Below are 223,306 nucleotides of genomic sequence, written 5' to 3' on the forward strand. Positions count from 1 at the left end.
TCCAAATCAATTAAATACTCACTGACAAATTTCGCCTGCATATCGTTAAGCCCATATCTACTGGCGATAGAGCAACTTTCTTCAACTTGATTTTCAATTGGTGGGCAATTTGAATTGATTTGATTTTCAATTGGTGAAATTGATTTTTTAGCTTTGGTTCGCAGGTTCGCGTTTTGGTTCGCACCAGAGTTATGCGAACTTGTAGTGCGAACTTTTTCGGGCTTAACCCATTTTCCTGATTTAGCCCTTTTCCGTATTGCTGTATCACTGACACCGTACTTTTCAGCTAATGACCGAATTGAAAGTTGTCCGGCACAGTATTCGCGCTTTATCGCCTCCCAATCCGGCTTTTTCATTTTTTACTCACATTTTGGTCTTAAATGCTCCAGCAAGAAAATCATGGCTCGCGTGTCGCCTTTCTTGGCTTTGATAAACAGAGAATTGGATATATCCGCTATCCCTTTAGCTTTTCCCCGGCGAACGGCCAGCCGGTAAAGTGAGATTGCTGATTTATCTCTCCTTAAATTATCAATGTCGATTTCCAGTGTGTCGGCTATCTGCTGCTCCGTTAATCCACGCCCTGCCAATGCCTCGACTTTATCGAGCGTCGGCTTATCCATCATCAGGCCCTCTTGGGATAGGGTTTATGACGTGATATCAGGATTTTTTTCATTTTCTTGTCGAGAGGCATCAGGTATTTATGCTTTCCTGATGTTTTAAACTCTTGGGCGTTGGGATCTAAATGCTGGCGAATTGATTCAAGATTTTGTTTTACCCCCTTGGCAGAAACACTGCGCGGATGGGTTTTCCTACCTTTGATGATAAATGCACCCACCGTTCCGACACCGAATAGCCCCTCATATATCCAATTGGTAGCCTGATAAATTCCGCCATGATGATTTTGGTCTTTATCTGCATAGGAGACGATTAGCCGCAGACCAGGGCAAACATCAGCAAGAAATTTAATCGCTTTAGCCAATATCTGACTAACTGGGGATATATGCTGACGTAACGCTACGCGGGTAAGTTCGCAAACTTGATCCTGCTGTAAACTGTATGGCTGCCCGATATGGTTATTAGCGCCGCGGCTAAAAATAACGACACCAATAAATTTCCCATCTTCCCACGCACCCACTTTTACCAATTTTCCGACTGGTACCGCTTTGGCATAATGCCAGTTGAGGCAGGCAAAGCTGGCAGCCTGATGAGTCGCCCAATCCACCGTGAGTGTTGTCATAGAACACCCCCACAGTGTGGGCAGAGCTTGGCGTCAAGATGATCTAGCTTTCCCTGATCGTTTTCGTTACCAGGCAGAAAATCGACATTCAACATTTGATCGATTTCTTCTGACGAAAATCCAGTAAGAGACAAATCAAAATTTTCTGCCAATAAATCCCCCAGCTCCAAGGTTAAGAGATCCTGATCCCATCCGGCATTCAGTGGTAATTTATTATCAGCAATCCGATAGGCTTTTTTCTGTGACTCCGACAAACCAGATAATGTGATTGTAGGAACTTGCGCAATACCCAACTGTTCCGCTGCCAATAAACGACCATGACCCGCGATTACCTCTCCCCGTTCATCAATAAGAATTGGGTTTGTCCAACCGAACTGTTTAATACTCGCTGCAACTTCATCTACCTGCTCTGCTGAGTGGGTTCTGGCATTTTTTGCGTAAACAATCAACGAACTGAGTGATTTATAGACTATCTCTAATTTATTCTGATTTTTTACTATGGTCATTTTGCATGTTCCAACTATTATGACCCTGCTCTCGAGAGCAAGTGGGCCTTGGTTCGTACTCATGACCTGTACTGTGGGTATGAATGGCCGTTAGTAGCTCCAACTACTCGCGGTCGCCCACCTTCCTAAATAAAAAAACCACCAGCAACCATGCTCAGGGTGAGCGGAAGGTGTTACTGATGGCTTTGCTTGCGCATTACATAACAGCCTCGCAAAGCCGTTATGTGATGATATTTAGGAGTGAAAAACCACAGGCTTATGAGGCCAGTGGCTTGTACCAAATATTATTATGATTGTATCTAAAAGCCATCGTTTAATTAAATACAGATGCTAATGATGACCTTTAGATATTTAATATTACCTTAGTTAGCGAACCCGGAATCCTGCGGCTAATAATGTATAATCATCAGTGGGAATTGATTTCTCAATGCGATTTTGAAGACTTCCGGCAAAACGAATCGGGTTATTCAAAGTGTTACTCGAGAACCTTGGCCTTTTCTCCCAAGAGTGATGAGCACCATCCGACATAAGAAATATAGTTACAATCCCTTGTTCATCCGTAACTTCATCCAATGGCAATGATATCTCTTGATACTCCAAATTTATTGGCTTTGATATAGCTGTTGTCAAAGTATTTTTCCCTGACATTAGTTTCAATTCTGCACGATTAAAAATCTTATCATCTAGTAACTTCTGGTGTTGGGTATGATCCTTAGTCAGCAATCTAAGTTTATTACCAGACTTAAAATACAATCGACTATCACCAATATGACCGATCCTTAGCGACGTGCTATCAATATAACAAAATGTCAATGTTGTAGCCGCTTGGAAAAACTCAGTATTTTGAAATGATAGTTCAGAAACTTTTTCTTTTATTGAGGAAAAAACATTATTCATATCAGCTAATTGACTTGAGCTAATAATATTTGAAAGATAATCTACAGCTGCTTGTGATGCTTGTTTGGCACCGATGTAAGACCCTACACCATCAGCTACAGCCATTATAAAGCCATCATCCAGGGGTTTAGGCAGCAAGATTGAGTCCTGATTTTCTTTAGAGGAATTCTTGGGCAAAGAGAATAAACCAGAAGTCAATAAATTAATCATAACCCATTCCTTTTTTTAAGATTGTTCAACTCACTAATTATTTCGACCAGTGACTGGTATCGATTAGCTGGGCGCCATGCTGTGCATTTATCCACTATTTCTTTTATTTCTGGAATATCTTTGAGGTCAAATTCATCCATCAAAACGCCCAGAGCAAAAATATCCGATTGAACAGAATATAATCCAGCAGCGTTAATTTCTGGTGCCATGTATTTTTCAGTACCCATAGCAGCAGCCACTTTTGTCAAAAGCTCTGACTCTGCATCCTTTCCAGCCTGGTCTTTCGCTATGTTTTTAACCAAACCAAAGTCTGATATTCTGTAAATCCCATCAGAAAACTTCAGCACATTAGATGGTTTTAAGTCTCGGTGCAGATAAAGTATGTCGTATTTCTGAAGATATGGTTTCGGTTCATGCATAAAACGAACACCAGCCAATATCATACTTATAATGTTAATTTTATCTTTAACATTTAAAATACCAGTTGCCAGATCTTTGCTTAAATCGCTTTCAGCCAAGTCAAGGATAAACCAAGGACTATCACAATTAAGATTGTGAATATAGATTGGAGCAATATTACGATGTCTACAGCGGGTTTGGTAAAGTACTTCCCTCTCAAATCTTCTCTTAAACTCATCACGATATAAATCAGATTGAGGCGAAAATATTTTCCTAGCATAATCTCCACACTTGTGACCAGCGCTGTTGAAAAGTTCAATTTTCTCAACATACCCAAAGCCACCGCTACCTATCTTTCCACAGGGTTTTATCACATAATTTGCATGATGCTCTTCCATATCCCTCGCTCACACTAATCCGCATGTAAACTGGAATCTACGCTCAAAATGTCTTTACTTCCATAAGTACTTATCACGAGTATTGTTATTATTACTATAACTGTACATTCTTGTGACCTTGAATAAGGTTTAATTCAAACCAAGTGATACTTCATCAATTTTTCCACTCATTGTTTGTCGCCAGCTAATAACCGCATCAAGCCGACCTTTACATATGCGCAGTTCACGTTTCAAGGCCAGCGCATATAGCCCACTATCGCCCCAAGTGGTACCGACGAAATCCGGCACCTCGCATTCAATTAATGCTGATTCTGGCGGTAGCAATACGGGACAGCTAGCTGGTGGACGTGAAGCCACCTTATTCGCGCAAGATGTTAATGCTAGCGTCAGGCAGGCGCTGAATAGCACACTTATCATCTGACGACGCCGCCAGAAACCGCTTAAGCCGATCTTCACTTTCATTGCGTAGTTTCCTTTCTTTATCTAACTGGCGGGCGGTGGCTGCTCGGTTGGCGGCTTCATTCACCTGGTATGCATCGATGATGTTGCCCAGTGCCGTGTTTGTGGCTTGCTCATCACTCAGCGCTTTTTCCGCTTTTTGGATATCATTTGAGAGGCGGTTACTGTTAAAGAGCAGAACCGACACCATGACCACCAGCACAGCAATGACTAATCCAATGGCCTTATTCATCCAGCCCCCAGCAGGTCAGCTCGCTCTCCTGTGCGCGGCGTTCTATCTGCCCGTAACAGTTATTTGAGCGGATATTGCAATCCTTACCGCCGTCATATACCCAGCGTTTGATCTCAGCGCATGCACCTCTACGGTCGCCAGCATTGAGTTTTCGATAGAACGTAGAAGTGAAACATTTACTCGGGCCAATGTTATAGGGGCAAAACGAAGCGATACCGGCAATCTGTGGTTCAGTCAGCGGTACCCGCACATTTTTCTTTACCCAGCTTATGGCCTTGTCAGCCTCCAACTGATTCACCGCAGCGCACTTGTCTGCTGACAGCTTCATCCCTTTCACTACCGGCTTACCATCAACTTGAGTAGCACCACGGCAAATAGTCCAAATCCCCTTTCCATCTGGATAAGCTACCAGCCGGTTACCCTCTTTCTCATCCAATAGCTGATCAAGAATTACTGTGGCCGGTGCTGCAACCATAATCAGAGCCAGGACAGCCGCGCTTAATTTGCTTTTTGTCGAGGCCATCATTCACCATCCGGTTTATAACCATGCCGTCTATCCCAAATTTTTACACCAGCATTCAGTAAAAATGTCAGGGCCATAAAGAATAAGGAACCAAGAACGCCAATAACCGTCCACTCATCAGGTGTGAATCCAGCTATCAGCTCTTTAACCCAAAAAATGAAACTGCCACCCGACACGGTATAGGAGACCGCTGTTGTTATATTGCTCATTTTCATAGTCTCCCCCTCCCTGATGGGTTGGGTGTGAAGCAAAAAGAAAATGCGCCACAATCACATGATAACCATAGTTATTGCAGATTATTTTGGCGCAAAAACGACAAAACCCCGCAAAAGCGAGGTTTTTTGAATTGTGTAAGCTATGTGACCAAGTAACCACTCTTATCAGAATACAAACATTTTTGCGTACGCATTAGTGATTTTTTTGAGAAATCAATTATCATGACAGCTTTAAAGCACTACTTTGCTCAAAATCTACATTGCTGCCGACACCAATAACAAACTTCTAATAATTTGAAATTATCACGTGCAGAGGAATTACAATGAGTTTTCTTACGGAAGAAGAAGTAGATTTGCTTACAATCAATAGGATGATTTTTCATGTGGTTGGTAAAAACCTAGAAATTCCTGTTTTATTGAATGAAATTACACCACCACAGCATACTGATTTCTTTTTAGGTAGAATAAAAACATCGTTAAAGGGTAATTTGTTCAATTTTTTGCCAAGATCCAACACAGAAAGAATACTCAGAATCATTCGATCCGAAGCAGATAACGATCCAAACTGCTTTAGTGAACAGTCTAAAATGTTAGCTAGTGATTTCCAATCCCATCATAAGGGAAATACAAGTCAGGGTGTTTTTTTTGTATTTGAATTATTAAATAAACATGAAAAACTTTACGCTTTAATTAAATATGATAATGAAGATGTTGTTCGTTACGTATTACAACAAAATATTGATGTAGCTCATGTCCCTAGACTAGAAAGATTTCATGAATCTTTTATAAGAAAAGCAGAGTCAATGCAAAAAATTGCTTTAGTCAAGTTAAATGGAGATGATATTGAAGGCGGGATTATTGCAGTACTTGATCGAAGTAAAAGGTCTAATATTTCTGAATACTTTGAAGGATTCCTTCAGGTTAGACGTATACATACTGAAAAAACATTAACAGAAAAACTTGTGGAAGTACTTAAGAAAGTATTTAAAGAAAATAAGCATATACTACCAGAACATATTGCAAGAACTGGGGTAAATAGAATTTATGAAAGCATTCATCAAGGAGAATTTGAGTTTGACACAAATAACCCTACCGTCCCTCTAACAGCAATATTTGGCCAGCTAGATGAAGCATCTAATATCGTGAAAAGTTTCACTAGAGAGTCAAGAAACATGGGGATTTTAGGAGAGTCGTTTACAGTAAAACCTGAATTTGTTCAGAAGCCAAAAAGACGCAGAATTGAAACAACTGAAAATGTTGTTATACTATTTGATGATGACAATGCACCAATAAGAACCGATTTACACGATGGTCGCATAGAAATTAAAATAATTACAGCGAGGATTACTCTTGATGATATTGATACTCAAAAAATTAAAAGAGGCAATTGAGTTCTCGCGTGACAGTGAAGTTATAGATATAAATGAGAATATTAAAAACAACCAAGGAAGGTTGTTTTTAAAAGCAAAAATGTCAAAAAAAGCCTTAGATAAATGGCAAGAAGTTGCTATGGACGATTGTGAATGGTTAAAATTTAGTTTTAGTGACTCTGACCAGGATGAAATTGAACCTAGTAATGGTAATATTAATGAAGAGCATACTGTAAAGATAGAGTACCCATGTTTTGATAATAACATATATATATTAACACTTGAGGGATGGAAATATTTCCTTTATGAAGATGGTATTGTAGAGAAAGTAAAGGAAATATGCTTGCTTTTTGCGGAATCTTCTTTTGCAACGGGTGCATTTCGCGTATCGCCTTGGCAAAATGCACCTGTTAATTTGGAATTACCAAATACTGAAAAAATTAGAAAAGTTAAGGTAAGGAGTTTTGTTAAGATTTTCTCGACCCAACCTTTAACTCCCAATACTGTTGAGCCTTGGATTTTAACTGATGAACAAAATGATGTAATTAATAATGACAAAGCATTCCAGATATGGAAAGAAATATCAACTCACTTTTTGATTATGTGCCTACCAAATGAAATATATTGTGAAACGGATGGTAGTACTGTTATTGGCTTATCTGGAAAGCCACCTAAAAAATTAGCATTTAATACAAATGAAATACCAACATCTATTTTTGATATCCTACAGGAGACTATACGTTGGATATATCTACAAGGTGATGAAATTGAACTTAAGCATACTTTTTTTTCAGGCGAATTAGCAAGAGAATGGCCAGTGGAAACTAGTTACTGTAACGGTCTTATACTGAAAGTTTCTTTAGCTCTTGAATCTGCCAGACTACTTTATAAAGCTCATATTAGATCTAGTAGTAAAGATACTCTAAAAGCACTCAGTGATCTGCGAAAAAACCTTGCCGATGACATGCAAAAAATTGTTCAACAGTCTAAAGAGTTAACTTCTTCATTGTGGAAAGATATCGCTCTTGTAATCAGTACAATCGTAATTAAATATACTCTTGATGCTTCGAAAGTACCTGCTTCTTCAAGAGTATATGCTTTGGTTTTTTTTGCTATCGCAGTATATATTTTAGTATCACATTTCACTTCAGTATTTATTAACTCAAGTTTTATAAAAATAATAGAAGAAAATAGAATTATCTGGAGAAAAAAGCTTTACGCTTATCTTGATGATAAGGATTATCACGAATTAGCAACGACTCCTATTGAAAATGCTTACAAAGCATATAGATTAGTTAATATTACATCAACAACCGTAGTTATAATCCTGGCAATAGTTTTATTTTATTTGGGATTTTCTGAGTTTATGAATGTTAAAGATATTTTCTTATCACTTACCAAAAAACTAAGCACATTGTTGGTTAACCCATTGCAAATAATGGCGAATTTAAATTGCCCGCCATTATTTTACCATTATAAATAATCTATCATCGCCAAGCACCCACCAATAAACCCCTGCGCCGTTTGCATCTCTTTCCTGATTGTCCCATCTGAGCACTTACGCCTTTTAGCTATCATGCGCAGTGAAACACCGTATACATAGTGCAAAATCACTAGCTGATACTCTTCCGGTTTATACTTTTTCAGCCGCGCTACACAGCCATCAATCATAATGCCGTCATCATCACAGCACTGTGGCCGTGATTTGTTGGTGTAGGGGAGCAGCCCCTTAAAGCCTGCGGCAATAGGTTGCCAATCTACCTGGCTATTATCATTAGCGGCCCATGCTCCCCAAAGCTCCAATAGATAGTGAATATCCAGCATTGGTTTTTCCTGCTCTGACGGCAGGCTTTGCGGTGCGGCTCTCATAACTTCCCTTCCTTTCGTAAAATATACTGGGTGCGCATAACGCCCTCGGCGTGATACAGACGGGCGGTGTCACTATCAATTAAACGGGTGCGCCGGTCACATTCGTCATGACATGCACCGCATCCCCAAGCCCCCTGCTCATCAGGTGGTTTGATGGCGGTGCCACAGGTACCCGCCAATCGGTAATGAGCCAGAACCACAGTTTCGGAATTGCCATTGCATATGCCGGGGATTCTTATTTGACACTCACGGCCCCTTGCCTCTTTGCGTAAATTAGCCACAAATCCCCCTACGCATAACTTAATAGCTGGCTGGCAGTGTTTTCTGCGGCAGCTGGCGTGCTAAAAGTTTTGTTCAGGATGAATTGCCAAAGCACATCAAGAGTGGCTTTGTAGAGTTCGGAGAATTCGGTATCGTCCATCGAGGCAAAAGAGATCGATTTAGGCTCTTTAAATTGCGAGCCATCTGGCATTTGAATAATGGCGTAATAACCGGCTTGAATGGTTGTCCAGCGGCGAAAAGCATCAAAAGATTTAAGTAGGGTTACACGGTCGGCCCGCTGTTCTGCCAGGGTATCGAGGTACTGGCGGGCTAATTCTTCCAACGTGTCGCTATGACCGGCATATTCTGCCAAATAGTTTACATAGCCTCGCACCAGTTTCTTTTCTTCAGGTGATATGGTGCCACCGGAGGGTGTCCAGTAATCAAAACCCAGATTCAGTAAGGAAAAATATTTGCGGTGAAACTTCGGATTGCGAACCTGCTTAAAATCAGCGGTGAGAATCGCCCCCAGCTTGACTTTATAATGCAGAAATTCCCTAACATCGGGCGTGGCCGGTGTCAGTGTCTCATTGCCAGATTTGATAAATGAAAGTTGTGCCATCTTGCCCCCCAAGGGTGATGACACAACAACAACTTAGGTTGTCAGTTGTTCAGGCTGACTTGATTATTATACCGTTAAATATCAGGGATTGTAATGATATACCCTGCTCTTTCTGCCATCTCGATAAAGGCTGGCAGCGTTGCTATAAACTGATCCGGTCTTAATTGTGCAATACTTATTATCTTACCCTTTTCACAATGAATTATAGTTCGGCCATCCGTTGGTAAATGTTGAATCAAGTTTTCGATATTAATCATTAAGCTATCACCTTATGCTTAAGATATTGCAACCCCATAGAGGGGACCTGATTCAACCGATTTAATGCTTAACTTAGTTAAGTAAAGTTTCACATTGAAAATGACTTATATTCCATACAATTCCACATCAAAGGTATGAATATGAGCAATAATTTCAGGTGCATAATTCTGGCATATTCGCCCTTACCAATGCCTTGGCAAAAGGCGGCGGTACCGCATTACCACATCTTGCCACCTGCTCAGATTTAGGCCAGAGGGTGCCATCAATATCCCGGTCAATAATGTAATCTGGCGGGAACCCGCTGGCGTTGTACAATTCACGCGCAATCAGCATGCGCATACAAATATCAACGATGATGTATTCGCCCACAGATAGATATTGTGGTCGTGGTGCGGGGAATAAAGGCCAGTCGTCCGGTGAATCGCTGAAATGACCCACCAGCCGAGCACAGTTCCAGGCGTTATAGCGCTGCTCGTCGGTCAGAGGTTCAACATCAAAATTGTTTTCCACCAAGCCAAAACGCTCTTTAGTCGTCACCGCGTGTATTGGTTCTGAGAGATCTACTGAGCCACCGGTACCGTAATACTTGGTCAGAAAGGCGTTTATTATCCCGACATGATTACCGCCGGCGGTTAAGGTCGGTACCGGTTCAGTGATCGGTTTACCATCGCGGCATGTACCACGCAGTTGTACCAGGTGAGATGTACAAATCGCGTGATGATCGACCGTAGTGATAGTATGCAATGGCTCGTTAATATCGATGCCTGCGCCGGTGTAATTCCCACCATAATGCTTAACAAGGTTAGCGGTGGCGATTGCTGTATGTGACTGAGTAGCAATGGTGTTGATTGGTGAATTGATATCTCGTGGCTTTCCTGAGTATGTTGGGCCACCGGCCCCCACCAATACCGCACTGGCTAACTGGCTTTTACCGCCCCCACCTGCCGTAACGGTACCCAGCGGTGCATTGATATCATTTGCCGTACTGTTACCGAACTGACGCACAACCACCGGCGCAGCGATAGCAAAACCGTGGGTTCTGGTGATGGTCTGTAACGGATCGCGTAATGACTGCCCACGGAAGCAATCATATTTGGTTTTGGTGCTGGTGTGGTTGCACTTCACTGCATACGGCTCCAGCAACAAATGCTCAGCCTTGCTGGTGATGGTGGTTAGCGGTTGGTCTATTGGATATTGCAGGCGGTCACCACCAAAACCAGTTTGTCCCAGCCGCACAATAAACGGGTCAGGGTTATCAATAACAAACCGCTGCAACCCTTTGACGATACGGCGCAAAGTATTATCAGCCAAATCCTTTTTGCGACCGAAAATAGAACGTGTTGGCTGGCTCCAGTCGATACACTCCGACGCTGTTCGCCAAGGTTGCAGCATGCCAGAAAGCACACTCGCTGAGTTTGGCTCGCCGTGGCTTGGCTCTGGCCATACAACCGGCTCACCGTCACAACGCCCAACCACAAACAACCGCTTCCTGATGGTAGGTGTGCCGTAATCACAGGCTTTCAGTTCTCGATGGTCCACGTTATAACCCAGCCCTGAAACCAACTTTGCCGCCTCAGGGCCATTGATATCTATCTTCAAAAACTCACACACTTCGGTCAGCGCTGGATGATTGCCATCAATACCGGTACCCAGCATGCCAATAAATGCCTTGAACGTTTCCCCTTTACGGGCTGGATCTGGTCGGTGATTACCCTGGCTATCCGTCAATAATGGCCCCCAGCCACGAAACTCTTCGACGTTCTCGAGCATCAGAAAACGTGGGCGCACTGCCAACGCCCAACGCAACACCACCCAGGCTAAACCACGAATTTCTTTCTTAACCGGCGTGCCGCCCTTGGCTTTGGAGAAGTGGCGGCAATCAGGACTGAACCAACCCAGCAATACCGGCAAACCACCCGTTGAGATAAGCGGATCAACACTGAAAATATCCTCAGGGTAATGCAGTGTTCGCGGGTGATTGATGGCATGCATCGCCATCGCCACCGGGTTATGGTTCATCGCAATGTGTGGCTCATAGCCCAATGCTTGCTTAATGCCCTCGCAGCTCCCACCGCCACCAGCGAACCCCACAACCACCAAACCATCCTGCAAATCAGGCCGCGCTACCGTGATTTCTTTACGTCGCGCCCATGCATGAGCCGCTGTTTGGATATGCTGCGGATTATCTCGATTTAAAAACATCTGGTTCATTTGGAGCAAAAGCTGTTGCTGGTGGTCGGGACTCAACGCATGTACCGGTATAACCGATGAGGCACATTGATTTACTTCCGTAGGCCAGATCATTGAGCACCCCCGCCTTTTGTTTTGGCCCTGAGTATCGAATCCACATAAAAACGCTCACTGACACTGTGCAAGGTAAATTCCGCTACCGGTTTTTCATGACGGGTAATGTCAACATGTGGCGATTTCATCAAACCAATCATACGCATCTGCAACATCCGCAGCGTAATGCCGTGATCCGGATAGGATTTATCAAGCGCGGCAAGAATGCCGGTATAGGTCAATGTTTTGCCCAGCATCACTGCCACCAGTTCACTGGCTTTTAGCCGCAGTGCTGATGATGTGTTAGATTTTTTGGCCGCTTTAAGCTTCTCTGATTTCGTTACTGCCGATGTAGGAATTACTACTTTTTTCGGCTTTATCGGCGGCGTGTAAGGCGCACGGCATCTGGCGCGAGCCGCCATTCCCCAGGCATCAACAATGCAGGATGAATGATCACATTTGTCGTCAATCACTGGCCGATTGTCATTGATAAAATTATTACAGCTATTAATTTCCATTGGTCATACCTCGCTTATTTAACGTATCGGTTTCCTGCGGCTAGTTGCTGTGCCGGGGTTAATCCTGATGGTCGGTCAGGTGTTTTCAATTGGCGGCGAATTGGGGGGATTGGTACACCACTGGCGGCGCGTTTTTCCCACTTGGCTAACTCGATACCTGCCTGTGTTTCTAGTCCGGTATCAGTGAGTCTTTTTTCGATTCCAAGGCGCTTAAGGTCTACGCAAATCTGATATAAAACCGGGTGACGCCAGTTGAATTCCTCAGCACAACTGTATTTATAAAATTCATTCCGGTAGCGCTTAAGCTCGGCGAGAACATCCACCACAGTTAAACCCAAATGGCCACCACCATGCTCCGCCACAAGAGAAACAAACTCGGCAAAATCTGGCGGCCAAGAGTTACCAGATTCACAGCGTTTCATGCATGCGGTGCAAACTCGCTGGAGTTGGTCACCGGTCATTGTGCTAATCTGACGTTCCCACAGTTCTGACGGGCGATTGCCATTCTTCGCAGTCCAGCGGTTCGCGTAGATTTTGATCATGAGATCCCATAGGTTCCATGCCTGTGACCCGCTGTTGTTCCCAACTGAGGTATTGCTCAGAGTACGGTCGTGGGTCGCTCTGGTTGAATCTGAATTCCACATGATTTTCTCCTGTGCTTACTTGCCACTCATCGTCGAAATGCTGCGACGGGCCAAAAAATGTTTTTGCCTGTTTGATAAATTCCGTGCCAGTTTTTCCCGTCGCTTTGACGAACGCCGCATAGCGCCTTACCCCTTCCAACATCGCATCAGCCGTTACGCCATCTCGCAGTCTGGCATTCCAAGCCTTGAGAGCACCGTGTTTGTCAGGACTCCCCGGCCGACGGGGATATATCAACCAAGCCGCCTCGAATTCTGGCGGATATTCATGCCGTTTATTTTTGCCCTCGCCCTCCTGGGGTTCCAGCTCGCGACTCGAAGGCAAATTATTTTCATTCGGCCCTGTGGCGTTTTTTTCGCCATGGGACAATAGGGTTTTATCTTTTAGTTCTTTCTCTTCCTCTAACTCTTCCTCTGGTAACGCTTTTTGATCCGGTGGTGTAACGCCGCCAGCGTTACCTTTGGTGTTACGTTTTGATTTCGAATCTCTGAATTCTGTAACGCGCCGACTGGTAACTGCCCGTTTTTTAGAGCCTTTTCCGTTATGGCGGTCAAAGTGAGGGAAGTACATTTTCCCACCGTCATGTTTTAACCATCCAACTGTTATCAGTGCATCAGCAAAGCCAGACATAAAAGTGATACGGTCAATGCCAATTCTTGTAACGCTAACGGCGTTACAATCTGCGTTACCGTCGATGGTCTGCTGATCAGCCCAGACCCAAACACGGATTAACTTCCCGAGTACGGTATCCGGGTCAACATTCAGGATTTCAGCCAGTTGGAAGATCTCCGGTTTATCTGGAGTAATCACTTCGACTTTTATCCAACTTGATGCCATACCTACCCCGATTCAGTGCTGCTCTGTAACGCTGATAACGTTACATTTGGCGTGACTAGTATTAAAAAGAGCGTTAAATGCTCTCCGTTGCCCTTGCATGGCTTCACGGGTAAATTGCCGTAAAATCACCCGCGCCATATTTGATGTAATTGGCATATTTCCGTAACGGTAACCATTGCGATAAGTCAGTTTTTTAGCCATGTGGCACCCGCCACGGCTTTTTAGCTTTAACGACTTTCGCTACCGGTTTATCCCGCATCCGCTTATAGGGTTTGGCATAGGTCTTAGCCCAAACTAACGCGCTGGAAAATGTAGAGTTCGGCGTATCGGTGTAATGCTTACCGCCTTGAATAGCCGCCGATCTAGCGACTGTCTCGCTAAAACCTGCACGTTGCAGTTCATCTCGTAATTGTTGCTCGACTTGTTCTCTGGAAAATCTGGCCATTGGTCATACCTCGTTATGCAATCAACTGCTGTGTCACCGGAATAAGTGCATGTATCGCCTCGGTTGCTTTAATTAACTTTTGTGACATATCAGAGCAGCCCAACAACACCGCACTCATCGCCAGCGAGAAATCGCGCAATGCTTGTGCCGCCAAATAATTCACTGAATTGGGGTTTTCCAATCTGGCACGCCGCTCTCCTGGCAATGCCTGAAGTATGGCTGGAGTAAGTTCGGCGATTTTTGCTCTGGCCTTGTCGGTGTCACTATCAACCCAGCGGAACAAGCGCTGTTTGTTGTTGTGGGTGGCGTGTTCATCATCAATGGGCGTGAGTGGAAGCTCATCACCACCGAGATCGAAATAAGCCTGTGCCACTTCTGCCGCGACAATTTCTTGTTTGGTTTCTGCTGCCCAGCTCCGCAATTCTGCGCAGATGGCATCATGTTTTAATTTCACAGCGACCTCCTTATGAAAGCTGATTTTTAAAAATCAGCGTTTACTGTGCTGGTGCTATAGGCTTGTCATAGTCAATAGGGTCGTAATGCAATTCGCCATTAGAGGCTTTCTCTAATCGAACGGCCCTTTTCTCTGGGACTAAATCACCCCAAGCAGAAACCGATGGCGGCTTAACCCCCGCAGCTTTTGCCAGAGCACTCTTGGTGCCGAAATATTGAATGGCATCTTTTTTTAACACGTCGCCTCTCCTGTTGTTAGATTTAGTTAACAAGTTATTTGTTCAGGAAATTTAAGTCAAGAGAATTTAGAATTACCTAACTATGAAAAATCCCGGTGAACGCATCAGAGAGCGGCGAAATGAGCTGCAACTAACCCAACGCAGCCTTGCAAAGGCGGTGAAAGTGTCCCATGTCACCATTTCACAATGGGAAAGCAACGACAGTTCACCTTCTGGCAAAAATCTATTTGCCCTGAGTACCGCATTACAGTGCTCACCAACGTGGATTTTATACGGGGATACAGATCAATCCCCCTCACCCGCAGTAAAGATCCCACCTGAACTTGATGAGAGAGAAGCTGAACTAATTCAATTGTTTGCGTCTCTTCCTGAATCAGAAAAAGAGCGGCACTTAACAGACCTTCGGCTTAAAGTTGATGAGTTAAACCGACTTTTTGAAGAGCTGTTACAAACCAGAAAAAAACTCGCCAAATAAATACCCATATTTTTCAAATTCTTACCGCTAATTTCGCCCTTATTGTTAAGTTTATTTAAATTTACGATTGAATTTATTGTTAGTTTAAATTAACTTTAGCCCATCAACGGCACAACAGCCGCTTAGGTAAGCAAGTTCTGACAATCTGAAAGCAGATAAAAAGGGATAGACAATGGGAAAGCTATTGGATGACCACAGTAAATATGTTGCACAAGCTAAAGCCAAGGGGGTGAATTTCATCACTCTTCGCTGCCCAATATGTAATAAAGAAATTGAAACACGCAAAGGAATAGATAACGCAGTTTGGGATTCACTAGCGACTTGCCCTCATTGCGAATCGATTTATCTAAAAATTACTGATGGTGGGAAAGCAACTGCCGAGATAATTTAACCCTTAATATTCAGGAAATTTATGGAGCAACTATTATTCGCTTTAGTTGTATCGGTATGCCCTGCTCATGAAATTTGTAGAGATATTGTCTATGAAGTTTATGACACCCAACAAGAATGTGAAAAAGTCATTTTCGAAAATAGGTTATTCAACGGCAACTGCTACCCAGTCGATGCCATTATTCATCAACAATAACGAGGTATGACCAATGAAATTTAAAGAAATTAAATTATCTATTAAACCACTTCATAATGACGTTTCTCAATTATCCGCAGAAAATGAAGTAATCGGCTATGCCGTTAAAAATAAAGAGGCTAATTCACCGCTGGCTTCTATTGTTTTGCCTAGTGGTGAAACTTTAGGGGATTATCACTGTATGGGCTGTGCAATTAAAGCCGCCGCTCAGCATTATATTGGCATTGGCGAAGATGAAGTCATTGAGGCCAATTTCAGCTTCGGTAATAACAACGTCCGTAACTTATTATTAGCTGCTTTGTTATCAAGTGTTGTTGATGATTTAACCACTCAATCCAGACATTAATAATTGCAGCCAACACCAGTGAAACGGTCGTAAAACTCAGCTCATTAAAGTGGATATATCGACGCCGAAAACGTAACCGGCATTAAAACAGACGTAAAAAAGCCCACACAAGGTGGGCAATCTTACCGGCTTAACGTCCCGGTGACGGCAGAGTCAGCGACCAAACCGACTCTAGCGAGGTATGACCAATGGCTTCCACCACTGGACGCCGAAATTATAGCGAGATCTCTATGCAAAAGACAACACTTAGAATCCTGGCTGATTCTATCGTCATCGCTAATGCTGCTAAATCCCCCGCATTAGTCGAAGTTGGAGCGAGTCCAGACGCAATAATGGGCACTGTTTCAGATCTAATAGAATCCGGCATTGTAGATGTACGTGATTTAATTTCTCTGGCTTTAGAAAAAATTAAAAAATGTGACTCTACGTCGTTAGATCATGTATTACCCACAGATGAATTAATAGCACTGACCGATTGTTATTATCAGATTAAAAATAATTAGCGAGGAATGACCAATGAGCTTATTTGTATGTGGGTTTCTACCCAAAAAATCAGCTATGGCAAATGGTGCTGTAGCCATGGCGATTACTGTTGATGCCAAAAATCAAAAAATGGCAACAATGAAATCCACCATGTTATTAGAAGGGGAATTCCCCGGATCAAGTAGTAATTTCTTTGCCCCTAAAGTTTGTGCTGATCGTGTGGGTTCCCCTCGCCCTCCGGTACATGATGATGCTGAAGATAATGCCATATTCAGCACTGAATGGATGGAACATAATCAATGGAATGATGAAACTAAAGAATTTGAACCTATCGTCGTTGATAATACTGATGAAATTGACAATGTTAAAAACATCTTCGATTTACCAATTAACGTAAGAATTGCATATGTTTTATTATATGGCGTAGAGCCTGAAATTGTTGATAGCCATCTATTATCTAATGCATACGATTTAATTAATGATGATGAATCAGAGCCGTTATATCGTGCAGTTATTGATGGCTTGCCACGCTTACCACAACTTAAGCACATGTACATCACTACATTGGCACAACTCATTGATGGTGTTCAGGCCCACACTCCGGTATTTAAATCATGGCCGGACGTTAACAAGTTTGCTGAAAAGTGGATCAACTCCCGTCCAGATGAGCGGGAACACCCTGGCCATCAAGCGAATGAACAAGCCAATTCATCGCCTACGCCAGCGGGTCATCGTGAACGCGATTATAAGCATGATTACGCCTCTCTCGATCTTGAAGTCGCCTGCGCCCTGTTCCCCAGTGATTATGATGTTTGGGAAGTGCCATCATCCATTTATCGTGGCGCTAAAGAAAAAGTAGAGAAAGGTGATGAGGCTTGGCGGCGCTGGTCAACAGCTTTACGGATTATCCCTGCCATTTTAGCGGTTTCCCGTGATGATCTGTTTGCAATGATCCGCAGTGCTGAATTGGATATTCATAAAGACCCAGCCAAGCTGAAAGCCTATATCAATCAGTGTTTACAGCTTGATGTAATCAAAGCCGATGATGTGAAAGTAGCAAACCTTGGCGATGGCAAATTTAGTGTTGATGGCTTGACCAGCGCAGCCAACGATTCACCGGCGAATACCAGCACAATCGAAAAACCAAAAACTGATACAAAAGTGCCAAAAGGTGCAACAGAACAGCCCAATCATGTATCAAACATTGCAAATAGCGCCATTAATGATGAAACGGCGACCATTAACGCCGAGACCCATACCAATAAGCAGATAGAACCTGAATCACCGCCTCCTACCGCAGATGAGTTCCAACAACGTGCATCACAGATCGATCAGGATATCTCTAAGTTACCCAAAGAGTCTCAGGATAATTTAAGTATCTGGAAATCAGTACAGCGCACCGATCCCGCGCGTACCAAGCGCAAAGATACGACCAAAAATGGCAAAGTCATTCGCTCTGTGACCAGCATCAATCCTACCTATCAGACAATGAGAGCCACGGAAATCTTTGGCCCCTTTGGTAGCGGCTGGGGCGTGGATATTATCAGTGAGGAATTTATACCCAGCATCCCATTTATGGAGTCGATTCTGGATAGCAACAATCGAGAGATCGGGCGTAAACCCATGCGTGATGGGGATGGCACCATTCTACGGACATCCAACCACACTATGCGGATTGAACTGTGGTACCAACATGCAGGAGGTCGGGGCCGCTTCCCTGCTTTTGGCCATACCAAGCATATTTATCAGAGTACCAACGGTTTCATTTGTGACGATGAAGTCAGCAAAAAAAGCCTAACGGACGCCACGACCAAAGCATTAGCACAGCTTGGTTTCAGTGCTGATGTGTTTATGGGGCTGTTTGATGATGCTGAATACACCGCCGACAATAATATTGAGTTCGGTATTAAAAATGCCAGCACTAAAGCTGATGATGTGGTTCGTCTACGTAAAGAGTTAGACGACAAATTCAAAGCCAATACCGAGACGATGAAAACAGCAGTCACGGCGAATGAAGTGACAAAAATCAGCACCTCACTAACACGCACCATCGGGGTTCATCTCAAGAATGCCGAATCATCCCATGATGATGAACACGTCAAATATCTGACCGGTCGTCTAACCCGTTTGAATCAAATCAAAGATGAGTGCCTGGCAAAATTTGTCACTGAGGGAGAGAAAGCATGAGCACAAGCGCCATATCATTAGCCACTGATTACCGAAAATTGCAGGAAATGGCCGATAGCGGTGATGAACTCACCCCCGAAATGGTCGCTGACACTCTCTCTGGTATTGAGGGCATGCTGGAAGATAAGTTCGATGCCTTGATGGCATTGGTTCGTAACACGCTGGGTCAGGCAGAGATATGTGCCAACGAAGCCAAGCGGATGAGTGCACGCAAGAAAAGTTTTGATAATCAGGCTGAGATCTACCGTAAATATATATTGGAATGCATGATTCAGGCTGGTAAAGACTCGATCAAAACAGCGTCCAATACCTTCACTGCTCGAAAAGGGACAAAAAAACTCGTTATCACCGATGTAAATTTGTTGCCTGATGAATATGTAGACTCCGTTTCTCAGGTGCAAATTATCACCACCCCAAAAGCCGATGAAATCAAAGCTGCCTTGGATGAGGGCCTATTGATAGCCGGTGCCAAGTTTGAAACTGGCGAACGTTCGTTAGCCGTCCGCTAACTGATTTTTAAAAATCAAAACTGAACCGGTCAGCGCGTTACTATGCTGGCCGGTCATATCGAGGTATGACCAATGGCTAAATTAATGACATTAACCGAATGGTGTGATGAAACGTATGCGACTGACAAGCCGACGATTCAAACACTCCAACGCTGGGCCAGAAACGGTAACTTTTACCCTGCCGCAGAAAAACACGGCAGACAATATCGCGTGCGGCCTGGTGCCATTTATATACAGCCCAAAAGCTACAGAATGGCGAAAGCGCTGAACATTTCACATTCTACGATACCGCCAATATTGGAGAAGATGGGTTATGGCAAAAAGGCCGGGAAAGTATGACGCTAATTTGCCCAAAAACCTCACCTTTAGGCGTGTTCAACTAACTTTCTATTGGCGCAACCCGCTAACTGGAAAGGAGTTATCTCTCGGCAAAATTGCCCGGCGAGACGCCATATCCCAAGCCATTGAAGCCAATAATTTCATTGAACAAAACTACACGCCTGTCGCGCTACTAGAAAAGCTCAAAGGCACGCAGGAGTTCACACTGGCAGCATGGCTAAAACGGTATGACGTCATTTATAAGCGCCGGGAATTGGCCGAAAACACCTATAAAGTTCGCAAGGGACAAATAGCCATGATCAGCGAAAAAATGGGCAACAAGGTGTTAGCTAAAATCAGCACGCGCCATATTGCCGAGTTTTTAGAGTTTTGGGTGGCACAGGACAAAAAAACCATGGCCGCCACCATGCGATCAGTGTTGTCTGATATTTTCCGAGAGGCGATTGTCGAGGGCCATATAGATAATAACCCAGTGACACCGACACGCTCAGCTAAACCGGTGGTGAAACGTGAGCGCCTGGAACTGGATCAGTATCTCGCCATTCGCGATGTCGCTGGCACATTACCCCCATGGTTTGGACTATCAATGGATCTGGCACAGGTGACGGGCCAGCGGCGTGAGGATTTATCACTGATACGCTTTGACCATATTGTCGATGGCAGACTACAAATACACCAAGGTAAAACTGGGGCCAAGATCTCCCTGCCCTTAGATCTTGAACTTAAAGCCGTTGGCCTACGCCTTAGCACCGTGATTGATCGATGTAGATTAGCCAGTAAGACTGATTTTATGATAAGTGCTGGCATCAGAAAAAATAGCCCTGATGGATCACTACATCCAGACAGCCTGACAAAGAAATTCGTAACGGCGAGAAAAGGAACAGATTTTTGTTTTGATGAGAGTCCGCCAACTTTTCACGAGATCAGAAGTCTAGCCGGACGATTATATGAAAAGGAAAAAGGTAAGGAATTTGCGATGAAACTGCTGGGGCATAAATCGGAGAAAATGACGAACAAGTATCTTGATACGAGGGGTAAAGAATACGTGATGCTATAAAAGACCGAATATCAGATTTCGATAAAATTTCGATAAATTTCGATAAACCACAAAATTCACCTTTAAAATCAATAATTTAAAAAAAGACCGAATACGATTCCTATATTCGGTCTAGGGAAATGGCTCTTGGGAGAGAGCCGTGCGCTAAAAGTTGGCATTAACGTAGGCTTATTCAGCCGTACTCCTTAAGCGTAGTCGAGTACATGTATTTAGCCAACTTGACAGCAGAAGTGATTAATTGCGATTGTAAATTAATTTTGGTTATAAAAGCTCAACCTCAAGGCAACAGAAGTAATCGTTTGTTAATTATAGATTAATACTTGTCAGCACCAAAAGAGCCAAGCTTACTTTTGACATAATGTCATGGCGCGCTGCTGGAAGGGTTCTAAACTCATTTTGTGCCCCGGATTTGCATCGTCATCCAGCAGCAAAACATCTAGCGGTTTCGCCAATACATGTCCGGATCTCATCTGTTCGGTCGCAATATCGTTTAGCGGGTATTGCGCTAAGGTGCTCGGATTAATCACAAACAGAGCATTACCTGTACGACATTCCAGCATCACCTCTTCCCGGGTAAATGCCCACTGCTTGCCAAACTCAAACTTACTGACAGTGATGATCTTCCCGGCAGCCATAGCATTAACTGATAGCATCAGTAACGATAACGTCAGCACAAAACCCTTCATCTTAATTATCCTCAATTAATTCATTGTGTTGATTTTCTCGCATACCGAGGCGTTGATGCAAGCTTAGTAATAATATCTGTTGCCTATAATCTCACGCTATACCGGTGCCATGGTCGCAAAAGCACTGACCAATAGTAGCACCGCCGCACCCAGCAGAATTTCAGCACAACTATTGACCACCAGCCAATAGTTGGCTTTAGTAGGAAGTTGCCTGAGCATAGGCACAATCCGATAGCGGTTAACCAGCGCGATGACGATCATCAGCACCACCAAGGCCACTTTACTCAGCAATAGCACCTGATAACTTGATGTCAGAGCCAATGTCGTATCACGCAGCATAATCAAGCTGTTAATGACACCGGTCACCAATACCAATGCAACCGATAAATGGCCCCAACGGGAGAATCGAATCAAGGTAGTGATGGCTTCACGTTTAACATTACTATTACGAGTATATGCAAGGCAGATCACTAAAGGCGGTAGGCAGCCGAACCAGTAGCCGGCACTGAGCAGATGTATGATTTGATTAGTTTGGTGAATCCATCCCAGCGCACCATCGTGCATAGCAGCATGCCCGGTGAAAGCCAAACTTGCCAGCAGCAGTGTTGAGCAAACCACCATCAGTCGGTAGCTGTTACGGAGGGAGCCCAGCAAGATTACCCACAGGCTCAAGATAGATAGGCCAAGGTGCCATTGCCATACCTGCCCGAAGCGCGTACCAAAAACGGCCCACCAGACGGTCAGCCGATAGGTATCGGCCCAGCCATCCCCCATTATGCCAGCTTGAATCGCTAACAGCCCAACAGCAGAGATAAATGCGAGAGTGGTGCTGAAGATCAGTAGAGGTAACAGGCGCTTTTTGAGTATCGCGGAGAATGGGTCTGGCGCTAATGCAGCGGTGAATATACTGATGCCAAACATCAGCATCACCGCCAGAAAATGCAGGAAGCGACATAGAATAAATAAGGTCGCTAAAGACATACTATTTCACAGTGAAGCTGTATGTGCCTTTGGTTTTATGACCATCAACAGACACCACATGCCACGAAACATTATATTTACCTGCAGTTAAAGCATGATCAATCGGCAAAATCAATTGTGTGTTATTGACCGGGTCCAATTTTAGTTCACCCGTTTTTACCACACTGTTATCTGGGCCAGTCACCTTCACGCCACTGAAATTCAATTCAATACCTTCAGAGAAGCCCAATGTCAGTGCTTCTGGTGCTGAACCTATGGTGGTATCGGCGGCTGGGGATTCGATTTTCAGATGTGCGTGAGCAAGGGCTTGCTGACTGGATAGCCCAACAAATAACACGATAAGCGCCGAAAGCATACGGCAAGAAGAACGTACTTTTCGAATAAACATAGTATCCCTTTATCGATGGGGAGAAGAATCAGTCTGCTACCAACCATATCCTATATTGGCAGCGCGAACCCCTATCACATCCAGTCAATTGCACTACCTGTGAGGTAGGGCACAAAATAAAACGCCAATTTCCGCGTGGTGATTGAAATATCACCAATAGTTGAACGATAGATCAACTCATTGTCTTATCGTTAATGCAAATGATAACGATTTAGTTATGGCAAGTCGAGAAACCAAAGATAAACAATATGTAATTAGCACAGAAACAATAAGATAAAGGGGATACCGATAAGCACTGCGGGGGCAATGAAGAACCGCAGTTTCTGGTTACCTTTGGGCTAGCAGAAACTGCGATGAATATTCTATCCGGAGCTATCAGGCTAAAAATTAAGCTTGAGTATGGCTTTGAGCGGCCATTGTTTTCAGATCTTTATCAACGAAGAAGAGTGAATTACCGCTATTACCCACCAGTGCCAGTTTATCCAGGATGGATTTGAACAGTTTTTCTTCTTCATGCTGTTCAGCAACATACCATTGCAGGAAATTGAATGTGGAGTAGTCGTGGGTAGTCATTGCAACATGGGCAAGCTCATTAATTTGAGTGGTAATCAGTTGCTCATGCTCGTAAGTCAGTTTGAACACATCGGCCAATGATGCAAAATCGATTGGTGGCGCACCGATGGTGCCCAAAACTGGCATTGAGCCTGTTCCACTGAGGTATTCAAATAGGCGCTGCATGTGCTGCATCTCTTCTTGAGAATGCTCTTTTAAAAATGCGGCTGCACCTTCAAAACCTTTATCGCTGCACCAGGCACTCATTTGTAGATATAGGTTTGCAGAGTAAAATTCCAGATTCAGCTGCTCATTGAGCTTTTGTGCCATTTCTGTTTTCAACATAATAATTCCCTTATTTTTATAATGCAGGTAAGCAACGATTAACTTTTTGTATTATGCCAAGATAAAAACAAAATAAGAACACCCTATTCACATTAATATTAGTGAAAAACAATAAATAATTTAATCTGTTGTTTTAAAAAGATAATTTAAACAGGGAAACTAGGGTGAATTATTATAAGAATCATTAACATTATCACGAGAACAGTAAAAAGAATGATTCTTATTTAAGTGTGCGAGTAATAATTAATAAATGACTTATTTGAAAAATAATATTATTGCCACGCGAAACACTCTAAATACCCATCATTTTGAGACATTAGCTGCTTGCCAATATCTACCGCCTGCATTACCTTTTGCGCCATAGTCGCCACGAGCAAGAAGGAGAAGACAATGGGATATAATCTGACCGCGCTTTCTGACGAAGAAACAGCCAAAATGAATGTGGATTTGGCGGCATCTGGTGTGGCATTTAAAGAGCGCTACAACATGCCCGTCATTCCTGAAATGGTCGCACGAGAGCAGCCCGAGGAGCTGCGTGAATACTTTTCGCAGCGGCTCGCTTATTACCGTATCGAGTCGAATAAATTCTCTCGTTTGCCGTATGAACCTAAGATGAAATAATCAGTAAGCTACTCCCGCAGAGCTGAATCTGCGGGAGTGCGTCGAGCAGATAATTAGAGTTTGCGGGCAAACTTGTCTGTTGCCAGAATCAACTGATGCAAAATCCCCGGTTCATCAAAGGAGTGCCCGGCACCTTCAACAATATGCAGTTCAGCTTCTGGCCAGGCTTGCGCTAAGTCCCACGCATTCTGTGGCTGGCAAGCCATATCATATCGGCCATGAATAATAACAGCAGGGATATGGCGAATACGCGTCACGTTATCCAGCAGTTGGTTATCATCGTCTAAAAAACCTAAGTGGGTGAAATAGTGATTTTCAATGCGGGCAAAGGCCAAAGCAAAATCATCTTCACCAAAGGAGGCGGAACTTTTGGTCGGCAATAATGTGACCGTTTCACCCTCCCAGAGGCTCCAGATTTTTGCCGCCTCCAACTGTACCGCCTTATCAGTGGATGTCAGCCGTTTGCGGTAAGCCGCGGTCACATCGCCCTGCTCTTCTGGCGATAAAATTGACAATATGCGTTGCCACTTATCAGGGAAGAAACGCGAAGCTCCCTCCTGATAGTACCAATGCAGCTCTTTTTTCCGCAGGGTGAAAATCCCACGTAAAACCATCTCACTGACCCGATCAGGATGCGTTTCACCATAAGCTAGCGCGAGTGTTGAGCCCCACGAACCGCCAAATAGCAGCCATTTATCAACACCCGCCATTTTACGTAGCCGTTCGATATCTTCGACTAAGTGCCAGGTCGTGTTGTTCTCCAGACTGGCATGGGGTTTTGAGCGCCCACATCCACGTTGATCAAACAGCAGAACTTTATATTTCGTCGGATTAAAAAGTTGCCGATGGTAAGGGGCAATGCCCCCACCTGGACCGCCATGGATAAATACCGCCGGTTTGCCATCGGGGTTACCACAGAGTTCCCAGTAAATCTGATGCCCATCGCCGGTGTCTAATAAACCACTGTCGTAGGGTTCATACGCTGGATAAAGCCCACGTAATTGTTCCATTATTTTTCCATGTTTGTTATTAGACATTAAAGTTATCAAAGCCTATACCGCACGCAGGGTCAACGATAAAACATCACATTTACGCCAATCAGCCCATTAATTCTGTCAACTGGCGATAATTACGCCATATCTCAGCAAATTATGCGGTGTAAAATCACAATCGGGCGCGTATTGAACAGTAACAAGAGAGATTAAGATTTAATAATGTTCTTGTTAAACAATGTATTAATCTCGGTGATGCTTTATCCCCTTGCAACTGCTCCTCATAAGGTGGTTAATAGGTGGGCGTACCAACCTAACCGAAGGTAAAGAGAGGCAAGCCATGAGTAAGGGAATGGACAGCAAAAAGAACGCGAAGAAAAAGCCACTAAAAACGCCAGCTGAGAAAAAAGCTGACAAACGCGCTAAGAAGTCATCTTCTTCCAGCGCAGAATAACGGACTTTTCGTCTCGTTAGTCAACCCGCCCCGAAAGGCGGGTTTTTTGTTGCTAATCATCATGAATAAACATGGGAGAGCAGGCATCTATTTTCGTGTGATCGATACTGAAACTTGCGGCTTAGAAAGCGGTATTGCCGAGGTCGCCTCTATTGATTTGGTTGATGATAGCCCGACAAGATCCCGACTATCTGCGCTGGATGTTAGCCTCAATCAGTGATCTTACGCCAGATATGCGCCATACCCTGACGCATTACCTGACGTAATGCTCATAGCAATATTAAGCCAGGGCTAGAATGAATGCGTACTCCAAAGCGATATCCTCATAAGCTTTGAAACGCCCTGATTTGCCGCCATGGCCGGAATCCATATCAGTGTGCAGCAGCAATAGGTGATCATCCGTCTTCATTTCACGCAGTTTGGCGACCCATTTTGCCGGTTCCCAATATTGAACCTGTGAATCATGCAGACCGGTTGTGACCAACATGTGCGGGTAAGCTTGGGCTTTAACCTGATCGTATGGGCTATATTGCTTGATGTAGTCGTAATACGCCTTATCGTTTGGATTGCCCCACTCATCATATTCGCCGGTGGTCAGCGGAATTGATTCATCCAACATGGTGGTGACCACATCCACAAAGGGCACCTGCGCTACGACACCTTTATATAATTCAGGCGCTTGATTGATTACCGCCCCCATCAGCAAACCACCGGCACTGCCCCCCATGGCAAAGACACGATTGGCATCGCCATAACCTTCAGCAACCAACGTTTTAGTGACATCAATAAAATCGTTAAATGTATTTAACTTATTGAGTAACTTGCCATCTTCATACCATTGTTGGCCCAACTCGCCACCACCACGAATATGCGCCAGTGCGAAGACAAAACCACGGTCCAACAAACTTAAACGGCTGCCACTGAATGCAGGATCCATGCTGCTACCATATGAGCCGTAGCCATAGACCAACAGCGGGTTAGCGCCCGACACAAAATGGTCGCGGTGATAAACCAGCGAGACCGGGATTTTGACGCCGTCGGCTGCTGTGACCCAAATTCGCTCACTGCGATACTTTTCTGGCGTGAAATTCTTCACTTCCTGCTGTTTGAGCAACTGACGTGCACCGGTATCCATATTCAGCTCAAACATGGAGCTTGGCGTGGTCATGGATGAATAACCATAGCGCAGCAGTTCCGTTTCTGGTTCAGGGTTATACGCCAGCCAGGTAACATAGGTAGGGTCATCAAAAGTAATGGCTTTCTCTTCACCAGTTACCCAGTGGATTTGCCGCAGATGTGTTAACCCTTCACTACGCTCCTCCACCACCAGCCAGTCGCGGAATAAGCTGAACCCCTCCAGCATGACCTCCATTCTTGGCGCAATAAGTGGCTGCCACTGGGATTCATCAGCAAGATCACTCGGCGTTTTCCCTGCTTCGGCAATTTTGTACAGCCCAAAATTCTTGCCGTCTTTGCTTGAATACATCTCTTTATTTGAGCGGATGTAGAAATGCTGCTTATAGTGATCCAAACCATATTCATGGTCTTTACGACGCGGAGCAAACAGCTGCGGCACCGGCTCAGACTGATCGGCATCCAGCAGTAGAATTTCAGAGGTTGTAGTGCTGCTTAGGTGAATAACGATATAGCGCTCAGAGGTGGTTTTTTCCAGACCGACATAGAAGGTGTCGTCAGCCTCCTGATAAATCAGTTGATCCTCTTTAGGGTCAGTGCCCACCACATGGCGGTAGACCTGATAGGGCAATAACGTTTTTTCATGTTTGCGCACGTAATAGAGCGTTTTTGAGTCATTGGCCCACTCAAAACTCCCCGAGGTATTGCTAATAACCTCCTCGTGCCAGAGATCCGTTTGTAACTGCTTTACCCGGATATCATATTGCCGACGCGATAAGAAATCCTCGGCAACCGCCAGTCGTTGATTATCTGGACTGACATCCAACCCGCCTAAAGTATAAAACTCACGCTCCGCAGCACGCTGGTTGCCATCCAATAAGGTTTCCCAAGTGCTATCAGCCCAGACCGGTTGACGCACATAAATTGCGTACTCATTTCCCGGCTCAAAACGGGTCTGATAACGATAGCCGTTACGAATATAGGGGACAGACTCTTCTTGCGGCGGAATACGGGAGACCATCTCTTGATACAAGGCTTCGCGCAGCGGTTGCTGCGGTTTCAACACTGCCTCAGTGAAGGCATTTTCAGCTTGCAGATAGTTCAGAACATCAGCATCTGTGCGCTCATCATCACGTAGCCAATAGTAATCATCTACACGGGTATCGCCGTGCATAGTGATCGGATAAGGGCGTTTATCTGCCTTTGGAGGTGTGGTCATTAGTTGAGTTATCCATCTGTGTTCGTTAACACGAGAGTGACACGATTACCTGCGGCTGCCAAGCAGCAGCAGTTGCAGATAATTCAGTCAGAATGGGCTAATGCAATGATTAACAAGGTGATAAGCAGGTGCTGGTATATTAGCACCAGCACCTGCTTGGGCATGATTAGCTTAATTTTGGTATTGCGGCTTCAAGGACGCAGGGTATAGGTTATGCTGCCTGCCTTACAGTCCAACACCACTTGATAGGTTTTATCGCCCTTATTACCACGTGCGACCAATGGAACTAGCCAGACATCATCCTTACCGCTGATATCGACGGCACTGATCCAAACGACTGGTTTATCTGTGCCCAACAGCTTTTTGTCTCTCTCCCAGCGAGTGATTCGATTTTGCAGAAAATCTCGTTTGACCTGAGTTGCGACTTGAGATTGATTTAAACCGATACAAGTAGGCACTTTCGCTACTCGCGGCTCTTGGGCCTGCACACTACCAGTGATAGCTGCCGATATGGCAACCAATATCAAGGAGAGTCCTCTCTTTCTCATCGTTCCTCCGCATATTATTATTGCCATCCGCTGGCCGGAACGATGATTGAGATGTAGGTTACAGAGTGAACAATATTGCAGCATCAACGTGTTAGCGTTGCGTAATTAACAGCGAGTAAACTCAATCAGGTAAAACTGTTCCAGGCCCGGATAGATCGCCTTAATCACCTTTTTCAGCTCATCTAATGACATATTTTCTTGCTCAGCATGGCGTTCTGTCAGGGCATCCAGTGTGACTGGCGTGACCGACTTTACCTTGATGTGGCAGAAAAAAACGCCATCTTCATTACGACATACGCGCAGGGTCTCCCCTGGGCGAAAATCGGATTCACTGCTATCCCGGATAGTGATCGTTTTGCGATCCGCCAGAATATCCGCCTCAAAGCGACCAAAGAAGGTGATTTCACGATTCATTTTAGATCCCTTTTCCACTTTCTGCCGGTAGTTAGCAGATTAAGCAGCTTGATTTTCTTCAGGTTTGGCTTTTTTCTCGGTCACACTTTTTTCAGACTTGGCTTTTGGTTGCCCATCGGCAGGGGCCGCAGGGCTGATACCGCGGAGAATTTGCCCCAATGCATCTTTATTTTCTGCCAGGAAGAAACTCAGCACTTCGCGCTGCTCTTCTTCGAGCGATAGCGGCGCTTGTGACAACCATTCAGATAAGTTGTCCGCCAAATCCAGCATTTTATCGTAGGCATCGGCTTCTTTTTTGGTTGTGAAAGTCATTTTTTCCTCACCCTGTCTTACCACGACGAATTTTATTTCAACGGCCATGAATAAATGTCCTTTTTGCTTACAGATAACTGTACATAAACACAGTATAATGTGATTTATCGGGGGGATGCAACCTCCATCGCCCCACTGTGATTATTTTAATAACCGGGCTTTGCAGTTTTTGCCTTTAATCTTGCCCTGTTGCAGCTGCTGTAAGGCGCGTTTAGCGCTGGCCTTGCGGATGGCAACATAAGCATGAACAGGGAACATGTCGATTTTACCCACATCCGCCGCAGTTAAACCGGCATCACCGGTCAATGCACCCAGAATGTCGCCGGGCCGAATTTTTGCTTTGCGCCCACCGTCGATGCATAAGGTCACCATTTCTGGCTCCAGCATGGTGTTAGCACTGCGGCTCAACTGATCTGCTGGCGTCCATTTCAGCTTAATTTGCAGATAATCCTCAATCGCGTGGGCGCGGGTCATCTCTTGCGGCGTACACAGGCTGACGGCAAGACCACTCATCCCTGCCCGCCCGGTACGACCAATGCGGTGTACGTGAACTTCGGGATCAAACGCCAGTTCAAAGTTAACCACCAGCTCCAGGTCTTTAATATCCAGACCCCGGGCGGCAACATCTGTTGCCACCAGTACGCGGCAGCTACGATTAGCAAAGCGGACCAACACCTGATCACGGTCACGTTGCTCTAAGTCACCGTGCAACGCCAGCACACTGATGCCACGGGACTCCAAGGCCTCATAGACGCTTTGGCAATCTTTTTTGGTGTTACAAAATACCACCGCAGATGCCGGCTGATAGTGGCTAAGTACCGAGATCAGCAGCGGTAACCGTTTTTCGCGAGTGATTTCAAAGAACAGCTGCTCGATGGCGGGCGCCTCATCCCCATCATCCACTTCAACATTGACCGGCTGGCGCTGCACCCGCGCACTAATTTGTTCAATTCCAGCCGGATAAGTGGCGGAGAACAGCAGTGTTTGGCGCTGTGGCGGGGTGTAAGCAATCACATCGTCAATGGCATCGGTGAAACCCATATCCAACATGCGGTCAGCTTCATCCAAAACTAGAATTTTGAGATCATCAAGAACCAGCGTTTTTTTGCGTAAATGTTCCTGAATGCGCCCCGGCGTACCCACCACGATATGTGGCGCATGTACCAGAGAATCCAGTTGATGGCCCATTGGCTGACCACCACACAAGGTCAGGATTTTGATGTTCTGAGTGAAACGGGCCAGGCGGCGCAGCTCTTTGCTGACCTGATCGGCCAATTCGCGGGTCGGACACAGCACCAGTGCTTGAGTCACAAACTCACCCACCGCAATTTTGTCTAGCAAACCAATGCCGAATGCCGCGGTTTTACCGCTACCGGTTTTGGCCTTCGCCCGGACATCCTGCCCGTTGAGGATTGCCGGCAGCGCTGCGGCTTGTACCGGTGTCATTTCGGTATAGCCAAGTTCATTAAGATTGGACAACTGCTCAGCAGGCAGTGTCAGGGAAGAGAAGGAAGTTGTGCTCACGGCAATAACTCTTATAACTGGATGGAATGGCAGCGATGGCCTGAAGGCAAGCGCAATATTTTGGCGCGATAATACCAGAAATGGGGCCATCGCCGGAACAATAGTGTAAAGCTGGCGCAAAATAGCCCTGCTGCAGCCCCACAAGCCGCACATTCATCCTGCCAGGACTCATTAGTGGGATATTATTTCCGCAAAAATTCACGGAATAAATGCGCCAACACCCGCTGTTCGGCTGGATACGCAATCGTTTTCGTTGCTGTTTTACTCTATACTGACGCCCATAAAATTAATTGCACGTCGAATGAATGTGTCATCTCACACAGATTAGGTATCTCACTATGCTAACAATTGGAACCGCACTGCGCCCAGGCGCTACCCGTATCATGCTGCTAGGATCTGGCGAGTTGGGCAAAGAGGTGGCGATTGAGTGCCAGCGACTGGGGCTGGAAGTGATTGCTGTTGATCGCTACGCAGATGCGCCTGCGATGCATGTCGCCCATCGTAGCCATGTGATTAACATGCTGGATGGTGCGGCACTAAAGCAGTTAGTTGAGCAGGAAAAACCTCACTATATCGTGCCGGAGATTGAAGCTATCGCCACCGATATGCTGGTTGAATTAGAGAAGATGGGGCAACGGGTGGTGCCCTGTGCCGAAGCGACCCGCCTAACGATGAACCGTGAAGGGATTCGCCGTCTGGCAGCTGAAACGTTACAATTACCCACCTCCAGCTACCGTTTCGCTGATACCGAGAGCGCATTTCGCCAGGCGGTGAGTGACATTGGCTATCCGTGCATTGTGAAGCCGGTGATGAGTTCTTCCGGTAAAGGGCAGAGTCTGATCCGCCATGAAGAGCAGCTTAAGGCGGCGTGGGATTACGCCCAACTGGGTGGCCGTGCGGGCGGCGGGCGGGTGATAGTCGAGGGGCTGGTAAACTTTGATTTTGAAATTACCCTGCTGACCATCAGCGCTGTTGATGGCACTCATTTCTGCGCACCTATTGGTCACCGTCAGGAAGATGGCGATTACCGTGAATCCTGGCAACCACAGGCGATGAGCGCGGTGGCATTGGCGCGGGCGCAAGAGATAGCCTCGCAGGTGGTCACGGCATTGAGCGGTCACGGGCTATTTGGTGTCGAGTTGTTTGTGTGTGGCGATGAGGTTATTTTCAGCGAAGTCTCACCACGCCCACATGATACCGGTATGGTGACCCTGATTTCGCAAAATATGTCTGAATTCGCGTTACATGTTCGCGCATTTCTTGGGCTGCCAATTGGCACTATCCGCCAATATGGCGCAGCTGCATCAGCCGTTATTTTGCCTGAATTAACCAGCCAAAATATCCATTACCACGGGCTGGAAACCGCGCTGACGGGTGATACGCAAATTCGCTTATTCGGTAAGCCGGAAATTGCCGGTAAGCGGCGCTTAGGCGTGGCGCTGGCAGTTGCTGATGATATTAGCACCGCCATTGCGGTGGCGAAGCGGGCGGCGGCAGCTGTCGTGGTAAGTGGGCAGTAACCATTATCCCAATAAAAACCCGCCATTAATGGCGGGTTTTGCGGCTTAATCGGCAACTACCCCTCATAGTGATCTTCGATCTCATCCGCATCTGGCTCATTATCACGGCGATAATCAGACTCCTCGTGCTCATCGAAGTCAGTGTCTTCAAAGATAGCCATGGCCTGTGGATCATCCTGATGCCGCTCACGGATCTCTGCAGCGACCAACGCAATCGCCTCACCACTGCTCATACCTTCCGACATGAATTGATGAATACGTTCAACAGCTTCTTGCTGCTCCTCATGGGAGAGTGAAGGCATACCCGCTAGCATTGATTTATCTCCTGGATATAATTGTTCAAGTATACCTGTTTATTCTACTCTACGGTGAATTGGCTGCTCTATGCAGAAGTGACGCCAACCCGCCGGTGATTTATGCTAATCTCCTCCACGGCCCAATATTCACCAGCACCCTCTCCAGCCGAAAGAAAAGAGTCGCGACACATGAGTGTAAAACCCCTGACCTTCACAGCATTGCCCTATCAGCCTAACGCCCTGCTCCAGCAATTTACGCCACTTGCCCATCAGGCCTGGGCCATGCTGTTGCACTCCGGATTCGCCGAGCACGCCCATAATCGTTTTGATATTTTGGTCGCCGACCCATTGGTCACGCTCACGACACGAGGGGAACAGACTGAAATTGCCCGTGCTCAGGGGTCAATAGTCTCATCCGCAGACCCATTCTCTTTATTGCAGCAAGAGTTGGATAAATTCGCGCCACCCATATCACCACATCCCGACCTGCCATTTTTGGGTGGCGCATTGGGGCTATTTGGTTATGATCTGGGCCGCCGAATTGAGAAAATCCCCACACTGGCCGAGCCAGATATCACCTTACCCGATATGGCCGTTGGCTTGTATGACTGGGCACTGATTGCCGATCACCAGTTGCAGCAGCTGACTCTGATTTGCCATGGTGATGCCGGGCCGCGCCTACAGTGGCTGCAACAGCAAAAGATACGTGACACTGTCACACCATTTGCACTCACCAGCCCATGGCAGGCCAATATGTCGCGCCAACAGTATGGCGAAAAGTTCCGCCAGATTCAGGCCTATCTACACAGCGGCGACTGCTATCAGATCAATCTGGCGCAAAGATTTAGCGCTGGCTATCAGGGCGATGAGTGGCAGGCCTTTCTCGCTTTAAGCCGCAGTAATCGCGCGCCTTTTTCCGCCTTTATACGTCTGCCCGACAACGCGATACTGAGCGTCTCACCTGAGCGCTTCATATGGCTGGAAAACCAGCAGATCCAGACGCGCCCAATCAAGGGCACACTGCCACGGCTGGCAGACCCCGAACAGGACAGCTTACAAGCGGCACGGCTGGCGAACTCCAGCAAAGATCAGGCGGAAAATCTGATGATTGTCGATCTGCTACGCAACGATATCGGCCGAGTGGCTCAACCGGGCAGCGTGCGGGTGCCTGAATTATTCGTGGTTGAACCCTTTCCGGCGGTGCACCATTTGGTCAGCACCATTACCGCCACCCTACCCGCAGAGTGCCCAGCAACGGCACTGCTCCGCGCCTGTTTCCCCGGTGGTTCGATAACCGGCGCCCCCAAAATCCGGGCGATGGAAATTATCGAGCAGTTGGAGCCGCATCGGCGCAATGCTTACTGCGGTAACATTGGCTATATTAGTTGCTGTGGCACAATGGACACCAACATCACTATCCGCACCCTATTGACTGAAAACGGCAAAATTTACTGCTCTGCTGGCGGTGGTATTGTGGCCGATAGTCAGGAGCAGGCTGAATATCAGGAGACATTTGATAAAATCGCCCGCATTTTGCCACAACTTGAAAATGTCTCGTTTTTAAGCAGGGATAACTGATGAGTGAGAGACTCCGTGAGTGACATGTGGGTTAATGGTGTAAATAGATCGCTGATCGGAAAAACACTGCCTGAATTTATCAGCCGCTTCCAATTACAGCTGCCGCAGCCGGGCTGTTTCTCTACTAATAGTCGCCATGCGGCGGTATTAATTCCGATAATTTGTCGGCCAGAACCTACGTTGCTATTAACCCGGCGATCAACTCATTTGCGTAAACATGCCGGTCAGGTCGCCTTCCCCGGCGGCAAAGCCGATCCAACAGATAGTTCACTGATTGAGACCGCCCTGCGGGAAGCTGAGGAGGAGGTCGCGATCCCTGCCAGCGCAGTGCATGTCCTAGGGCAACTGGCACCACTGGATAGCTCCAGCGGCTATCAGGTCACGCCGATTGTCGGTTTAGTTCCCGACAATATTGCTTTTCATGGCAATGAAGATGAGGTCGCGGGGCTATTTGAAATGCCGTTACACGAGGCGCTGAGTCTCTCCCGCTACTATTCACTGGATATCCATCGCGGTGGAATCAATCACCGGGTCTATCTATCTTGGTATGAGCGCCAGTTTGTTTGGGGGCTGACAGCGGCGATTATCCGCCGATTGGCACAACAGGTGAGTATTTAATTTAATCTAATCCCATACGCCAGGCATGGATACTGGGTGATCCGCTTCACAACGTTTCCCTTTATAAAACTGAAATACAGCATAAAGCGATCCCTATCACCCCATCACATCGATTTTTACTCTATTTTCTCTGCACATCCTTTTTAAAAAAACTGTAAACTTGCCTGTCAGCGTTATGAAATATCTGTAAAATATCTTTCATCAAAATAAACCACTAAATATATAAGGTTAAAAGCTGAGAGTAAAAAAGCCGATATCACCCTACGCTGTTGCGAATAGTGATAGGTAACTGTTGCGGTATCAACTTGATACCGCCGACACCAGTAGTACCCAAATTAACAGCGCTCTGTGATGGCATGACTGATATCACCATGACCTCACCTCGGTATTTGATGCGAAGTTATCTGCCGCCAGCCACAGAACGCTTATACTTAATACAGATATTCTTAGCTGCCCTATGCGATAAGAATAACAAGATGCGTTGTGAAGGAGTTTTAGCGTGATTAGCGTTTTTGATATGTTCAAGATTGGTATCGGTCCATCCAGCTCCCATACCGTTGGGCCAATGAAAGCTGGCAAGGAATTTGCTGATTTGCTGGTGACTCAAGGGCTGATGCCATCTGTCACGCGTGTCGCCGTGGATGTTTACGGCTCCTTGTCACTGACCGGTAAAGGTCACCACACTGATATCGCGATTATTATGGGGTTGGCGGGCAATATGCCTGACACCGTGGATATCGATGGTATTCCTGCCTTTATTCGTGATGTGGAATTACGCCAAAAACTGATGTTGGCCAATGGCTTGCATGAAGTGGACTTCCCTCGTGAGGGCGGTATGGTGTTCCGTAGTGATAATCTGCCGCTACACGAAAATGGGATGCAAATTCACGCCTTTGCCGGTGATGAGAAAATCCTGAGCAAAACCTACTACTCCATCGGCGGTGGTTTTATCGTTGATGAAGAGCACTTTGGTAAAGCGGTGGTCAATGCCGTTAGCGTGCCCTATCCGTTTAATTCTGCGGAAGAAATTCTGGCTAACTGCGAACAAACCGGCATGTCCATCTCCGGGATGGTGATGCAAAATGAGCTAGCGATGCACAGTAAAGAGGAGATTGACGCTTATTTCACCGCCATCTGGCAGACCATGCGGGCCTGTATCGAACGTGGCCTAAATACCGAGGGCGTGTTACCCGGCCCACTGCGTGTACCACGCCGTGCTGCTGCGTTGCGCCGCTTGCTAGTCTCCTCTGATAAACTCTCCCATGACCCAATGAACGTCATTGACTGGGTCAATATGTACGCACTGGCGGTTAACGAAGAGAATGCGGCCGGGGGTCGTGTCGTCACCGCCCCGACGAACGGTGCGTGCGGTATCGTCCCGGCAGTACTGGCCTATTACGATCACTTTATCGAGCCGGTTACCCCTGAAATCTTTATCCGCTACTTCCTCTCCTCTGGCGCTGTCGGGATTTTGTATAAAATGAACGCCTCTATTTCTGGGGCTGAAGTGGGTTGTCAGGGCGAAGTGGGGGTTGCCTGCTCCATGGCCGCCGCTGGTTTGGCCGAGTTACTGGGTGCCAGCCCGATTCAGGTCTGTATCGCCGCTGAGATTGGCATGGAGCACAATTTGGGGCTGACTTGTGATCCCGTGGCCGGGCAGGTACAAGTGCCTTGTATTGAACGTAATGCGATCGCCTCGGTAAAAGCGATTAACTCGGCACGTATGGCGATGCGCCGTACCAGTGAGCCGCGCGTCTCACTGGATAAAGTGATCGAAACCATGTTTGAGACCGGCAAAGATATGAATGCTAAATACCGCGAAACGTCCCGTGGTGGTTTGGCAATTAAAGTGCAGTGTAATTAATTTCGTTAATTGATAGCCTGCCAGATCAGTAAGGGGAGCCGAAGCTCCCCTGTTAGCATTTAACGCCGTCAGTCACTTTTACTCTTCCAACTCACTATTCAGCTTGGTAATGCGAACCAGTTCGATGCGGTAATCTGACACAGCCATAATCTCAAAGCGCAGATTATGCAGCTCAACCACATCGCCCACCGTTGGCATATGGCCTGAGTGAGAAAGCAGCATACCGGCAAGTGAAGCATAATCAGCGGTTGGGCTCACCAGCTCCTGGCAATCCAGCGCCTGCTCCAGAGAGTGCAAGTCTGCCCCCCCTTTCACCAGCCAGCTATCACCATCAGTAATAATGTCCGGCGTTTCATCTTCATCAGGGAATTCACCGGCAATGGCTTCCAGCACGTCCAACGGCGTAACCAGCCCCTGCACGACGCCAAATTCGTCATTCACCACCACTAAGCGGCCTTTTGCTTTGCGCAATACACCCAGCAGATTAATCACATCCATGGTATCAGGCACCACAATAGGTGGCGTTGCCGCAGCAAACTCACAAATTGAGTCGCCACGCTCGATGGCGACTAACAGATCTTTGGCGCGCACTACGCCGATTATCTGATCGAGTGAGTCGCGGCACACAGGAAATAGGCTGTGTGGCGTATCGAGCAGTTGCTCACGGATCTCCGCTTGTGAACGATTACAGTCCACCCATGAGATCTCAGTGCGCGGTGTCATCACACTACGCATTGAACGGGAGGCCAGGGTTAACACGCCGCTTATCATGTAACGCTCCTCTTCAGCAAAGGCGGCCTCGGTCGGCATCGCCTGCTGCGAATCGCCATTTTGCGGCTCCTGCTGCTCACGACCGCCCATTAAGCGGATGATAGCTTCAGCGGTGCGCTGGCGTCTTGGTAAGCGGGACTCATGTTTGATGAAATTACGACGCGCAATCTGATTAAACAGCTCAATCAGGATAGAGAAGCCGATGGCCGCGTAGAGGTAACCTTTCGGAATGTGGAAACCAAAGCCTTCAGCAATCAGGCTCAGGCCAATCATCAGTAAGAAGCTGAGACAGAGCACCACCACCGTCGGGTGCGCGTTGACAAACTGGGTCAGTGTTTTTGATGCCAGTAGCATCACACCCATCGCAATCACGACCGCTGTCATCATGATGGCTAAGTCGTTAACCATCCCCACGGCCGTAATTACGGCGTCCAGTGAGAAGACGGCATCGAGCACCACAATCTGCGCGACGACCGCCCAAAAGCTGGCATAACCGCGATTGGCACTGTCATCGTGCTGGTTACCCTCCAGCCGCTCATGTAGCTCGGTGGTGGCTTTAAATAGCAGGAATAGCCCCCCCACCAGCAAAATCAGGTCTCGCCCTGAGAAGTTAAAACTGCCGACACTAAAGAGCGGTGTGGTCAGCGTGACCATCCAGGAGATGACCGACAACAGCCCCAGGCGCATAATCAGCGCCAGAGACAGGCCGATGATTCTGGCCTTATCCCGTTGTTTAGGCGGAAGTTTATCGGCCAAAATGGCAATAAATACCAGGTTATCAATACCCAGAACAATTTCCAACACTACCAGCGTCAGTAACCCTGCCCAAATTGAGGGGTCCATTAGAAATTCCATGTCAGACTCCGAAAATAAGAACAAGATCCAGATGATGTGCGCCCGGCAACAGACGCAGCAAAACGCCGCGGTACGGTTGTCAGTATAGATACGCAGAAGGATCGGGTGAAATTATACGCAGCAAGGGTGCGTGATGGGATAACCAGATTTAGACCCACTGGCTGGGTATTAACGCTAATAAAACAGTAACTTCGGTGACAGTCCATAGGGAGAGCTGAGGCCCTTAACTCCTGACAATTAAAAGAGCCGTTAACTTTATCAGGATTCTTTTTATCAGCATAGGGGGATTTATTCTCTAACCCGCTATATTCCCCCATTTTATGCCCCGCTCTTTTTCGTCTCGGCGATTTCCCCGCAACCCAATGTGGCTGATCTGCCAATATTCATACAAATCGCATAAATTTTAAACATCAGCCCCCTACTGTGATGAATGTTTTACAGATCAAACACATCAAGAGTGCTCATGTATGTGTCTAATAATCATCCAAATAAGCTAAATCATTCATAACATGTCCCAATAACTGAGCACCGTCACATAATTTATTTTTTCACTGACTAAAATAAATCACATCCAACAACATTGTGGTATCAACCTGAATCGATTCATTGCCGTAACGTATAAATCGCCAGCAGTGAATAGATATTGTGACTATCATAATAGATTCAATGTGTACCGAAGTGGCGTTGGTGAATACAGGTTTTTCTGTTACGTGCGAGAACTCAATTCTGAGTTAACAGAGGGGGTAGCGAGTGAGTATAGCTATTATCATTGGCACACATGGGGCTGCGGCAGAACAACTGCTGAAAACAGCTGAAATGCTTATAGGCGAACAGAGTAATGTCGCTTATATCGATTTCGTCCCCGGTGAGAATGCCGAAACGTTGATTGAGAAATACAACGGTAAATTAACCGGGCTAGATACCAGCAAAGGTGTGGTATTCCTGGTTGATACTTGGGGTGGCAGTCCGTTTAATGCCGCCAGCCGCATTGCTGCCGATAAAGAGAACTATGAGGTCGTCGCCGGGATTAATATTCCGATGCTGGTTGAAACCTTTATGGCTCGTGATGATAACCCATCATTTTCCGAATTGATTGCAATTGCAGTGGAGACCGGGCGTGAGGGTGTTAGAGCGCTAAAAGCGCAGCCTAAAGAGCCGGAGAAACCACAAACTACTCCTGCGCCAAAAGCCAAGGCTCCGGCCGTCGCTTTAGGTCCGAACGATCATATGAAGTTCGGGCTGGTGCGTATTGATGATCGCTTAATCCATGGTCAGGTCGCCACACGCTGGACCAAAGAAACTAACGTAAGCCGCATTATTGTGGTCAGTGACGAAGTGGCTGCTGACAAAATGCGTAGCACCTTGCTCAAGCAGGTTGCCCCTCCGGGTGTCACTGCGCACGTGGTTGATGTCGAAAAAGCTATCCGCGTCTACAACAACCCGAAATATGCCAAAGATCGGGTCATGCTGTTATTTACCAACCCAACTGACGTGGTGCGTTTAGTTGAGGCTGGCGTGGACATTAAGTCAGTTAATATCGGTGGTATGGCATTCCGTCAGGGTAAAACCCAGGTGAACAATGCGGTCTCCGTCGATGAAAAAGATATTGAAGCCTTTAATAAATTAAATGCGCGCGGTATTGAACTGGAAGTTCGGAAAGTCTCTTCGGATAGCCGGCTCAAAATGATGGATTTAATTAGCAAACTTAATAAATAGCTTTACTAAAAACGACGTAGCAAGGTTATGCCCTGTTCTGTTTTGGAGCACGGTTATTTTTACTCAGCTTTTTTGGTCATAGGAGAAGTACAATGGAGATCACAACTCTTCAGATTGTGCTGATATTCATAGTTGCCTGTATCGCCGGGATGGGTTCCATTCTGGATGAGTTCCAATTCCACCGTCCCCTTGTCGCTTGTACCTTAGTCGGTCTGGTGCTGGGTGACATGAAAACCGGTATTATTATCGGTGGTACTTTGGAGATGATCGCCCTCGGCTGGATGAACATCGGGGCCGCAGTGGCACCTGATGCAGCTTTGGCATCAATCATTTCCACCATTCTGGTTATTGCCGGCGGTCAAGACATCGGTGCGGGTATCGCACTGGCTATTCCACTGGCCGCCGCCGGTCAGGTATTAACCATTATCGTTCGTACCATTACGGTAGCCTTCCAGCACGCCGCCGATGGTGCCGCCGAACGTGGCAGCCTACGCGCAATCACCTGGATTCACATTTCTGCCCTGTTCTTGCAGGCGATGCGTATCGCTATCCCTGCCCTGATCGTCGCCCTGTCTGTTGGAACATCTGAAGTTCAGATGCTGCTCAGCTCGATTCCTGATGTGGTTACCAGTGGTCTGAATATCGCCGGTGGTATGATAGTCGTAGTAGGTTACGCCATGGTTATCAACATGATGCGTGCCGGCTACCTGATGCCATTCTTCTACTTAGGTTTCGTTACTGCGGCATTTACCAACTTCAACCTGGTGGCTCTGGGTGTTATTGGTGTGGTTATGGCCCTGCTTTATATCCAGCTCAGCCCGAAATACAACAAATCTCAGGTTGTACAGTCTGGCCCGGCCAATAACGATCTTGATAACGAATTAGACTAGGAATAGGTGAGAGAAATGGTTGATACAACAACTGTGCTTGATAAAACCAGTGTTGATAAAACAACAACTGGCGAAAAGAAACTCACGCCCGCCGACATCCGCGGTGTGTTTATCCGCTCTAACCTCTTCCAAGGGTCGTGGAACTTCGAACGTATGCAGGCGCTAGGCTTCTGCTTCTCCATGGTGCCAGCGATCCGTCGCCTGTATCCAGAGAACTCGGAAGAGCGTAAACAGGCAATCAAACGCCACCTGGAGTTCTTCAACACCCAACCCTTCGTTGCAGCCCCGATTCTGGGTGTTACGCTGGCGATGGAAGAGCAGAAAGCCAATGGTGCGGAGATTGACGACGCGGCCATTAACGGTATCAAAGTGGGTCTGATGGGGCCTCTGGCCGGTGTGGGTGACCCAATATTCTGGGGTACTGTACGTCCGGTATTGGCGGCTCTCGGTGCGGGTATCGCGATGAGCGGAAGCTTACTTGGTCCGCTACTGTTCTTTGTGCTGTTTAACCTGGTCCGCTTACTGACCCGTTACTATGGTGTGGCCTACGGCTATAAAAAAGGCGTCAATATCGTCAGCGATATGGACGGTGGCCTGCTACAAAAACTGACGGAAGGGGCGTCTATCCTCGGCCTGTTTGTGATGGGGGCCTTGGTTAACAAGTGGACGCACGTCAACATACCGGTGGTGGTCTCCAAGATAACCAACCAGAATGGCGAGACCACCGTCACCACGGTGCAAACCATCTTGGATCAGTTGATGCCGGGCCTGGTGCCGCTACTGTTAACCTTCGGTTGTATGTGGTTGTTACGCCGCAAAGTTAACGCACTGTGGATTATTATGGGCTTCTTCGCTATCGGTATCTTCGGCTACTGGATTGGCTTCCTGGCACCATAATTGCGTCGTTAGATTGAGCTAAAACCGGGGGGATACCTCCCGGTTTTTTATTTCAGGAGTTGTTGCATGTCGGTTACCGATATCATTTTAGTTGTCTTTATTGCCCTACTTCTTGCTTATGCCATCTATGATGAATTCATCATGAATATGATGAAAGGCAAAACCCGGCTACAAGTTCACCTCAAACGTAAAAGCAAAATCGACTGCGCCATCTTTGTCGGACTGATTGCTATCCTCATTTACAACAATGTCATGGCAAATGGGGCACCGTTAACTACCTATTTATTAGTGGGATTAGCATTAATTGCGGTTTATATCTCTTATATCCGCTGGCCCAAGTTGTTGTTTAAAAATACAGGTTTCTTCTACGCTAATGCTTTTATTGAATATAGCCGGATAAAAAGTATGAATTTATCTGAAGATGGGATCTTAGTCATTGAGTTAGAGCAGCGCCGATTACTAATCCAGGTCAGTCAATTAGATGACTTAGAAAAGATCTATAATTTTTTCATTTAAAATCAATCATAAAGCCAATTCTACTGGGAAGTGAGTCTATTTCACTGTTGCTCAACAGATTAATTTCCCAGCAATAGCCAATCCCCTCCAGACTTATTTCCACACCAACATTGATGCTTATATAGACTATTTTCCAATAAAACTCCGATAATGAAAATCATTATCAATTCCAGTGGTTTGCCATATTATTTTTAGGGTTGTCGATATAATAATTTATATGTTAAGGTTGCGCCGTTCATGGGGAGTAGCCGGTTTCTATTCGTTCTATTTTTATAGCTCGATACACAGAAACGCTCGTATCAACATACTCGTTTCATCTATTGAAACGTGGTGCGGGCAGCCAGGTAAGGTTGGCGAGACCATAGACACGTAGCTCCGTCGTTAGGTTGGGGGTGGGTTACGTGTATATGGAGCCGCCCGGCCGAGTCTATTTCTATGAATCTATCTGCAACACTTATTCTTGCTTTTGCTATGTCGATGGATGCATTTGCTGCATCTATTGGTAAAGGCGCCAGTCTGCACAAACCCCGTTTTAGAGAAGCACTGCGTACCGGCCTAATATTTGGCGTGATCGAAGCTATTACCCCGCTGATTGGTTGGTGCATCGGCCTGTTCGCCAGTCAATATATCCTCGAGTGGGATCACTGGATTGCTTTCAGCCTGCTGTTTATTCTCGGCTCTCGCATGATATTTGAAGGCGCGAAACAGCAAGTTGAAGAGACCGAAAAGATGCGCAGCCACAGCTTTTGGGTGCTGGTGATGACCGCCATTGCCACCAGCCTTGATGCCATGGCAATTGGTGTCGGCCTGGCACTCTTGCAAGTGAACATTGTTCACACCGCCATGGCGATTGGGTTAGCCACCATGATCATGGCCACCCTCGGTATGCTGATTGGCCGCTACATTGGCCCACTATTGGGTAAACGTGCTGAAATCATGGGTGGGATAGTGCTAATTGGTATCGGCTTTAATATTCTGTATGAGCATATTTACGCGCTAGCTTAACCGGGTTCGCCCTTTTATTCTCAGCCTAAAATAAAGCTGGCAGCAAAAAAAGACCCCGCACTGAACTGACCTGATAAAGGAAAGGGTGCGGGGTTTTATTTCACCAATGCCAGTCAACTAAACCGACATCAACTTAGTGATCAGAAGTCCATTGAGACGGAGAGTTTCAATGCGCGCGGATCACCCTGATAGATGTAAGTGCCGCTATCTTCAACCGATTCCCAGTAGCGCTCGTTGGTCACGTTCTCAACATTGGCACGCCAGGTCAGGTTGGTGTCCTTCATTGGCATAGTGTAACGCACACCCAGATCCAGGCGGGTCCATGGTTTCAGTTTTAAGGTGTTGGCTTCGTTAGCATACTGAGAACCTGACCGCACCACTGTACCGGTAGCAGTCAGCCCTTCAACTGCCGGAATATCATACTCACCGCCAAACACTAACTGATAACGGGCCACACCCACGGCATCATTACCATTGTTTGCTCCGTTTTGTGTTTTAGTCAGCTTAGGATCCAACCAAGTGGCACTCCCTAGCAGACGAGTACCAAACACCGGCTCGCCAAAGACATTCAGTTCAACACCACGGTTACGTTGTTCGCCATAGAAACCATATACATTGGTTGCAGGATCAACATTGCCCGTTGGGCGGGTGATCTCAAACAGGGCCAAAGTGCCGCCGTAGCGCTGGTTATCAAATTTCACCCCGATTTCATTCTGTTTTGAATGAATAATGCCCGGAATTTGACCTTTATTAGCCACAGGCGTCGTAACACCACTCGCATTACTATAGGTCGACGGTGCAGCTTTGCCCGGCCCTAATGCTTCAATGTGGTTAGCATACAGGGATACTTTTTCCCAAGGCTTCACCATGATGCCGTAAATAGGCGTGACCTTCATTTCATCCAGTGATCCCGCACTATTAGGCACACCACTGTCAAAGTTACGGATGGTCACTTCCTGACGACGTACCCCCAGCATCACCAATACTTTGTCATCCATCATCGATAAGGTATCAGATAATGAAAGCCCCGAGGCCCGTACCTGGCTATTTAGGGTTGGATCCTGATTAGTACTGCCCATAGTCGTTGGAGGGAAGCCAATCACACCGGGATTGTAAATATTAGTATTTTCTGAGTTCGACATATTCCAAGCTGACTTAGCGGTACGATAGTTAGCCGCATAACCCAGGTTCACTTTATGAGTGATAAAACCGGTATCAAAGTGGCCGCGTATTCCGCCCAGACCCGCCACAGAATCGGCCACATAAGGGACATACAAACGAGAAATTTTGGCATCGCCATTATTGGCACTAGTTAGGGCTGGCGAACCGTATTGTCCAGTTTCTTCATTACGGCTGGCACCGATAGAACCGTAAACCGTCCAGTCTTGGCTGACGTCATACTCGCTACGCAGCATACCGAAGGTGGTTTCCATATCGGTATAAACCCAAGACTGCCCATAGTTCAGTGTCGTTGATGGTGGTTCTGGGATCACCGTTGCACCACCAATGGCAACATCGGTACGCATATGATGAATAGTTTGCTTTTGGTAACCCACATCCAATGAGGTACGAGCGCGGTCGCCGCGATAATCAAGGCCGGTAGACACTGCGGTCAACCGATTTTTTTCATCTTTAATGGCGGTTTCGCCTTCACGGTGCAATACATTCACCCGAACACCAAATTGATCATCATCACCGTAACGACGGCCCACATCCAAGGCCCCCCCCACTTGTGACGAGGAACCATAATCCACAGTGACGCGAGTCAATGGGGTATCACCGGCACGTTTAGGTTCCAGATTAATCATCCCACCAACACCACTACCACTGGGTGAAATACCATTAATAAAGGCATTCGCCCCTTTAAATACTTCTACCCGCTCAACCATGCTGGTAGAGACAATCTGACGTGGTAACACACCGAATAAGCCGCCAAATGAGATATCATCACCATCGAGGTTGTAACCACGAATGCGGTAATTTTGTGATGGGTTGCCATAACCGCGCACGTTCTGCACCGAAGCATCATTTCTAACCACGTCCGCAACTGTCGCCGCCTGCTGATCTTCGATCATTTTCGAGGTGTAACTAATCACGTTAAATGGCACATTGCGGGCATCTTGCTGCCCAAGGAAGCCAATACGGCCACCATTCGCCACCTGACCATCCAGATAGGTTGGGATTAAATCATTACCGCCAGCGCGGAATGTATCCTGCGTCCCGACGACCGTGATGGTGTCAGTTTTTTTGCTCTCATCACTCTTAGCCGTATCCGCCGCTGCGGCACTGGTATTCTTAACGCTGTCAGCCGCGCTGTCTGTGGTTGCCGCCCATGTAGATGCCGATAACGTGCCAAGTGCTGCCCCGATCATCACGCACAAAAGACGCGGTGCCAGCCGTTTCTGATGCGCGCGGGTGGAGATTGATTGATTCATTGTGTTGATGCCCCTGAAGTTTGCAAATCCGTTAGCAATGCGAATGCTTATTATAAGGATTCAGGATTATCCTGATAACACTTGTCGATGCAAGCATTTCTGCGCTTCATGGCGGATATTTTTTGGGTCGTAAAAAAATCAGAGTAACTATGTGAAATAGATGATCGCGCTTAGTCACGCCATTGCTTGCTGATATGGAAAGAAATTAAAGTAAAATGACGTCTAAAATCTAATTATTCAGAACTGAAATTAATTAACCCTCCCCACTTAAGTCATTATTTGTATACTTTCAATTTGAACTTACCCCTATTATCTCTAGGGTGAACATTATTATTCACGCCATCTCAATTTAATAGAGAGTCGCCTGAAGCCTTACTGCCAAAGGCTTCACGCCGCAACCCCGCGGACTGAGATGATATATCAGCCCTCACTATTGCCTTATTAAATATTTCTGGTCATAAAAATCTTATTACCTACTTTCGCCAGTTGGCGATAAACTGGCGCATCATTTTTATCGCGGTAACAGATTAAAGCTTCTGGCTATAGTTCTGTTCAGCCCCCCTGTGCTGAGTAAAAATTCAAGGAAATACCGATATGGCTCTGCATCCAGCATCATTTGACGATCACATTTTCCGGCTATTAATTGAAGCCGTAGATGACTACGCCATATACATTATTGATGCCCAAGGACATATTCTGACCTGGAACAGTGGCGCAGAACGCAATACCGGTTATGACGCTGAAGAGATCATTGGTCAATCTTTCGAACTGTTTTATACCCCAGAAGATTTGGCTGGGCAGTTACCAACCAAAGGGCTACAGCACGCCAATCAGTTTGGTCACTATGAAACTCAGGGCTGGCGAGTCCGTAAAAATGGCAAACGCTTTTGGGGTAATCTCACCCTCAACGCACTGCATGATGCAGATAATAATCTGCAAGGTTTTGTGCATGTGACCCGTGATCTAACCGATAAGTGGCAGCGGGAAAACGCCCTGCGTAAAAGTGAAGAGCTGTTTCGCCACCTGATCAGTGAAGTCGAAGATTATGCTATCTACATGATAGATACCCATGGGCGTATTCTTACCTGGAATAAAGGCGGGGAGCGCAACGAGGGTTATACCAGCGATGAGATCATTGGTGAGCACTTTGCGCTACTGTTTACTCAGGAAGATATCTCTGCTGGCCTGCCGGAGAAATCTCTCGCCAAAGCCACCGCTGAGGGTAATTTCCAGACCGAAGGTTGGCATGTGCGCAAAAATGGTATCCGCTACTGGGCAAGTGTGGCGATTAACCCGATGCATGATGACAGCGGAAAGCTATTGGGCTTTACCAAAATTGTCCGCGACCTGACAGAGCGCCGCCAGCGGGAAGAGGCCTTGCGCATCAGTGAAGAACGTTTTCGCTTAATGGTTGATACCGTTGAGGATTACGCAATTTTAATGCTTGACCCATGGGGGCGAGTCAACACCTGGAACCACGGCGCAGAGCGCAATATCGGCTATGCCAGCAATGAGATCATCGCCCAACATTTTGGCTGTTTCTTCCTACCTGAGGATATCGCGGCTGGTCTGCCGGAAAAACTGCTGAAAACCGCCGCATCCACTGGCCGAATGGAGCGTGAAGGCTGGTTAGTTCGCAAAGATATGACCCGCTTTTGGGCGGTGACCGTCATTACCGTGGTCCATGATCATAGTGGCAAACTACTGGGTTATGCCAAAATCATTCGTGACATGAGTGAACGAAAACAGCGCGAAGATGCGCTACGTGCCAGTGAAGTGGCCCGCTATGAGGAGCGTGAGCAGCTGCATCGGGTGCTGTCATCCATTCAGGAGGGAATTATTTCCCTCGATTGTGAGGGCCGCGTCGTATTAATGAATCCTAAAGCAGAAGAGATGACCGGACGTAGCCAGAATGAGTCCTGCGGCCTGCCGATTGAAGATGTCTTTATTTTATGGTCCCCGCTACAGGATAAAAATCATCTACTGGCCTTTAACCAGTGCTTGAATGAGGGGCGTCATACCTTATTGCCGGAGGGGAGTCAGCTACTTTCGAGTCAGGGCGAACGACAAGAGATTCGCTGTTCAGCCTCACCAATTCGCGATCGTGACAACCAACTCACCGGTGCCGTGGTGGTATTCCAGGATGTGACCCGCGCACGCCATGAACAGCGCGAACTGCAATATCAGGCCAACCATGACATGCTGACAGGCCTAATTAATCGGCGACGATTAGAAGAGCGGCTAACCCATGCCATCAGCCAATTGGGCGAGAGTGAACAGCATATTCTCTGTTATGTCGATTTAGATTATTTCAAAGAAGTGAATGATACCGCAGGTCATGAAGCGGGCGATATGGTGCTGCGCATGGTAGCCCAAACCATGCAGCAAGCAGTACGTGAAAATGACATCGTCGCCCGCTTAGGTGGCGATGAATTTGCTATCGTACTATTTAATTGCAAAAACAAGCCCGCAACAGACATTCTGGAGCAGGTCGTCGCCGATATTGCTGCCATTCAGTTCCATTGGCGCGGTCAATCCTATGCCTTCACTGCAAGTTTGGGCGCGGTCCCCTTGATCCGACAAATTGAAACCGCCGCGCAAGCCATGCGTCAGGCCGATATCGCCTGCTACGCGGCAAAACACGCGGGTCGCAACCGGTTATCGTTCGCACTCTAAGCGCCCGCAACCCTTGGGGGCATAAACCGCCCCCTAACACCTGAACCCGCACGAAAGGCATATTTTGTGCAAGGTTATTTTCATCCTCCTGCCAGCAATTAGACGCCGGTCAAAATATGCATTCCTCCAGTGTGATATATAAGCAATATCTTTTGATCAATTGGAAAAATAGCTATGCCGTACTTCACGGTCAGTGTTGTTTTGCATAATGCAGTGGAAGGCGATTATGAGGTGCTGAATAAGAAAATGAGTGATGCGGGATTTACCCGTCTCATTGGCAGGGAGAAGATATATAAATTACCTGAAGGAGAGTTCAATTACGGGAGTGGCACATTAAACAAGCAAGAAGTGGCTGATTTAGCACTAAAAATTGCTGAAGAGATAAGGTTTATCCCCTCAATATTAGTGACTGAATCTGGTGGGCGAACCTGGCGAAACCTGGATCTAAAATAGCCCACGATATTTTAAATATAAAAGACCACAAATTTGACTTAAGTTAATTTCTGACGCTGCACCAGGGTATTTCTCTACTGTTATATATTAAAAAAACAATATCATTTTTATAAGTGAGATAGCATTAGGCTATATTGCGCCTTTAACTAGTCAACATAAATGGCGATAAGTTAAATATAATTTTCGGCCCAAACGCGCTCAGGCCGAGCTGCAATAGCCTATTTACTCGCCATCACTCGTAACCACTGGCATTTCTGCGGCAGACACTTCCGCTTTGCGGCGATGTAGCGCGATAACAAAATCTGTTTCGCAGATAAATGTGCGACGTGCGGCCAGCTCCTGCCCAGTTTCAATGGCGGCGCGCCAGGCAAATGGTGTCATCTGCAATAAGTTAAAACCCTGCTTACCACTTAGCTTCATTTCATAGCTCAGCGTTTCACGGCTGACCAATTCAAAACCCTCCAGGGACTCTTCAGTATCATCGTGCAGTTGCACTTCAGCATAAATCAGCGCTTTTAACTGATAGAGATGGCGCGGCCCAGGTGCAACTGTTACCACAATACCGCCGGGTTTCACGGTGCGCGCCAACTCGCTCGCTTTGCAGGGGGCATAAATACGCAATACCGCATCAAGAGAGTGGCTGGCAAAGGGCAATCTGTGGCTCGAGGCCACACAGAAATTCACTTGTTGATAGCGTTTAGCGCCATACCTAATGGCCACTTTTGCCACGTCTAATCCAAAAACAGAGATCTGGCGCTGTCGATTTAACTGATCGGCCACCGCCGCGGTGTAATAGCCTTCACCACAACCAATATCAAGTAACATGGTCGCATCCAGCGGTAATGCCGAATCCAGAATTTCACACACCCGCTGCTGCAAAGGCTGATAATAGCCCGCATCAAGAAATGCCCGCCGCGCCTGCATCATCTCTGGGCTATCGCCCGGTTGCTTCGAACCTTTATGCTGCACCGGCATTAAATTGACGTAACCCTCTTTGGCGCAATCAAACTGATGGTTATTGCTGCAACGCCACTGTTGTAGGCTTGGTAGCAAGGCTTGATGACAAAGGGGGCACTGATAAGACATGGTTGAGTTCCAGATAACAGATGATTAACCGCCAGCATCACCGGCGGAGGCGTCGTTAGTCTAAAGAAGCCGTTCTACGGTTGCAAGCCACTGTTTCGCCCGTGGAACCGCAACCTTAATAAGAAAAGGCGACTAGTCATTCAATTCAAAAGCGGTTTACACTGTGTGGCGTACTTTTTCCTTATTAGGTAAGCCCATGATCGATTTTTCACCCCAGTTGAGTCGAATCCCCACCATCTGCCACGGGTTTGGCAATAAATTAGCGCTATTACCTGATAGCCTCCAACCTTATCGGGCATCACAACCCAATAAAAAACAGGTACATGGCACCAGAATTGTCGATGTAACAGAGCCTGGGCAAGAGTGTGGCGAAGCTGATGGCCTCTATACCACCCACGCGGGCATTTTGTTAACGGTATTGACGGCGGATTGCCTGCCGGTCATTTTCAGTCATCGACAGGGGAGAGGCATTGCGGTGGTCCATGCTGGCTGGCGTGGGCTGTTAGATGGCATTATCTTAAAGATGGTGGAACGTATTGCCCGCGATGACGATCCGGCTAATTGGCTGGCCGCCATTGGCCCCGCGGCGCGCTCCTGCTGTTATGAGGTCAATGAAGAGCTAGTTGAGCAATTTGTTAACCGATTACCGCTGGCAAAAAATATTATTTCTCCCCGCTTTCGTCACCTCAATTTGGCGGCCATCGCTGAGCACCAATTGCGTGGCGCGGGCATTCATCAGGTTGACCGGGTCGGCGGTTGTACTATATGCACCACAGTGCCTGACGAATCGGATGCCAATAAGCATCATTTCAAGTACACCAGTTTTCGCCGCACCAGCCAGCAGCAGGCTATTGACCCTACCCACCCCGGCATTAAAGGCCGTAATCACTATTCCGGCTTAATCATCCTGGCTAAATAAGCTGATTCGAGTTGTGGTGCCAACAAATCGGGATAGGGGCTGATCTCACAACCAGCCTCCTCCCACACCACCGTACATACGGGTCCGTATACGGCGGTTCGGTTATGTTGATCGTCGCCTTCCTATAACTCTGGCAGGCCCAGTCTGACGAACAGGTTATTGGGAAGTGCTATGTTCAGCGCCGGGCTACAGCTCACCCGCCACTGTTTATGGCAACTTCCCACCGTCTGCGCCGAGAGGTCTTTGCTAACCCCGCGATTGTGCAGCTCTTTATAACGCTTGCCGCCCGTTTTCCACTGTTTCCAGAGGACACTCCGCAGCCTGCGCCTTATCCACCCGTTCAGCTCTCTTATCAGCGATGGCCACTCGTTCAGCCTGTAGTAGCTTTTCCAGCCCGTCATATATCGCTTTAACGGCTCGATTAGCTGCTCCAGGCTTCTGCCCGTGTTACGTCCCGTCAGTTCCCTTATCCGCGTTTTGAACCGCTTCACCGATCCCGGCGACACCACGCACCACACTTTCCTGCCCCTTATGAAGCTGTAACCCAGGAACTTACGCGACTCCGGATGCGCCACTGCGCTCTTTTTCGCATTCACCTTCAGCTTCAGTTTACGGCTCAGCCAGTGCGTCAGCCCCGCCATCACACGATTGCCTGCACGTTCGCTTTTCACATACACATTACAGTCGTCTGCATAACGGGCGAACTTCAGGCCGCGTTTCTCCAGTTCCTTATCGAAGTCATCCAGCAGCAGATTCGATAACAACGGCGACAGCGGGCCGCCCTGCGGCGTCCCTTCTGTCACCGGCCTTACCAGACCGGCTTCCATCACGCCTGCATTCAGGAACCTGCGGATAAGTGACAGCACCCGTTTATCCGACACCCGTTTCGCTATCCGGCTCATCAGTACATCGTGGTTCACCCGGTCGAAGAACTTCTCCAGATCGAGATCGACCACCCAGTGATACCCGGACCCAATATATTCATGAGCCTGTTTCACAGCCTGATGGGCAGAGCGCCCGGGGCGGAACCCGTAGCTGCTGTCGCTGAACGACGCATCCCACTGCATCTGCAACACCTGCATCATCGCCTGCTGGATAAAACGATCCACCACCGTCGGGATACCCAGCAGACGTTCGCCGCCGCAGGGTTTCGGGATGGTCACTCTTCTTACAGGGGATGGGCGATAGCTGCCGGACAGCAGTTGCGCTTTCAGTTCGGGCCAGTGGTGTTTCAGGTACTCCGGCAGTTCGCTTACGCTCATGCCGTCGGCTCCCGCCGCACCTTTATTGGCCTTCACTCTTTTCAGGGCTTGCCTGAGATTGACGGGTTCACAGATGGCTTCCATCAGCCACGCTGTTGACGACGGACTTTCTCTGGTCGTCGGTGCCTGCCCGGTTTCAGCCCCCCGGGAACCGGCGTCCGGGGCTTCACCCCTTCTTCGGGCTTCAGGGCCGCGATGCGTTTTCTGCTGCATGACCGTTCAGAACCTCCGCTGATACTCGTCACTCATTACCGTTCGGGCCTTCAGACGTCACGTCCTACTATGCCCTCTGCTGACTCCTGTCCACCGGTCAGCGCACCTTACGATGCACTCAGTTCTGAATACAGAACGCCGGACAGGCCTCCCGGGGTAAGCTCAGCCGCTTTCACCACACACCTGCCCAATCTACCACCCCGGCTCTTGATGGTTATGGCCTTCGCAATCACATGCTTGCTCCGCCAGTCGGGTAGGCCTTATATCGGGTTTCTGTCCGTCAGGTCATGGTTTTGCTCCACGCTTCCTTCAGACCCCGCCTCACGACGACGCCCTTGCGCTTCACTAGTCCTTCGCCACCATCAGGCTGGACAGGGGACTTTCACCCCCGAGCTGCTGAGCATGCCCGGCACACACGAAAAAACCCGCACAAAGGCGGGTTTTTAACAGCAAAAGAGCTGATTAGATTGCAGTAACGTTTACTGCAGACGGACCTTTCTGACCGTCTTGGATTTCGAACTCTACGTTCTGGCCTTCAGCCAGGGTTTTGAAGCCATTACCCTGGATTGCAGAGAAGTGTACGAACACATCTTTGCTGCCGTCAGCTGGAGTGATGAAACCGAAACCTTTAGACTCGTTGAACCACTTAACTTGACCTTTGATCTTTGCCATCTTGAGTATTTCCTTTGGATTGTTTAACTCGCCCGTAGGCGTTTACATAGACAAACTAGAGTCGTTACTGCTTGAGGCACTAAGATAAGGATCGGCAGAGAAGCGGTATTCAACGCTAACGTCTTTACTCAGAACTTCTTTACTGAAAATGCCACACATATACAGAACTGTACCTCGTTTTACCCATATGCGTTATCACATACTCTGTATTCGATGGCAAGCCATTTTTAATCAAGGGTGAACCTGTCGCACATATTTGAATCTGTTGTTCAGAAAGAGTGCTTAAATATGCTAAATTTTGTTGAAGGTCATCGTATTTTCTGCTCTATTTTTTTATACTGTCTTATCCCGCTCTCTTGCTGGTTTTTAACATTTAAGCTAACAATTTTTATAATATTGCTTACCTAGATGCCTCATGATTTGCCATGTTATGCAAATGACCAAAAGTGTGTTGGTATAAAATTTATTAGCATTAAATATATAATAATTGAATATATGAACTCTTTGCTCTAGCCACTGGCTCTCCCCTGCTCACGACCATTCCCACCTCATACGACATAACTAACCCCTTACTTAACCTCAGGTTATATCATCGACCCTGCCTCCCGCATGAAGAGCTAACTATCTTATTTCTCGACATGACATAAAAGGTTGTGCGGCAACTATCACAAACTGAAAAAAATAGAGCCTGCCATAGGCAAATAGAGGTAAAAATATAACCAACAATGAGAATAACTTAATGACTCAAAGTTTTTCTTATTGAGTCATCAGAGTGCAGTTATTCATTAATGATGAACCGGAACGCACCAGAAAGGTGCGCACCCACTTTATATTAGCTGTATAAATATATAAAAAAACACGCTACTTTAGTCAACTTAATCTGACGAATTTTGATAGCTTCTGCTGGCAATTTGTGCTGGAAACAATAATTTAAGATATTTCTTGATGCCTCTAAATTAAAACGCAATTACTCTAGCGCATAAGCTAAGATTGTATTTCATCTTTTCGTTATAGAACCATTTAAGTTTGGGGCTATAACCTCTGTTTAATTAAAACCAACTTATAAGTCATCATTACTTTTGATAGGCATATAGATTATCTGATGCATTGATGTCTTATTTCGCCTTATCAGCATCAGAGATCTAAATTATGAATTACACGTATATTATCAGCAGCTGCTTTCTGAGTAGTTTGTGGTGGGGCCAAGTTTCAATTGCGCTGGCGGGGGATATCAATCCTCCGGCTCAGACATCGATAGATCAGCAGCTTAAACCACAGGCGAACAACAGCAACCTGTGGCAGCGCCTGATAAACAACATCACACTCGCCTGGGACTCTCCTGAGCAAGAGCTCTATATCCCACTCAATACGTGGCATAACCGCAGGACTTACGATGCTGACAAGATAGCATCATACAATGAGCGTCCATGGGGTATCGGCTATGGTAAATATCGCTATGATGAAGATAACAACTGGCACTCGGTGTATGCCATGGTGTTTATGGATTCGCATAATGAAGTTGAACCCATAATAGGTTATGGCTATCAAAAAATGTGGATCCCTGGGGAGATGAGTGGCTGGCGTTTCGGAGCGGGCTTTACTGCCAGTATTACCGCACGTCATGAATATCTTTACATTCCTATACCATTACCCTTGCCACTTCTTTCTATTGAATATAATAAGTTTTCGCTACAAACCACCTATATCCCCGGCACTTATAATAATGGAAATGTGTTGTTTACCTGGATGCGCTGGCAATTCTAATTAGATACATTATTTAATCAATTAAGCCATGAATAAAAGTGGTTATTTACTGCAATTAAGAATTAATCTCAATTAACCTTAAGCGCACCAGAAAGGGGCAACCACAATGCGTATTAAAGCTCGCCACATAACAGATAATTGGCTTAATTGAGTGCTGATAATCTAAACACTGCGAATCAGTTGTCGAGCGAAATAGCCGGGCTTTCACTATCACTTATTGCCCGGCTATTTTAACTGCGCCGTAGTCCCATCAGGCGATGTTTGAATCATCAGTTTTTATCTGACAGCGCTTATGTTTACGCCGTGTCAGCATGAAACCACACCACAATAGCGCGATCCACACCGGCATCATCAAGACTGAAATCTGAATGCCATCAGTGAGGTACATGATGACCAGAATCAGCGACAAGAACAGCAGACAGAGGTAATTACCGTAAGGATACCATAGCGCCTTAAAGCGTGGTTCCGTGTCCTCCTGCACTTTAGCGGCACGAAACTTTAAGTGAGCCAGGCAAATCATCACCCAGTTAATCACCAGTGTTGAGACCACCAGCGCCATAAGCAGCTCAAAGGCTTTACCAGGCATCACATAGTTGATCACCACGCCCGCAGAGGTCGCCAGCGCCGAGAGCGCGATAGACAAGATAGGCACCCCACGCCGATTAACTTTGGTCAATAACTTAGGTGCATTTCCCTGTGAGGCCAGACCAAACAGCATTCGGCTATTGCAATACACACCGCTGTTGTAGACTGATAATGCCGCGGTCAAGACCACCACATTCAGGATAGTCGCCACCAGTTGGCTATCCAGCGCATGGAAAATCATCACAAAAGGACTCCCCCCCTCAACAACCTTACCCCATGGGTAAAGGGAGAGCAGAACCGCTAATGAACCGATATAAAAAATAAGGATACGATAGACCACTTGATTGGTCGCTTTAGGGATGCTGTGGTGTGGATCTTCCGCTTCTGCAGCAGTGATGCCCACCATCTCCAAGCCACCGAAAGAGAACATAATCACCGCCATCGCCATCACCAAACCGCTAATACCGTGGGGCATAAAACCGCCCTGCGCCCAGAGGTTAGTAACGGAGGCGTCCGGGCCACCGGTTCCAGAGGCCAGAAGATAGGCCCCGAACACTATCATACCGATAATGGCGACAACTTTGATGATAGCGAACCAGAATTCCGTTTCACCATACAGCCGGACATTCACTAAATTGATAGCATTTATCAGGACAAAGAATATTGCCGCAGAAACCCATGTTGGAATTTCCGGCCACCAATATTGAATATAGATACCTACCGCAGTCAACTCCGCCATACCGACGAGAATAAACATCGCCCAGTAGTTCCAGCCAGATAAGAACCCAGCGAAATCGCCCCAATATTTATAAGCAAAGTGACTAAATGAGCCGGCAACCGGCTCCTCAACCACCATCTCGCCCAGTTGACGCATAATAAGAAATGCAATAAAGCCGCCGATGGCATAGCCCAATATCACCGAGGGGCCGGCCATCTTAATGGTCTGAGCGATCCCCAGAAACAGCCCAGTACCAATTGCGCCACCCAGCGCAATCAGTTGAATATGGCGATTTTTTAAACCGCGTTTTAGTGTTGAATCCTGCAACTGCTGTTCCATCCTGTCCTCTGCCGCACCTATCCCCCACTAGCGTGGTAAACAGTGCCTGATAAATGAATCTGCGGCGGTTTTTTAACACTTAAAACTGATTGCATCAAGGATAAAGGTGGTTAGTGAACGATAGGAGAGGCACCAATCAGTTTACGTTATATAAACCCCTGTTGATGCTAGCCGTCGAGAGTTTGACTCTCATTCAGGGCTATACTGCGGACATGCCACATAACTTACTCAGATTGCGGGCACCAATCATCAATGTGGCCACATATGACTGACGTCGGGTGACCACTTCAACCGCAACGCGATTATTCTTATAGCGGATAAGATAAGTTGAAGGCCAGCCCTGACGCCGCTCGCCGTAAGATTTTTGATGGTGGTCAATTGCCGCATGAGCAATAACCAGATGTGATAAATTTGAATCCCCTTTAATAATACGTTTCATCATCAGCTCCACGAAAGTCGTTAAAGAACTTCTTACCGTTTGTTATTCCCGCCACTTAATGCGCGAGGGGTATTCACTCTTGCTGAAAATTATCGATATGGGTACGAAGTGGCATCGTTAATTAAGCTTCCTGACTCAACAAATAGCAGATCATTGCCGCCCGCAATGGGCTTTGGCTATAAGCTTGCCACTCGCCCCGTGGGTTAGTGATTCGGGCATTCCACTGATTATTATCATCAATTTCTGGCGAGTAGAGGCCAATTTTATTGGCATAGATGATAGGCCATGCATCAATTGGGTTTTTGCAGTAATCCTTACCTTTAATACCACCGTAGGGATACCACTTATCTGGTTCTTCACCGGTAAGCAACGCAATGCTTCTGTTTACTTCACTGTCACTCTCTTCATACCATTTAATCATCCGAATCACCGTTATCTTAAAAAGTTCTGGCTACATTACGGCGAAAATAAGACAAATTTATGACAGTCAACACGGTTTATTTCGGCTTGATAAAGAGGACGTTAAAATCTGCAGGAGGAAGAAAAGTGCGAGGTCTCTTGACTCAATATAGGCAAGTGCCTACTGGATTGAATATCACTCTGACACGTCCTTGCGGCAGCGCCAGAGTCTAAATGAGTTTAGCGCTCAGGAATAAAGCCTTTAAAATCGAGAGGAGAAACTATATCACTGTCATTTTGCTCATCACTGCTGCCAGTGGCGTTGACTAATAATGCTTTAAGCAACTCTGTTTGCTGTTTCTGCTGTTCGACCATCTCTTGCAGCAGATGAATTTGTTCATTGGCTCGCACACTGGCACGGCTCAAAAAGAACCAAACTATCAAGAAAAAAATGACAGTAAACAGTGACAGTGCGATTGGGACGACACCTAGCCCGCCCATATTGGTCTCTAACATTGACTCCCCTATTACATGCGTGACGAAGAGAGTATCTTATCACTCTGCCCACAACAAAGGTGAATCTAGAGGGCGATTAACTGTTAATAGTGGTAACAGTTAAAAATAGTTACGTACTGAAACTATAACAAGAGTAGCCAGCAGCACTTACCATGGAATAATCGAAGTAATAGTACAAATACCCGTTGCGAAAGTTCCCCCTTGATCGCAATAGCTATCAAGGGCTAATAGATAAAACAAGCAACAAACGGCAATGATCCCTACCGTTGCGACAAGTTTTTTTATGTTCAAATCAGGCACCTTCTTCACTGTTTTTTTAAATTATACTGGATCGAACATCAACCATTTATAGCCAATATGTAATTACTAATGTCACTATCGCCCTATGACACTACTTTAACTAGAGTTTTTACTGTTTCGTCTTATAAATCAATATAATTTAGGATTTTTACTATTAATTAACACACTATTATAAGCTAAAATATTAAATATATGCACAACATAATAAGTAAAACTAATTACATGGAGTGACTACATGAGCTTATTCAGACTGTTTTTGGTAGCAGCAATCATATATCTTGGCCTACTCTTTTCAGGTTATGGTGTCCTTATCGGTAGTGAGAAGAACGCGGCAGGCCTGGGTTTACAGTGTAAGTACCTAACAGCCAGAAATATCGTCACCGCTCAATTTATAAACGGCGAAAATGGCCTCATTGGTGTCAGTAACTGCCCATTAGTGAAAAAAATAGGTAACAACATATTTGAATAATCAATCTGCGGGTTTGCTATTAACCCGCGGACTATTTTACCCATTACTGGTGGAAATACCCGCCGCAGCGTTGATTTGCATGCTATATGCGGATAAATCACTCAGCATAAATAGCTAATCAACTATTTTTGTGTAAATTTCATATCAATCAATGCAATTGCTTTCTCAACTGCACGTTTAGTCACCGGATCAGCACCTGCTGGATGGGTTGAGAAATCAATAGATTTCAGCTGCTGTGACATTTTATCCCGCACCTCAGTTGGTGCGATAATATCAATTACATCAAGAAGTTGCTTAATCACCAGTTGGCAAGCAACCAGATCAGAGACCAGTTCTTGGTCATTAGTGAACATGTCAGACATCAGTAATTCCTTCACAGTAATATCGTGTAAGAATATCATGCTGCCGAGAATATTTCTTTATCCTCTCGTGTCATATCACCACCTGACGATCAACTGATCAAAATTATCGCTGGCTCATTAATCAACGGAGATTAATGGTATTGGGCGCTAAATAAGTTGGCGGATTGATTATATTATGTACAAAATAGGTTGTCGGAATACGACTTATCATCATGCTGCAAAGAGTTGGATATAAAAAAACCAGGTACGATTATCATCAGTTACCTGGTTCTAGGGATAAATCATTGCATCTATACCGTTCACAATATTCCTAATCTCACAGTTCATCACCTCCTGCGCCTTTACCTTTATGCAGGACCATCACTGGCATCTTTAGAAAAACGGTTACACCAACAACCGCTATCAGAGTCATAATCACTGTTATCAACATGCGATCACCTCATCATTTTTAATTTCTATTTTTCCAAACTCAACCTTCTACCCTCGGGATACACCCCTTCCAGATGACACTACCCTTTTACTATGGCACCAGAAAACTCTTTTGCAAATACTCCCTGAAAACTCTTTATGTCCCATCTCGTGTCGTAGCGGCTAATTTGGTGTTTTGTGTTGTTCGATTCAACTTGTGTATACTGCACTACTCCTAACCTGAAAAAACAGACTAAATAATGTCACAAGAAAATCATCTCGCGTTAGTCTGCGCCCTCAGTAAATGGGTCGAAACCCATCTAGGGCGAGTTATCTACCTCGAAGAGTTAGCCGTATACTCAGGCTACTCACTTTGGCATATGCAGAAAATATTTAAAGAAGTGACCGGAATATCATTAGGTAAGTACATTAGGGAGAGGCGCTTAGCAGGTGCGGTTTATCAACTAAGAAGCAGTGATAGCACCATTTTTGACATTGCTTTGGACTTTGGCTTTGGTTCTCAGTCACACTTTACTTATATGTTCAGAAAACGTTACGGCATAACGCCCTATGATTTTAGGCAAAATACGGATATTGATCTTAATATCGCACTGCCCTTGCATGCCATTCACCAGAAACTGGCATAGTCGGCCAAAGGCCCCGCTATTTGCCTGAAGTTATCCCATCGTTATTCGGCGAATATCAACTCTTTTTGTAGCAATTCTGCACATCAATGGGTTGTGCTTCGTTACGCTGGCGATCAGCCATATAGGTCATAACAAACATGGTGCTAACCACAATCAACGCGGCCAACAGCAAACCAATCAGTGCAATGACTTTATTGTCATCAAACAGGCCCTTATCCATACATTCTCCCTAATTTCTATGGCAAGTCAGATTAACCATAGGATCACAATCAACGTTATTGCAATCAGCAAACATGATGTTGTTAGTAAAACCACGAGCGCAAATTGCGCATCGCCAATCCCTGCCAGGTAATCGCCATTTTTGGTGACATTTTGTTGTTTTTTCAAATTGATGCCTGCTGGTGAATACGCACCTGTCATGACCGTGCATTAAAATTTTGCACTTTTTATTGTGCTGCATTTTATTAAATACCGCGCCAAAACCAACTTAATAGCAGGCCACTCCAACGCGATCCTGTCGTAGTCTGACTTATAGATCAAGCCCATCCATTGTAAAGTTAGGGGCATCCTCCTGACACATTAAAATTGATTATGTATCACCCCTCTTTTTAGATCGACATTAACCATCCGATCACACCGAAATTATTCCGGTTGCCAGGCTATATAGCGCCACAGCGGCAGCGAAAATGGCTACGGCAAAAAGGCATTTCTCGATAGGGGTAAATATTGGCTTATTCTGCTCACGTTTGGCGATAATAAACAACACGGTACCGGGGCCGTATATCACCGCTGACAATAAGATATATTTCAAACCACCAGCATAGACCATCAATATGGCATACAGTGTGGCAATCAATGCAAAAATAAAATCTTTCCGCTGATCAACTGAACCTGTCGGGTAGGTTTCTCGCGTCCAGGCTAATTTCAATCCATAGGCGGCAACCAGCAGATAAGGGATCAAAACCAACGAACTGGTTAACTCCAGTGCGAGCTGGAATGCATACTCAGTAAAAAGCGTAACAATTAAGAATAATTGGATAAAAATATTCGACATCCAAACCGCAGCAGAGGGCACACCTCGCTTATTTTCAGTCGTAAATACCCGAGGTATGATATTACTTTTAGCGGCCGAATAGAGTGCTTCCGCCGCCAAAAGCGTCCAAGAGAGATAGGCACCCATCACCGAAATAATGAGTCCAATACTGATAAATATGGCCCCCCAGCGACCGACAATATGCTCTAACACACCAGCCATTGAAGGTTGACGTAAAGCCGCGAGGTCTGGGCGCAGCAACACACCATAGGAGAGCATAGTGACTAAAACCAGCAGGCATAGCACGCCAATAAACCCTAACACCGTCGCAATACCAACATGTTTTCTCTCTTTGGCATAGCGGGAATATACACTCGCCCCTTCGATGCCAACAAAAACAAATACCGTGACTAGCATGGTGCTACGAACTTGCGAAAAGAGAGACTCAGAACCAGCACCTATTTCTAATGCAGCATGTCCCGTATAACCATAATCATCAAGATGGCTGAGATCACCAATGGCCCCCAGAGGTTGAGTTCCCCAGAAGTTTAATGCGAAGGTATCAGTATGAAATGCAAATGCCAGCACGATGACAAAAATAAATATCGGAATAACCTTGGCGAAAGTGGCAATGGTATTAATCGCGGCAGCTTCTTTGATGCCACGCAACACCATAAAATGGAAACTCCATAAAATTAATGAGGCAATTAACACGGCGGACAGGGTATTGCCATCGCCAAATAGCGGGAAAAAGGCGCCCAATGTCGATTTGATCAAAACAAAATAGGAGACGCTGCCAATACACGCCCCAGACCAGAAACCGATAGCTGAAGCAAAACCAGCATAATCACCGAATCCTGTCTTGGCATAAATATAAACGCCGGAATCTAAATCCGGTTTACGCTGGGCTAAAGTTTGAAAAACAAAAGCCAGTGTCAGCATACCACCCCCTGCAATTATCCAGGCGATGATAGCGCCGAAGCCCCCCGTGGCGCGGCCAAATGTGGCAGGTAAAGAGAAAATACCGGCACCAATCATTGAACCAACAACAAGTGAGGTTAATGACCATAGTGACAATTTTTTATTTGATGAGGCCGCCATTTTCATTCCCATTAACAATAGCTAATTTAATATAAAATAGGTTAACCTAATACGAGATTAAGTCCTATAGATGCTCTTAGTAAAAATGTGAACTTCCGTTAAAAGTTGAATATTGATAGTTTGAGTATAACAAGAGAAAATAATGCACCTAGCCGTCACTCTGAGGATATCGTGCATTGATTGGGGTTGAATTCAGTTGAGCGGTAGCCTATTAGATAGCCATTTTGGCATCATAATACGCTACCTATTTAACCCTATTTGCAGGGCACTCTAGCCAATCAGATTTTTAATCAAATAATAGCGATGATACTCATCTACGACATTTTCTAGTGCCATTTTCAATTGATAGCCATGCTTTTCATAAAAAGGCCGTGCTTGAAAACTGAATGTATCGACTTGGGCGAATTTACATCCCCGCTGTAGCGCCTCCTGTTCTACGCTCCGCATTAATTTACTGCCAGCACCGGTATGGCGTAATGTCTCTGACACCCACAGTAATTCAATACTCAGGTAATTACCTAATGTATAACCAGTAATCCCCCCTAACTTCTCCCCCTGCTCACCGGTGATAAAAACAGCTAATGGTTTGCGGCTCTTGTCGCCAACAAAATCACGATTAAAGGTTCTCAATCCCGCCATAATTTCTGCAACATCTTCAGTCGTTGGGGTATCCGTCATCGTCAACTTCATTATCACTACTCCTCGCTATGATCACACTAACATGGTTCAATTTTATCTTTTTTCTAGCCTATTTTCGCAGATAAGAGTTTTATTATTGGCGAATAATTGACAAAAATAAATGCTATTAATAACCATTTGCATTTATAATGCTGGCACTGTTTTTTATATTTGTACCAATACCCCTCTGTAATTGTAAGGATGTCTCAATGTTCCGCCGTTTCTTCTCTTATTACACCCCATATAAAGGGCTTTTCTATCTGGATTTCGGCTGTGCCATTCTTGCCGGGCTGCTGGAGCTGAGCTTCCCGATGGCGGTAAAATTGTTTATCGATAAGTTGCTGCCAAATCAGGATTGGGTGTTAATTGTCTGGGCAGCAGCGGGCCTGTTAATGATTTATCTGCTAAATACCGCGCTAATGGCGATCGTTAACTACTGGGGCCATGCACTCGGGGTCGGCATCGAAACAGATATGCGCCGTCAGGCATTCAGCCATCTGCAAAAACTCTCTTTTAGCTATTACGACAATGTGAAGACCGGGCATATCATTACCCATGTCACAAAAGACCTTGAAGAGGTTGGGGAAATTGCCCATCACGGCCCAGAAGATCTTTTTATTGCCGTCATGACCTTTATTGGTGCATTTATCCTAATGGCATCCGTTCATCTGCCACTCGCCATGCTCACTATCATTATCGTGCCGTTTATGACCTATCTGGTCAGTCGCTACGGCTCACAAATGACCGAGACTTGGCGCAAGTTATTTGGCCAGGTGGGCAATTTTAATGCCCGGATTGAAGAGAGCATCGGTGGTATTCGCGTGGTGAAAGCCTTTGCCAACGAATCCCACGAAAAGAAATTGTTCGCCAAAGATAACGAAAACTACCGCATCACTAAGTTGCGGGCTTACCGCATTATGACCACTAGCATGACCATGAGCTATCTAAGTACCCGTTTGGTGCAGTTGATTGTGATGGTAGCGGGCACTTGGTACGTGGTTCATGACCAGTTAAGTTACGGCGGATTTGTCGGTTTTCTGTTGCTAGTTGAAGTCTTTTTCCGCCCGGTGGCGAAAATAACCTCAGTGCTGGAGAGCTATCCTAAAGGTATCGCTGGATTCAAACGATTCACTCAACTGATTGATACACTGCCCGATATTGTCGATCAACCCAATGCGCGTCCGGTAGGCCAGCTGCGTGGCGATATTTGTTACCAGAATGTCAGTTTTGGTTATTCACCGCAGAATAAAATTTTCACCCATTTGAATCTGCAAATCCGCGCGGGGGAAACCGTGGCATTCGTCGGGCCATCTGGGGCCGGTAAGACCACATTATGCTCCTTACTGCCCCGCTTCTACGAACTCGATGGTGGTACAATCACTATCGACGGTATCAATATTCGTGATATGACCCAGCAGTCACTGCGTAATAATATTGGTATTGTGCAGCAGGATGTTTTCTTATTCGGCGGCTCTATTCGTGAGAATATTGCCTATGGCAAGCTGGAGGCCAGTGACGACGAAATCATGGCTGCCGCACAGCAAGCTCGACTCGATGAGTTGATTGAAAGCCTGCCTGATGGCCTCGATACCGTTGTTGGTGAGCGTGGTGTGAAATTATCTGGTGGTCAGAAGCAGCGCCTATCTATTGCGCGCATCTTCCTGAAAAACCCACCGATTTTGATTTTGGATGAGGCAACATCGGCGCTAGATACCGCCACAGAACAAGCTATCCAGCTCGCGCTCACTGAACTCTCTCAGGGCCGAACCACGTTGGTGATTGCTCACCGCTTAGCCACCATTCAAAATGCCGACCGCATCATTGTGGTCGATAAAGAAGGGATTGTTGAGCAAGGGGGTCATCACGAGCTGCTCGCCCGTCAAGGGGCCTATGCCAAATTGCATAATGCCCAGTTCAGTGCAGCTTGATGCAGTGTAAAAACCCACCCGCAGATGGGCGTGAATGATAAACTGGAGGAAAATTCAGCCAAAGCCATTCCATCGCGGGCTTAAATAGGGTACAAGGACGCCATGAAAATTCCAAAACGAATCCAACCGCTGGTTGATGACGGCTTGGTTGACGAAGTCATCCGTCGTTTGAAAAGTGGCAAAGAAGCTGATGTCTATGTTGTCCGTTGTGGGCAGGATATCCGCTGCGCTAAAGTTTACAAAGAAGCTGAGAACCGTAGTTTCAAACAGGCGGTTCAATATCAGGAGGGGCGCAAGGTTCGCAATAGCCGTGACGCCCGCGCCATGGCCAAGGGATCTAAATTTGGTCGTAAGCAGCAGGAAGAGACCTGGCAAACCGCCGAGGTTGATGCACTGTATCTGCTCGCTAACGCTGGTGTTCGCGTGCCACAACCCTATGCATGTCTTGATGGTGTTTTGCTGATGGAGTTAGTCACCGATGCCGACGGCCTTGCGGCCCCGCGCCTCAGCGACGTCCCCTTTAGCAAAGAGCAAGCCCTGATTGACCATGGGGTGATGATCCAATATGTGGTGCGAATGCTTTGTGCCGGTTTGGTCCATGGTGACCTATCAGAGTTTAATGTCTTAATCGACAAAGATGGGCCGGTCATTATCGATTTGCCACAAGCGGTCAATGCCGCAGCCAACAACCACGCTAAAGCCATGCTACAACGTGATGTTGCGAACATGACCCATTATTACGGTCAATACGCGCCTGAGCTACTTGGCCGTAAATATGCCAAAGAGATGTGGGCGCTCTATGAAGATGGCAAGTTGCATCCTGAGACCCAACTGACCGGTGAGTTTGCTGAGAGTACAGAAGCGGCAGATGTTGAGGGGGTACTTGAGGAGATTAACGCGGTTATCGCCGAAGAGCAGGAACGTCTGCGTGAAGCCCAAGATCCATATTAATCCGTTACCCTAGGCTAATCTGCAGCAGCAACAATAAAGGGGCAGGTGAAATACGACACCAGGCTATTTCGCCCGCCCTACTTGCCCCAACCTTTTTATTCATTCAATTTAACCCACAAACAGGTTTAGCGCTTATGCGTGTGATTTACCGACGGTGCATATACTGTACGGCCATATGATCAGAGGCGTAGGTCAGTAAAGCGGCAATAAGCGGCACTGTCATCATGCCCCCTACAGCACCTCCCTGGTTCAACCTGCCTATCACGGCATAATCTATTGTGCCATTAGACTGGTGTGTGGCTCGATTAGGGGATGCTATCTGATAGGTATGGGTTAATTGCGGTTTTAGCTGCTTAAGAGAAGCCTCTAACTCATCAGAAGAGCGATTATAATCCCCCATCACAACCCATGTGGCTGCCGGTCTATTCGGCTGCACCGTACTCGTCATATAATTGTCTATAAATTGAATGATTTGTGGTGCTTCATTATTCCTTGCAGCTCTGGCATGTATAGTGAAAAAATAGTCGTCACCAATACGAATACCCAATGTTGGCCGGGTATTATCACCTCTTGCCATCGGCGGTATAATAAGCACTTCATCTGCCCGAACTCGGGAAACCAGGGCTAGATTGATGCGCGATGCCGCATCAGGTCGCCCATTATCAAACTGATAAATATAAAAATCCCTGGGGCGAGTGCTTGAACCTAAATTTAGAATAAACTCTTTCACCATATTTGGATTCACCCCTCCGCTACCGGGATTTATTTTAGTTGTACTGCCCCCAGCAAGTGAAGTTATATCTAATTTCGTATCTGCATGAGGAATTCTTCTCACTATCTCTGGGTGTTGACCCGCTGATATGGGTAAAACGATAGCACTTGGCGGTGCCGCTCCGGTTTCTTGCAAAGCAACAATATCTATTTCATTAATGTTCAACATTCCGGCAACCCCAGTCACCCACTTAGAATTACTACCATAACCACTTTGTGCTCCCTGCATATTCCATGAAGCCAGTTTATAATCAGTAACATCCCCATGGGCTGCCAGAAATTGCAGTGAAAAGCTATAAGCGCACACCTTAAATAATCGTCTCATATTTTATCCATCATATAATAATGCTAAGGTTCTAAGGGGGGAATAATAGCCCAATAAAAACTCTTGTCCGTTCTATTACAAACATCACTGTAGATCGAATAATAGCGAATACCAGAGCTCATATAAATGCACTCGTTATTATGAGCAAACTTAATTAATATGGCGCCAGTATCGATCAACTCAAAATTAAATTTTTGCTTTGAATGAACGCCGGTACAGGTATGTTCTACAACCTGATAACCTGTACCATAGTGTTGAAGACATAATTGCGAATTTTGATTGGAAAAAGAGATCGTCCCATCGTTGTTATATGATACCGCCCAGTTAGCATTAGCTCTCCAGTCTCCTGATAAATTATGGGCGTAATCAGCCCATAGATATTGATTCGCCCCATTATTATGGCTGTATATCACGGCACCATGCTTAACATTATAAATAGATTTGTATATTACTTTGCTCGATGCACTTGCATGATTTGTTAATAATGCCACTAATATGATAAATATACTTTTGGTCGAAATGAATCTATTTAGCTCCTTGTTCATATCACTACTCCTTTGTAAAAAAGCTCATCTTGCAAGCTAGACTAAGTATAGAAATAGTGAAATTTTAATTTTTGTTACGCGCCTACTCTTTATTGGCTAGAAACACCCGATTGACTTGCTCCACAAGCTCTTGATATTCAGCTCACTATTATCGTTTCAACGCGGTTTTTTCCCGAGGCTTTCGCGCGATATAGTGCTTTATCCGCCGCATCTGATAAGTCCATTGCGGCAATATGCTCATCTGGAGCGGAGATCGAAGCCACGCCAACACTAATGGTCACTCGCCCTTGCGGTGACATCCCATGGGGAATATCTAACTCCTCAATAGAGTGACGCATACGCTCCGCAATGACTTTCGCATCAGCCGGGGTGCTAGGTGCCAGCAAGACGATAAACTCCTCGCCGCCATAACGGGCCAAAATATCTGAGCCGCCACGAATTGATTTTGATAAGGTTTCGACAATGGATTTCAGGCAAACATCCCCCATCGCATGTCCATAGAGATCGTTAAAACTTTTGAAATTGTCAAAATCGATCATCAATACCGACAATGTCCCCCCCTCAATGCGATTCTTCTGCCAAATGTGCTGATAGAGGTCATCAAAGTGACGACGATTCGCCACCCCGGTCAGCACATCAGTTTGTGACAACGCTTTGAGGATCGACTCAGACTGCTTAAGCTCCGTAATATCAAAAAATGAGCCATACCAGATCACAGAGCCATCATCCTGACGGGTTGGGAAAGACTCGCCATGGATCCAATGTGTCCCTTTCCCCGGCAATATTACGCGGAAATCACAGCGCCAGACGGAGAGATTTTGTTGCGAAAGGATCACCGCCTGTCTTAATATCTCTATATCATCAGTATGAACCCGGCTAAATAGCGGATTTATCTCTCTCGGCACATACAAAACATCGTCTGGTGACAGGTCAAATATTTTTCGCACCCCTTCACTGCAATATTTAAAATAGGAGTCACCCTCGGAATTTAAATAATAAGCATAAATCATCGCCGGCAGATTTTTAGTGAGCCGATCCATCATCTGCTTACTCTCTTCCAACGCTATCAGTAGGGATTTTCTTTCTGACACATCCGCAATGACACTGATATAGCCAACAGTATTGCTATTATCGGATGTTATTTCGTGGACACTGAGTGCCCCCCAAAATCGTTTACCATCTTTACGTTGATAACACCACTCACTGGCATCGCGGCGGTTAAGCAATAAATAATCCAGCTCAGCCTGCGCCTCGCCATTTTCTGGAATACGTAAAATATCCCGAATAGGATGCCCCAGCACCTCATCTTTCGAGTAGCCAAACATTCTCTCTGCGCCCACATTAAATATCGTGATGCGGTTATTCAGATCGGTGGTAATGATGGCGACCTGTTTTTCGGCATTTAGCAAAACATCCAGTTGAAGATTAGATAATTCATCATTCCCATTCTCTCTCTTCACTGGTTCGCCTTTATGGTGCCGACCAAAGACTTTTTTGATCATGGCACTCAGCTGGTTATGATAAAAAGAGAATAAAGACATAAATATAAATCACCTATTATTCAAAAAGTAATAACAAAAAAGTTAAAATATAGCTAATCCAATAAATACTACCAATAGCGACTAAATAAATTATAACATATAGTATTGAGTCGGTGTAGGTTTGGCGTATTGCTACCGACTATTAGATAAGCACTGACATTCAACTTGATAAAATCATTACAAATCCTGCCAAGAAAACTGAAGTAACAATCCGTTATGCTGGAGGCCAACCATCTCATGATGGCAAACACGACTGCCTGCCACCACCATCAGATAAAAAACCCGAGGTTAGAGCGACATAATTATTAGCCTAGCTAATTCGGTGGTAAAAGTAGATAACTTGAAAATTTCACTTTCCTTTATCTGCTTTCTATTATGTGCTTAATTACCAGTCAATATATTATAAATCAATAAATCATAATAGCAGTTTGCCTTTCTCATTAGACTTATTAATATTCAGCGAAGAGTTAACCATAGACTTTACTACTCAAGTATAGAAATCAAAAAGATAGCACTCAAAACTTAAGTTTCATAATAAATTTAATTATCATTCACCTGCTAAATTATCTATTATGCTGGAAAAATATAGTTTTATATTCCATGCTAAACTATGAGAAGAAAACCTCTCACTCACGCATTAATAATACCAGCTGAAATATAATGGATAGATAAGGAAGTAACCATGTTTTATAAATCTCTGCTTAATATTATCATTGCAATACTCTCACTCGCAGCAATTAATACCGTATTTGCTGCATCATCTCCTACTACACCTAGCGATATGTCATGTAAGGAGTTCCTTGATCTTAATCCAAAAAGTATGACACCTGTGGCTTTCTGGATCATTAATCAGGATACCCAGTATAAGAAAGGAGATACTCTCGATTTTCAGGAGGTCGATACGATTTATACACCCAAGGTGATTGAGATGTGTAAAAAAACACCCGATAAAAAGGTGGCTGAGATGAAGAAAGAGATTGAGGAGGCGACCAACAAGAAGCCAATGTAATATCATCCCTAGCCCCACGCTGGGTAAGTGGGGCTATCATTACTCTTGGTAACGATGAGGAGTAACCATGCTTAAAAAATTGATGGCGCTTTTCACTATCAACCGCAGCCCATCATTTAACGGCAAAAGCCCTAATGGTGAATAAACTCAATACCATACAATCCACCAATGGCATTAATCGTCTCAAGTAAATGAGCGCCATCAGCCTGCGCTAACGCGGTTTCACCCTCTTCTTCATGCCCTAATTGCCACTGGGGAAGTGCGGAAAACCATGCAATTATCTTAGTCATTGTCACCTCTGCGTACTCTCAAATGGGCCGAACTGCTTATTTAAGAGTAGACGCTGAATCGGACAATAAATGAACTAATCATTATTGCTTTGAATATGCAGAATTTAGATATTACAAAACCGACTTGGGATAGCGATTCAGAATTTATCATTTTATTGATGCCCGCTAGCGGTCAAGACGCTATCTTTAGCTGATATTCCCCCCTAAAGGAGTTTCGCATGTTTGTTGTCAGCCTGACTTACCACCAACCTATCGCGATTGCGATTCTGACCGCTGTTGCCTTTGCTCCATAATGCGATGCAGATTCGCCTCCAGCCAGACTGTCAGCCCCTCCACCTGCTCCTGAACCTCCCTTCCCAACGGCGTCAGCTTATATTCCACATGTGGCGGCACGACTGGATATGCGATGCGCTCGACAAAGCCATCTTCTTCGAGATTTTGCAGGGTTTGCGCCAACATTTTCTCACTGACACCACCAATCTTGCGTCTTAGCGCACTAAAACGCAGGATTTCGTTGCTTAATGCAATCAGCACCAAGACCCCCCAGCGGCTGGTGATCCGCTTGAGTATCTCTCTTGAAGGACAATCGGCATTGAGCAATTCACCACGCCGGAGTTGTTCCGGAAATGACATATTGTTGTTCAAATTTTGCGGCTCCACTATTTTTATACTAACCTTTTGGTGCGTACTTACTTAAAGTTAGTATATTGCATATGATGCTGCTAAGGGCGAATTTTTGACGAATATTCCCTTTTATTCCGAACAAAAAGTTCGCCACCTGATTCTACAACATCAATCTGGAGCCTTATTATGATCGCAGTAACCGGTGCCACAGGCCAATTGGGCCGCCTTGTTATCAACGCATTGCTTAAAAAAGTGCCTGCCAGTGAAATCATTGCCACTGTCCGCAGCCCTGAAAAGGCCAGCGACCTGGCAGCATCAGGGATTGAAATCCGTAAAGCCGACTATAGTCAGCCCGCCACCTTGGATAGCGCCTTTCAGGGGGTTGATAAACTGCTGCTAATCTCATCCAGTGAAGTGGGGCAACGTGTTGCCCAACATACTGCGGTGATTGAGGCGGCCAAACGTGCAGGGGTCAAACTCTTGGCCTATACCAGCTTGCTACATGCCGATAAATCCCCCCTGGGATTAGGTGAAGAGCACCGCGCAACAGAAGCATTATTACGTGATTCCGGCCTGCCGGTGGTGTTACTGCGCAACGGCTGGTACACCGAAAACTATGCCGCAAGTATTGCGCCCGCCTTGGCCCACGGTGCATTTATCGGATCAGTAGGCGATGGCCGTATCGCCTCAGCCACACGCGAAGATTATGCACAAGCGGCGGCGATGGTATTAACCCAAGAAAATCAGGCCGGTAAAATTTATGAGTTAGCTGGCGATGAGAGCTATACGCTGGCTGAATTCTCAGCAGAGATTGCCCGTCAGTCAGGTAAGCCCGTGGTGTACCAAGATTTGTCTGAAGCAGATTTCCGCCAGGCCCTGATTGGCGCCGGGTTACCAGAGGGTTTCGCCAGCCTGCTAGCCGATTCTGATGCCGGAGCCGCCAAAGGTGGCTTATTTGATGACAGCCATACATTGAGCAAACTTATTGGCCGCCCGACAACCCCTTACGCGAAAGTGATTGCCGCAACACTGGCAGCTGTTTAAACCTTCCCACCATGCTAATGACCAGTAACCTGCGGGCGACTGGTTTTTTTTATATGAGATAAATTTTACCCCTTATTTCGCTTTGCCAGTGCCAGCGTCAGATCGTCGATAATCTCATCAATAGGCACAAATGGTCGGCAGAGAATAGGTATTACGCTGGCACTTTCGATATCATACGAGCCATCACACTCACCCGCTGACTCTCTTAAGATAGCTGAATGTATTCATCCATCACTCTCAATTGATGGCGGAAGTTATAACGCACACTGATTAAATTAGCTGTAACAAATAGTTATTGTGAACTTCATATCTGATAAACATTGTAAATAAAAACCATCTAAAGGTTATGCTTTTTAACTTTTTAGTAAAATCACGCCTATTAACCTCATAAAATGAGGCAATAAAATCACATTAGCTAATTCATTCAATAAGCTCATCAATTGATGGCTAGCATCATCAAAACACATAAATACAACTCATTGATACTTAAAACTTTAACAAAAAAATCTAATTTAAAAATGGCACGTTTTAAATTTTAAACAAAAAGTAAACTCATCTAACCATTCGTCAACAGAATATAAAAATGCTCCAAATAAGTGCAGAAGCACTAATAATCAGCACTAACATTGGGCATTAATAAATTAATGAATAAAAGTATAAAGTTTTATCTTATCGGGCCGATTACCCTAAGCAATTGTTGTCTTCATCTGTTATTCGGGAACTCCCCCAATTTACTGAGGTTATTATGAGAGTGAACAAGCCTGTCAGTCGGCAGGAGTATCCCATTGATCGCGATACCACCTTGCAATCGACTACCGATACGCACGGCAACATCGCCTATGCTAACGCCGCATTTGTTCGCGCCAGTGGTTTTGAATATCAAGATTTACTTGGTCAACCACACAATATTGTGCGGCACCCTGATATGCCACCAGCCGCTTTTGCCGATATGTGGCAGACCCTGAATGCCGGGCTTTCCTGGTCATCACTAGTGAAAAACCGCCGTCAGAATGGCGACTATTATTGGGTACGCGCTAATGCCACCCCGCTACGCCATAATGGTCGCTTGACCGGTTATATCTCCGTGCGCATCGCGCCGACCCGTGAAGAGGTTAAGCAAGCAGAAGCCCTGTACGCAGATTTTAACTCCGGCAAGGCCAGGCAGCGCCACATCAGGCTATATCGTGGATTGATTGTACGCTCTGGCTGGCTCTCATGGATGTCACTGTTCCAAACGCTGTCATTACGATGGCGTTTGCGCGGTGCATTACTGACCGCGGCGCTGCTACCGACTGTCGCTGCGGGCGTAATGGGTATGACAGGTTCACCGCTAGTGATACTGGGTGCGGTTACCCTTGCCAGCAGCATCATCACCGCATTGTGGCTGGAGCGCCAGGTCGCCCGCCCGATTGCCGCGATTTTGCAGCAAGCACAAGATGTCTCTTCCGGGCAAGCTGGTGACTATGTGCAGCTAAACCGCGTCGATGAGATAGGCTATCTGATGCGTAGCGTGAATCAATTGGGGCTAAATCTCCGCTCATTAACCGATGATGTTAGTGGTCAGGTTGATGGCATTAATACCGCTAGCAGTGAAATAGCCGCAGGAAATCGGGAGTTAAAAGTCCGCACTGAACAAGCGACGGCTAACTTGCAACACATCGTCAGCGCGACTGAACAATTAGTGGCAACCGTGCAAAACAGTGCCAATAGCGCCAATGAAACCACCTCGCTGGCAGCGATGAGCAGTCATGCTGCGGAACAAGGCAGCGAGTTAATGCACCAGGTGATTGAAACCATGGGGACGATTAATGACTCCAGCCATCGTATTGTCGACATCATTAGTGTGATTGAAGGCATCGCCTTCCAGACCAATATTCTGGCACTCAATGCCGCGGTTGAAGCCGCTCGGGCCGGAGAGCAAGGCCGGGGATTTGCGGTGGTCGCCAGTGAGGTTCGTCACCTGGCACAGCGCTCATCAACAGCAGCCAAAGAGATTAAGCACTTAATTGAAACCAGTGTAGAGCGGGTTCGCGATGGCAGCGCACTGGTACAAAATGCCGGTGCCACCATGGACAATATCGTCAAGCAGGCAGGTCAGGTCTCAACCTTAATCAGTGAGATCAGCACCTCAACCCATGAACAGACACAAGCACTTGGCCAAATTAGCCAATCGATTGGCCAGTTAGACCAAATGACACATCAGAATGCCGCCATGGTTGAACAGTATGCCGGCGCAGCGGAAGAGCTGGCCCACCGTACCCTGCGCCTGACAGCGGCGGTACGAATCTATCGGCCAGTAAAGTGAGATAACTATTTGATGGCACAATGCTGAAATAACGCCGATAAATTAAGGGATTATGCATAACCGCTACATTATCTGTTATGGCTTCCATGACAGTTAATTCATCTGTCATAGCAATAACTAGAAACCCCGTTATAGTGGATAGGTGGTTATTCAATTATTAAATAAGGAGTTTTATGTCATCACTTAATCAAACATCTGTTCGCGCTCAGCAAGGTGGACCCGATGCAAACTTACCTGGTGAAGATCATTTGATCGCCCATGAAGCTTTGCTTATCGCATTAATGGTTGAATGCGCTAATGAGTCCGATAACGATCAATTTCTATCGAGTGTCCGCGGGACACTTAACGAAATCTTAGGTACCGCACGCTATCTTGATGCCAGCAAGATAGCTAATGGCTTGATCGATGAGGCTGATGATAAAGCCAACCGCTAATAGTTAGCCCTCTTATTGAGGGCTATCTTGGTTTATCTCTAGGCGTTGAATAGCTATATTTATCATCCAGATAGCAACAATAGGAGTTGTAATGTCCGGGCAAGATAACACCACCGGCTCCATGATATGGTGGGAAAAAACCGTTGAATACTACTTCGTGGCTAAATATTTAAGTAAAACCGCAGCTATAGCCCCATTAGATGGCAACCACGAAAAAGCCGGTGACAATATATTTGCTCAGGGTAATAAGTGGGTATTAATTGAATTTAAAAGAAGTAAAGCCGATCTAGACTCTGAAAAAGAAAAATTTATAAATTATGACCAAGCTAAAAATACATTGTCCGCGTTTGATAGCCACCACTTCCTAATATACGGTGGTCTGCTTAATCCGGGACAATTTGAACTCTGGGCACAAACCTACTTCTCCGGTAGAACCGGCATCGTCCTAGATGAAATTCTCAATAATGGTAAAGGCATAAGAGCTTTTATTCTTTATGTCAAAGCATTTATTGCATTTAAAAAAGGCGGTAATCCTGGTGGTTCAGGAGGACTGGGGCTAACAGATTATGCTCAAGTGGCTTGCATCAATAAGGATGGGGAGATATGCGCTTGTATGTCTCTTACTGATTTCCGTCGATCACTGGGTGTAAAACCGACACCTGAAGCCCAACATGAAAGTGCAGCACCGGGTATGTAATTATCCACCTGTTGATATTAAGCGTGGTACTCATTACCTAATGAGTAATAGTGCCACCTTATCTTTGTGCCATCCCCAGATATTATGAAAGGTGATTTCAGGCACAAAAAAACCGCCTCACGGCGGTTAACGACATACTCATACTACTTTGTTTTACTTAGAATATTTTCCATGGTGCCCGGGGCGGGACTTGAACCCGCACAGCCATAAGCCGAGGGATTTTAAAAACTCTCACGGCATTATGGAAATCAATCACTTACGTGAAATCAGTAAGTTACCAAACACGATGGCGGGTTAGTTTGGGTTGCTGTGGGGGTGGTAGTCATGATTTTCCTTTCTTTACAACACTGATTTCAGTGCTGAAGGTGTTCCTAGGTGATGACTCTTATACTCTGTAACTTTATTGGGGTTATTGTTAAAAAACGAAATCAGGTCTTCTTTCAATTTGTCAGCAACATATGCATTATTAAAATTAAAATAAATTTTCCTTGCTATAGAAAATGTAATCTCATGTTCATTAAAATACTTTATTAATTGGTTTCTTGCCCTATTCGCTTTATTGAAATCTTTCATGATATCATCTTCGACTATTGACTTTAATACATGGGTTGAATAGCCAAAACTTTCCAACGTATGCATTTCTATAACAGATGGCTCAAAATAATTAATTCGGTCTAGCACAACTTTGAAGAACTCATCATATTGAGCTTCAGGGATTAATTTACCATTTAGCATTGCACAAATTAATGGTATATCATTGTGGTCTATCAATAAATTGTCCATCCACATTTTTCTTATAACAGCAGGAACAATATCTAAAGAATAAACTAATTTAGTATCTTCTCTTATTAATGACAAAAGCAGCTTCTCATCTTTAAATACTATTTTCTTTAAAGATGATTGGATATCATGGTCTCCTTTTTTAAAAACGGACAGGCAGAAATTAATTTTATTTTTTGGTGCCATATTTATCATTTTTTCATAAGGCGTTTGCATACCATCAAGAATTAAAACAACCTCTTCAAAAAAAACATCATATTCATTCTTTGATAGTCCATTTTGTAAGTCTTTAACAATATAATCTATTGGCTGATTTGCTGGTGTTAATGATAAATCGTAGTGAGTCTTTATATTATTGATTATTTGATCTTTACTTCCATTAACTACAAATTTAGATAAATTAGACATTATGAAAGAATAATATGACTCTACATGTCCTCGCTCTATCTTATTCGGTTTGGAATGAGCACAATCATTCCGTCTATTCTTCCAGAATTCAAGTTGATTTCTTAAGTCGTCATTGTTTGTAAATACTGGTGCAGGGCTAATCTGTCGAATTGTATCATATGTTTTTGAGTCCCATGTTTCTGCATTAGTGACATCTCGTTTCTTTTGAGTCCACGCCTTTAAAGTAAAGCCTTTCGGTGTATCAGAATTAGTAATACGATCTCTTATTACATTCATAAAAGCTAGATAAGCAAATATTAATGCACCTTTATAGGCAGATGCAGAATAACATAGGAGAGATTCATTAAATAAATCATCAACCTCTGGGGTAAATGATTGCTGTGAGCGCCAAACTTCTAAACTTTTCATTTTTTATCCACTAATGTTTAACTAATCTGTCATATGGATTCAAACTCACTGCCGCTTCTAAATGATCCGGTGCAAAGTGGCTATAGCGCATGGTCATTTGGATAGTGGAGTGCCCGAGGATTTGTTGCAGTACTAATATATTGCCGCCGTTCATCATAAAATGACTGGCGAAAGTATGCCGTAGAACGTGGGTTAACTGGCCGGTAGGTAGTACCAGTTTAGCCCGGTCAATGGCTTGGCCGAATGCGTCATAGGCATTGACGAATAAGCGCCCTTTCATCTTTGGAATCAGTTTATGCAGTTCCGCAGAAATAGGGACTGTTCGGTTCTTTTTACTCTTGGTGTTGATATAAGTAATTTTATTTGGCATCACCTGAGCTTGCCTTAGTTGCTCCGCTTCACTCCAACGCGCACCAGTAGCCAGACAGATACGAACGATGATGCCGAGATCTTTATTACTAGAATTGTCACACTCATGCAGCAGACGCTTAATATCGTCTTCATAAAGGAAAGTTAATTCGTTTTCGCTTTCACGAAATAATCTAACACCATCCAAGGGATTAGCATGATTCCAATGCCCTAGCCTTTTTAACTCATTAAATACGGCTCGTAGGTAGGCATGCTCGCGGTTAACCGTTGCCTCTTTTGGTGGCTTCACAGCTCCGTATTTTGGTTTAGGGCTAAACTCACCGGCTAAACGTTTTTTACGGTAATTGGCAAATACTTCGCGGTTAAAATCAGCAACGGCAGGATCGCCCAAGTTATCACATAGGATATTGAGTTTATTTAATCTTGCTTCGCCGTCACTCAAAGAGCGCCCGTGGAGTTCATACCACTGACCGACCAATGTTTTTAACCTCTGCGCGGCAGTCTCTGCCGGTGTGTAGTCAATATCCAGATCACCACGTTGCGCTAACTGCTCACGTTCAAAACGCAACGCCTCGCCGCGCGTAACAAAGGTTTTCCTAACCCGCTTACTGTCACGGCCATCTGAGTAAAAATCACAGACCCACTTCCCGTTGGGTAACTTCCGTACTGCCATAAATAAGTCCTCAAGAATAATCCCTTGGGCCTATTTACTGTATATAAAAGGGTCTTCCCCTGTTGTGGTGGCTGAGGGCATTATAGTGGCAGTCTTGATTTTCTGAGGAGCCTGCCATGGACGAAAAGTCCCTCTATGCACACATTCTCAACCTGTCCGCGCCGTGGCAGGTCAAATCAGTTTCTCTCGATGAAAATGCCGGTTCTGTGACAGTTACTGTCGGCATCGCTGAACATACTCAGTTAACCTGTCCGACCTGTGGTAAATCCTGCCCTATACATGACCATCGACACCGTAAATGGCGTCACCTCGATACTTGCCAGTTCACCACGCTGGTTGAAGCTGATGTCCCACGCATTGACTGCCCTGAACACGGTTGCCAGACACTGCCCGTCCCCTGGGCTGGACCCGGTAGCAGGTACACGTTGTTGTTCGAGTTTTTTGTCCTCTCATGGCTGAAAATCAGCACGGTAGATGCCGTCAGAAAGCAGCTTAAGCTGAGCTGGAATGCCGTAGACGGTATCATGGTGCGTGCCGTTAAACGGGGCCTGTCCCGGATAAAAAGGCCTTTATCGGCCCGCCACCTCTGCGTGGACGAAGTGGCCTTCAAAAAAGGCCATAAGTACGTCACCGTTATCTCTGACCGGCAAGGCCGGGCTCTGAAACTGACAGATGACCGCGGCGTTGAGAGCCTTGCTAGCTATCTGCGTAGCCTGAGCGATCACCAGTTGGATGAGATAAAAACGTTGTCGATGGACATGAACATGGCCTATATCAGCGCAGCCCGGATCCATCTTCCCAATGCCGTGGATAAAATCGCCTTCGACCACTTCCATGTGGCAAAAACGCTCTGCGGCGTTGTTGATAAAACACGAATGACGGAAATGAAACGCATCTCGTCGTTAGACAGGAAAGGGGCTCATCGCTCGCGTTATCTGTGGTTTTACGGTAAACAAAATCGACACGGAGGCAGGGCGGAACGGTTGGAAGTAGCACGTCTGGTATTACCCGAAACTAGCCAGTGTTGGGTAATGAAAGAACTTGCCCGCGACCTTTGGCACAGGCGTTATGACAGGCATAGCCGCAGGCTGTGGCAAGAATGGATGTTAATGGCAAAGAATAGCGGGATCCCTCTCATGGCAAGCGTTGCCCGCATGGTGGCAAAGCGTCTTTACGGGATCCTAAATGCAATGAAACACCGAGTATCGAACGGTAATGCGGAGTCTCTAAACAGCAAAATACGCCTGCTCAGGATCAAGTCACGAGGCTTTAGGAATAAAGAACGGTTCAAACTGGGTGTGCTGTTCCACTACGGAAAGCTGAACATGGCGTTCTGAGTCTCCCACCATGATCGGGGAAGACCCATATAAAAACAGTAGTCAATGTTTGATATGCAACACGACAAACATCTGATTAAAAACTAACGTGTACAGGTTTTCTTTGATTTACTGATAGAGCCATCATTACAGACAAATTTCCCATTTTCACAATGGGATACCCCTCCCTTTTTACCGGAACAGGGATAGTTTTTTGCCATAGTGATCGTAGGTAAAGATAAAAGAAGAATACCGATTACAGCACTAGCTAAGAATTTCATTAGATTATTATTCCATTAGTGCGTCGATTACTTTTTAGCGCCGACTATTAATAGCCAGTAATTTCACCAACAACTTTCGCCAATATGCTGACTTCACTAACCGGCCAATTGACATCATTGATACGCCATACATCACCCGGTAAACGGGTAAGCTCACTGATAGATACAACTCCCGCTTTTTCAATAAGCCACAGGCCATCAGTGATTTTCTTGAATTGATGCTCAACCAGAAATGAACTCTTGGCATTAGGTGAAGAAATTAACTCAGGTTCATCTATCTGTACTGGAAGTAATTCAGGATCAAGTAATACGGGGTTGGCATCGGTTAACAACCCATCAATCAACTTTCTGTGCTGAATTAATTTAGCGTGTTCTTTTTCATTAGTAGCTTTGTTGGCTTCCCACGGTTCTCCTTCCCCAGTTGCTAACCATTGCAAAGATGCGCCCGTTTCAAGTGCGCACTGAACAATTTCTTTGCCGGGAAAATACCCACGTTTGATCCACGTGCTTACTGTTCCATGACCAACGCCTATTTTTCCCACAAGCTCACGTTGTGTTGAAAAACCGTAGGCTTTCAATAACCTATCAACAACAGCCTGTCCGCCACTAAAAATCATTCAATATTCCCGCCAAAATAATATTGACTCGTACAACTTTGAGGATTAAATTCCTCATTATTGAACGAAGACACAAATTAACCCGCATTAACCACACATTACAGGATGCACCATGATTCAAAACCTTGCAATCACAGTAACCTCGCCTTATTTATCCCTGCCAGAGTTCTCAAAATTGAGCGGAATCCCTTATGAAACCTGCCGTGGCATGGTGAAAGATGGTCGTCTACCTATCCGCCAGAAAGTTCGCAAAATGGAAAAGGTTCTCGTAAATATGATCGCTCTCACTAAAGAAGCGGCAAACCAGTAATGTTCGACATTCAAATTTGCCAACTAATTGTCGGCATATGTGAGGGAGGAAGCCATGTTTGATTTTTCAGTGTCCAAACATCCGCACTTTGATAACGCCTGCCGCCAGTTTGCGTTAAAGCACAACTTAGTCGAGCTGGCGGCAAACGCAGGGATTGCGGCGCAGGTTCTGCGCAATAAATTGAATCCTGACCAGCCGCACCGTTTAACCGTAGACGAGCTGTTACGCATCACCGACCTGACCGAAGACCCAACGTTATTAGACGGTCTGCTATCACAAATCAATTGCATGCCATCTGTGCCCGTCAATGAAGCCTGCCCCGGCAATATCCCGACTTATGCGCTACATGCTACAGCCGCCGTGGGTTCTATTGCAGCCGCTGCGGTACAAGGCAACCATAAAACAGCATTCAGCAAATCAGCCCTTCTGGATAGTGTCAATACTGCGATTCGCCACCTGTCTCTGATTGGTCTGACAGTGCAATGTCGCATTCAGTCAACCCCTGCGCTTGCTTCAACCGTTGATGTTATTAGCGGCTTGAGTGCTGTCGCTGGTTTGAGTTGAAGTGTCTTTATGATTATTTCTATTGCCCCACTGTTAAAACAGCAAAGCCCGGTAAATCTGCGCCATTTCGGCCACGGTATGCTGGAGTTGAAGAACGGCCAGCGCTGGAAGCCGGGAAGTAATCAAAAGGCGCTTTTACAAGAATTGTCCTCTGCAAAGAAGACACCAATATTACGCCGTCTGTTCGGACGTTGATTGGGGGTTATATGCTGCAATTAACGGAATCTGAAAAATTAAGAATGACGGGTATTACTCGTATTGCTGAATTAAAAGAAACTCATTTCCGTAATAGAAAGAATGTTGCTCAAGAGGCTTTTGATAAGTCGCCTGCACATTTGCGTAAAACAATCTGTTTTCATGCCGGGTTAAAAAGCCGTCATGTGAATATGCAGTTTTCAGAATTAAGTCCGGCAGAAAGAGAAAGTGTAGTTGAAACGTTGAATTACTTAATTGAGTTTACTCGTTCATTACCACCATTTATTAGTAATGATGACTGCACTCTGAATATTATTAACTAACCAAAGTCGCAATATATGGCGTTTTACTCGCCGGGTTTCGTATTGCCTAAAAACAGGGATTATCTATGCAGAATACAGCACAAAATATATGGGTGTTCGTAGACCCAGCAAAGCCGGGCAGTGAGAGCACAATCACAATGACGTCAGTTGAATCAATGGAGCTAATGCTAAATGAAGCTCGAATAGATGAAAGAAAGAATCAGGCCGCGCTGGTTTCATTTCGTCTGGAAGAAGTTGCTAACCAAATTCTAAACCGTGAACTGAACGGTGTAGAGGCGGCGGAGTTGCTTAACCACATCGCCGAGGGGATCCTTAACCAAGCGCAGGCACAACACTGATGGTTGACGAAATTGTCATTGATGCTCGTTACGCAATTACTTTGTGTGAGCCAACCAAAACTCTAGGCCGCATTCCAAACCTCGTGCTTAACGAGATTAAATTCACCAAAGAAAATGAAAGGGTGTTAGCCGTAATTGCTCACTATCCGACAAGAGTTAGTTTGGTGAATGATTTAATTCATCATCGTATTTATCGCTCTGGCGTTAATTCTATTTCGGCATTGGTTGAGGAAACTAAGCGCCTTGCTGAATTATGTGAGAAAGGATTTAAAGACTTTCACTCTCCTAACTTATTACCAAGGTGAAGCAATGAAATTAAATATCTGGATTTTCTTTCATGTCTTGGTGCCAGCTATGTGTGCGGCATGCTTGGCGCTTTTGTGTCTCGCTTTAAAAGTTAATGGGCTGTAATTATGGCTACTGAATGCTTTGTATATAAAAACTTTAATGATGAACGAACGTTAATGATTAATACCATTGACGATATTGTGACGGAATATCAAGAGCAAGGGTATCGATTAACTACTCGTCAGGTTTATTACCAACTTGTGGCGCGTGGAATGATTGAGAACACACTACAGAGCTATAAACGCATTGCTTCTCTGATTAATGACGCGAAGCTCGCGGGCTTGATTGATTGGTCTGGTCTTGAAGATAGGACGCGAGATTTTATTACCCGGAGTCACTGGAATAATCCTAGCGAGATTATTCGTGCCAGCGCTGAACAGTACCATGAGGATTTATGGAGCAATCAATCCCAGCGGCTATTTGTCATTATCGAAAAGGAGGCGTTAGTCGGCGTTCTGGAGTCGCTTTGCAATCGGTATGACGTGCCTTTACTTGCTGCGCGTGGTTATCCGTCAGGTTCTGTTTTGTATGATTTTGCCCAAAGTCATTTAATCCCTGCAACTAATATGCGGCAACGTTGCCATATTTTGCACCTTGGCGACCATGACCCAAGTGGCATTGATATGACGCGAGATTTAACCGGTCGATTGGATATGTTTACTTATACATCCGCTCTTGTTTCCCTTGAGCGAATCGCACTAAACATGGAACAGGTTGAAGAAATCAATCCGCCCGAAAACCCGGCAAAAACAACGGACTCTCGTTTCGCTCAATATATCAAAAGATATGGCCGCTCAAGTTGGGAGCTTGATGCTTTGCAGCCTCGCTATCTAAATCAACTTGTTGAGGAAAAAATATCCAGTCGAATTGATTGGGATGAGTGGGAGCAAAAGAAATCTGAGATTAAAGCTAGACGTACTGCTCTGGAAGATGTTGCTAATCGGTTCGAATATGATGCTGGTGAAGAGTGAGCACCTCTATTCGTGGTCGTGTTGCCCCAACTCCGCCGTTGCCTTATCCGGGCAGCGGCGCTGCTGTTCCTGCCTATACCTACCCCGGCAGCAAACCGCGCGAAACCCTGCCCGGCATTCAAAGACCGCTTACCCGTGAACAACTGATTCAGGGGCAAGCCGTTTTAGCCAATATCCATAATCTGCCTCACTTCCTGCGTAGCCAGTTTATTTCTCGCTATGAATACCTGTTAGCCAATAAAGGGCTAAACGACGCTAATAAATGGCTGGTGTTTGTTTTTGACCAGCGTATCTGGCCGCGTATTCAGGTGGTCAATAGTAAAAATGTTATGCGCCTCAGTGCGTCAATGAGCTTTTCCACTGATGCCCCAACCTATGCCAGCCTCGCGGGTATGCATGATAAAGAGCTGCGCCGCTTTGCCCGCAAAATCGGTGATGAGCTAATGGTGGCGTACAACCATCATTGTGATGAATGCATTAAGGCTAATCAGGGTGACAGGGCCGTTTTATTGCAGGCCGATACACAGGTACGGATATTCGGCGATCTTGCCAGAATGGCGCGCGCTTTTAATATCACCCCGATGCACTGGCGCAAATACCTGAAAGGCCGGTTAGATATCACGTCTGCTATCGCCAGCCTGTCACGGCTGGTTAATCCTGAATGGTGGGAGCGCAAACTCAAAGCACAGCGCACCCGCTGGCGGGAAGCGTTATTGATTGCTGTCGGTAATGTCAGCCGTGATATGTCGGCCTCTTCTTATGCCAGTAAGCAGGCCATCCGTGAAGTGTTCGCCCGTCGCCAGTCTAATTTGGAATACCTCAAAAGCTGCCAGTTAGAAAACATTGAAACCGGTGAGCGTATCGACCTGATTGATAAAGTCATGGCAAGTATTTCCAATCCAGAAATTCGCCGTATGGAGTTAATGAGCACCATCGCCGGTATCGAAAAATATGCAGCTTCACAGAAGCACGTCGGCATGTTCCTGACCATCACCACCCCGTCAAAATATCACCCGACCCGCCTTATCGGTAAAGGGGATAGCACAAAAATCCAGCTTAACCATAAGTGGGACGATGAAGCCTATTCCCCAAAAGACGGTCAGCAATATCTCTGTAACATTTGGAGCAAAATGCGCACCGCCTTTAAAGACAATAAATTAAGCGTCTACGGGATGCGGGTCGTTGAGCCGCACCACGACGGCACCCCGCACTGGCACATGATGCTGTTTTGCGAGCGTCGCCAGCGCCAACAGATTATCAACATCATGCGCCGCTATGCGTTGAAAGAAGACAGTGACGAGCGCGGAGCCGCTAAATACCGCTTTGAATGCAAGCACCTGAACAAAGGCGGGGCCGCTGGCTACATTGCTAAATACATTGCCAAGAATATCGACGGCTATGCGCTTGAGGGGGAACGCGACCATGAAACCGGTGAGTTGCTAACCGATTCTGCGGCGGCGGTTACAGCATGGGCGGCAACGTGGCGCATCCCTCAGTTTCGCCCAATGGGTATTCCCTCCATGGGAGCCTATCGCGAGTGCCGTAGTCACACCTTGCGTGGTATCAGCTTGGCCGAAAGTTTTGATGAGAGCGTCGAAGCTGTTCGCGCCGCCGCCGATACCGGTGATTTTGCCGCTTATATCGCTGCGCAGGGTGGAACCAATAGCGGCAATCAGACTGTGCGTGTAGCCAAACGCATTGCCGATGAGCTGAACGCCTACGATGAGGAAGTGATGAAAGTCGTGGGTATCTATGCCCCTCACTTGGGCGCTGAGCATGTTCATGAAACCCGTACAACCCAATGGCGCATCGTTTCTGGTGCCGTTGACGTTGAGCCTTTGACTTTGAAAAGCGCCTCTGGCGCGCCTCGGAGTCCTGTCAATAACTGTGGGTTAGGTGGAAACACCCAAGCGCCAAATGACCCCAACGGGCAGGATAAAACGCCTGTGGCGGTGATGGAATACCCACCGGACGCCGTTATTGACTGGTCGGACACTGCCGCCGTGAGGGCGATTGTGGCCCGCGTTAAAGAGAAACAGCCAACGATAAGCAAGATGCAACGCAGTTATGACCCCACCAAGGGCCGACTTATTGCGCCATCGGCCCGTTTAACCCGCGAAGAACGCCAGCGTATCCCCCAAATCCGCCATGATTTACTGCTGAAAGATATCAGCGCCCAACGCTGGGAGCTGGAATCGTTAGCCCGTGGGGCAAAAATGGCTGTTGGTGATGCGGTGATCCATTACCCGGCACTGTCCGACTGGCCGGAATTCGATAATTAATCTACCTGAGAGAAAAACCATGACTAAAACCGCTGCAACGACTCGCAAACAAGCACAGCGCCAGCGTGATAAATCTGCTGGTATCAATGAAATTCGCGCTCGGCTTGAACCAGAAGAATACGCCATGCTGACCGAGGGCATGGCCGCCCGGCGTCTGTTCCGGCCAGCTTACGATTTACCGGAATATATCGCGCTGCTGATTCGGCAAGATAACCAGCGACTAAGAGATCGGTTGGCCGAACTGGGTATCTTCAAATTCATCAATATCTACGGAATACACTGATAATTCTTCGACTTAACTACATTTATGTTCCCATTGATTAATAAGACTAAACAGACGGTGTATATGGCGGAAACCCTACACACGGACGGGCTTCTGCGATTGACTGTCGGGGGAACTATGCAGTTTTTTGTGCTGGGGTTGAGTTGGAGTATGTGTGTGACTTTGGCCTCATACTATGGGGGGGTATTTCTGTTCAGAGCTAAGGCCGATATCACTTGTAGTTCTGCAGGTTTCCGATCTGAGGGTGATATATATCTATCGTCCTCTATCAATAACTCCTCCCATGCCTCGGCTATTTCATAAGTATAATCAATACCACCGAAAGTAAAAGCACACTTCCTATTTAATTTATAAGTAACAGCATTTTTATAACTGGCAGACTCGCCTCCTACCATTAATGCTGATTGAAATATACTCAATAATAGTTTGATTTTTTCTTGACGTTTATAATTGTGTAATCGATTTAATAGTCCATCATTGTTTGATACATGTTTTTTATTTATATCATCAAAGTATTTTATGCCATTTTTTCTTAGTTTAACTATCTCGACAAGAAATTTTAAATGTTTTTCATTATGATTATACAAAGGTGTTAAACTGTAGTAGCCAGTAAGCATCCATATCAACACGAGAATAGCAATAGCTGCTTTCCAGCCAAAATCAAGTGCGTTATAATCAAAAGTTGAAGTTGAAGTTGAAGTTGAAGTTGAAGTTGAAGTTGAAGTTGAAGTTGAAGTTGAAGTTGAAGTTGAATTTAAATGTTTTAAAAACAAAATTAAGCTAGTTACCAGCACCGTGAAAATGGGAACGGCTGTTGTGGCAGTATTGGTATATGTATTTTCTTGAGTGATATTGTATCCTTTATAAAAATCTAAGACAGGAAAAGATAATATTGTTATCTTGGCATGAAGTTTTTCTACCAATTTTTTTGCGTCCTCATTTGCTGATGCACAGCTATTTAATTTAATGAATGCCATCTCTGAGTAACTTAGATACGTTGAGAATTCTTCTAAATCCCTTTCAGATAATGAATTTACAAAATTAACTGCATTGTCAAAAAAAACAGAGTCCATGCTTCGGGACATCGTTTTAAGTGTGTTGTGGTTCACAGTTAGTGTATATCGGTTATCTGTCATAGTATTGTCCTTTCATTATGGATGAAAATAGTAATAATCTGCTACGCCATGGGCTCTCTGTTCCCCGATAACGCAGACTACCTCTCTATGTATACAAATGAGAGTATTCAAAATACAACCCATATTTTACGTAATTCAAAACAGTTGCAGTAACCAATTTGGGGTTGTAAGCCGGAACCCGCCAAAATTTTGTGAGGCCGTTTACAGAGAACAGATGAATAGTTGGTGATACCACTGCTGGCAAGGCTTTCCACTCTGTGATTGTTATGAGTCACCAAGAATGAGAAACCAAGATAGATAGGGGGGCATTATTGAGAATTAAACCGGAACCACTCAAATGATACGGTGAATGTAGGCTCTCAGCCTATTTTTATATGGTATCGGCCTGTCCGATAAGCCACCCTTTTACGGACAGATAAAATCTCGGCGGCAACTCTTCGAACGGTTCCAGCTTACAACCCCAAAATAGTTTTAACGTGGGTTCCGACGGATGGCCAAATTTGGCCGGAACAAATCGGAATTAGCGGTCGAATTAAATCGGAAAATGCGATCGGATTACATCGGAATCAATGGCCGGTTTGGGTCGGAATGCGCATTACTCAAGTAAAACCATATATTTATATAGAAGTTTTCTTAAAAAGTGCATAGTATGCTGTATATAAACACAGTATGCGTAAGTGCTGGGAGATTGTTAGGTGATGGATTTAGATGGGCTAGTTTTGCTTGAACGGATAGACCTCATAGCTAGAATGTCAGCCGGTGATGAGATGAAAAATAGAGATCGTGAAGTGGCGTTGGCGTGGATTGCTGAATTAGCAATGGCAGCTAAAAATATCTATTTAGACGGGGCAGGAGAGTCCGGTTTACATTCGTTGCGCTGACTTTTAGCACTGCATGCATATAGTGCATGATTTTGCATGATGAACCTGAGCCAGAAACTCCCCCTTAGCACCAGTCCCGGCGCGGTTCTCTATACCTCATGCAAGTGCATGAAAAGCGACCTGCAAAGCGCGCAGGCGTGGCGGGGATAGCATTGCGCGCAAAGGGTTCTGATACCCTTATTTATCGATCTTGGGCGGGCCGTGGTGCTGCGTTCGGTTGGGTTGGGAATCAATGCGTGTTCATGAGGTGTGAGGGCGTGACGGGCGTCTGGTGGCGTATGGCGCGAGGTGTTGGAATTGCTACTTTTCGGGCATGAAAAAGCCGCCCGGTTCGGCGGCTATGATATTCAAAAATATCAATTAACTATTTGCAAACTTGAAACGCTGCCAGCTTGTTTTCATCTGTATACAGTGCAGCGACAAAGCCATCTGTAACCAGTGAGTTGATAACGCCAAGCGCGCCAGTCATGTATTTGTCTTTAGACATACCACACATCACCTCAGAGTCATGGGCTAACGTTGCGTTACACTCTATTCGATGCGATACCAGCGCAGTAATACAATCCGGGTCAAGTGACAACGCTTGATTAAGAATATCAACAGCCAGTTGCGCTGTGATTTTGTGGTTAGTTTGAGTTTCCATAATTATTCCTTTTTTCGTTTTGTATTTTTGCGGTGGTTGAGGCGGTGGCGCGGGTCTCTTAACAATATCGCCGGGGTTATATGGCGGTGGTGTTGGCGCTTTGCATCCCATATTAATCCTCGCTTATCAGCTCATAAGGCTTGAACCGGATCACCTCTTCCCCTATCCAGTCATTCACCTCTTTCAATCGTTCTTGCAGCGGCGTTAACTCATTACGGACAAACACTTGTGAGGCTTTCGCCACGTCACCGAAACCGCCGGTATTGTTGGGAATAATCCCCATCATCTGCGGCGGCACCCGGTGAACACTAAGCAGGTCGTCGCGGGTGGCGTTCTTGATATTAAAAAAATCATCTTTGGTGGCGACTTCGCTCAACGGTAAAATCTGGATACCGTCTTTTTTGCCATTAGGTGCGTACATAAACAGGTTGCGGAAATTGCCTAACCCTTTGGTGTCGCGCATCGCTTTACGCATTGCCTCAATATCGCTGCTACTTTGCGCCGCATCCGTCATATACAAGATGTATCCCGCGTGAGCGCCATTCTGATAATACTTGCGGCGGAATAGCGTAGCCGCTTCATTGAGCCAAGCCGAATTTAAGCCACTGAGATATTCCGGCAGGCCGTAAAGCTCCTGATTGATATCCGGTTCTATCAGGTGGAAAATGCTACCAGCTTCAAACAGGTGTTCATTTTTCCAGTTCTGCACAAACCAATAGCAATCTTTTTCTAATCCACGGCGGGTGTACTTGGCCGGGCTGGGGTCGAGGCGCAGTGGCGCGCCAAGTTGATTGCGGCGAACCTCTAAAAACGCATTGCCAAACACCAGATAATCCAGTGCATAGCGGCTAAATGATTGCTGACTGAGCATCGAATGTGGAATAAAGGTACTCGCCAGAATATTGCGCTTCACATACAGCGGTGAGCTGTGATGCACCGCCGCCCGGAAGCTGCGCGCCAGTCCGTCAAAACTAATCGGCGGGTCATACCATTTTCCGTTGCCGGTGCATTCGATGTAATCCAGTATTTCCCGCTTGTCGAGCACGGCGGAAGGTTCGCCAAAGGTGAACGCCTCCACCGGCTGCTGTTGACTGGCGGTGTGATTAGTTACCGGGCGACTTAATGCCTTGCGGCCTTTGCGCTTACTCATTTCACTTCCTCTGCATTGTTTGCCGCTTGTGACCAGTCGCACAAATATAAGAGCCTAAAATCATCCGCTGTCATGTGATTTTCCAGCCAATCTTTACGCCAGTCTTTTTCCCATAACGTGCAGCCTTGCTGAATGGCATCATCCGCCGTAACCGATTGGCGAAATACACCATCAGCACAAAAAACGCCGTTATCGGTGTGTATCACCGGTGCGACTTTTCGTGGGCGGCGCAGTGAGCCATTCCAAATCTTGAACGTGGTATGTGAGCGGGAGGGCGTGGTGTAGAGTGTTAAGCGATGATTTTTGTGCATTGCCATCCCCTTAGCCATGTGCAGTACTGAACGTGGGTTTTTAGCCCATGCATATTCACCCAGGTACACATTCCCGGCGTGAGCAGCGGCGTGACTGTTTTCACCGTGAAAGGCGATAAGCGCGCCATTATCTAACAGCATGTTACTCGGCGAGGATGGGTTCACGTTCACCCCAACGACCCGGCAAAACTCGGCAATATAGGCGCGAGTATTCAGGGCGCTTGGTCTGGTGCAGGTTACAAAATGCTGATTGCGGCCGCTGGTGATGGCATCCAGCAACGCTTCAAAAGCAAAAAGCCAGTCGGCCCCAATCTGACGCGACTTGGTGATATTTCGGGCTACGCCGGTCTGCCCCACCCGATACCACGTCTTTTGATAGTCAAAGGCCGAGTTTTCGAAATGTTCGCGCAGGCCGTCAACTTGACCAGCAGTAAAAATCATTGATTTCATCCGTAAAACTCCAAGAAATTAGGGCTGTGACCGCCATATGTCGCGGTAAGGGGTTCATTTAACAGGGCGTGCATAATCGCCCACGCCACATCGGCGTGGCTGGCTTCTTCGCTGCGGCTGGCAACATAAGTCGAACTCTTGCCGCTGGCGGTCATGGTTTTGCGAATGGCCATAAATGACTGGGTGATATCGGTGTGGCCAGTGTCATATTCCAGACGGCCGTTATTAATGGTGTGTTTGGCTTTCAGCACCATGGCGGTTTTGATTTCAGGGGTGTATTTGATTTCCCTTGCCGCCGGAAAGAACTGGCGCACCAACTGGAAAACGCCTTGGCCGACGGTAGTCGCATCAATACCGATATATTCCACACAATACTTATGCGTCAGCTCTTCGATATGTTTGGCCTGCGCTTCAAAATCCATCCCTTTCCACTGGTGGCGCTCCAATACTCGGAACTTGCCGCCCGGCACCATCGGCGGGGCAATCACCGCACACCCGGCACTGTCGCCGCCGTTGGCCTCGGACGGGTCGTAACCAATCCATACCGGGCGATGTCCAAACGGGCGCAACGAATAGGGGTTGTAGTCTTCCCACTCTTCCAGACTGTCGACCATGCAAGCCTGCAACTCTGCGAACGGGAACACTGACGCCTGGTCATCGACAAACTCGCACATCAACAGGTTTTGATATTCTGACGGGCCGTATTCCAGTGAGAGCTGGTTGAGGTCAAACAGGTTACAGCCGCCCGCCAGTGCATCTTCAACCGTGACAATCTGCCGCCACTGACCATCAGCACACAGCGCACCACGGGCTAAATGGCTGTGGCTTAAATCCAGTTGAATATGGTCGGATTTATTGCGGCGGCCTTTATTGAACAACTCACCAGACCAGAACGGATAGGCGCTGTGCGCCAGACTCGACGGCGTGGAGAAATAGGTGGTACGCCATTTTTTGTGTAATGACATGCCGCTGGCGACTTTGCGCAGCTCCTGAAACTTGGGTATCCAGAAATATTCGTCAAGATAGAGATTGCCGGTGTAGCTCTGTGCGGTGCGCACGTTAGTGCCGAGGAAGAACAGGCGCGCGCCATTCGGCAGCACCATCGGGTCGCCTTTCAGGTCAACGTCAACCATGCGGGCAAAGTCGATAATGTAGCTTTTGAACACATGTGCCTGTGCCTTACTGGCGGACAGGAATATCTGGTTACGTCCCGTGGTGATGGCATCCAGCAGCGCTTCGCGGGCAAAGAAGAAGGTGGCACCAATCTGGCGCGATTTCAGGATGTTGCGGATGCGGTGAGTGAGTCCGGCCTCAAACCAGTTGCGCTGATAATCAAAGATATTTTCGTGAAAAATAGACTCCAGCTTTTCAATAGCGGATTCACCGAACAGGTTTTTATCCGGGGTCTTGCGCTCCCCTTTGTTGCGGTTCGCTACGTTCGGATTTAAATCAGCTTCGCTGCCGGTCTGGCTGTAGCGGTTCACCCGCGCCAGCCGTTCAATCTGGCGGCCTAACAGGTCAATCTCTTTAAAGTCCCGCCCCTCTTTGGCGTCTTTCATGATGAGCTGAATCAACCGCGCTTCCATGCTGGTTTCCACGCGGGAAATGGGCGCAATCGCATCCCACCCATCGCGCTTCTTCCAGCTCTGCACAGTCGGCGATTTCAGGGCTAGCTGGTCTGCGATTTGGCGCACAGAGAAGCCCTGCCAGTAAAGCAAGGCCGCCTGTCGCCGTGGGTCGCTGATGATGGTGCTCGGTGTCGTATTCATGCCATTAGGCTACGCGACCAGCCCGACCCTCTGCGCGTCCTCGCTGTTGTGCCAGCCCCGTCACAACTGGCTTTCGTTGTTGCCATCGCCATCCATCAGGAAACTAAGCCCCGAACCGAACAACCATAATCACATTGAATGGAGCCACTTATGGCTAAGAAAGTTTCTAAGTATTTTCGTATCGGCGTTGAGGGGGATACCTGCGACGGGCGAGTGATTGACGCCGACGATATCAACCAGATGGCCGAATCCTTTGATCCGCGCGTCTACGGTTGCCGCATCAATCTGGAACATCTGAAAAGCTACTCCCCGGACAGCACTTTCCGCCGCTATGGCGATGTATCAGCCCTTAAAGCGGAAACCATTGAAGACGACTCCATCCTGAACGGTAAGCGTGCGTTGTTCGCCCAAATCAGCCCAACCGATGATTTGGTGCAGATGAACAAAGCCTTACAGAAAATCTATACCTCCATGGAAATTCGCCCGAACTTTGCCAATACCGGTAAAGCCTATCTGGTCGGGCTGGCGGTGACCGATGATCCGGCCAGCCTCGGCACTGAAATGCTGGAATTCAGCGCCAAAGCCAAACACAACCCATTAGCCGCCCGTAAATCTAACCCGGAAAACTTGTTCTCGGCAGCGGTTGAAGTGCAACTGGAATTTGAGGACGTGGCCGAGCCGGGCGTCACCTTACTCAACATGGTGAAGTCAGTGTTCAGTCGCAAACAAGCCACCGACGACGCCCGTTTTAATGACGTGCATGAGGCGGTGAATGCCGTGGCAGTGCATGTGCAGGAACAGGGGGAAACCATTGAAGCCCGCTTTACAACCATTGAGAAGCAATTTGCAGACCAAGTGGTTGAGTTGAAACAGAGCATCGAAAAGGGAAAACAAGGGGTTACGGCCATCGAAACCAAGCTTTCTATCACTGAAAACTTTAGCCAGACCAAGCGCCCGGAATCCACCGGCGGCAACAATCAAAAGGATGTATTGACCGACTGCTAGTTGGGGTCACTGGCCGCCGGTTGTGCGGCCCGCTTGCTATTTCATTAACACCTTATTTAACTGAATCAGGATTATTATGCGCCCAGCAACCCGTTATAAATTTAATGCCTATCTGACCCGTCAAGCCGAGCTGAACGGAGTAGAAACTGGCGACCTGAATAAAAAATTCAGCGTTGAACCCTCCGTTACGCAAACCATCATGACCCGCGTCCAAGAGTCCTCAGAATTTCTGAGCAGCATCAATATCGTGCCAGTCGCCGAGCTGACCGCCGAAAAGGTCGGCCTTGGCGTCAATGGTTCGGTTGCCAGCACCACCGATACTGACGGCGGCGATGAGCGCGAAACCGCCGAGTTTGCCTCGCTGGACAGCGAGAAGTATTTCTGTGAACAGGTGAACTACGATTTCCACATTCGCTATAACACCCTCGACCTGTGGGCGCGTTATCAGGACTTCCAGACCCGTTTACGCGACGCCATTATCAAGCGTCAGGCACTTGACCGCATCATGGCAGGCTTCAATGGCACCCACCGCGCCAAGACATCCAACCGTGCACAAAATCCATTGTTGCAGGATATCGCGGTGGGCTGGTTACAGAAGTATCGCACCAATGCACCGGCGCGTGTGATGGATTCGTTTACGGCTAAGGACGGTACTGTCACCGATAAAATCACCGTGGGTGACGAGGGTAACTACGTCAATCTGGATGCACTGGTGATGGATGCTGCCAGCTCAATGATTGCCGAGTGGTATCAAGAAGACCCTGAGTTGGTGGTCATTACGGGTCGCCAGTTGATGCAGGATAAATACTTCCCGCTGGTCAACAAAGTGCAAGAGAACAGCGAAACCCTCGCCGCTGACCTAATTATCAGCCAGAAGCGTATCGGCAATTTGCCCGCTGTCCGTGCGCCCTATTTTCCGCCCAACGCATTCATGATCACCCGCCTTGATAACCTGTCTATCTACTGGCTGGAAGATTCGCACCGCCGCCATATTGATGAGAACGCTAAGCGTGACCGCATCGAAAACTACGAATCCATTAAGCAGGATTATGTAGTGGAAGATTACGCCTGCGGCTGTCTGGTGGAAAATATCGAGATTTTACCGGCGAAAAAAGACATCGCCTCGGCACCGGCTGCGGCCGCATTGATGGTATCGGAAGCCCCGAACTATGACGGTCTTGCCGCCGCGATCATGGCTGCGGTGAACGTTGCGGCTAACCCGAATGAAGTCAAACCGGAAGCGACTGCCGCGACGGAAAGCACTCCCGAAACACCGGCAACCAAAGGGAGCAAATAAGCCATGACCAGTCCTGCGCGCCGCCACTTTCTGAGACAGTCGGCTATTGCTGCCTCACAGCTGCGGGATAACCCGCTGCGCCACGCCACCGGCTACGAGCTGATGTTGCTCAAGCTCAATGAAGATAAACGCAAACTGAAACAGGTGCGTTCACAAGAGCGTAAAGCCGAGCTGAAGCGGCAGTTATTGCCGGACTACCTGCCGTGGGTATCGGGTGTATTGAGTGAGGGGAAAGGCGCGCAGGACGCCATTGTAATGACGGTGATGATTTGGCGGCTGGATGCCGGGGATATTCCCGGCGCACTGGATATCGCCCGTTATGCCCTGCGTTATCAGTTAGTGCCAACTGACCGTTTTACCCGCTCGACCGCTTACCTGATTGCCGAGGAAGTCGCGGACGCTGCGGCGCGCGCCTATGCCACCGGTAAGCCGATTGATATTGAGCCTCTGCTGCAAACCATTGAGCTGATGGCAGATGAAGACATGCCCGACCAAGTGCGCGCCAAACTGCACAAAATCACCGGCTATGTGCTGCGTGACAGTGGCCGGGGCGAGTTGGCCCTGTCCCATCTTCACCGCGCACTCCAGCTTCATACCGGTTGTGGCGTCAAAAAAGACATTGAGCGACTGGCCGTGAAGTTAAAGAACGCCGCCAGCCGCTAACCCGAACGCTCCCCGAGCCGGGCGGCACGATGGCCGCAACAGGGTTTACCTTGTTAACGCCGTCGTCCACCGCCCACCCATTCTGATATTGAGGTTGGCATGACCACTACCACTGTTGTTATCCCCGCGCCACGGCCTGACAAAACGGCCGAGCCGGTGATTGAAAATACCTTTTTCTGGCCTGCGGTTGACCCGATAAAGCTGCGCGAGCTGTTGCGCCTTGAGGGAACCGTCACCGCCGAGCGCCTGCGCTTTACCATCAAAAGCGCTATTGCCGAGGTTAACGCCGAGCTGTTCGAGTACCGCCGTGACCAGATGGCGGCAGGCTTTAAAACACTGGCCGAGGTACAGGCCGAGCAACTGGACGGCGAGAGCATCCAGTTGGCCGAGTACCAGCGCGCGGTCTGTGCCATTACGGCCGCACTGTTGGCCGAGCGTTATCGCGGCTATGACGCCAGCGCGCGTGGTGATAAACGCGCGGATGCCATTGAAAGTACGGTTGATGAGTTGTGGCGTGATGCGCGGATTAGTATTCGCAACATTGCCGGTAAGCCTCACAACATTATTGGCCTTATCTGATGCAGGTCAACGCGTTGCAAGGCGACACGCTCGACGCATTGTGCTGGCGCTATTACGGGCGCACACAAGATGTGCTGGAGCAAGTCTATGACGCGAATCCGGGGCTGTCGGAACTGGGGGCCATTCTGCCCCATGGCTATCCGGTGCAGTTGCCCGATATGGCCCCGGCGGCCCAACGTGAAACCGTTCAATTATGGGATTGAAAATGGAGAAATTCAGCTCTGCGGTAGCCTATGTTTTTGCGCTGCTGTTGGCGTTTATTGGCGCACTGAGTCCGCAAGATATCGCGTTTTATGTGGCAGCGGTGGCCGCTGCTGCCACCTGTCTTATCAACTGGTACTACCGGCGCAAGAGCTATTTCTTGCTGAAAGAAGTGGTTATCAGGCGGGAGGTGTTCGATGAACTCAATCGTTAAGCGCTGTCTGGTCGGGGTCATTCTGGCGCTGGCCGCCACCTTGCCAAATTACCAGACGCTCAAGACATCGCCCGCCGGGCTAAAACTGATCGCCGATTATGAGGGCTGCCAGCTCAACGCCTACCAGTGTAGCGCCAATGTCTGGACAAATGGCATCGGTCACACCGCCGGAGTGAAGCCGGGCAGCGTGATCAGTGAGCGACAGGTGGCGGTCAATCTGGTGGCTGACGTGCAGCGGGTTGAGCGGGCAATAGCGGTGTGTATGCCGGTTGCCATGCCGCAACACGTCTATGACGCCGTGGTGTCTTTCGCCTTTAACGTGGGTACGGGGGCGGCCTGTCGCTCGACGCTGGCCTTTTTTGTCAATAAGGGGGACTGGCGCAGCGCCTGCAATCAGTTGCCGCGCTGGGTCTATGTTAACGGTGTGAAAACCAAAGGGTTAGAGCGTCGCCGCACCACCGAACAAACACACTGCCTGAGCGGGGTCTGATATGCGCATAGTCATGATGGTGATAGTCGCGTTACTGGTTGCGCTGGGATGGTATGCCAACCGCCTGAGCCACGATATCGACAGTGCCAACCGGATTATTGGCACCTTATCAGCCGGGATTGAGAGCCGGGACAACGCGATCACCCGCTTGCAAGATGAGGCCCGGCAACAGGCAGACAATGAGCGGGCATTACGGCAATCACTGAGCCACGCCAGCACCTTGTCATTATCTCGTGAACAGAGAATTCAAAGGTTACTCAATGAAAATAAAGCCTTGCGTGATTGGTTTGCTGCTGCTTTGCCTGCTGACGTTATCCGGCTGCACCAGCGTCCCGCGTTCGCCAGCCCCAACGATTATTTACGTTGGCTGTCCGACAGTGAACAGTTGCCCGCTGCCGGGCAGTAGTCCGGCGGTTAATGGTGATTTAAGTGCCGATATCCGCCAGTTAGAAACCGCACTGGTGGCCTGCGGGCTGCAAGTGGAAGCCGTGAAACAGTGTCAGGAACAGCATCATGTTAAAACCCAAACTGCTACGCCAAGCCTTAACCGACAGTCTGCAACTGTTCCAGACTAACCCGGAACGGCTGAAAATGTTTGTTGATGGCGGGCGCATTGTCTCAACGTTAGCCCCGTCGCTCTCTTTTGAAAATCAATATACGCTGACGCTGTTTATTGAGGATTTTCCCAGTGATGTTGATTACCTCTTTGTGCCGATTCTGGCATGGCTGCGCGAGCATCAACCGGACATCATGGCAACAGAAGAGAAGCGCCGCACCGGCTTTATTCATAAGGTCGATGTGATTAGCGATGTGCTGAGTGATATCCGTATCGACCTGCAACTGACTGAGCGGGCCATTGTGAAAGAGGTTGACGGTGCATTGCATGTTAACCACGCGCTGGAACCGGCGTGGCCGGGTACGCCAACACGACCAACAGCCATCTACTTTAACGGCGAAGTGATCCCATGAATGAGCTGAAGCCCTTTGATGATGCATTGGCCGGGCTGATTGCCAGTCTCACGCCCAAGGCGCGCAAAGCGCTGGCGGTGACGGTTGCAAAGCGCCTGCGGGCCAGTCAGCAACAACGCATCAAACGCCAGCAAGCGCCCGACGGCACCCCGTATGCCGCGCGTAAATCTCAACCGCTGCGTAAACCCAAGGGTCGGATTAAGCGGGAAATGTTCGCCAAGTTGCGCACCGCGCGCTATATGAAAGCCAACAGTAGCTCTGATGAGGCGGTGGTTGAGTTTGCCGGGCGCGTGGAACGAATGGCGGCAGTGCATCATTTTGGCCTGCGTGACCGCCCAAACGTATACAGCAAAGATGTGCAGTATGATGAAAGGCCGTTGTTGGGGTTTGATAAGAAACTAATTGATAGTATAGAAAAAATTATTACATCCTCTTTTACAAAGTAATATTGTGACTTTTATTGTTCGCTACCAGCGAATTTAGTTGACCATTTGCGAACTTTGCTCTATTCTAAATTTAACGTTACTGAAGAGAGAATCCGCCGGTTAGACCTGAGTAGTGATATTTACTACTTGTGGAGGATTTAGATCCTCTGTTTTTTTGCGCTGCCCTTGTGCTGTCCACGGTGCTGCTACGAAGCTTCCCATGGCATGTTGTAGTGTATAGGCGTACTGCGTACTGATCGTGTTGGCGACATCACGATCAGATTGAATAGGGTTCACTGCCAAAAACTCTCATTTCCTGATTATGGCGACCTAACAGCAATTCTGCTGTTAGTTATCAGGAATAAAATTTATGAAAAATAGTAACGCGTTTTGGCAGGCACTTAAGAAGAATGACACTAAAAAGAAGAAGCGGAAGCAAAAGCAGAAGCTTTGGAATATTGTAAAAGTACTGGTGAGAGCCGGTCTGTGTGTTTACAAACTCCTTAACTTCTTCTTTGGTGATAATGATGCTTAAGTGTGCCCTACCTTCAGTAAAGAGGTGATTTATGATTAACCGAGCATTAAAAACCATCAGGCTATTCCATAACATAAAACAATCTGAACTTGCGGATAAGCTATGTATTTCAAAATCATACTTATCAGAGCTTGAATCAGGAAAAAAAACAGTCTCATTTGATATATTAGAAAAATATTCTAATAATTTTGACATTCCAGTTTCATCACTGGTTTTTTTTGCTGAACGAATTAATGAACCGGGTAAAGATACAATTCCTGAAAAATTCAAAACTGTTTTTGCAGATAAAATACTTAAGATAATGGAATGGAGCATAGCGAGAGATGGCGAAAAAGAAAGGGAGAATTAATACTAAAGGCAAGTCTTATAGTATTAATGATAGCGCTTTATTCAATATTCAGAGTAAAAACAAGCTTGCGGAAGTATTACTGACAAACTTAGATAACATAAAAAGCTTATTATCTAATGACAATTATATTGTTTTTGATAATACTAATGAAGATGGTAAAAAGCGGACTATTCAAACCCCATCAGATAAACTTAATGTTGTGCATACAAGAATAGCGAGTTTACTATGCCGTATAACTCAACCAGAATATGTCCATTCAGGAATAAAAAATAAATCTAATGTATCCAATGCCAGAAAACATGTAGGTACACACCCTGTATTAACGTCTGATATACGCTCATTTTTTCCTTCGACATCTAAGCGCCAAGTCTTCAATTTTTTTAATAGGAAATTGAAGTGCGCTGCTGATGTATCAGACCTCATGGCGGAATTGTGTACGTATGCGAACCATATACCTACAGGCAGTCGAATAAGTATGCCTTTAGCATTCTGGGCAAACTATGACATGTTTAATGAAATGAACATAATTTCAAATAAATTAAATATAACAATGACTGTTTATGTTGATGATATTACTTTTTCTGGCAATGCTGTTAATAGACTGTTTCTTCATAAATGCAAGAGAATAGTGGAAAAGAATGGCCATGTTTTACATCCAAAGAAAACAGCCCTCTACTCTGCTAAAGAGCCTAAGACCATTACAGGTGTTATTGTTCATGAAAATGAAATTAAAGTAAGAAATTTACATTACAAGAAAATTTATTTTGATTTAGATGCGTGGAAGAAAACTGACGACGCCATAGAAAAAGAAAACTTAAAAAACAAGGTTCTTGGTCGAATGCATTCTCTTTCTACTATTAATGAAAAATTCAAAGATAAAGCACGAAGCTTTCGGTCCATTGATTAGCTGCAAAACTTTTCATAACAAAAGTCTTGTTGATGTTGTGTAGTACCTGATACAACCCCTCATTATTGAAGCAAGTAACTATTAGTTACATGCTTCCCTCATGAATACTCAAACCCAAATCACTGAAATTCTGCGCCTGCTGCGCAACCTTATCCGTATTGGTACGGTGGCTGAGGTCGATCTCGACCAAGCCCTGTGCCGTGTGGCGACAGGGGACAATACCACCGGCTGGTTAAACTGGCTGACGCTTCGCGCCGGTCAATCACGTTCATGGTGGGCACCGTCTGAGGGCGAACAGGTATTGATATTGTCCCTCGGTGGCGAACTCGACACCGGCTTTGTGTTGCCGGGCATTTTCTCTGATGACTTTCCGCCACCGTCGGCCTCGGCCAATGGCTTGTATATCGCTTTTCCTGACGGTGCCACGTTGCACTATGAGCCGGAAAGCGGCGAGTTGCTGGCAGATGGAATCAAAACAGCGGTTATCAATGCCAGTGAATCGGTGAATGTTACCGCCCCCAATATCACCTGTACCGCCTCGGTGAAAATCCTTTTAGACACGCCCGAAGTTGAATGCACTAACAACCTGACCACCGCCACCTTGAATGTGATCCAAGGCGGCAAGATGAGTGGTGATATTGAGCACTCAGGCGGCCAGTTCTCATCCAATGGCGTGGTAGTCGATAAGCATGACCATGGCGGTGTGTTGCGCGGCGGGGATTATACGGAGGGGATTAAATGACTACTGCCACCTATCTCGGCATGAGCCGCAATACCGGGCGGGCCATTACCGACGCTGACCATATCAGCCAGTCCATCGCCGATATTCTGATTACGCCGGTGGGTTCGCGGGTGATGCGCCGCGCTTATGGTTCGCTGTTATCGGAGTTGATTGACCAGCCGCAAAATCCGGCCCTGCGCCTGCAAATTATGGCCGCCAGTTACAGTGCCATTTTACGCTGGGAGCCGAGGGTCAAGCTGACTGGCATCACCTTTGACACCACTTTTGACGGAAAAATGGTGGTTGATATCACCGGCACCCGCAGCGATAGCGCGGCCCCACTCTCTTTAACCATCCCTGTGAGCTGAATCTATGGCAACCATTGACCTGAGTCTGTTACCGCCGCCGTTTGTGGTGGAAGAACTGGACTATGAAACCCTGTTGGCCGAGCGCAAAGCCACGCTGATATCTCTTTACCCGGAAGAACAGCGCGCCGCCGTGGCCCGCACGTTGTCGCTGGGATCCGAGCCGCTAGTCAAGCTGTTGCAAGAAAATGCCTATCGCGAGGTGATATTGCGCCAGCGCGTCAATGATGCGGCCCGCGCGGTGATGGTGGCCTATGCCGTCGGCAGTGATTTAGACCAGCTCGGCGCAAATAACAACGTTGCGCGGCTGGTGATCACCCCGGCAAACCCCACGGCGATCCCACCGATTGAAGCAGTGATGGAGTCTGATAGTGATTTCCGGGTGCGTATCCCGCAAGCCTTTGAGGGCTTGAGTGTCGCCGGGCCAACGGGTGCTTATGAATATCATGCCAAAAGTGCCGACGGCCGTGTAGCCGATGCCTCGGCAATCAGTCCGACACCCGCCTGTGTCACGGTCACGGTGTTATCGCGTGAGGGCAACGGCGCAGCCTCAGCCGAACTGCTGGCTGTGGTTGAGGCCGCGCTAAATGATGAGAACACGCGGCCAGTGGCTGACCGGGTGACGGTGCAATCCGCCCGCATTGAAGATTATGAGATTGACGCGGTGCTCTACCTGCATCCGGGGCCGGAGGCTGAACCGGTACGCATTGCGGCCGAGAAGAAACTGACCGCCTTTGTCACCACACAACGCCGCCTCGGTCGCGACATTCGCCTGTCAGCACTGTATGCCGCGCTGCATGTTGAGGGGGTACAACGGGTGGTGATTAATGCCCCCCTGGCTGATGTGGTGTTGGATAAAACCCAGGCCGCATGGTGCACCGGCAGCAACATCACTGTCGGGGGTACGGATGACTGACCGTTTATTGCCTGTCGGTTCGTCGGTGCTGGAAGTGGCCGCTGCGCGCGCCTGTGCCGAACTGGAAAACACCCCGGTTCCGATTCGCCAGCTGTGGAACGCCGATACCTGCCCGCTGGAATTATTACCTTATTTGGCGTGGGCGTGGTCAGTGGATCGCTGGGATGAGAAGTGGCCGGAAGCCACTAAGCGCGCGGTGGTGAAGTCCTCGCAGTACGTGCACAAACACAAGGGTACCATTGGCGCAATCCGCCGGGTGGTTGAGCCGCTGGGCTATCTCATCAAAGTGATCGAGTGGTGGAAGACCAACGAAACCCCCGGCACCTTTCGCCTCGATGTGGGTGTGCTGGAAACCGGCATTACCGAAGAAATGTATCAAGAGCTTGAGCGGCTGATAGACGACGCCAAGCCATGCAGCCGCCACTTAGTCGGCCTGTCTATCAATCTCGACAGTAGCGGCCCGCTGTTTGTGGCCGCTGCCAGTTACAGTGGTGATGAGCTGACCATTTACCCCTATTTACCTGAAACCATAACCGTGACCGGCGAGGATTACGCCAGCGCCGCCGTCCATATTATTGATGACCTGAGAGTGAACCCATGACCGCAAAATTCTTTGCTTTACTGACCAACATCGGCGCGGCCAAGCTGGCGAACGCCACCGCCCTCGGCACCCGCTTAGAGATAACCCACATGGCGGTCGGGGATGGCAGCGGAACCCTGCCAACACCCAATCCAGCACAAACCCAACTGGTGAACGAACAGCGCCGCGCCGCCCTCAATACCTTGTCCATTGACCCTATTAACACCAGTCAGATTATTGCAGAGCAGGTTATCCCGGAGGCCGAGGGCGGGTGGTGGATTAGGGAGATTGGCTTGCTGGATAAAGACGGTGATTTGGTTGCCATTGCCAACTGTGCCGAAACCTATAAACCGCAACTGCAAGAGGGCAGCGGCCGCACCCAAACCATTCGGGTAATTTTAATTGTCAGCAGCACTGCCGCTGTCACGCTAAAAATCGACCCGTCGGTGGTGCTGGCAACGCGTAAGTACGTTGATGATAAAGTGATTGAGGTTAAAGCCTATGCAGATGACCTGATGGTTAAACATCTGGCCGCGACTAATCCCCATTCGCAATACGCACCGCTTGCCAGCCCCGCACTGACGGGTAAACCAACCGCCCCTACACCGGCTGCGGGAAATAATACCCAACAGTTGGCGAACACCGCTTTTATTCAGGCCGCTATTAACGCTTTGGGCTTGGGCAGTGCGGCTAAATTAAATTCTGGTGTCACCGGGGGTGTTGCACTCTTTAACGATACGCTCCGCGTAGTTAATGACTTAATCGAAATTAAAAACAAAGGGGAAACCGCCAAAAACAACGCAAGAATTAATCTCGGTTGTGGAACAGCGGCGGTAAAAGATGTCGGAACCGGCGCAGGACAAATACCCGATATGAGCGCGTTCACCTCTGGCAATGGCTGGGTGAAATATCCTGATGGCACCATTATTCAGCGCGGGCGGGCGAACAGCTCTGATGCAGGTTATGCACTGATAAATTTCCCTATTCCATTTATAACCGGATTTACATTGGCTTTATTGCCAGTGAGTTCTGCAAACCCACCGGCTACGCGTTATTCAGCCAATATGGGGCCGTTGGGTGACGGTAGGACAAACTTTTCATTTGCCGTGTGGGTCTTAAACTCAAACACAATTAGCACTGTGGGTACCGATTGGATCGCGATAGGAAAATAAAATGAAATATTTATTCAGTGATATTAAAAATCTATTTTTCCCTTACTCAAGCATGGAAGATTATAAACAAGCAGGAATGTGGCCCGAGTCTGGTGTAGATGTTGATGAGGATATATTTGCACTTTACACAGGGGAGCCGCCAACGGGTAAGGTGCGTGGTTCTGTTGATGGAATGCCAGCTTGGGTAGATGTTTCCCCACAACAACCACTAACCGCCGATGAACTTGCCGCAAAAGCTCGCGCCCATCGTGATGATTTTATTATGGCGACTGACCCCATGATGGTCAGTGATTACTCGATTGACGATATACCACTGACGGCCGCGCAACGCACTGAATTAACTACCGCGCGTGCACTTTATCGCGCATGGCCGACAATGGAAAACTGGCCGCTGATTGAGCTACCGGAGCTGCCGCAGTGGTTGTTAGTTGAGGCGGTGAATCAGGGCTACCGGGTGCCAGTTTGGCCGCCGCTGCCTGCTTAATATTTTATCTTGGCCCCCGATTGCGGGGCTTTTTGTTGTGCCATTTTCCACACATCCCCTATCAATCGCCCCCCACACAGTAACCCGTCACCATACTCTCACCCTTAACCAACGGAGAGTTACCCCATGGGTGATTACCATCACGGCGTCCGCATTCTCGAAATCAACGAGGGGACGCGCGTCATTTCCACTATTTCCACCGCCATTGTCGGCATGGTCTGCACCGCCGAGGATGCCGACGCGGCAACATTCCCCCTCAATACCCCGGTACTGATTACCAACGTACTGGCCGCCGCCGGTAAAGCCGGTAAAAAAGGCACACTGGCCGCGTCGTTACTGGCGATTGCTGAACAGGCCCGTCCGGTGACGATTGTTGTTCGCGTCGCTACCGGCAAAGATGAGGCTGAAACCACCTCTAATATTATCGGCGGCGCTGACGAGAACGGCCGTTACACCGGTATGAAAGCGTTGTTAGATGCGCAATCTGTCACCGGCGTTCGCCCGCGCATTCTCGGTGTGCCGGGGCTGGATAATCTGGCGGTATCGACGGCACTGGCGGATATTTGCCAGAAGCTGCGCGCCTTTGGTTATATCAGCGCCTACGGTTGCAAGACTATTTCAGAAGCCATTTTGTACCGCGACAATTTCAGCCAGCGTGAGCTGATGTTGATTTGGCCGGATTTTCTGAGCTGGAACACCACCGCCAACAGCACTGATATTGCTTATGCCACTGCCCGCGCACTGGGTCTGCGTGCCAAGATTGACCAAGAGACGGGATGGCATAAAACCCTGTCTAACGTCGGGGTGAATGGCGTGACCGGTATCTCTGCCAGCGTCTACTGGGATTTACAGACCGTCGGCACTGACGCCGACCTGCTCAATAAAGCCTGTGTAACCACCCTTGTACGCAAAGATGGCTTCAAGTTTTGGGGTTCGCGCACCTGTTCTGATGACCCGCTATTTGCCTTTGAGAACTACACCCGCACCGCGCAGATTCTGGCTGACACTATGGCCGAGGCGCAGTTGTGGGCCATTGACCGCCCGATGCACCCGACGCTGGTCAAAGACATGATTGGCAGCATCAATGCCAAATTCCGCGAAATGAAATCCGCCGGGCTGATTATTGACGGCGCTTGCTGGTATGACGACAGCGCCAACGATAAAGACACCCTGAAAGCGGGCAAGCTGTTTATCGATTACGACTACACCCCAGTGCCGCCACTGGAAGACCTCACCCTGCGCCAGCGTATCACCGATAAATATCTGGTGAACTTTGCCGCTGCCGTCAACAGCTAAGGAAACCTGACTTATGGCACTGCCACGTAAGCTGAAATTGATGAACCTGTTTAACGATGGCCGGGATTACATGGGGATCGTCTCGTCCATTACCCTGCCAAAACTCACCCGCAAGCTGGAGAACTACCGGGGCGGCGGGATGAATGGCGTTGCGCCAATTGATTTGGGTCTGGATGACGATGCGCTATCCATGGAGTGGTCGATGGGCGGCATTGACGAACTGGTGTTGCAGCAATGGGGAACGCCCAAAGTTGACGCGGTTCCGCTGCGTTTTGCCGGAGCTTATCAGCGTGATGACACTGGCGAGGTCACCGCGGTAGAGGTCGAAATCCGTGGCCGTCATAAAGAGATTGATGGCGGCGAATCCAAACAAGGGGAAGACACCGAAACCAAGGTATCCACCCAGTGCACTTATTACAAGCTGACCATTGACGGCAAGGTGGTGATGGAAATTGACGTGGTTAACCTGATTGAAATTGTTAACGGCGTAGACCTGCTGGAAGCCCAACGCAAGGCCATTGGCCGCTAACCCCTGACGGCCAGTGTTAGCTCGCTGGCCCTCCCTGACTGAATTGGAAAAAACCATGAAAAAACTCACTGTTAAAACTGAAACCATCGCCGAGGTTAACGAGAATGTGGTGGTACTGGAAACCCCGCTAAAGCGTGGCGATACCCTGATTACTGAAATCGAAGTTTACCGCCCCAATGCCGGGGCGCTGCGCGGGGTACGGCTTTCAGATGTCGCTCATTCTGATGTGGATGCGCTGATTGTGGTGTTACCCCGTATCACCACCCCCACACTGACCGCCGCTGAATGTGGCCGCTTAGAACTGCCGGATTTAGTGGCACTGGCCGGCAAGGTGATTGGTTTTTTGTCGCCGAAACCGGCGGCGTAACGCTCGACCCGAAACTGGAAGTGGATGACCTGATGGCGGATATTGCCGCCATTTTTCACTGGCCGCCGTCAGAGCTTTGGGCCTTGAGTCTCACCGAGCTGGTGCGCTGGCGTCATAAAGCCCTGCTAAGAAGTGGAGCCGTAAACCATGAGTAAGAGCTTACAGTTACAGGTATTGCTCAAAGCCGTAGACCAAGCCACCCGCCCGTTTAAAGCCATTCAAACCGCCAGTAAATCCCTCACCGGGGATATTCGCAACACACAAAGCAGCATCAAATCCCTTGATGCGCAGGCGGCGAAGATTGACGGTTTCCGCAAGGCCAGCGCCCAACTGGCGGTCACCGGGCAGGCATTAAAAAAAGCCAAAGAAGACGCGGCGGCGCTGGCTATTGCCTTTAAAAACACCGAGAAACCCACCGCCCAACAAGCCCGGCTGATGGAGGGAGCCAAGCGTGCGGCGGCTGAACTGCAAACCAAATATAGCGGGCTGCGCCAGTCAGTGCAGCGCCAGCGCGACGCCCTCAATGCTGACGGTATCGCGACCAAAAACCTGAGCAGTGAACAACGCCGGTTACGCAGCAGTGCCGCCGAGGCGACGGTTGCCCTGAGCCGCCAGCGCCAAGAGCTGCAACGCCTGAGCTTGAAACAGGAACAACTCAACCGTATCAGCAATCGTTACCAGAAAGGCAAAGCAGCCACCAGTGCCGTACGTAATACCAGCGCGGCGAGTCTTGGCGTAGCAACCGCTGGGCTGTACGGCGCGGCGAAACTGATTGCGCCGGGTATGGAGTTTGACAGCCAGATGTCCGGCACACAGGCGATTTTAGGGCTGGATAAGAACGACACCAAACTGGCGGCCATACGCCAACAGGCGCGGGATATCGGCGGATCAACCGCCTTTTCCCCGACCGATGTGGCACGAACCCAAGACACACTGGCCCGTTCCGGCTATGACGCTAACGCCATTCTCGCCGCCACTGAACCGACGGTTAACCTGTCGCTGGCGTCCGGGGTGGATATTGCCGAGGCGGCGGATATTGTCACTAACATGCAGTCGGCGTTTAACCTGCCGCTAGACCAGATTAAACGTGTGTCGGACGTGATGGCGAAAGGCTTTACCAGCTCAAACACCAACTTGCTAGAGCTGGGCGAGGCGATGAAATACGTCGCTCCGATTGCCGAGGCCGCCGGGGCCAGCATCGAAGACACCACCGCGTTACTCGGTGTGCTGGCCGATAATGGCATTAAAGGCAGTATGGCAGGCACTAGTACCAGCGCGGTGTTTAGCCGGTTGCAGGCCCCTATCGGCAAAGCGCCGGAAGCCTTGCGCGAACTGGGAATAATCACCCGCGACGGCAAAGGCAATATGTTGCCGGTGGAGAAAATTCTCAAAGACATCAACAACTCATTTAAAAAGAACAAGTTAGGCACCGCGCAGCAAGCCGAATACCTGAAAGTGATCTTCGGTGAGGAAGCCATGAAAGGCGCGGTGAAACTGGTGGCTGCTGCCGGTAACGGCAAGTTGGCGGAGAAACAAAACAAGCTGAAAAATGCCGATGGCACCGCGCAATCTATTGCCACGGTCAGAATGGACAACCTCGACGGCGACCTGAAAAACCTGAGTTCGGCATGGGAAGACTTAGAAATTGAAGTCTTTGAAAAGCAAGATTCCGCCCTGCGTAAGCTGACCGTCACCACTACCGACTGGCTAGTTAAGGTGGCGGCATGGGCTAAGAAAAATCCCGAGTTGGTCGCCACGCTGACCAAGGTCACTGGCGCAGCGTTGGCGCTGGTCGCTGGGCTGGGTGCGCTGGGACTGATTGCATGGCCGGTCATGGCTGGGTTTAACCTGTTGTTGGCGGGGGCCGGTCTGCTCAGTACCGGTTTTTCGCTGATGGCTGGCACCATTGCCACCGCGCTCACCGCGCTGACATGGCCGATAGTCGCCGTGGTCGCGGCCATTGTGGCCGGTGGGCTGCTTATCCGTAAATATTGGGAGCCTATCAGCGCCTTTATTGCGGGCGTGGCCGAGGGTTTTGCTGCTGCCATGGGGCCAATCAGTGCCGCCTTTGAGCCGCTTAAACCGGTGTTTAACTGGTTTAGCGACAAGGTGAAACAGCTTTCGAACTGGTTCGCTGACTTGATTAAGCCGGTCAAAGCCACACAGGAAACCTTAGACGCGGCCACTAACGCGGGCAAGTTATTTGGCGAAGGGCTGGCGGCGGCGCTCAGTCTGCCGATGGATGCGCTAAACACTCTGCGCAGTGGCATTGATTGGGTGCTGGAAAAGCTCGGCGTTATTGATAGCAAATCTGCGGGGCTGGCCGATAACGTCCCGAAAGATAACCCTTACGCGGGCGGATACTCACCCAGTGGCGGCGTGTTATATGGCGGTTATCAGCCGGTGACTGCCAATACTGGCACCACTATCGTTGACAGTAGTGTCACCACCAACGATATCAAGGTGACTATTCCGCCGGGTATGAGCCGACAGGATGCCGAGCGAATGATGACCGATGCCCTAGCCAAAAATGAACGCGATAAACGCGCCCGCCAGCGCGGCCAGATGGAGAATTAATCATGATGTTATCACTGGGTTTATTTGTCTTTATGCTACAAACCACCCCTTATCAAAGCATGGGACGCAATATTGATTATCGTTGGCCCACTAACAGCCGGGTAGGCTTGCGCCCGGCGGCGCAATTTCTTGGCGTAGATAGCGAAAAAATGACGCTATCCGGGGTATTACTACCGGAACTGACAGGCGGCCGCCTGTCGTTGCTGGCTCTAGAGGTTATGGCTAACCAAGGCAAAGCATGGCCGCTGATTGAGGGGAGCGGCATGATATACGGTATGTTTGTGGTTGAAAGCCTGAACCTGACCCGCAGTCTGTTTTTTGCAGATGGCTGCGCCCGGCGCATTGAGTTCACCCTCAATCTGTTGCGGGTCGATGAGTCGTTAACCGCCATGTTCGGCGACCTGCAACAACAGGCTGACGAGTTGCTGGGTAAAGCGACGGCCATGACCGGTAAAGCGCAGACAGCTATCGGGGGGTTATTCTCATGATGACCGGCATGTCTCTACCGGCCGGGGCGGATATGGCCCCGGATTTTATGCTGAACATTAACCAGAAAGACATCACGCAGAATATCCGTGACCGGCTGTTGTCGCTTAGTCTGACTGATAACCGGGGCTTTGAAGCTGACCAGCTCGATATTGAGCTGGATGACGCCGACGGCCAGCTTGCCATGCCGGAACGCGGCGCAGTGTTGTCGGTGTTCTTGGGCTGGAAAGGGTCGGCGCTGATTGGTAAAGGTGACTTTACCGTGGATGAGGTCGAGCACCACGGCGCGCCGGATACGCTGACCATTCGCGCCCGCAGTGCGGATTTTCGCGGCTCACTCAATGCGCGGCGGGAAGTCTCTTATCATGAAACCACGCTGGGTAAAGTGGTGGCGCAAGTGGCCGAGCGCAACAACCTGAAAGCGATGCTGGCTGACGGTCTGGCGGATATCGCTATTTCTCATATCGACCAGACCCAAGAAACTGACGCCAAATTTATCACCCGGTTAGCTTCACTGAATGGCGCGGTGGCTGCCGTCAAAGCCGGGCGATTGTTATTTATCAAGCCGGGCAGCGGTGTTACTGCCAGCGGGAAACCCATTCCGCAGATGACGATCACCCGGCAGGATGGCGACCAGCACAGCTTTAGTATTGCTGACCGGGGCGCGTATACCGGTGTCAGTGCCAGTTGGTTACACACCAAAGACCCCAAACCGGCCAAGCCGAAAAAGGTTAAGTTGCAGCGTAAGCCAAAGTTTAAGCAGCTCCGCGCACTGGAACACCCCAAAGCCAAACCGACCCGCACCAAAGCGGCCGCAGTGAAAAAGCCGGTGGAGGAAAAACAAGGGGATTATCTGGTGGGGTCAGAAGATAACGTTTTTGCTATCACGACAGTTTACGCCACGCAAAAAGCCGCTATGCGCGCCGCTCAATCTAAATGGGAGAAGTTACAACGCGGTGTTGCTGAGTTCTCTATCACCTTAGCCATGGGGCGCGCTGATTTATTTCCTGAAACCCCTGTCGAGGTCAATGGTTTTAAATCGGTGATAGACCAACAGAACTGGATAATCAGCAAGGTAACGCACAACCTGAGTAACAACGGCTACACCACCCAGTTATCTCTAGAAGTGTTGTTGTCGGATGTCACTTATGAGGCCACTGAGTAGTAATATTCAACTAATTGATATTTATTTCACAAATGCGAATGCTGGTGATAAGATCAGCATAATTACTGAATATGCAGTTTCGGAGGTAAATATGATGCATTGCCCACGCTGTAAATTTGCAGCACACGCGAGATCCAGTCGTTACCTTAGTGATGAAACTAAAGAACGCTATCACCAGTGCACGAATATTAATTGCGGCAAAACCTTTAAGACCCATGAAACAATCGTTGATACGATAATGGAGCCGGGAATAATTAATGCTGTACCGCCCCACCCTAAAGGGAATCAAGGCGTGTTGTGGATGTAATTGAAGAAGCCTGCAAATTGCAGGTTTTTTTATTATTAAAATTTGGCGTAATTAATATCTTATTGGGGATAATTGGCGGTTTATCGTGCTTGCTACTGGATGCAGCCTTGAGGGTGTGAAAAGTGCCGTAGACACAATGTAGTCATTTTGTAGTCACTCTGCTGCCATTTTCAAATCTCAGACACAAAAAAACCGCCTCACGGCGGCTAACGACATACTCATACTACTTTGTTTTACTTATACTATTTTCCATGGTGCCCGGGGCGGGACTTGAACCCGCACAGCCATAAGCCGAGGGATTTTAAATTGCCATTGGTTTTAAGTTAAAACAATGAGTTAGATATTATATTCATAATATATTAACTTTTTTATGATCTTTATAATCAGCGGGTTATGTCAGGCAGTGGCCCGCTATTATGAATCCCTATTGATAATCACCAACACTTTACTGTATAAAAACACAGTTACCTAATGGGGTGTGAAATCATGAAAGTTGAACTGGTTTACGATAAGCGAAACGTGAAAGAGATACCGGGTGCCAATGAGCTGATCCTGGCTGAACTAACCAAACGTGTGCATCGCGTCTTCCCTAAGGCTGAGGTCAAGGTTAAGCCTATGCAGGCGAACGGCATCAACACAGACGCCAGCAAAGGTGATAAAGCAATCCTAAGCCGTCTGCTTGAAGAGATGTTTGACGAAGCAGATCAGTGGCTGGTTATCGATATTTAATTGAGGGGGATTTATGCTGCGTGTCGAAGTGACGATAGATAAGCTGAACGCCAAGAGTTTTCCACCTGGCTACACCAACGCACTGACGGAAGAGTTAACTAATCGCCTCAGCCGTAAATTTAGCGAGGTTGATGTGAAGGTGAGATTTGCAGGCGCTGATGGATTAACAGTGCTAGGCGGGGCTAGCGATGATAAAAAGACAGTCGAAGAGATTTTGCAGGAGACGTGGGAAAGTGCGGATGATTGGTTTCAGGCTTAAATTCATGGCCGAGAACACCGGGGATTGATCGGAAAATTAAGCTCGGTTTTGTGTTTGTAGTGGTCAACTAAAATTGGCCACAGCTTCAGCATTTTCCCAATACAATCGCTCCGGTTCAGTAGGTGTTAATACATCGTTATATTGGTGGACTCTGAATTGACTGTAATAACCGATGATATAATTCATTATAACTCTATTTGCTTCGCTAAAATTATCATATTCACAGTTGGGTGCCCACTCCAGCTTCAGACTGCGAAAAAAGCACTCCACATGATTATTATCCCAGCGATTTCCATGCCGACTCATACTCTGTTTGAGCTGGAATTACCATACTAACTGACTGAATTAACCATCAATACAGTTACTTCCTTGGACTCATTTCTAAGAGTCAAGTCGTTATTTGAGTGCTGTTGTTCAGCCTATTCATATTTTCAAACAACATGCAGTTATCAACTGAACACTTTATTTCATTGGCCTCTCCAAACTACACCACCTATCCTCATAACATGTATACATTGCTGGAGTGCTAACATCATTTTGGGTCGTTCCATTTATAAGCAAGGTCTGGTTTTTCGAACAAACGGCGCCAGCCTTATTTCGAGAGAATGACTATTACCATAAATGCATATCTAAAATAGCTTTTTAAATAAAAGGGGAAATATATGGGAGCCAGCTATTCCATTGAGGATTGTGATCTTCAGATACTTATCCTTGTTGACGAAAAAACTGCGCTGCAAGGGGAATCAACGGGGATTTTCGCGATGGATAATCACCTGGGGTCTGGAAGTGATATTCAAGGTAGCACACAACTAGTAACTTATGCCGGAAGAGGCGACAAAATTTATTGGCGAGCTATGTTTATCAACCCTAACACAGTTGATGCGCAGTCCATCGCCTCAATAGGGATCTCGTCGGTGGGAAACTCTCCTGCATGGGGATATAGCGGTCAACCAGAAATCGCCTTTGATAGTGACTCAAATTTTAGTGGCGAGGCGCAAGTGGCAGGGCGTTATACTTATGAGTTATTGATTAATATTGTAAAGAGTAATGGCGAGGGTGCAATTTTAAAAACAACTCTTGGTCTAACAGTAACTTGATTTTATTCTTTTCAATAATTTCATAGGAATAAAATAATATGAACGATAATAACTTACAACAGCACCCCGAATTAATACCAGGTGATTTTCGTGGTATTAATAATCCCGAGACGATCATACGTATTTTTGTTGATACAGCTTACGTTGCCGCAAGCGGCGGTGGTGCAATCACTGGACCAACAAGTAAGGGTATTTATGTGATCGATAATAGAGGGAGTATCGGTAGCCCGCTCGAAGCTCGCATACCTGTAAAAACATATGTTCATCGTGAGGACTACATCGGCTTTTATATCTCAGCAATAGACCCAACCTTAACAGATCCTGATTTAGAAGAGACCCTTACAATTGAAGGGTTCACGATATTGGGCGGTAATTTATTTGGCAGTGCAGGTTATCCTGTTCGTCGGGAAAGAGATGATAATTATTGGATTGCGCAAGCCGTAAATGCCTCACCGGCTACAACCTATGAGGTCCATTGCAAACTATTGACACAAGGGCTCACTCCTCAAACAATTTACTTTTCATTCAATTCCATTATTAGCACAACATGATAATCACTGGAAGGAAAAATGGAAGATACTATTGATTTATCAGCACGCCCACCAGAGAAGTTTAAAATTGACGAATTCGAAAAATACTTTGAGATGCAGAAGCAAAGCCAGTGGTGTTGGATAGCAACTGCAGTCGCCGTGGGTAATTTTTATGAGTCATATACAGTAAGGCCCAATGACAAAACAACAAAGTGGGATCAAATAGACACATATAAAAAACTAAAGTCGACTTGTCATACGGTAACAACGGCGACTCCTCTTATGTCATTAGGAACTAAAGATTTATGCAACGAGACCGGAAATCCACAAACTTCGTTGCAGCACGTTTTTTGCTTCGTAAATAAATATGCTAATTCTACGATTGAGCTTCCCGAAATAAAGAGAATAATAGCTACAGGTAAACCGGTTATAGTTGGTTTAAAAAAAATGAAACAGGATGGGACCCTATCTTATCAGGGGCATGTTATAACTCTATATGGATATGATGGGCCAAATACGTGGTATGTAGGTGACCCACTAGAAGGTATCAAAACATTATTACTTAACAAGGTAACTGCTGCAAATCTTGCTGCCTCGGAATTTTTCATAACAAAGAAACCTGGTTAACCTCTATTTTCAGCTAACGGCATACGCGAAAGAACTCACATAAATAGACCGGGCAATCAAGCCCGGTTTTGTATTTATGCTTCAGCTCAATAAACATCCCTGCCCACCCATCACTCTATTTTCAGAACATTCGGAGCTTAAATCATTAGGAGTAGCCAGATAAAACACCATATGCTTGAACGGAAAACAATGCCGTATTATCGGATGAGTTAATAAACATAGGGAGATAAAGAAATGGATGCGACGTTGCTTTCAAGGATGCGGTCAGGTGGAAGGATTACAAGCTGGTCAGAAACGATGGTGAACCTGGAGGCCCATAAGCTGATTAATATCGCGAACACGCTGTCCGCCTCCCACCTTAGTGATAGTCTGACCCAAATGAATTTTATCCAAGAAATAAAGGAAGTTGTTGAGCAACAGTTCGCTGCCGCGCGGCGTGCTAAATCGGACGAAGAGTGTATGACCTGCATACAAAGTCTGAGAGCGGAGACGGAAAGCCTTCAGGCGCAGGACAGGATGTTGCGGATGGAAACCGCGAAACTTTACGCCAAAGTGGAGTTCGTCCGGGAAAATAATAAAATTGTTGGGTATGTCATTTCGGCTGTAAATGTGGTGTTGTCAGGACTTGAAATGGCGGTCGGTTTCACACTTATAAGTTCAATGACCCCCTTGGGGGTTCTGGCTGGAGCTGTACTTGTGATCGACAGTGCCAATGGCATAAGCAAGGAAATAGCACATTACGCAATGGATAATAAAAGCTCTGAAGGGCTGGTTGCTGATGTGTCCATGTCGGTTGCCGAGTTTATGGGATTTAGTCGTAATAATGGGCTGGGTGTATACAAATCAGTATCACTTGCGGCAAATGCATATAGCATCTTCGGCCTACTTAAGCGCCCAGAAACATGGCGGTTATTTCGTTATATTCCCACTGATTATTATCGGAAAATCAGCACCATGAGTCGCCCAAAGTTAACAATGAAAATAGTAGGATATGGCGTTAAAGCTAAAGTCATATTTGATTTAATGTCTATCACTGATTCAGTACAACGTTAGTAATCATTTTTCGATATCGCCAGGATTTGTATGCAAGCCTGGCTGGGGCTAAATACCAGATAAAAGGCAGCGCAATAGCAAGTGTTGCAGCCAGCGTAATACTGGTATTTTTTGATGCCAGTGCTAACGTAAGAGCTAAGATGGTTAATGCAACTATGGTGATCCATTTTGATGCTTTAAAACGGTTAGCAAGGTCGTGAGTGACCGAATCCAGTGAACCTCCATAATTAGCAATGTTATTTTTCAGTTTTTGTAAGTCACTATGTGTAAATCCAGATCTTAGCAGTGTCTCTTCGCTTGTTCTCATTTGCCTTTTCATCCTTAAAAACGATTGACATTCCTTAGTCTATATACCAGAAAATAAACCGTTGGTCGATGAATATCAATTTTAATGTTAAGTAACATATAGTTATATTCTTATCGTGTTTTTTTGTACGGCCATCCCCATCAAATACAGGTGTAAGGATTTATAAACACGGGTTATTACAGTTAGGGAGTTATACCCGTAGACTGACTGAATAGGCCGGGCAATTAAGCCCGGCTTTTGTTTACACTTTAGGCACTACAGGCCATTCAATATCCGGCGCTTTTGATGTATCAATACGGTTCAGTAAGACGCGGTAAGTTTTCCAAGCCGTAAGCTGCTCTTTATCGTCATCCGTTGCCATGCCGGTATCTACCGCATCTTGTAACGGTGCAATTTTCGCTGCGGCTGCATTCAATAATCGGGTTTTCTTTTCTTCCGCTTCCTGCACTGCTGCGGCCTTTTGCAAGACTTTATCCGTTACCCACTTTGCGCCGCTCCACTTATCGTAATGGGTCTGCGGAGCCAGTAATGTCAACGTATCGGGTAGATCACCAATAAAGCCGATTTCTTCTGGTTGACCGGTTTCCGTGCTGTAAGCCACCTTGCCGCGCAAGTCAGTAACGATTTCCCATGCGTTGCCAGCATCATTCCGGCGCACGGCCTTATCTGGTTCTGTGGGTAATACAGGCGAGTCAGCATAACCGCTAGCGGGCAAGCTAACGCCCAACGGTAGGTACTCATTATTGACGCCGATAAACTCTTGCGATTGGGTGTCTGCACTATAAACGGCAATCCAGCCAGCACGAATAGCGAGACCATTTGCTCCAATCTGCGCGGTTGGGATATCTAGTGAATATTTAGTCATTATATGGCTCTCACGATGTAGTTAAATGCAATATTTTTCATGCGGTTTTCATTTGCAGTGGGAACAACAAGTGATGCATCAAACTTAGCTCCCTGCACAGTGCTCCCGCCAACGACTTGCCCACCTTGAGGTACTGAAACATCCAGCCGCGTGAAAGCACCTGAGAAGTAACTTGCCTCCGCGGCTTTCCCGCCTGCGGGGGCGTAGATACCCGTAATGTTTCTAATGGCATCATCCTGAAACGACAGCAATACTCGTCCCGCGTCTACCCCTCGTCCGTCGTCCCAGCCTCTAATGGCATTCCCGCGCATGTCGGGGAGTACACCAGATGGGTATCTCAGGGCTAACCGCGGGTAAGTTGATGTGCTAAAGGCAGCGCCGTTACACTTCAACCAGCCAGCGGGGACACTGGACAGGGGGTTAGGCATTGGGATACCAATCAGTTGTTCTGTCAGGAAAGTGTAAAGAGTGGAACCCCACAACGTACCGTGGATATTACCGTCCACTGTCAATGTTGCATGGCCTTCTGCGCGGCCTTCACCTGCAACAACATCACTTTTTGATATAATCCGCCCGCCTCTTACATCACCAACAATATCGCAGCGGCCATCTGCGGCAATGTTGGTTTTTGCAATGAGACTGCCTTGTGCGGTAAGGTTGCCTGCCAATTGAACATTGGCGTCGGTGGTATTAATAAATGGCAAGGTAATATCTTTGGTACCATCAAAATCTACCCCACCGATTTTTCTCGCTGTGGCCAGTTTTGTGGCGGATGCTGCTATGCCATCGATTGGCAATGAAGCATCAAGCGCGGCCTTGACAGCTTTCGGTGTAGCCGCTAACACTTCGCTGGTGCTACCAGTCGAACTACTTAACTGAACAACCCCTTTTTGGGTGGTAGAGGCTGAGGGTAGGTTACTATTGGCGTAGCTCTTAATCGCTAATTCCAGACTGTTCAACAGCGTTGCCATCTCGCCATTATCGAGGACATCATTGTCAGAATGGTTAGCGATGAACTCAGCCAGCACAGATGCAACAAAGGATGACTGACGCCAGACTTTATTTAGCTGCTCAGACTTAGCGACCCCTGACGAGAACCCGCCTGCACGTGCCGCAAGTACCTCATATTGTTCTTGCGTCATTACGTTAGATTCAACGCCGATCCCAAAAGGGAGAATTTCATTCTTAGCCATGTGCTTTCCTTAATGATAAACCCCATGACGAACGGTCAAATCCTGAGGAGTATTCGTTATCTAAATCGAAGCCGAACAACGCACCGACCTCAGTTGAAATGATGTAATTCGTGACGCCGACACCTGCCGGTTTAACGTCTAAATATCCCTGAGCAATGACCGCTCGCATCACTGATGAGATTTGCTCACCGGCAATGTAAATAGTCATGGTCATGTCGAAGTTATCGACGGCAAATATCTTGGTGCGCCCGTCAGGGAAAATACCCTGGTAGATATCACTGAGTGTTTCGACGGTACCGTCCCAATGGTTAGCCTGGATCTTTGCCCGAAGTATCGTGCGGTAAGTCTCATCGTCCAATCGAGTGAAGCCTGTTAGCGAATCATACGGCCCCTTCCAGCTCCCCAGATCAAAGCCCAACCCCTCGGTATCTAGTGAGAAATAGACATCCGTGATTGGTGTTCTGATGTTTCGCCCAATACCTACCCATAGCCCGACAGCATCCTCTTGATTGCCTATTGAGCTATCGAGGTCAAAGTCGTTTGTGAGTTGATTTGTCGTCTGCTGGATACCGAGGAACGGTGCGGTGATTAGGGATATATGATCGTAAAACTTGGGCTTATTTTTGTGATAGGACGTGATGAGACGTTGATATTTAGTCTCACTCATTAGGTCACCACTAAGGTTATATTCTCCGGCACACAAGCGGCTGCATTGTTAAATGCTATCTCGATATTGTTTTCAGATAGCGCCACAGGAGAAATGCCGATTTCTAACAAAGTAATATCGTAAGTCAGCCGTTCAATGCTGCCATTTAATTGCGCAGGTAGATCAAGTCGCTTAATACGAACCGGCTCACCAATTTCTATTTTATTAATATATTCCGCTATTGAGTTTTTGATCTCGACGCCAATTGATGAGGTATAACCCTGGAGTGCTTTGATTGCTAACCGGACATAAATCTGTACGGTACCTTTGCGGAAAAAATGAATCGGGTGAACAATGCCATACTTATCCGTAATCGGAATGGTGGTGGTGCCATACGTCCCAGAACCCGGTCCCTTTTTCAGGGCGATGGCTTGAGCGATTTGTGTCGCGTCACCGCCATCAACAACAATAGAGATCGAGTGGCTGGGTATGCCGTTTGCGTCGGTAATGCTGGTATCATTCTCATAGCCGCGATAGCGCTCAACACCACTAATGCCCGCAATAGCCCCTAAGATACCATCCAGCACCGTGCGCGACGGAAGCGCCACTGAGTCCGTTTGTCTGACGCGCAATTCTGCATCCATTTCTACAGGCTTGCCTGGAGTCGCCCCTATTGGGTTATTGACGCTTAGCCAACCTCGCGTTGGTGTTGCTATTTCGTTTACGGTATTGGCCAGGGCGACAATGGCACCCGGTACCGAACAGATCGCCGTCGCGGTTGCCGTGCCATCCAGACCAATAATCACACTGGCGGGCAGATCCCAACGGACACCATCGGCATCACGCGCGGCCCCATTGGTGATCTCCAGCCCGACATTGCCGGTGAGCAATACATCGACGGTTGAATTAGTTTCCTTGTCCCGTTTAATGCCGTTAATTTTCACATTACTGGAAAGTCCATTGCCGACTGCGGTTGCCGGAGAGAATGAGTTATAAACAGCAATGGCGCTATTGTTCGCGTCGTGGATTGCCAGCGCGTAAATACTGACCATTTGCCCATCCTTACTATCAGCATCCAAATAACTGTCAGTGCCGTAAATCTCCTGAAAATAACTCACTAACGTGCTGCGAATAGTCTCAAAATCGGGCGCAGTTATCCCCGTCGCGCTGACAATTACATTCAGCCCTAACGTATCAAGGTTTAACATTTATGCCTCGCTGGTCACGGTGGTAGTGCCGTAGATGGTGTCTATTGTTGCGGTAAAAGTGACGCGACGATTTTCGCCGGTATAGCTGGCTTCAAATTCCAGAATTGCGCTAACGCCCTGCGTATCAAGAATACGCTCACGGATAGCCAGGATATAAACATCAGAGCGTTGCTTACCAAGTACCGACTGAATATAAGGCGTACCCTCAGTTAAATCCAAAAACCACTGGCCGCGCCATAATTCAAAGCGGGTTTTTACCGCCTGAGCGACCGCCTCCGGTGAGTTGATAAGGAATGTGTTATCACCCTGGCCGAATGTGTAATCGCCGTTCTCGTCCTCTCTGCGATACCTCATATCGGCCCCCCAGTTTCGCCGCCACCCGTTTCTACACCGCCGTGCTTGTGAGATTTGAGACTGACACCACCAGCAGTGACATCATTGGTAACAGTAATAGGGCCAAGCATACTGGCGTTACCGCCGCTTTCTCCCATCCCTTGGGTGAGGGAACCGTTTATCGTCACCGCTCCATTTAACACGATAGTTGGCGATGTGATTTCAGTACCACCCTGCGCATTTGCTATCAGCCTGCCTGATGTCTGCACGGTGACGGTGTGATCTGCGGGGTTGATTTCAACATACGCGCCGCCATCATCACTACGGAACTGCGCGGCGCTGGTGCTGATACCGCTGATTTTCTTTGCCTGCGACTGAGGACCAATAATGGCGAATGCATCCGATAAATCATGCTGACGTTCGTCAACTGTCTCTTGTATGTCGCCTGACTGGTGCCAGAAATCGATACACCGATCACCAAAAACCAATAAGCACTCATCCCCGGACTTAATGGGGAATGTCATGGTGACGCCACCGCCGCGCGGGAATATAACGGGCACATTGGTCAGTACCGATAGATTGGTTGATTCCCCGCCCGACTCGCCCTTAATACCGATCTGAATATCGCAAGTTACGCTGTCAGCATCAAATGACTGAACAATCCCCGGCATTGATACGCGCAATTGAGACGATACAGATGATTGCAACGTTCGCAGTGTTTCGGCTAATTCTCCCGAACGGGAGTCTGTTGATACCGTCATGGAAAAACTCCAATAAAAAACCCGCACATTGGCGGGTTCAGATGAGGCTAAGCGACTTAGCTAACTTACTTTCTTGCAGGGGAATGAACCTATAATTTTCGGCGCATCCATACTGTTTTGTAGGAGTTGAACGTTAAGCCATGATTTGCCATTACGCTTAAAATATTCAAATCCGTACATGTTTCCATCACTGGCTGGCATAAGCGTCATGCTGATTTTTACGTTTTCATAATCACCGTTTTGTTTCAGAAAGTTGATTTTCTGAGTACCTACAGTGTCACCATTCACTTTCAATAAACCGTCATTTCCGCCTGTAAGTTCGAAATTCCCGCAATGAGTAACCGCAAACGAAGAAAAAGAAAGCAGAGATAGCGAAATTCCTATCAAGGAATTTTTTAGTAAATTCATTATTTTCCCCTTTAAACAAGTCTTGTCATTGCTGAGCTATTAACCAAATCCTTAGCCCCACGCGCTTCACACATCATGTCCATATACCACGGGTTACCGCGCGTATCGCCAGTATAACTAATGCCTCTGACGATATACACACCATCGGTCGCAATGCTGGATGGTTGACTTAATGCCCCGCTAACGGTCACATTGCCATTACTATTTTGTTCTTCAAGCCTGCTGCCTGCCATTTGTACTTCTTGACTAGAAAGCGTCGTACGATAGACCGATTCTTGATTTAATTGGATAAGTCCATTTAACCGAATATTAGGATTAATCAAGCAACGTACGTTAACACCCGACCCAATAGTTTGTTGTGGCATGCCAATCAAACCAGTGTTGCTGTTTAGCACAATGGCTTCATGCACATACTTATCGTTCGGCACCATATCAACCTTACCGTTCACAAACTGCCAGGTGGCCTTGCATTGCTTGGCGACGTTATCCAGATAATCCCGTGTCATGCCGTACATGGTTTTACCACGTGGGAATACCGTGGGTGGCATTTCCGGCATGATGCCCTGAGTGATGCCGAACGGGGCAAGGTTACGCATAAGCAGATTGTTAATATCGGCCACGGTATAACCCGCCGCTACCGTCTGGTTTATTGTGGCGTTAATAAATGCGTTATGACCATCGATAGCCTGAATCAGAATAAAGGTATCCGTGGGGTTATCTCTGCCGGTGATGGTGTACCGGATATCACCCGAGAAGATTTCACCGAAGTTAGCCTCTTCATTTTGTCCGTCCGGAGAGGTCGAGCCATCGTAACCGGCAATTAATCGCAGCTTTGAAAACTCGGTACCGGTGATCCGGTTAATGGTATTTTGTGACAGGTTATAAATCTTGAAAATAGCGGCGCGTGGGAATGAAGTGTTGTACCACTCAATATTAAACGTCACTTTAAAATCAGTGAAATTAATCCCCTTACCTTCGTTATCTAATAGCATCAACTCAAAGTGGCGTATCCAGTTCTTACTCATGAAAACCTCATAAAAAAACCCGCTCAGTGGCGGGTTAAATTGCATGGATTGATTTAGCTATTCTGCACAAAATATAAATGGCTACCGGTGCCAAGGTTGGTTTTTGTCGGGTATTCCTCTCGGCTATCATCACTGAGCACCGCAAAAATACCATTGATACCCAGATCAGGATATTGCTCAATCAGGTCAACACCGACCACCAGTGGAACGCCGCAAAGCATGTCAGCGCCGCCGCTATCTCTCACGTCCATTATCCAGCCTGCGACATCACGATAGACCAGGCGCAGGTTAAGTGAGATTTCTCCAAGGGCGATATTGAAAAACTGATTATTGGCCGTTAACGGGATTTCTTGAACATTCATGCAAGTTTTTCCTTTACCCAGCCAAGACTAGATTGCAACAACGATTTATTGGCCGGTGCTGGTGCCTTGGTGCCGGTGTTTTGCATCGCTGAGGTGCTTACTCCATCCCGCATATTCTCTTTATCGGCTACCGTGACAGACTCAGTTTGAGACAGGATGACTTCACGCAGAGTGAGAACGCACATCAACACATTCTCACTGGTTTTATCGGTCGTCACTTCAATAGCGCGGATCAGCATATTGCTGTATTTTCGCTTACCGGTAATAACGTCTATCGGCTCCCTGCTTTCCTGTAGTTCGCGAAGTTCTTGATAAACTTCCTCCGGGCTTTTACCCAGACTCAAGCCTATGGTTGAGGTATCCACAAAATCCAGCAAGGAACCGCCACCAGCAAAACCGACCTCCATTGTCACTTCAGCGGCACGTTTGTATGCGTGATCGTTTACTGCCGCACCCACCTCGACGGGATGCTCTGTAATTTCCAATGCGTCTTGATGCTTTTCAGAGATAATCACACTGGGTACCAGCAACCCAATTTTTCGCGTTTGCTGCCGGAAGATGGCAGAAAGAATATCCATTCACCCTCCTATCGGGTTGGTGTATTTAATTGCTGAGTGAGTCTTGCATTGACGTTAGTCTGTCTGCCTGCAACTTCATTACCTGCGGATACCGGATCAGAGACACCCGTGATATAGATATTGGTTTCCTGCTGCAACCCTCCACCCGGCATATTGCTATGCACCTTCGGAATGTAATTGCGGGTTTCTCGGGGCATCAGGTCTAAGCCGTGCTTCTGAACATTGCCGATCCCCCAGTTATAGGAGGCTAGAGCTTTATCCAGATCGCCGCCATTCATCTTAAGAAGCATGCTGAGATATTTCGCGGCGGCGGCGGCTGATTTCTCTGGGTCGAAAACGTCATTACCCTTAAGTCCCATATCTTTTGCTGTCGCGTCCATGAACTGGAATAACCCTTTGGCGCCCGCGCCAGAGATAGCGAACTGATTACCGCCAGATTCCGTTATCGCCACACTCCGCAATAAACCCGCTGGTAGGTTGTTTAATGCTTCTAACTTAGTGAGGGTAGGTTGCAGCCAGCCTAAAAGGGCTGCGCCTGACGCTGACGCGGTTGGCCTTTTTACCGACTGTGCATACTGGTCCGGCTCTGTGGTATCACTTTCACCGCGCAACCACCGTCCAACACTTCTCGGATCAAAGCCGGTTTTATCTTTGACCCAATCGGCGGCACTATTTGCGCTATCGGTTACCGCAGGCATGGCGTCCGGCTGATCGCTGCCCTGACTTAACAGCGCCTTTCCTATCCTGGCCACCTCAACCCAATTGCCCTCTTTCAGCGCATTAATCAGGTCACCGATCATCGATAACATCTTGCCGAACTCGCCGAATTGCTTCGTTAGGTTCTCGATGTCACCTTTTAGCGTCCAGTTTTTCAGATTAATGTTGAGTAGACGGGCAATCTCAACGCCAACGCCTTTAATCGATTTCGTTAACTCATCGATCCCCTCGAGCGCGGCGTTTATTTCTTGTTCCCACTGGCCCCAATCAATCAGGCTTTCCCCGCCCTCTTTCCACGTCTTATAGTCGTCATACAGAGCAAAGAGAGCCGCACCCAGTGAGAGAATAATACCCACTGGTGACGTGAGGAACGCTGTGTTAAGTAAGCGCCATGCCAACAGCAACCCACCAGACAACATAATGAGCTGCTGTGTGACCGGATCTAGCTTTTTAAACCAGTTGATGACATCACCGACAGCCTGACCAGTGCGCCATAATACGCGCGTAACCGCATCCCCCGCCCAGAGAATGCCCTTGATAACCTTCATCAACACAGCTTCAATCTTCGGCCAGTTGTCTAGAAGCTGCTTGCGCAGAGCATCGATATCCCCCGCCAGCCCATTAGCCAGATTTGCGCCAATCTTGTCCCGCGCCTGACCAAGTGTCATCGTGAGGTTACGCATGGACGTCATAAAGCGGTTAGATTGCTTGGCCGCGGTATCCGCATTAAAACCGATTTTCTTAGCGGTTAATGCATATTCGGAGCCAAAGCCCCCCAGCCCCTTACGCATTGCCATTAGCGTATTTTCATCAATACCCAGCATCTGCGCGTATTGGTTGGCGCGGTAATACGGCATGCTGCTTAGTTTGGCACTAAGGCCGGTAAAGATGGCCGAGGTATCGCGCATGTTACCGTTAGCGCTACGGGTCTGAATACCCAACCGATTGAGAAAGCCCTCAGCCCCCGGACTGTTACGGATAAATCGAGCAAGGCTTTCGAGTGAGCCTTGTGCTGATGCGGCATCTACGCCAAGTTGCGAAGCGGCATAACCTAACGCCTTGATACCCGCCACCGATGCGCCCGTACGCTGGGAGGCGAAATAAACCTTATCCAGACCGTCAGCAATCTTGGTGGTAAAACCAACAACGGCCAACGCTGCCCCTTCGACCACTGCGCCCATTTTCAGTACATTGGCCGTGACGCCGGCGACCACAGCGGAAAATTTCTTTTCTCCTGCCTCGTCCAATTCAAAGCCAAGACTGACCAGAAAGTCCTTAATGGTTTCAGCGTTGCTCATTGTCGGCTCTCCATTTGTCTATTTTCGCCTGATTCTCAGCCTCCAGATCGAGATAATCATTTAGCAGTGCAATGTCGAGTAGGTCTAGATTGCCGCTTTTGATTTCACCCATGGTCGTGAGTTGGTGCTTTACCGGGCGCAAGATAAAATCCTCCCCACCTGGCAAGGTATCCAGCATTAAGCCGCTGGCGGTTCCGCTGGTGCGCTCTCTTGGAGTTCGTGCAAAAAATTTCCCATCGAGTTGCCTACCACCCGACCAACAATTTGCAACATTGCCATCAGATCAATGTCATCAAACATCAGTTCACCGCCGCTAAATATCGGGTTATAGGCTTTGCCGTGCTTGCGTGTCACTATCGCCAAGCAGGGGTGAATAATGGCATTGCAGTCCTCGTCGCTGATATCGGAAAGTGACTGGGCGATACTGGGTAACGCCGTTTCAATCGTCACCGTGCCGCTTCGCAGGTCTTTGAGAATACCCGCCAGTAGGGGCAACAACTTACGCGACACTTTCAACTGCGCGAACACGTCGAGTTTCTTAGAGCGGTACTCGATACCTTTAATCGTAAATTCCATTAATTACTCCTTAAAAAGTACCCAGCAGTTGGTCAACCTTGATGCAGTCAAATACCCATGCCACCAGCGCACCGTCTTTGGCGTTATTGAAATCGGGCTGCTTTTGGAATGCACAGCCACGTGCGGCAAAGGTGTCACCGCTGGCGGTGTTGCGGATCAGAATGATGTTGTTGCCCCAGGTGGCACTCGACTGCGCCTGCGCGTTATACATAACCGATAACTTGCGATTAGTCGGGCTGGTTTTCAGTAGATTTACCGTCACCGTGCCACCTTTGCCTGCATGTAGGCTGTGCATCCCCTCACCGTCAGCACCAATGGTCATGGTGTTCTTATTCTCGATCATTGAGGTGGTGATCCCCTCATCGGTGACGGCGGCGCCATAACCTAGATCGAATGAACCGCCTACACCCACGATAGAGGCGGTAACGTCCATAAAGCTATAAGTTGACATTTATCAGCTCCTTAGCGGTTAACATTGATGATGACATCGGCGTAGTGAACCGCACCGGCCAACTTGATTGCAGACTGCATCACCGGTGCTTTACGTCCCTCGCGGTCGGCCTGTGCCTGTGATGCCACTGGCGGCGCGTAAACGTAGTAGCCTTTGGTCAGGGTGTCGCCGGTTGCCAACACGCCGAAACTATCACCACCCCAGACACCCGGTGCTACCAGCCCGTTAATGACCGATTGATCCAGTGACTTCTCTACATTGGCTAGCAAACGGGTTACACCCGCGTCTGTCTGTGGAATTTTGGTGGGGCTGGTAAACAGTAGGTTGTAGAGGTTGTTCTGTACGTAGTTCTGCAACCAGTCGAGGCCGTGGCGCTCATCAAAGAAATCACCGTTGCACATCACGCCCTCTTGAATAATCGCCGTGTCGTTGTCGTAATTGACGAACACATTGCAATTCTTCGCTTTCAGCGCGTTAGCTTGAGACTGCTCAAGTGATTCGGCGGTAATACCTGGCTGTTGTTTGAATTTAAGCGTGATGGTGGTGTTATTGCCGTTGAAATTCACAGTAAACGCACGACCAAAGATAGAGGCGGCGGCATACGGGCTGGCGCTGGAATACTGCACCAGGGTACGGGCATATTTCGCCGCTTTCAGCTTGCTGGCGATATCGGTATCAATATCCGCATCCAGCGCAGTAGTTACCTGTGTGGTATGGCCGTAAACCCGAGAAACATCATCACTCTGGATAAACGAGGCAATACTGATCACGTCTGTATCGCTTAATGATGGGTCGGCAATAACCAGCCCATACCAGCGCGTAGACATGTCAGCTAATTTATAAATGCATGCCTGAATAGTTTCATTCGCCAGACCTTGAACCGGCAGCGCGCCGGCGCTCTCAACCAATCCCAGCAGTACAGAAATATCGGTACCGGTCGCATTAGCCGAACCGTAGCCGACTGATGATGCTGCGCCTGTCGTTTTGGATGTGATGATGAAGCGGCTACCATTCCAGATAACGGTTGCGATAAGCAGTGATTCCTCTACTCGGGCCGCAACACCATTCAGGTTTAGTTCATCAGTCCAATCAACATCACTGACAACGGTTTCAACACCATCTACCGTGATTTTCATGGAGCCATCAGCAATAGCGGTAAAGTTAGCCATAAGCTGTTGAGTTGGGTTTAAAATCGCACCGCGCAATAGTCCGGCTGCATCCTCTTTCACCCAGCGGCCGACATAGGAATCAATCGGTTGTGGGGATTGCTGATAATACAAATTAGCGGCCTGATACTCAGGTGCTGTCAGACCAAAGTCAGATGCGATATCTGTCGCGCTTGAATAGTTGCGCAGACGTTCGTGAGCATCGATAACAGGCGACGGGCCAACCACCAGCAGGGAACCAAAGTTCCGCGCCATGGCAGCACGCACAGCCATATTCACCGTCACATTGACGATGTTAGAAACAGGTAATCCCTGCGACATGGTTATTCTCCGAAGAATTTAACGGGGGCGGAGGTCAGCGATTTAATGCCGTACTCGCGTATTACTTTGCGGCGTAGCTTGATGGTGATATCGAAGCGACGAACCCATTTGTTATTGATGAGTTCAGGAAAGGGATTAATGCGACTGCAACGGGCCAGAGAAAGGCCCATTCTCACCAGTTCGTCATTGTTTTGAGTGATAGTCAGACCGTCACGGAATTGAGTTGCATACCGTTGCCCGTTGGGACCGTAGAAACTCGCCATACATTCGACTTCTTCGTGTCGCCATAACTCGGTGCTGTTTTCAGTTTGGTTCTCAAAGGCGGGGCTGGCATCATCAGGAATATCGATTACCCCAAAGCCGCACCAGTTAACATCAGCCTCCATAATGGGTGACTGCACGGCTGTCCAGCGTGGGCGAACGTGACCATCGGGTAGCCCGGACACCCCTCTCACCCACTGACTCAGTAAGCGCTCCAGCGTCTCATCGTAAGCGGGACCGTCAGCAATGGGTGTTAGCCAGCCTGCCTCATCACTGCTGTTGTTGCTCAATGGGAATTCCTCCATCGAACGGCAGGAGTTCACAGTGCGCTTGAACGAATCCCGCACCATATGCCGTGTAGGGGTCAACAAAGGTCACGCGATAATCGCGATTCTGATAGGTAACAATATCGGCATCACGCCCCGTCTGCCCCTGGGTAAGCCGCTCGACAGTCACAATAAGAATTGCGCCACCAATGACATTCCCTGACATCATCCGGCGCGACTCAAGCGAGCGATCAACCGTAACCACTCCCGCAAAACCTTTTTCAATGACGGTGTTGGTGGCGAATCCGTCTGCATCAACCGTCTGCATGTTTCGTTTAACCACCAGTGACATGTCACAGAAGTCCGGGTCAAACAGCACGTCGGTTACATCAAGATTTGGCATATTTGTCCCTTACGATAGAGGTTATCGTCCGTCGATATTGCCCGGTGTCAATGAGTGGCTTATCCCCGCTGCGACCGCGCCGCAAACGAGCGCTGATAGTGCTGTCAGCTAAAGGGGTAAAGCCGGTAATAGTGATATAGCGTTTCACCGCATTGCTAGCGATGATACCCGCCTGCTCTAACGCCCGATCTGCGGCGGCCTGATTGCCCGCCAAAACCGCCTGCGCCGCCTGTTTCAGCTTTTGGGTGGTTTCGTCCTGTACCGACCTGACGCCAGGCTGTAGGTGGGGTCGTGGGGGGATATTTTGCGCCGGTGAACCAAATTCGTTGATATAACCGATCCCGGCGTTACCGAAAGGGATATCCTCCCGTTCACTTTTCTCCTCAGGGATACCAATCAACACATCTTTCCTGCCGATGGCCTTAAGTGCCGCCAGCACATCATTTGTTTTATCTACCCGTACCTTTAAGCCGCTTTTCATAGCTGCCGCCCTCCAGCGCCAAACATGAGGATGATCTGGTAGAACTCGGCACCGTAGCGGGTGAAATTCCAGAATCCGGCATCAGGGTTCAGCGTGGCGCTATTGTCATAGCTCACCGAAACCTTATCGACACTCTTAGAAGCCGCTACACCATTCGTTGCCCCACTAGCACCTCCCAGCGCCGCCGATTGCATGTCTTTCGCTTGCAATGTTATGTAATGAGCGACAAATAACTCAACCAGATAGGGAAACATATTATCCAGTAGGTTCTCATCTAACAGGTTGTCAGCGAGTGATAGTCGAAACTGAATGGCGGCGGTAGGGTATCGGGCTTCATTCTCGAACTGGGGGAAATCAGTCCTGAACTGTGCCGCTGTCGGTAGGTTTCTGTTCCTTGGCATTGGCTTTTACCTTCGGTTTAGTTAGCTCATCGATTTGCTTCTGCATCTCAAGGATGGAGTTATCACGATCAGCCAGCGCTTGCGTCTGTTCATCGATTTGCTTCTGCATCTCAAGGATGGAGGCTTGCAGGTCGGTGTTATTTTGCTCAACCTCTCCGTCAATCACCTCGGCGTGTGCCAGAGTGAACCAATGCTCCGCAACGTCTTTCGTCACCGTGTGAGTGCCAACGAGAAAGGCGATATCTTGCTGACCAGGCAGGGACAATTTAAAGGGGGTATGTACTGCAATTTTCATCATTTCACCTTACAGGCCTCCTGCGAGGCCATCAGAGTTATTAAATGCCGTCGAAGTAAGCCAGTGTTTCAATGTACGGGGCTTCAACCACACCCAGCTTTCCGTAATAGGTCACCAACTGCCACAGCCCACGATACTGGATCGGGATGCTGGTCAGTGGCACTAGTGGGAAGCGCACATACTTACGGTCATTGGTGTAGGCCACCATCCGATCTTTACCCGCCACACCCGCACCTTTCAGCCATTTCACCGCGCGGATATTCAGAGGAATACCGTTTTGATGGAAAGAGATAGTGTTAGTAGTCAGGTAGGTCAGCAAAGATTGGTTACCCGCATCAGACACAATAACCTGCGCCAGATAGGCGTACTGCTCAGGAGGTAACAGCAGGTCTTTCGGTACCACGGTATAACCAGATGCAGCCCAGGCATCGGAAAGCACCTTGTTAATGGAATCGCGAATCTCCGCAACGGTCGAGGTCAGCCACGATTTCACCGCGTTGCCGATCGCTACGCCGGTGTAGTTAGCCAGACCTTTTACGCCCAAATCGGTATCACCGAGATAGACCTGTTCGTCGGCATCCATGTGCCATTTCAACACCATGCCGTCATATTTCTGCGTATCAATTGGACGGCCCATCTGTTGAGCGGCGGCTAATTCAATCACCGTCCAACCCAGTTCCATCCCCCACAGTGTCAGCGGGAAACCCTTTTTATCGATATCTAAGTTAATGCCTGCCAGTGCGGTCGACTCCTGGCTAACCCAGTTTTTACCCTTTGGATTGGCACCGGTACCGGCTGCAGCAAAGCCGGTTTTAGTGAATGAGCTGATTTCATCGGCGATATTCACGTCTTCACGGAATTGAATGTCGCGGGTGTAGGTCGTCCCCACCAACGGCAGGTTAATCTCTGGATCTAATCGCTCCAGCTCTCCAATGAGGAATGCGCCGCTGGCATCAATGGTGCGCTGGCTGTCGTATGTGATCATATTGATTGTTCCTTAAATCTTGTAAGAGATTTCAGTGTTACCAGCGGCATCACCGGCACCGGTGAAATAAGCGTTAGGCAGCACCACGGTAGTGTCAGCAATCGCAGTGGCCAGCACCGAACCTAGCGGGCTATCGTCAGTAGCACCGGCAATACGGATATAGACCGGCGCACCTTTAGTCACACCCGCTGCCGTAGCCCCAATATTGACCGACAGGTAACCGCGCTTTAGCGCATCACCGGCAAAGTTGTTGCTGGTACCAATTTGGCGCACTTTGTCTGGCGTTGATGTGGTGGGGAATGGTCGGACAAAGATACCGACGATTTTGTCTGCGGTATCATCTTCTTCCAACGGTACAAAGAAATTGCCGCTGAACTTTCCGGCCAGACCGTATTGGCTAAATGGGTTGGCCGTATTAATCAGTACCGGCTCAATAGTCAGATCCTGCGGGCGCGAGACGGCCCCGGCAATGCCCGCAGGCATCCGGAATAAATATGCTGTCATGAATTAGTTTCCTTTTTTAGCCCAGAACGCGGCGTTCTGTTTATTGAGGTCGGCGGCGGTAGGTCGGCGATTTGGAATAGCAGAATCGATAGTTCGGCGGTTCAACTGAAGGTTATTGCGGCCCTTGGCAATCTCGCTGGCGGCAATGAATGCCGCATCAAGGGAGAGTTTCGGCATCTTGGCAAAGTCTGGTTTGTCGCCAACAATGCCTTTCAGCAATTTCTCGCCCTCGGTGGTTTTAAACGCCGCATCCAATACAGTTCGTTTAAAGGATGCCAGCTTTCCACCCTCTGGCAATTTAATGCCCGGTACAATCCATTCCGCGCGGGAAACAACATCCTGATGATAAGCCGCATCGCTGGTAATACGTCGCCCCTCTTCCTCCTCATCGGGATCGGCGTCCGTAGTGGAACCCAATTTCTCCAGAATCGCGGCTAAGGTCGTCTCCATTGCAGCAACTCGGGTTTCGATGTCACCACTATCATTAGTGGCGATGGCATCTAATTCAGGTTCCTGTTTCGGTAACGGCTGTTGCGGGTTAATGGTGATATTGATGGCCTTTGGCAATTCGCCAGCACCCTCATCACTGGTTAACTCTGATGGAACGCTTTCCATTGCTTCCTCCATCGCGGCGGCATCTTTGGTTTTGATTGCTCGGCGTAGCTTTGCGAGCCAAGTGTTATTGGTTGTCATACGTTTACTATCTCCAATTGAACAGCGTTTCCCTGCGCGGCCCGTGGGAACGAGAGCGACATGGTTAGCTATGATGTCGTACTGACGGGCTTTGCCTCTGGCGGTCTGCTGATATTCGGCATCGTAGCCAGCCGAAATTTGATCAACACCATCTTCAAGAATCACCTTTATGGCTTCGGCTTTCTTCACCACGATGTCGGCGATCATGAGATCTGATTGGTCACCTGTACCCCGCCTGACGTTTTGAATGTGTCCAGCGGCGTAGCGGCCCCAGTTATCAGGTGTGACATCTTCGATGGGGTGAGATACGGTGAACGTCATTCCCTCAAAGCTGGCGAGCGTCTCGGGGCGGAAAACATCCTCCTCAGACCTTTCAACGAGAATTTCTCCGTCACTGTCGGGTTCGATATCGTCCAGCTCTTCACCGCCATAAAGCTGTACTCCGGTTCGGCCTATTGGCACGTCTTTGCACAATAGCCCACCATCGCTCATGGTGAAGCGCGTCTCCCCTAGACGGGAGTTATAGAAATATTGCATGGGTTATCTTTCCGGAATGATGACTTCGCAGTAACAACGACAGTTAGGTAATGCGCCCGCATGCCCCGTCATGCCGTCAAGAGTTGGTGGGTTATCCCAGCGAACAAACTTACCCTCCATTTTCTGATGCGAGTGGCGAACATCACTATCTTCGGCTGTGCGCCAGATGTAACCACTGGAACCGATAGAAAGCGAACGGGCCTGAGTGAGTGCCGTAGATGCCCGTCCTATTTCTGTACGGGCGATCATATTGGCGCGGGATATTGCCACATCGCCGGATTTGGCTATTTCCTTAGCGAATGGCCCGGCACGTCCGCCAGTGATGACCGCCTCTATCGCCTGATTATGGATATCCTGCACCCGGTCAGCGGCCTGTAAGGGCAGTGACTTGATGAGTTTTACCTGATCTTCAACGATACTGCGGGCCACTTGTCCCACGGCGGTGTTTTCCACTATCTGGCGCAAACCCACGGATATTTCCTGCGAATTGCTGCGCCACATCGCGACATCTTTTGCGTTAACGGCATCAAACATCTTGCTGGCGGTGGTTCTGGCCCAGCCGTCAATCAAATCTGAATAACGGTTAAGACTATCCATAACGTTGTAAACGGAATCGTTAGAACCATCGTAAGTACCATTTACGATGTCGCCGACCATTCGCGCTATCTTGCGTAGCTGAGTTTGATATTGGATCTCCGCGCGGCGCGACTTCAGGCGGGTTGAGATCTGCGTTTTCGCCGAGGTTCGGCGGGTCGATGTCTTTCGCACTCTCTATATCCTCATCGCTGATGCTAGAGCCGATACCGGTGATACCTGCTTTGTCCCTGAGTTCAGTCATGCCACCCTGTAACGTCAGCAAACCTGAGTCCATTGCGGCGTTGATGGTATTAACGGTTTTCTCTGCCACCGTTGCCCGGTCAGGTTCCGACATTTGCCACAGCGGGTTGAAGTCAAAGGAGAAGCCGTCGGGCAGTGGCGAACTAAACTCGGAATAGTGGATCACTTCGAATAATCGACGCAGTGGACGACGTAAACGGCGCTCTTGTTGAGTACCGATATTGTCGTAGTAGTTAGCCAGGTCAGCATCACCGGTTGAGAACCCCGCAGGGGACTGACCAAACAAACGCACCAACGGGATACCAATGGCACCGGCTATCTGTTGAGCAAACTGCGCCATCACATCAGACAGACCGCCGAATGCGTAACTGTGGGTTTCAAACGTATCGGTAGCATCCATCAGTGTAAGACCTTCAGTGCTTTGAAATTGCCGGATCATATCCATGCTTTTCATTAGCCCATCAAATGCCTTGCCCCCCATTGCGACCAGCTCACGAAATTTATTGATTTTGTAGGTGCGTAAGTGCGCCTTAAAAATCAACTGAGCCGCGCCAGTCGAGGTGCTATCGAATGCTAGCAACCTGTCAAACAGCCGCTCTATAACCGACATGCCCCATTCATTTTCTGTGCGTTTCTGCTGGTACGGCAGACCCACGCCATCAAGGCGAATTACTCTGCTGTGGTGTATCTTCATACTCGGAATACCGCTGCCAGTCGTGACGACCTGATAATATTTAGGCATGCCGAGATCTGGCCCCATCTCTGTCACTCTATCGCTAATGGATGGGGTAACCATCCATCGATCGAGCACCAGCAAACCTTTAAACGCATCTTTACCAATGGTCTCTACCCGTAGTGGTGTTTCAGGCGCTTGACCGTCGATCATGATGAAGCCAATTGCACCACCGTACAGTCGCGACCATTTGATCGTGTCATTGATAGCATCCCAGAGTGATAATTCCTCCCAGCGCCCCTCTATCCGCATCTTGGCATCGGGTGCCATCTTAGAGGTTATGTTAATCCCCTTGCGGGTCATATCATCCGCGATGGTATCTACCGCTGCGCCCACCAGCCACGACGACCGGTAAGCGTTTTCTATCAGTTGGCGGTTGCGGGATGTCCAGTTCGGTTGGTAGCTATAATCCGCGCTTTGGTTCTCGGTGCGCAGCCCATAGCGAGCGGTGAGGTTTTGATAGGTATCGGTGGTTCTCTGCGGTGATGACGCCTTACCTGTTTTACGTTTTCTCGACATTACGCCCCCCCGAGCCGTAGCCAGATATCCAGCGCGTTATCCATTGGTGCATATAAAATCATTGCTGAATCCGCCAGGTTAGGTGACTTGGTGCCGTCAGGTTTTTTATCCACCACAATTTTCCCTACGCCATTAACTGAGTAGGTAGGTTGCGATAATTCAGAGGTTAATTTGGTCAGATTTTTGAGGTCTTTCGGGATGGAAATAATCTCATCGGGATCGAACTCCATATTTTCTTTAACTGCCCGATAAGTTTTCTGGAACCGGGTGCGCAGACTCCACCAACCTTGTGCTTTGGCGTTAGCAAAGAAATCTTTGTTAAGCCGCCCTTGCTGTCCGTTATCGCCGGGGACCGCCTCATCATCTGGGTCGGTTACGCCACCGCTACCACGGAACGGCGTGGCGACGATATGCCGTCTGCGCTGTTCTTCTCGTTGTTCATTGATAACCCGAGCATCACCGCGTGCACCAGCTCCCAATCCATCGGTATCAAAGCGGAAAGTTTCGAGGTTTTGTGCATCACAAATATCAAAGGCTTTCTGTACGGTACCGAAAATATCATCACCTTTGCCTGACCACTCTTCGATGCTTTCGAGTAAGAAGCCATGACGACCAGCAAAGGCGTTGGTGTCCTTACCTTCGTCGGCGATATCGAGAGCACCTAAGCGCTGGCCGGTTGGTACAATACCCAATACCTCATGTGCGTTGATTGCCGCCTGCACCCATGCGGACGGGATCAAGACACCCTCAACTGACGCGCTATAGTTGATATCGATTTCTTGCGCCACCGTTACCGGATCAAGCTCTTCAACTTGTTTAGCGTACCAAGCGTCGTCTTTGCGCGGGTCGTCGCGCCAATGGAACGTAAACACATCTACCTTGCCGCTGTGTCGGCGCTCGGCAAAGGAATTCGCCATACCATTAGGTGTCGAGATGTCTTGACGGCAGTTTGTCGTTGCTGAAAGTGAAGCATCAACCAGGTACGGTCGTTCCAAGTGGGAAGATTCATCGACGATGTAGAATGATGTTCGGTCACCGCGCCCTATACCGTCCCCCGCTTCCCCTGTCATTGCCGACTCAGTTTCAGGGAACAGGATTCTCATGTGTGGAGCATGAGCCTTCGGATTCCAGCCGCCTCTAAACTCAAAAGGAAGTAACCCTACAAAGTTTCGTGCTTTATCAAATAAGGATTTCGGCGATCCGATCTTGTCTACGTATTCTTCTTTACGTGAACCGAATCCCGCAATTATCCCTTTATTGAAAAGACACAATGATGCAGCCATTCCCACAGTCAGCCACGACATTCCCATATCGCGGGTTTTTTCAGTAATGCCGGGCCTCGATGTGCGCCAATGTTCTGTAAACCACTCGATCCACTCTTCCTGCTTTGGGAATAAGAGGAACGGGATACGGGCAGGCAATCCACGCTCAACGTTGCGTGGGTCAACTGTCATACCCCAATCAATGATGAACTGAGCCGGGTTATCTTTGTAGAACGCTTTCATAACCGGCAGTAATTCAGGCTGCTGACGAATGCGCTGCAGTCGCTCCATTCGCCACTCAAAAACCTGCATGTAATCCGGGTTCTTAAAGTCAAAAGGGAACGGAATAGGCATTTGGGTTTTACTCGATAAATGAGTGAATTTTAGGACTTTTTAACATAATGGACGTTACCCGCACCGAGCGCATAGCACTCACCGAACAAGCAGCATGAGAGGCTTATTTATCAGGGTTAACGTGTCAGAGTGTTAGATAATTGAGTGCATAAAGCATGCATAAAACACCCTCTATTTTGCATAGAGGATTTATCAATCTAACGGGCTATTTCTGGATGTTTACTATAATCAGCCCATAAGTTTACGATACGCCTCGGCGGCTTCGTCTGGTGTCATATTCACCGTCTCAGTTTTAACCGGGCCACCATCAGGGCCACTAATTTCTGTTTTGTTTCTCAGCATACCTAAATGTTGGGCAACCATCTTTAAAGCCTCATCCTGATTGCGGGTAATGGCCTCAATACCAAATTTACCCTCTTTCACTCCAGAGAACAGGCGACGAGCTGCACCGCGCAGATCCCGAGTATCGTGAAAGTGAGTGCGCCCAACACCCTCACCATTACAACGCGGGCAGTCAGGGTTAGGATCTAACGTGGCATCAAAACCGTAGCCGCCAACGTCTAAAGGCTCCCGTTTTTTGCTTTCTACCGCTTTTAGCCGGGCCTCGTCAAACTCGACAGCATCGCGCCACTGGTACTGGTAACCAAACCCCCAGCAATGGCGGCAACACAAACGGCGTAGCTCAGTAATTTGGCTAGCATCGGCTGTGGCAATATCCCACCACCATTTCAATACGGCATCTTGAGTGATTCGGGTTCGTCGTTCTCTGGCATCTAAAGCATCGCGAATGGCCCGGCTAACCTTAGCATTCCTGTACATGCGTGAAGCGTTAACGTAAGCCGTATTGCCCTCTCCTTTGCCGCCAGACCTTTTATATGCCGCCGTGCTATTCAAGTCGATCAGGTATTCACTCACGAAACGAGCCTGCATATCATTAAGCCCGTACTCGTCAGGGTTTAATATGAATTCTGGTTCGTCACTTCCATTTGCCAGGTATTCTGAATCAATCTCTCTTTCAACGTGAACCGCTGGTTTTCTATATTTGGTTCGCGACTTCTTGTTTTGGTTCGCACTAATGGTCTGCGAACCTACATTATTGCGAACCTGTTCGTGTTTAGGCCACTCCTCAGCCTTTGCCCTCTTTCTTACCGCTGTATCACTTACACCGTATTTCTTGGCAAGCTCCCTGATGGAAAGAGCGCCGGAACGGTAGTCACGCTCTATGCCTCTCCAGTCAGTGTCTTTTGCCATGATGTTCCCTTAGTGTCATTACGCAGTAACCTTGTTAGGTTGCTCTGTGATGATATTTAAGTACTCATATACTAATTGAGAGGCTGACTATAAATCGCTCTGGTGAATTATCTATTTCTATATATATTGGTATTACTTAACTTTTAGCAGAGATAAACATGGGACTGATAATTAAAGATTGCTTCATTTCAGAATGTAACAAAGGGGTAGTTGCACCTGACAGTTTAGATATAAACATCTCTGGTACAGTGTTTGAAAAAACAGGTATAGCTATCGATATTTATCCAAGTAACCAAGAGTTACTCCAAGTTGGCCTGCCAGAAAACACACCTAAAGAACTCCTTGCTGAAGCTGTTGAAACCCTTAAAAAGTTACAATCAAGTACTATGGAAGAAAAGCAAGCTGCAATAAGTAAATCGAAACTATTTGGTTGGCTCAATAATGGAGCTTCCATAGCGACCGTTACTACGGCAGTTATGGAAATGATTAAATTTTTTAGCCAGTAACCGATGTTATGGGGGAATTACTCCCCCTCTCTTTTTAATAATATTTTATTAAGTTTTGCCGCCAGCCAATAACCTCATCAAGCCGACCTTTGCAGATTCGCAGTTCCCGCTTTAATTCCATCGCATACAATCCGCCATCCCCCCACGTAATACCGGTAAATTCTGGAACTTCACAGGGGATAAGTGCTGACTCAGGCGGCAACAATAGGGCGGGTTCGGTAATGGGCGGTTTAATGGGCTTATTCACGCATGACGCTAATGACATCACCAGGCATAGGCTTGATAGAACAATCATCACTCGCCGCTGCTGCTTTAAACCGTGCAACCTGTAATTCACTGGCATTGCGTAACTTCCTCTCGTTTTCTAGCTGGCGGGCTGTGGCGGCACGGTTGGCGGCATCATTCACCTGATAGGCATCGATGATGTTACCGAGGGCTGTATTTGTGGCTTGCTCGACCACCAGCTCCGCTTCTGTTTTTTCGACCTGATTTGCGAGGCGGTAACTGTTAAAAAACAGCGCTGACACAATCACCACCAGCGCAGCAATGACGATCCCCATGGCTTTATTCATCCAGCCCCCAGCAGGTCAGTTCGCTTTCCTGTGCGCGGCGTTCTATCTGCCCGTAACAGTTATTTGAGCGAATATTGCAATCCTTGCCGCCGTCGTGAACCCAGCGTTTGATCTCAGCGCAAGCACCTTTGCGATCACCTGCATTGAGTTTTTTATAGAACGTGGCGGTGAAACATTTACTCGGGCCGATGTTATAGGGGCAAAATGACGCGATGCCGGCAATCTGTGGTTCCGTCAGCGGGACGCGGACATTTTTCTTCACCCAACTTATGGCCTTGTCAGCCTCTAGCTGATTCACCGCAGCACACTTCTCCGCTGACAGCTTCATCCCTTTCACTACCGGTTTGCCATCAACCATTGTGGCGCCACGGCAGATAGTCCAAAGCCCCTTACCATCGGGATAAGCTGAAAGCCGGTTACCCTCTTTCTCATCCAGAAATTGACTGAGAATAATTGATGCTGGCGCACCTGCTAAAACCAAGCCAAGAACCGCAGCGCTGAGTTTGCTTTTTGTCGAGGCCATCACTCACCATCCGGTTTATAGCCATGGCGACGATCCCAAATCTTCACACCTGCATTGAGTAAAAAAGTTAGCGCCATAAAAAATAGCGAACCCAGCACACCAATCACCGTCCACTCATCAGGGGTGAATCCGGCGATCAGCTCTTTAACCCAAAAAATAAAACTACCACCCGATACCAGGTAGGAAGCATTGGACGCAATATTGCTCATTTTCATGGTCTCCCCCTCCCGGACGGGTTGGGCGTGATTGGTTCAAATATAAAAGCCACCATCCGGCAGCTCTATTTGTCCCCTCCCGGTTTTGGATATGGGAGAGGTTTAAACAGCTTCGTGTTGAGCCGCTTTCTGGCCCGCTTATTAAGAAACTTGATATAGCGGAACTGGGTAAATTTATGTGCGGTAGCCCGGTGAAAATTGGCCTGCAGATGCAAACCGCGCGCCCCTGCCTTGCTAGCCTTAGTGGTTAAAGCAATCTTGTGGTACCACTCGCCATCTAACTCATAAAACGTGCTTTGATGGCTACCCACATAATCAAAATTACTGGCCTGATACACCACGCCGAAGCGACCGCACCGCTCATCAGCAAATGTCTGCACCCACTCAACGCTGGGGTGAAGTAATTTGATGGTTTTGAGCGCATAGCTGATCGCCCGTGATTCGGTATTGGTCAGCATATCGTCATGCACCCACAGGCGGTTCAATTCCATATATTGCCGGTTGCCGGTTCCCTCAACCACTCGCCCGCCACTACTGGGGTTCATTGCATAGCCCCATTGCATAACGCCAACCAGATCGCGCCCGGAGAAGATCCCCAGATGCAAATATGAGTTGTTCACTATGCGTTTGCTGTAATGGAAGTGGATGATAACCAGACGGGCCAACCAGACGGGGATTGTAGCGACATGCAGATCTGAACATCCGTACCCCACGGTTACACCGTCATAAACTACCGGTTCAGGCTTACCCACGGCGCGGGATGCATTTTTGTAACTTAATTTTTTCATGGTCATATATACAGTATTCCGTTAGGATACCACCGCTGACGTTAGCAGGGTGGGCCTGGGTTATACTCATGACCGGAAACATGGGTGTAATGGCCCTGATATGCTGATACATATCGGGGTCGCCCATTTCTAACGAGTGCTAAAAAGATAGCCGCTTGACTCAAAAGGTCGGGCGGTTTTTTGTTGGGGGGCAGAAATAGAAAAACCCGCACAGATGGCGGGTTTCTTTTGATTTCGTCGCTTGCGTGTATAGCTCCGCGAGCTTATGTCTAAATCATATATTTTTTGTTCAAATAGTCAAAGTTTTTTTCTCAAATCTTTTCATATCTTTATCAAAGGCATCGCTCATAGGGCGATAAAGCATATATTCGGCAGTGTTAATCCAGACATCAATACGGCGGCGGCAGGTTGAAATGGAAAGCTCCGGGTGTGCCTCCTGCATTTCCTCCGCCATCGTGTAACGTTTCTTTTTATAAATGTAATGCTGCTGCAGTATCCCAATTAACCCAGGGGTCGATTGTAGAACCAGGCCAACAACCGAATCCATTAATAGCCCCTCATCATCCGTACAATAGATTAGATTACTGTGGGCCTTGGGGTTGTTAAGGTCGCCAAATATCTCGAATAATTCCTCTTTTGATAAGCCTGATTTTCTCAGTTGGCTAATAGCTGCTTTTAATGCGGCTTTAGTTATTTGTTGTTTAGCCAATAATCGGGAGAATACCCCCTGAGCGCCGCCTGTTTTGGCTATACGTGACCAGCGTCCCCACATTTTCAGCTTACCCTTAAGCCAAATAAGCTCTAACGTATTGAGGTGTAATTCGTTGCCGTCTGCCCTACCGCACGTTGTCGGATAAATCATAATTTCCCCTCCTTTCTCAATATATTCTGTGTGCGCATAACGCCCTCGGCGTGATATAGCCGTGCCGTGTCACCATCAATTAAACGTGAGCGCCGGTCGCATTCGTCATGACATGCGCTACATCCCCATGCGGCCTGTTCATCAGAGGGTTTAATTCCGGTACCGCAGGTTCCTGCCAGCCGGTAATGGGTGAGTACCACCGTTTCAGGATTGCCATTGCACACACCCGGAATACGGATCTGGCACTCGCGGCCCCTTGCCTCTTTGCGTAAATTAGCCATGACACCCCCTAAGCCGCGTAGCTCATTAATTGACTGGCGGCGTTCTCCGCCTCTGATGGATGGCTGAATGATTTACTGAGAATGAAAGTCCACAGAACATTTAGCACTGATTTGTATAAATCGTTGAATTCCAACTCGTCCATTTTCGCGAATGAAATAGAGCGAGGTTCGCGCAGCGTTGAGCCGTCCGGTAGTTCGTATAGGTCATAATGTCCCGACTCAACGGTTACCCAACGACGGAAAGCGTGGAATGATTTTGCAGTGGATAAATTCGCAGCCCGTTTACCGGCCACCAGCGCCAGATAATCATCAGCTATCTCATGAAGTATGCCCTCATTCCCCACATAGGAAATAAGTTGGCTTACATAGCCGCGCAGGAATTTAAGTTCGAATGGTGATATCGCCCCACCCTTTGGCTCCCAATATTCAAAGCCTAGGTTGAGCAACGAGAAGAATTTACGGTGAAACGGTGCATTGCGCACACGTTTAAACTCGCCGGTGACAATAGTCCCCAGCTTGGTATTTTTAACAAAATCCTCAGCATCCGGCGTGGCCGGTACTAAGATCCCACCTATTGATTTGGTAAAACTATACTGTGCCATTTCCGCCCCCGGATGTATGGCACAGCAGCACGATATTTAGGTTATCGGGTGTTCAATCCGAATATTAATATTATATCAGAAAAAAATGCCACGACAATAAATCATTATTAAATAACTCTAAATGCATAATCACGCTTTATCTTTTCATATTCGTTTTTGCAGCTGAACCAAAGTTCAAAAATATCAAAAATAAAATTAAGAAATTCTTTTTCAAGAGAAAATAAACTATCTATATTCATATCTTCTTCGATGGGAAGTCCGAAAGACTGACCAAGTAACACGAATTTCCCTCTATATTCCGTATGTTCTGGATCAATATATACCCCTTGAACATCCTTCGAATTTTTAGACTTAATGAATTTCAAGAAATCTGTCACCAAAGACTTACCTTTATCATTAATACCTAGGTTCGTTTTGGACTCATCAAAAATTGAACGGTATAATCTTTTTTTATTTACATCGGAAAACCATTCATCTTTACTGGCGGGACATTCTTTTAAATATGCATAAAAGTCCCTTTCATTATTTATTCTATTAGTAATGTGTGAGTTGACAACGGAGAGACTGTAGTTTTTACAGACCACGCAGAAAGCAAAAACAGGAACTAAAACAAGAGAGTACTTCATTAAATTTATTGGTAAAGAGAATATTTCTCCTGCTGTCTCAAAACACTTAGGTTCAAAACAAAACTCAATCAATCTATTATTGTAAATGTTAACCGCTGAGGTAATTGATAAAACTAACAGCACAACCAGTGCAAGCAATGAGATAATGGTAATGAGAGTCACGCCGCCATCAATAAATAAGAGATAGCACTCTTTTTTTTTCTGCTTCATCTGTTCGGCCTTACTGAAATCAATCTAGCTCTAAATTGCTTAGCTTCTTCTTTATATATTCGTCTTAAGACGCTTAATCTAAAGTGAGCTTGGTAGTATCTGCGTTTGTAATTGTCAGTTGCAGGTTTACCTGTATAATCCCTTTGAATATTGGAGATGACTCTATTAAGACGCTTAATTTCATCATGATCAGGTAGTGGCTCGCAATGCTTATTTAAAACCTTCCTCAAATCATTATATTTTACGTAACCAACTCTCTTTAATTTAGTTATCTTACCTTTAACAGAATAATATGCTTTATGATAAGATTGCCTCATTCTCACATCACTCCTGTTATACCCCACCCTAGCAATTTGATATACTTCATCAGTTATTTTCATACACTCACTTTTTGTAAATCGAGGCTTATCCTCATCAATACATACTCCATGTACTTTATAACCTTTTGCTGCTACGGTTGATTGGATACTAGACTTCCCCTCATTTATCGTTAGTCCCTTTTGGGTAATCATCGCCTTAACACGATCATCGGCAAACCTGAAATTATTTTTATCTAATTTGCTAATCGTTATATCGTCTATTAATCGCGTATATCTGAAGCCAAGGGACTCTAGATATTTTACAAGTTGTGGTTCTATATTATAAAAGTAAAGATTGGATAAAAAGGTGCTTGTTGGTGCTCCCTGGGGAACTGTACCATTGACAGTAGTTAACTCTGTCAAAACATCAGATACTTCATCCGAGAAGTTAAAAAAGACTTTATATATATCACGTACACTATATGTATTTATACTCGGAAAAAAATTCGATATATCAACTTTTATTAGAATTTTTGCTTTGCAATGAACTTCGGCACAGCGAATATAATCTCTTGGATTTTCCTTGTCTGAAATAGAGCCAAAGAGATAATGAGGAAACAAAACTTTATTAAATATTTTATTATTTACCTTTCTCAAAATAAACTTTATTTTTCTGTTAGGTGCATGAAGTAATCTTTTACCGCCACTTTTTTTATTTATCTCTTTTTCCGTATAAAAACTGGCTACACCTCGGGTAAGTATGTAACTTAGATCCTCTTTTGTGATAGATAAAAGGCGAAGAAGACTATCTACATTCTGAATAGGTGTAAAATTACTTGGTAAGGTAGGAGTGTATGATTTCACGAGTGTATAAGTCTCATCATTGATTAGAGAAAAACTAGCGTCCTTTCGGCCAGACCGGGCAGTCGCATCCCAGGGGTACAAAACAGAAGTATAAAATCCCCCCGATCTTCACTAGCTTTTTCTAACTGTGTACTGTGCCTTTGTGCTCGGTATTGATGCCGGACGCCAGAGTGCACGCAGAAAGACCTTTACAGGTCGTCCTCATTGATTGCAGGACATTCTTTCTGTTGTAAGTATTCCCTTTTTTGCGAGCGGGTTATTCGTCCCGCATGAAGAAAAATATCAGAAATCTAATAATATTCAAGATATTTACTAAACCTCATTAATATTTTTAATCAAACTCACATTTTCTATCCATAACAAATCAACTCAGCCTATCCTCTGTAACAGCTGCTTAGCCGCCATCCCAAACGTTAGCACCCATAATGCCATCGGTTGATATATTCATTTGGTCTCGCCTCTGTGGTCTCTACGGTCACGCCAGTAATTTAAGCGCTGTTTAAAAAACTCTCGGTAATGCACCGGTACCCGTTCAATCGCTTCCAGTACCTGAGCGCGGTTGGTCCTGCGCTCGTACAGGTTTTTGATTAAGCCGCTGGCTCTCAAATCAAGATTTAGCTTTTCTTGGTATTCCTGAGGCCAGAGGCAAATGTTGTACGGGAGTCCGGGCGGGAGATAATCCGATTGCCCGGACATGGTGTTAACTCCCCATGCCGACAGTGCTCATCAGTTGATTTATTCGGGATACTCGCAAGCAGTACGCCAGCTCCTTTTCATCAAATGGCATGCGGGCGGGCTTGGCTCGGGGTTCGCTTTTACTGCGTTTGACTTGCGTGTCAGAGAATCGGAAAAAATCCTCTGAGATACTGTTGAGGGTGTATTGGGTCTTGCGACCATTACGGCGGGTAATATCTGCATGGGGTGAGCGCACCATGCCTTGTACGCGGTAACGCAGCACGCTAATAGGCATTTCAGCGTGAGGGAGTTTTAAGGCCATAGCCTCGATTATCTGTCCATAGTTCATGCTTTGGCCCAGCATAATCTCTGCCAGTTCGCGGGTCGTTAGTTCACGTTTTTTCATGGTCTTGCCTCTTTGGGTTAGTTCAAGCGCTGGTCAGGCGCGGTTAAAATTTTGGTGTTGAATAGTGTTTTTCTTTGGCCGGTGGCCTTGATGCCTCTTTCGCCATTCGGCTAGCCTCCTTTGCCACCAGTTGATCCACCGGTAGAAAGTGGCCGTTTTTAAATTCCTGATAAACGGTACCGGACTCGCCAAATCTGTTTTTAGTTACAATGGCCTCGGCAAATCTTGCGGCCGGACTATCCGGGTTATAAACCGCCTCGCGATACAGCATGATGATGCTATCGGCGTCCTGCTCGATTGAACCTGAGTCCCGCAGATCGGAACTGATTGGCCTGCGGCTACCCGGTGGCCGTTCATCCACTTTGCGCGATAACTGGCTAAGGGCAAAAATCGGGGTGTTTATCCGACCGGCCAGCGTTTTTAATCCGCGTGAAATGATGCCGATCGACAGGTCATTACGCTCCGCCTTGGGTTTGGTAATCAGGCCAAGATAATCAACCATCACCATTCTCAATTTTGGGAATCGGCGCTTGTGTGTTTCTGCGATAGCCCGTATCTGATCGATGGTCAGTTCGCTAGCATCAACGATCCAAATATCACGGCCATTTAATGCTTGAAGTGCGGAGTTAATACGCGCCCAATCCTCATCACATAGAGTGCTGGGGTCACGCAACTTAGATACAGGCAAATTACCGGCTCCAGCAACGGAACGCTCCACCATCTGCAGGGAGGCCATTTCCATACTGAATATCAATGCACCGCCATCGTTCTGTGTAGCCCCCTCGACAATCTTTAATGCAAACTCGGTCTTACCCATACCCGGACGCCCGGCGATAACCACCAGGTCCTGCGGGTTGAAGCCGCCGGTTATGGCATCCAGCTCGACAATGCCGCTTTGCAGGTTCATCGACTCAATCTCGCCATTCATGCGCTTATCCAGCATGTCCATGTAGCCGGGCAACAAATCATTTAGATGCACAGGGATGATGCCGCCGCTATCTGCCGTCATATCGATCAGTTGTGTTACCGCGCCCTGTATCACCTGATCGCGCTGCTCCTGATTGTTCGCCCCCCGGATACCATCCGCCGCAGTCTGAAATAATGCGGTCATAGTGCGGCTATACCAGGTCTTACGGGCATGTGCGGCATAGCCTTTCAGGTTCGCCACGTTGCCCGGCATACGGACGATTTCAGATAGCGTGGCCAGGCTACTACCGCCCAACGCCTCACTGACAAACAGGACATCAATTAACCCCTTAGTCAGTGCCTGCTTTTTAATTTCCGCATAGGCCGCACGATAAATCCTGATGCTGAACGCCTCTTCCGGCAGGGTGGCAATCACCTCCAGCGCATCGGGGGTCGAGCCGCCATAGAGCAGACCGGAGAGGATCGCCGCCTCCAATTCCTGCGGCTTCATAGCGCACCATCACGGGTTTTTCTCAGCACGTCCGGCTTCATTAAATAATCAAAATTGGCGCGCCAGTGCGTACCATCATCACCACCGAAATAAAATGCGGATGCCTGTTCGCGAAAGGCCTCGAAATAGCTCTGGAACGCGTCGAGGTCTTGGGTTTTGAGGTATTGGAGTAATTCGCGGATAGCGTGCTTACGGTCCTGATCAATTTCAGCCGGTGGTAACACCTCACCGAACACCCGATTGAACGCCGCAATGACCGCATCGCAATCAATCCGCCCTACCGATTCAGACCATGCACGGGCATCGGCCAGATAACCATCGAACCGGTTAACGCGGCAGATATTCGCAGGTTTGGCATACTTGCCGTTACGGGGTTTCCAGGTGCTGACCACCCAATGGGTCACCAATTGCAAATCAGCCAGCGCGTAGGCTTTGCGTGATTTAGTTGCCGTTAGCAGGGTTTCGAAGGGGCCGGGATCTTCACAGCGGGTATGGGTGAGTTGGTTGTAATACGCCAACGCCCTTTCAGCGTCAGCGAGAATATTTTCGGTTTCCCCTTGAGGGGTAAGGGGTGTAGTTGGATCTATGACTGGTTCAAAAGAGTGACTGGTTCTGGGTGCAGCATTTGCACCACTAACTGGTGCACCATTTACACCAGAGGGTGCAGGAGATTCACCATAGGGTGCAGCATTTGCACCAGCGGAATTTAAGCGCAGGTGATAAACATTTGAGCGATTCAGACCATTATCCGATTTGCGCTCTTCAATCCTCACCAGCCCACTTTTTACCAGTTCTTGAATATGATTCTGTACCGAGCGTTCGGATATTTCACACTGATCGGCAATGTAGGGAACCGATGGCCAGCACTCGCCCTGATCGTTCGCATTATCCGCTAATTTTATCAGCACTAACTTTCGTAACGGGTTGCCGACTTTGATATTCATGGCCCTCGCCATTAGATTCATACTCATAGTCAGATCCCCAGCGCTGCGGCTATTTGCCGACAGGCAGACTGATAATCATCAGCTGATAAGTTCATCCCGCGCAGGTCTGCTTTCCTCTGCTCATACTGCTCCCACACGCTATATGCAGCTACCTGACGCCCTGCAAAAATTGGTTCGATGTCAGCCATGCTTGCCGGTTGGCCGTTAAGCCGGAACCCGTTGCACCAGGTGATTTTGTCGATAGATGTCAGCATTGGTCTTGCCTCTGTTTTATACGGTGGTCAGCCGGTGGTGTTGTGGTCTGATTGCGTGAAGTGCCGCAACAGCGCCCGATATTCTTTGTGACATGTCACAGCCATCTAATAGAACCGCGCTAATTGCTGCGGCAAACTCTCTGCTGGCAATCGAAACCAAATAATTCACGGTCTCGCCATTCACCCTGGCCCGCCGTTCTGCCGGGAGCGCCGCTTTAAGTACCGGTGATAATTCCAGAACCTTGCGCATTGATGCTTTTGAATCCCCGCGCAGCCAACGAAATAACTGCTGCCGGTTGTTGTTGATAGACTTCCAATCAGCATTGCCCTCCCCGTCTTCAATGGGAGTGAGGCGAACCGAACCGGTGCTGATATTGAGCAAGAAAAACATTCTGCTGATCTCGATAGCTACATGTTCCTGCCCCCGCTCTGCTGCCCACGCCTGAACTTCGGCTTTAAGGGCTTTGATTTCTTGTTCCACGTTGCGTCTCCTGTCGCCGGAAATTGATTATTGATAATCAGATTTGTGTGTGGGGTTTGGTTAAGCTGCACTTTGATACATAGCGGGGTCATATTTCAGTTCGCCATGAGTAATACGTTCAATCTTCATTGCCTGTTTCTCAGGGATAATTTCCCCCCAACGACAAACCGCGGGGTGCTTTATGCCTAAGGCCATGGCGGTATTCACGACACCACCAAAAAACTTGACGACATCTTTCTTGTTCATAAGAACTCCTTGTTGAACTCAGGATGAAAGGTAACAAAAGGTACATAACAATGCAAACACTTTTCACCTCACTATGGCGTAACATTGGTTACATGAAAACTGAAATGAATGACCGCATCCGTCTTCGCAGACTGCAGCTAGATCTCACGCAAGTCCAATTAGCCAAAGCTATTGGGGTGAGCCGTGTATCAGTGACAAAATGGGAGTCAGGGATAACCAAACCAGATGGGGAAAATCTTCACCGCCTGGCGCAAATGCTTGCCTGCACGCCGGAGTGGTTGCTCTACGGTACCGGGGATTTACGCCAGATTGACGATACTAAAATTAAGCCCCTCACCGCCGCGCCTAATGCCATACCGGTTATCTCATCAGTTCAAGCCGGTGCTTGGACAGAGACCTATTCGGCCGCCCGTATTTCTGATGTTCTTAGATGGTGTAACACCACAGTGAAGGTTTCTGAAAACGCATTTGGTTTAGATGTTCGGGGTGAGTCAATGACCAACCCCAATGGTTCACCCTCTATCCCCGAGGGTTCTACCGTTATCGTGGAGCCTAATTATGGTTCTATTGATGATTTATACGGCAAAATAGTGGTCGCCATCATTGATGGTAGCTCCGAGGCCACCATTAAAAAGTTAGTTGTTGATGGCCCCAACAAATACCTCATGCCGTTAAATCCCAATTTCAAACCTATCGAAATCAACGGCAATTGTCGCATTCTAGGTAGAGTCGTGCAGGTCACCCAAGACCTGTAATCAATAGCCCATCCCCCCGGTGGGCTTTTTTACGCCCCTCAATGTAACTATTGGAACGTTTCCTTATTGACACAAAAGGTAACTATAGGTACATTCATCTCATCAACACGGCACAGCAGCCGATGCGAACAGGCAGGACGCCCACGAAGTAGCTGCCGGTGGCATACGAAACACCGGATGATTCGCAATTTAGGTTTAGTACGTTCTGACAGCCCGGAAAGACGGCACCAAATTACAGATCGGGATAGGGGCTGATCTCACAACCAGCCTCCTCCCACACCACCGTACATACGGGTCCGTATACGGCGGTTCGGTTATGTTGATCGTCGCCTTCCTATAACTCTGGCAGGCCCAGTCTGACGAACAGGTTATTGGGAAGTGCTATGTTCAGCGCCGGGCTACAGCTCACCCGCCACTGTTTATGGCAACTTCCCACCGTCTGCGCCGAGAGGTCTTTGCTAACCCCGCGATTGTGCAGCTCTTTATAACGCTTGCCGCCCGTTTTCCACTGTTTCCAGAGGACACTCCGCAGCCTGCGCCTTATCCACCCGTTCAGCTCTCTTATCAGCGATGGCCACTCGTTCAGCCTGTAGTAGCTTTTCCAGCCCGTCATATATCGCTTTAACGGCTCGATTAGCTGCTCCAGGCTTCTGCCCGTGTTACGTCCCGTCAGTTCCCTTATCCGCGTTTTGAACCGCTTCACCGATCCCGGCGACACCACGCACCACACTTTCCTGCCCCTTATGAAGCTGTAACCCAGGAACTTACGCGACTCCGGATGCGCCACTGCGCTCTTTTTCGCATTCACCTTCAGCTTCAGTTTACGGCTCAGCCAGTGCGTCAGCCCCGCCATCACACGATTGCCTGCACGTTCGCTTTTCACATACACATTACAGTCGTCTGCATAACGGGCGAACTTCAGGCCGCGTTTCTCCAGTTCCTTATCGAAGTCATCCAGCAGCAGATTCGATAACAACGGCGACAGCGGGCCGCCCTGCGGCGTCCCTTCTGTCACCGGCCTTACCAGACCGGCTTCCATCACGCCTGCATTCAGGAACCTGCGGATAAGTGACAGCACCCGTTTATCCGACACCCGTTTCGCTATCCGGCTCATCAGTACATCGTGGTTCACCCGGTCGAAGAACTTCTCCAGATCGAGATCGACCACCCAGTGATACCCGGACCCAATATATTCATGAGCCTGTTTCACAGCCTGATGGGCAGAGCGCCCGGGGCGGAACCCGTAGCTGCTGTCGCTGAACGACGCATCCCACTGCATCTGCAACACCTGCATCATCGCCTGCTGGATAAAACGATCCACCACCGTCGGGATACCCAGCAGACGTTCGCCGCCGCAGGGTTTCGGGATGGTCACTCTTCTTACAGGGGATGGGCGATAGCTGCCGGACAGCAGTTGCGCTTTCAGTTCGGGCCAGTGGTGTTTCAGGTACTCCGGCAGTTCGCTTACGCTCATGCCGTCGGCTCCCGCCGCACCTTTATTGGCCTTCACTCTTTTCAGGGCTTGCCTGAGATTGACGGGTTCACAGATGGCTTCCATCAGCCACGCTGTTGACGACGGACTTTCTCTGGTCGTCGGTGCCTGCCCGGTTTCAGCCCCCCGGGAACCGGCGTCCGGGGCTTCACCCCTTCTTCGGGCTTCAGGGCCGCGATGCGTTTTCTGCTGCATGACCGTTCAGAACCTCCGCTGATACTCGTCACTCATTACCGTTCGGGCCTTCAGACGTCACGTCCTACTATGCCCTCTGCTGACTCCTGTCCACCGGTCAGCGCACCTTACGATGCACTCAGTTCTGAATACAGAACGCCGGACAGGCCTCCCGGGGTAAGCTCAGCCGCTTTCACCACACACCTGCCCAATCTACCACCCCGGCTCTTGATGGTTATGGCCTTCGCAATCACATGCTTGCTCCGCCAGTCGGGTAGGCCTTATATCGGGTTTCTGTCCGTCAGGTCATGGTTTTGCTCCACGCTTCCTTCAGACCCCGCCTCACGACGACGCCCTTGCGCTTCACTAGTCCTTCGCCACCATCAGGCTGGACAGGGGACTTTCACCCCCGAGCTGCTGAGCATGCCCGGCACACATGTAAAAAAACCCACCGAAGTGGGCTTCTTTACCCCGGGTCACCGACCAAAGTTAACCGGGAATTGCTAACGGGGACCAACCCGTTAACAGAGGCAAGACCAACGGCTTACGCCATCGACCTTAAAACTAGTATATCAGGAGTTGCTATGACAGCACTACAGATAACCACCACGCTCTATATTCATGTTAATCCGCATTCGGCATTGAAAGATAACCGCTTTATTGTGTGTACCTGTGACATGTCACAGTCCGCGCCAGCCTATGCGTTACTCGAAACCCGCGAAATCACGTTGGCGTTCGACGAACCCGATCCATTTGAAATCATCAGTAAGCAGGTTGATTCACTACGCGCTCAAAAGGAGCGGCTGGCGGCGGAATCATATCGACATCAGTTGCTAATTGATGATCAAATTCAGGCGTTGCTCTGTATAGAGCATACCACCTCATCAAGCGTTACAGACGATAACGACATTCCTTTTTAATTCCATATATGGGGACCTAGCCATGACAACAATCAAGGCCGCTATTGATCATGTTATTGCTGCGGGGCTGTCTGTTCTTGAACACGAAAATAATTCAGATACCAGCACTGGCACGATGCATATAACCATTGTGGGTGGTAAACGCCGTGTTGAATTTTACCCCTCGACCGGAACAGCTTATTCAAATGCTGTTAAGGGGCAATTTAAAGCGGCAAGACTTCCGAAAGCAGGAATTAGGGCAGCTATAAAGCTAGCTATGTCCGGCAATTAAACCAAAGAGGCAAGACCAACATGACTGTATTTATTTGTTTATTCGAGCCGAAAAAAGCGGCGCTCAAAAATGGGGCTATACCACTTGTTATTGCTCTGGAAGCCATAAATAAGAAAATGGCATCGGCACTGGCCATCGGTAAATTGTGGGAGGCCTACCCCGCCGCCGGTGATAACTTTACAGATCCAAAAATCTGTGAGGATACTATCGGGCAACCGCGCCCGGTTGTGGGTGATTTCGATGAGCAGTTCGCCCAGGATAATACCTTTGATGGCAAGGTGTGGACGCCAAATAGCGTGGCATCGCCAGAGGATGAGGATGATAACGACGGCGACGAACAGGGTGATAATTCAGACTTAGTGAACTACGCCAAGCTAGGGATTGATGTCAAAGTTGGCAAGATCCTAATGTATGAGTTGCGTGACATCGATACGCACGAACTATCGCTAGTGTATGACCTGATTAACGACGACGAGGGTGACGCCGGGCTACGTTCAATTATAACGGCATTGGCAGGCATACCGGCTATCGGCGCGATGTATCAGGAGTCAGTCAAAGAGCTGATCGATGCTATTAATGTGAAGTTCCCTAAAATCCCTCAATTCCCTGAGGTACAGAAGTTTGCCCAAAAATGGGTTGATGAACCTAATAAACGGGACGAATTAACCGGGGCGAAAAAAGTTACCCGCATAACCACACCTGATCCGGATGCGCCAATTAAGCGCGGCTTTGATCACACCTATAAAACCCTCGATCTCGAAGTTGCCCTCGCCTTAGTACCTGCAGATTTTAATTGCTGGGAAATCCACTCAGCAGAAATGAGGCAGGCAAAAGAGCTGATGGACAGTAATGATGATGCTTGGCGTAAATGGTCAACCGAATTGCGTGTTCGTAGCGATGCGTTATCTATCCCGCGTGAAACCATCTTTGAGATGATCCGCGCCGGTAAAGAGAAACCTATTTTCCTAACCGATGCCGCCGCCCGAAAAGAATTTATCTCACAATGTATCGCCGTCAAAGGGCCGCGGCCCGCGGTTAAAAATTTAGGTGACGGTAAGTTCTCGATTGATGGTCTGGTCGGTGGTGAACCCCAACCGGCGGCAAACAGTGAAACAAAACTAGCCCTGGTTGCCAATGCTGAGCCAGAAACCGAAACAAAACCGCCAATTATTGCAACAGAACCGGAAAACACTGCACAGGAAGCTATCACCGATAACGCTGCTCAGCAGGCTAAAGATACGCTGGATCAGTTAGGTTATGGCGTTTATGCCTCAGTTGATGAGAAGCTGGCAGAAGTTATTGAGGCGGCGCAGCAAAGCGCCGTTGCTACCGTTGAAGTTACTGCTGACGAATTCCAACACCGTGCAGGCTTGATTGAACGGGAGATTGCGCAGAAGTCCCCTGAAGAACAGGAAAACCTGCATATCTGGAAATCGGTACAACGCACAGATCCACGCTTTACCAAACCTGTAGAGGGTGCGGGATATGTTGCTACCAGCATTAACGCTGAATATATGTTTATGCGGGCCACGGAAGTATTCGGCCCCATTGGTGAGGGCTGGGGCTACACCATTCTTGAAGATAAAATGCTTTCAGGCGCACCAATGTCCGAGGCGATTTACGACGATAACAAAAAATACATTGGTAATCGGCTTATTCGTGATGCCGATGGCACATTGCTATGCGAACAAAATCACTCGATCAAAATTCAATTCTGGTACTCAGTTGAGGGGGATGTGCGCGGTGAGATCGAAAGCTACGGAGCCACCCCTTACATGTATAAAACCAATAAAGGAATTAAGGCAGATAGCGAGGTAATCAAAAAAAGCCTCACTGACGCTATTAAGAAAGCGCTATCAATGCTGGGCTTTAGCGCCGACGTATGGCTCGGAATGCACGATAACCCCGAATATCTGGCAGAAAATAACATCGAGTTCGCTATCAAAAATGCCAGTGAAAAAGCCGGTGACACCGTTCGCCTGCGCAAAGAGCTGGATGAGAAATTAACCAAAGTCGGCAATACCATTTCGAATGCCGTCACTACCAATGAAGTGAGTAAAATATACGGCACTATTGCCCGCGAAGTTGATGTCCATCGCAAAGATGCCGAAGCCAAAGCCGATCACCAACACGCCAATTACCTCAAAACCCGATTGCTTGCATTACACCGCTTAACTGAAAAACGGGTTGCCGAACTTACCGCACAGGAGCAATCAGCATGAGCAACACCGCAATCGCATTAGCCGCAGACCTTTTTAAACTGCAACAGTTGGTTGAGTCCTCCGAAGAACTCACGCCAGAAATGATCGCCGATACGCTAGAGGGTTTAGAGGGTGCTTTGGGGGATAAGCTAGATGCAACCTATGTCTTTGTCCGTAATTTAGAGGGGCAGGCTAAAACCTGTGATGAAGAGGCGAAACGCCTGGCTGACCGTAAGCGGTCATTTGAGAACCGGGCTAAATCGATCAAACAGTATGTGCTCAGCTGTTTATTAGCCGCAGATATGAACACGTTGAAAACGCCGTACAACACATTCACCGCGCGAAAAGGTGTGGCCAGTGTGGTGATCGACAACGAGGATTTGTTGCCAAGTGAATTGGTGACAGTGCAAACCATCGTAGCCCCCGATAAAAAAGCCATCAAAGAAGCCATAGAGAATGGCGTTGATGTTAAAGGGGCGCATATCGAGATAGGTAGTCGTAGCCTGCAAGTTCGCTAATTTCATTCAGCCCCGGACCAACGGGGCATTATTGAGGCCAGACCCATGCTAAAGCGTACCCACAAGCGCGGCGAAAAGTCCTATATCACGTTACCTGATGGGCGAACGGGAACTATCCATACCGATCGCCGTTGTGATGTTCACTACGATTTTCCGACAGATGTTCGGATTAGCAGCACACCACCGCAGCCAATCGTTGAAAAGGAGGTCAACCAATGATCCGCCCTCAACTAGCCGTATTTTTTATCACAGCAGGTACAGCCTTAATTTTTATCTATGGGGCCGAGGTTAGCGCAGTCGCTGCGTTTTCATTCGGTACCGGTTTGGCTATGGGGTGCTGGAGACAAAGAAAGGTACCAACCAAAAGTTGATTTTGCTTAATCAGAAATAATCAGCCGGCCCCGCTAGCATGGTGGTAAACCAACACCAGGGAAATCACCATGCAGCCATGGCAACCGGGCAAGCGCCTATTAACCGAGTTCGACATTAAGATCGGCAAATTATCAGCCAGCGTACGCAAACAACAACTCACCGACCAAGATATACAGCGGGCCTGCTCTGAAACCGACAGAGCGATAGGCCGCATGATACAGGGGCAAGACCATGAGAAACGACCACGACATAATCACCAAAGAGGAGATGATTGAGTTGACCGGGTATCATATCCCTTCAAAGCAATGTGAAGCACTTAAAAATGCTGGGATATTTTTTATAATCCGTAGAGATGGCCGTCCGCAAACTACATGGGGCCATTTTCAAGATCCCCTATCTCTTCGTCATACACCCAAAGCAGCGACTGAAATATCTGTTGAGCCTAACTTCGGAGCATTAGATTAATGGGGAGAAAACGCAGTAACCCACAAGACAACTGGATGCCTCCACGAACATGCAGGGGGCGTTCTGCATTTGAATTTAAGCCTAAGCTCGGGGGAACGATAAGGCTCTGCGGATTCGATGCCAGTCCGGCCCAAGTATGGGCAGCGTATGAGGCGTTAATAAATGATAAACAGAATGAAAATGTCTTTAATTGGCTTGTTAGTCGATTCTTTCTATCTGCCGATTTTATAGAGCTAGCTGTTGAGACACAGAAAGATTATCGGAAATATGCGGTAAAAGTATTATCCGTTTTCGGCGAGGTCCATCCAGATACAATAAAACCTGAGCATATTCGCAAGTATATGGATAAGCGTGGCGTAAAAAGTCGCACTCAGGCTAACAGGGAAAAAGCCTTTACATCCCGTGTCTTTCGATGGGCCTATGAGAGAGGGATGGTGAAAATGAACCCATGCAAAGGCGTGAAGCAATTTAAAGAAACCAGCCGTACACGTTATATAACCAATAAAGAATACGATGCGCTTTATCAAGTTTCCCCGCCAGTGGTTCAGGTCGCAATGGAACTAGCATATTTATGCTGTGCACGACAAGCCGATATTTTAGGCATGAAGAAGAACCAACTAATTGATGATGGGATCTTAATACAACAAAGTAAAACGGGTATTTCTCAAATCAAAGCATGGGGACCGCGTTTAACCGCAGTTATAAAGCTCGCCAGTCAACTACCGTTAAACAGAGGAATGAGCAGCATCTTTGTTATCCACCAACAATCCGGTGCCAGATATACAAGAGATGGTTTTAATAGCCGATGGCTGAAAGCCAAAGCTGAGGCAAAAGAGAAGTATCCAGAATTAGAGTTTAATTTCACTTTTCACGATTTGAAGGCAAAAGGTATCTCTGATTTAAGCGGATCGCTTTACGAAAAACAGGCGATATCAGGACACAAGAATGCAGCTCAAACAGCACGATATGATCGTAAAATTGCGATAGTACCAGCGGTAGGAGACCAGTAAAGCAGAAATAATATTATGAATGGATATTATGAAAGGTGATTTCAGGCACAAAAAAACCGCCTCACGGCGGCTAACGACATACTCATACTACTTTGTTTTACTTAGAATATTTTCCATGGTGCCCGGGGCGGGACTTGAACCCGCACAGCCATAAGCCGAGGGATTTTAAATCCCTTGTGTCTACCGATTTCACCACCCGGGCTCTGGAAAACTGGAGGCGCGTCCCGGAGTCGAACCGAGGTAGACGGATTTGCAATCCGTAGCATGGCCACTCTGCCAACGCGCCTTATTCTCTGTGCCTTTACAGCTTAGGTCCGCTTACAGCCAACCTATTAATTTGGAGCGGGAAACGAGACTCGAACTCGCGACCCCGACCTTGGCAAGGTCGTGCTCTACCAACTGAGCTATTCCCGCAACATCAGAACTTACTGATTCTTTTGCTATCTTTCGACATTTTGTTACTGCCGTCTGATGCGATGCATTCTACTTACCTGACGCAATGAGTCAATAAAATTATCTGACTAATGCGTTCGTTTGCTGCTTTTTACGGCGCTTCGATCAAGGTTCGAGCAAATCTTTCCAGGCAGCGTTTAAATATTGAAACATTGACCAGAATGTCAGTACCGCAGCAATGTAAAGAAGAACAAAGCTGGCAAGCTCAATGTTATGGTCTGGGCGCCAAAGTAAGCCAACGAGTGATCCCATTTGAGCTGTTGTTTTAACTTTACCAATCCATGATACCGCGACACTACTGCGTTTACCGAGTTCCGCCATCCACTCACGGAGGGAGGAGATGATAATTTCTCGGGCTATCATAGTCGCAGCGGGTAGTGTAATCCACCAGACATGGTAATGCTCAGCAACCAGCACTAACGCAATGGCTACCATCACCTTATCCGCTACCGGGTCAAGAAAAGCCCCAAAGCGGGTTGTTTGCTTCCATCTACGGGCTAAAAAGCCATCAAACCAATCAGTGGCTGCTGCAAACACAAATATGATGGCACAAACCATCGGAGCCCATACGAATGGCAAATAGAACGCCAGAACGAAGAATGGGATGAGCACAACACGAAACAGGGTAAGCCAAGTCGGTATATTCAATTGCATAATGCTACGATAACTATCTGGCTGGTGTGGACATTATGAGTATGGTGCAACATTAGCCTCAGTGTTTCAATGCATTGTAGATTTTTTCTGCCAATGCTTGTGAAATACTCGGCACTTTTGCAATTTCCTCGACGCTTGCGTTAAGTAAAGGTTGTAGCCCGCCCATATATTTCAGCAAAATTTGCCGTCTCTTAGGGCCGATCCCCTCTATCATTTCTAACGCGCTGGTATTTTTTACTTTAGAACGACGCTGTCTGTGCCCGGTTATTGCGTGGTTATGAGAGTCATCACGGATATGTTGAATCAAATGCAACGCTGGTGAGTCTGGTGGTAGAGAGAAACCCTCCCCTTCCGCCGCCAAAAACAGTGTTTCCAGCCCCGCCTTTCTATCACTCCCCTTTGCAACCCCCACTAATAACGGTTTTTGCTTATCCCACGGCACGTTGAGTGAAGCAAAGACGTCAAAAGCCTGAGACAGCTGACCTTTCCCACCGTCAATAAAAATAACGTCAGGGATTTTTTTCTCATCTAACGCCTTGCCATACCGACGCTTAAGCACTTGAGACATCGCGGCATAATCATCACCGGGCGTGATACCACTAATATTGTAGCGCCTATATTCTGAACGTACAGGCCCATTTGCATCAAATACAACACAAGATGCTACCGTTTGCTCGCCCATCGTATGACTGATGTCAAAACACTCCATACGATTGATCTCATCAAGATTAAGTATCTTGGCTAACTCTTTCATTCGCTGATGAATAGTTGATTGCTGCGATAAACGAGTAGTCAATGCAGTTGAGGCATTTGTGCGCGCAAGTTTCAGATAACGCGCCCGATCGCCCCGCGGGCGACTTTGGATCTGAATTTTCCTTCCGGCCAACTCAGAAAGAGATGAAGCCAGTAGCTCCTTCTCTTCAAGTGTGAAATCCAGCAGTATCTCGCCTGGGAGTGTACGCCCCTGACTTCCTTGCAAGTAAAACTGCCCGACAAATGTCTGGACCACTTCGCTTAGCTCAGTTCCCGCAGGAACTTTCGGGAAGTAACTTCGGCTCCCAAGCACTTTCCCCTGTCGTATAAACAGCACATGGACACAAGCCAGTCCGGCATCAAATGCAACACCGATAACATCGAGATCCTCACTGTCACCGGAAACAAACTGCTGCTCGGTAACTCGCCGTACAGCCTGTATTTGATCACGAATACGCGCCGCATCTTCAAAATGCAGCGATTTACTGGCTTCCTCCATACGAGAAATCAGTTGGGTTAAAACTTGCTGATCTTTGCCCGACAGGAACAAGCGCACATAATCAACCTGGCGCTGATACTCTTCATCACTCACCAGCCCCGTAACACAGGGGCCTGAACAACGACCAATTTGGTATTGCAGGCAGGGGCGTGAACGATTGCGATAAACACTATTTTCACACTGCCTGACCGGAAAAAGCTTTTGCAATAAAGCCAAAGTTTCGCGAACAGCATAGGAGTTTGGAAACGGCCCGAAGTACTCCCCTTTCTCGTGCTTTGCTCCGCGATGGATAGCCAGACGCGGATGGGTATCCGCGCTTAAAAAAATAAGTGGGTATGACTTATCATCTCGCAGCAACACATTGTAACGAGGCTGATAAAGCTTGATGTAATTATGCTCAAGCAGCAAAGCTTCCGTTTCTGTATGCGTCACGGTCACGTCAATCTGAGCAATATTTTTGACTAAAGTTTCTGTTTTACGACTCGCGACTTGGGCACGAAAATAACTCGTCAGGCGTTTTTTAAGATCTTTTGCTTTGCCGACATAAATAACTGTCCCCGCCTTGTCATACATACGGTATACACCAGGCTGGCTGGTGACAGTTTTTAAAAACTCTTTAGAATCAAAACAATCAGTCACTATTAGATAACATCTCCGCGTTAAACAGACCATGGCGGATAGCCAAATGTGTCAATTCAACATCACCACTAATATTAAGTTTGCTAAACATCCGGTAACGATAGCTGTTCACTGTTTTTGGGCTCAAGTGAAGTTGCTCCGATATCTCATTCACCTTTTGGCCTTTCGTTATCATTAGCATAATTTGTAATTCACGCTCTGACAAACAGCTAAAAGGTGTTTCAGCAGGCGGCTCCAACTGACTCAGCGCCATCTGCTGTGCAATATCCGAAGCAATGTAACGTTGCCCCGAATGAACAGCACGGATAGCCGTGACAACATCCTGAGGTGCCGCACCTTTACTTAAATACCCACCAGCCCCCGCCTGCATGACTTTCGCCGGCAAGGGATTTTCCGTATGAATGGTTAGCATGATAACTTTAGTATCCGGAGAGTAACGCAAAATCTTGCGCGTAGCTTCCAACCCGCCGATACCGGGCATATTCATATCCATCAAAACGATATCGACAACATGGCTACGGCACCATTTTACCGCATCTTCACCACACTGCATCTCACCCGCTACCTTGATACCCTTGATATCTTCAAGAATGCGTCGTATCCCTGCGCGCACCAGTTCGTGGTCATCAACAAGAAGAACGCTAATCAAAGAAAATTCTCCAAAAATAAGGGAGTAACCTAATCATGCTTTGTTTACGACAATGATATTACTTGTTTTCGACCAAATAATGAATACAGAAAAATTGCAAAATCATATCTATATTGTTTGACATATATTATTTTCATCAACATTTTAACTATGTACATAAATTTGCAGACATATCATTTAACAGCCTGATAAAAAAGAGAAGTTTTTTTAAGATTTTTCTTGCTGCAACTCAGCTATTCATACAAAAAAATAATTACCTGCATTAAGAGAATTAGTTTATACCCAAGAAACACAACATATTGATACATCTAAAGATCAAGTGACGTGACACTCATTCTCTGATATAGGAATTATTCTTAGTTTTGTTTATTTATTGTTTATCTCTTATTCATTTTCACGGCGTGTGATTCTTGACACAAATTACCATTCGAAAATGATATGGTTTTTATGAACATAACTAACTTAATTAAGATAAAACGTACATTAAGATAAGAAACATTGATAAGCAGCGCCTGTCATCGGCACAAGTACGGTCGAATTTTGGGCTACCAATAAAAGATTGCGCACTTGTTATCAAAGCAAACTATCAGTTTATGGTATAATGCAACAACTGCTTAATAATGCCGCGAATGTTCACTGCGATACTGGGCTCCCCAACATCACCTTGTTCACTGGCAAGCTATCACTTCAGGAAAAAAAATGAGTAATCCAGACTTTACCACTTCTGCTGACCCAGAAACTTTAGCAAATGAAGTTGCGTGCTTAAAAGCAACATTGACTCTACTGCTAAAAGCAATCGGCCAAGCCGATGCTGGGAAAGTAATCTTAAATATCGAACGCTCTATTGCCGGTATCGAAGACACTGCTCAAGCTGAAGTTTTCACCAATACAGTGGCCCAAATCAAGAACGGTTATCGTCAATAGCAGCTAGAAATAACATGTAATAAGCCAATTTTACCCTGCTGCCTGATTTATAAGTTTCATTATTTTCATTGAAATATATTCAATCGGCAGCTTCTTTTTTATCTTTCGAGAGTGTCATGGGATTATTACTTAAGGCACTGATCGGTGCCAGTGTTGTGATATTGATTGGGATATTATCGAAAACGCGTAATTACTATATTGCGGGCTTAATTCCCTTGTTCCCTACTTTCGCCCTCATTGCACACTATATTGTCGGTAAAGAGCGTAGTATTGAAGCATTGCGCACAACAATTATATTTGGTTTGTGGGCCATCATCCCTTACTTTATCTACCTGATATCCCTTTATTATCTCATCGAGCATTTACGCTTATCACAAGCTTTAGTTGTCGCTGTTATATGCTGGACTATTGCTGCATGGGGACTTATCTCCGTCTGGAGTCAATGGCACAGCTAACGAAAAATCACACCCAAACCTCATATAATCAACGCAATAACAATAAGATAAGTGCATGAATAGCTAACATTGTCACAGAGAAAATAAGATTCAGGTTATTGATAGACCGCGACCTGAGCTCATCTGAAGACTCATCGCTTACCTGAATTTTCCTAATTCTGTAGATCCAATACCCGCCAAGTAGCACAAAAAGCAGCGCTAACGACACCGCCAATAGGGGATATCCCCACACTAGATACTCACTCAGCGCTGCAATAGCAAACCAAAGAATGACAAAGACCATAATGACCACCTAAAATTTTAGTTATTCGAGCTTAGCACACTCCTTAAAAACCATTAAGTTGTGCCAAGAAGAAAGTAGTAAAATTTCAAAAACGATAAAAAACTTCAAGTATAAATACATCATAAAGATTAGCATCAGGTTAGTAATTCGTTAATTTCCCTACAGAACGATGACACTAATCGAGCATAAAATCAGAATATAATATTTAGCAAAAACCACAAAACCAGTTCAATCACCTAATCACAAACTAGAGAGTAACAAAGAAGACCAATAAGGTCACAATTCACTCTACATTGCGTACAAAAATAAAATGCTAAAAAACTAAATTAAGTAGTTTTACTACATCAAGAATTCATCGCATTGGCCGTTATACATTACACCTATTTTAATAAACGTAAAGATCATGAAAAAGTTCGCCGAACTCTCTATTTTAACAAAATTACTCTCCGGATTCTCTGTTGTTATTGTCATGATGTTGTTACTTGGCGCAGTAGCGCTATCTCAGTTAAGTAGCAATAACGCCAGACTAGAGGCCTATCGAGACAGTTGGTTACCAGGTGTCCGTTATGCCCTGGAAATGCGCGGTGTTTTGGCAGAATTACGGCTACAGCAAGTGCAATACATCGCCTCATCGACAGAAAAAGAGCGTGAAGGCCACCGGTTGGAAATTTTACAGGCCGTTGATAACTTCCGTGCAGCACAAAATCGATTTTTAAAGTTACCTGAAGGCTATAATGACTCCGAATTATTTAAGAGAATAATGTCAGACTTTGATAATTTCTCTCAGGCAAACAGTTTCGTTATTGATGCGGTTAATAATAATCAATTAGCTGAAGCCAGTAAGATAAGCGGCGATACCTCCAGAAAATACCGCACGCAGTTAATGAAAGATTTAGCTGAATTGGTGGTGCTAGAAGTTCAGGGGGGAGAAAAAGCAGCAACCGAGGGTCAGCAAAGTTTTAATACGGCTAAAAGCTTACTGCTCGCTCTATTATTATTCGCAGTTCTTATTTCAGCGTTGCTTGCTAGCATGATTGCTCGCAATTTATCCCGTTTATTGGGCGGAGAGCCGGCTTACGCGGTAGCTATTATGGGGCATATCGCGGCTGGCAACTTATCAACTGAAATAAAGCTTCGCCCTGGTGATAAAAATAGCCTACTGGCTTCCTTGAACACAATGAATCAGCAGTTGAAGAGCACTATTAATGAGATCATGCATGGTAGTGAGTCAATTTCTGTTGCATCAAATCAAATTGCACAAGGCAATACTGATTTATCACAACGCACTGAAGAGCAAGCATCTTCACTTATCCAAACCTCTGCCAATATGCAGGAGTTAACCCAAACCGTGCGGCAAAATGCTGATAATGCACGGCAAGCAAGTGAATTGGCTGTCAATACCGCCGCTACAGCAACCGAAGGGGGAGTTATTGTTGATGAAATGCTACTTCGTATGCAGGAAATATCAAATAGCTCGAAGAAAATTGTCGATATTATTGCTGTGATTGAGGGGATAGCTTTCCAAACCAATATATTAGCCCTAAATGCTGCCGTTGAAGCTGCCAGAGCAGGTACAGAAGGCAAAGGGTTCGCCGTTGTTGCAAGTGAAGTGCGAACATTGGCCCAAAAAAGTGCAAATGCAGCGAAAGAAATTAAGCTGCTCATTGTTGGTACGGTTGAAAAAATTAATGCCGGTTCAGAGCGTGCTGACCATGCCAGTCAGGCAATGGGTGAGATTGTTGATTCGGTAAGTAAAGTTGCACATATTGTTGGCGAAATATCTATTGCGTCACAAGAGCAACATATTGGTATTCAAGAAATCGGCATTGCGGTAGAACAAATGGACCAAGTGACGCAACAGAATGCGGCATTGGTTGAGGAGGCCGCAGCCGCGGCGCAATCATTAACTGAGCAAGGTGCGGAATTACGTCAGGTTATTCGCTTCTTTCAGATTAATGGCCCCGCAGTAAGCTAGGAAAATAATGAGCAAGAGCTAAGTCCAATAAGTACCAGGGACTTAGCTCTTAGCCCTAGTATTAATGAAATTCATGTTATTTATGACAACAAATCTTTCAGCACCCAAAGACTGACACTTCCACCATTCACTGGAAATACCGCCTCCCCCGCGTCATCGGTAGTAATAGTAGCGGGGTGATTACCTAAATAGTCGGCGAACTCTTTATTCGGGAAATCTGCACCAAGTGCAATTGTTTTTTCATTTTCAGCGCTATTAGAAAGGATGACGACACAGCCGGGATCTTCCTCCGTGCCTGCACGAACAAAAGCGATACAGTTCTTATCATCAAAATAATCTGTCTGCGCTCCATGAGCGAAACGTTTCCTGGCTTGAATTAACTTTTCTAACTCAGTAACAACCGGCATTTCTATCTGATAAGTTCCGCCATCATCACCACTATCTTCATAATTGGCACCGAAAAGATCAGGATAGAAAATACAGGGGATGCCCTGTTCACGAATTAAAATCAGCGCATAAGCTAACGGCTTAAACCAAGGTTCAACCGGGGCCTCCAGTGATTGTAGGGGTTGAGTATCATGATTAGCGACTAAAGTTATAGTATGCATTGGATCAACTTCGATTAATGAGCCATTGAATACTTTCGTTAAATCAAAATCCTCACCTTGTTTAGACGCGTCGTGAAAATTGTGATGTAAAGCGACATCAAACAGCATCGCATTACCCTCTACCCGCGCCAAATACTGCTGTAATTTTTCAATATCCGGTGACCAATATTCAGCAATAATTAGCAGATCTCGTCCCGCTTTACTTCGTACATGCTCTATCCACTCTTTAAAAAACCAGGCAGGAATGTGTTTCACTGCATCCAAACGAAAACCATCAATTGGCAGTGAATCAAGCAGCCATTCACCCCAATATTTTAACTCACCCATCACCGCAGGATTACGGAAATCAATATCCGCCCCCATCAGATAATCAAAATTACCTAATTCATCATCAACCTCGCTATTCCAACCCTCATCACTATAACTATTTACGATTTTAAAAATACCTTCATCTGACGGCTCTTCAATATAATCAACTCCAGAAAAGCACTGCTTATCCCAGATAAATGATGAGTAAGTTTGATGGCGTCCAGGGAATGTAAAACGGGTATAAGCCTGGGCCTCAATAACCTCATCATCAATTTCAGTCCGGTTTTCAGGATTCACTTTGCGAACACTAACTTGCTCTTTTTCGTCGGCACCCATTTTGTGATTGAATACCACATCAAAAAGTACTTTTATATCCACTTCTTTTAATCGATTAATCGCATTCAGCAGCCCCTCTTTATCGCCATATTTTGTCGCCCGCGTTCCCTTCTGATCAAATTCGCCCAAATCAAATAAGTCATAGGTGTCATACCCGACAGAGTAGCCTCCGGAGGCACCTTTATAGGCAGGAGGAAGCCAAACAAAATTAATCCCAAGCTGACTGATATGCTCCGCTCGTTCAGAAACTTCCTGCCATAATTTGCCACCGTCTGGGTAGTACCAATGGAAAAACTGGAAAATCGTGGGATTTTTCATAGGCTTGATAGCTCCATTTTACCTTCTACCCCATAGTATGGCCCACTTTATAAAAATTGGACTGATAATAAGGTAATAGACTGTGTATTCCTTTTGAGAGTGCGTTAATGTGAAAGCCGTTTATCTATATTAGAAATATGAGGCTTAAATGAATATAGTGGATATTCCATTTGGTATCACCGATTGGTCAACAATAGATAAAACCGAGCATAAAGGAGAGCACGGTGTTGCCTATTGGCGAACACAGAATTTTGGCAGCATAAGAGTGCGTATGGTTGAGTACAGTGCGGGATATCTGGCAGACCACTGGTGTTCCAAAGGCCATATTTTGCTCTGCATTGGCGGTGAATTAAGCACTGAATTGGATGATGGCCGAATTTTTATATTAAAGGCAGGGATGAGTTATCAGGTTGCGGATCATGCGGAAGCACACCGTTCGTCAACAATCTCAGGGGCTAAACTTTTTATTGTCGATTGAACCAGAGTCGCGCCGAATGCCGACTTTTTTGTGTGTCAGCTAACAGCCCGTCCTCGACTGTTAGCTGAAATAACATTTTATTACTGCCCTTCAGGTAGTGAGTCAACCGGATTATCCGGATATAAAACCCGAATACGGCGCCTGACAATTTCAACCTGAAATGCGGCCATCACTGCGATTATAATCAGGATTTCACCAAAACCACCTTGTTCCGTTGGCTGATTATAAAGATATTGCAGTGTGCCAATAATCCATTTAGACCCGACAAGCAGCAGGAATAAAGTAATGGTCAGTGGTGTCCCTTTACAAAAAATACGTCCATCTGCTTCACGCCAAATTTCTATAAGGCGGCCTTGTAAAACACCAATGACAATACTAAAGACAACACCGCTACCTAACACCAACCAGGAGGTCATTGTCGCTGGCATATATGTGCCACCCACGACCAAACCGACCATCCCGTATACCCAAGCCCATTTAAAACGAGCGGGACCTAGCGGCACCTCGTGACTGGCCGACTGACGGTACAAGGCAAAAAGTGTTAGCACCAGAATAATCAGTATTTGTACGGGAGTCATCGCTATCTCCTTCAAGAGAAGCATCTAGTCAGGGATAAAGCACTTTAATCGTGATAATGACCAACTGCACTAGCAATACATGCATGCTTTATCAGTCTTTGGAGAAGCCAGAACGATTAGCAATCATTCGCCAATCGCGCTGTACAAAGTTTAGCCTATTTATCGACAAATAACACTATTGCAATAATATTAATCCCATCTCACATTCGTATTAATTAGTTTAAGCTATCAGATATTAACCCTCGTGACTCAGTCAACTAATCCCAACTACCAAATGTTGCAGGGGTAATAATATTCAGCGCACTCGCCAGTCTATTTAATCGTCGCATGGTAATGCTAGACTAGCAGTGCTTTTTATTAGGCAATAATAGACTCATTTAACGAGATAAATAGATGACTCAAAATATTTATGATGACCAAGCTTTTTTTCAGCTTATGCCAAACTTAGCCGCTCAGTCGATGGGCTGGATGGTGCACCTGAGTGGCCAGCAATCCGCCAAATCCTACCACCACTGTCTGGCCGTAAAGTTGCAGATCTCGGCTGTAGTTATGGTTGGTTAATTGCAGATAACGGGCGAAAATTGAACTTTATTACCAGTATGCATATCTGTTGTATATGAATATTCTTGAGTCAACAGATGGGCTACGAATGAAAAAACTTTTAATTATCTTAACTATTCTGATTGGTTCTATCGTGTTGATAACCTTTACTACACATGTGGCGTGCATGGAACTGATTGAGTTTATTATGCAAAAAATCGGAGTTCGTTGTTATATGAAGAAATTAGTAAATATAATAAATGGCTTTTTAAACTCAAGACTGCATGGCTTAATTGAGCAATTAAATTAAATTAAATTAAGTAGTTATCGAGCTTTTCTGGCGGCCAGTTTGCACATTGATAAGGAACATAACGGTGTTTTTTTGTTCACATGCCTTTTGCAGTGAAATCAAGCGAAAAATTAACACCTGAAATGAGAGAAATGGGGGTTGACGGAAATAAGGCCTGAAAGGCTGGAGTAAAAATAATCGGAATAGAAGATTTTCGATTTTATGATTTAAAGCATACATGGCAAGATTGGTTAGTTCAATCCGGAGTTCCTATTTCTGCATTACAAGAAATGGGTGGATGGGAATCAATTGAAATGGTTAAAAGATATGCTCATCTTTCACCAAACCATTTAAATGAGCACGCCAGACAAATAGACGCAATATTTAATGGTTGTGTCCCAAATATGTCCCATGAAATAGATTTGAAATTAGAGGTTAATACTAAGTGATTGATTTTGTTGGTGGGTCGTGGCGGGTTCGAACCGCCGACCAATTGATTAAGAGTCAACTGCTCTACCAACTGAGCTAACGACCCAACGGCGATAATTATTCTCCTGTTAGCCTTAGCTGTCAAACACTTCATCGGATTTTTCTCTTTATACTCGGTTATTTCCGCCATCGCAGATTAATTATTCATCTGATACTGACGATTATTGTTAGTTATGTAAGTTCATGTTGTAATTCCACGCGCTGTGATGAACTTAACAAAATTCAGTGTATGAAATATCAACACTGGAAAACGAGGCGTATTGTGTAATTATTGTTACTGAAATATTAAATTATTCGCAAAACATGATGTAAATATAGAAAAATCAGACAGACAGACAGGTTAAGACCAAAGAGCCAACATAGAGCTCAACAACTTCACAAATACAGGAAGAGGGAATGGGAAAGATGGTAGACCAATCCAAGATAGTGGCAGAGCCTTTGCCGGAACCTGAAGAGCACCTTCAAAGGAATCTCTCCAACCGCCATATTCAACTAATTGCTATTGGCGGTGCCATAGGTACTGGGTTGTTTATGGGATCGGGTAAAACCATCAGCCTTGCCGGGCCGTCGATCATTTTCGTCTATATGATTATCGGTTTTATGTTGTTTTTCGTGATGCGAGCAATGGGTGAACTGTTGCTATCGAATCTAAAATATAAGTCATTCAGTGATTTTGCCGCTGACCTACTTGGCCCTTGGGCCGGATTTTTCACTGGCTGGACCTACTGGTTTTGTTGGGTCATCACCGGGATCGCCGATGTGGTCGCCATTACCGCTTATGCGCAATTCTGGTTCCCCGGGTTCTCCCAATGGGTCGCCTCACTGTTAGTGGTTTTACTACTGCTATCACTGAATTTAGCGACGGTAAAAATGTTCGGTGAAATGGAGTTCTGGTTCGCCATGATTAAGATCGTGGCCATCGTAGCTCTGATTTTTGCCGGGTTGACCATGGTGTTAATCAGCTATCACTCCCCTTCCGGCACGACCGCGTCATTTACCCATTTATGGAGTGATGGCGGGATGTTCCCGAAAGGTATCAGCGGCTTCTTTGCCGGCTTCCAGATCGCTGTTTTTGCGTTTGTGGGTATTGAGTTAGTCGGGACCACCGCCGCTGAAACCAAAGATCCTGAAGTGGTATTGCCCCGCGCTATCAACTCCATTCCTATCCGCATTATTATGTTCTATGTTTTCTCATTGATTATGATTATGTCGGTAACCCCATGGAGCTCGGTGGTTGCGGATAAAAGCCCGTTTGTTGAGCTATTCGTGTTGGTCGGGTTGCCCGCAGCCGCAAGTGTGATCAACTTTGTGGTCTTGACCTCCGCCGCCTCTTCAGCCAACAGCGGCGTATTCTCCACCAGCCGTATGCTGTTCGGGCTGGCAAAAGAGGGTGATGCACCAAAGCAATTTGGTAAGTTGTCACGCCGCTCTGTTCCGGCCTCTGGCCTGACATTCTCTTGCATCTGCCTGCTAGGCGGTGTGGTGCTGATCTACCTGATCCCGAATGTCATGACCGTCTTCACACTGGTCACCACGGTTTCGGCGATTCTGTTTATGTTTGTTTGGACCATTATCCTTTGCTCTTATTTGGTCTATCGCAAAAGACGTCCAGCGCTGCATAAAAAATCGATCTACAAAATGCCAGCCGGTATTTTCATGTCTTGGCTCTGCATGGCGTTCTTCGCCTTCGTGCTGGTGCTGCTAACCTTGGAGAGTGATACTCGTCAGGCACTGATGGTCACGCCGCTGTGGTTTGTGATACTGACCATCGGCTATCTCATCTTGAAGAGACGCAAAACCCAGCTGTTCGACAGTGATAACCGCTAAGTTATCCGGCGTCAGAGCCTCTCTGACGCCAATTTTCTCTGCCCTTTTCAGCTACCCCTAGCTTGCCGAACAACATGAGGATGCGACCGCCTATCAGCAAGGTGCTTTTAACATTATCCATTACACCAGACACACAAACTCTTTGTGATGCAAGGCGGTAAAGATTTACTCCATGTGGAGTTGCTGGCCCTGCCAGGATAGCTGTGTCACCGCGGATGTCGCGACGCCATCCGTGGTTTCTCCCCCCACCAGAATCACCCTATTATTATCCTGAATAGAAACACCGTAACCCAGTGGTTGAGGCAATTTACCTGCCAGTTGCCACTGGCCATCTACCTGCGCATAAACCTCTTGTTGCCACTGTTTTTTCAACCCCTTGTGCGCATAAAGTTGACCTGCACTGAACTGTTGCCAGGCCCCGGGGAAATTGGCGCCGCCAGCCACCAACACCGCGTTATGGCTGACACCGGAAAATGCCCCTGCCAACCCCTCTTGCGCCGCTCCCTTTTCTACCCCGATCAAATCGGGCAGTTGCTGCCATTTCAGCTCTGCGCCCTGCTTCTCCCCCTGCCAAACTGCCGCAGTCCGCAAACCGGGCTTAATTTCACCATTAATTAATATCAGCCGATTATTCATGGCAATTATTGCTGATCCGGCGGTGCCTAAAAATGGCACCTGACCGCCACTTTTCCACTGATTCTTGATTGGCTCATAAATAAGCACATCACGGTTATAGAAATAGTCAGCGGGGGCCTGATCAAAATAGGCATTAATCACTGCGCTCTTCTGCGTTTCATTGCTTCCGGCTGTCGCCAGATCAGCAAAATAGCCATCAAAAATCGCTTTATTTACCCCCCCGAGCAGCAGCGCCTGAGTGCCATCCAGAGTGGTGGCCGCCGTGCCGACCAAGCCACGCGGAGCGCGCGTCGCCAACTGCTGCCATTGATTTGTTGATGGATCAAATCGGTAGACATCATTCAGCGCCCGCACTTGAGTATCACTGGCGCTACTTTTACCCACGCCGCCAAAGACATAGAGTTTCCCATCCAGCGCCACCGTGACAGCTTGCTCTCGCGGTTGTCCGGGGAAATCCGCTATTTTCTGCCAACCGCTGCTGAGGTTATCCGTATCAAGGTGAAACCAGGATTGGCCGGCACTGCCCAGACCAATATATAAGTGGTTATTCACCCGCGCACCCGTCCCGTTTTTAAAGGGAACCGGCACATCCGGATAGTGCTGGGCGTTGACCTGCGGCAAGGAGAAGCTCACTAATAGTGTGAGCGCGCTAAACAGTGCTACTCTTGCACTCCATTTTTTCTTATATTGACGGTATATCTGAGTCATCGGCGGTGTTCCCCATTGATCAATAATTCAGGCGAGAGTGTGTTGGCTAATTGTTAAAAACAAAACTCCATTTTAATAAAAAAAATGGAGCTTAACTATCAATCAAGATATTAACCGCGCCGGGTTCTGTCAATATGGATGATAAGTAACTGTGATAAATAACCCGGTGATGGGGTAGATATTGGGCTGAGATAATCAGCAAAATAGGCCGTGATGTGACTGTCTGCCAGGCGTCGGGAAGATGTCGGGTTACTGTCGTGGTGATGTCGAACGCGTGCGCGTAGGTTTGCCGGTATACCAACCAACCCCATGGGGAGCTTAATATGAATCTTTATCGTATTCGCGAATTACGGCAGGCTCGCGCCTGGTCACAAGAGCAGTTAGCCGAACTTTGCAGTCTTAATGTGCGTACTATCCAGCGAGTAGAGAGTGGCGAGCAAGCCAGCCTGGAAACCTTGAGTGCCATTGCCGCAGTTTTGGAGCTGAAAGTCAGCGAACTCTACACCCCCGGTGCCAGCCAGCAACAAGCGGCACCCGCTGATGCCGTTGACCAGCGGGTACTTGATGCCCGTGATGCCGTTGACAATGAAATGGCTTTTTTACGCCAATTACTGCGCGCGGTTATCCTGTGTGCACTGCTGTTTGCCATTAACTGGTTCACCTCACCGGATTATATGTGGGCATGGTGGGTCGTGCTTGGATTGGGTATCCCATTAGGGCTAAGGGCCATTAATATGTTTTTACTGGGCAATTGGCTGGAGCGCTGGCAGCAAAAGCGCCTGCAAAAGAAGCTACGTAATCTGTGATAATAGCTAAAACTCAAGGGCAGCCCAAAAGTTGCCCTGAGTGACATCACCCCGCTAAAGCTGAGAGCGGATAATCCTTTTCATGTATCGCCAAAATAATATTAGCACCATGCCAATCAGTATTATCGCTATTAATCATAATATATGAATCTCTAGATTAATTATTAACTCCTCATGCTTATTATTATTTTTAGCTTGGTAATCACCCAATAAGCAGCCATAAATTATGCATACTGAAACATAAACAATTAAAAATCTATTACTATAAAAAGATCTGTTATTTTAAATAGTAGCATGTTAGATCTATAGACCCCTTTTTGCACATTGCACACAACTTCAAACTGGAGTATTTATGGACGTTACAAATAATCAATTTGAAATTAATTGCACTAAAATGCGAAATGCTTTTTCTCACTGTTTTGACTGGGATAATGTAGCCATTAACTATGCCATGGTTGATATTAAAAAGAAGAAAATAGATGGAATAACCAGTGATTATGAGTGGCACTTATTATGTTGGGAAGATGATTTAGACTTACGTATTAGCGAGCGATTAGCTACGGGAGTACAATACTGGGAGAACTACTCATCAATATTCTCAGAAACACTATTTAAATTTAAAAATAAAAAATACAAAGAAAAAGTAGATATGTGCACTTGCCATGGCTCAGTATTCGAATTAATTTCTGTAAATTCAACAAAAGCATTACCCCCTAAAGATATAATGGCGTTCCTAAAGTTTAAACCTATATTAAGTGATTACACTAATAAATTATGGAAAAAGCAGCATCCGCAAGAGACCGCGCTACCACTAAGAGAGGAGATTACACTTGATAAAATCGCAGCCAATAATATGTACGAAGATTCACTTGATTATCACCCCTATATGCGTTTTGGCAAGATTCGCTTTACCCGCAAGGAGATCTCGACTATTCGACTTTTACTTTCACATCGACAAGTCAAAGAGATTGCCACATTTCATGGCTGCACCGTGACGACCGAGCGAGCACGTATTCACCATATAAAAGAGAAACTCAATTGTCAGCATCAATCATCTGCCTCATTATTCAAAGCGCTTAAAGATCATGGGGTAACATTAGCTTGTCTGGACGTTCTTATCAAAACAACCCAATAAAACAGTGTGATAGATTGAGGGAATAGGATGAAATGGAAATTCAGATTAGGGGCAGTAGCCGGTAATACATTGGAATATTATGATATTGCGGTATTTGCAGCGATATCTATGTATCTGAGTGCCGAATTCGCGCGGCAAGGGTATCAAAATCCCGAAAGTATCGTCTGGGGTATATTTGCCTTAAGATTTATCACAAGGCCGCTGGGTGGATATATTATTGGCCGTTATGCGGATCAAGCAGGCCGGAAAGCCGCATTAGTCCTCACTAGTTTAATCACCGGGCTTGCGACTCTCTGTATGGCATTATTACCCATCAATACATTGGGCTATTATGCGCCCTTAGTCGTTTTGCTATTACAAATGACATTATCACTTAGCTTTGGTGGTGAAGTGGCCTCGCTAACCACTTACCTTTTCGATGACCCTGCAACTAATGAGCGCGCCAGAATTTGTAGTTTGATTGTTGGTAGCTCTCTTATTGGGGTTCTCGCATCACTGATTATTGTCTATCTACTTGAGCACACTCTTGACTCGGAAACTATGCAAACCGTCGGCTGGCGAATTCCTCTACTGCTTGGCATCGTCAATATCGCCGTAAGTTTTTGGTTTAGGATTAAATTACCCAGCCAAGCGACAATGGCTTATAAGCGCCGGGTTAATTGGGTCGATGCGATGCATATATGTTTGATTATGGCTCCGGCTACCACTGTTTTCTATGCACAAAACATGTCAATGTCGATAATACGGGAGTCGCTACATATAGGTGATTTTAAAAATCTTTATGCGATATTTTCCACCGCTCTGTTCTGCCTGCTATTGATGTTAACTGGCTGGCTAGCAGACAGATATGCCAGTGCATCAAAAGTATTTGCATGGGGGGTGTATAGCTTAATCATATTTTCAACACCTCTCTACTTGCTCTTATCCAGCACTATTTTTGAGTTTGTTCTATTGGCGCAGCTATTTATTAGCGCCAATGCAGCCATGATATTGTGCGGTAACTTATCTGTTATAGCGCAAGTAGCAAAGGGTCACACCGCAACTATGGGGGTTGGTTGCAATATCTCAATCAGTTTATTTGGTGGTATGACGCCATTAATTATTGATAGCCTATTACCCTATGGTCTGACTTATGCGGGTATATATATATCACTCTCCGGCTTCGCGCTCCTATTATCATATTGGATTTTTAAAACACGTTATTAGCTGCACCCTATTTGCTTATCTCAGCGCGTTGTCCATGCTTCACTTTCTGTGCGGGCAAAGTTGCAGCCTGCTGGTATTGGCGTATGGTTAATATGTGTCATAAGCAGCGACTATGATGACCTCATCAACGTTATTCAATATATTTGATTGGAGCAAAGCGAGATGGCGAAAATTTTAGTACTTTACTACTCCATGTATGGACATATCGAGACACTTGCCGGTGCAATAGCCGAAGGTGCAAAGAAAGTCAGCGGCGTTGAAGTGACGATAAAGCGCGTGCCAGAAACCATGCCTGCCGAGGCTTTCGCCAATGCGGGCGGTAAAACGGGCCAACCCGCGCCGGTGGCCACACCACAAGAGTTAGCCGATTACGACGGTATCATTTTTGGTACACCAACCCGCTTTGGTAATATGGCCGGACAGATGCGCACCTTCCTCGATCAAACCGGCGGCTTATGGGCATCTGGTGCGCTATACGGCAAGGTCGCCAGCGTATTCTCCTCAACCGGTACCGGTGGCGGGCAAGAACATACCATTACCTCAACCTGGACCACGCTGGCACATCACGGTTTTATCATTGTCCCTATCGGTTATGGTGCTAAAGAGTTATTTGATGTTTCGCAGACTCGCGGTGGCACCCCCTATGGCGCTACCACTATTGCCGGTGGTGATGGCTCCCGTCAACCTAGCGCTGAAGAGCTGGCGATTGCCCGTTTCCAGGGTGAGCATGTGGCGAAAATTACGGCCAAGCTGAAGAGCTAAAGGTCATAAAAAAGCACCGTGTGAAAACGGTGCTCAAGGTTATTGATAAAGCCGCCTGAGCGGAGAGAACAAGCAGATCGTAAAAACGCCGTAAAATCATCCCTGATGGCTCGAGCCGCGCCATCCCTGGCGCGGACGCTTTACTCTTCTACCGCTCCTCACCGTTATCGATCGAGTCGTCGGTGTTTGAAATTAAGTGACGAGCATATTTAGGCTTCGAGCAGAGCTTGGGCCAGATAGTGATTGGCATCCGCCACACCCGGTAACGTGAAGAAATATCCGCCGCCAATGGGCTTAATGTACTCTTCCAACGCCTCACCGTTCAGCCGTTTTTGTACCGTCAGAAAGGCTTTTTCTAAATCAGATTGGTAGCAGACAAATAGTAACCCCATATCTAATTGCCCCGAATTGGAGACACCGAGCGAGTAGCTGTAGCCACGGCGCAGCATCAGGTTACTCTGGGTGGCTATGGTTCGTGGATTGGCCAGACGAATATGTGAGTCCAGGTTAATCACTTTGCCATCGGGATCTTTGCTGAAATCCGGCTCATCGTGCTCATGCACCATGCCCAGCGGCGCGCCACTGTGCTTATCACGACCAAAAATGGTTTGCTGTTCCTGCAATGGGGTGCGATCCCAAAACTCCACTTTAAAGCGGATAATTCGTGTCGCCTGATAACTTCCGCCGACAGCCCATGCCGGTTCGCCAGCCCCCTCCTGTACCCAAACCACTTGATTGATCAAGGGGTTATCACTGGTTTTTGGGTTCGCGGTGCCATCTTTAAAACCCAACAAGTTGATAGGCGTCTCTTTGCCTTTACTGCGAGCCGCATGGGCTGAGATAAAGCCCTCGCGCTTCCAGCGAACACTGAGAAGATCCGGTGAGTGCTTAATGATATCGCGCAGTGCATGGATCACGGTTTCATTGGTATTGGCGCAAATTTGCAGTAATAGATCACCATGACAGAGAGCCGCATCCAGGGAATCATTCGGGAAACGTGTCATTCTCTGCAACCGCAATGGTTTTTGCCCCTGCAAACCAAAGCGCGGGTCAAACAGTGAATCACCGACGGAAACCGTGATCGTCAGGTTATCCGGGTAGATTTCTGGCCCCATAATACCCGAGTCCAGCGGCGGCAATTTGGCATTGACTGATGGCGCATCTCCGCCGGTGGTCAAAAAGGCGATGCGCTCGGTCAGCAGTTTGAACAAGCGGGTCAATGCGGCTTTATCCGCTGCCAGCACATCAAATGCCACCAGCATCATTGCCGCCTGTTGTGGGGTTAATATGCCGGATTGATGCTGACCGTAAAAGGGCTGTTTCTGCCAACGTTCATCCTGGGCAGACGATACCTCAGGGGCTGGGCAATCCGCCGCACGAGCAACTTTTGCCCCACCGAGCGCCAGTGCGCCACTCATCACCCCCATACCCAGCAGTAGGCGCCGACGGGACGGCAAGGCCGCCCCGCTATTTTGCTGATACGATCCCTGTTGTGGGCCGGTTTTCTGACTCATGCTCAATGCCTCAATCCAGACCTAATACACCACGCAACTGAGCAAGATCTTCCGCCAGCGCCGTAATTGGCCCTTTCATCGCATTACGATCGGCATCGGTTAACTTCTCGTAGGACTCATAGCCCTCTTTAGTGCGGTATTTAGCCAATACGCTATCCACTGTTTTGAAGTTGGCATCGATTTTTTGCAGCAGCGGCTTATCGGCTTTTTCCAGCAGTGGCCGCAGCAGATTGACAATTTTCTGTGCGCCATCAACGTTGGCCTGGAAATCCCACAAATCAGTGCGGCTGTAACGATCCTCTTCACCGCTGATTTTACTGGCCGCAACTTCTTCAATTAAGCCCGCGGCCCCGCCAACCACTTTATTCGGCGCAAATGTCAGGCCGGTAATACGTTTTTGCAGCTCCAGGGTATCCAGATAGAGTTGGTCGGCAAATTTATCTGCACCTTTGGTGGTATTGTCGCCAAACAGGATTTTTTCTAAACGGTGGAAACCGGTAAATTTCGGATCAGCGGCTTTCTGCTCAAAGTCATCCTCACGGGCATCGATACTGCCATCTAGATCAGAGAACAGTTCCGCAATCGGCTCAATGCGCTCGTAATGCTGGCGCGTCGGCGCGTACAATTTACGGGCCAGGGCCAGATCCCCTTTTTTCACCGCATCGGTAAAGGCTTTCGTTTGAGTGACTAACTGGGCAACCTCTTGTGTGACATAAACTTTATATTCAGCGATCGGCCCAACCAATGCCATGGCATCCGGTTTCACTGCTGTTTCAGCACCAGCCGCCGTGACGGTCAACTTACCTTTCGGGTTGCTCAGCAAACCGCAGGTCATATCATATTCACCCGGTTCCAGATTAGCGGTCATCTTTTGGGTAAAACCAGGGGCGATATTTTCACGCTCCTCAACCACCATGACACCTTTGAGGATCTCCCACTCCAGACCTTTCTGGCTGACATTATGGACAATAAACTGAGTTTTACCGGCGGGAATAGTCAGCGCCATTGGTTCGCACTGCTTATCATTAACCGTGATTTTAACTTGTGGAATATCAGCAGCTTGCGCGTTGATAGCCACAGCAGGCAGTGCCAGTAGAGCGGCGTGCAAAGCAGTGCGACGGAAGAACCGGTTAGACATGTGATAAATCCCTAAATGATTAGTTAGCTTTCCGCACAGCAGGTACGGTTGAGGCCGCCGTGGTGCGTGGTGGAAGGAAAAAGAGGATTAATGCCGGAATCAGATAGATAAAGTAGACTGCCACTTCACTGACTGTTGGCGCTTCTTGGTAGCCGAACATGCCTTCGAGGAAGGTGCCGAGCAGTGAGTGGGTCGAGAGCACATTGGTCAGATCAAACGCAATAGCTTGGAAATGGTTCCACAGACCCGCTTCATGGAAAGCTCTTATCGCGCCCGCGGCAAGCCCTGCGGCAACAAATAGAATAAACAGGCTGGTCCATTTGAAGAATTTCGCCAGATGCAACTTAATGCCGCCCCAGTAGATAGCCATACCGACCAGAATGGCGCAGGTCAGCCCCAATATTGCGCCGATGGGTGCGCCCATACCGACATCCTGCTGGAAAGCCGCCAGTAAGAAGAACACCGATTCAAGCCCTTCACGGGCCACGGCAAAAAACACCATTGCCACCAAGGCCCAGCCCTGACTACGACCAGAGTTTAGCGCGCTATCGATAGCACCTTCCAAATGCGTTTTCACCGACTTGGATACTTTGCGCATCCAGAAAACCATATAGGTTAATATGCAAACTGCCACCACCGCGATGACCCCTTCAAACAGCTCTTGCTGCTTTTGTGGGAACTCACCGGTGGTTTCATTAATAAAGATGCCGATAGCCAGGCAGAGCGCCGCCGCTGTTATCACGCCAATCCAAACTGCCCCCATCCATTGACCGCGTTGAGTACGTTTAAGATAGCTGGCGATCAAGCTAACAATCAGCGCGGCCTCCAGCCCTTCACGAAACATAATAAGAAATGGGACGAACATGCCAGAACCCCTGCGGTAGGTATGGGTATAGCTCGATGATGACAAGTAATGTCAATTGGCGTAAAGAAAAGTAAAACTTAAAACGATAGTGATTATCATTCTGTTAAAAAGAAATTCAATAGACGCCGTAAGAATATTGTTAATCAAAGTGTGGCAAATTGTTTCTAAGTGGTTAGATAACAAATAAATTCATCAAGATAGCCATTCATATCACCATCAAAGGCACACAGGATTTTCTGTAAAAAAAAAAGCCCCCGGTAAAAACAGGGGGCCGATGTAAGTAGAGCCAACGTGGTGATTAAACGGTTTTGAACTCAGCTTCAGCATGGTGGAAACGTTCGGTAATCGCATTGCTTGGTGTTTTACCCATCAAGCTCACGACAACAATGGCGATACTGGCAAACACGAAACCTGGGATAATTTCGTACAAGCCCAGCCAGGCGTACTGTTTCCAGACGATAACGGTGATAGCACCAATCAGCATCCCCGCCAACGCGCCATTACGGGTCATGCGTGGCCAAGTCACCGAGATGAGCACCACTGGGCCAAATGCAGCGCCAAAGCCCGCCCATGCATAACTCACCAAACCAAGAACCCGGTTATCGGGGTCCGCTGCCAGCGCAATGGCAATTAATGCCACTAGCAACACCATGGCACGACCTACCCAAACTAACTCTTTCTGGCTAGCTTTTTTACGCAGGAAGGCTTTATACAGATCTTCTGTCAGCGCGCTGGAGCACACTAGCAGTTGGCAGCTTAAGGTACTCATTACCGCCGCCAGGATCGCGGAGAGCAAAATACCGGCAATCCATGGATTGAACAGCAGTTTGGCTAACTCAATGAATACCCGCTCACCATTTTGGCTGACGTTCCCCGCGTGTTCCGGGTGGTTTTCAAAGTAAGCAATACCAAAGAAGCCCACCGCGATAGTCCCTGCCAGACAGAGGATCATCCAGGTCATACTGATGCGGCGTGCGCTACGAATAGTCCGATGGGAGTCTGCCGCCATGAAACGCGCCAGAATATGTGGTTGACCGAAATAGCCTAAACCCCAGCCCAATAATGAGAGAATCGCAACCAGGTTTAGTCCTTTGAACATATCAATATTGGCTGGATTTTTCGCCGCGATAACCATCATTGATGTATCGATACCACCCACAGCCAGAATAACGATAATCGGCGTTAATATCAGGGCGAAAATCATCAGTGTTGCCTGCACGGTGTCGGTCCAACTGACCGCCAGGAAACCACCAATAAAGGTATAAGCGATAGTGGCAGCAGCACCGGCCCACAATGCAGTGCTGTAACTCATATCAAAGGTACTTTCGAACAGACGTGCACCGGCAACAATGCCTGAAGCGCAATAGATGGTAAAGAAGACCAGAATAACCACGGCTGATATCACCCGTAGCAATTTACTTTTATCTTCAAAGCGGCTGGTGAAATAATCCGGCAGTGTCAGCGCATTATTATTGGCTTCGGTATGCACCCGCAAACGTCCTGCAACCAACTTCCAGTTAAGGTAAGCACCAATCGTCAAACCAATGGCTATCCAGCTTTCCGAGATACCCGACAGGAAAATGGCACCCGGCAGCCCCATTAATAGCCAGCCACTCATATCGGAGGCACCGGCAGAGAGTGCAGTCACCACACTGCCTAAACTTCGTCCGCCCAGAATGTAATCATCAAAGTTATTGGTTGCCCGGTAGGCCATAAGGCCAATCAATATCATCCCAAAAATGTAAACTAAAAAAGTCACCAACATTGGTGTATTCATGGTCATGCAACGTCTCCATAGTGCGTATTATCGTTTTAATATGTCCCGCTATTTTTAGTTCTTCTCTCTGAGTGCGGCGTCATGTTTATCTCTGGCGGTCGGAACGTGACACTCAGTTGCACCAGGGACGAACGATTAACCTCAGATAAATTATCAGTACAACTATTTGCTAGCAAACCGCTATCTTGCGATGGTTATCCTAGTGGAGGACTTTCTCCACCCACAACAATTTAAACAATTTATTTACAAAAAATTCACGCCACATCACATTAATCCCTGTCTGGAGTGACACCTTCCATAACAAAATGAGTCACACCTTAGGTAAACACCCCACAAACCCTATTATTATTAGGGTTAGTCACCATGCTACGTAATATTCTCGTCATCGCCCCTGCTGATTAATTGTTAAAAACCGGACTAATTTCACAGTTCATTCACGAACCTGATTTAACACGGTTGCACAAAGTTGCAACATGATTGATATTGTCTGAAATAAAATGATAACTCCCCTTATAAAAGGAGCCTGGCAGCATGGCTAGTACCACAATGGGTGTGAAACTCGATGAAGCAACACGCGACCGTATCAAGGCCGCAGCACAACATATTGACCGCACACCCCACTGGCTGATTAAGCAAGCCATTTTTAACTATTTAGAGCGGCTGGAGAGTGGCAGTGAATTACCTGAGCTACCAACCACCCATGCCCCCCCTCAATCCGAAGCGGACGACATTATGCCGCAAGTCGCTGACAGCGCCCACCAGCCATTTTTAGATTTTGCCGAGCAGGTGTTGCCACAATCAGTGGCCCGCGCCGCCATCACTGCCGCTTACCGCCGCCCGGAAACAGAAGCTATCCCCATGCTACTGGCGCAAGCACGTTTGCCCGCTGATTTAGCGCAAGCGACACATTCACTCGCCTACTCCATTGCCGAGAAGCTACGTAATCAAAAAAGTGCGAATGGCCGCGCAGGTATCGTGCAAGGTTTGCTTCAGGAGTTCTCCCTCTCTTCGCAAGAGGGCGTGGCATTGATGTGCCTGGCGGAAGCGCTGCTGCGTATTCCCGACAAACCTACCCGTGACGCGCTGATCCGCGATAAAATCAGCAACGGCAACTGGCACTCCCATCTGGGCCGCAGCCCATCTATGTTTGTCAATGCCGCCACCTGGGGCCTGCTATTTACCGGGCATCTGGTCTCTACCCATAATGAAGTCAAACTCTCCGGTGCATTGAACCGCATTATCGGCAAAGGTGGCGAACCCCTGATCCGCAAAGGCGTGGATATGGCGATGCGCCTGATGGGTGAGCAATTCGTCACCGGTGAAACCATTGCCGAAGCATTGGCCAATGCCCGTAAGCTGGAAGATAAAGGGTTCCGCTACTCTTACGATATGTTGGGGGAAGCCGCACTGACTGAAGCTGACGCGCAGGCCTATCTGCTCTCCTACCAGCAGGCGATCCACGCCATTGGTAAAGCGTCGAATGGACGCGGAATTTATGAAGGGCCGGGGATCTCAATCAAACTTTCCGCCCTGCATCCCCGCTATAGCCGTGCTCAATACCAGCGAGTGATGGATGAGCTTTACCCGCGATTACTGTCGCTCACCCTGCAAGCCCGCCAGTATGACATCGGGATCAACATTGATGCAGAAGAGGCCGATCGTCTGGAAATTTCACTCGATCTGCTGGAAAAACTCTGCTTTGAGCCAAAACTTGCCGGTTGGAATGGTATCGGCTTCGTGATCCAGGCTTACCAGAAGCGCTGCCCGGCAACTATTGATGCTGTGATAGATATGGCTCAGCGTAGCCGCCGCCGGCTGATGATTCGTCTGGTCAAAGGGGCTTATTGGGACAGCGAAATTAAGCGCGCCCAAGTGGAGGGCTTAGAGGGTTATCCGGTCTATACCCGCAAAGTGTATACCGATGTCTCCTATCTGGCCTGCGCCCGCAAATTACTGGCGGTGCCTAGCCTGATTTACCCTCAATTTGCAACCCATAACGCCCATACCTTAGCGGCGATTTACCATCTCGCAGGGCAGAATTACTACCCCGGCCAGTATGAGTTCCAATGCCTGCATGGCATGGGTGAACCGCTGTATGAGCAAGTGGTGGGGAGAGTCGCCGACGGCAAACTGAACCGCCCATGCCGTATTTATGCACCGGTAGGCACTCATGAAACCCTACTCGCCTATCTGGTGCGCCGCCTGTTAGAAAACGGGGCGAATACTTCATTTGTGAACCGCATTGCGGACGCCACACTGCCGCTGGATGAGCTGGTCGCAGACCCGGTCAGTGCCGTAGAGGCTATTGCGGCAACTGAAGGTCAGCTCGGTTTACCGCATCCACGCATTCCATTGCCGCGTGAGTTGTACGGCAAACAGAGGGCCAATTCCAGCGGGTTAGATCTGGCCAACGAACATCGCCTGGCCTCACTCTCCAGCGCCCTGCTCACCAGTGCCAGCCAGGTGTGGCGGGCAGAACCTATCATTGATGCCGAGCTAGATAGTGGCGTTGAGCTTGATAACAGCGCATTGCAGCCAGTGATCAATCCGGCGGAACCGATGGATATCGTCGGTTACGTACGCGAAGCCACGGAGGCTGAGGTCAGCCGCGCCCTGGATGCTGCCGCCAGTGCGGGTGCTATCTGGTTTGCCACACCACCGGCTGAGCGCGCCGCAATCCTGGTGCGTGCCGCCGAGTTGATGGAAGCTCAGATGCAAACCCTGATGGGGATACTGGTTCGCGAGGCGGGTAAAACCTTCAGTAATGCCATTGCCGAAGTGCGCGAGGCCGTTGATTTCCTCCACTATTACGCCGGACTGGTGCGAGATAATTTCGCCAATGACAGCCATCGCCCACTAGGCCCGGTGGTCTGTATCAGCCCGTGGAACTTCCCGCTGGCTATCTTTACCGGTCAAGTCGCCGCTGCACTGGCCGCCGGTAACAGTGTGCTAGCGAAACCAGCAGAACAGACGCCGCTGATTGCCGCGCAGGCGGTGCGTATCTTGTTGGAAGCCGGCACTCCTCGCGGTGTGTTGCAACTGTTACCGGGCCAGGGTGATAGTGTCGGGGCAGCACTGGTAAATGATGACCGCGTGCGCGGCGTGATGTTTACCGGCTCCACTGAAGTGGCGGCCATTTTGCAACGCAGCATTGCAGGCCGACTCGACCCGCAAGGTCGTCCAACGCCACTGGTTGCCGAAACCGGGGGCCTCAATGCCATGATCGTCGACTCATCAGCACTCACCGAACAGGTGGTGACGGATGTGGTGGCCTCCGCCTTCGACAGTGCCGGGCAACGCTGCTCTGCCCTGCGTATTCTCTGTGTTCAGGATGATGTTGCTGAGCATACGTTACAGATGTTACGTGGCGCGATGGCTGAATGCCGCATGGGCAATCCAGAGCGCCTCTCTACCGATATCGGGCCGGTGATTGATGCCGACGCTAAAGCCGGTATTGAGCGCCATATTCAAGCAATGCGCGCCAAAGGGCGTAAGGTTTACCAAGCGGCGCGCGCCAACACGCAGGATGAGCAAGAGTGGCAACGCGGCACCTTTATCAAGCCGACACTGATCGAGCTGGAGAGCTTTGATGAGCTGCAAAAAGAGATCTTCGGGCCGGTGCTGCATGTCGTGCGCTTCCAGCGCCAGAACCTCAGCACGCTAATCGATCAAATAAATGCATCGGGTTATGGTTTAACTTTAGGTATTCATACCCGTATTGATGAAACCATTGCCCATGTCACTGAAAAAGCCAAAGTGGGCAACCTCTACGTTAACCGCAATATGGTCGGGGCCGTAGTGGGTGTCCAACCTTTCGGTGGTGAGGGGCTATCCGGAACCGGGCCGAAAGCCGGCGGGCCACTCTACTTATATCGTCTGCTGTCCCATCGGCCAGAAGATGCGGTGATTAACACACTGGCGCAGCAGGATAGTGAGTCGGCACCCAATATCGCTGGCCGTGAAACATTGCAAACTGCCCATCAGGCACTGATCAAGTGGATGGGCGAACAGCAGCGGGGTGAGTTGCGCTCGTTGGCACAGCGCTATGGCGAACTGGCGCAAGGGGGCACTGTCCGCTTGCTACCAGGGCCGACCGGTGAACGCAACACCTATGCCCTGCTCCCCCGTGAGCGTGTTCTCTGCCTGGCGGATAATGAAGCGGATACACTGCTGCAACTGGCTGCCGTATTGGCCGTCGGCAGTGAGGTTTTATGGTCGGAAAATGGCGTACAAAAAGATCTGTTGCGCAAATTACCTGCGGTAGTGCAAGCGCGCATTACCCTCACCGACAATTGGCAAACGGCGAATATCACCTTTGATGCCGCCATCTACCATGGCGATGCCGATCAGCTACGCACGGTCTGCGAGCAGATCGCGCAAATCAATGGGCCGATTGTCTCGGTGCAAGGCTTTGCCCGTGGTGAAACGAATATCTTGCTCGAGCGCCTGTTAATTGAGCACTCCCTCAGTGTCAATACCGCAGCGGCGGGCGGTAATGCCAGTCTGATGACTATCGGCTAGTTTTGCAGATTAGCGGTTTGGCAAATTCGCGTTGCAATCATCCACCCTCAGGCCCCTCTCGGGGCCTCTATTTTTACCTCACCAATAGCATGGTTTGTGGCTCACTCTTCGAGATGGCTCGCATCACATAATGCAAAACCGCAACAAAACCATTTTCTTCTGGCAGCATCCCGCACCCTTCACTTGACATCCTTGCGCTCTTGGTTGCCATTAACCCATTATTAATTCAAGCAAATGACTGAGATGTTTACGGCCCTAGCTTTCTTCTGAGTGAAGATATTGTGTACAACAACCTACAGAGGTGATTATTATATTCATGGCTGATAAGAAAATTGTCGATGAGCTTCATAAAATTGCTAATCGGCGCGGTAATGGTCAATTACGTCGTGAGATATGGGCTGACCAGTACGGTGTTGTTACCCGCTATAATTTAGCCTATATCAACCATCGATTATCGCGGGGTGATAATGGCCGGGTAATCGGTTATGACAATGCCCATGGTTTCCATCATCGTCACTACCTAGGCGGGATTGAAGCGGTTGATTTTATCAGTTTTGAACAGATAGAGGATTGCTTTCAAAAGGATTGGACTTCACTAAGGAGAAGTTAATGGACAAGCTATTCATCAAAACAGCAACGGAAGATGAGTTTTTCAAGCGAGGCAAAAAACTCGCGACCTTGGCTGATGCAAGGAAAGCATTACCCGAGGAGCACACAATTACCTTCGAAGACCCGTTGGAGATGGTGCGGGTATTAAGTGCTGCACGTATCCTGTTGCTGCGGACAGTAAAGATGTATCCCGGTTCTATCACCTCCCTTTCAGCACGGCTAAAAAGAGATCGCAGTGCAGTTACCCGCGATGTGGCTATTTTGAAAAAAGCCGGATTGGTCACCGTTGAACAAAAAGTATTGCCCGGTCATGGGCGGATGAAAGAAGTTAAAACCACCGCCCACCGCCTTAAACTCGAGGCATTCCTGTAAGGCGGACGGATAAAACGGGGGCAATAGACAGCCCCCTTATTTCACTTTGCTTATCTCACTAATATCTAAACAAATTAGTGATTATTCAAAAACTTATCGAGGAACTGTCGAGTCCGATCATGTTGCGGATGGGCAAACAACTCTTTTGCCGGTCCTTGTTCAACAATCCGTCCGTGATCCATAAAAATCGCCCTGTCTGCCACATCGCGGGCAAAACTCATTTCATGGGTCACGATAACCATGGTGCGTTTTTCCTCTGCCAGTGCGCGGATCGTATTTAAGACCTCACCGACCAGTTCCGGATCCAACGCAGAGGTCGGCTCATCAAACAAAATAACCTGTGGTTGCATCGCCAACGCCCGCGCTATCGCAACCCGTTGTTGCTGCCCACCAGATAAGCGCCGTGGGTAAGCATCTTCCTTGCCGCTCAAGCCCACTTTTGCCAGCAACTCACGAGCGCGTTTCTCCGCCACAGCCCGTTTTTCACCTTTGACAAAAACCGGCCCTTCAATAATGTTCTCCAGCACCGAACGATGCGGAAACAAATTGAAGCTCTGAAAAACGAACCCGACTTGCTGGCGTAGCGCACGTACCTGACGCTGCTGCTTGCTAATAGGTATGCTGCCATCAATCTCAATATCACCGACACGAATCATCCCCGAATCGGGGATCTCCAGCAGGTTAATACTACGCAATAAGGTGGTCTTGCCGGAGCCGCTCGGGCCGATGATCGCGACCACTTCACCGCTATTGACCTCAAGATCGATACCGTGCAGCACCTGTTGACCTTTAAACTGTTTGGTCAGTTTTTTAACGTCGATGGCACTCATGGCTACTCCTGATCCTGACGATTAACGTGGGCTTCCAACCGATTTTGTAGCGCTGACAGCAGCGTCGCCATAATCCAGTAAATCAATGATGCCGCCAGATACATAGTGAAAACTTCTAATGTGCGGGAGGTTACCAATTGCGCCTGACGGAAAAGTTCGGGAACTTGAATCGTCGCTGCCAGAGACGTGTCCTTAACCAAACCGATGAAGCTGTTACCTAGTGGCGGCAAAGCCGTGCGCCCGGCCTGTGGCAATATTACCCGATAAAGTGTCTGCCAGCGTGTCATCCCAATACTGGCTGCGGCTTCCCACTGCCCTTTCTCAATCGATGAGATAGCCGCGCGCAATGTTTCTGACGTATAAGCTGCGGTGTTAAGTGATAGACCGATCAAGGCCGCAGGCATTGGGTCTAGCTCAATACCAAACTGTGGCAAACCGTAATAGATCATAAACAGTTGGGCGATTAATGGGGTGCCACGAAAAATCGAGACATAAAAACGCGATAGGAGTGAAAACGGCAAGAAGCTTGATAACCGCATCATTGCCAACATAAAACCTAGCGCCAGGCCAAAAAACATCCCCCCCAGACTCAATTGGAGGGTAAACCAGGCACCTTTCAATAAAAATGGTGCTGAATCCAGCACCAATTGAATACTTTCATGCATTATTTAGTTACATCCGCACCAAAATACTTCTCAGAGATCTTGGCCAATGTACCGTCTTTTTGCATCTCAGCGATGGCCTGATTGATTGCTGCTAATAATTCAGGGTTATCCTTACGTAGCGCGACTCCAGACTCCTGACGAGCAAACGCCGGGCCTGCAACCGCCAGTGTATTGTTGGTTTTCTTCACCAAATCCAGAGCCGCCAAACGGTCAACCAGGATGGCATCGGTACGGCCAACACGCAGATCCTGATATTTTGTTGGGTCATCATCATAAGTGCGAATATCAACGCCTTTCAGGTTTTCGCGTAACCACTGCTCGTAGTTACTACCCAACCCGACACCCACTTTTTTGCCTTCCAAATCTTCAGGTTTGGTGAAGTTGCCTTCGTTGCCTTTTTTGGTCAACACCTGAATACCGGAAACCGTGTAAGGGGTTGAGAAATCATATTTTTTCTTACGTTCGTCTGAAATGGTGACCTGATTGATCGCCACATCAATTCGCTTAGACTCCAGTGAAGCCAGCATACCATCCCATTTTGTCGGAGTGATCTTTGCTTTAATGCCCATATGCTCAGCCAGAGCATTGGCAAAATCCACTTCGAAGCCGGTGAGTTTGCCATCTTCACCCTGGAAGCTGAATGGCGGGTAAGTGCCCTCTAGCCCAACAATCAGGGTGCCTCGCTCCTTAACCTGATTCAGCAGATCACCCGCCGCGTAAGACTTCACATTCAAACCTGTTGCCAGTGCCACCGCAACCATACCCAGAACGACTCGACGACGCACAATTGAAAAACCCATAAATACCCCGACTGTTATGTTTATTTTTGATATTCAACACTTTATCAGTGCTACTAATGAAATAAAGGAATATAAACTAATAACCATAGTTACAAATAGAATAAGCAATAACCAAAGGTCACACCCGCGGATGATAGGCAAAAAGTGCCGGTGCGCCGCCGGTATGAATAAATAGAATTGGACCATCATCGCGAAACTTTTTCAGCGCCAAACCATCAAGTAAGCCCGCCATCGCCTTACCGGTATATACCGGATCTAACAACACCCCTTCTAGCCTTGCCAACAGCGCAATCGCGGCCAGCCCCTCTTCATTTGGCATACCATATTGCGGGCCGAAATAATCATCCCACAAAGTAATCTCTGCCTGCGGGGTGGTGATAGCCAAAGATGCTGCCAGTTCTTGTTGAATATGTGTCACCTTTGGTCGCTGCTCGTCGGCTTTACGCGAAACCGTGACACCAATCAATTCAGCATCTGGCAACAATTGCTGCAAACCAACCGCCAGCCCGGCATGAGTGCCCGCACTACCTGAGGCCACAACGACCGAGCTAAAAGCAACATTTCCCGCTGATTGCGCGGCAATTTCCAATGCACACTGCACATAACCCAGGGCACCCAGGGCATTAGAGCCTCCCACTGGCACCACATAGGGGCGAAAACCTTGCGCTTCGAGTCGAGTCGCTAACTCAGCCAATTGCTGATTGGGGGCATGTAATCCGTCACACATCACCACCTCAACATTAAACAAATCCAACAGCAATCGATTGCCATTGGTCAGATAGTTTTCCTGCGATGTGTCGATAGGATTCTCAAGCAGCGCCACACAGTGCAGCCCGAGTTTTGCTGCTACTGCCGCGGTTTGGCGCACATGATTCGACTGAATCGCACCCGCGGTAACCAATGTGTCCGCTCCCTGATGCAATGCATCGGCCGCCAGAAACTCAAGCTTACGCAGCTTATTCCCGCCTAAAGCCAGCGGCGTGACATCATCACGTTTGATATAAATTTCACGTCCCAGATAATCGGACAATCGGGATAGCTTTTCTAATGGCGTGGCATTGCCGACCAGATCCAGACGTGGAAATTGCGCCAGTTTTTGTTGAAACGTCACGGGTCCCCCAGGGAGTTAATATTTTAGGACGATTATTACCCAAAATAGTTAAAATTTCAGAGCAGCAACAAGCAGCCAATACCCTGCGACTTCAACTAGCAAGGGCATATAGATTTATCAGATGTAACATTAATAATCACTGATTTTATTATAGATGTCAGTAATCGATAACGCAGGGGAATAACTTAACTTGCGGGATAAATAGGCTATAGCCAATAGATCTCAAGGGGCTGGAAAGCGGGGGAAAGTAGATTTCAACGAACTTGCGCCCGAAAGTCATTCGAGTTAGAGAGAGCAATCACCGTGGATGTAGCGTGGAGGATGGCAGGAATAGAGACTAAAACGCCCGGCGAAGGTGGACCTTGTCGGGCGTAGCATCACTACAGATAATAGCTTGATATTTTTACGTTATAGCATCAGTAATGACGGTGAAAATGCAGAGTTTTCTCAACTGCTGACAGCTCTCACGGCAGGACTTAGTAACTCTTTTGCCACGCCAAATACTGATCATACTTACGCAAAGCAATGCGGTAATTGTTATGTGCTGCATTTGGCAGCTCATCAATAATGCGTTGATGCATAGTTTCACTGGCGAATTTCTCTGCCGGATAATTAGTAGCAACCAGCATTTCATCCAAGCGACGCAAGCGCACGACATATTCGCGAACCGTGCTATGGCTCATCTCTGTTTGTTCAAATAAGTACTGCTTGAACGCCATAATATCAAAATAGCCCGGTGTACTGTTGCAATATATCTCGCTGCAAAAACGGCACAATGCAGTTAATTCATGCTGAAGTTTTGACCACACTTGATCGTCGATCGGTTGATCCATACCGGCGATCGCTTCTTTATTAATAATTTGTCCGCGAAAAACCAACGCCATGCGGTCAAGTTGCTTATTACAATGTGAGCAATGAGTTTGACCGTGCTTATAATCTTTTAAGTAACGGCTCAGTGGCCGCTTTTTTAGCTGAAGTCCTGGCATAAGAAGACCTGCATTTATAAAGTTAAACACTGTGATATCACTGAGCGAAAGTGAATTAAGAGTCGTTATTCAGACGGGCGCGTAAGCGTTTTATCGCCTGGCTATGAAGCTGACTGACACGGGACTCCCCGACTTCAAGCACTGCTCCTATCTCTTTCAGGTTCAGCTCTTCCTGGTAATACAGCGTCAACACCATCTTTTCGCGTTCTGGCAATGCCTCGATCGCTTCAATCACGCGTTGCCGCAGATTTCCTTCCAACAAATGTTGCAACGGATTGGCATCTTCATGCCCCTCCAGCAAGGGTTCGACACTTTCGCCATGCTCCTCCCGCCATTCGTCATAGGAGAAAAGTTGGCTATTGTTGGTATCCAACAGGATCTGGCGATACTCCGCCAAATCAATATCAAGAATTTTCGCCACCTCCTGCTCAGTGGCAGGACGCCCAACACGTTGTTCAACCTGCTGCATAGCACTGGCGACCTCGCGGGCGTTACGTCGCACACTGCGCGGTGCCCAATCTCGGCTACGCAGCTCATCCAACATCGCGCCACGGATACGCTGCACCGCATAAGTGGTAAATGCAGTTCCTTGCAAAGCATCGTAACGCTCGACAGCATTCAGCAGACCAATACCCCCAGCCTGCAACAAATCGTCCAACTCCACACTAGCTGGCAGGCGAACCTGCAAACGCAGTGCTTCATGGCGAACCAGAGGAACATAGCGTTGCCAGAGGGAATTTTTATCGATCACGCCTTCGGCGGTATACAAATCGCTCACTAGACAGGCACCTAAGGGTAAGAGAGTCGTACCATTATCCTGTCAGGCCAGTCAGACAATCGCCGGAATAGACCTATAAAAAGGCGGCTATTTGGCTTATGCCCCACGTTATAAGCTTTGATGCCTCTTTTTTATCGACTTAATTCTGTATTTATCCGCATAATTTTTTGCACTCATTGTTTTATGCGCTATATCAGTAGTTGCAGCGAAGAGAGATCGTCATTTACTTTGACTTTATCAATTTCCTCAATGAACATCGTTGTAACACTAGAACTATGTTGGCTAAATGCATGATATGAGTAGAAGATATCGATAATGATATCTTCAGTTAACTGTTTGTTATTTTTTACATAAACGCTGATCAGTGATCTTATAAAGAAAAAATCAACAATAATTAAATAAAACTGTTTCAGTAGTGAAAACTCATCAAGTATTGCAAATTGGTTATGGTGTAATCGATAAAGAAAATAGTTGCGAAGAATATGCGGGTTATCACTAAAGAATGGGCCTGCATCCTCACACCAGACTCGGCTTAATTCTTTCATTTTATCGGCGACAAGCTCCACATCAAAACCTACAACTATATGATCAAGGAGCGGATTCAGGTAATTAAACATGGTTTCCCGCCCTCTGGATTCAGGCGTCTTCGTCATGAAATTTTGTAATCTTATGAGCAACTGCCATTGTAGCTCTGCATTGAAAGTGAGCTTACCCAAACAATCTAAAATCTCATTAGATTCAAATTGTTGCAATAATCCTTCATAACCAGATTCCATATATGGCAGCTTAGTATTAATATCGCCCTCTAGCTTTTGATAGAAAAGCAAAAAGGACGCAATTGCATAAAGATTTTCTTCTATTTTAGGTTGATCGGACATCAATAAATTAGCACAGAATAGATTTATTAACTGCCCCTCTATATTTAGTTCAGGTGCTTGAAAAAAACTTTTCAGCTCAATCACCTGGGTATTCATATTTAACCCATCAGGATTAAACAATACCTGCCGTGCCGCTTCAGGGCACGAGATATTCAGGCTCTTTCGTTTTTCAGTTTTATATATATGCTCAGAACGTGGATATACGGTACATGTATCACTTAATGCGTCTTTACCTAAGCGCTTATAAATACCGCAGAGCTGATCGATATCTAAATAGGGGCAATTACCCTGTTCAGTCAATTTGATTGCGGCCCAATTAGCGGAACTGGTTCGAGTAACGGCAATATTCGTGACCGCAATGCGCTTAATATCAGGATTATGGCTTTTGGCGTACTTACGATAGGTCTCTTTATCCAGAGAGATAGTCCAGCGTTTACAGCAGTGATCGCGACAAGATGCTCCAATGCAACTGAAGTTCTCAACATAAACGGGTTGAACTACGGTAAGTTCTTTCACAAGCAAACCTCAATATTAACCATGAATCCAATTCTTTTATGCTAAGTGAATTAATCTGTCACAATAATTAACTTAGAATAATAAGGCGGCACAATATGCCGCCTTTTTTATATAACTCGATATATCAATTAACGCAGCAGAGACAGAACAGTTTGTGGAACCTGATTAGCCTGTGCCAATACTGAAGTACCTGCTTGCTGAAGGATCTGAGCACGGCTCATGTTGGACACTTCAGTTGCATAGTCAGCATCCTGGATACGGCTTTGTGCAGCAGTCAGGTTGTTAACAGTGTTGTTCAGGTTAGTTACAGTAGATTGGAAACGGTTTTGTACCGCACCCAGGGAGCTACGTTGAACGTCGATATCAGAAATCGCTGCATCCAGTGCTTTCAACGGATCGTTGGTCGCGCCAGTGGTCAGTTTTTTCAGGCTCAGGCTAGCAGTATCAATTGAAATCGCTGCAGTGGCTGCTGTTGTAGTGGTATCAGCAGTTTGTGGGTCAACAGCGATATAGAATGACTTAGTTGCACCAGAAGCGATGTCGAAACCATTGGCTTTCAGGTTGTTAGCTTCAGTAGCGTCATTTGCTTTGATATCAACTTTAGTGAACCAGTTACCTGCGCTATCTTTAGTTGGTGCAGTACCAACAGTTACACTCGCCTTCGCAACACCCAGACGGGCTGCCAAAGCACCATCAGTGGTCTCTGCTGAAGTTGCAGTAGTCATTGCAGTGGTAGCGCCAAAGGCTTTTTGGAAATCAGCAGCTGCTAAAGCCGCCGTTGCACCACCTTTAGGACCGGTTACGTTGAAGCCTTCCAGGTTCAGAGTCTTGGAAGTCACTTCTTTCAGGCTGATATCGATAGTTTCGTTATCGTTAGCACCGACCTGGATAGACATTTTGGTGTCTGAGCTCAGAACTTTCACGCCGTTGAACTGAGTTTGAGCAGATACGCGGTCGATTTCATCCATACGCAATTGAATTTCGTCTTGGATTGAAGAGAGGTCGCTGGTAGAGTTGCTGCCGGTAGATGCCTGAACAGTCAGTTCACGCACACGTTGTAAGTTGTTGTTGATTTCGTTCAACGCGCCTTCAGTAGTCTGTGCAACAGAGATACCGTCGTTAGCGTTACGAGCAGCCTGAGTCAGGCCTCTGATGTTAGAAGTGAAACGGTTAGCGATTGCCTGACCCGCAGCATCGTCTTTCGCACTGTTGATACGCAGACCAGAAGACAAACGCTCAATGGCTGAGCCTAAAGCGGACTGGGATTTGGTCATGTTGTTCTGAGTATTCAGAGACAGGATGTTAGTATTAATTACTGACATAGTGAATTCCTTAAATGCTATTGGGTTATGATTTGGGCTTACTGCCCACGGCTTCATCACCGTCACAACTTGTATCGGCGCTCTTTAAGGAACCTTTAGCCATTCTTTGAAATAATTTTAAAATTAGCTGAAAATTATTCTTTATCTCTTCTTTAATTACTGCTCTATTCAATGGAGCAAATAGCCCCCTGTTATCCCCCGTTATTCTAGCCATCATAAATTCTATTTTATGTGTAAACTTTTCCTCTTCTTGGCCGATAACCCGGTAACGACACTTGAATATTAAGGATTAGACATGGCAAGTATCAGTACACTGGGTATCGGGTCAAATATGGAATTAGGCACTTTGCTGGATAAGTTAACCGCAGCAGAGCAGACCCGGTTAACACCGTTAACCACCCAGCAATCCAGCTATAAAGCTAAACTCACCGCCTACGGTGTATTACAAAGCGCACTGGCAAAGCTGGAAACAGCATCTGCGGCATTACAAAAAGCAGATACACTGAGCACGACTACAATCAGTAGCTCTAACACTGCGTTTAGTGCAACAACCGATAGCAAAGCAACAGCTGGCAACTACTCAATTGAAGTGACCAACATTGCTAAAGCGCAGTCTTTATTATCTGCAGATGTCCCTAATGCGACAGATAAATTAGGAAATGACAATGCTACTCGTACCATCACCATTTCCCAGCCAGGGAAAGAAAAACCACTGGAAGTGACATTAACTAACCAGCAAACCTCCCTGACAGATATTCGCGATGCCATCAATAAAAAAGAGGGCAGTGTTAGCGCCAGTATTATGAAAGCGGATGATGATACCTATTATCTTTCATTAACCGCGAAAGATACCGGCACCAAGTCAGAAATGACGATCAGTGTCACCGGCGATGACAAGTTAAATGACTTCCTGAATTACACGCCAAGTAGTACTGGTGGCAGCGGCGCAATGACGCAGAAAGTTAAAGCTGAAGATGCCACATTAAGCGTCAATGGCGTCTCCATTACCCGCCAAAGTAATACGATTACGGATGCACCACAGGGTGTGACCATTAATATCAAAACATTAACGAAAACCAATGAGCCGGAACAACTGGTTGTTGCCCGCGATAGCACAGCGACCAAAGCGGCAATACAAAGTTTTGTTGATGCCTATAACTCATTACAAACCACTTTTGGTTCTTTGACTAAATATACCGCGGTAGAAGCGGGCAAAGATCAATCTGCGGGTAATGGGGCTTTAGTCGGTGATGGCGTATTACGTAATATTCAAACTCAATTGAAAAGCCAACTGGCATCTTCGCAAGTCGGAGATCTAAAAACATTGGCCAGTATGGGTATCACGCAGGATCTTGATGGCAAATTAGTCATCGACTCAACCAAATTAGATACCGCGCTAAAAGATAAGCCAAACAGTGTGACGGCATTTTTTGTCGGTGATGGTACTACCACGGGTTTCGCTACCCAGACTGATACTTTGCTTAAGACCGCACTGGATACCACCAAGGGCACCCTGAAAACGGTGACGGATGGCATCAATAAGACGTTAAAAAATCTGGATAAACAGGTCACGGCAACCACTGAAAGTATTACTGCCACGATCGAACGGTATAAGACGCAATTTACTCAACTTGATAAGTTAGTCAGCTCGTTGAATAACACCGCCAGTTTCTTAACGCAGCAATTTTCTTCATAAGGGAATAGGACATGTACAACCGATCAGGGAGCCAGGCCTACGCTAAGGTAGGCTTGGAAAGTGGCGTAATGAGTGCGAGTCCACACCAATTGATCGTGATGTTGTTCGACGGGGCGCAAAGCGCCCTGGTTCGAGCTCGCATCCTGATGAGTCAAGGCGATATTCCAGGTAAAGGCACAGCACTATCCAAAGCAATTGATATTATCAATAACGGCCTGAATGCAGGGTTGGATTTGGAAAAAGGCGGCGAAATGGCTGAGAATTTATCTGCTTTGTACGATTATATGTCACGGCGTTTACTGCATGCCAATTTGCACAATGACGAGCAGGCAATTAATGAAGTCGCTGCTTTGCTCGAAAATATTGCGGATGCCTGGCGGCAGATCGGCCCCAATTATCAACCCAACTAGGACCCCATTTAATGGAACGTCACCAGCATCTTTTGTCCGAATATCAACAAATCCTGACCCTCAGTGAGCAAATGTTAATGCTGGCGACCGAGGGTAATTGGGATGCGCTGGTTGATCTAGAGATGACTTATCTCAAAGCAGTTGAAAGTACCGCTAACGTCACCATCTCTTCATGCTCATCTTTGGCATTACAGGAGTTATTACGGGATAAGTTAAGCGCTATTTTGGCTAATGAAGTGGAAATTAAGCGTTTATTACAACAGCGCCTTGATGCATTAAGTGAGTTGGTTGGGCAATCCACCCGACAACAAGTGGTTAATAATACTTATGGTCAGTTTCCCGACCACGCATTGCTGTTAGGTGAGACACAGTAATCGTAGGTCACCGAGTCTTAATATATCGATTCGTTGTGAGAAATCACATGTAACTGCAACTATTAACATGGTAAGCAGTTTTTATTGTCACTATTTTTAACATGAGATTATATTGACAGTAACAATTACTCAGGTCTAACTGGCTATTATTATAACCCCTAAAACTTTTCGCTAAAATAGTCAGTCACTGTGAATTTTCTATTAAAATGAGTTGCTAGTCTGCCATTCAAAGCGTAAAGATATTCTCAGGCTAAAATTGTGAAATGAATATCGATGGAACGTACGATTAATTTTTGCCCTGGTGTGGGTAGCTCGGCACATGTTATTCAACACACAGAGCTACTACTCACTTCAGTCTATATTGAGAATCCCTTACTCATTATGGTTAACCGTGGGCAGAAGATCATTCGCTGGGATAATCAGGAGTGCGTTATTCAAGCCGGTGAAATAGTTGCAGTAAGTAGCGGACAAACTGTTGATGTAATTAACGGCTTATCTGATGACGGACTATTTTTTAGCCACCAACTTCGCTGTGACCCCCGTTTGATAGCTACCTTTGCCAATCATCCCGCCTCAGCTGGGCTTGGGTTAGTTCCTGGGGTTATGCCGGTGCGTAATTTAGCACCTGAGTTTATTAATACATTCGGCAATACCTTTAAAGCAATTTCAGATATCGGTGATATTCCCCCCGCCATCGTCAAGCATCGGATGCTTGAATTACTACTTTGGTTAGCCCAACGTGGCGTTAAATTTTCGCTTAGTGAAGGTCATTCGCTAAGTGAAAAAGTGCGTCGTTGCTTGGCTATTGATCCGCATAAAATATGGTCTGCATCAGAAGTGGCAGATCATATGGCGATGAGTGAAGTGGTATTACGACGTAAACTCGCGGTGGAAAATATACTGTTACGTGATTTAATGATTGATGTACGTATGACCAGCGCACTGCGTTTATTGCAAGGTACTGATTGGCCAATTTCTTTAATTGCCAGCCAGGTGGGTTATGAAAGTGCATCACGTTTCGCCGAACGTTTTCGTAAACGTTTTGGCTTTGCACCTACGGCCATACGCGGGCATCATCGTTTACAGGCAACAGATAATGACTCAGCATCCGATGGTTATCATAATTATTTAAGCTTGCACGCGCCTGATTTAGGACGAATGTAACGCACTCGGTTTATCCCTTATCCTTACCATAGCACTTGCTCAACCGTTCAATAATATCACCACATCTCATTTAGTTAACTCGCCAGAATCCTTTTTACAGTCAACATTCAGGACTGCTAAATACTGCTTTTAGATATTCCGCACGTTAAATCATTCTTTTTCACACCGCGATTAGTTTTTTCATCCAACAATCTTAACCCAATATCGAACAAAGCCTTTTTAATCATGCAATTACTTATAACTCACTGAATATTAGGGATCTGTGTTTATAGTTTCAGCACATTCTATGATTATGATTGATTGAATAATAAACTTCGGGATGGCTATGATGCTAAGCAACCTGTTCGGACTAAAAAGCCGCTATCCTTTGCACATCCAGATAGCTGCCCTATTTACTCTACTGATCGTCTCAATTGGGGTTATCATTATTGCTTTTGGTCATAGCCAATTGACCAAATTGACCGAGATCAGCACCAACCGTCAGTATCAAAAAACCGGGGAAGCCATTGCGGCTGAATTGGATGCGGTAACCCGCCCTATGATGATGTCAGTTAACCTTCTCGCCAGTATGCAAATAACAGAATTATCGACCCTTGAGCAAAGAATGGCTTTTGTCGGTAAGTTTATTGAAGTACTGCAACAAAATAACTATGCCAGTGCTATCTATAGTGCTTATCCCAACGGCGATCTATTTATGTTGCGACGTCTGACTGAGGCTAACCGTTTACTATTCCATGCCCCGGAAGAAGCTGAATGGATGATTCAAAGTAATCGTTTTCTTGATAGTCTGCCGGAAAAACGTTTTATTTATCTCAATAAGCAGCAACAGGTTATTGCGGTGATGCCACGAGATAATGATAACTACGATCCTAGGCAGAGAGATTGGTTTATTTTAGCCGCCGCAAGCCCTACGCTGGTCACCTCCCCTATCTATATTTTTAAAGGTACAGGCGAAGTCGGCTTTACTTATAGTCGTCAGGCCGAAAATAAACAGGCAATCATTGGATTAGATGTTTCTCTGACTTCGCTATCACAGTTCCTAATAAGACAAAATCTGCCGCCAGGTAGCCAGGCCATTATTATCAACTCTCGCGGTGAAGTTATCGCTAGCCTGCCAAAAACCAAAGAGACTACTGTAGTAGCCGCTAGCGAAGATAAGCAAGTTCCTGTATTGCAAGCGCTACTCAATATTCAAAAAAGCAATCTTGCCAGCAATAATACTCAAGGAGATGAGCATCCCAATAGCATCATGTTTGAAGCGAAAAACCAGCACTGGTTCGGCTCAGTGGTTGATATCAATACCAATGGTAACGTCTATCAGTTGGTTATTGCCACGCCAGCGAGTTATTTGACTGCTGATGCTAACTCTATTCGTAATCATTCAACCTTTATTGCGTTTATCCTATTGATGCTTGGTTTACCGCTGGTTTGGTACTTCTCAAGAAAGATATCCAAACCGCTGATTCGACTACGTCAAGATGCTGACTCCATCAGTAATTTGTATTTCGAAGAGCGTGAATTAGAGCACTCTGTCATTGAAGAAGTGGATGAGCTACATAAATCCATGTCAAAAATGAAATCAACACTAAAACAGTTTATTTCGATGGGTAATATGCTGACAACAGAAAGTAATTTCCATCGTCAGATGCAGGGGTTATTAAGTGAAACCACAGAAATTGCGGCCATGACTGGCGGGATTATTTTTCTCACAGATAAAGATACCGGGACTTTTACGCCGACAGCATTCCGCTGGAATGGCGAAAATATCCCCGTTGCAGAGATGTCTTCGCTACAGGTAGAAAAAGATAATTTTAGTGCCTTCCAACAAGTGCTTGAGGGAAAAACCATTGTCGGAACATTGAATAATGAGAATATATTTAATCAGCTACAAGACTTCCTGCAACCGTATTTACCTTTACGTTTTATTGCTGTACCGATGAAAACACATGATGACCAATTATTAGGTTTCTTACTGCTGTTTAATCCTTATGTCTTAAATGCCGAACGTGAACGCTCGAAAATCCAATTGGTCAATGCGCTGGTGGGTAGCTTATCGGTTTCAGTAGAAACCCAGCGCCTGCTGCAAGAACAGAAAAACCTGCTCAATGCCTTTATTGAGCTTATTGCTGGCGCAATTGATGCTAAAAGTGCTTATACCGGCGGGCACTGTCAGCGCGTACCGGAAATAACCAAGATGCTCGCCCGGGCAGCAATTAATGTTAAAGAAGGGCCTTTTGCCCACTTTAATTTATCCGAGAGCGAGTGGGAAGAACTGCATACTGCCTGCTGGTTACATGACTGTGGCAAGATAACCACCCCTGAATTTGTCGTCGATAAATCAACAAAACTGGAGTTAATTTACGATCGTATTCACGAAATACGTATGCGGTTTGAAGTATTAAAACGTGAAAAAGAGATTACCTTCTTGCGTCGTCATGCCACCATCACGGCCAGCGAGGCTGATCAACAAGCACTGGCTGACGAACTCCACCAGTTAGATGAAGATTTTTATTTTATCGCGCACTGTAATATCGGTGGCGAATTTATGTCTGATGAAGCCATTGCGCGCATCCAACAAATTGCAAGCCTCCATTGGACTCGAACATTGGATGATAACGCCGGTATTGCCCATGAAGAGCGGATTCGCAAGGCGCGGCACAGTACACCTTCATTGCCGGTACAAGAACCGATGCTGGCAGATAAAGAAGAGCATATTATCTACCGTGATAATAAAAATAAGCGTCCGGAATATTATGATTTCAAGGTGCAGGAACCAACTTTCCTCTATAACCGTGGAGAGATTTATAACCTCAGCATTCGCCGTGGAACACTGACGGAGGAGGACCGCTACAAAATAAACGAACACATTATGCAAACTATTGTGATGCTAAAAAAATTACCTTTCCCGCGCACCATGGCGAATGTTCCGGTGATTGCAGGTGGACATCATGAGCGGATGGATGGCAAAGGCTACCCTTACCAACTGACCTATAAGCAGATGAGCATCCCGGTGCGCATGATGGCTATTGCCGACGTATTTGAAGCCCTTACCGCCGCAGACCGCCCTTATAAACCAGGTAAACTGTTATCTGAAGCGCTGAATATCATGGTTAACATGGTGAATGAAAATCATCTGGATCGGGATCTGTTTATTCTGTTTCTGCAATCCGGTATCTGGCATGAATATGCCGTTGCTTATCTACAAGCGGATAAAGTTGATATTATTGATATCTCAGTATTACTGCAAAAAGTGGGACACCAAAATATTTCGCTGGCAGAGACGGCTTAGAGAGCAAGAAAGGGAGAGTCATTATCCTGAAGTGGCGCTATGCTAAATAGCGCCCTACGGCGTGTTAGGATTTTATTTAGTTTTGCCTTCTCTTAGGCGCTGACTGGAGTGAATAGGTGTTCTATAGCTACGGTGAAACCGAAATCAATCATCTTAAGCGGCGGGATAAAAAAATGGCCGCCGCCATTGACCGCTTGGGCATGATCGCTCGTCCATTATCCCCGGATCTATTTGCCGCGTTAATCAGAAATATTGTCGATCAGCAGATATCGGTTAAAGCTGCAATCACGGTTAATGCGCGATTGGTGGCGTTACTGGGTGCAATTACGCCGATAACTGTTGCGCAGGCATCGGCAGAGGCGATTCAGGGCTGTGGCATGACGATGAAAAAGGCCGGATATATTAAAGGTGCCGCAGAGGCTGCACTTGATGGCTCGCTGAACTTAGCGGCTATTGCGCAATTGCCCGATAATGAGGTGATTACGCAGTTATCCAGCCTCAATGGCGTGGGAGTTTGGACTGCAGAAATGCTATTAATATCATCACTCGCCCGCCCGGATGTGCTCAGTTGGGGTGATTTGGCGATCCGCCGTGGCATGATGAATCTATATCGCCATAAAACAGTGCCGCGCGAACGATTTGAAAGATATCGTCGCCGCTATGCCCCTTATGGCACAACAGCGTCGCTATATTTATGGGCTTTGTCACACGAAACAGAGTGAAATCAGTGTGCCGCTAACATCACACCCCCATATTCATGACATCTTGATAAGCTGCGACCAGTTTATTACGCACCTGAATACCCAGTTGCAAAGAGACTGATGATTTTTGCATATCCACCATCACGTCATTCAAACCAACACCGGGGACACCTAATTCAAAATTCTGTGCCTGAGTACGGGCATGTTGCTGGGTTTCACTGATTTTACCAATAGCCGCTCTCAACTCGCTGGCAAAACCGGCCTCAGCGGGTAATGTTTTCGCTGTACCCGATGCCTGCAATGCCGTGACCTGCAACTGCTGTAAAACGCCTTCAATACCTTGAACAGACATGCTCATCCCCGAATAGGTCGTTGGTCAAAATAGCTATTTTGATCGAATAACAGTGTGGCAAATGATCCCGTTGCTGCAGTTATGCCCCGCTATCACCTATCACCTATCACTATTTTCAGGATGACACCCTAACACATCATTTTTGTGCTAAAGCGGCTAATTAGACCCAAAAATACCAGCTTATTGACCCATCGAATTCATAACTTACAGCAAATAATGGCGTGCCCATAAAAGGGGAGAACAGCTATTGATGCTTTATTGCTCACAGCACTTGGGAGTCTGTTTTGTTCCAACACATTAATTATATAAAAAATACTCACTCAAACGTTGTTCAGCTTGGCCAAGGACGTGTATGAATGCCTCAATAACTGGCGGTGAAAATCGTGATAATGCTTTTACGACGACGCTGGCACGCCTACGCGCGAATCCAAAAATCCCACTGCTGATTGCGGCGGCGGCGGCTGTCGCTATCATTGTCGCGCTGATGTTATGGGCGAAAAGCCCGGATTATCGCGTCCTTTATAGCAATCTGAGTGATCGTGACGGTGGTGAAATCGTTACGCAACTGACGCAACTGAATATTCCTTACCGCTTCGCTGATAATGGCGGCGCATTGCTTATCCCGGCAGACAAGGTACATGAAACTCGTCTGCGTCTGGCGCAACAGGGGTTGCCGAAAGGCGGTGCGGTCGGTTTTGAATTACTGGATCAAGAAAAATTTGGTATCAGCCAATTCAGTGAACAAATTAACTACCAGCGGGCATTGGAAGGTGAGCTGGCCCGCACTATCGGCACACTGGGGCCGGTACTGAATGTGCGGGTTCATTTGGCGATGCCGAAACCCTCGCTATTCGTCCGTGAACAGAAATCCCCGACCGCCTCGGTCACCCTCGCCTTGCAACCTGGACGCGCACTTGATGACGGCCAGATCAACGCTATCGTGTATATGGTCTCCAGCAGTGTGGCCGGTTTGCCGCCGGGCAATGTGACGGTGGTTGACCAAACCGGTCGTCTGTTGACGCAATCCGACAGCGCCGGTCGTGATTTAAATGCCACGCAACTCAAATTTACCAATGAAGTGGAAAACCGCTTCCAGCGCCGCATCGAAACTATCCTCGCGCCAATGGTTGGTAGCGGTAATGTCCATGCGCAGGTCACGGCACAAGTTGATTTTGCCAGCCGCGAGCAGACCGATGAAGAGTACAAACCGAATCAGGCCGCCAATCAAGGGGCGGTGCGCTCCCAGCAAACCAGTAATAGCGAGCAATTGGGCGGCAGCAATGTCGGTGGCGTACCTGGCGCACTATCCAATCAGCCCTCGGCTACGCCAGTGGCACCAATTGAAGTACCTCAGCCAGCGCCTGTAGCTGGAGCTGCCGGAGCGGCTGCAAATAACGCCAATGCCGCCAATCGCCCTGCAACCACTACGGCAGCCCGATCGACGGCCACATCCAGCAATAGCCGTCACGACCAAACCACTAACTTCGAAGTCGATCGCACTATTCGCCATACCCAGCAACAAGCGGGCATGGTGCAGCGCCTGTCGGTGGCGGTTGTGGTCAATTACGGCAGTGATAAAGCGGGCAAGCCGGTTGCCTTGTCGAAAGATCAATTGGCGCAAGTGGAGTCACTGACGCGCGAGGCGATGGGCTTCTCTACCGATCGTGGCGACACCTTAAATGTGGTCAATACACCATTTAATGCCACCGACGATGGTAGCGGCCTCTCCCTGCCCTTCTGGAAACAGCAGTCGTTCTTTGATCAGTTGCTAAATGGCGGTCGTTATCTGCTTATCTTGCTGGTGGCATGGATTCTGTGGCGCAAACTGGTGCGCCCAATGATTGCCAAGAAACAACTTGCGGATAAAGCCGCAGCTTCAGTCAATAGCATGGTGCAGACCGCGCAGACCGCTGAGACTGTGAAGCAAAGTAAAGAAGAGCTGGCCCTGCGTAAGAAGAATCAGCAGCGCGTGAGTGCTGAAGTTCAGGCCCAGCGTATACGCGAACTTGCGGATAAAGACCCACGTATTGTTGCGTTGGTTATCCGTCAATGGATGAGTAATGACCAATGAGCCTGACCGGAACTGAAAAAAGCGCCATCATGCTGATGACTCTGGGTGAAGACCATGCCGCCGAGGTGTTTAAGCATCTCTCCTCGCGCGAGGTACAGCAACTCAGTACCACTATGGCGAGTATGCGTCAGGTTTCACACCAGCAGTTGGTCGATGTCCTTGCTGAGTTTGAAGACGACGCTGAACAATATGCCGCACTGAGTGTTAACGCCAGCGACTATCTGCGCACCGTGCTGATCAAAGCACTGGGCGAGGAGCGGGCTTCCAGCTTGCTGGAGGACATTCTGGAGTCGCGCGAAACCACCAGTGGTATGGAAACACTCAACTTTATGGAGCCGCAGATGGCGGCCGATCTGATCCGCGACGAGCATCCGCAGATTATCGCCACCATTTTGGTTCATCTGAAACGTGCTCAGGCGGCCGACATTTTGGCCCTGTTCGACGAGCGTCTGCGCAACGATGTCATGCTGCGTATCGCCACCTTTGGTGGTGTCCAGCCAGCGGCGTTGGCTGAATTGACGGAAGTGCTGAACAACCTGCTCGATGGTCAGAATCTCAAACGCAGCAAAATGGGCGGGATCCGCACCGCCGCCGAGATTATCAACCTGATGAAAACCCAGCAGGAAGAGACGGTTATGGACGCGGTGCGCGAGTACGACGGCGAGTTGGCACAGAAGATTATCGACGAGATGTTCCTGTTCGAGAATCTGATCAGTGTCGACGACCGCAGCATTCAGCGCTTGCTACAGGAGATCGACAACGAATCACTGCTGGTGGCATTGAAAGGTGCCGATCAGGCATTGCGCGAGCGCTTCCTCAGCAACATGTCACTACGCGCGGCAGAGATCCTGCGCGACGATCTGGCAACCCGTGGGCCGGTACGTATGTCACTGGTCGAAAACGAACAGAAATCTATCTTGCTTATCGTCCGTCGTCTGGCGGAGAGCGGCGAGATAGTCATTGGCGGTGGCGAGGATATCTATGTCTGATCGGATTAATGCCCTGCCCTGGCAGCCCTGGTCACTCAATGACTTCGCCAGTCAGCCAGAGAGGCCTCCGGTGGTCCAGGCACCGGATATCAGTATGCTGTTTACAGATGAGCCGGGCGTTGATGCACAGCCAACTGAGGTTGATGAGCAACAAACATTGCTGAATCTGCAACTCGAAGCGGAGAAGCAGGGTCGTCAACAAGGGTTCGCCAAAGGGTTGCAAGAGGGGCTGGATAAAGGGTATCAAACCGGGCTGGAAGAGGGTCATCAACAGGCATTGGCAGATGCTCAGAAAGAGCTGGCCCCGATGACTGCACATTGGCAGCTGTTGGTGAATGACTTCCAAAGCACCCTTGATGCACTGGACAGCGTGATCGCCTCCAGATTAATGCAAATGGCATTGGCCGCCGCGAAGCAGATTCTGGGGCAGCCGGCTATTTGCGATGGCACCGCGTTACTGGCCCAAATTCAGCAACTGATTCAGCAAGAGCCGATGTTTGCCGGCAAGCCACAATTGCGGGTCAATCCCGAAGATTTAGCCATCGTCGAACAGCGTTTGGGTTCCACGCTTAGCCTCAATGGCTGGCGTTTACTGGGTGATAGCCAAATTCATCCGGGCGGCTGCAAGGTTAGCGCCGAAGAGGGTGACCTTGATGCCAGTCTGGCCACCCGCTGGCATGAGCTGTGCCGTCTGGCTGCGCCGGGAGAGTTATGATGACCGCCCGTCTTGGTCGCTGGCTCGCATCGATGGATAAGTTCGAAGAGCGTATCAGCCAATCAACCACTATTCGCCGCTACGGGCGGTTGGTTCGTGCTACCGGCCTGGTGCTAGAGGCCACCGGGCTGCAACTGCCATTGGGCGCAACTTGCCTCATCGAACGCTACGATAACGGCGAAGTGCAGGAAGTTGAGAGCGAAGTGGTCGGTTTTAACGGCCAACGGCTGTTTTTGATGCCACTGGAAGAGGTTGAGGGCATTGTACCCGGTGCGCGAGTCTATGCGCGCATGACCACGGGTGGTGCCTCTGCCAGTAAACAACTGCCACTTGGCCCTGAATTACTAGGCCGCGTGCTGGATGGCAGTGCGAAACCCCTTGATGGCTTGCCAGCACCGGAAACCGGCTATCGTGCGCCACTGATCACCCCCCCTATCAACCCCTTGCAGCGTACTGCCATTGAGCAGGTATTGGATGTCGGTGTACGCACCATCAATGCCCTACTCACCGTGGGTCGCGGGCAGCGTATGGGCCTGTTCGCCGGTTCTGGGGTAGGGAAAAGCGTGCTGCTGGGGATGATGGCCCGTTACACCCAAGCGGATGTGATTGTGGTTGGCTTGATTGGTGAGCGTGGCCGTGAAGTCAAAGATTTTATTGAGAATATTCTAGGCCCAGAAGGCCGCGCCCGCTCTGTGGTGATTGCCGCCCCGGCCGATGTCTCGCCATTGTTGCGGATGCAGGGGGCTGCTTATGCCACGCGCATCGCCGAGGATTTCCGCGATCGCGGCCAGCACGTATTGCTGATTATGGACTCCCTAACCCGCTATGCCATGGCGCAGCGCGAAATCGCCCTCGCCATCGGCGAACCGCCAGCGACCAAAGGGTATCCACCATCCGTATTCGCCAAACTACCCGCGTTGGTCGAACGGGCCGGTAATGGCGTAACCGGCGGTGGCTCCATCACCGCATTTTATACCGTATTAACCGAAGGTGATGACCAGCAGGACCCTATTGCTGACTCCGCACGCGCCATTCTTGATGGGCATGTGGTGTTATCACGGCGTCTGGCGGAATCCGGTCACTATCCGGCCATCGACATTGAAGCCTCGATCAGCCGTGCCATGACATCGCTTATCGACGAGAACCACTACAGTAAAGTTCGCCAGTTCAAGCAGTTACTGGCCAGTTATCAGCGTAACCGCGATTTAGTCAGTGTCGGTGCCTATGCGGCCGGTAGTGATCCGCTGCTGGATAAAGCCATTGCGCTCTACCCGCAGATGGAGATCTTCTTGCAGCAAGGGATGTATGAACGCAGCAGTTACGAAGATGCCTGCCAGCACCTAAAGAGCCTATTTCCTGGCTAAAAACTAACCACCCTGCGGCGTCAAGAACGAAAATGCATACCCAAAGTTATTGGCGTTGCAGGTAGGCGGCAAGTGAATGAGTCCCCGATGAGCTGACTCAAGTCAGTGATTCGGGTGAGTGAACGTAGCTAACAACCCTGCGGCGTCAAGAACGAAAATGCATACCCAAAGTTATTGGCGTTGCAGGTAGGCAGCAAGTGAATGAGTCCCCGATGAGCTGACTCAAGTCAGTGATTCGGGTGAGTGAACGTAGCTAACAACCCTGCGGCGTCAAGAACGAAGGGTATGAGGAATGCGATGAAAAGTCAGTCACCTCTCGTGACCTTGCGCGATCTGGCCCAAAAGGCGGTCGAACAGGCCACTACTCAATTGGGGCAGGTTCGCTTGTCATACCATAATGTTGAGCAGCAACTTACGATGTTGCTCTCTTATCAGGATGAGTATCGGGTGCGATTGAATGACACGCTGAGTAACGGGATGGCCTCCTCCAGTTGGCAAAATTATCAGCAGTTTATTCAAACCCTGGAACAGGCCATTGAGCAGCATCGTAATCAGTTAGCACAGTGGAATGTCAAGGTTGAACAGGCAGTCAAGTATTGGCAAGAGAAGCAGCAACGGCTGAACGCGTTTGAAACCCTGCAAGAGCGCGCTGAAACCACTCAGCGCCTGCATGAGAACCGTTTGGATCAAAAATTGATGGATGAGTTCGCCCAACGCGCCTCACAAAGGAGTCTTAATTCATGAATATCGCCCTACTGCCTGCCACTGCGACCGCCAGTGAAACCGAGGGTGCGGCATCCTCTTCATCTATTGCGGCGCTATTTACCGATGCGGGCCTACCGGCTGATTTTGCCAAACTGTTGGGTGATCAACTGGGTAAAGAGCTGACCGCCATTGATGCCTCAACACTGAAATCATCATTGGCCGCCACCACGGATATCACCGCCGATGTTGACGGTGGAAAATCAACCAGCGGCAACAGTAAGTTGAATCAGTTGCTCGCGGCATTGGGCGATATCAGCGCCACACTACCGGCAGGGCTGACTCACGCGGGGCAAAGCGGTGAAGCGGCTAGCCTGAAGAAAACCACAGTTGATGATGACAGCGCACTGGATAAAACTGCCGACAAAGCTGACCTCAGCGCCTTGCAAACCTTGCTGGCGATGTTACCGCATCAGGTTGCCACCACATTGGGCACGGCCAATCATGGGCAAAAAGCCGCTTTGGCTGAGGGCAATGGCCTGACCGACAGTAAAACCAGCACCCGGCAAGATTTGGCCACGTTGACTAATCTGACATCACAAGATAGGGGCTTAGCCGCCCTAATGGGCAGCACTCTTGCCACCGTCAGCAATGTGAAAAGTGATAAAACGGTGAGCAGTGACCCACTCTCTGCCAGCAGCGCGAAAAGCAAAAACGCACCAGATAAGCTAGCCCGCTTGACGGCGCAAGATGCCGATAGCGCCCTTAACCTGAAAGCTGCTCCGCTGGCAGCACAGGTAGATCGCGCGGTAACGGCCCCCTCAGCGCTGGATAAAACATTGGTCAGCTCATCGGCCGTCACCCCCTCTCTTGCGCCAATTTCCAGCCCTGTTCTGAGCACCACCACAGGCCCTCAAGTCAGTGTGCCGGTCAGCGGTCATTTAAGCGCCCAATTGGGTAGCCAGGAGTGGCAGCAGTCACTGGGGCAACAGGTGGTGATGTTCAGCCGCAATGGTCAGCAGAGTGCCGAACTGCGATTACATCCGCAGGAGTTAGGGGCATTGCAAATTAGCTTGAAGATGGAGGATAACCAGGCTCAGCTACACTTTGCTTCAGCCCACAGCCAGGTCCGCGCCGCCCTTGAAGCAGCAATGCCAAGTTTGCGCAGCGCATTGGCTGAAAGTGGTATTCAACTGGGCCAGAGCAGTGTCGGCAGTGAAGGACAGTGGCAACAAGCTCAGCAGCAGAGCCAACAAAATCAGCAAGGTTTCGCCGCACGCAACCAGCCAACCTATGGTGACACCGCTTCAGTCGACGCCCTTGCCAGCACACCATTAGTCACGCCAGCAGCACTGCAATCATTGGCTAACGGCAGTGGCGGTGTTGATATTTTCGCCTAAAAGGGGTGCGAGTTTCGCCAAAAGGTGACAAACGGGCAAGTTAGGGCGTTTTTCGCCACCTATTCTGCCTATTGGCATTGAGGATACGCGGGATAATCATCAGTAATAATTCGGATAACCTGGGGTCATTTGCCCCACGTTATTATCGTGATCCACCGGTTTGATACCGAAACAGGAATTTGTCTTCTCCATGTCTGAAAATACTTTCCCGGCCAAGCGTAAGAGTTCGATCTGGGTAATCCTGTTGGTGCTGATTGCTGTAGCAGCATCTGCGGGCGGCGGTTATAGCTGGTGGCTGCTCAACAAAAGCAAACCTACCACCGCGAAAGCCGCCCCTGTTATCCCGGTATTCATGCCGCTGGAGACCTTTACGGTCAATCTGATCACGCCAGATAACAATCTGGATCGCGTGCTTTATATCGGATTAACGCTAAGACTGCCCGACGATACCACTCGCACAAAACTCAATGACTATCTGCCGGAAGTGCGCAGCCGCTTGCTGTTGCTACTCTCCCGCCAGTCTGCCGATAGTTTGTCGAATGAAGCGGGTAAACAGCGTTTAGTCGATGAAATTAAAAACGTACTTAGCCCGCCAATGGTTAAAGGCCAACCTAATCAGGTAGTCAGCGATGTGCTGTTTACCGCATTCATACTGCGATAATCATTATGGGCGATAGCATTCTTTCACAAGCAGAGATTGACGCACTGTTAAACGGTGATAGCGGGGGTGAAGAACCTGAAGCTGTCGCGGGTACTGAAACAGACGTTAAACCTTATGATCCGACGACCCAGCGGCGGGTGGTGCGTGAGCGCCTGCACGCGCTGGAGATCATCAATGAGCGGTTTGCCCGTCAGTTCCGGATGGGGCTGTTTAACCTGTTGCGCCGCAGCCCGGATATCACGGTCGGCCCGATAAAAATTCAGCCTTATCATGATTTTGCCCGTAACCTGCCGGTGCCGACCAATCTCAACTTGATCCATTTGAAACCCTTGCGCGGCACGGCGCTATTCGTGTTCGCCCCGAGTTTGGTGTTTATTGCCGTTGATAACTTATTTGGTGGTGATGGCCGCTTCCCGACAAAAGTAGAAGGGCGCGAATTTACCCACACGGAACAACGGGTGATCAATCGGATGCTGCGGCTGGCGCTGGATGCTTACCGTGATGCATGGGCGCCTATCTATAAGATAGATGTTGAGTACGTCCGTTCTGAAATCCAGGTGAAATTCACCAATATCACCACCTCCCCCAACGATATCGTGGTCACCACCCCTTTCCATGTGGAGATCGGGGCGTTGAGTGGCGAGTTTAACATCTGTATTCCGTTTGCCATGATCGAGCCGCTGCGCGAGCTGCTGACCAATCCACCACTGGAAAACTCCCGGCAGGAAGATAGCCATTGGCGTGAAACACTGGTTAAGCAAGTGCAGCATTCAGAGCTGGAGCTGGTGGCTAATTTTGTTGATATCCCGCTGAGACTGTCGCAGATACTCAAGCTACAGCCAGGGGATGTGCTGCCCATAGATAAACCGGATCGACTGATTGGTCATGTCGACGGCGTACCGGTACTGACCAGTCAGTACGGGACATTAAACGGGCAATATGCCCTGCGTGTTGAACATTTGATTAACCCTATTTTGAATGCTCTGAATGAGGAACAGCCCAATGAGTGACCCTAAGCTTCCGTCTGACGATGGAAAGGAATCCGTGGACGATCTGTGGGCTGATGCGTTTAATGAGCAGCAGGCGATGGAGAAACCAGCAGCCACCACCGAAGGCGTATTTAAATCACTGGAAGCGCCGGATGCACTGGGTAACCTGCAAGATATCGATTTGATTTTGGATATCCCGGTAAAACTGACCGTTGAGTTGGGTCGCACCAAGATGACCATTAAAGAGCTGCTGCGCCTGTCTCAAGGCTCAGTGGTCTCACTGGATGGCCTGGCGGGCGAACCGCTGGATATCTTGATTAACGGTTATCTGATTGCTCAGGGTGAAGTGGTGGTGGTGGCCGATAAATATGGTGTTCGTATCACCGATATCATTACCCCATCCGAACGTATGCGTCGCCTGAGCCGCTAATGACTGCAACACAGACGGTCACTGTTGAGACGCCGCCCCCCGCCGCCGAAGCTGCGGGGGCGGCTATACCATTAGCAGCCCATACGCCAGTCACCGCGCATACCCCCATCACCACCACATCGGTGCCTACCACCGGTTTCGCCACTAGCCATCCCGGTGTCGCGGTGCAAGCACCTGCCATGCCCGCCGGTTCGGTGTTAACTCAGGTCGGCAGTGTGTTGGGCGGTATTTTACTGCTGATTCTATGCGGAGCCTGGCTGGTGCGCCGTTTGGGTTTTGCGCCGCAAGCGCGCAACAATAAGTTGTTGAGTGTGAAGGCCAGTTGTCAGGTGGGTCAGCGCGAACGTGTCGTCATCGTCGAAGTGGATAACACTTGGCTGGTGTTGGGTGTGACATCACAACAGGTAACGTCACTCCATACGCTACCCCGCCCGCCGGTGGATGACAGCGCTGGCGAGTTGCCAACTAAAAGTGCCAAACCTGCTGATTTTCGCCAGCTACTGAATCACCATCTGTTTAATAAGAAATTGAAACATCCGGAAGAATCGGCATGATGTTACTCCGCCTGCGACTCAATAAAATCACCCTGCTGCTGCTAACCTTACTCTGCTCCCCGGCGGTCTTTGCGCAACTCCCAGGGCTTATCAGCCAACCTCTGGCGAATGGCGGGCAGAGTTGGTCATTGCCCGTGCAGACACTGGTCTTTATCACCGCGTTAAGTTTCCTGCCCGCGGCCTTACTGATGATGACCAGCTTTACCCGCATCATTATTGTGCTAGGTTTGCTGCGCAACGCATTGGGTACACCCTCTGCACCACCCAATCAGGTGATGCTAGGTCTGGCGCTGTTTTTGACCTTCTTTATTATGTCGCCGGTGTTCGACAAGGTGTATCAGGATGCTTATCTGCCCTTCAGTCAGGACAAGATAAGCATGGAAGTGGCGATGGATAAAGGCTCGCAACCATTACGCGAATTTATGCTGCGTCAGACCCGCGAATCCGATCTGGCGCTCTATGCCCGTTTAGCCAATCTACCGCCACTGGAAGGGCCAGAAGTGGTGCCGATGCGGATCCTGCTGCCCGCCTATGTCACCAGCGAGCTGAAAACCGCTTTCCAGATCGGTTTTACCGTTTTTATTCCCTTTCTTATTATCGACCTGGTGGTGGCCAGTGTGCTGATGGCGCTGGGGATGATGATGGTGCCGCCCGCCAGTATTTCACTGCCCTTTAAGCTGATGCTGTTTGTATTGGTTGATGGTTGGCAGTTGTTATTAGGTTCACTGGCGCAAAGTTTCTATAGCTAATCATTCGCCGCATTGAGGCAAGGGTAAACAGATCATGACACCTGAATCGGTAATGGCCCTCGGCGTCGAGGCAATGAAGGTCGCCCTTGCACTGGCCGCGCCACTATTGCTGGCAGCGCTAATAAGCGGCCTGATTGTCAGCCTGTTACAGGCGGCAACGCAGATTAACGAAATGACACTGTCATTTATCCCGAAAATATTGGCGGTCTTCGCTACCATGGTGATCGCCGGCCCGTGGATGCTGAGCTTGATACTGGACTATATGCGTAACCTGTTCACCAGCCTGCCCACGTTGATAGGCTAGGGCTGCTCTCAACGATGCTCTCCCTCGACACCACCCAGCTTGTGGCCATGGTCAGCCACTATTTCTGGCCATTAATTCGCGTACTGGCGCTGATCACCACCGCGCCGGTATTAAGCGAGAGGCAGATCAACCGCAAAGTTAAAGTGGGCTTGGCGGTATTGATTACATTTCTGATTGCCCCTGCGCTGCCGCCAGTGAATATCCCATTGGTCTCCAGTGGCGCGCTTTGGGTCGCCGCCCAGCAAATACTGATTGGTGTCACTATCGGCTTAACCATGCAATTTGCATTTGCCGCCATTCGACTGGCCGGTGAGGTGATTGGTTTGCAGATGGGGCTATCCTTCGCCACCTTCTTTGACCCGTCAGGCGGGCCAAATACCTCGGTATTATCCCGCCTGCTTAACTTGCTGGCGATGCTGCTATTTCTCAGCTTCAATGGTCACTTATGGCTGATTTCGTTGCTGGCCGACAGTTTCCATACCCTACCCATTCAGTTCGAACCGCTCAATGGCAGCGGTTTTCTGACCCTGGCGCAGACCGGCTCACTCATCTTTATGAATGGCCTGATGCTGGCCTTGCCGCTGATTACCCTGCTGTTAACCCTGAATTTAGCCTTAGGGATGCTTAACCGCATGACGCCACAACTCTCGGTATTCGTGATCGGTTTCCCGCTGACCCTGACAGTTGGCATTTTGTCGCTGGGATTAATCATGCCGCTACTGGCCCCCTTTGCTGAACACCTGTTTAGCGAATTCTTTGACCGCCTGGCGCTGGTGTTAGGTGGGATGGCGAGCTGATAACGTTTTTGGGGAGAGAACCTGTGGGGCTAGCCCACAGGTTAAGGCAGGATTACTTATTCAGTTGGAACAGAGACAAGCCCTGCATATTGGTAAAGGTGGTGTAAGAGGCCTGCAATGCCGCCTGCTGCATGACGTAAGAGGAGATGGCAGCGGTATAATCCACATCCACCAAGTCAGTCAACCGCTGTTTATTGCTCAAGGTGCGATCACTACCCAGACTATCCAGGTTATCCAACTCTTGCAGTTGCGTACCGACTTCAGACTGAACCGACAACACATTATTCAATGAGTTGGCCATGCCCCGGATCCCTTTGTCCATATCGGCCTGCGCCTGCTCTTTCACCGCATCGGTGGCACCCGAAAGCGGCGTCTTCAGCGATTTTAAAACCGTATCGATGGTATTAAAAATATTGGCTTCAGAGGCAACCGGATTACCCGCAGCATCATCAGGTTCTGGTTTTGCGTTGCTGGTCAGCGCCATAAAAACACTGGTCCCAGTGTGCCCGATGGTCATCGAACGGCTGGCATCCACTTTTTGTTCAATGGCAACATCCCCACCCTGATAGGTCACCTCACCGGTGGCACTGACCACAAACGGTGGCTTGTCACTTTTAAACGCCGCGAAGGCGTAACGACCACTGCCGTTTGTCGAGTTGGCCTGATTGAGCAACTGATCTTTCAAACCCTGTAACTGAGTCGCATATGAGGCGCGGTCATCGTCACTCAACACATCACTTTTCGCACTGATAATGATGCTCTGGATTGACTGAATGGTGCTAGTCACCTGCTCCAGTGTTTTGGTCTCCTGTGATAGCTCATTACGGGCAAAGCTACGCGCCAGGGTATATTGGTTATTTTCCGATTGGGATTGCGACACCATCACCGCTTGTGACGCAGCCATTGGATCATCTGAGGGGTTAACCACGCGCTTACCGGTGGAGAGCTGTTGGCCCGACTGCATCCAGAGGGATTGGGCTGTGGAAACGCCCTGCATAGTTTGCTGATAGATCATGCTAGTACTTAAGCGCACAATGTCAGTTCCTTTTAGTTACAGTTCAGCCAGTTAATGGGTTTCGACGAGCCATCTGTTGCAACTATCTATCTGTTGCAACAATCAAAACTATCTCAACACTCATGCTGGCTAAACGCAAAATAGTGGTAAATTACGGCACTAAAACTCTACCGCAGACAACAACTTAACGCAGATCCAGTAGCGCATTAAACAGCGTCGAGGCGGTTTGAATCACTTGCGCATTAGCCAAATAATATTGTTGGAAACGTTGCAAATCACCGTACTCTTCATCCAGATTCACGCCGGAAATAGACTGCTGCTCGGCGGTCAACTGCGTAACAATATTGGCTTGTGCCGCACTGTTGGTTTTCGCGGTATTGGTCTGGTTACCGACATTACTCACTAAGCCCGCGTAAGCCCCCGCAAGAGTTGCTTTGCCGTCCACCAGTTTCTGGGTTTGCAGATCCAGTAAAGCTTTGGCGTTAACGTTATCACTCGCGCCACCATCGGCCGTACCGGCGGCGGCAATTTTGCTGGAGTCGGTAATATCAACCTGAAGGTTAGCCGCCACATTCGATACGGTTTTCACCAAGAATTTATCTTTGGCTTGTGCGCCAGTGGTGCCGTTATCAATGCTGACGGAGAGGCCGTCGAAGCTCAAACCGGTGGTATCGCCATTGACATCGACCACCGGATTGGCCGGCACTTTGGTGTTATCAGACAGCCGGGTCACCTGCCAATTGGTGCCATCAAACTCCACGCTGTAGTCGCTGGCTTTGACTTTCGAGGTGTCGGCATAGCTCACCGTCAAACTGGCATCCCCCTGATTATTCGAGTTTTTCAGCACGTTTGGCTGAGCAAAACTAAAGAAGTTCTCACCTTGGTCGCCATTGATATCAAACCCGGCTTTATGTTGCGTGTTAAAGCTATCTGCCATCACCAGGGCCAGTTGGCCTAACTGATTGCGGGCGCTATCCAGCGCTTCACTGCGGAATTTCAGGGTGCCGCCGAGGCTACCTGTCGCCAGACGACTCTCATCCACTTCCATCACATCGCCGCTACCATATTTGTAACCAATAGCTAATCGAGTGGCATCACTGCCGGAGGCGATGGCTTCAACTTTGTAAGAGCTAGAACCTTGTACCAATGGCAAGCCGCTAGCAAAGGCGACGTTATAGGCATCGCCATCTTGCTGAGTGACAGTGACGCCCACAATCTGGTTCAGTTCAGTGACCAGCTGATCGCGCTGATCGAGCAAGGCGTTAGGTTCGCTGCCACTGCTGCCGCGCAGGCGGGTGATTTGGTCATTTAACTTAGCGATTTGCTCGGCATAGTTATTAATTTTGGTCACACTTTCGGTGATCTTCTGGTTGACGCCCGTATCCATGTCACGCAGATATTTATCCGCATTCTGGAACTGGTTAACCAGCCCTTCTGCCTTGCCCAATACCGTTTTACGCGCAGCATCATCACCGGCGTTGCTCACCAGGTTTTGCAGGTTACTAAAGAAGTCCTGCATGGTAACGGAGAGGTTATTGGAGGAGTTGGACAGCAAGTTATCGATTTGCGAAATTTGCTGATAATAGGTGGTCAAGCCGCTGCTTTGCGTCTGTGAAGAGCGCAATTGATTGGTAATAAAGGAGTTATATTCACGGTTGACACCGGTCACTGTCACGCCATTACCAATAAAGCCTGCCGGGCTTAATGTGCCACCATTTTGCGCAAAGATGGCGTTTTGGCGGTTATAGCCCGCCACCTGGAAATTGGTGATGTTATTACTGACAGTGCTCAGGGCATATTGCGCGGCGCTCAGACCACTCATCGCAGTATTCATTAAACTATTGGACATGAAGAGATCCTTTTACCGCAGGTGATTAACATCGCGCACCTGCATTTATTAATATTGGGATACTGCCTGAGGAAACCTAAGCCCCCGCACAGCCTGTAATGATTATCGGCCCGACATTGAGAAACTTGAGTAAAAATATGGGTGTTATTGCCAGTAAATCCAATGAGTAAAGCGGTGCACGTTGCGGTGATTGATCTCTATCCAATAGGCGTTATTGTCGCAGGCAGTTTGGGTGCGGCCAGCGCACAGGCAACGGAGCGTACACGTAGTACGTGACGGCGCCGAGCACTGCCCAATCCCAAAATGACCTGTAAAATAGCCTATTTTTAGAAGAGCTGGCTTAGGTCGCTGCTGTATGCTTTAACCGCCTGCTCACCGGCACTCCTCATCTGCTGGATCACACTAACCAACTTTTGTGCATATTGCGGGTCGGTGGCGTAACCGGCTTGTTGCAGCGCATGTGCCCCCTGTTCAGGGCTTTGTGCTGCGGCGACATTGGCGTAGCGCGGATTTTGTGTCAGCAGTTTGACGTAGTCACTAACCGCCTCGACATAAGAGCCATAGACCCGGAAGCGGGCTTTGGTTTTCGTCGCCACCCCCTGCTCATATTCCGTGGTGGTAATTTCACTGACCGGGCCATCCCAGTTGCTACCCGCTTTAATACCAAAGACGTTGTAGCTGGTTTTGCCGTCAGCGGTTGGGATCTCACGTTGCCCCCAGCCGGACTCCAGCGCGGCCTGCGCCATAATTAGCTGATGAGGGATCCCACTTTGTTGACTGGCAATTTGTGCCGGAATCGACATGCGCGCCACAAAATTACCGGGGCCTTGTGGTAGTGATACGCCACTGTTGCTCGGTGGTGTCGGCATTGCTCGGCGCACCATTTGAGCCAATGCCTGTGCCGGTAGTGTTTGCAACACATCATCATCGAGCATCATCGGCACTGTACCTGCGGTTTCACTTGGCGAGGTGGCACCTGACAGCTGTTTTACCATCATGTCGGCCAGACCTAACCCCTTGACCGACATTTGCTGAGCAATCTGCTGGTCATACATTGAGGTATAAAGTCGGGTTTGATCACTGTTCATCACACCATCTTGCGGCAAGGCAGAGCGCATACTTTTCAGCATCATCTGCACAAACATCCCCTCCACTTGCTGGGCCACCTTTTTCAGGTTCCCCTCGGGATCTCTTGCTGCATCACGTTTTAAGCTATTCAGTGATTGAGCGTCGTAGGCCGCCCCAAACATCTCATTGGCGGTGCCGGACATGCTCATCAGATCGCTCATCAGATAATCTCCAATTTAGCCCGTAGGCAGCCAGCACTTTGCATCGCCTGCAAGATAGACATCAAATCGATAGGTGTTGCCCCCAGCGAGTTCAAGGCGCGCACCACATTGTTCAGATTCGGGCTAGCATTGACTCGCTGCAACACGCCACCTTGCTGCTGAACAGAGATCTGAGTGTTAGGTGTCACCACTGTTTGACCGCCGCCGAAAGGGGTATCCGGCTGGCTGACGGTATTTTGCTTATCAACCACCACCGACAGGTTCCCTTGCGCCACCGCACAGGAGTCCAGCACCACATTGCGGTTCATCACCACCGAGCCGGTACGGGAGTTGATAATCACCTTGGCATCACCAGCATCGACATTCACCGGTATATTCTGAATATCGGCCAGGAAACGGACCTGTGAACTGTTACCCCGCGGCACTAAAATCTGAATAGTGCGCGCATCAATCGCCGTCGCCGAACCAAAACCGCGCTGGCGATTAATGGCATCACTGACCTGCTGCGCCATGGTGAAATCTTCGGTATTCAACTGCAGGTTAATCACGCCATCGGAACCAAAGGTGGTTGGCAGTTCACGTTCGATAGTGGCACCACCGCTGATGCGCCCGCCCGTCAACTGATTAACCTGCACGCTGCTCCCCCCCGATGAGGCCCCTGCGCCCCCGACCAAGACGTTACCCTGCGCCAGGGCATAAACCTGATTATCCACCCCTTTCAGTGGTGTCATCAGCAGTGTGCCGCCACGAATACTTTTGGCGTTCCCCATCGAGGAGACCACCACGTCGATGGTCTGTCCGGCGCGGGAAAATGCCGGCAACTTAGCCGTGACCATCACCGCAGCCACGTTTTTGAGCTGCATATTGGTGCCCGGCGGTACGGTAATCCCCAGCTGCGACAACATGTTACTCAGGCTTTGCGTGGTAAATGGTGTCTGCATGGTCTGGTCACCGGAGCCATCCAGACCAACCACCAGTCCATAACCGATCAACGCGTTATCACGCACTCCCTGAACGGTCACCAAATCGCGAATACGCTCTGCTTGCGCGGGCATCCACACCAGCGAAAGCAGCGTGATAAAAAGTGTGATAAGTGATTGTTTACGCATTGATGGGCCTCTTAGTACGGCGAGATATTAAGGAAGAACCGCTGCAACCAGCCCATGGTCTGCGCTTCATTGATATAACCATTACCCACATATTCGATGCGTGCATCAGCCACCTGTGTTGAGGTCACGGTATTGCTGCCGCTGATGGTGCGTGGGTTGACTACCCCAGAGAAGCGAATAAATTCGGTTCCCTGATTGATGGCGATCTGTTTCTCACCGACCACATGCAAGTTGCCGTTGGCCAGCACCCGGTCAACCGTCACGGTGATGGTGCCACTGAAGGTGTTATTGGCATTCGCCCCCCCCTTGCCACCAAAGGTGTTGTCGCCAGAAATATCCATGTCGGCGCGGGCATTGCCTAACAACCCTTCCAGATAGCGAGGCGCCGTCGCCACACCAAATTTGCTCGAGCCATTACGGCTGGCATTCGCGGAGGAGCTCTTACTGGCGCTAACATTTTCCTGCAAGGTGATGGTCAGGGTGTCACCGACGTTACGTGGGCGACGGTCTTCAAACAGCGGCTGATAACCATAGTTCATCGGCTGGGCAGCTTGGAAAATAGAGCCATTCGGTAATGGCGCACTGGCCGGTGCCGGCTGGGCAGAGGTCGTGCCATCCACCAGTGATTTATGCGGAATATACGCGCAGCCATTGAGTAGCATTGCCGTCAACGGCATGCAGACCCATTTCAATCCACCTGATTTGCGCAGCGGCTTTCTGTCCATCTCTGATTATCAGTCCTGTTACCTGTTAGAGGCTGGCAAGGTCAGCCCCGAATACTCATTATTCTGCGGCAATCAGGGGGCGCTATCGCCCCCCGAAAGCGGATTTACAGCTGGGTCAGTTTTTGCAACATCTGGTCGGAAGTTGAAACCGCTTTACTGTTGATCTCATAGGCGCGTTGCGTCTGGATCATATTGACCAACTCCTCCGCGACATTGACGTTAGAGGTTTCAACATAGCCCTGATACAGCAAGCCACCGCCGTTCAGGCCCGGCGTGGTATCATTCGGCGCGCCGGAGCTGGCGGTTTCCTGATACAGGTTTTCACCCATACTCTCCAGGCCGCTGTTATTGATGAAGGTGGTCAGTGTCAGTTGCCCCACTTGCTGCGTGGCGGTCTGCCCCTGCAAGGTGACACTGACTATCCCGTCACGGCCCACGGTCATACTCAGCGCATTCGCCGGAATGGTGATCGCCGGCTGCACCGGAAAACCGCTGGCAGTGACCAACTGACCATTTTGGTCAACCTGGAAAGAGCCATCGCGGGTATAGGCATTGGTGCCATCCGGCATCTGCACCTGAAAGAACCCCTCACCTTTGATGGCGATATCTTTGGTGTTATCGGTCTTGGCCAGGTTGCCCTGACTGTGTAAGCGCTCCGTCGCCACCGGACGAACCCCCGTACCAATCTGTAAACCCGACGGCAAGGTGGTCTGTTCGGAGGATTGCGCCCCCGGTTGACGCATGGTCTGGTAGAGCAAATCTTCGAATACCGCACGTTGACGTTTAAAGCCATTGGTGCTGACGTTCGCCAGGTTGTTGGCGATGACGTCCATGTTGGTTTGCTGTGCATCCAAACCGGTTTTGGCAATCCATAATGATCGGATCATCAGTTTACTCCTCTGCGCCTGCGCGCTTAGCCCATTGCTAACAGCTGATTAGCGCGCTGTTCGTTTTCATCCACACTGTGGATAATTTTCATCTGCATTTCGAAACTGCGGGCATTGGCAATCATGTCTGTCATGGCCTCAACCGCTTTCACGTTGCTACCTTCCAGCACGCCCGGCATGATTTTAATCAGCGGATCATTGGCCAACTGAGCGCCCCGCGCCTGTTGCGTGGCAGGGGTCAGATGGAACAAGCCATCATCGCCGTGCATCACTTCACCCGGTGTGGCCCGAACCCGTTTGATTTGCCCTAGTTGCGCAATGGTATTGGGTGAATCACCGGCGTTCAGTGCCGAGATGGTGCCATCCGCCGCAATGGTAACCGCCGCCTGAGGGGGCACTTCGATCGGGCCGTTATCACCCATTAGCGGGTAACCCTGCACGGTCATTTGGCCGTTAGCCGCCACCTGAATATTCCCGTTGCGGGTGTAGGCTTCAGTACCATCGGGCAGTTGCACCGCCAGATAACCATCCTGCTGTAGAGCCACATCCAGTGGGCGACCGCTAAAATTTATCGTCCCCTGGCTGATATCCACGCCGGGGGTTGATGCCACGACCATAGTGCGGGTTGCCATGCTCGGCCCGTCGATAGGGACAGCACGCATGGCGGACAGCTGCGCGCGGAACCCCGGCGTCGAGGCGTTCGCCAGGTTGTTCGCCGTGACCGCCTGCTGATCCAGCGACTGTCGCGCCGCGCCCATCGCGGTATATATTGCGTGATCCATGAGCTTATCCCGTCAGTTCGATTAACGCAGGTTAACCAGAGTTTGTAAGATCTGATCCTGGGTTTTGATGGTCTGCGCGTTGGACTGATAGTTACGTTGCGCCACAATCATGTTCACCAGCTCTTTACTCAAATCCACGTTAGAGGACTCCAGCGCACCACTGGTCAAAGTACCGAAACCACCACCGCCTGCCGTCCCCAACATTGGGTTACCGGAGGCCAGTGTCTCTTTCCACACGTTATCGCCTTCCGATGACAGCCCCTCTGGGTTAGCAAAGTTAGCCATCACGATTTGGCCGAGCAGCTGGGTCTGTGAGTTTGAGTAGGTGCCAACCACAGAGCCATCGTTGTTGATCTGGAAACCGGTGAACTCACCAGCGGCATAGCCGGTTTGGTTTTGCGAAACAATGCTGTCGGTGCCGGTATTTTGCTGCTTAGTACCGGCAACACTCAGTGTGAAGGGAGCTGCTGTCGCGCCATTGACCACCCCCATTGGGATAGTCAGAGTGAAATCAGTGGTGCTGGCCGGATTCGCCCCATTGGTCACGCTGCTCAGTGCGCCATTGGTATCAAACTGCATGGAGCCACGTAGGGCCGCAGTTTGCGCTGGATTGGCGCTGCTATCACGGGTGTAGACATCCCATGAGTTGCCCGCTGTTGAGCTTTCGGTGCGCTTAACATAGAACACATTGATCTCATGGCGGTTACCCAAGGTATCGAAAGTGGTCATGTTGTTGACGAAGCTGTAAGTGGCGGGTTTGTCCGGATCGAAAGCTGGGGTGGCAGGAACAATATCGTGGGTTGAGGTCAGGTTCGCCACCATGGAGCCGGAGGTTGTCGCTTTGGCAGAGATCATATCCTGCGGAATCGACAGCGGAATCGGGTTTGCGCCCTGCTGAATGGTTGGCGGTGTTCCTGTTGCCGGGTAGCCGGTCAGGCTCAGACCCTGCATGTTGATGATATTGCGATCCGCATCCAGCTTAAATTGGCCGTTACGCGCATAGAAGATACCACCGCTGCTATCTTGCATCCGGAAGAAGCCATTCTGGCTGATAGCCAGATCCAGACGACGGTTGGTGGTGGTGGCAGTACCGTCGTTGAAGTCCTGCGTAATCCCCGCCACTTTGACGCCCATACCGGTTTGAGAACCTGCAAACATATCGGCAAAAGAAACTGAGCCGGCTTTAAAACCTGACGTCGCCGAGTTGGCGATATTGTTACCGATCACATCCAGGTTGCTGGATGCTGCGTTCAAACCGCTGACTGCTTGAGAAAAGCCCATTTTCTTCTCCGTTAAATTCGGGGTCCGTTACAGACCTTGCGCATTGATGACATATCAATGCTGCTTTTAAAATTGATGGTGAGTCAGTTCGAATCCCTGGCCCACCGTCGTATTGGTTTGACTACTGCTGGCGACGAATCACTGACCTACAAAATCTGACGAACTTTATCCAGGGTGATAGTGCCTGCCAGCCCGAGATCCAATTTGGAACCATCACTGCCACGGGTAACGCCATTAACCACCGCATAACTTAACGGCGTCGCCATCAGCGATGAGCCACCATTGCTGGCGGTGATCGCCACGGTGTAAGCACCATCTGGAGCATTACCACCGGCATCCAGTGAGCCATCCCAGGTAAAGGCGTGTACCCCCGCTTTCAGGCTGCCGATCTCAATGGTGCGCACCACCTGACCATTTTTATCGCTGATAGTGGCGGTCACTTTGTCCGCCGCCCGATCCAGCTCAACGCCAAATGGGGTGGTGGTGACAACACCATCTTTGCTACCCGCCAACACATTGGTGCCAGGGATCATCACCCCGTGACCAATCAGGCTACTGGCTTGCAGCGATTGGCTGCTATCAATTTGACCGGAAATGGAACCCAGTGTGGTATTCAGCTTTTCAATGCCGCTCACGGTGTTGATCTGCGCCAATTGCGTAGTCAACTCGTTGTTTTGCATTGGGTTAGTCGGGTCCTGATTTTTTAACTGCGCAACCAACAACGTCAGGAAGCTGTTTTGCAGATCCTGACTGGTGCTGCCACTGGTGGCATTAGTGTTCGTGCCGCTGCTGCTGTTAATACCGTAATCGCTATCGGTCAGGGAATTGGTAATGGCCATGTATGCAGGCTCCTGTTATTGACCCAGTGTCAGCGTCTTGAGCATCAGAGATTTGGTGGTATTGAGCACTTCAACATTGGCCTGATAGCTGCGTGAGGCGGAGATGGTGTTCACCATTTCGCCGGTCACATCTACGTTAGGCATACGGACATAGCCCTTCGCGTCGGCCAGCGGGTTACCCGGTTGAAACACCAAACGATCCGGTGCGGGGTCATCAACCACCTGTGACACACGCACGCCACCGGTCTCCTGCCCCGGTTGCGCCGCCACCTGAAAGACCACTTGCTTGGCGCGATACGGCTGACCATCCGGGCCGGTCACACTGTCGGCGTTAGCCATGTTACTGGCGCTAACGTTCAATCGTTGCGACTGAGCTGATAATGCCGAACCGGCAATATCAAAAATATTCAGTAAAGACATGCGTCTTATCCTTGTTGTAACACTGACAACATCCCTTTGATTTGGCTGCTAATCACAGTCAAATCAGTTTGATATTTCAGGCTGTTATCGGCAAAGTTGGTACGTTCACGATCCATATCCACGGTGTTGCCATCCATTGATGGCTGGTCCGGTACGCGGAATAACAGATCAAGATCAGGGGGTTGAACCGTACTTGCCGGGATATGACGGGCTGACGTTAAACTGAGCGACACCCCTGTACCGCTAACACGTCCTTGCTCCACCACTTTTTTC

Annotated in this window: 255 protein-coding genes, 4 tRNA genes, 5 pseudogenes and 1 riboswitch (2 of these 265 running past the window's edge); of the genes and pseudogenes, 122 read left to right on the plus strand and 142 right to left on the minus strand. The window is 47.8% G+C overall.

Annotation, left to right across the window (positions count from 1 at the left end):
* From FFE93_RS11645 to FFE93_RS11690, 9 genes are all read right to left on the minus strand, one after another.
* A protein-coding gene (locus tag FFE93_RS11645) for a terminase small subunit (protein ID WP_054872664.1) crosses the window boundary here: on the minus strand, positions 1-356 show its beginning. 673 nt of this gene lie to the left of the window's left edge; only the first 356 of its 1,029 coding nucleotides appear in the window; it begins with the start codon at positions 354-356; its stop codon lies beyond the left edge, outside the window.
* A gap of 3 nt (positions 357-359) precedes the next feature.
* On the minus strand, positions 360-623 hold the full coding sequence (locus FFE93_RS11650; RefSeq protein ID WP_261368996.1) for a hypothetical protein: 264 nt from the start codon (positions 621-623) through the stop codon (positions 360-362).
* Entirely contained in the window at positions 623-1,237 is a 615-nt protein-coding gene (locus FFE93_RS11655; RefSeq protein ID WP_138775164.1) for a protein Mom, read from the minus strand. The genes FFE93_RS11650 and FFE93_RS11655 overlap by 1 nt, the downstream gene beginning before the upstream one ends.
* Positions 1,234-1,743, minus strand: coding sequence for a ParB/Srx family N-terminal domain-containing protein (locus FFE93_RS11660; RefSeq protein ID WP_138775165.1), 510 nt, complete (start codon positions 1,741-1,743; stop codon positions 1,234-1,236). The genes FFE93_RS11655 and FFE93_RS11660 overlap by 4 nt, the downstream gene beginning before the upstream one ends.
* Positions 1,744-2,109: 366 nt before the next feature.
* Entirely contained in the window at positions 2,110-2,850 is a 741-nt protein-coding gene (locus FFE93_RS11665) for a PP2C family protein-serine/threonine phosphatase (RefSeq protein WP_138775166.1), read from the minus strand.
* On the minus strand, positions 2,847-3,647 hold the full coding sequence (locus FFE93_RS11670; RefSeq protein ID WP_138775167.1) for a protein kinase domain-containing protein: 801 nt from the start codon (positions 3,645-3,647) through the stop codon (positions 2,847-2,849). The genes FFE93_RS11665 and FFE93_RS11670 overlap by 4 nt, the downstream gene beginning before the upstream one ends.
* A 358-nt stretch (positions 3,648-4,005) precedes the next feature.
* Positions 4,006-4,338, minus strand: a complete 333-nt coding sequence (locus tag FFE93_RS11680; RefSeq protein WP_138775168.1) for a DUF2570 domain-containing protein — start codon at positions 4,336-4,338, stop codon at positions 4,006-4,008.
* Positions 4,331-4,861 carry a lysozyme gene (locus tag FFE93_RS11685; RefSeq protein WP_138775232.1) on the minus strand — a complete coding sequence of 177 codons (531 nt, stop codon included), beginning with the start codon at positions 4,859-4,861 and terminating at the stop codon, positions 4,331-4,333. The genes FFE93_RS11680 and FFE93_RS11685 overlap by 8 nt, the downstream gene beginning before the upstream one ends.
* Positions 4,861-5,076: a phage holin gene (locus FFE93_RS11690; protein WP_019082932.1), complete on the minus strand. Its 216-nt coding sequence runs from the start codon at positions 5,074-5,076 to the stop codon at positions 4,861-4,863. Before FFE93_RS11690 ends, FFE93_RS11685 begins: the two co-directional genes overlap by 1 nt.
* Positions 5,077-5,399: 323 nt before the next feature.
* On the opposite strand from FFE93_RS11690, the gene FFE93_RS11695 reads away from it, so the two are divergent.
* Both FFE93_RS11695 and FFE93_RS11700 read left to right on the plus strand, forming a co-directional pair.
* Positions 5,400-6,467: a nucleoid-associated protein gene (locus tag FFE93_RS11695; RefSeq protein ID WP_138775169.1), complete on the plus strand. Its 1,068-nt coding sequence runs from the start codon at positions 5,400-5,402 to the stop codon at positions 6,465-6,467.
* Positions 6,430-7,929 (plus strand): hypothetical protein, encoded by a 1,500-nt coding sequence (locus FFE93_RS11700; protein ID WP_138775170.1) that lies wholly within the window; start codon positions 6,430-6,432, stop codon positions 7,927-7,929. Before FFE93_RS11695 ends, FFE93_RS11700 begins: the two co-directional genes overlap by 38 nt.
* Here FFE93_RS11700 and FFE93_RS11705 read toward each other — a convergent pair.
* The 12 genes from FFE93_RS11705 to FFE93_RS11760 form a co-directional block, all read right to left on the minus strand.
* Positions 7,920-8,270: an antiterminator Q family protein gene (locus FFE93_RS11705; protein WP_138775233.1), complete on the minus strand. Its 351-nt coding sequence runs from the start codon at positions 8,268-8,270 to the stop codon at positions 7,920-7,922. The genes FFE93_RS11700 and FFE93_RS11705 overlap by 10 nt on opposite strands.
* Positions 8,271-8,311: 41 nt before the next feature.
* Positions 8,312-8,596 carry a DUF1364 domain-containing protein gene (locus tag FFE93_RS11710; RefSeq protein ID WP_048615663.1) on the minus strand — a complete coding sequence of 95 codons (285 nt, stop codon included), beginning with the start codon at positions 8,594-8,596 and terminating at the stop codon, positions 8,312-8,314.
* 8 nt (positions 8,597-8,604) lie between these two features.
* Positions 8,605-9,198 carry a DUF1367 family protein gene (locus FFE93_RS11715; RefSeq protein WP_138775171.1) on the minus strand — a complete coding sequence of 198 codons (594 nt, stop codon included), beginning with the start codon at positions 9,196-9,198 and terminating at the stop codon, positions 8,605-8,607.
* Positions 9,199-9,272: 74 nt separating this feature from the next.
* Positions 9,273-9,455, minus strand: a complete 183-nt coding sequence (locus tag FFE93_RS11720) for a hypothetical protein (RefSeq protein WP_054872677.1) — start codon at positions 9,453-9,455, stop codon at positions 9,273-9,275.
* Positions 9,456-9,609: 154 nt separating this feature from the next.
* Entirely contained in the window at positions 9,610-11,760 is a 2,151-nt protein-coding gene (locus FFE93_RS11725) for a DNA cytosine methyltransferase (RefSeq protein ID WP_138775172.1), read from the minus strand.
* A complete protein-coding gene (locus FFE93_RS11730) occupies positions 11,757-12,257 on the minus strand; it encodes a hypothetical protein (protein ID WP_138775173.1) in 501 nt (166 codons plus the stop codon). Before FFE93_RS11730 ends, FFE93_RS11725 begins: the two co-directional genes overlap by 4 nt.
* Before the next feature lie 14 nt (positions 12,258-12,271).
* On the minus strand, positions 12,272-12,799 hold the full coding sequence (locus tag FFE93_RS11735; RefSeq protein WP_227478924.1) for a replication protein P: 528 nt from the start codon (positions 12,797-12,799) through the stop codon (positions 12,272-12,274).
* The gene (locus FFE93_RS11740; RefSeq protein ID WP_138775174.1) at positions 12,723-13,736 is read right to left on the minus strand and encodes a hypothetical protein; all 1,014 of its coding nucleotides are present in this window, start codon (positions 13,734-13,736) and stop codon (positions 12,723-12,725) included. Before FFE93_RS11740 ends, FFE93_RS11735 begins: the two co-directional genes overlap by 77 nt.
* A gap of 12 nt (positions 13,737-13,748) precedes the next feature.
* Positions 13,749-13,937 (minus strand): hypothetical protein, encoded by a 189-nt coding sequence (locus tag FFE93_RS11745; RefSeq protein ID WP_050135376.1) that lies wholly within the window; start codon positions 13,935-13,937, stop codon positions 13,749-13,751.
* A complete protein-coding gene (locus FFE93_RS11750) occupies positions 13,930-14,181 on the minus strand; it encodes a hypothetical protein (RefSeq protein WP_050291239.1) in 252 nt (83 codons plus the stop codon). Before FFE93_RS11750 ends, FFE93_RS11745 begins: the two co-directional genes overlap by 8 nt.
* Positions 14,182-14,194: 13 nt before the next feature.
* Complete coding sequence (locus FFE93_RS11755; RefSeq protein WP_050291240.1) at positions 14,195-14,635, minus strand: toxin YdaT family protein; 441 nt, start codon at positions 14,633-14,635, stop codon at positions 14,195-14,197.
* A gap of 40 nt (positions 14,636-14,675) precedes the next feature.
* Positions 14,676-14,873 carry a Cro/CI family transcriptional regulator gene (locus FFE93_RS11760; protein WP_042546153.1) on the minus strand — a complete coding sequence of 66 codons (198 nt, stop codon included), beginning with the start codon at positions 14,871-14,873 and terminating at the stop codon, positions 14,676-14,678.
* An 82-nt stretch (positions 14,874-14,955) separates the two neighbouring features.
* On the opposite strand from FFE93_RS11760, the gene FFE93_RS11765 reads away from it, so the two are divergent.
* The 9 genes from FFE93_RS11765 to FFE93_RS11805 all read left to right on the plus strand — a co-directional run bounded on the left by FFE93_RS11765 (position 14,956) and on the right by FFE93_RS11805 (position 20,855).
* Positions 14,956-15,348, plus strand: coding sequence for a helix-turn-helix domain-containing protein (locus FFE93_RS11765; RefSeq protein ID WP_042546154.1), 393 nt, complete (start codon positions 14,956-14,958; stop codon positions 15,346-15,348).
* Positions 15,349-15,520: 172 nt separating this feature from the next.
* Positions 15,521-15,739 carry a hypothetical protein gene (locus FFE93_RS11770; RefSeq protein WP_138775175.1) on the plus strand — a complete coding sequence of 73 codons (219 nt, stop codon included), beginning with the start codon at positions 15,521-15,523 and terminating at the stop codon, positions 15,737-15,739.
* 21 nt (positions 15,740-15,760) lie between these two features.
* The gene (locus FFE93_RS11775; RefSeq protein ID WP_100273932.1) at positions 15,761-15,934 is read left to right on the plus strand and encodes a DUF1482 family protein; all 174 of its coding nucleotides are present in this window, start codon (positions 15,761-15,763) and stop codon (positions 15,932-15,934) included.
* A gap of 13 nt (positions 15,935-15,947) precedes the next feature.
* Entirely contained in the window at positions 15,948-16,280 is a 333-nt protein-coding gene (locus tag FFE93_RS11780) for a hypothetical protein (RefSeq protein WP_138775176.1), read from the plus strand.
* Positions 16,281-16,468: 188 nt separating this feature from the next.
* Positions 16,469-16,783 (plus strand): hypothetical protein, encoded by a 315-nt coding sequence (locus tag FFE93_RS11785; protein ID WP_050941904.1) that lies wholly within the window; start codon positions 16,469-16,471, stop codon positions 16,781-16,783.
* Between the two features lie 13 nt (positions 16,784-16,796).
* The gene (locus FFE93_RS11790; protein ID WP_138775177.1) at positions 16,797-18,950 is read left to right on the plus strand and encodes a hypothetical protein; all 2,154 of its coding nucleotides are present in this window, start codon (positions 16,797-16,799) and stop codon (positions 18,948-18,950) included.
* Entirely contained in the window at positions 18,947-19,459 is a 513-nt protein-coding gene (locus tag FFE93_RS11795; RefSeq protein ID WP_138775178.1) for a siphovirus Gp157 family protein, read from the plus strand. The genes FFE93_RS11790 and FFE93_RS11795 overlap by 4 nt, the downstream gene beginning before the upstream one ends.
* Positions 19,460-19,531: 72 nt before the next feature.
* On the plus strand, positions 19,532-19,798 hold the full coding sequence (locus FFE93_RS11800) for an excisionase (protein ID WP_050152217.1): 267 nt from the start codon (positions 19,532-19,534) through the stop codon (positions 19,796-19,798).
* Positions 19,773-20,855, plus strand: coding sequence for a tyrosine-type recombinase/integrase (locus FFE93_RS11805; RefSeq protein ID WP_138775179.1), 1,083 nt, complete (start codon positions 19,773-19,775; stop codon positions 20,853-20,855). Before FFE93_RS11800 ends, FFE93_RS11805 begins: the two co-directional genes overlap by 26 nt.
* Before the next feature lie 344 nt (positions 20,856-21,199).
* Here the strand turns inward: FFE93_RS11805 and FFE93_RS11810 are convergent, their stop codons facing one another.
* The 4 genes from FFE93_RS11810 to ftnA all read right to left on the minus strand — a co-directional run bounded on the left by FFE93_RS11810 (position 21,200) and on the right by ftnA (position 23,807).
* Positions 21,200-21,541, minus strand: a complete 342-nt coding sequence (locus tag FFE93_RS11810) for a YebY family protein (protein WP_005272472.1) — start codon at positions 21,539-21,541, stop codon at positions 21,200-21,202.
* 96 nt (positions 21,542-21,637) lie between these two features.
* On the minus strand, positions 21,638-22,522 hold the full coding sequence (copD, locus tag FFE93_RS11815; RefSeq protein WP_054872679.1) for a copper homeostasis membrane protein CopD: 885 nt from the start codon (positions 22,520-22,522) through the stop codon (positions 21,638-21,640).
* Between the two features lies 1 nt (position 22,523).
* On the minus strand, positions 22,524-22,910 hold the full coding sequence (gene yobA, locus FFE93_RS11820) for a CopC domain-containing protein YobA (protein WP_032814982.1): 387 nt from the start codon (positions 22,908-22,910) through the stop codon (positions 22,524-22,526).
* Between the two features lie 387 nt (positions 22,911-23,297).
* On the minus strand, positions 23,298-23,807 hold the full coding sequence (gene ftnA / locus FFE93_RS11825; protein ID WP_005272474.1) for a non-heme ferritin: 510 nt from the start codon (positions 23,805-23,807) through the stop codon (positions 23,298-23,300).
* A gap of 390 nt (positions 23,808-24,197) precedes the next feature.
* On the opposite strand from ftnA, the gene FFE93_RS11830 reads away from it, so the two are divergent.
* The gene (locus FFE93_RS11830; protein ID WP_049602860.1) at positions 24,198-24,428 is read left to right on the plus strand and encodes a DNA polymerase III subunit theta; all 231 of its coding nucleotides are present in this window, start codon (positions 24,198-24,200) and stop codon (positions 24,426-24,428) included.
* A gap of 53 nt (positions 24,429-24,481) precedes the next feature.
* On the opposite strand, the gene pip is transcribed toward FFE93_RS11830, so the two are convergent.
* Positions 24,482-25,438, minus strand: a complete 957-nt coding sequence (pip, locus tag FFE93_RS11835) for a prolyl aminopeptidase (RefSeq protein WP_032897036.1) — start codon at positions 25,436-25,438, stop codon at positions 24,482-24,484.
* 603 nt (positions 25,439-26,041) lie between these two features.
* Here pip and FFE93_RS11845 point away from each other — a divergent pair.
* Positions 26,042-26,140, plus strand: a pseudogene (locus tag FFE93_RS11845) (exodeoxyribonuclease X); the annotation flags it as partial.
* Positions 26,141-26,154: 14 nt separating this feature from the next.
* Here FFE93_RS11845 and FFE93_RS11850 read toward each other — a convergent pair.
* From FFE93_RS11850 to dbpA, 5 genes are all read right to left on the minus strand, one after another.
* A complete protein-coding gene (locus FFE93_RS11850; RefSeq protein WP_032897038.1) occupies positions 26,155-28,227 on the minus strand; it encodes a S9 family peptidase in 2,073 nt (690 codons plus the stop codon).
* Positions 28,228-28,418: 191 nt separating this feature from the next.
* Positions 28,419-28,775, minus strand: coding sequence for a protein YebF (gene yebF, locus FFE93_RS11855; RefSeq protein WP_032897040.1), 357 nt, complete (start codon positions 28,773-28,775; stop codon positions 28,419-28,421).
* Positions 28,776-28,880: 105 nt separating this feature from the next.
* Positions 28,881-29,189: a N(4)-acetylcytidine aminohydrolase gene (yqfB, locus tag FFE93_RS11860; RefSeq protein ID WP_005272488.1), complete on the minus strand. Its 309-nt coding sequence runs from the start codon at positions 29,187-29,189 to the stop codon at positions 28,881-28,883.
* A 39-nt stretch (positions 29,190-29,228) separates the two neighbouring features.
* The gene (locus FFE93_RS11865; RefSeq protein WP_005272491.1) at positions 29,229-29,549 is read right to left on the minus strand and encodes a YebG family protein; all 321 of its coding nucleotides are present in this window, start codon (positions 29,547-29,549) and stop codon (positions 29,229-29,231) included.
* 93 nt (positions 29,550-29,642) lie between these two features.
* Positions 29,643-31,025 (minus strand): ATP-dependent RNA helicase DbpA, encoded by a 1,383-nt coding sequence (dbpA, locus tag FFE93_RS11870; RefSeq protein WP_054872689.1) that lies wholly within the window; start codon positions 31,023-31,025, stop codon positions 29,643-29,645.
* A 338-nt stretch (positions 31,026-31,363) separates the two neighbouring features.
* Here dbpA and purT point away from each other — a divergent pair, with 338 nt between their 5' ends.
* Positions 31,364-32,545, plus strand: coding sequence for a formate-dependent phosphoribosylglycinamide formyltransferase (gene purT / locus FFE93_RS11875; protein ID WP_054872682.1), 1,182 nt, complete (start codon positions 31,364-31,366; stop codon positions 32,543-32,545).
* Positions 32,546-32,601: 56 nt separating this feature from the next.
* Here purT and FFE93_RS11880 read toward each other — a convergent pair whose 3' ends face one another.
* Positions 32,602-32,859, minus strand: a complete 258-nt coding sequence (locus tag FFE93_RS11880; RefSeq protein WP_005272498.1) for a YoaH family protein — start codon at positions 32,857-32,859, stop codon at positions 32,602-32,604.
* Between the two features lie 171 nt (positions 32,860-33,030).
* Here FFE93_RS11880 and pabB point away from each other — a divergent pair, with 171 nt between their 5' ends.
* The 3 genes from pabB (at position 33,031) to FFE93_RS11895 (ending at position 36,901) form a co-directional block, all read left to right on the plus strand.
* Entirely contained in the window at positions 33,031-34,419 is a 1,389-nt protein-coding gene (gene pabB / locus FFE93_RS11885; protein WP_138775180.1) for an aminodeoxychorismate synthase component 1, read from the plus strand.
* A gap of 24 nt (positions 34,420-34,443) precedes the next feature.
* Positions 34,444-35,037 (plus strand): CoA pyrophosphatase, encoded by a 594-nt coding sequence (locus FFE93_RS11890; protein WP_057647673.1) that lies wholly within the window; start codon positions 34,444-34,446, stop codon positions 35,035-35,037.
* A 499-nt stretch (positions 35,038-35,536) separates the two neighbouring features.
* Positions 35,537-36,901 (plus strand): L-serine ammonia-lyase, encoded by a 1,365-nt coding sequence (locus FFE93_RS11895; protein WP_138775181.1) that lies wholly within the window; start codon positions 35,537-35,539, stop codon positions 36,899-36,901.
* A 78-nt stretch (positions 36,902-36,979) separates the two neighbouring features.
* On the opposite strand, the gene FFE93_RS11900 is transcribed toward FFE93_RS11895, so the two are convergent.
* Positions 36,980-38,527 (minus strand): TerC family protein, encoded by a 1,548-nt coding sequence (locus FFE93_RS11900; RefSeq protein ID WP_032897043.1) that lies wholly within the window; start codon positions 38,525-38,527, stop codon positions 36,980-36,982.
* 750 nt (positions 38,528-39,277) lie between these two features.
* Here FFE93_RS11900 and manX point away from each other — a divergent pair.
* The 5 genes from manX (at position 39,278) to mntP (ending at position 43,551) form a co-directional block, all read left to right on the plus strand.
* A complete protein-coding gene (gene manX / locus FFE93_RS11905; RefSeq protein ID WP_049602864.1) occupies positions 39,278-40,243 on the plus strand; it encodes a PTS mannose transporter subunit IIAB in 966 nt (321 codons plus the stop codon).
* Positions 40,244-40,335: 92 nt separating this feature from the next.
* Entirely contained in the window at positions 40,336-41,133 is a 798-nt protein-coding gene (locus FFE93_RS11910) for a PTS mannose/fructose/sorbose transporter subunit IIC (protein WP_032814988.1), read from the plus strand.
* Positions 41,134-41,148: 15 nt separating this feature from the next.
* Positions 41,149-42,030 (plus strand): PTS mannose transporter subunit IID, encoded by an 882-nt coding sequence (locus FFE93_RS11915; RefSeq protein ID WP_005272512.1) that lies wholly within the window; start codon positions 41,149-41,151, stop codon positions 42,028-42,030.
* Positions 42,031-42,096: 66 nt separating this feature from the next.
* On the plus strand, positions 42,097-42,546 hold the full coding sequence (locus FFE93_RS11920) for a DUF986 family protein (protein ID WP_138775182.1): 450 nt from the start codon (positions 42,097-42,099) through the stop codon (positions 42,544-42,546).
* A 227-nt stretch (positions 42,547-42,773) separates the two neighbouring features.
* Positions 42,774-42,971, plus strand: a riboswitch (yybP-ykoY riboswitch).
* 10 nt (positions 42,972-42,981) lie between these two features.
* Positions 42,982-43,551: a manganese efflux pump MntP gene (mntP, locus tag FFE93_RS11925; RefSeq protein WP_005272514.1), complete on the plus strand. Its 570-nt coding sequence runs from the start codon at positions 42,982-42,984 to the stop codon at positions 43,549-43,551.
* A gap of 140 nt (positions 43,552-43,691) precedes the next feature.
* Here mntP and FFE93_RS11930 read toward each other — a convergent pair whose 3' ends face one another.
* A complete protein-coding gene (locus FFE93_RS11930) occupies positions 43,692-45,986 on the minus strand; it encodes a TonB-dependent receptor (RefSeq protein ID WP_049602865.1) in 2,295 nt (764 codons plus the stop codon).
* A 594-nt stretch (positions 45,987-46,580) separates the two neighbouring features.
* Here FFE93_RS11930 and FFE93_RS11935 point away from each other — a divergent pair.
* Both FFE93_RS11935 and FFE93_RS11940 read left to right on the plus strand, forming a co-directional pair.
* Positions 46,581-48,662, plus strand: coding sequence for a PAS domain S-box protein (locus FFE93_RS11935; RefSeq protein WP_049602866.1), 2,082 nt, complete (start codon positions 46,581-46,583; stop codon positions 48,660-48,662).
* 174 nt (positions 48,663-48,836) lie between these two features.
* On the plus strand, positions 48,837-49,115 hold the full coding sequence (locus FFE93_RS11940) for a hypothetical protein (RefSeq protein WP_032897046.1): 279 nt from the start codon (positions 48,837-48,839) through the stop codon (positions 49,113-49,115).
* A gap of 222 nt (positions 49,116-49,337) precedes the next feature.
* Here the strand turns inward: FFE93_RS11940 and rlmA are convergent, their stop codons facing one another.
* The gene (rlmA, locus tag FFE93_RS11945) at positions 49,338-50,201 is read right to left on the minus strand and encodes a 23S rRNA (guanine(745)-N(1))-methyltransferase (protein WP_049602867.1); all 864 of its coding nucleotides are present in this window, start codon (positions 50,199-50,201) and stop codon (positions 49,338-49,340) included.
* 196 nt (positions 50,202-50,397) lie between these two features.
* Between rlmA and pgeF the strand changes: the two genes are divergently transcribed.
* Positions 50,398-51,120, plus strand: coding sequence for a peptidoglycan editing factor PgeF (pgeF, locus tag FFE93_RS11950; RefSeq protein WP_005272519.1), 723 nt, complete (start codon positions 50,398-50,400; stop codon positions 51,118-51,120).
* A 122-nt stretch (positions 51,121-51,242) separates the two neighbouring features.
* Here pgeF and ltrA (FFE93_RS11955) read toward each other — a convergent pair whose 3' ends face one another.
* From ltrA (FFE93_RS11955) to FFE93_RS11965, 3 genes are all read right to left on the minus strand, one after another.
* On the minus strand, positions 51,243-52,466 hold the full coding sequence (gene ltrA / locus FFE93_RS11955) for a group II intron reverse transcriptase/maturase (RefSeq protein WP_261368997.1): 1,224 nt from the start codon (positions 52,464-52,466) through the stop codon (positions 51,243-51,245).
* Positions 52,467-53,057: 591 nt separating this feature from the next.
* Positions 53,058-53,267 carry a transcription antiterminator/RNA stability regulator CspE gene (cspE, locus tag FFE93_RS11960; protein WP_002221949.1) on the minus strand — a complete coding sequence of 70 codons (210 nt, stop codon included), beginning with the start codon at positions 53,265-53,267 and terminating at the stop codon, positions 53,058-53,060.
* Between the two features lie 42 nt (positions 53,268-53,309).
* Entirely contained in the window at positions 53,310-53,426 is a 117-nt protein-coding gene (locus tag FFE93_RS11965) for a DUF2627 domain-containing protein (protein WP_002211058.1), read from the minus strand.
* 990 nt (positions 53,427-54,416) lie between these two features.
* Here FFE93_RS11965 and pagP point away from each other — a divergent pair.
* Complete coding sequence (gene pagP, locus FFE93_RS11970) at positions 54,417-55,031, plus strand: lipid IV(A) palmitoyltransferase PagP (RefSeq protein WP_032898747.1); 615 nt, start codon at positions 54,417-54,419, stop codon at positions 55,029-55,031.
* A 250-nt stretch (positions 55,032-55,281) separates the two neighbouring features.
* Here the strand turns inward: pagP and FFE93_RS11975 are convergent, their stop codons facing one another.
* The 5 genes from FFE93_RS11975 to FFE93_RS11995 form a co-directional block, all read right to left on the minus strand.
* Entirely contained in the window at positions 55,282-56,673 is a 1,392-nt protein-coding gene (locus tag FFE93_RS11975) for an amino acid permease (RefSeq protein WP_049603044.1), read from the minus strand.
* Positions 56,674-56,872: 199 nt separating this feature from the next.
* A complete protein-coding gene (locus FFE93_RS11980) occupies positions 56,873-57,112 on the minus strand; it encodes a DUF4060 family protein (protein WP_032898748.1) in 240 nt (79 codons plus the stop codon).
* A gap of 121 nt (positions 57,113-57,233) precedes the next feature.
* Positions 57,234-57,533 (minus strand): phage protein NinX family protein, encoded by a 300-nt coding sequence (locus FFE93_RS11985; protein ID WP_005278535.1) that lies wholly within the window; start codon positions 57,531-57,533, stop codon positions 57,234-57,236.
* A 218-nt stretch (positions 57,534-57,751) separates the two neighbouring features.
* Positions 57,752-58,027 carry a YebO family protein gene (locus FFE93_RS11990; RefSeq protein ID WP_005278539.1) on the minus strand — a complete coding sequence of 92 codons (276 nt, stop codon included), beginning with the start codon at positions 58,025-58,027 and terminating at the stop codon, positions 57,752-57,754.
* A 147-nt stretch (positions 58,028-58,174) separates the two neighbouring features.
* Positions 58,175-58,318: a PhoP/PhoQ regulator MgrB gene (locus FFE93_RS11995; RefSeq protein WP_071984948.1), complete on the minus strand. Its 144-nt coding sequence runs from the start codon at positions 58,316-58,318 to the stop codon at positions 58,175-58,177.
* A gap of 244 nt (positions 58,319-58,562) precedes the next feature.
* Between FFE93_RS11995 and FFE93_RS12000 the strand changes: the two genes are divergently transcribed.
* Positions 58,563-58,796 (plus strand): YobH family protein, encoded by a 234-nt coding sequence (locus FFE93_RS12000; RefSeq protein ID WP_032898751.1) that lies wholly within the window; start codon positions 58,563-58,565, stop codon positions 58,794-58,796.
* A 122-nt stretch (positions 58,797-58,918) separates the two neighbouring features.
* Here the strand turns inward: FFE93_RS12000 and FFE93_RS12005 are convergent, their stop codons facing one another.
* Complete coding sequence (locus tag FFE93_RS12005) at positions 58,919-59,158, minus strand: DUF2766 family protein (RefSeq protein WP_032898752.1); 240 nt, start codon at positions 59,156-59,158, stop codon at positions 58,919-58,921.
* 668 nt (positions 59,159-59,826) lie between these two features.
* Here FFE93_RS12005 and FFE93_RS12010 point away from each other — a divergent pair.
* Positions 59,827-60,213, plus strand: coding sequence for a helix-turn-helix domain-containing protein (locus tag FFE93_RS12010; RefSeq protein ID WP_032898754.1), 387 nt, complete (start codon positions 59,827-59,829; stop codon positions 60,211-60,213).
* Positions 60,214-60,268: 55 nt separating this feature from the next.
* Here FFE93_RS12010 and FFE93_RS12015 read toward each other — a convergent pair whose 3' ends face one another.
* The 3 genes from FFE93_RS12015 to FFE93_RS12025 all read right to left on the minus strand — a co-directional run bounded on the left by FFE93_RS12015 (position 60,269) and on the right by FFE93_RS12025 (position 63,037).
* Complete coding sequence (locus FFE93_RS12015; protein WP_005278549.1) at positions 60,269-60,433, minus strand: hypothetical protein; 165 nt, start codon at positions 60,431-60,433, stop codon at positions 60,269-60,271.
* A gap of 411 nt (positions 60,434-60,844) precedes the next feature.
* Positions 60,845-62,347 carry an amino acid permease gene (locus FFE93_RS12020; RefSeq protein ID WP_138775235.1) on the minus strand — a complete coding sequence of 501 codons (1,503 nt, stop codon included), beginning with the start codon at positions 62,345-62,347 and terminating at the stop codon, positions 60,845-60,847.
* A 270-nt stretch (positions 62,348-62,617) separates the two neighbouring features.
* A complete protein-coding gene (locus FFE93_RS12025; RefSeq protein WP_005278557.1) occupies positions 62,618-63,037 on the minus strand; it encodes a GNAT family N-acetyltransferase in 420 nt (139 codons plus the stop codon).
* 197 nt (positions 63,038-63,234) lie between these two features.
* On the opposite strand from FFE93_RS12025, the gene FFE93_RS12030 reads away from it, so the two are divergent.
* Positions 63,235-64,953: an ABC transporter ATP-binding protein gene (locus tag FFE93_RS12030; RefSeq protein ID WP_138775236.1), complete on the plus strand. Its 1,719-nt coding sequence runs from the start codon at positions 63,235-63,237 to the stop codon at positions 64,951-64,953.
* 102 nt (positions 64,954-65,055) lie between these two features.
* Entirely contained in the window at positions 65,056-65,904 is an 849-nt protein-coding gene (locus FFE93_RS12035) for a PA4780 family RIO1-like protein kinase (protein WP_005278564.1), read from the plus strand.
* A 145-nt stretch (positions 65,905-66,049) separates the two neighbouring features.
* Here FFE93_RS12035 and FFE93_RS12040 read toward each other — a convergent pair whose 3' ends face one another.
* From FFE93_RS12040 to FFE93_RS12050, 3 genes are all read right to left on the minus strand, one after another.
* Positions 66,050-67,000, minus strand: coding sequence for a cytolethal distending toxin subunit B family protein (locus FFE93_RS12040; protein ID WP_138775237.1), 951 nt, complete (start codon positions 66,998-67,000; stop codon positions 66,050-66,052).
* A gap of 23 nt (positions 67,001-67,023) precedes the next feature.
* Complete coding sequence (locus tag FFE93_RS12045; protein WP_138775238.1) at positions 67,024-67,545, minus strand: hypothetical protein; 522 nt, start codon at positions 67,543-67,545, stop codon at positions 67,024-67,026.
* A gap of 137 nt (positions 67,546-67,682) precedes the next feature.
* Positions 67,683-69,086, minus strand: a complete 1,404-nt coding sequence (locus FFE93_RS12050) for a diguanylate cyclase (protein WP_186367650.1) — start codon at positions 69,084-69,086, stop codon at positions 67,683-67,685.
* Positions 69,087-69,768: 682 nt separating this feature from the next.
* Here FFE93_RS12050 and hdeB point away from each other — a divergent pair.
* Entirely contained in the window at positions 69,769-70,095 is a 327-nt protein-coding gene (gene hdeB, locus FFE93_RS12055) for an acid-activated periplasmic chaperone HdeB (protein ID WP_138775239.1), read from the plus strand.
* A gap of 131 nt (positions 70,096-70,226) precedes the next feature.
* Here the strand turns inward: hdeB and FFE93_RS21525 are convergent, their stop codons facing one another.
* Together FFE93_RS21525 and FFE93_RS12060 are read right to left on the minus strand one after the other, a co-directional pair.
* Positions 70,227-70,385, minus strand: a complete 159-nt coding sequence (locus FFE93_RS21525; RefSeq protein ID WP_005278574.1) for a hypothetical protein — start codon at positions 70,383-70,385, stop codon at positions 70,227-70,229.
* A 249-nt stretch (positions 70,386-70,634) separates the two neighbouring features.
* Positions 70,635-71,030: a winged helix-turn-helix transcriptional regulator gene (locus FFE93_RS12060; protein WP_032898765.1), complete on the minus strand. Its 396-nt coding sequence runs from the start codon at positions 71,028-71,030 to the stop codon at positions 70,635-70,637.
* A 165-nt stretch (positions 71,031-71,195) separates the two neighbouring features.
* Here FFE93_RS12060 and FFE93_RS12065 point away from each other — a divergent pair, with 165 nt between their 5' ends.
* The 4 genes from FFE93_RS12065 to FFE93_RS12080 all read left to right on the plus strand — a co-directional run bounded on the left by FFE93_RS12065 (position 71,196) and on the right by FFE93_RS12080 (position 75,489).
* Entirely contained in the window at positions 71,196-72,053 is an 858-nt protein-coding gene (locus FFE93_RS12065) for an SDR family oxidoreductase (RefSeq protein WP_138775240.1), read from the plus strand.
* 745 nt (positions 72,054-72,798) lie between these two features.
* A complete protein-coding gene (locus FFE93_RS12070) occupies positions 72,799-74,358 on the plus strand; it encodes a methyl-accepting chemotaxis protein (RefSeq protein ID WP_032898761.1) in 1,560 nt (519 codons plus the stop codon).
* Positions 74,359-74,531: 173 nt separating this feature from the next.
* Entirely contained in the window at positions 74,532-74,792 is a 261-nt protein-coding gene (locus tag FFE93_RS12075) for a hypothetical protein (RefSeq protein WP_032898763.1), read from the plus strand.
* Between the two features lie 91 nt (positions 74,793-74,883).
* Complete coding sequence (locus tag FFE93_RS12080) at positions 74,884-75,489, plus strand: hypothetical protein (RefSeq protein ID WP_005278594.1); 606 nt, start codon at positions 74,884-74,886, stop codon at positions 75,487-75,489.
* Between the two features lie 339 nt (positions 75,490-75,828).
* Here the strand turns inward: FFE93_RS12080 and FFE93_RS12085 are convergent, their stop codons facing one another.
* Both FFE93_RS12085 and FFE93_RS12090 read right to left on the minus strand, forming a co-directional pair.
* Positions 75,829-77,085, minus strand: a complete 1,257-nt coding sequence (locus FFE93_RS12085) for a hypothetical protein (RefSeq protein ID WP_138775241.1) — start codon at positions 77,083-77,085, stop codon at positions 75,829-75,831.
* Positions 77,086-77,095: 10 nt separating this feature from the next.
* Positions 77,096-78,127: a tyrosine-type recombinase/integrase gene (locus tag FFE93_RS12090; RefSeq protein WP_138775242.1), complete on the minus strand. Its 1,032-nt coding sequence runs from the start codon at positions 78,125-78,127 to the stop codon at positions 77,096-77,098.
* A gap of 116 nt (positions 78,128-78,243) precedes the next feature.
* On the opposite strand from FFE93_RS12090, the gene FFE93_RS12095 reads away from it, so the two are divergent.
* Positions 78,244-79,464 (plus strand): ISL3 family transposase, encoded by a 1,221-nt coding sequence (locus tag FFE93_RS12095; RefSeq protein ID WP_138775004.1) that lies wholly within the window; start codon positions 78,244-78,246, stop codon positions 79,462-79,464.
* An 83-nt stretch (positions 79,465-79,547) separates the two neighbouring features.
* On the opposite strand, the gene FFE93_RS21750 is transcribed toward FFE93_RS12095, so the two are convergent.
* A complete protein-coding gene (locus tag FFE93_RS21750) occupies positions 79,548-79,724 on the minus strand; it encodes a hypothetical protein (RefSeq protein ID WP_261368998.1) in 177 nt (58 codons plus the stop codon).
* A 47-nt stretch (positions 79,725-79,771) separates the two neighbouring features.
* Positions 79,772-80,341, minus strand: a complete 570-nt coding sequence (locus FFE93_RS12100) for a phage repressor protein CI (protein ID WP_138775243.1) — start codon at positions 80,339-80,341, stop codon at positions 79,772-79,774.
* A 112-nt stretch (positions 80,342-80,453) separates the two neighbouring features.
* On the opposite strand from FFE93_RS12100, the gene FFE93_RS12105 reads away from it, so the two are divergent.
* The 9 genes and pseudogenes from FFE93_RS12105 to FFE93_RS12145 form a co-directional block, all read left to right on the plus strand.
* Complete coding sequence (locus FFE93_RS12105) at positions 80,454-80,651, plus strand: DNA-binding protein (RefSeq protein WP_019079169.1); 198 nt, start codon at positions 80,454-80,456, stop codon at positions 80,649-80,651.
* A 54-nt stretch (positions 80,652-80,705) separates the two neighbouring features.
* Complete coding sequence (locus tag FFE93_RS12110; protein WP_099529434.1) at positions 80,706-81,215, plus strand: phage regulatory CII family protein; 510 nt, start codon at positions 80,706-80,708, stop codon at positions 81,213-81,215.
* Between the two features lie 9 nt (positions 81,216-81,224).
* Positions 81,225-81,410, plus strand: coding sequence for a phage filamentation protein Fil family protein (locus FFE93_RS12115; protein WP_032909021.1), 186 nt, complete (start codon positions 81,225-81,227; stop codon positions 81,408-81,410).
* Between the two features lie 11 nt (positions 81,411-81,421).
* A complete protein-coding gene (locus tag FFE93_RS12120) occupies positions 81,422-81,733 on the plus strand; it encodes a hypothetical protein (RefSeq protein WP_138775244.1) in 312 nt (103 codons plus the stop codon).
* Between the two features lie 65 nt (positions 81,734-81,798).
* Positions 81,799-82,071 carry a DUF2732 family protein gene (locus FFE93_RS12125; RefSeq protein WP_138775245.1) on the plus strand — a complete coding sequence of 91 codons (273 nt, stop codon included), beginning with the start codon at positions 81,799-81,801 and terminating at the stop codon, positions 82,069-82,071.
* On the plus strand, positions 82,071-82,376 hold the full coding sequence (locus FFE93_RS12130) for a DUF5405 family protein (protein ID WP_138775246.1): 306 nt from the start codon (positions 82,071-82,073) through the stop codon (positions 82,374-82,376). Before FFE93_RS12125 ends, FFE93_RS12130 begins: the two co-directional genes overlap by 1 nt.
* Before the next feature lie 108 nt (positions 82,377-82,484).
* The gene (locus FFE93_RS12135; protein WP_072092323.1) at positions 82,485-83,390 is read left to right on the plus strand and encodes a hypothetical protein; all 906 of its coding nucleotides are present in this window, start codon (positions 82,485-82,487) and stop codon (positions 83,388-83,390) included.
* A complete protein-coding gene (locus FFE93_RS12140; RefSeq protein WP_138775247.1) occupies positions 83,387-85,672 on the plus strand; it encodes a replication endonuclease in 2,286 nt (761 codons plus the stop codon). Before FFE93_RS12135 ends, FFE93_RS12140 begins: the two co-directional genes overlap by 4 nt.
* Positions 85,673-85,691: 19 nt before the next feature.
* A pseudogene (locus FFE93_RS12145) lies at positions 85,692-85,919 on the plus strand (hypothetical protein); the annotation flags it as partial.
* A 209-nt stretch (positions 85,920-86,128) separates the two neighbouring features.
* Here the strand turns inward: FFE93_RS12145 and FFE93_RS12150 are convergent.
* The 5 genes from FFE93_RS12150 to FFE93_RS12175 form a co-directional block, all read right to left on the minus strand.
* A complete protein-coding gene (locus FFE93_RS12150) occupies positions 86,129-87,091 on the minus strand; it encodes a hypothetical protein (protein ID WP_138775248.1) in 963 nt (320 codons plus the stop codon).
* A 1,245-nt stretch (positions 87,092-88,336) separates the two neighbouring features.
* Positions 88,337-88,615, minus strand: a complete 279-nt coding sequence (locus FFE93_RS12160; protein WP_138775249.1) for a hypothetical protein — start codon at positions 88,613-88,615, stop codon at positions 88,337-88,339.
* A gap of 112 nt (positions 88,616-88,727) precedes the next feature.
* Positions 88,728-89,765: a phage portal protein gene (locus tag FFE93_RS12165; RefSeq protein ID WP_049611587.1), complete on the minus strand. Its 1,038-nt coding sequence runs from the start codon at positions 89,763-89,765 to the stop codon at positions 88,728-88,730.
* Positions 89,762-90,526, minus strand: coding sequence for a terminase large subunit domain-containing protein (locus tag FFE93_RS12170; protein WP_138775250.1), 765 nt, complete (start codon positions 90,524-90,526; stop codon positions 89,762-89,764). Before FFE93_RS12170 ends, FFE93_RS12165 begins: the two co-directional genes overlap by 4 nt.
* Positions 90,523-92,295 (minus strand): terminase ATPase subunit family protein, encoded by a 1,773-nt coding sequence (locus FFE93_RS12175; protein WP_138775251.1) that lies wholly within the window; start codon positions 92,293-92,295, stop codon positions 90,523-90,525. Before FFE93_RS12175 ends, FFE93_RS12170 begins: the two co-directional genes overlap by 4 nt.
* 150 nt (positions 92,296-92,445) lie before the next feature.
* Between FFE93_RS12175 and FFE93_RS12180 the strand changes: the two genes are divergently transcribed.
* The 30 genes from FFE93_RS12180 (at position 92,446) to FFE93_RS12320 (ending at position 111,882) form a co-directional block, all read left to right on the plus strand.
* Positions 92,446-93,300 carry a GPO family capsid scaffolding protein gene (locus FFE93_RS12180; protein ID WP_138775252.1) on the plus strand — a complete coding sequence of 285 codons (855 nt, stop codon included), beginning with the start codon at positions 92,446-92,448 and terminating at the stop codon, positions 93,298-93,300.
* Positions 93,301-93,376: 76 nt separating this feature from the next.
* A complete protein-coding gene (locus tag FFE93_RS12185; protein WP_138775253.1) occupies positions 93,377-94,597 on the plus strand; it encodes a phage major capsid protein, P2 family in 1,221 nt (406 codons plus the stop codon).
* Positions 94,598-94,600: 3 nt separating this feature from the next.
* Positions 94,601-95,260 (plus strand): terminase endonuclease subunit, encoded by a 660-nt coding sequence (locus tag FFE93_RS12190; RefSeq protein ID WP_138775254.1) that lies wholly within the window; start codon positions 94,601-94,603, stop codon positions 95,258-95,260.
* Between the two features lie 99 nt (positions 95,261-95,359).
* The gene (locus FFE93_RS12195) at positions 95,360-95,839 is read left to right on the plus strand and encodes a head completion/stabilization protein (RefSeq protein WP_050880712.1); all 480 of its coding nucleotides are present in this window, start codon (positions 95,360-95,362) and stop codon (positions 95,837-95,839) included.
* On the plus strand, positions 95,839-96,042 hold the full coding sequence (locus FFE93_RS12200; protein ID WP_005163749.1) for a tail protein X: 204 nt from the start codon (positions 95,839-95,841) through the stop codon (positions 96,040-96,042). The genes FFE93_RS12195 and FFE93_RS12200 overlap by 1 nt, the downstream gene beginning before the upstream one ends.
* A 2-nt stretch (positions 96,043-96,044) precedes the next feature.
* Positions 96,045-96,254, plus strand: coding sequence for an HP1 family phage holin (locus tag FFE93_RS12205; protein ID WP_005163750.1), 210 nt, complete (start codon positions 96,045-96,047; stop codon positions 96,252-96,254).
* Positions 96,238-96,744, plus strand: coding sequence for a lysozyme (locus FFE93_RS12210; protein ID WP_138775255.1), 507 nt, complete (start codon positions 96,238-96,240; stop codon positions 96,742-96,744). The genes FFE93_RS12205 and FFE93_RS12210 overlap by 17 nt, the downstream gene beginning before the upstream one ends.
* Before the next feature lies 1 nt (position 96,745).
* Positions 96,746-97,150 carry an Rz-like lysis system protein LysB gene (gene lysB / locus FFE93_RS21755; protein ID WP_138775256.1) on the plus strand — a complete coding sequence of 135 codons (405 nt, stop codon included), beginning with the start codon at positions 96,746-96,748 and terminating at the stop codon, positions 97,148-97,150.
* Positions 97,032-97,319 (plus strand): Rz1-like lysis system protein LysC, encoded by a 288-nt coding sequence (gene lysC, locus FFE93_RS21640; protein WP_261369000.1) that lies wholly within the window; start codon positions 97,032-97,034, stop codon positions 97,317-97,319. Before lysB ends, lysC begins: the two co-directional genes overlap by 119 nt.
* Positions 97,258-97,713: a phage tail protein gene (locus FFE93_RS12225; protein WP_138775257.1), complete on the plus strand. Its 456-nt coding sequence runs from the start codon at positions 97,258-97,260 to the stop codon at positions 97,711-97,713. Before lysC ends, FFE93_RS12225 begins: the two co-directional genes overlap by 62 nt.
* Positions 97,710-98,159: a phage virion morphogenesis protein gene (locus FFE93_RS12230; protein ID WP_138775258.1), complete on the plus strand. Its 450-nt coding sequence runs from the start codon at positions 97,710-97,712 to the stop codon at positions 98,157-98,159. The genes FFE93_RS12225 and FFE93_RS12230 overlap by 4 nt, the downstream gene beginning before the upstream one ends.
* Before the next feature lie 349 nt (positions 98,160-98,508).
* The gene (locus FFE93_RS21530; RefSeq protein ID WP_014609024.1) at positions 98,509-98,673 is read left to right on the plus strand and encodes a hypothetical protein; all 165 of its coding nucleotides are present in this window, start codon (positions 98,509-98,511) and stop codon (positions 98,671-98,673) included.
* Positions 98,674-98,704: 31 nt separating this feature from the next.
* A complete protein-coding gene (locus FFE93_RS12235) occupies positions 98,705-99,022 on the plus strand; it encodes a helix-turn-helix domain-containing protein (RefSeq protein WP_004705545.1) in 318 nt (105 codons plus the stop codon).
* Positions 98,997-99,929: a reverse transcriptase family protein gene (locus FFE93_RS12240; protein WP_042840570.1), complete on the plus strand. Its 933-nt coding sequence runs from the start codon at positions 98,997-98,999 to the stop codon at positions 99,927-99,929. Before FFE93_RS12235 ends, FFE93_RS12240 begins: the two co-directional genes overlap by 26 nt.
* A gap of 100 nt (positions 99,930-100,029) precedes the next feature.
* Entirely contained in the window at positions 100,030-100,671 is a 642-nt protein-coding gene (locus tag FFE93_RS12245; protein ID WP_138775259.1) for a phage baseplate assembly protein V, read from the plus strand.
* A complete protein-coding gene (locus FFE93_RS12250) occupies positions 100,668-101,018 on the plus strand; it encodes a GPW/gp25 family protein (RefSeq protein WP_138775260.1) in 351 nt (116 codons plus the stop codon). The genes FFE93_RS12245 and FFE93_RS12250 overlap by 4 nt, the downstream gene beginning before the upstream one ends.
* Before the next feature lie 4 nt (positions 101,019-101,022).
* Positions 101,023-101,931 (plus strand): baseplate J/gp47 family protein, encoded by a 909-nt coding sequence (locus FFE93_RS12255; protein WP_138775261.1) that lies wholly within the window; start codon positions 101,023-101,025, stop codon positions 101,929-101,931.
* Positions 101,924-102,532, plus strand: a complete 609-nt coding sequence (locus tag FFE93_RS12260; protein WP_005163764.1) for a phage tail protein I — start codon at positions 101,924-101,926, stop codon at positions 102,530-102,532. Before FFE93_RS12255 ends, FFE93_RS12260 begins: the two co-directional genes overlap by 8 nt.
* The gene (locus FFE93_RS12265) at positions 102,529-103,683 is read left to right on the plus strand and encodes a phage tail protein (RefSeq protein WP_138775262.1); all 1,155 of its coding nucleotides are present in this window, start codon (positions 102,529-102,531) and stop codon (positions 103,681-103,683) included. The genes FFE93_RS12260 and FFE93_RS12265 overlap by 4 nt, the downstream gene beginning before the upstream one ends.
* Position 103,684: 1 nt before the next feature.
* Complete coding sequence (locus FFE93_RS21760; RefSeq protein WP_138775263.1) at positions 103,685-104,167, plus strand: tail fiber assembly protein; 483 nt, start codon at positions 103,685-103,687, stop codon at positions 104,165-104,167.
* A gap of 126 nt (positions 104,168-104,293) precedes the next feature.
* Complete coding sequence (locus tag FFE93_RS12275; RefSeq protein WP_138775264.1) at positions 104,294-105,463, plus strand: phage tail sheath protein; 1,170 nt, start codon at positions 104,294-104,296, stop codon at positions 105,461-105,463.
* A gap of 13 nt (positions 105,464-105,476) precedes the next feature.
* Complete coding sequence (locus FFE93_RS12280; RefSeq protein ID WP_138775265.1) at positions 105,477-105,992, plus strand: phage major tail tube protein; 516 nt, start codon at positions 105,477-105,479, stop codon at positions 105,990-105,992.
* 55 nt (positions 105,993-106,047) lie between these two features.
* Positions 106,048-106,359 carry a phage tail assembly protein gene (locus tag FFE93_RS12285; RefSeq protein ID WP_138775266.1) on the plus strand — a complete coding sequence of 104 codons (312 nt, stop codon included), beginning with the start codon at positions 106,048-106,050 and terminating at the stop codon, positions 106,357-106,359.
* Positions 106,360-106,391: 32 nt separating this feature from the next.
* Positions 106,392-106,514 (plus strand): GpE family phage tail protein, encoded by a 123-nt coding sequence (locus FFE93_RS12290; RefSeq protein WP_004875948.1) that lies wholly within the window; start codon positions 106,392-106,394, stop codon positions 106,512-106,514.
* Positions 106,507-108,936 (plus strand): phage tail tape measure protein, encoded by a 2,430-nt coding sequence (locus FFE93_RS12295; RefSeq protein ID WP_138775267.1) that lies wholly within the window; start codon positions 106,507-106,509, stop codon positions 108,934-108,936. Before FFE93_RS12290 ends, FFE93_RS12295 begins: the two co-directional genes overlap by 8 nt.
* A gap of 2 nt (positions 108,937-108,938) precedes the next feature.
* Positions 108,939-109,424, plus strand: a complete 486-nt coding sequence (locus FFE93_RS12300; protein WP_138775268.1) for a phage tail protein — start codon at positions 108,939-108,941, stop codon at positions 109,422-109,424.
* The gene (locus FFE93_RS12305) at positions 109,421-110,587 is read left to right on the plus strand and encodes a phage late control D family protein (protein WP_138775269.1); all 1,167 of its coding nucleotides are present in this window, start codon (positions 109,421-109,423) and stop codon (positions 110,585-110,587) included. The genes FFE93_RS12300 and FFE93_RS12305 overlap by 4 nt, the downstream gene beginning before the upstream one ends.
* 91 nt (positions 110,588-110,678) lie before the next feature.
* Positions 110,679-110,894 carry a DNA-binding transcriptional regulator gene (locus tag FFE93_RS12310; RefSeq protein WP_011192198.1) on the plus strand — a complete coding sequence of 72 codons (216 nt, stop codon included), beginning with the start codon at positions 110,679-110,681 and terminating at the stop codon, positions 110,892-110,894.
* A 486-nt stretch (positions 110,895-111,380) separates the two neighbouring features.
* The gene (locus FFE93_RS12315) at positions 111,381-111,623 is read left to right on the plus strand and encodes a DinI family protein (protein ID WP_138775270.1); all 243 of its coding nucleotides are present in this window, start codon (positions 111,381-111,383) and stop codon (positions 111,621-111,623) included.
* A 13-nt stretch (positions 111,624-111,636) separates the two neighbouring features.
* Positions 111,637-111,882, plus strand: coding sequence for a DinI-like family protein (locus tag FFE93_RS12320; RefSeq protein WP_186367651.1), 246 nt, complete (start codon positions 111,637-111,639; stop codon positions 111,880-111,882).
* Between the two features lie 63 nt (positions 111,883-111,945).
* Here the strand turns inward: FFE93_RS12320 and FFE93_RS12325 are convergent.
* A pseudogene (locus FFE93_RS12325) lies at positions 111,946-112,206 on the minus strand (IS3 family transposase); the annotation flags it as partial.
* Between the two features lie 338 nt (positions 112,207-112,544).
* On the opposite strand from FFE93_RS12325, the gene FFE93_RS12330 reads away from it, so the two are divergent.
* The 4 genes from FFE93_RS12330 (at position 112,545) to FFE93_RS12345 (ending at position 115,189) form a co-directional block, all read left to right on the plus strand.
* Positions 112,545-112,979: a hypothetical protein gene (locus FFE93_RS12330; RefSeq protein WP_138775272.1), complete on the plus strand. Its 435-nt coding sequence runs from the start codon at positions 112,545-112,547 to the stop codon at positions 112,977-112,979.
* 38 nt (positions 112,980-113,017) lie between these two features.
* A complete protein-coding gene (locus FFE93_RS12335; RefSeq protein WP_138775273.1) occupies positions 113,018-113,530 on the plus strand; it encodes a hypothetical protein in 513 nt (170 codons plus the stop codon).
* 18 nt (positions 113,531-113,548) lie between these two features.
* Positions 113,549-114,136 (plus strand): C39 family peptidase, encoded by a 588-nt coding sequence (locus FFE93_RS12340; RefSeq protein ID WP_138775274.1) that lies wholly within the window; start codon positions 113,549-113,551, stop codon positions 114,134-114,136.
* A 234-nt stretch (positions 114,137-114,370) separates the two neighbouring features.
* Complete coding sequence (locus FFE93_RS12345; protein WP_138775275.1) at positions 114,371-115,189, plus strand: DUF4225 domain-containing protein; 819 nt, start codon at positions 114,371-114,373, stop codon at positions 115,187-115,189.
* On the opposite strand, the gene FFE93_RS12350 is transcribed toward FFE93_RS12345, so the two are convergent.
* From FFE93_RS12350 to FFE93_RS12485, 28 genes are all read right to left on the minus strand, one after another.
* Entirely contained in the window at positions 115,167-115,496 is a 330-nt protein-coding gene (locus FFE93_RS12350; protein WP_138775276.1) for a hypothetical protein, read from the minus strand. The genes FFE93_RS12345 and FFE93_RS12350 overlap by 23 nt on opposite strands.
* A gap of 241 nt (positions 115,497-115,737) precedes the next feature.
* Complete coding sequence (locus FFE93_RS12355; protein ID WP_138775277.1) at positions 115,738-116,361, minus strand: tail fiber assembly protein; 624 nt, start codon at positions 116,359-116,361, stop codon at positions 115,738-115,740.
* Positions 116,361-117,554 carry a phage tail protein gene (locus FFE93_RS12360; protein ID WP_261369001.1) on the minus strand — a complete coding sequence of 398 codons (1,194 nt, stop codon included), beginning with the start codon at positions 117,552-117,554 and terminating at the stop codon, positions 116,361-116,363. Before FFE93_RS12360 ends, FFE93_RS12355 begins: the two co-directional genes overlap by 1 nt.
* Complete coding sequence (locus FFE93_RS12365) at positions 117,547-118,221, minus strand: DUF2612 domain-containing protein (RefSeq protein WP_138775278.1); 675 nt, start codon at positions 118,219-118,221, stop codon at positions 117,547-117,549. Before FFE93_RS12365 ends, FFE93_RS12360 begins: the two co-directional genes overlap by 8 nt.
* The gene (locus FFE93_RS12370) at positions 118,221-119,408 is read right to left on the minus strand and encodes a baseplate J/gp47 family protein (RefSeq protein WP_138775279.1); all 1,188 of its coding nucleotides are present in this window, start codon (positions 119,406-119,408) and stop codon (positions 118,221-118,223) included. The genes FFE93_RS12365 and FFE93_RS12370 overlap by 1 nt, the downstream gene beginning before the upstream one ends.
* On the minus strand, positions 119,409-119,762 hold the full coding sequence (locus tag FFE93_RS12375; protein ID WP_004712483.1) for a hypothetical protein: 354 nt from the start codon (positions 119,760-119,762) through the stop codon (positions 119,409-119,411).
* Positions 119,759-120,502, minus strand: a complete 744-nt coding sequence (locus FFE93_RS12380; protein WP_138775280.1) for a Gp138 family membrane-puncturing spike protein — start codon at positions 120,500-120,502, stop codon at positions 119,759-119,761. The genes FFE93_RS12375 and FFE93_RS12380 overlap by 4 nt, the downstream gene beginning before the upstream one ends.
* Positions 120,503-120,562: 60 nt before the next feature.
* Positions 120,563-120,910 (minus strand): hypothetical protein, encoded by a 348-nt coding sequence (locus tag FFE93_RS12385; RefSeq protein ID WP_138775281.1) that lies wholly within the window; start codon positions 120,908-120,910, stop codon positions 120,563-120,565.
* Between the two features lie 11 nt (positions 120,911-120,921).
* On the minus strand, positions 120,922-121,935 hold the full coding sequence (locus tag FFE93_RS12390; protein ID WP_138775282.1) for a phage protein: 1,014 nt from the start codon (positions 121,933-121,935) through the stop codon (positions 120,922-120,924).
* Between the two features lie 53 nt (positions 121,936-121,988).
* Positions 121,989-122,297 (minus strand): phage baseplate plug protein, encoded by a 309-nt coding sequence (locus FFE93_RS21535; protein WP_186367652.1) that lies wholly within the window; start codon positions 122,295-122,297, stop codon positions 121,989-121,991.
* A complete protein-coding gene (locus FFE93_RS12400) occupies positions 122,294-122,875 on the minus strand; it encodes a phage baseplate protein (protein ID WP_138775283.1) in 582 nt (193 codons plus the stop codon). Before FFE93_RS12400 ends, FFE93_RS21535 begins: the two co-directional genes overlap by 4 nt.
* Positions 122,876-122,883: 8 nt before the next feature.
* Positions 122,884-124,890, minus strand: coding sequence for a transglycosylase SLT domain-containing protein (locus FFE93_RS12405; protein WP_138775284.1), 2,007 nt, complete (start codon positions 124,888-124,890; stop codon positions 122,884-122,886).
* Complete coding sequence (locus tag FFE93_RS12410) at positions 124,877-125,068, minus strand: DUF6889 family protein (RefSeq protein WP_050079836.1); 192 nt, start codon at positions 125,066-125,068, stop codon at positions 124,877-124,879. The genes FFE93_RS12405 and FFE93_RS12410 overlap by 14 nt, the downstream gene beginning before the upstream one ends.
* The gene (locus FFE93_RS12415; RefSeq protein WP_138775285.1) at positions 125,068-125,466 is read right to left on the minus strand and encodes a phage tail assembly chaperone; all 399 of its coding nucleotides are present in this window, start codon (positions 125,464-125,466) and stop codon (positions 125,068-125,070) included. Before FFE93_RS12415 ends, FFE93_RS12410 begins: the two co-directional genes overlap by 1 nt.
* Before the next feature lie 10 nt (positions 125,467-125,476).
* A complete protein-coding gene (locus FFE93_RS12420; protein ID WP_138775286.1) occupies positions 125,477-125,917 on the minus strand; it encodes a DUF3277 family protein in 441 nt (146 codons plus the stop codon).
* Positions 125,918-125,928: 11 nt separating this feature from the next.
* Positions 125,929-127,404 carry a DUF3383 domain-containing protein gene (locus FFE93_RS12425; RefSeq protein ID WP_138775287.1) on the minus strand — a complete coding sequence of 492 codons (1,476 nt, stop codon included), beginning with the start codon at positions 127,402-127,404 and terminating at the stop codon, positions 125,929-125,931.
* Between the two features lie 2 nt (positions 127,405-127,406).
* Entirely contained in the window at positions 127,407-127,970 is a 564-nt protein-coding gene (locus FFE93_RS12430) for a hypothetical protein (RefSeq protein ID WP_186367653.1), read from the minus strand.
* On the minus strand, positions 127,936-128,334 hold the full coding sequence (locus FFE93_RS12435; protein ID WP_138775288.1) for a head-tail adaptor: 399 nt from the start codon (positions 128,332-128,334) through the stop codon (positions 127,936-127,938). The genes FFE93_RS12430 and FFE93_RS12435 overlap by 35 nt, the downstream gene beginning before the upstream one ends.
* A complete protein-coding gene (locus FFE93_RS12440; protein ID WP_138775289.1) occupies positions 128,321-128,815 on the minus strand; it encodes a hypothetical protein in 495 nt (164 codons plus the stop codon). The genes FFE93_RS12435 and FFE93_RS12440 overlap by 14 nt, the downstream gene beginning before the upstream one ends.
* Complete coding sequence (locus FFE93_RS12445; protein ID WP_138775290.1) at positions 128,812-129,216, minus strand: DUF4054 domain-containing protein; 405 nt, start codon at positions 129,214-129,216, stop codon at positions 128,812-128,814. Before FFE93_RS12445 ends, FFE93_RS12440 begins: the two co-directional genes overlap by 4 nt.
* Positions 129,170-129,514 carry a hypothetical protein gene (locus FFE93_RS12450; protein WP_138775291.1) on the minus strand — a complete coding sequence of 115 codons (345 nt, stop codon included), beginning with the start codon at positions 129,512-129,514 and terminating at the stop codon, positions 129,170-129,172. Before FFE93_RS12450 ends, FFE93_RS12445 begins: the two co-directional genes overlap by 47 nt.
* A gap of 37 nt (positions 129,515-129,551) precedes the next feature.
* Positions 129,552-130,496, minus strand: a complete 945-nt coding sequence (locus FFE93_RS12455; RefSeq protein WP_138775292.1) for a DUF2184 domain-containing protein — start codon at positions 130,494-130,496, stop codon at positions 129,552-129,554.
* Between the two features lie 12 nt (positions 130,497-130,508).
* Positions 130,509-131,000 carry a hypothetical protein gene (locus FFE93_RS12460; RefSeq protein ID WP_049615119.1) on the minus strand — a complete coding sequence of 164 codons (492 nt, stop codon included), beginning with the start codon at positions 130,998-131,000 and terminating at the stop codon, positions 130,509-130,511.
* A gap of 3 nt (positions 131,001-131,003) precedes the next feature.
* Positions 131,004-132,230 carry a DUF2213 domain-containing protein gene (locus FFE93_RS12465; protein WP_138775293.1) on the minus strand — a complete coding sequence of 409 codons (1,227 nt, stop codon included), beginning with the start codon at positions 132,228-132,230 and terminating at the stop codon, positions 131,004-131,006.
* A 3-nt stretch (positions 132,231-132,233) separates the two neighbouring features.
* On the minus strand, positions 132,234-132,887 hold the full coding sequence (locus tag FFE93_RS12470) for a phage minor head protein (RefSeq protein WP_261369003.1): 654 nt from the start codon (positions 132,885-132,887) through the stop codon (positions 132,234-132,236).
* Entirely contained in the window at positions 132,847-134,319 is a 1,473-nt protein-coding gene (locus FFE93_RS12475; RefSeq protein ID WP_138775294.1) for a DUF1073 domain-containing protein, read from the minus strand. The genes FFE93_RS12470 and FFE93_RS12475 overlap by 41 nt, the downstream gene beginning before the upstream one ends.
* The gene (locus tag FFE93_RS12480) at positions 134,319-135,935 is read right to left on the minus strand and encodes a TerL protein (RefSeq protein WP_138775295.1); all 1,617 of its coding nucleotides are present in this window, start codon (positions 135,933-135,935) and stop codon (positions 134,319-134,321) included. Before FFE93_RS12480 ends, FFE93_RS12475 begins: the two co-directional genes overlap by 1 nt.
* Positions 135,936-136,163: 228 nt before the next feature.
* On the minus strand, positions 136,164-137,186 hold the full coding sequence (locus tag FFE93_RS12485; protein WP_138775296.1) for a terminase small subunit: 1,023 nt from the start codon (positions 137,184-137,186) through the stop codon (positions 136,164-136,166).
* A gap of 158 nt (positions 137,187-137,344) precedes the next feature.
* Between FFE93_RS12485 and FFE93_RS12490 the strand changes: the two genes are divergently transcribed.
* Positions 137,345-137,692 (plus strand): hypothetical protein, encoded by a 348-nt coding sequence (locus FFE93_RS12490; protein WP_138775297.1) that lies wholly within the window; start codon positions 137,345-137,347, stop codon positions 137,690-137,692.
* 239 nt (positions 137,693-137,931) lie between these two features.
* Here the strand turns inward: FFE93_RS12490 and FFE93_RS12500 are convergent, their stop codons facing one another.
* The 16 genes from FFE93_RS12500 to FFE93_RS12575 form a co-directional block, all read right to left on the minus strand.
* Positions 137,932-138,264 carry a DUF2570 domain-containing protein gene (locus FFE93_RS12500; RefSeq protein WP_138775299.1) on the minus strand — a complete coding sequence of 111 codons (333 nt, stop codon included), beginning with the start codon at positions 138,262-138,264 and terminating at the stop codon, positions 137,932-137,934.
* A complete protein-coding gene (locus FFE93_RS12505) occupies positions 138,257-138,787 on the minus strand; it encodes a lysozyme (protein WP_049602734.1) in 531 nt (176 codons plus the stop codon). The genes FFE93_RS12500 and FFE93_RS12505 overlap by 8 nt, the downstream gene beginning before the upstream one ends.
* Positions 138,787-139,002, minus strand: a complete 216-nt coding sequence (locus tag FFE93_RS12510) for a phage holin (RefSeq protein WP_138775300.1) — start codon at positions 139,000-139,002, stop codon at positions 138,787-138,789. The genes FFE93_RS12505 and FFE93_RS12510 overlap by 1 nt, the downstream gene beginning before the upstream one ends.
* Before the next feature lie 65 nt (positions 139,003-139,067).
* A complete protein-coding gene (locus FFE93_RS12515; RefSeq protein WP_138775301.1) occupies positions 139,068-139,796 on the minus strand; it encodes a protein mom in 729 nt (242 codons plus the stop codon).
* Positions 139,797-140,079: 283 nt separating this feature from the next.
* Positions 140,080-140,652, minus strand: a complete 573-nt coding sequence (locus FFE93_RS12520) for a DUF1133 family protein (RefSeq protein ID WP_138775302.1) — start codon at positions 140,650-140,652, stop codon at positions 140,080-140,082.
* Positions 140,649-140,933: a DUF1364 domain-containing protein gene (locus tag FFE93_RS12525; protein ID WP_138775303.1), complete on the minus strand. Its 285-nt coding sequence runs from the start codon at positions 140,931-140,933 to the stop codon at positions 140,649-140,651. Before FFE93_RS12525 ends, FFE93_RS12520 begins: the two co-directional genes overlap by 4 nt.
* Positions 140,934-140,941: 8 nt before the next feature.
* Positions 140,942-141,535 (minus strand): DUF1367 family protein, encoded by a 594-nt coding sequence (locus tag FFE93_RS12530; protein WP_138775304.1) that lies wholly within the window; start codon positions 141,533-141,535, stop codon positions 140,942-140,944.
* Positions 141,536-141,642: 107 nt separating this feature from the next.
* Positions 141,643-142,371, minus strand: a complete 729-nt coding sequence (locus FFE93_RS12535; RefSeq protein WP_138775305.1) for a retron Ec48 family effector membrane protein — start codon at positions 142,369-142,371, stop codon at positions 141,643-141,645.
* Positions 142,368-143,534, minus strand: coding sequence for a reverse transcriptase family protein (locus FFE93_RS12540; protein ID WP_261369006.1), 1,167 nt, complete (start codon positions 143,532-143,534; stop codon positions 142,368-142,370). The genes FFE93_RS12535 and FFE93_RS12540 overlap by 4 nt, the downstream gene beginning before the upstream one ends.
* A gap of 444 nt (positions 143,535-143,978) precedes the next feature.
* Complete coding sequence (locus tag FFE93_RS12545) at positions 143,979-144,230, minus strand: DNA polymerase III subunit theta (RefSeq protein ID WP_138775306.1); 252 nt, start codon at positions 144,228-144,230, stop codon at positions 143,979-143,981.
* Positions 144,231-144,234: 4 nt separating this feature from the next.
* Positions 144,235-144,615 carry a hypothetical protein gene (locus FFE93_RS12550; RefSeq protein WP_138775307.1) on the minus strand — a complete coding sequence of 127 codons (381 nt, stop codon included), beginning with the start codon at positions 144,613-144,615 and terminating at the stop codon, positions 144,235-144,237.
* A 43-nt stretch (positions 144,616-144,658) separates the two neighbouring features.
* Entirely contained in the window at positions 144,659-146,032 is a 1,374-nt protein-coding gene (locus tag FFE93_RS12555) for a replicative DNA helicase (RefSeq protein ID WP_138775308.1), read from the minus strand.
* A complete protein-coding gene (locus FFE93_RS12560; protein ID WP_138775309.1) occupies positions 146,029-147,003 on the minus strand; it encodes a helix-turn-helix domain-containing protein in 975 nt (324 codons plus the stop codon). Before FFE93_RS12560 ends, FFE93_RS12555 begins: the two co-directional genes overlap by 4 nt.
* 2 nt (positions 147,004-147,005) lie before the next feature.
* Positions 147,006-147,230 (minus strand): hypothetical protein, encoded by a 225-nt coding sequence (locus tag FFE93_RS12565; RefSeq protein WP_138775310.1) that lies wholly within the window; start codon positions 147,228-147,230, stop codon positions 147,006-147,008.
* Positions 147,231-147,246: 16 nt separating this feature from the next.
* Entirely contained in the window at positions 147,247-147,711 is a 465-nt protein-coding gene (locus tag FFE93_RS12570; protein ID WP_138775311.1) for a toxin YdaT family protein, read from the minus strand.
* A 60-nt stretch (positions 147,712-147,771) separates the two neighbouring features.
* Positions 147,772-147,957: a Cro/CI family transcriptional regulator gene (locus FFE93_RS12575; protein WP_138775312.1), complete on the minus strand. Its 186-nt coding sequence runs from the start codon at positions 147,955-147,957 to the stop codon at positions 147,772-147,774.
* Between the two features lie 92 nt (positions 147,958-148,049).
* Between FFE93_RS12575 and FFE93_RS12580 the strand changes: the two genes are divergently transcribed.
* Positions 148,050-148,712 (plus strand): LexA family protein, encoded by a 663-nt coding sequence (locus FFE93_RS12580; RefSeq protein ID WP_186367718.1) that lies wholly within the window; start codon positions 148,050-148,052, stop codon positions 148,710-148,712.
* 334 nt (positions 148,713-149,046) lie between these two features.
* On the opposite strand, the gene ltrA (FFE93_RS12585) is transcribed toward FFE93_RS12580, so the two are convergent.
* Positions 149,047-150,270, minus strand: a complete 1,224-nt coding sequence (gene ltrA / locus FFE93_RS12585; RefSeq protein ID WP_261368997.1) for a group II intron reverse transcriptase/maturase — start codon at positions 150,268-150,270, stop codon at positions 149,047-149,049.
* 692 nt (positions 150,271-150,962) lie between these two features.
* Here ltrA (FFE93_RS12585) and FFE93_RS12590 point away from each other — a divergent pair.
* The 8 genes from FFE93_RS12590 (at position 150,963) to FFE93_RS12620 (ending at position 156,135) form a co-directional block, all read left to right on the plus strand.
* Entirely contained in the window at positions 150,963-151,298 is a 336-nt protein-coding gene (locus FFE93_RS12590) for a hypothetical protein (RefSeq protein ID WP_138775313.1), read from the plus strand.
* Positions 151,299-151,320: 22 nt separating this feature from the next.
* The gene (locus tag FFE93_RS12595) at positions 151,321-151,569 is read left to right on the plus strand and encodes a hypothetical protein (protein WP_138775314.1); all 249 of its coding nucleotides are present in this window, start codon (positions 151,321-151,323) and stop codon (positions 151,567-151,569) included.
* 20 nt (positions 151,570-151,589) lie between these two features.
* Positions 151,590-153,791 (plus strand): transcription termination factor, encoded by a 2,202-nt coding sequence (locus FFE93_RS12600; protein WP_138775315.1) that lies wholly within the window; start codon positions 151,590-151,592, stop codon positions 153,789-153,791.
* Positions 153,788-154,288 carry a siphovirus Gp157 family protein gene (locus tag FFE93_RS12605; protein ID WP_138775316.1) on the plus strand — a complete coding sequence of 167 codons (501 nt, stop codon included), beginning with the start codon at positions 153,788-153,790 and terminating at the stop codon, positions 154,286-154,288. The genes FFE93_RS12600 and FFE93_RS12605 overlap by 4 nt, the downstream gene beginning before the upstream one ends.
* Positions 154,289-154,333: 45 nt before the next feature.
* The gene (locus tag FFE93_RS21540; RefSeq protein ID WP_186367654.1) at positions 154,334-154,507 is read left to right on the plus strand and encodes a hypothetical protein; all 174 of its coding nucleotides are present in this window, start codon (positions 154,334-154,336) and stop codon (positions 154,505-154,507) included.
* A 221-nt stretch (positions 154,508-154,728) separates the two neighbouring features.
* The gene (locus FFE93_RS12610; RefSeq protein WP_138775317.1) at positions 154,729-154,935 is read left to right on the plus strand and encodes a hypothetical protein; all 207 of its coding nucleotides are present in this window, start codon (positions 154,729-154,731) and stop codon (positions 154,933-154,935) included.
* On the plus strand, positions 154,928-155,125 hold the full coding sequence (locus FFE93_RS12615; RefSeq protein WP_315850378.1) for a DUF4224 domain-containing protein: 198 nt from the start codon (positions 154,928-154,930) through the stop codon (positions 155,123-155,125). The genes FFE93_RS12610 and FFE93_RS12615 overlap by 8 nt, the downstream gene beginning before the upstream one ends.
* Complete coding sequence (locus FFE93_RS12620) at positions 155,125-156,135, plus strand: tyrosine-type recombinase/integrase (RefSeq protein WP_138775318.1); 1,011 nt, start codon at positions 155,125-155,127, stop codon at positions 156,133-156,135. The genes FFE93_RS12615 and FFE93_RS12620 overlap by 1 nt, the downstream gene beginning before the upstream one ends.
* A gap of 116 nt (positions 156,136-156,251) precedes the next feature.
* Here the strand turns inward: FFE93_RS12620 and FFE93_RS12625 are convergent.
* The 6 genes from FFE93_RS12625 to uvrY all read right to left on the minus strand — a co-directional run bounded on the left by FFE93_RS12625 (position 156,252) and on the right by uvrY (position 159,782).
* Positions 156,252-156,337: transfer RNA gene (locus tag FFE93_RS12625), tRNA-Leu, on the minus strand.
* 10 nt (positions 156,338-156,347) lie between these two features.
* A tRNA-Cys gene (locus FFE93_RS12630) sits at positions 156,348-156,421 on the minus strand.
* 52 nt (positions 156,422-156,473) lie between these two features.
* Positions 156,474-156,549, minus strand: a tRNA-Gly gene (locus FFE93_RS12635).
* 144 nt (positions 156,550-156,693) lie between these two features.
* On the minus strand, positions 156,694-157,242 hold the full coding sequence (gene pgsA, locus FFE93_RS12640; protein ID WP_032815476.1) for a CDP-diacylglycerol--glycerol-3-phosphate 3-phosphatidyltransferase: 549 nt from the start codon (positions 157,240-157,242) through the stop codon (positions 156,694-156,696).
* Between the two features lie 58 nt (positions 157,243-157,300).
* Positions 157,301-159,133 (minus strand): excinuclease ABC subunit UvrC, encoded by a 1,833-nt coding sequence (gene uvrC, locus FFE93_RS12645; RefSeq protein WP_032898139.1) that lies wholly within the window; start codon positions 159,131-159,133, stop codon positions 157,301-157,303.
* The gene (uvrY, locus tag FFE93_RS12650) at positions 159,126-159,782 is read right to left on the minus strand and encodes a UvrY/SirA/GacA family response regulator transcription factor (protein ID WP_032898140.1); all 657 of its coding nucleotides are present in this window, start codon (positions 159,780-159,782) and stop codon (positions 159,126-159,128) included. The genes uvrC and uvrY overlap by 8 nt, the downstream gene beginning before the upstream one ends.
* 699 nt (positions 159,783-160,481) lie before the next feature.
* On the opposite strand from uvrY, the gene FFE93_RS12655 reads away from it, so the two are divergent.
* Positions 160,482-160,706 (plus strand): DUF2594 family protein, encoded by a 225-nt coding sequence (locus tag FFE93_RS12655; RefSeq protein ID WP_005275539.1) that lies wholly within the window; start codon positions 160,482-160,484, stop codon positions 160,704-160,706.
* 116 nt (positions 160,707-160,822) lie between these two features.
* On the plus strand, positions 160,823-161,161 hold the full coding sequence (locus tag FFE93_RS12660; protein ID WP_049598984.1) for a GlpM family protein: 339 nt from the start codon (positions 160,823-160,825) through the stop codon (positions 161,159-161,161).
* A 28-nt stretch (positions 161,162-161,189) separates the two neighbouring features.
* Here the strand turns inward: FFE93_RS12660 and FFE93_RS12665 are convergent, their stop codons facing one another.
* Positions 161,190-161,444 carry a hypothetical protein gene (locus FFE93_RS12665; RefSeq protein WP_032898141.1) on the minus strand — a complete coding sequence of 85 codons (255 nt, stop codon included), beginning with the start codon at positions 161,442-161,444 and terminating at the stop codon, positions 161,190-161,192.
* A gap of 403 nt (positions 161,445-161,847) precedes the next feature.
* On the opposite strand from FFE93_RS12665, the gene FFE93_RS12670 reads away from it, so the two are divergent.
* The gene (locus tag FFE93_RS12670) at positions 161,848-163,419 is read left to right on the plus strand and encodes a methyl-accepting chemotaxis protein (RefSeq protein ID WP_005275548.1); all 1,572 of its coding nucleotides are present in this window, start codon (positions 161,848-161,850) and stop codon (positions 163,417-163,419) included.
* Positions 163,420-163,499: 80 nt separating this feature from the next.
* Here FFE93_RS12670 and amyA read toward each other — a convergent pair whose 3' ends face one another.
* Positions 163,500-164,990 (minus strand): alpha-amylase, encoded by a 1,491-nt coding sequence (gene amyA / locus FFE93_RS12675; RefSeq protein WP_138775319.1) that lies wholly within the window; start codon positions 164,988-164,990, stop codon positions 163,500-163,502.
* A gap of 148 nt (positions 164,991-165,138) precedes the next feature.
* Between amyA and FFE93_RS12680 the strand changes: the two genes are divergently transcribed.
* Positions 165,139-165,468: a DHCW motif cupin fold protein gene (locus FFE93_RS12680; RefSeq protein WP_049598993.1), complete on the plus strand. Its 330-nt coding sequence runs from the start codon at positions 165,139-165,141 to the stop codon at positions 165,466-165,468.
* A gap of 80 nt (positions 165,469-165,548) precedes the next feature.
* On the opposite strand, the gene FFE93_RS12685 is transcribed toward FFE93_RS12680, so the two are convergent.
* Positions 165,549-166,046, minus strand: a complete 498-nt coding sequence (locus FFE93_RS12685) for a hypothetical protein (RefSeq protein WP_032898143.1) — start codon at positions 166,044-166,046, stop codon at positions 165,549-165,551.
* A gap of 393 nt (positions 166,047-166,439) precedes the next feature.
* Here FFE93_RS12685 and FFE93_RS12690 point away from each other — a divergent pair.
* Both FFE93_RS12690 and FFE93_RS12695 read left to right on the plus strand, forming a co-directional pair.
* Positions 166,440-166,603, plus strand: a pseudogene (locus FFE93_RS12690) (SAM-dependent methyltransferase); the annotation flags it as partial.
* Positions 166,604-167,027: 424 nt separating this feature from the next.
* Positions 167,028-167,324, plus strand: a pseudogene (locus FFE93_RS12695) (tyrosine-type recombinase/integrase); the annotation flags it as partial.
* A 10-nt stretch (positions 167,325-167,334) separates the two neighbouring features.
* On the opposite strand, the gene FFE93_RS12700 reads toward FFE93_RS12695, so the two are convergent.
* Positions 167,335-167,410 (minus strand) — tRNA-Lys (locus tag FFE93_RS12700).
* 359 nt (positions 167,411-167,769) lie between these two features.
* Here FFE93_RS12700 and cycA point away from each other — a divergent pair.
* The gene (cycA, locus tag FFE93_RS12705) at positions 167,770-169,191 is read left to right on the plus strand and encodes a D-serine/D-alanine/glycine transporter (protein ID WP_173361785.1); all 1,422 of its coding nucleotides are present in this window, start codon (positions 167,770-167,772) and stop codon (positions 169,189-169,191) included.
* A gap of 165 nt (positions 169,192-169,356) precedes the next feature.
* Here the strand turns inward: cycA and FFE93_RS12710 are convergent, their stop codons facing one another.
* The gene (locus FFE93_RS12710) at positions 169,357-170,535 is read right to left on the minus strand and encodes an N-acetylneuraminate epimerase (protein ID WP_138775320.1); all 1,179 of its coding nucleotides are present in this window, start codon (positions 170,533-170,535) and stop codon (positions 169,357-169,359) included.
* Positions 170,536-170,858: 323 nt separating this feature from the next.
* Here FFE93_RS12710 and FFE93_RS12715 point away from each other — a divergent pair, with 323 nt between their 5' ends.
* The 4 genes from FFE93_RS12715 to wrbA all read left to right on the plus strand — a co-directional run bounded on the left by FFE93_RS12715 (position 170,859) and on the right by wrbA (position 174,444).
* Positions 170,859-171,341 (plus strand): helix-turn-helix domain-containing protein, encoded by a 483-nt coding sequence (locus tag FFE93_RS12715; RefSeq protein WP_005275565.1) that lies wholly within the window; start codon positions 170,859-170,861, stop codon positions 171,339-171,341.
* 352 nt (positions 171,342-171,693) lie between these two features.
* Positions 171,694-172,476 (plus strand): helix-turn-helix transcriptional regulator, encoded by a 783-nt coding sequence (locus FFE93_RS12720; RefSeq protein WP_005275567.1) that lies wholly within the window; start codon positions 171,694-171,696, stop codon positions 172,474-172,476.
* A 27-nt stretch (positions 172,477-172,503) separates the two neighbouring features.
* Entirely contained in the window at positions 172,504-173,682 is a 1,179-nt protein-coding gene (locus FFE93_RS12725; RefSeq protein WP_005275569.1) for an MFS transporter, read from the plus strand.
* A 162-nt stretch (positions 173,683-173,844) separates the two neighbouring features.
* The gene (gene wrbA / locus FFE93_RS12730) at positions 173,845-174,444 is read left to right on the plus strand and encodes an NAD(P)H:quinone oxidoreductase (protein WP_032898149.1); all 600 of its coding nucleotides are present in this window, start codon (positions 173,845-173,847) and stop codon (positions 174,442-174,444) included.
* Positions 174,445-174,653: 209 nt separating this feature from the next.
* On the opposite strand, the gene efeB is transcribed toward wrbA, so the two are convergent.
* From efeB to putP, 4 genes are all read right to left on the minus strand, one after another.
* Positions 174,654-175,958: an iron uptake transporter deferrochelatase/peroxidase subunit gene (gene efeB, locus FFE93_RS12735; RefSeq protein ID WP_138775321.1), complete on the minus strand. Its 1,305-nt coding sequence runs from the start codon at positions 175,956-175,958 to the stop codon at positions 174,654-174,656.
* Positions 175,959-175,968: 10 nt separating this feature from the next.
* Positions 175,969-177,096 (minus strand): iron uptake system protein EfeO, encoded by a 1,128-nt coding sequence (gene efeO / locus FFE93_RS12740; protein ID WP_049599008.1) that lies wholly within the window; start codon positions 177,094-177,096, stop codon positions 175,969-175,971.
* Positions 177,097-177,115: 19 nt separating this feature from the next.
* Positions 177,116-177,961, minus strand: a complete 846-nt coding sequence (gene efeU, locus FFE93_RS12745; RefSeq protein WP_138775322.1) for an iron uptake transporter permease EfeU — start codon at positions 177,959-177,961, stop codon at positions 177,116-177,118.
* Positions 177,962-178,259: 298 nt separating this feature from the next.
* Positions 178,260-179,744: a sodium/proline symporter PutP gene (gene putP, locus FFE93_RS12750; RefSeq protein WP_005275586.1), complete on the minus strand. Its 1,485-nt coding sequence runs from the start codon at positions 179,742-179,744 to the stop codon at positions 178,260-178,262.
* Between the two features lie 525 nt (positions 179,745-180,269).
* On the opposite strand from putP, the gene putA reads away from it, so the two are divergent.
* The 3 genes from putA to FFE93_RS12765 all read left to right on the plus strand — a co-directional run bounded on the left by putA (position 180,270) and on the right by FFE93_RS12765 (position 185,240).
* Complete coding sequence (gene putA / locus FFE93_RS12755) at positions 180,270-184,259, plus strand: trifunctional transcriptional regulator/proline dehydrogenase/L-glutamate gamma-semialdehyde dehydrogenase (protein ID WP_099460456.1); 3,990 nt, start codon at positions 180,270-180,272, stop codon at positions 184,257-184,259.
* 316 nt (positions 184,260-184,575) lie between these two features.
* Positions 184,576-184,869 (plus strand): DUF6516 family protein, encoded by a 294-nt coding sequence (locus FFE93_RS12760; RefSeq protein WP_032898153.1) that lies wholly within the window; start codon positions 184,576-184,578, stop codon positions 184,867-184,869.
* Entirely contained in the window at positions 184,869-185,240 is a 372-nt protein-coding gene (locus FFE93_RS12765) for a MarR family transcriptional regulator (protein WP_049599017.1), read from the plus strand. Before FFE93_RS12760 ends, FFE93_RS12765 begins: the two co-directional genes overlap by 1 nt.
* 74 nt (positions 185,241-185,314) lie before the next feature.
* Here FFE93_RS12765 and tcyN read toward each other — a convergent pair whose 3' ends face one another.
* The 8 genes from tcyN to FFE93_RS12805 form a co-directional block, all read right to left on the minus strand.
* Positions 185,315-186,070, minus strand: coding sequence for an L-cystine ABC transporter ATP-binding protein TcyN (gene tcyN / locus FFE93_RS12770; protein WP_005275595.1), 756 nt, complete (start codon positions 186,068-186,070; stop codon positions 185,315-185,317).
* 2 nt (positions 186,071-186,072) lie between these two features.
* Positions 186,073-186,735: a cystine ABC transporter permease gene (gene tcyL, locus FFE93_RS12775; protein ID WP_032815174.1), complete on the minus strand. Its 663-nt coding sequence runs from the start codon at positions 186,733-186,735 to the stop codon at positions 186,073-186,075.
* Positions 186,735-187,535, minus strand: a complete 801-nt coding sequence (gene tcyJ / locus FFE93_RS12780; RefSeq protein ID WP_032898154.1) for a cystine ABC transporter substrate-binding protein — start codon at positions 187,533-187,535, stop codon at positions 186,735-186,737. The genes tcyL and tcyJ overlap by 1 nt, the downstream gene beginning before the upstream one ends.
* A gap of 118 nt (positions 187,536-187,653) precedes the next feature.
* Positions 187,654-188,646, minus strand: a complete 993-nt coding sequence (locus FFE93_RS12785; protein WP_005275600.1) for a D-cysteine desulfhydrase — start codon at positions 188,644-188,646, stop codon at positions 187,654-187,656.
* Between the two features lie 476 nt (positions 188,647-189,122).
* Entirely contained in the window at positions 189,123-189,632 is a 510-nt protein-coding gene (fliZ, locus tag FFE93_RS12790) for a flagella biosynthesis regulatory protein FliZ (protein WP_005275602.1), read from the minus strand.
* 55 nt (positions 189,633-189,687) lie between these two features.
* Positions 189,688-190,410 (minus strand): RNA polymerase sigma factor FliA, encoded by a 723-nt coding sequence (locus tag FFE93_RS12795; protein WP_005275605.1) that lies wholly within the window; start codon positions 190,408-190,410, stop codon positions 189,688-189,690.
* A gap of 188 nt (positions 190,411-190,598) precedes the next feature.
* On the minus strand, positions 190,599-191,804 hold the full coding sequence (gene fliB, locus FFE93_RS12800) for a flagellin lysine-N-methylase (RefSeq protein WP_049599022.1): 1,206 nt from the start codon (positions 191,802-191,804) through the stop codon (positions 190,599-190,601).
* A 128-nt stretch (positions 191,805-191,932) separates the two neighbouring features.
* Entirely contained in the window at positions 191,933-193,126 is a 1,194-nt protein-coding gene (locus FFE93_RS12805; protein WP_032898155.1) for a FliC/FljB family flagellin, read from the minus strand.
* Positions 193,127-193,421: 295 nt separating this feature from the next.
* Here FFE93_RS12805 and fliD point away from each other — a divergent pair, with 295 nt between their 5' ends.
* The 6 genes from fliD (at position 193,422) to FFE93_RS12835 (ending at position 200,781) form a co-directional block, all read left to right on the plus strand.
* Positions 193,422-194,822: a flagellar filament capping protein FliD gene (gene fliD / locus FFE93_RS12810; RefSeq protein WP_005275616.1), complete on the plus strand. Its 1,401-nt coding sequence runs from the start codon at positions 193,422-193,424 to the stop codon at positions 194,820-194,822.
* A gap of 11 nt (positions 194,823-194,833) precedes the next feature.
* Complete coding sequence (fliS, locus tag FFE93_RS12815; RefSeq protein WP_032898159.1) at positions 194,834-195,232, plus strand: flagellar export chaperone FliS; 399 nt, start codon at positions 194,834-194,836, stop codon at positions 195,230-195,232.
* Positions 195,233-195,243: 11 nt separating this feature from the next.
* Complete coding sequence (gene fliT, locus FFE93_RS12820; RefSeq protein ID WP_005275622.1) at positions 195,244-195,606, plus strand: flagella biosynthesis regulatory protein FliT; 363 nt, start codon at positions 195,244-195,246, stop codon at positions 195,604-195,606.
* Positions 195,607-195,879: 273 nt separating this feature from the next.
* The gene (locus FFE93_RS12825) at positions 195,880-196,770 is read left to right on the plus strand and encodes a helix-turn-helix transcriptional regulator (protein WP_032898161.1); all 891 of its coding nucleotides are present in this window, start codon (positions 195,880-195,882) and stop codon (positions 196,768-196,770) included.
* A 328-nt stretch (positions 196,771-197,098) separates the two neighbouring features.
* Positions 197,099-200,059: an HD domain-containing phosphohydrolase gene (locus FFE93_RS12830; RefSeq protein ID WP_138775970.1), complete on the plus strand. Its 2,961-nt coding sequence runs from the start codon at positions 197,099-197,101 to the stop codon at positions 200,057-200,059.
* 116 nt (positions 200,060-200,175) lie between these two features.
* Complete coding sequence (locus tag FFE93_RS12835) at positions 200,176-200,781, plus strand: DNA-3-methyladenine glycosylase family protein (RefSeq protein WP_138775323.1); 606 nt, start codon at positions 200,176-200,178, stop codon at positions 200,779-200,781.
* Between the two features lie 19 nt (positions 200,782-200,800).
* Here FFE93_RS12835 and fliE read toward each other — a convergent pair whose 3' ends face one another.
* Positions 200,801-201,112 (minus strand): flagellar hook-basal body complex protein FliE, encoded by a 312-nt coding sequence (gene fliE, locus FFE93_RS12840; RefSeq protein WP_005275629.1) that lies wholly within the window; start codon positions 201,110-201,112, stop codon positions 200,801-200,803.
* A 352-nt stretch (positions 201,113-201,464) separates the two neighbouring features.
* Here fliE and fliF point away from each other — a divergent pair, with 352 nt between their 5' ends.
* From fliF to fliR, 13 genes are all read left to right on the plus strand, one after another.
* Complete coding sequence (gene fliF, locus FFE93_RS12845) at positions 201,465-203,183, plus strand: flagellar basal-body MS-ring/collar protein FliF (RefSeq protein WP_138775324.1); 1,719 nt, start codon at positions 201,465-201,467, stop codon at positions 203,181-203,183.
* On the plus strand, positions 203,180-204,172 hold the full coding sequence (gene fliG, locus FFE93_RS12850; RefSeq protein ID WP_032898163.1) for a flagellar motor switch protein FliG: 993 nt from the start codon (positions 203,180-203,182) through the stop codon (positions 204,170-204,172). The genes fliF and fliG overlap by 4 nt, the downstream gene beginning before the upstream one ends.
* Positions 204,165-204,887 (plus strand): flagellar assembly protein FliH, encoded by a 723-nt coding sequence (fliH, locus tag FFE93_RS12855; RefSeq protein WP_032898165.1) that lies wholly within the window; start codon positions 204,165-204,167, stop codon positions 204,885-204,887. Before fliG ends, fliH begins: the two co-directional genes overlap by 8 nt.
* Positions 204,887-206,251 (plus strand): flagellar protein export ATPase FliI, encoded by a 1,365-nt coding sequence (fliI, locus tag FFE93_RS12860; RefSeq protein WP_005275635.1) that lies wholly within the window; start codon positions 204,887-204,889, stop codon positions 206,249-206,251. The genes fliH and fliI overlap by 1 nt, the downstream gene beginning before the upstream one ends.
* Before the next feature lie 297 nt (positions 206,252-206,548).
* Positions 206,549-206,995, plus strand: a complete 447-nt coding sequence (gene fliJ / locus FFE93_RS12865) for a flagellar export protein FliJ (RefSeq protein WP_032898537.1) — start codon at positions 206,549-206,551, stop codon at positions 206,993-206,995.
* Positions 206,992-208,353, plus strand: coding sequence for a flagellar hook-length control protein FliK (locus FFE93_RS12870; RefSeq protein WP_054872139.1), 1,362 nt, complete (start codon positions 206,992-206,994; stop codon positions 208,351-208,353). Before fliJ ends, FFE93_RS12870 begins: the two co-directional genes overlap by 4 nt.
* Positions 208,354-208,543: 190 nt before the next feature.
* On the plus strand, positions 208,544-209,014 hold the full coding sequence (gene fliL / locus FFE93_RS12875) for a flagellar basal body-associated protein FliL (RefSeq protein ID WP_005277434.1): 471 nt from the start codon (positions 208,544-208,546) through the stop codon (positions 209,012-209,014).
* A gap of 5 nt (positions 209,015-209,019) precedes the next feature.
* Positions 209,020-210,024, plus strand: a complete 1,005-nt coding sequence (gene fliM / locus FFE93_RS12880; RefSeq protein WP_005277436.1) for a flagellar motor switch protein FliM — start codon at positions 209,020-209,022, stop codon at positions 210,022-210,024.
* Positions 210,017-210,433 carry a flagellar motor switch protein FliN gene (fliN, locus tag FFE93_RS12885; RefSeq protein WP_032898540.1) on the plus strand — a complete coding sequence of 139 codons (417 nt, stop codon included), beginning with the start codon at positions 210,017-210,019 and terminating at the stop codon, positions 210,431-210,433. Before fliM ends, fliN begins: the two co-directional genes overlap by 8 nt.
* Complete coding sequence (gene fliO, locus FFE93_RS12890; RefSeq protein WP_032898541.1) at positions 210,433-210,987, plus strand: flagellar biosynthetic protein FliO; 555 nt, start codon at positions 210,433-210,435, stop codon at positions 210,985-210,987. Before fliN ends, fliO begins: the two co-directional genes overlap by 1 nt.
* Positions 210,984-211,736: a flagellar type III secretion system pore protein FliP gene (gene fliP, locus FFE93_RS12895; RefSeq protein WP_032898542.1), complete on the plus strand. Its 753-nt coding sequence runs from the start codon at positions 210,984-210,986 to the stop codon at positions 211,734-211,736. Before fliO ends, fliP begins: the two co-directional genes overlap by 4 nt.
* A 34-nt stretch (positions 211,737-211,770) precedes the next feature.
* Positions 211,771-212,040, plus strand: coding sequence for a flagellar biosynthesis protein FliQ (gene fliQ / locus FFE93_RS12900; RefSeq protein WP_005277439.1), 270 nt, complete (start codon positions 211,771-211,773; stop codon positions 212,038-212,040).
* 14 nt (positions 212,041-212,054) lie between these two features.
* Complete coding sequence (fliR, locus tag FFE93_RS12905; RefSeq protein WP_138775325.1) at positions 212,055-212,837, plus strand: flagellar biosynthetic protein FliR; 783 nt, start codon at positions 212,055-212,057, stop codon at positions 212,835-212,837.
* Between the two features lie 52 nt (positions 212,838-212,889).
* Here fliR and flgL read toward each other — a convergent pair whose 3' ends face one another.
* The 11 genes from flgL to flgB all read right to left on the minus strand — a co-directional run.
* Positions 212,890-213,870 (minus strand): flagellar hook-associated protein FlgL, encoded by a 981-nt coding sequence (flgL, locus tag FFE93_RS12910; protein WP_032898543.1) that lies wholly within the window; start codon positions 213,868-213,870, stop codon positions 212,890-212,892.
* A gap of 166 nt (positions 213,871-214,036) precedes the next feature.
* The gene (flgK, locus tag FFE93_RS12915; RefSeq protein ID WP_032898544.1) at positions 214,037-215,701 is read right to left on the minus strand and encodes a flagellar hook-associated protein FlgK; all 1,665 of its coding nucleotides are present in this window, start codon (positions 215,699-215,701) and stop codon (positions 214,037-214,039) included.
* Between the two features lie 326 nt (positions 215,702-216,027).
* Complete coding sequence (gene flgJ, locus FFE93_RS12920) at positions 216,028-216,990, minus strand: flagellar assembly peptidoglycan hydrolase FlgJ (RefSeq protein WP_032898545.1); 963 nt, start codon at positions 216,988-216,990, stop codon at positions 216,028-216,030.
* Positions 216,990-218,099: a flagellar basal body P-ring protein FlgI gene (locus tag FFE93_RS12925; RefSeq protein WP_005277450.1), complete on the minus strand. Its 1,110-nt coding sequence runs from the start codon at positions 218,097-218,099 to the stop codon at positions 216,990-216,992. Before FFE93_RS12925 ends, flgJ begins: the two co-directional genes overlap by 1 nt.
* 11 nt (positions 218,100-218,110) lie before the next feature.
* Positions 218,111-218,824, minus strand: coding sequence for a flagellar basal body L-ring protein FlgH (flgH, locus tag FFE93_RS12930; RefSeq protein ID WP_005277452.1), 714 nt, complete (start codon positions 218,822-218,824; stop codon positions 218,111-218,113).
* A gap of 104 nt (positions 218,825-218,928) precedes the next feature.
* A complete protein-coding gene (gene flgG, locus FFE93_RS12935; RefSeq protein WP_005277453.1) occupies positions 218,929-219,711 on the minus strand; it encodes a flagellar basal-body rod protein FlgG in 783 nt (260 codons plus the stop codon).
* A gap of 26 nt (positions 219,712-219,737) precedes the next feature.
* On the minus strand, positions 219,738-220,493 hold the full coding sequence (locus FFE93_RS12940) for a flagellar basal body rod protein FlgF (RefSeq protein WP_005277455.1): 756 nt from the start codon (positions 220,491-220,493) through the stop codon (positions 219,738-219,740).
* Positions 220,494-220,514: 21 nt separating this feature from the next.
* Positions 220,515-221,774, minus strand: a complete 1,260-nt coding sequence (gene flgE / locus FFE93_RS12945) for a flagellar hook protein FlgE (protein WP_057648157.1) — start codon at positions 221,772-221,774, stop codon at positions 220,515-220,517.
* A gap of 146 nt (positions 221,775-221,920) precedes the next feature.
* The gene (flgD, locus tag FFE93_RS12950) at positions 221,921-222,613 is read right to left on the minus strand and encodes a flagellar hook assembly protein FlgD (RefSeq protein ID WP_005277458.1); all 693 of its coding nucleotides are present in this window, start codon (positions 222,611-222,613) and stop codon (positions 221,921-221,923) included.
* Between the two features lie 15 nt (positions 222,614-222,628).
* The gene (gene flgC / locus FFE93_RS12955) at positions 222,629-223,033 is read right to left on the minus strand and encodes a flagellar basal body rod protein FlgC (RefSeq protein ID WP_004877518.1); all 405 of its coding nucleotides are present in this window, start codon (positions 223,031-223,033) and stop codon (positions 222,629-222,631) included.
* A gap of 5 nt (positions 223,034-223,038) precedes the next feature.
* Positions 223,039-223,306, minus strand: the 3' portion of a protein-coding gene (flgB, locus tag FFE93_RS12960; RefSeq protein WP_005277461.1) for a flagellar basal body rod protein FlgB. The gene runs 146 nt beyond the window's last position; only the last 268 of its 414 coding nucleotides appear in the window; its start codon lies beyond the right edge, outside the window; it ends in the stop codon at positions 223,039-223,041.

The organism is Yersinia sp. KBS0713 (assembly GCF_005937895.2).
In the GTDB taxonomy this organism is placed as follows: Bacteria; Pseudomonadota; Gammaproteobacteria; order Enterobacterales; family Enterobacteriaceae; genus Yersinia; species Yersinia bercovieri.

What these genes read in the sequence shown, in the direction of transcription:
- amyA (WP_138775319.1), bottom strand. Translation starts at nt 164,990, where the DNA reads ATGAAAAATCCCACGATTTTCCAGTTTTTCCATTGGTACTACCCAGAC.
- FFE93_RS12320 (WP_186367651.1), top strand. Translation starts at nt 111,637, where the DNA reads ATGCTGCGTGTCGAAGTGACGATAGATAAGCTGAACGCCAAGAGTTTT.
- FFE93_RS12200 (WP_005163749.1), top strand. Translation starts at nt 95,839, where the DNA reads ATGCAGGTCAACGCGTTGCAAGGCGACACGCTCGACGCATTGTGCTGG.
- FFE93_RS11805 (WP_138775179.1), top strand. Translation starts at nt 19,773, where the DNA reads ATGGCAAAAAGGCCGGGAAAGTATGACGCTAATTTGCCCAAAAACCTC.
- flgH (WP_005277452.1), bottom strand. Translation starts at nt 218,824, where the DNA reads ATGGACAGAAAGCCGCTGCGCAAATCAGGTGGATTGAAATGGGTCTGC.
- FFE93_RS11915 (WP_005272512.1), top strand. Translation starts at nt 41,149, where the DNA reads ATGGTTGATACAACAACTGTGCTTGATAAAACCAGTGTTGATAAAACA.
- FFE93_RS12765 (WP_049599017.1), top strand. Translation starts at nt 184,869, where the DNA reads ATGGACAAGCTATTCATCAAAACAGCAACGGAAGATGAGTTTTTCAAG.
- FFE93_RS12310 (WP_011192198.1), top strand. Translation starts at nt 110,679, where the DNA reads ATGATGCATTGCCCACGCTGTAAATTTGCAGCACACGCGAGATCCAGT.
- fliT (WP_005275622.1), top strand. Translation starts at nt 195,244, where the DNA reads ATGGAACGTCACCAGCATCTTTTGTCCGAATATCAACAAATCCTGACC.
- FFE93_RS11890 (WP_057647673.1), top strand. Translation starts at nt 34,444, where the DNA reads ATGTGGGTTAATGGTGTAAATAGATCGCTGATCGGAAAAACACTGCCT.
- FFE93_RS11695 (WP_138775169.1), top strand. Translation starts at nt 5,400, where the DNA reads ATGAGTTTTCTTACGGAAGAAGAAGTAGATTTGCTTACAATCAATAGG.
- FFE93_RS11850 (WP_032897038.1), bottom strand. Translation starts at nt 28,227, where the DNA reads ATGACCACACCTCCAAAGGCAGATAAACGCCCTTATCCGATCACTATG.
- FFE93_RS12335 (WP_138775273.1), top strand. Translation starts at nt 113,018, where the DNA reads ATGAACGATAATAACTTACAACAGCACCCCGAATTAATACCAGGTGAT.
- FFE93_RS12665 (WP_032898141.1), bottom strand. Translation starts at nt 161,444, where the DNA reads ATGGTCTTTGTCATTCTTTGGTTTGCTATTGCAGCGCTGAGTGAGTAT.
- FFE93_RS12485 (WP_138775296.1), bottom strand. Translation starts at nt 137,186, where the DNA reads ATGGCAAAAGACACTGACTGGAGAGGCATAGAGCGTGACTACCGTTCC.
- FFE93_RS12195 (WP_050880712.1), top strand. Translation starts at nt 95,360, where the DNA reads ATGACCACTACCACTGTTGTTATCCCCGCGCCACGGCCTGACAAAACG.
- FFE93_RS12510 (WP_138775300.1), bottom strand. Translation starts at nt 139,002, where the DNA reads ATGAAAATGAGCAATATTGCGTCCAATGCTTCCTACCTGGTATCGGGT.
- FFE93_RS12420 (WP_138775286.1), bottom strand. Translation starts at nt 125,917, where the DNA reads ATGTCAACTTATAGCTTTATGGACGTTACCGCCTCTATCGTGGGTGTA.
- mntP (WP_005272514.1), top strand. Translation starts at nt 42,982, where the DNA reads ATGAATCTATCTGCAACACTTATTCTTGCTTTTGCTATGTCGATGGAT.
- FFE93_RS12295 (WP_138775267.1), top strand. Translation starts at nt 106,507, where the DNA reads ATGAGTAAGAGCTTACAGTTACAGGTATTGCTCAAAGCCGTAGACCAA.
- FFE93_RS12260 (WP_005163764.1), top strand. Translation starts at nt 101,924, where the DNA reads ATGACTGACCGTTTATTGCCTGTCGGTTCGTCGGTGCTGGAAGTGGCC.
- putA (WP_099460456.1), top strand. Translation starts at nt 180,270, where the DNA reads ATGGCTAGTACCACAATGGGTGTGAAACTCGATGAAGCAACACGCGAC.
- FFE93_RS12090 (WP_138775242.1), bottom strand. Translation starts at nt 78,127, where the DNA reads ATGGCAGTACGGAAGTTACCCAACGGGAAGTGGGTCTGTGATTTTTAC.
- FFE93_RS12825 (WP_032898161.1), top strand. Translation starts at nt 195,880, where the DNA reads ATGGAACGTACGATTAATTTTTGCCCTGGTGTGGGTAGCTCGGCACAT.
- FFE93_RS12255 (WP_138775261.1), top strand. Translation starts at nt 101,023, where the DNA reads ATGGCAACCATTGACCTGAGTCTGTTACCGCCGCCGTTTGTGGTGGAA.
- fliN (WP_032898540.1), top strand. Translation starts at nt 210,017, where the DNA reads ATGAGTGACCCTAAGCTTCCGTCTGACGATGGAAAGGAATCCGTGGAC.
- FFE93_RS12940 (WP_005277455.1), bottom strand. Translation starts at nt 220,493, where the DNA reads ATGGATCACGCAATATATACCGCGATGGGCGCGGCGCGACAGTCGCTG.
- FFE93_RS11750 (WP_050291239.1), bottom strand. Translation starts at nt 14,181, where the DNA reads ATGGCCAGATTTTCCAGAGAACAAGTCGAGCAACAATTACGAGATGAA.
- FFE93_RS12105 (WP_019079169.1), top strand. Translation starts at nt 80,454, where the DNA reads ATGATTCAAAACCTTGCAATCACAGTAACCTCGCCTTATTTATCCCTG.
- FFE93_RS12410 (WP_050079836.1), bottom strand. Translation starts at nt 125,068, where the DNA reads ATGCTGGATACCTTGCCAGGTGGGGAGGATTTTATCTTGCGCCCGGTA.
- FFE93_RS12345 (WP_138775275.1), top strand. Translation starts at nt 114,371, where the DNA reads ATGGATGCGACGTTGCTTTCAAGGATGCGGTCAGGTGGAAGGATTACA.
- FFE93_RS12050 (WP_186367650.1), bottom strand. Translation starts at nt 69,086, where the DNA reads ATGTCTTTATTCTCTTTTTATCATAACCAGCTGAGTGCCATGATCAAA.
- FFE93_RS11705 (WP_138775233.1), bottom strand. Translation starts at nt 8,270, where the DNA reads ATGCTGGATATTCACTATCTATTGGAGCTTTGGGGAGCATGGGCCGCT.
- fliS (WP_032898159.1), top strand. Translation starts at nt 194,834, where the DNA reads ATGTACAACCGATCAGGGAGCCAGGCCTACGCTAAGGTAGGCTTGGAA.
- FFE93_RS12190 (WP_138775254.1), top strand. Translation starts at nt 94,601, where the DNA reads ATGACCAGTCCTGCGCGCCGCCACTTTCTGAGACAGTCGGCTATTGCT.
- FFE93_RS12010 (WP_032898754.1), top strand. Translation starts at nt 59,827, where the DNA reads ATGTCACAAGAAAATCATCTCGCGTTAGTCTGCGCCCTCAGTAAATGG.
- FFE93_RS12660 (WP_049598984.1), top strand. Translation starts at nt 160,823, where the DNA reads ATGGGATTATTACTTAAGGCACTGATCGGTGCCAGTGTTGTGATATTG.
- FFE93_RS12205 (WP_005163750.1), top strand. Translation starts at nt 96,045, where the DNA reads ATGGAGAAATTCAGCTCTGCGGTAGCCTATGTTTTTGCGCTGCTGTTG.
- putP (WP_005275586.1), bottom strand. Translation starts at nt 179,744, where the DNA reads ATGACCATGAATACACCAATGTTGGTGACTTTTTTAGTTTACATTTTT.
- FFE93_RS12225 (WP_138775257.1), top strand. Translation starts at nt 97,258, where the DNA reads ATGTTAAAACCCAAACTGCTACGCCAAGCCTTAACCGACAGTCTGCAA.
- FFE93_RS12020 (WP_138775235.1), bottom strand. Translation starts at nt 62,347, where the DNA reads ATGGCGGCCTCATCAAATAAAAAATTGTCACTATGGTCATTAACCTCA.
- FFE93_RS12435 (WP_138775288.1), bottom strand. Translation starts at nt 128,334, where the DNA reads ATGCCAAATCTTGATGTAACCGACGTGCTGTTTGACCCGGACTTCTGT.
- fliD (WP_005275616.1), top strand. Translation starts at nt 193,422, where the DNA reads ATGGCAAGTATCAGTACACTGGGTATCGGGTCAAATATGGAATTAGGC.
- FFE93_RS12720 (WP_005275567.1), top strand. Translation starts at nt 171,694, where the DNA reads ATGGACGTTACAAATAATCAATTTGAAATTAATTGCACTAAAATGCGA.
- FFE93_RS12560 (WP_138775309.1), bottom strand. Translation starts at nt 147,003, where the DNA reads ATGAGTATGAATCTAATGGCGAGGGCCATGAATATCAAAGTCGGCAAC.
- FFE93_RS11880 (WP_005272498.1), bottom strand. Translation starts at nt 32,859, where the DNA reads ATGCTAGCGGGTATGCCTTCACTCTCCCATGAGGAGCAGCAAGAAGCT.
- FFE93_RS12160 (WP_138775249.1), bottom strand. Translation starts at nt 88,615, where the DNA reads ATGGAAACTCAAACTAACCACAAAATCACAGCGCAACTGGCTGTTGAT.
- FFE93_RS12655 (WP_005275539.1), top strand. Translation starts at nt 160,482, where the DNA reads ATGAGTAATCCAGACTTTACCACTTCTGCTGACCCAGAAACTTTAGCA.
- hdeB (WP_138775239.1), top strand. Translation starts at nt 69,769, where the DNA reads ATGTTTTATAAATCTCTGCTTAATATTATCATTGCAATACTCTCACTC.
- FFE93_RS11660 (WP_138775165.1), bottom strand. Translation starts at nt 1,743, where the DNA reads ATGACCATAGTAAAAAATCAGAATAAATTAGAGATAGTCTATAAATCA.
- FFE93_RS11940 (WP_032897046.1), top strand. Translation starts at nt 48,837, where the DNA reads ATGCCGTACTTCACGGTCAGTGTTGTTTTGCATAATGCAGTGGAAGGC.
- FFE93_RS11770 (WP_138775175.1), top strand. Translation starts at nt 15,521, where the DNA reads ATGGGAAAGCTATTGGATGACCACAGTAAATATGTTGCACAAGCTAAA.
- FFE93_RS12525 (WP_138775303.1), bottom strand. Translation starts at nt 140,933, where the DNA reads ATGGCTAATTTACGCAAAGAGGCAAGGGGCCGCGAGTGCCAGATCCGT.
- FFE93_RS11765 (WP_042546154.1), top strand. Translation starts at nt 14,956, where the DNA reads ATGAAAAATCCCGGTGAACGCATCAGAGAGCGGCGAAATGAGCTGCAA.
- FFE93_RS12235 (WP_004705545.1), top strand. Translation starts at nt 98,705, where the DNA reads ATGATTAACCGAGCATTAAAAACCATCAGGCTATTCCATAACATAAAA.
- FFE93_RS11730 (WP_138775173.1), bottom strand. Translation starts at nt 12,257, where the DNA reads ATGGAAATTAATAGCTGTAATAATTTTATCAATGACAATCGGCCAGTG.
- FFE93_RS12240 (WP_042840570.1), top strand. Translation starts at nt 98,997, where the DNA reads ATGGCGAAAAAGAAAGGGAGAATTAATACTAAAGGCAAGTCTTATAGT.
- FFE93_RS12400 (WP_138775283.1), bottom strand. Translation starts at nt 122,875, where the DNA reads ATGGATATTCTTTCTGCCATCTTCCGGCAGCAAACGCGAAAAATTGGG.
- FFE93_RS12535 (WP_138775305.1), bottom strand. Translation starts at nt 142,371, where the DNA reads ATGAAGCAGAAAAAAAAAGAGTGCTATCTCTTATTTATTGATGGCGGC.
- flgE (WP_057648157.1), bottom strand. Translation starts at nt 221,774, where the DNA reads ATGGGCTTTTCTCAAGCAGTCAGCGGTTTGAACGCAGCATCCAGCAAC.
- fliR (WP_138775325.1), top strand. Translation starts at nt 212,055, where the DNA reads ATGCTCTCCCTCGACACCACCCAGCTTGTGGCCATGGTCAGCCACTAT.
- efeU (WP_138775322.1), bottom strand. Translation starts at nt 177,961, where the DNA reads ATGTTCGTCCCATTTCTTATTATGTTTCGTGAAGGGCTGGAGGCCGCG.
- FFE93_RS12680 (WP_049598993.1), top strand. Translation starts at nt 165,139, where the DNA reads ATGAATATAGTGGATATTCCATTTGGTATCACCGATTGGTCAACAATA.
- pagP (WP_032898747.1), top strand. Translation starts at nt 54,417, where the DNA reads ATGAATTACACGTATATTATCAGCAGCTGCTTTCTGAGTAGTTTGTGG.
- FFE93_RS11700 (WP_138775170.1), top strand. Translation starts at nt 6,430, where the DNA reads ATGATATTGATACTCAAAAAATTAAAAGAGGCAATTGAGTTCTCGCGT.
- FFE93_RS12405 (WP_138775284.1), bottom strand. Translation starts at nt 124,890, where the DNA reads ATGAGCAACGCTGAAACCATTAAGGACTTTCTGGTCAGTCTTGGCTTT.
- ltrA (WP_261368997.1), bottom strand. Translation starts at nt 52,466, where the DNA reads ATGGAAGCCATCTGTGAACCCGTCAATCTCAGGCAAGCCCTGAAAAGA.
- FFE93_RS12365 (WP_138775278.1), bottom strand. Translation starts at nt 118,221, where the DNA reads ATGAGTGAGACTAAATATCAACGTCTCATCACGTCCTATCACAAAAAT.
- cspE (WP_002221949.1), bottom strand. Translation starts at nt 53,267, where the DNA reads ATGGCAAAGATCAAAGGTCAAGTTAAGTGGTTCAACGAGTCTAAAGGT.
- fliZ (WP_005275602.1), bottom strand. Translation starts at nt 189,632, where the DNA reads ATGCCAGGACTTCAGCTAAAAAAGCGGCCACTGAGCCGTTACTTAAAA.
- FFE93_RS12470 (WP_261369003.1), bottom strand. Translation starts at nt 132,887, where the DNA reads ATGGTCGGCGACATCGTAAATGGTACTTACGATGGTTCTAACGATTCC.
- FFE93_RS12685 (WP_032898143.1), bottom strand. Translation starts at nt 166,046, where the DNA reads ATGACTCCCGTACAAATACTGATTATTCTGGTGCTAACACTTTTTGCC.
- FFE93_RS12830 (WP_138775970.1), top strand. Translation starts at nt 197,099, where the DNA reads ATGCTAAGCAACCTGTTCGGACTAAAAAGCCGCTATCCTTTGCACATC.
- tcyL (WP_032815174.1), bottom strand. Translation starts at nt 186,735, where the DNA reads ATGCATGAAAGTATTCAATTGGTGCTGGATTCAGCACCATTTTTATTG.
- FFE93_RS11775 (WP_100273932.1), top strand. Translation starts at nt 15,761, where the DNA reads ATGGAGCAACTATTATTCGCTTTAGTTGTATCGGTATGCCCTGCTCAT.
- FFE93_RS12330 (WP_138775272.1), top strand. Translation starts at nt 112,545, where the DNA reads ATGGGAGCCAGCTATTCCATTGAGGATTGTGATCTTCAGATACTTATC.
- FFE93_RS11990 (WP_005278539.1), bottom strand. Translation starts at nt 58,027, where the DNA reads ATGTTAGAGACCAATATGGGCGGGCTAGGTGTCGTCCCAATCGCACTG.
- fliE (WP_005275629.1), bottom strand. Translation starts at nt 201,112, where the DNA reads ATGTCTGTTCAAGGTATTGAAGGCGTTTTACAGCAGTTGCAGGTCACG.
- FFE93_RS12380 (WP_138775280.1), bottom strand. Translation starts at nt 120,502, where the DNA reads ATGACGGTATCAACAGACTCCCGTTCGGGAGAATTAGCCGAAACACTG.
- FFE93_RS12095 (WP_138775004.1), top strand. Translation starts at nt 78,244, where the DNA reads ATGGACGAAAAGTCCCTCTATGCACACATTCTCAACCTGTCCGCGCCG.
- efeO (WP_049599008.1), bottom strand. Translation starts at nt 177,096, where the DNA reads ATGTCTAACCGGTTCTTCCGTCGCACTGCTTTGCACGCCGCTCTACTG.
- FFE93_RS12425 (WP_138775287.1), bottom strand. Translation starts at nt 127,404, where the DNA reads ATGTCGCAGGGATTACCTGTTTCTAACATCGTCAATGTGACGGTGAAT.
- FFE93_RS12530 (WP_138775304.1), bottom strand. Translation starts at nt 141,535, where the DNA reads ATGGCACAGTATAGTTTTACCAAATCAATAGGTGGGATCTTAGTACCG.
- yebF (WP_032897040.1), bottom strand. Translation starts at nt 28,775, where the DNA reads ATGAGAAAGAGAGGACTCTCCTTGATATTGGTTGCCATATCGGCAGCT.
- purT (WP_054872682.1), top strand. Translation starts at nt 31,364, where the DNA reads ATGCTAACAATTGGAACCGCACTGCGCCCAGGCGCTACCCGTATCATG.
- FFE93_RS11725 (WP_138775172.1), bottom strand. Translation starts at nt 11,760, where the DNA reads ATGATCTGGCCTACGGAAGTAAATCAATGTGCCTCATCGGTTATACCG.
- FFE93_RS12070 (WP_032898761.1), top strand. Translation starts at nt 72,799, where the DNA reads ATGAGAGTGAACAAGCCTGTCAGTCGGCAGGAGTATCCCATTGATCGC.
- FFE93_RS12080 (WP_005278594.1), top strand. Translation starts at nt 74,884, where the DNA reads ATGTCCGGGCAAGATAACACCACCGGCTCCATGATATGGTGGGAAAAA.
- fliG (WP_032898163.1), top strand. Translation starts at nt 203,180, where the DNA reads ATGAGCCTGACCGGAACTGAAAAAAGCGCCATCATGCTGATGACTCTG.
- FFE93_RS12100 (WP_138775243.1), bottom strand. Translation starts at nt 80,341, where the DNA reads ATGATTTTTAGTGGCGGACAGGCTGTTGTTGATAGGTTATTGAAAGCC.
- rlmA (WP_049602867.1), bottom strand. Translation starts at nt 50,201, where the DNA reads ATGTCTTATCAGTGCCCCCTTTGTCATCAAGCCTTGCTACCAAGCCTA.
- tcyJ (WP_032898154.1), bottom strand. Translation starts at nt 187,535, where the DNA reads ATGGGTTTTTCAATTGTGCGTCGTCGAGTCGTTCTGGGTATGGTTGCG.
- FFE93_RS21750 (WP_261368998.1), bottom strand. Translation starts at nt 79,724, where the DNA reads ATGAAATTCTTAGCTAGTGCTGTAATCGGTATTCTTCTTTTATCTTTA.
- fliH (WP_032898165.1), top strand. Translation starts at nt 204,165, where the DNA reads ATGTCTGATCGGATTAATGCCCTGCCCTGGCAGCCCTGGTCACTCAAT.
- wrbA (WP_032898149.1), top strand. Translation starts at nt 173,845, where the DNA reads ATGGCGAAAATTTTAGTACTTTACTACTCCATGTATGGACATATCGAG.
- FFE93_RS11985 (WP_005278535.1), bottom strand. Translation starts at nt 57,533, where the DNA reads ATGATTAAATGGTATGAAGAGAGTGACAGTGAAGTAAACAGAAGCATT.
- fliI (WP_005275635.1), top strand. Translation starts at nt 204,887, where the DNA reads ATGACCGCCCGTCTTGGTCGCTGGCTCGCATCGATGGATAAGTTCGAA.
- FFE93_RS12870 (WP_054872139.1), top strand. Translation starts at nt 206,992, where the DNA reads ATGAATATCGCCCTACTGCCTGCCACTGCGACCGCCAGTGAAACCGAG.
- FFE93_RS11785 (WP_050941904.1), top strand. Translation starts at nt 16,469, where the DNA reads ATGGCTTCCACCACTGGACGCCGAAATTATAGCGAGATCTCTATGCAA.
- FFE93_RS12600 (WP_138775315.1), top strand. Translation starts at nt 151,590, where the DNA reads ATGACTGTATTTATTTGTTTATTCGAGCCGAAAAAAGCGGCGCTCAAA.
- FFE93_RS11685 (WP_138775232.1), bottom strand. Translation starts at nt 4,861, where the DNA reads ATGGCCTCGACAAAAAGCAAATTAAGCGCGGCTGTCCTGGCTCTGATT.
- FFE93_RS11715 (WP_138775171.1), bottom strand. Translation starts at nt 9,198, where the DNA reads ATGGCACAACTTTCATTTATCAAATCTGGCAATGAGACACTGACACCG.
- FFE93_RS12115 (WP_032909021.1), top strand. Translation starts at nt 81,225, where the DNA reads ATGATTATTTCTATTGCCCCACTGTTAAAACAGCAAAGCCCGGTAAAT.
- yobA (WP_032814982.1), bottom strand. Translation starts at nt 22,910, where the DNA reads ATGTTTATTCGAAAAGTACGTTCTTCTTGCCGTATGCTTTCGGCGCTT.
- fliF (WP_138775324.1), top strand. Translation starts at nt 201,465, where the DNA reads ATGAATGCCTCAATAACTGGCGGTGAAAATCGTGATAATGCTTTTACG.
- FFE93_RS12265 (WP_138775262.1), top strand. Translation starts at nt 102,529, where the DNA reads ATGACCGCAAAATTCTTTGCTTTACTGACCAACATCGGCGCGGCCAAG.
- FFE93_RS21535 (WP_186367652.1), bottom strand. Translation starts at nt 122,297, where the DNA reads ATGAATGTTCAAGAAATCCCGTTAACGGCCAATAATCAGTTTTTCAAT.
- FFE93_RS12280 (WP_138775265.1), top strand. Translation starts at nt 105,477, where the DNA reads ATGGCACTGCCACGTAAGCTGAAATTGATGAACCTGTTTAACGATGGC.
- FFE93_RS12130 (WP_138775246.1), top strand. Translation starts at nt 82,071, where the DNA reads ATGGTTGACGAAATTGTCATTGATGCTCGTTACGCAATTACTTTGTGT.
- FFE93_RS11865 (WP_005272491.1), bottom strand. Translation starts at nt 29,549, where the DNA reads ATGGCCGTTGAAATAAAATTCGTCGTGGTAAGACAGGGTGAGGAAAAA.
- FFE93_RS12385 (WP_138775281.1), bottom strand. Translation starts at nt 120,910, where the DNA reads ATGAATTTACTAAAAAATTCCTTGATAGGAATTTCGCTATCTCTGCTT.
- FFE93_RS12450 (WP_138775291.1), bottom strand. Translation starts at nt 129,514, where the DNA reads ATGATGAAAATTGCAGTACATACCCCCTTTAAATTGTCCCTGCCTGGT.
- FFE93_RS21540 (WP_186367654.1), top strand. Translation starts at nt 154,334, where the DNA reads ATGCTAAAGCGTACCCACAAGCGCGGCGAAAAGTCCTATATCACGTTA.
- FFE93_RS12275 (WP_138775264.1), top strand. Translation starts at nt 104,294, where the DNA reads ATGGGTGATTACCATCACGGCGTCCGCATTCTCGAAATCAACGAGGGG.
- FFE93_RS21760 (WP_138775263.1), top strand. Translation starts at nt 103,685, where the DNA reads ATGAAATATTTATTCAGTGATATTAAAAATCTATTTTTCCCTTACTCA.
- FFE93_RS12620 (WP_138775318.1), top strand. Translation starts at nt 155,125, where the DNA reads ATGGGGAGAAAACGCAGTAACCCACAAGACAACTGGATGCCTCCACGA.
- FFE93_RS12370 (WP_138775279.1), bottom strand. Translation starts at nt 119,408, where the DNA reads ATGTTAAACCTTGATACGTTAGGGCTGAATGTAATTGTCAGCGCGACG.
- ftnA (WP_005272474.1), bottom strand. Translation starts at nt 23,807, where the DNA reads ATGTTGAAAACAGAAATGGCACAAAAGCTCAATGAGCAGCTGAATCTG.
- FFE93_RS12490 (WP_138775297.1), top strand. Translation starts at nt 137,345, where the DNA reads ATGGGACTGATAATTAAAGATTGCTTCATTTCAGAATGTAACAAAGGG.
- FFE93_RS11735 (WP_227478924.1), bottom strand. Translation starts at nt 12,799, where the DNA reads ATGATCAAAATCTACGCGAACCGCTGGACTGCGAAGAATGGCAATCGC.
- FFE93_RS12065 (WP_138775240.1), top strand. Translation starts at nt 71,196, where the DNA reads ATGATCGCAGTAACCGGTGCCACAGGCCAATTGGGCCGCCTTGTTATC.
- FFE93_RS12465 (WP_138775293.1), bottom strand. Translation starts at nt 132,230, where the DNA reads ATGCAATATTTCTATAACTCCCGTCTAGGGGAGACGCGCTTCACCATG.
- FFE93_RS12045 (WP_138775238.1), bottom strand. Translation starts at nt 67,545, where the DNA reads ATGAACAAGGAGCTAAATAGATTCATTTCGACCAAAAGTATATTTATC.
- FFE93_RS12015 (WP_005278549.1), bottom strand. Translation starts at nt 60,433, where the DNA reads ATGGATAAGGGCCTGTTTGATGACAATAAAGTCATTGCACTGATTGGT.
- FFE93_RS11975 (WP_049603044.1), bottom strand. Translation starts at nt 56,673, where the DNA reads ATGGAACAGCAGTTGCAGGATTCAACACTAAAACGCGGTTTAAAAAAT.
- pabB (WP_138775180.1), top strand. Translation starts at nt 33,031, where the DNA reads ATGAGTGTAAAACCCCTGACCTTCACAGCATTGCCCTATCAGCCTAAC.
- pip (WP_032897036.1), bottom strand. Translation starts at nt 25,438, where the DNA reads ATGGAACAATTACGTGGGCTTTATCCAGCGTATGAACCCTACGACAGT.
- FFE93_RS12035 (WP_005278564.1), top strand. Translation starts at nt 65,056, where the DNA reads ATGAAAATTCCAAAACGAATCCAACCGCTGGTTGATGACGGCTTGGTT.
- FFE93_RS12390 (WP_138775282.1), bottom strand. Translation starts at nt 121,935, where the DNA reads ATGAGTAAGAACTGGATACGCCACTTTGAGTTGATGCTATTAGATAAC.
- FFE93_RS12580 (WP_186367718.1), top strand. Translation starts at nt 148,050, where the DNA reads ATGAAAACTGAAATGAATGACCGCATCCGTCTTCGCAGACTGCAGCTA.
- FFE93_RS11965 (WP_002211058.1), bottom strand. Translation starts at nt 53,426, where the DNA reads ATGTGTGGCATTTTCAGTAAAGAAGTTCTGAGTAAAGACGTTAGCGTT.
- flgJ (WP_032898545.1), bottom strand. Translation starts at nt 216,990, where the DNA reads ATGAGCGATCTGATGAGCATGTCCGGCACCGCCAATGAGATGTTTGGG.
- FFE93_RS12610 (WP_138775317.1), top strand. Translation starts at nt 154,729, where the DNA reads ATGCAGCCATGGCAACCGGGCAAGCGCCTATTAACCGAGTTCGACATT.
- flgC (WP_004877518.1), bottom strand. Translation starts at nt 223,033, where the DNA reads ATGTCTTTACTGAATATTTTTGATATTGCCGGTTCGGCATTATCAGCT.
- fliM (WP_005277436.1), top strand. Translation starts at nt 209,020, where the DNA reads ATGGGCGATAGCATTCTTTCACAAGCAGAGATTGACGCACTGTTAAAC.
- FFE93_RS12670 (WP_005275548.1), top strand. Translation starts at nt 161,848, where the DNA reads ATGAAAAAGTTCGCCGAACTCTCTATTTTAACAAAATTACTCTCCGGA.
- FFE93_RS12440 (WP_138775289.1), bottom strand. Translation starts at nt 128,815, where the DNA reads ATGAAAAGCGGCTTAAAGGTACGGGTAGATAAAACAAATGATGTGCTG.
- FFE93_RS12430 (WP_186367653.1), bottom strand. Translation starts at nt 127,970, where the DNA reads ATGGAGGAATTCCCATTGAGCAACAACAGCAGTGATGAGGCAGGCTGG.
- FFE93_RS11910 (WP_032814988.1), top strand. Translation starts at nt 40,336, where the DNA reads ATGGAGATCACAACTCTTCAGATTGTGCTGATATTCATAGTTGCCTGT.
- FFE93_RS11655 (WP_138775164.1), bottom strand. Translation starts at nt 1,237, where the DNA reads ATGACAACACTCACGGTGGATTGGGCGACTCATCAGGCTGCCAGCTTT.
- FFE93_RS11920 (WP_138775182.1), top strand. Translation starts at nt 42,097, where the DNA reads ATGTCGGTTACCGATATCATTTTAGTTGTCTTTATTGCCCTACTTCTT.
- FFE93_RS12375 (WP_004712483.1), bottom strand. Translation starts at nt 119,762, where the DNA reads ATGAGGTATCGCAGAGAGGACGAGAACGGCGATTACACATTCGGCCAG.
- FFE93_RS12725 (WP_005275569.1), top strand. Translation starts at nt 172,504, where the DNA reads ATGAAATGGAAATTCAGATTAGGGGCAGTAGCCGGTAATACATTGGAA.
- FFE93_RS11900 (WP_032897043.1), bottom strand. Translation starts at nt 38,527, where the DNA reads ATGGAATTTCTAATGGACCCCTCAATTTGGGCAGGGTTACTGACGCTG.
- FFE93_RS21525 (WP_005278574.1), bottom strand. Translation starts at nt 70,385, where the DNA reads ATGACTAAGATAATTGCATGGTTTTCCGCACTTCCCCAGTGGCAATTA.
- FFE93_RS12550 (WP_138775307.1), bottom strand. Translation starts at nt 144,615, where the DNA reads ATGAAAAAACGTGAACTAACGACCCGCGAACTGGCAGAGATTATGCTG.
- FFE93_RS21530 (WP_014609024.1), top strand. Translation starts at nt 98,509, where the DNA reads ATGAAAAATAGTAACGCGTTTTGGCAGGCACTTAAGAAGAATGACACT.
- FFE93_RS11740 (WP_138775174.1), bottom strand. Translation starts at nt 13,736, where the DNA reads ATGGCATCAAGTTGGATAAAAGTCGAAGTGATTACTCCAGATAAACCG.
- FFE93_RS11665 (WP_138775166.1), bottom strand. Translation starts at nt 2,850, where the DNA reads ATGATTAATTTATTGACTTCTGGTTTATTCTCTTTGCCCAAGAATTCC.
- FFE93_RS12085 (WP_138775241.1), bottom strand. Translation starts at nt 77,085, where the DNA reads ATGAAAAGTTTAGAAGTTTGGCGCTCACAGCAATCATTTACCCCAGAG.
- FFE93_RS12175 (WP_138775251.1), bottom strand. Translation starts at nt 92,295, where the DNA reads ATGAATACGACACCGAGCACCATCATCAGCGACCCACGGCGACAGGCG.
- FFE93_RS12350 (WP_138775276.1), bottom strand. Translation starts at nt 115,496, where the DNA reads ATGAGAACAAGCGAAGAGACACTGCTAAGATCTGGATTTACACATAGT.
- fliQ (WP_005277439.1), top strand. Translation starts at nt 211,771, where the DNA reads ATGACACCTGAATCGGTAATGGCCCTCGGCGTCGAGGCAATGAAGGTC.
- lysB (WP_138775256.1), top strand. Translation starts at nt 96,746, where the DNA reads ATGCGCATAGTCATGATGGTGATAGTCGCGTTACTGGTTGCGCTGGGA.
- fliP (WP_032898542.1), top strand. Translation starts at nt 210,984, where the DNA reads ATGATGTTACTCCGCCTGCGACTCAATAAAATCACCCTGCTGCTGCTA.
- FFE93_RS12030 (WP_138775236.1), top strand. Translation starts at nt 63,235, where the DNA reads ATGTTCCGCCGTTTCTTCTCTTATTACACCCCATATAAAGGGCTTTTC.
- FFE93_RS12250 (WP_138775260.1), top strand. Translation starts at nt 100,668, where the DNA reads ATGACTACTGCCACCTATCTCGGCATGAGCCGCAATACCGGGCGGGCC.
- FFE93_RS11830 (WP_049602860.1), top strand. Translation starts at nt 24,198, where the DNA reads ATGGGATATAATCTGACCGCGCTTTCTGACGAAGAAACAGCCAAAATG.
- fliL (WP_005277434.1), top strand. Translation starts at nt 208,544, where the DNA reads ATGTCTGAAAATACTTTCCCGGCCAAGCGTAAGAGTTCGATCTGGGTA.
- FFE93_RS12710 (WP_138775320.1), bottom strand. Translation starts at nt 170,535, where the DNA reads ATGACTCAGATATACCGTCAATATAAGAAAAAATGGAGTGCAAGAGTA.
- ltrA (WP_261368997.1), bottom strand. Translation starts at nt 150,270, where the DNA reads ATGGAAGCCATCTGTGAACCCGTCAATCTCAGGCAAGCCCTGAAAAGA.
- FFE93_RS12925 (WP_005277450.1), bottom strand. Translation starts at nt 218,099, where the DNA reads ATGCGTAAACAATCACTTATCACACTTTTTATCACGCTGCTTTCGCTG.
- FFE93_RS12480 (WP_138775295.1), bottom strand. Translation starts at nt 135,935, where the DNA reads ATGCCTATTCCGTTCCCTTTTGACTTTAAGAACCCGGATTACATGCAG.
- pgsA (WP_032815476.1), bottom strand. Translation starts at nt 157,242, where the DNA reads ATGCAATTGAATATACCGACTTGGCTTACCCTGTTTCGTGTTGTGCTC.
- FFE93_RS12715 (WP_005275565.1), top strand. Translation starts at nt 170,859, where the DNA reads ATGAATCTTTATCGTATTCGCGAATTACGGCAGGCTCGCGCCTGGTCA.
- FFE93_RS12245 (WP_138775259.1), top strand. Translation starts at nt 100,030, where the DNA reads ATGAATACTCAAACCCAAATCACTGAAATTCTGCGCCTGCTGCGCAAC.
- fliO (WP_032898541.1), top strand. Translation starts at nt 210,433, where the DNA reads ATGACTGCAACACAGACGGTCACTGTTGAGACGCCGCCCCCCGCCGCC.
- FFE93_RS12005 (WP_032898752.1), bottom strand. Translation starts at nt 59,158, where the DNA reads ATGTCTGACATGTTCACTAATGACCAAGAACTGGTCTCTGATCTGGTT.
- FFE93_RS11720 (WP_054872677.1), bottom strand. Translation starts at nt 9,455, where the DNA reads ATGATTAATATCGAAAACTTGATTCAACATTTACCAACGGATGGCCGA.
- FFE93_RS12515 (WP_138775301.1), bottom strand. Translation starts at nt 139,796, where the DNA reads ATGACCATGAAAAAATTAAGTTACAAAAATGCATCCCGCGCCGTGGGT.
- FFE93_RS12000 (WP_032898751.1), top strand. Translation starts at nt 58,563, where the DNA reads ATGAGCTTATTCAGACTGTTTTTGGTAGCAGCAATCATATATCTTGGC.
- FFE93_RS12135 (WP_072092323.1), top strand. Translation starts at nt 82,485, where the DNA reads ATGGCTACTGAATGCTTTGTATATAAAAACTTTAATGATGAACGAACG.
- FFE93_RS12545 (WP_138775306.1), bottom strand. Translation starts at nt 144,230, where the DNA reads ATGTCCGGGCAATCGGATTATCTCCCGCCCGGACTCCCGTACAACATT.
- FFE93_RS12025 (WP_005278557.1), bottom strand. Translation starts at nt 63,037, where the DNA reads ATGAAGTTGACGATGACGGATACCCCAACGACTGAAGATGTTGCAGAA.
- FFE93_RS12760 (WP_032898153.1), top strand. Translation starts at nt 184,576, where the DNA reads ATGGCTGATAAGAAAATTGTCGATGAGCTTCATAAAATTGCTAATCGG.
- FFE93_RS11680 (WP_138775168.1), bottom strand. Translation starts at nt 4,338, where the DNA reads ATGAATAAGGCCATTGGATTAGTCATTGCTGTGCTGGTGGTCATGGTG.
- FFE93_RS12615 (WP_315850378.1), top strand. Translation starts at nt 154,928, where the DNA reads ATGATTGAGTTGACCGGGTATCATATCCCTTCAAAGCAATGTGAAGCA.
- FFE93_RS12590 (WP_138775313.1), top strand. Translation starts at nt 150,963, where the DNA reads ATGACAGCACTACAGATAACCACCACGCTCTATATTCATGTTAATCCG.
- FFE93_RS12120 (WP_138775244.1), top strand. Translation starts at nt 81,422, where the DNA reads ATGCTGCAATTAACGGAATCTGAAAAATTAAGAATGACGGGTATTACT.
- FFE93_RS12185 (WP_138775253.1), top strand. Translation starts at nt 93,377, where the DNA reads ATGCGCCCAGCAACCCGTTATAAATTTAATGCCTATCTGACCCGTCAA.
- FFE93_RS11745 (WP_050135376.1), bottom strand. Translation starts at nt 13,937, where the DNA reads ATGGCTAAAAAACTGACTTATCGCAATGGTTACCGTTACGGAAATATG.
- FFE93_RS12150 (WP_138775248.1), bottom strand. Translation starts at nt 87,091, where the DNA reads ATGACAGATAACCGATATACACTAACTGTGAACCACAACACACTTAAA.
- FFE93_RS11780 (WP_138775176.1), top strand. Translation starts at nt 15,948, where the DNA reads ATGAAATTTAAAGAAATTAAATTATCTATTAAACCACTTCATAATGAC.
- FFE93_RS11935 (WP_049602866.1), top strand. Translation starts at nt 46,581, where the DNA reads ATGGCTCTGCATCCAGCATCATTTGACGATCACATTTTCCGGCTATTA.
- flgG (WP_005277453.1), bottom strand. Translation starts at nt 219,711, where the DNA reads ATGATCCGATCATTATGGATTGCCAAAACCGGTTTGGATGCACAGCAA.
- FFE93_RS12520 (WP_138775302.1), bottom strand. Translation starts at nt 140,652, where the DNA reads ATGATTTATCCGACAACGTGCGGTAGGGCAGACGGCAACGAATTACAC.
- FFE93_RS12455 (WP_138775292.1), bottom strand. Translation starts at nt 130,496, where the DNA reads ATGATCACATACGACAGCCAGCGCACCATTGATGCCAGCGGCGCATTC.
- FFE93_RS12125 (WP_138775245.1), top strand. Translation starts at nt 81,799, where the DNA reads ATGCAGAATACAGCACAAAATATATGGGTGTTCGTAGACCCAGCAAAG.
- FFE93_RS12180 (WP_138775252.1), top strand. Translation starts at nt 92,446, where the DNA reads ATGGCTAAGAAAGTTTCTAAGTATTTTCGTATCGGCGTTGAGGGGGAT.
- flgK (WP_032898544.1), bottom strand. Translation starts at nt 215,701, where the DNA reads ATGTCCAATAGTTTAATGAATACTGCGATGAGTGGTCTGAGCGCCGCG.
- FFE93_RS12445 (WP_138775290.1), bottom strand. Translation starts at nt 129,216, where the DNA reads ATGCCAAGGAACAGAAACCTACCGACAGCGGCACAGTTCAGGACTGAT.
- FFE93_RS12040 (WP_138775237.1), bottom strand. Translation starts at nt 67,000, where the DNA reads ATGAGACGATTATTTAAGGTGTGCGCTTATAGCTTTTCACTGCAATTT.
- FFE93_RS12290 (WP_004875948.1), top strand. Translation starts at nt 106,392, where the DNA reads ATGGCGGATATTGCCGCCATTTTTCACTGGCCGCCGTCAGAGCTTTGG.
- FFE93_RS12305 (WP_138775269.1), top strand. Translation starts at nt 109,421, where the DNA reads ATGATGACCGGCATGTCTCTACCGGCCGGGGCGGATATGGCCCCGGAT.
- FFE93_RS12555 (WP_138775308.1), bottom strand. Translation starts at nt 146,032, where the DNA reads ATGAAGCCGCAGGAATTGGAGGCGGCGATCCTCTCCGGTCTGCTCTAT.
- FFE93_RS12165 (WP_049611587.1), bottom strand. Translation starts at nt 89,765, where the DNA reads ATGAGTAAGCGCAAAGGCCGCAAGGCATTAAGTCGCCCGGTAACTAAT.
- FFE93_RS12575 (WP_138775312.1), bottom strand. Translation starts at nt 147,957, where the DNA reads ATGAACAAGAAAGATGTCGTCAAGTTTTTTGGTGGTGTCGTGAATACC.
- pgeF (WP_005272519.1), top strand. Translation starts at nt 50,398, where the DNA reads ATGATCGATTTTTCACCCCAGTTGAGTCGAATCCCCACCATCTGCCAC.
- FFE93_RS12500 (WP_138775299.1), bottom strand. Translation starts at nt 138,264, where the DNA reads ATGAATAAAGCCATGGGGATCGTCATTGCTGCGCTGGTGGTGATTGTG.
- FFE93_RS11810 (WP_005272472.1), bottom strand. Translation starts at nt 21,541, where the DNA reads ATGAAGGGTTTTGTGCTGACGTTATCGTTACTGATGCTATCAGTTAAT.
- FFE93_RS11790 (WP_138775177.1), top strand. Translation starts at nt 16,797, where the DNA reads ATGAGCTTATTTGTATGTGGGTTTCTACCCAAAAAATCAGCTATGGCA.
- FFE93_RS12210 (WP_138775255.1), top strand. Translation starts at nt 96,238, where the DNA reads ATGAACTCAATCGTTAAGCGCTGTCTGGTCGGGGTCATTCTGGCGCTG.
- FFE93_RS12505 (WP_049602734.1), bottom strand. Translation starts at nt 138,787, where the DNA reads ATGGCCTCGACAAAAAGCAAACTCAGCGCTGCGGTTCTTGGCTTGGTT.
- copD (WP_054872679.1), bottom strand. Translation starts at nt 22,522, where the DNA reads ATGTCTTTAGCGACCTTATTTATTCTATGTCGCTTCCTGCATTTTCTG.
- FFE93_RS12230 (WP_138775258.1), top strand. Translation starts at nt 97,710, where the DNA reads ATGAATGAGCTGAAGCCCTTTGATGATGCATTGGCCGGGCTGATTGCC.
- FFE93_RS12300 (WP_138775268.1), top strand. Translation starts at nt 108,939, where the DNA reads ATGATGTTATCACTGGGTTTATTTGTCTTTATGCTACAAACCACCCCT.
- tcyN (WP_005275595.1), bottom strand. Translation starts at nt 186,070, where the DNA reads ATGAGTGCCATCGACGTTAAAAAACTGACCAAACAGTTTAAAGGTCAA.
- FFE93_RS12605 (WP_138775316.1), top strand. Translation starts at nt 153,788, where the DNA reads ATGAGCAACACCGCAATCGCATTAGCCGCAGACCTTTTTAAACTGCAA.
- FFE93_RS12460 (WP_049615119.1), bottom strand. Translation starts at nt 131,000, where the DNA reads ATGACAGCATATTTATTCCGGATGCCTGCGGGCATTGCCGGGGCCGTC.
- FFE93_RS12355 (WP_138775277.1), bottom strand. Translation starts at nt 116,361, where the DNA reads ATGACTAAATATTCACTAGATATCCCAACCGCGCAGATTGGAGCAAAT.
- FFE93_RS12170 (WP_138775250.1), bottom strand. Translation starts at nt 90,526, where the DNA reads ATGAAATCAATGATTTTTACTGCTGGTCAAGTTGACGGCCTGCGCGAA.
- FFE93_RS11980 (WP_032898748.1), bottom strand. Translation starts at nt 57,112, where the DNA reads ATGAAACGTATTATTAAAGGGGATTCAAATTTATCACATCTGGTTATT.
- flgD (WP_005277458.1), bottom strand. Translation starts at nt 222,613, where the DNA reads ATGGCCATTACCAATTCCCTGACCGATAGCGATTACGGTATTAACAGC.
- FFE93_RS11930 (WP_049602865.1), bottom strand. Translation starts at nt 45,986, where the DNA reads ATGAATCAATCAATCTCCACCCGCGCGCATCAGAAACGGCTGGCACCG.
- FFE93_RS11690 (WP_019082932.1), bottom strand. Translation starts at nt 5,076, where the DNA reads ATGAAAATGAGCAATATAACAACAGCGGTCTCCTATACCGTGTCGGGT.
- FFE93_RS11795 (WP_138775178.1), top strand. Translation starts at nt 18,947, where the DNA reads ATGAGCACAAGCGCCATATCATTAGCCACTGATTACCGAAAATTGCAG.
- yqfB (WP_005272488.1), bottom strand. Translation starts at nt 29,189, where the DNA reads ATGAATCGTGAAATCACCTTCTTTGGTCGCTTTGAGGCGGATATTCTG.
- cycA (WP_173361785.1), top strand. Translation starts at nt 167,770, where the DNA reads ATGGTAGACCAATCCAAGATAGTGGCAGAGCCTTTGCCGGAACCTGAA.
- FFE93_RS12285 (WP_138775266.1), top strand. Translation starts at nt 106,048, where the DNA reads ATGAAAAAACTCACTGTTAAAACTGAAACCATCGCCGAGGTTAACGAG.
- FFE93_RS12075 (WP_032898763.1), top strand. Translation starts at nt 74,532, where the DNA reads ATGTCATCACTTAATCAAACATCTGTTCGCGCTCAGCAAGGTGGACCC.
- efeB (WP_138775321.1), bottom strand. Translation starts at nt 175,958, where the DNA reads ATGAGTCAGAAAACCGGCCCACAACAGGGATCGTATCAGCAAAATAGC.
- FFE93_RS11670 (WP_138775167.1), bottom strand. Translation starts at nt 3,647, where the DNA reads ATGGAAGAGCATCATGCAAATTATGTGATAAAACCCTGTGGAAAGATA.
- FFE93_RS12110 (WP_099529434.1), top strand. Translation starts at nt 80,706, where the DNA reads ATGTTTGATTTTTCAGTGTCCAAACATCCGCACTTTGATAACGCCTGC.
- FFE93_RS12340 (WP_138775274.1), top strand. Translation starts at nt 113,549, where the DNA reads ATGGAAGATACTATTGATTTATCAGCACGCCCACCAGAGAAGTTTAAA.
- FFE93_RS12360 (WP_261369001.1), bottom strand. Translation starts at nt 117,554, where the DNA reads ATGGCTAAGAATGAAATTCTCCCTTTTGGGATCGGCGTTGAATCTAAC.
- FFE93_RS12595 (WP_138775314.1), top strand. Translation starts at nt 151,321, where the DNA reads ATGACAACAATCAAGGCCGCTATTGATCATGTTATTGCTGCGGGGCTG.
- FFE93_RS12415 (WP_138775285.1), bottom strand. Translation starts at nt 125,466, where the DNA reads ATGGAATTTACGATTAAAGGTATCGAGTACCGCTCTAAGAAACTCGAC.
- FFE93_RS11650 (WP_261368996.1), bottom strand. Translation starts at nt 623, where the DNA reads ATGATGGATAAGCCGACGCTCGATAAAGTCGAGGCATTGGCAGGGCGT.
- FFE93_RS12315 (WP_138775270.1), top strand. Translation starts at nt 111,381, where the DNA reads ATGAAAGTTGAACTGGTTTACGATAAGCGAAACGTGAAAGAGATACCG.
- fliJ (WP_032898537.1), top strand. Translation starts at nt 206,549, where the DNA reads ATGAAAAGTCAGTCACCTCTCGTGACCTTGCGCGATCTGGCCCAAAAG.
- FFE93_RS12565 (WP_138775310.1), bottom strand. Translation starts at nt 147,230, where the DNA reads ATGCTGACATCTATCGACAAAATCACCTGGTGCAACGGGTTCCGGCTT.
- FFE93_RS12805 (WP_032898155.1), bottom strand. Translation starts at nt 193,126, where the DNA reads ATGTCAGTAATTAATACTAACATCCTGTCTCTGAATACTCAGAACAAC.
- FFE93_RS11800 (WP_050152217.1), top strand. Translation starts at nt 19,532, where the DNA reads ATGGCTAAATTAATGACATTAACCGAATGGTGTGATGAAACGTATGCG.
- FFE93_RS12475 (WP_138775294.1), bottom strand. Translation starts at nt 134,319, where the DNA reads ATGTCGAGAAAACGTAAAACAGGTAAGGCGTCATCACCGCAGAGAACC.